Consider the following 223,622-nt stretch of genomic DNA (forward strand, 5'->3'; position numbering starts at 1 on the left):
AGATCTGGAAGCCCGGTAACGGGTGGAGGTGACTGGTACTAATAGGCCGAGGGCTTGTCCTCAGTTGCTCGCGTCCACTGTGTTGGTTCTGAAACAACGAACAGTTGTGTCGGCTGAACAGCGTCACTATCAAATTGAAAAGTGTGCTTGTTCGCTGCCCTGTTTGAGATCCTGTCTTTGATCAGGATATTTCATAGGGTTTCGGTGGTCATAGCGTGAGGGAAACGCCCGGTTACATTCCGAACCCGGAAGCTAAGCCTCAAAGCGCCGATGGTACTGCAGGGGGGACCCTGTGGGAGAGTAGGACGCCGCCGAACAATTTTTGGAGGACCCTTGGTCCCAGCGTCCACGCTGGGACCAAGGGTCCTTTTGTTTTTGTCGAAGCGCGCCGGCCTGCAGGCTGCGCGAGAATGACTGCGGTACCGAAGACTAGGAGTCACCGATGTCCCCCAACTCTCCCGACGAGCGACCGGAGCGCGAGCAGCGCAGCCGGGACGGTGGTGACCGGGGCGGATACCGCGGGGCTCCCCGTCGTGACAACGACCGTGGAGACCGTGGTGGTTTCCGTGGCCGCGACGACCGCCGTGACGGCAACCGGGGTGACAGCCGTGGCGACAACCGCGGGGGTGGCTACCGGGGTCGCGACGACAGCCGGGGCGACCGTCGCGAGGGCGACCGGGACCGCGGTGGGCGCCCCCCGTTCCGTCGTGATGAGCGGCCGAGCAGCGGTCCGCGTCGTGATGATCGTGACCGTGGTGGCTTCCGTGGCCGGGACGACCGTCGTGACGGTGACCGTCCGGCCTTCCGGCGCGACGACCGCCGCGATGGCGACCGTCCCGCTTTCCGACGTGACGACCGGCGCGACGATCGCAGGGACGATCGTCGTGATGACCGCCGTGACAACGACCGCGGTGGCTTCCGTCGCGATGACAACCGTGGTGGCGGCTTCCGCGGCCGCGATGACCGCCGCGACGGCGACCGAGGTGGGTTCCGTCGTGATGAGCGGCCGAGCAGCGGTCCGCGTCGTGATGATCGTGACCGTGGTGGCTTCCGTGGCCGCGATGACCGGCGTGACGGTGACCGTCCCGCCTTCCGGCGCGACGACCGGCGCGATGACCGTCGGGACAACGACCGCGGCGGTGACCGCGGTGGGTTCCGTCGTGATGAGCGGCCGAGCAGCGGTCCGCGTCGTGACGACCGGCCGTACGAGCGCAGGGACGACCGGCGTGACGACCGTCGGGACGGGGACCGCGGTGGGTTCCGTGGTGGGCGCGACGACAACCGTGGTGGCGGTGGCTACCGCGGGCGGGACGACCGCGGCCGTGACGACCGTGGGCGTGGGCCGCGCCGTGACGACCGTGGCGGGCGCCCCGGTGGGTTTCGTGGGCGCGACGACCGGCGTGACGGCGACCGCGGTGGATACCGTGGTGGGCGCGACGACCGGGACCGTGACCGCGAGCCCATCCGGCGGCTGCCGATCCCCGAGGACGTCACGGGTCACGAGATCGACAAGGACGTACAACAGGAGCTGCAGAGCCTCCCCAAGGGGCTTGCCGAGGACGTCGCCAAGAACCTGGTGATGGTCGCCAAGCTCATCGACGAGGACCCCGAGCAGGCTTACGCCTACTCTCGGATCGCCCTGCGGCTGGCCTCCAGGGTCGCCGCCGTGCGCGAGGCCGCCGGCTTCGCCGCGTACGCGAACCAGAAGTACAGCGAGGCGCTCGCCGAGTTCCGGGCCGCCCGGCGGATGACCGGCAGCGTCGAGCTGTGGCCCGTCATGGCGGACTGCGAGCGCGGGCTCGGCCGGCCCGAGAAGGCACTGGAGATGGCGGGCGCCCCCGAGGTGCACAAGCTCGACAAGGCGGGGCAGGTCGAGATGCGGCTCGTCGCCGCCGGAGCCCGCCGCGACATGGACCAGATCGACGCGGCCATCGTGACCCTGCAGAGCCCCGAGCTGGCGTCGAACTCCGTGCAGCCCTGGACCGCGCGACTGCGGTACGCGTACGCCGACGCGCTGCTCTCGGCCGGACGCGAGGACGAGGCGCGGGAGTGGTTCGCGAAGGTCATCGAGTCCGACAAGGACGGCAGCACCGACGCCTCGGACCGGCTCGCCGAGCTGGACGGCGTCGAGTTCGTGGACGCCCTGGGCGACGACGAAGGCGCTGTTGAGTCGGTCGGCGACGCCGACAGCCTTGACGATGGCGACGTCGACGTTGACGTCGACGAGCGCGAGAAGGACTGACGTAGGCAGTAAGTAGTAGGCCGAAAGGCAATAAAGGGCGGGCTCCCCTGGAGGGGGCCCGCCCTTTTGCGTGTTCGGGGTCAGAACGCGAGGTCGCGCAGGACCAGGCCCGACGCCGGCTTCGGGCCGAAGGATGTCGACTTGCGGGGCATCGTGACGCCCTGCCGGGCCAGGTCGCGGACCACCTCTTCGCGGACCGGGTGCATCAGGACCGCTGTGCCGCCGTCGCGCTCCGCCTTCTCGACCGTGGCCGCGGTGTCGTGGATGTACGCGATGTGTTCCGGGGTGTCGGGGATCTGCCACACGTGGTCGAGCAGGGTGGAGTGCAGGACCGTCGCGTCGAGGGTGCGCCAGGCCTCCGGGCGGTCGTCCCGGATCGTCCGGGCGAGGAGGTCAGGGGACGGGTGGTCCACGAGGTGGAAGGCTCCGTCGCCTGCGAGGACGAAGGCATTGCTCTTCGCCGCGGCCTCCGCCAGGGCTTCGAGGGCGTGGTCGAGCGGGCCCTCGACCGTACGTATGCGGAAGGAGTCACCGAGGGCCTGGAGAGCGTCGGCCACTGGCAGCCTGTGGAGGTAGCGGTGGATGGCACGGACTCGCAGCGGGTAGCGGGCGGTGTCCACCAGGAGGACGAGGCCGTAGTCCCAGGCGCTCGGTGACGGGTGCTCCGCACGGAGGCGTAGGTTGGTCGCCCAGCGGTGGTGGCCGTCCGCGATCAGGGCCTGGTGGTGGGAGAGGTCCGACTGGATCTCGGCGATCTCGGCGGGGTCCGTGACGGACCACAGGCGGTGGTGGAAGCCGTCCTCCGTAGTGGTCGACAGGAGAGGCTCGCGTTGGGCGGTCCGTTCGATGACGGCCCTCGCGCCGCTGGGCCCGGGGTGCCCGGACCCGTGCCCGTCGTCGCTGTCGTTGTCGCTGCGGTAGGTGAGGAGCAGCGGCTCCAGGTTGGCGGAGGTGGCCCGCATCAGGGCGGCGCGGTCCTCGACGACATGGGGCATGACGCCCTCGTGCGGCAGGACGATGCCGTCCGCTGCCTGCGACAGGCGGAGCGCGCCGATGACGCCGCGCTGCAGCATGTCGCTGTCGCGCTGTTCGTAGACGTACAGGCTGGGCTCGGTGTCGGGGGCGAGGATGCCCTCGGCGAGCCACGTCTGGAGGGTGGCCGCGGCCTGTTGGTTGCGGGCGGCCGGGGAGGTCGCCTGGGGGAGGATCAGCCGGACGATGTTGTGCGGGTCGGCGGACTCCAGGTGCAGCAGGCCGTCCGGGCGTACGACCACGTCGTACGGGGGTGAGGTCACCGCGGCGAGACTGCCGACCCGTTCGGGGACGTAGCGCACGCCCCGGAACGGGATCAGGTCGAGGCCGCTGTCGTCGGTGTGACCCGCTGTGTTCATTAGGGCATCGTATGTGTGTCAGTGGCATGAGCGATGATCGGGGGAGTGGGATCGAGCGAGGAGCGATGTGTAATGAGCCAGACCGCGGGCCGCAGTGCCGACAAGGGCGCGAGGACACGGCCGGAGGGCAGCGGTCGGGCCCTGAGTGAGGTCTATGACACGGCTCTGCTCGACCTGGACGGGGTGGTGTACGCGGGCGGCCGGGCCATCGCGCACGCGGTGGAGTCGCTGGGTACGGTGCGGGACAGCGGGATGCACCTCGCGTACGTCACGAACAACGCGCTGCGCACCCCGGACGCGGTGGCGGAGCATCTGACGGAGCTGGGCATCGCGACCGATGGCTCGGACGTCATCACGTCGGCGCAGGCCGTGGCCCGGCTGGTGAGTGAGCAGGTGCCCGAGGGGGCGCGGGTGCTGGTGATCGGCGGTGAGGGGCTGCGGGTCGCGCTGCGCGAGCGGGGCCTGGAGCCGGTCGACTCGGCCGATGACGACCCGGTGGCGGTCGTGCAGGGGTACGGGGGGCCGGACATGGCGTGGGGGCGCTTCGCGGAGGCCTGTTACGCGATCGCGCGCGGGGTGCCGTGGTTCGCTTCGAACACGGACCTGACGATCCCGAGCGCCCGAGGTATCGCGCCCGGCAATGGGGCGGCGGTCGAGGTCGTCCGGATCGCGACAGGTGCCGAGCCGCAGGTCGCGGGCAAGCCGCTGCCCCCGATGCACCGGGAGACGATCCTGCGGACCGGCGCTGAGCGGCCGCTGGTGGTGGGCGACCGGCTGGACACGGACATCGAAGGGGCGTTCAACGGAGAGGTGGACTCGCTGCTCGTGCTGACCGGTGTCACGGACGGCGCGCAGCTGCTGGCCGCGCGGCCCGAGCACCGGCCGACGTACGTGGACGCGGATCTGCGCGGCATGCTCACCGGCCAGCCGGATGTCACGCCTGTGGAGGGCGGGTTCGGCTGCGGCGGGTGGACCGCCTCGGTGCGCGGCGAGGAGCTCGCGCTGGACGGCGAGGGCGAGGCCATGGACGGGCTGCGGGCGCTGTGCGCGGCGGCCTGGACGCAGGCCGGCGACGGCGCGTGCGAGCTGGACGCGGGGAAGGCGTTGTCCCGGCTGGGGCTGTGAGTCTGTGTCGGGGGCGGCTGCGAGTCGCTGCCGGGGGCGGGCGTGGGTCCCGTGCCGGGGTGTGCAGCGCGCGTGGCGGGTGATGGTGTGTGCGGGCTGGATGTGGGGAATTGGCTGCCCCGGCTGGGGCTGTGAGTCCCTGCCGGGGGGGGCGTGGGTCCCGTGCTGGGATGCGCAGCGCGCGTGGCCGGTGAAGGTGTGTGCGGGCTGGACGTGAGGAGTGGGCTGCCCGGGCCCGGGTTCGGGCTCGGGCTTGGGCTGTGAGGTCCCGTCGGGGGATGTGGGCCCGCGCTGGCTGTGTGGCGTGCGGCCGGTGGCCGAGTGGGCTGTCCCGGGCTTGGGCTGTGAGGTTCCGCCGGGGGATGTGGGCCCGCGCTGGCTGTGTGGCGTGCGGCCGGTGGCCGAGTGGGCTGTCCCGGGATCGGGCTATGAGGTTCCGTCGGGGGCGTGGGCCCGTGGCGGGCTGTGTGGCTTGTGGGCGGGGGTGGGAAGCGCCCGCTCAGGAGGAGGGTCCTGGCGGGCGCGGTACCGGTGTGGCGGTTCGGCGTCAGGCGCTTTCGCCGCTGTCGATGAGCTGGTCCGTGGTCGTGCCCTTGCGCCAGTAGCCCGAGAACGACACCTTCTTGCGGTCGATGCCGCGTTCGCCGACGAGGTGGCGGCGGACGGCCTTGACGGTCGCGGACTCGCCGGCGATCCAGGCGTAGGGGGTGCCTTCGGGAAGGTCCGCCCCGCGGATCGCGGCTGTCGTGGCGCCCTCCCGGGTGAGCCAGTGGATCTCCGCGTCGGCCTCGGTGGGCAGGTCCTGGCGGTCGGCGAGATCGTGGACCTCGATCCAGACACGGGTCGGCATGCCCTGCGGGAGCTTTTCGAGGATGTTCGCGACGGCGGGCAGCGCCGACTCGTCGGCGGCGAGGAGCAGCCAGTCGGTGTCCTGCGGCGGACGGAAGTCGTACGCCGCGTTCTCCTCCTCGACCGGGCCGAGGACGCCGATGCGGGCGCCGGGGCGCGCGGTCCTGGCCCAGCTGGTCGCCGGGCCGTCGGCGGGGGAGGGCACCGGGTCGTGGACGGCGAAGTCGACGATCAGTTCGTCCGGGTCGCGGCGCAGTTGCCGGGTCGTGTACGTGCGCATGATGCCGCGCACCGAGGGGTCGAGGGCGCACCACGCGGCGTACCAGTCGGCGGTGTCCCCGGAGCCGGTGTCCGGCATCACCGGGCCGTCCTGGCCGGGGTGCGGCAGGAAGATCTTGATGCGCTGGTCGGGGCCGCCCGCCGCCATGCCGGACAGCTCGGCGCCGCCGAAGGTCACGCGGATCATGGCGGGGGTGACGTGCTCGGTGCGCAGCACCTGGACGTCGAAGTACCGGTACGGGGAGTCGGTCATCGCGGGGGCCTCGGGGAGCGCCGGGCTGCGTGCATGGGTGGTGCTTCTCTCGTCGGAGTCTCTCGTCGAAGTAGAGTGCGAGGGTAGGCTAACCTAACCCGGTGTTGGTCGACAGTCCCCCTGGAAGCCGCGCGGAGACCGCCCCCGCGCCCCCCGAACGCCGGGCGATACGCAGCGTCGGGCTGCTCGTCTCGGTGGCCGTCCTGCTGCTCGTCTTCCTGACGAGCGTCGCGGTCGGCGCCAAATCGATGTCCATGGACCAGGTCTGGCACGGGCTGTTCCACGACACGGGGACGTACGCGGACGTCGTGGTCGGCGAGCGGCTCGCGCGCAGCCTCCTCGGGGTCCTCGCCGGAGTCGCACTCGGCCTCTCCGGCGCTGTCCTGCAGGCGCTCACCCGCAACCCGCTGGCCGACCCCGGACTGCTCGGCATCAACCTCGGCGCCTCGGCCGCGGTCGTCAGCGCGATCAGCTTCTTCGGCGTCACCTCGCTGAGCGGCTACGTGTGGTTCGCGTTCGTGGGAGCGCTGCTCGTCGGCGTACTGCTCTACCTCCTCGGCGGTTCGCGCGGAGCGACCCCGGTGCGGCTCGCGCTGGCCGGGACCGCGCTCAGCGCGGCGCTCTACGGCTATCTGCAAGCCGTCATGATCATGGACGGCGCGGCGCTCAACAAGATGCGCTTCTGGACGGTCGGCTCCCTCGCCTCCGCCAACATGGACACCATCGAGCAGGTGCTGCCCTTCCTCGCGATCGGCACCGTGCTCGCCCTCGGCCTGGCCCGGCCGCTGAACGCCATGGCCATGGGCGACGACACCGCCCGCGCCCTCGGCGCCCACCTCACCCGTACGCGCGTCCTGGCGATGGCGGCGGCGACCCTGCTGTGCGGGGCCGCGACCGCCGCCTGCGGACCCATCGTGTTCGTCGGCCTGATGGTGCCGCACATCGTGCGCTCCTTCACCGGGCCCGACATGCGCTGGATCCTGCCGTACGCGGCGGTCCTCTCGCCGGTCCTGCTGCTCGGCGCGGACGTCGTCGGACGCGTCGTGACGCGGCCCTCGGAGCTCCAGGTGGGCATCGTGACCGCGGTCATCGGCGCGCCGGTCTTCATCTTCCTCGTACGCCGTCGGAAGGTGGCCCAGCTGTGAAGGCGATACGCACCAGGGGTGGCCTCTCCGTCCGGCTCGACATCCGCACGGCCGTGGTCGTCACCCTCCTCGTGGTCGCCGCGCTCACCGCGAGCGTCGTCCTGATCGGCACCGGTGACTTCCCCATCCCGGCCGCCGACGTCATCCGCACCCTGCTCGGCGACGGCGACGCCGGGCAGGAGTTCATCATCAACGACCTGCGGCTGCCGCGGGTCCTGGTCGGGCTCCTGGTGGGCGCGGCCCTCGGGCTCGGCGGCGCGCTCTTCCAGTCCATCGCCCGCAATCCGCTGGGCAGCCCCGACGTGCTCGGCCTCGGCCAGGGCTCGACCGCCGGGGCGCTCACCATGATCGTCCTGTTCCAGGGCAGCGCGGCCGAGGTCGCGGGCGGCGCGCTCGTCGGCGGTCTCGTCACCGGCCTCGCCATCTATCTGCTCGCCTGGAAGCGCGGCGTGCACGGCTACCGGCTCGTCCTCGTCGGCATCGGCGTCTCCGCGTTCATCACGGCCATCAACGGCTATCTGCTCACCAAGGCCGACTTCGTCGACGCCGCCCGTTCCGTGGTCTGGATGACCGGCTCCCTCAACGGCCGCGACTGGGAACAGGTGTGGCCCCTGCTCGTACTCTGCGCCGTCCTCGTACCTCTCGTACTCGTGTACGGGCGTCCGCTGCGGATGCTGGAGATGGGCGACGACGTCGCCAACTCGCTCGGCGTACGCGTCGAACGCACCCGCCTCGTCCTGCTGACGGCCTCCGTGCTGCTCACCGCGGCCGCCACCGCCGCCGCAGGACCGGTCAGCTTCGTCGCGCTCACCGCGCCGCAGCTGGCGCGCCGGCTCACGCGCTCGCCGGGCCCCAACCTCATGCCCGCCATGTTCATGGGCGCCACGCTCCTGATCGTCGCGGACTGGGCCTCGCAGCGGGCCTTCGGCGCGGACCAGCTGCCCGTCGGCGTCGTCACCGGCGTGCTCGGCGGCGTCTACCTGCTCTGGCTGCTCGTCACCCAGCGCAAGGCGGGACGGATATGAAGTCCCGCCCCGGACCCGCCACGAACCCGAACCAGCCCATGAACCAGAAGCAGGAGCGTGCTGCTGTGAACCGGCTCGTCGCCGACGACGTCACCCTCGGCTATGACCAGCGCGTCATCGCGTCGAAGCTGTCCGTCGAGATCCCCGACAACTCCTTCACCGTGATCGTCGGCCCCAACGCCTGCGGCAAGTCCACGCTGCTGCGCGCCCTGTCCCGGATGCTCAAGCCGTCCGCGGGCCGGGTGCTGCTCGACGGGAACGTCATCCAGTCGATGCCGGCGAAGAAGGTCGCCAAGACGCTCGGCCTCCTGCCCCAGTCGTCCATCGCGCCCGACGGCATCACGGTCGGCGACCTCGTCGCCCGCGGCCGCTACCCCCACCAGGGGCTGTTGCGGCAGTGGTCGGAGGACGACGAGCGGATCGTCGAGGAGTCGATGGCGTCGACCGGGGTGCGCGAACTCGCCGAGCGCTACGTCGACGAGCTCTCCGGCGGCCAGCGCCAGCGCGTCTGGATCGCCATGGCGCTCGCCCAGCAGACCCCCCTGCTGCTCCTCGACGAGCCGACGACCTTCCTCGACATCCAGCACCAGCTCGACGTCCTCGACCTCTGCGCCGAGCTCCACGAGGAGCAGGGCCGCACGCTCGTCGCCGTCCTGCACGACCTGAACCACGCCGCCCGCTACGCCACGCACCTCATCGCGCTGCGCGACGGCGCGGTGCTCGCCGAGGGGCCGCCGTCCGAGATCGTCACGGCGGAGCTGGTCGAGCAGGCCTTCGGGATCCAGTGCCGGGTCATCGACGACCCGGAGACGGGGACACCGCTGGTGATCCCGGCCGCCCGCGCCGGTCGGCGGGCCCCTGTTGCGGCGGCGACCTGAGCTACAGCAGCGACCTGAGCTACAGCAGGGACCGGAGCTTCAACAGGTCTCGGAAGCCCGCCTCCAGCCTGACCCGGCCGGAGGCCCAGGCCTTCGCGAAGTTGAGCTCGCCGCCCACCATCGACACCAGGTCGTCGCCCGTCATCGCGAGGCGGATCTCCGCCTTCTCGCGCGGCGGGCCCGGGTGGTCGTCGAGCACCGTGATCCGGCCGTTCTCAAGACGGCCGGTGAAGGTGGCGTCGAGGTCGGTGATGTGGCAGCTCAGCGAGCGGTTCAGCGCAGCGGCGCCGCGCACGTCGCCGTCGGCGGACGCGAGCGAGTCCGAGAGTCTGTCGAGTGCGGTACGGCACTCCGTCATGGTCGCCATCGTGATCGACCGTACCCCAGGCCCACGAGGTAGCGTCATGCCATGAGCGACTCATACGCGGGCCCCGGAGAAGGGGAGGCGGCGCGGCCGGAACCCGAGGTTCCGGACGAGCCGTCGTACGACCCCGCCGCCCCCGCGCCCCTCGGCGTCGAGCGCACCCCCACCGGCAACGCCGACGTGGACGCCTCCCTCGCCCGGCTCGGTGATGCCGACCACCTCGCCACGGACGGCCACGTCGAGGTGTACGAGGATGTACACCGGGGCCTGCGCGACGCGCTGACCGCACTCGACGCACGCCCCGGCCCACCGGCACCCACCGGGGCGCCGCCATCATCCTCGTACGACAACAGGAGCTGAACCGAACGTGGCAGGAGTGGCACGACGCCGCCTCGACGCCGAGCTCGTCCGCAGGAAGCTCGCGCGCTCGCGCGAGCACGCGAGCCAGCTGATCGCCGCAGGCCGGGTCGCGGTCGGCAAGACCGTCGCGACCAAGGCGGCGACCCAGGTCGAGACGGCCGCCGCGATCGTGGTCTCGCAGGACGACAGCGACCCCGACTACGTGTCGCGCGGCGGGCACAAGCTCGCGGGCGCCCTCGCCGCCTTCGTGCCGCAGGGCCTGACCGTCGAGGGGCGGCGCGCGCTGGACGCGGGCGCCTCCACCGGCGGCTTCACCGACGTGCTGCTGCGCGCGGGCGCCGCGCACGTCGTGGCCGTCGACGTCGGCTACGGCCAGCTCGCGTGGTCGCTCCAGAGCGACGACCGGGTCACCGTGAAGGACCGGACGAACGTACGTGAGCTGACGCTCGAAGCCATCGACGACATCCCCGTCGACGTGGTCGTCGGGGACCTCTCCTTCATTCCGCTCGGCCTCGTGCTGCCCGCCCTCGTGCGGTGCGCGGCGCCCGACGCGGACCTCGTCCTGATGGTCAAGCCGCAGTTCGAGGTGGGCAAGGAGCGGCTCGGCAGCGGTGGTGTGGTGCGCAGCGCCGAGCTGCGGGCCGACGCCGTGCGCGGGGTGGCACGGCAGGCGTGGGGGCTCGGACTCGGGGTGCGCGGCGTGACCGCGAGCCCGCTGCCCGGACCCTCCGGGAACGTCGAGTACTTTCTGTGGCTGCGCGCCGGGGCCGATGAGCTGGACCCGGCGGACGTTGACCGTGCCGTGGCGGAGGGGCCCCGTTGACCCAGACCCGAGTGACCCAGACCGGAACTCGTACCGTCTTCCTGCTCGCGCACACCGGACGGCCCGCGGCCATCCGCAGCGCCGAGCTCGTCGTCCAGGGGCTGCTGCGCAGCGGCATCGGCGTGCGGGTCCTGGACGCGGAGGCCGTGGACCTGACGCTGCCCGCCGAGGTCCAGACGGTCGAGGAGGCCACCGCCGAGTGCATCGACGACTGCGAGCTGATCGTCGTCCTCGGCGGTGACGGCACGCTGCTGCGGGGCGCCGAGTTCGCCCGGGCGTCCGGGGTGCCGATGCTCGGGGTGAACCTCGGGCGCGTGGGCTTCCTCGCGGAGGCCGAGCGGGACGACCTCGACAAGGTCGTCGACCGGGTGGTCACGAAGGCGTACGAGGTCGAGGAGCGCATGACGATCGACGTCGTCGTGCACCGCAACGGCGACGTCGTGCACCGCGACTGGGCGCTGAACGAGGCCGCCGTGCAGAAGGTGTCGCCCGAGCGGATGCTGGAGGTCGTCCTGGAGATCGACGGGCGGCCCGTCACCGGCTTCGGCTGCGACGGCATCGTGTGCGCCACCCCGACCGGTTCGACGGCGTACGCGTTCTCCGCCGGCGGGCCCGTGGTGTGGCCGGAGGTCGAGGCGCTGCTCATGGTCCCCATCAGCGCGCACGCCCTGTTCGCCAAGCCCCTTGTGACCTCGCCGGATTCCGTGCTCGCCGTCGAGGTGCAGCCGGACACACCGCACGGCGTGCTGTGGTGCGACGGGCGCCGGACGCTGGAACTTCCCTCCGGGGCGCGGGTGGAGGTGCGCAGGGGGGAGGTGCCGGTGCGGCTCGCTCGGCTGCACCATGCGTCGTTCACGGATCGGCTCGTCGCGAAGTTCGCGCTGCCCGTGTCGGGGTGGCGCGGGGCGCCGCACTAGGCCCTGCTCGGGGGTGGTGGGGTGCGTGGTGCTGTGCGGGCCGTCTGTGGCTGGTCGCGCAGTTCCCCGCGCCCCTGAAGGGGCGCCCTCTGTGCCCCCGACTTCTACGTCGAGCTGATCACGGAGATCGCTCGCCTCCGTGTCGCCGCCTGTACAGGAACGCCCGTCGCCAGCAGGGTGAGGAGCAGCGTGCCCGCCGCCACGCCCGTCGGTACGGGCCACGGCAGGTACGGCAGCGCCGAGCCGAAGGCCGTGCTGAGGATCGGGGCCAGCGTCCCGAGCGCGATCGCGCCGCCGAGCAGCAGCGCCGTGCCCGCGACGACCAGGGCCTCCCAGGCCGCCATGGCCCCCACCTGCCCCCGTCGGCTGCCGACGACCCGCAGCAGCGCCACGTCGCGGCGGCGCTCGAACGAGATCATGGCGAGGGTGTTCGCCGCGGCGATGGCGGCGAAGCCCGCGTACAGCCCCGTGCCCACGTAGTCGAGCCAGACCTCGCCCGGGCTGCCCGCGGAGCCGGTGTGGTGCTGGGCCGTCGTATGCATGCCGATCTTGGTGAGGCCGAAGCCCACGACCAGGACGAGCGGGACGACCGCGGCGGAGAAGCGGCGGGGCTGCGAGCGGACGTTGAGCATCGCCAGGCGTGCGCTGGGGCCGAACCGGCCGAGGGCCGCCGAGACCAGCCAGGCCGCGGGGCCGATGATGCGCGGGCCGAGCAGTCCGGTGCCGACGCAGAAGAGGATGAGGACGAGGAAGGCGCCCTCGCTCGCCTCGTCCGCGGGCTGCTCCGCCAGGAGTACGGAGACGAAGCAGGCCCCCGCCACCGCGAGTACGCCGAGCGGCGCCCGCAGGACGCCGAGCCCACGACGGCCCGTGGCGGCCTCGCTCAGGGCGCGGGCCGGGCGGAGCAGCGAGAACCGCAGCGCGGACAGGAGCGCGGCGACGGTCGTCGTCACCACGGCCACGCCGACACACACCGGCAGGGCGAGCCAGCTGAAGCGGAAGGTCGCCTCGGCGGGGAGCAGGCCGTGGGCGACCATGCCGGCGTGCCACCACCGGGCTCCGAGGCCGCCGAGCACGAAGCCGGCGAGCGCGGCGGGAACCGACGCGGCGAGGGCCTGGACGGCCACCGCGCGGCGGACCTGGCGGGGCTTGGCGCCGATGGAACGCACCAGCGCGAGCTCGCGGTGCTGCTGCGCGACGGCCGTGCCCATCGTCGAGACGACCACGAATATCGACATGTAGATGGAGCCGATCAGAAGGACGATCGCCATGTCGCCCACGCCGTTCTCCGTGATCTGCCTGCGGGCAGATGCGGAGAGCCCGGCGCGGTCGGCGCTCGTCGTACCGAGCATCATCGTCGACGCGCTCACGACGGTCGCCGCGAAGAGCGCGGCCACGGCCGTGCCCACAAATGCCGGGCGGTGCGCGTGCAGCGCCGCCCGTGCCAGTCCTGTTCCCATGTGGATCATGGTCTCCGCGGGCGTGGGCGCGGAGCCATGCGGCGAGCTGGTGGATCTTGCTGGGGATAACCCCACCCCCCTCCACTCCAGCGGGTGACAGCGGCCGCGGATGCGCCGCTTCCACCTGCGCCTTCACGGCCGGAGGCCAGGGCCCGTCGCACACCGGGCCCCGGACCTCGTAAGGTCGTGTCCGTGTTGGAGGAGATGCGGATACGGTCGCTCGGAGTCATCGACGACGCGGTCGTCGAGCTGTCGCCGGGCTTCACCGCCGTGACGGGTGAGACCGGTGCGGGCAAGACGATGGTGGTCACCAGCCTTGGCCTGCTGCTCGGCGGTCGCGCGGATCCCGCCCTGGTGCGGATCGGCGCGAAGTCGGCGGTGGTGGAGGGGCGCATCGCCGTGCCCGCCGACGCCGCGGCGGTCGTGCGTGCCGAGGAGGCCGGGGCCGAACTCGACGACGGCGCGCTGCTGATCAGCCGGACCGTCTCGGCGGAAGGGCGCTCGCGGGCGCACCTGGGCGGGCGCTCGGTGCCGGTCGGCCTGCTCTCCGAACTCGCCGACGACCTCGTCGCCGTGCACGGCCAGACCGATCAGCAGGGCCTGCTCAAGCCCGCCCGGCAGCGCGCCGCCCTCGACCGGTACGCGGGCGACGCGGTCTCCGTGCCGCTCGCCAAGTACACGGCCGCCTACCGCAGGCTGCGGGCCGTCACCACCGAGGTCGAGGAGATCACCACGCGCGCGCGGGAGCGCGCCCAGGAAGCGGATCTGCTCCGCTTCGGCCTCGACGAGATCGCGGGGGTCGAGCCGCGCGCGGGCGAGGACGTCGAACTCGCGGCCGAGGCCGAGCGGCTCGGCCACGCGGAGGCCCTCGCCTCCGCCGCCACCGCCGCGCACGCCGCGCTCGCGGGCAACCCCGAGGACCCCGAGGTCGTCGACGCCTCGACGCTGGTCGCGGGCGCCTCGCGGGCCCTCGAAGCCGTACGCTCCCACGACCCCGCCCTGTCCGCCCTCGCCGACCGCCTCGGCGAGATCGGGATCCTGCTGGGCGACGTGGCGGGCGAGCTCGCCGGATACGCCGACGACCTGGACGCCGACCCGCTGCGGCTCTCCGCCGTCGAGGAGCGCAGGGCCGCGCTGACGCAGCTCACCAGGAAGTACGGCGCGGACATCGACGCCGTGCTCGCCTGGGCGGAGGAGGGCGCGGCGCGCCTCACCGAACTGGAGGGCGACGACGACCGGTTGGGGGAGCTGACCGCAGAGCGGGACGCGCTGCGCACCGAACTCGCCGGGCTCGCGCAGGCGTTGACCGACGCGCGGCAGGAGGCGGCGTCGCGGTTCGCCGCCGCCGTCACCGAGGAGCTCGCCTCGCTGGCGATGCCCCACGCGCGCGTGTCGATCGCCATCAGCAGCACGGAGGTGCCCGAGGGGTCCGACGGCGTGCAGGTCGACGGCCGCACGGTCGCGTACGGCCCCGCGGGCGTCGACGAGGTCGAGCTGCTCCTCGCCCCGCACCCGGGCGCCCCGCCCCGGCCCATCGCCAAGGGCGCGTCGGGCGGTGAGCTGTCGCGCGTGATGCTCGCTGTCGAGGTGGTCTTCGCGGGCACGGACCCGGTCCCCACGTACCTCTTCGACGAGGTCGACGCGGGCGTCGGCGGCAAGGCGGCGGTCGAGATCGGCCGGCGCCTGGCACGCCTCGCCAAGTCGGCGCAGGTCGTGGTCGTCACGCATCTGCCGCAGGTCGCGGCCTTCGCCGACCGGCAGCTGCTCGTCGAGAAGACGAACGACGGAATGGTGACCCGCTCCGGAGTCCAGGTCCTGGAGGGCGAGGCCCGGGTGCGGGAGCTGTCGCGGATGCTGGCGGGCCAGGAGGACTCCGAGACGGCCCGGGCACACGCGGAGGAACTGCTGGCCACGGCCCGGGGCGACGGCTGACCCCTGAGAGCCTATCTGCGAACCCCCGCCTGCGCGCCGCGCGAACGACGGGGGTTCGAAGACAGGCTCTGAGCCGGGGGACATAGGGTGACGCAATGATCGAATCCACGTCCGGACGGCGGCTCGGCGCCCTGCTCGCCGCTGCCGCCGTCACCCGTGCCGCGACCGCCGCGCTGCGCTCGCGCCCGCCCGGCGGAACCGCCCGGTGGACGCGGCGGAACTACGCGGGACGGACCGTCGAGCTGTACGCAGGGCCCGCTGCCGCCGTCGGCGCCGCGGCCGGTGCCGCCGTGCTGCCGGCCGGTCCGCGGGGGGCCGCCGCCCTGGCCGTGCTCGCGGCCGGTGCCTGCGGGGCGTACGACGACGTGGCGGGAGCCGGTGACCCGCGCCGCGGGTTCCGCGCGCATCTCGGGGCGCTGCGGAGCGGCGAGGTCACCAGCGGTGCCGTGAAGCTGTTCGGCATCTCGGCGGCGGGGGCCGCCGCCGGGGCGCTGCTCAAGGAACGTCCCCTGGACAAGGCCCTCGCGGGTGTGGTGATCGCCGGGGCCGCGCACTTCGTGAACCTCGTCGACGTGCGGCCGGGGCGGGCCTGCGCGACCGTGCTGGCGCTCGCCGCGCCGGGGCTGCTGCGCAAGGGTCCTGGCGCGGTCGTCGCCGCCGCGTCCATGGGGGCCGCGGCAGCCGTGCTCCCCGACGACATCGGTGAGCGCGCGATGCTCGGCGACGCCGGCGCACACGCACTGGGCGCGGCCCTCGGCACCGCCGTCGTCGCGGGCAACGGGCGTGCGGGTCTGGTCCTGCACGCCGCGGCGCTGGTGGCCGCGGCGGTGTACGGCGACGAGGTCAGCCGGGCGGCGGGGGCGGACCTCGGCTGACTGAGGGGCCGGGGCAAGGGGGAGGACAGATGGCTGTGTTCGCGTGCGTGCGGTGCGATGCCGTGCTGACCCGTCCCGTCGAGCGGGTCGCGCTTCCCGTGCGGGCCCGTCAGAAGTACGGACACGACCTGCTGCCCGCGCTCATGGAGTCGGGGACGTACGCCGTCGACCCGGAGCCGTCCGGGCCGCCCTGGCGCCCGTGGAGCGAGATCGGGGCCGAGGAAGCGGCGGCGCGAGGCGTCTTCGCGCCCGAGTTCAGCCTGTCCTTCGGTGCTCCTGGCGCCGTCGTCGTCGCACCGGGGGACACCTGCGGCACCGTCCTGATCCCCGAGCGGTGCGACGGCTACTGCATCGGCCTCGACGGGCGGGCCGGTCCGAACCTCGCCTGCGCCCACTGCGGCAGTGAGGTGGCGACCCGCGTCGACGACTGCTCGTACTGGCAGGTGGTGTGGTTCGTGCCGGACGCCGTCCGCCGCGTACCCGATGACGGTCCCGATGACGGCCCCGAGCACGCGGGGGCCGACTGGGAGGTGCTGGCGGAGGAGCACCAGGGGGCGCCGCCGATCGAGCCGTGGGGGTCGTGGAACGCGCGGTGGGAGGCGGCCGTCGGAGCGGCGCTGGCGCAGCTGCTCGCGGTCTCGGCGGGCGCGCGGGTGGCTCTTCCCGACGGCGTCCTGGAGGACACCTTCGGCCGTGCGCTCGACGCGCTGTTCCCGCCGGCCCCCGTGCGGAGGCGAGCCGTCCTGGCCGGCCCGGGGCTGCCCCCGGCCGCCGCGGACATCGCCGTGGTGCCGCGGCACCCGCGGACGGGCGAGGTCTGGCAGCCGCCCGGCACCATGGCCGCCGTGCCGCTCGAAGCCGACGTGTGGCTGTCCATGGCCTTTCCGCGCGTAGAGCTGCCCGTCCCCGTGGCGGGCGGCATGCCGGACGGCGTCTTCCGCGACGACCCGCTGCCGCCGTACCCCTTCCGACTGTTCACGCCCGACCGTGGGGTGTTCCTCAGTACGTTGGCGCGGCTGCCCGCCGTCCGTGAACCCTGGCTCCGCGAGATCTACGACCGTTTCCAGGGCGCCCCGTACGCGTGTCCGTTCTGAACATCCATCACCCATGTGGGTGATCCCGCCCGCGGAGTTGCCCGTCCAAATGCGGAAGTGACCTTTCGGCAGTGCCGGAACGTCCGTACGGACTGGCATCCTTGGCGCAGCATCTGCCCGAGTACCAGTCCGAAGCACCGCCCGACGCAGACCCAGGAGCCCCGGCCACGTGAGCCACGTGAGCAGCCACTCGCCGCACGGACAGACGCCGCTGCACACCGTTCAAGTTCTCGGCGGAGGCAGCGCGGGCAGCAGCGCGCACGTCAGGTCACTGGCCGCTGGACTCACCGCCAGGGGCGTGCGGGTCACCGTGTGCGCCCCCGAGGAGGCCGCCCGCACCTACGGCCTCACAGGAACCGGCGCCCGGCACGTCCCCGTGCCCCGCAGCAGCGACCCCGCCGCCGTGGCCGCTCTCCGCACGGCCTGCGCCGACGCCGACCTCGTCCACGCGCACGGGCTGCACGCCGGGCTCCGCGCCGCCGTCGCCCTCACCGGGCGCCGCACCCCGCTCGTCGTCACCTGGCACACCCGCGCACACGCCGAGGGGGCGCGCGCCCGCCTCCTGCGCCTCCTGGAGCGGCGCGTCGCGAAAGCCGCGGCCGTCGTCCTCGGGGCCTCGTCCGACCTCGTCGACCGGGCCCGCATCAGGGGCGCGCGCGACGCCCGCCTCGCGCCCATCGCACTGCCCGCGCCGCGCCGCCCGGACACGACGGAGGAGCCCGACTGCCTGCTCCACAAGGCCCGCGCCGAACTCGGCGCCGTGGACCGGCCGTTGATCCTGGCCGTCGGCGCCCTCGAACAGAACCATGGATACGACGTACTCCTCGACGCCACACGCGCGTGGCGCCATCTGGACCCGCTGCCGCTCCTCGTCGTCGCGGGGGAGGGGCCCGAACGGGCCGCCCTGCAGCGCCGCATCGAGGACGAACAGCTCCCGGCCCGCCTCGTCGGGCGGCGCGACGACGTCCCCGAACTCCTCGCGGCCGCCGACGTCGCGGTGCTGCCCAGCAGTTGGGAGTCCCGCTCCGTGCTCGCCCAGGAAGCCCTCCACGCCCGCGTGCCGCTCGTGGCGACTGCGGTGGGCGGCGTGCCCGAACTGGTCGGGGACGCGGCGGAACTCGTGGCGTACGGCGACGCGGAGGCCCTCGCCACCGCGGTCGTACGCCTCCTCGCCGACCCCGTCCGCCGGGCGGAGCTGAAGGATCGGGGCGCGGCCCAGGCCGCCACCTGGCCGACCGAGGACGACACGGTCACCCAAGTCCTCAGCGTCTACGACGAGTTGACCCAGCCACTGCCGTACAGCTGACCGCACCGAGGGGTCACGTCACGCCACGTGTCTGCGCGCCCGCAGCGCCAGGCTCAGCGCGAGCACCGTCTGCGGATCGTCGAGATCGGTGCCGAGGAGTTCGCTGATCCGGGCGAGACGGTTGTAGAGGGTCTGCCGGTTCAGGTGCAGCTCGCGGGCCGTCTCCGCCTTGCGGCCCGCGTGCGCCAGATACGTCTGCAGCGTGGGCAGCAGCGGCGGCTTCGAACGCTGGTCGTGGGCCCGCAGCGGGCCGATCGCCCGGTCCACGAACGCCGCGAGGACCCCGTCCTCGTCGTGCCGGTGCAGCCGCCACAGCAGCAGATCGATGTCGAGCCGCCGCGCGTCGTACCAGGGGCGGTCGGAGAGCCCCTGCGCGGCCGTCGCCGTCTCCGCCGCGTGCCGCAGACCCGCCGACGCCGCCGCCCAGCCGCCCGCGACCCCGACCACCACGACCGGCGGCTGCGCCCCGGGCCGCCGCATCCCGGCCCGCTCGACGCCGGCCCGCAGCGCGGCGGCGACCCGGTCGGCGACCGCGGTCCGCTCGGACTCCGACCGCAGGCCGAGCAGTACCGGCACACGGCCCTCGACGGGACGCACACCGAGCAGCGCGGGCACTCCCACCGACGCGAGCTCCTCCGCGACCGCCCGGGCGAGCACCGCCCAGCCGCCGCCGGTCGGCAGCCCGTCCGCGAGCCGCATCACCACCGGCAGGAGCGGGCTGTCGGCCGAGCCCGGCTTGAAACCGAGGACGCGCGCCTGCGCGGGGGCGTCCTCGGCGGTGATCCGCCCCTCCGCGAGGTCGGTGAGGAAGTCGCCCCGGCCGCGCGCCGCGAGCTCCTCCTCCTGGCGGGCCTGCATCAGCACCACCGCGAGGCTGCTCGCCGCACGCTCCGCGGCGATGCGGTGCACCGGCAGCGGCGCCGACTCCACGGCGAGCAGCACGAGCCGGGCCCGCACCGAGCCGCCGCCGGGGCCGCCGCCCGGCACGTCCACGATGACCGCGCTCGCGGGCGGCCCCTCCCGGTCGACGGCACGGCCCCGCAGCCCCTCCCACACCTGGAGCGGGTCCGCGCACTCGGTGCCCGCCCCCGCGGCGTACAGGAGCTGCCCGTCCGCCGTCTCCAGGAACACCGGGTTGCCGCTGAACTCGGCGAGGACGGCGAGGACCTGCGGTATGCCGCCCCCGCCGAGCAGCGCCTCCGTGCAGCGCCGGTGGACCTCCTCGGCCCGCTGGAGCAGCGCGTAGTGGCCGTTGACGATCTCGGTGTGGACCTCTTCGGTGACCGTCACGAACGGCACCTCGCGGTGCAGCTGCACCAGCGGGAGACCGGCCGCGCGCGCCGTCTCCACGATCGCCGCGGGCAGCCGGGTGAAGCGCGGCCCGAGCTCGACGACGAGTGCCGCGATGCCCCGTTCGGCGAGCTTGCGCACGAAGGAGCGTTGCTCGGCCGGGCGGGCGCCGAGCCCGAGCCCCGTGGTGAGCAGCAGCTCGCCGCCCTTCAGCAGCGAGGCGATGTTGGGCACCTCGCCCGCGTGCACCCACCGCACCGTCCGCTGCAGCCGCTCCGCGCCCGCCACGACCTCGGGGAGCCCACCGCGCAACCCCGGAAGTTCCAGCGCGCGCTGCACGGTGATGCCGCCCTGATTGCCCTGACTGTCCATGGCGCGGACGCTACCGGGGCACTTGTCCGGCGGGCATCCCGGGTGCCCGTCATCCGGAGCGCCCCGGTCCGCCCGACGGGCCTCAGCCCCCGTACGCCCCCGACGCCGTCAGCCGCAGCGCCGTGTCGATCAGCGGCACGTGGCTGAACGCCTGCGGGAAGTTGCCCACCTGGCGCTGCAGCTTGGAGTCCCACTCCTCGGCGAGGAGCCCCAGGTCGTTGCGGAGCGCCAGGAGCTTCTCGAAGAGCTTGCGGGCCTCGTCGACCCGGCCGATCATCGCGAGGTCGTCGGCCATCCAGAACGAGCAGGCCAGGAACGCCCCCTCGTCGCCTTCGAGGCCGTCCACGCCCTCGTCGTCGCCGGCCGTGGGGTAGCGCAGGATGAAGCCGTCCGGCGTCGAGAGTTCCCGCTGGATCGCCTCGATCGTGCCGATGACCCGCTTGTCGTCGGGCGGCAGGAAGCCCATCTGCGGAATCAGCAGCAGCGAGGCGTCCAGCTCCTTGGAGCCGTACGACTGCGTGAAGGTGTTCCGCTCCTTGTCGTAGCCCTTCTCGCACACGTCCCGGTGGATGTCGTCGCGCAGTTCGCGCCACTTCTCCAGCGGGCCGTCCGCGTCACCGGACTCGATGAGCTTGATGGTGCGGTCCACGGCGACCCAGGCCATCACCTTCGAGTGCACGAAGTGGCGGCGCGGGCCGCGCACCTCCCAGATGCCCTCGTCCGGCTCGTCCCAGTGGTCTTCCAGATAGCGGATCAGCTTGAGCTGGAGGAGTGAGGCGTAGTCGTTGCGGGTCAGGCCGGTCATGTGGGCCAGATGGAGGGCCTCGGTGACCTCGCCGTACACATCGAGCTGCAGCTGGCCCGCCGCGCCGTTGCCCGCCCGGACCGGCTGTGAGCCCTCGTACCCCGGCAGCCAGTCCAGCTCCGTCTCGCCGAGCTCGCGCTCGCCCGCGATGCCGTACATGATCTGCAGGTTCTCCGGGTCGCCCGCCACCGCGCGCAGCAGCCACTCGCGCCAGGCGCGGGCCTCCTCGCGGTAGCCCGTGCGCAGCAGCGACGACAGCGTGATCGCGGCGTCGCGCAGCCAGGTGAAGCGGTAGTCCCAGTTCCGCGAGCCTCCGACGTCCTCGGGCAGCGAGGTGGTGGGGGCCGCGACGATGCCGCCGGTCGGCGCGTACGTCAGTGCCTTGAGCGTGATCAGCGAGCGGATCACGGCCTCGCGGTACGGGCCGTGGTACGTGCAGTGGTCGACCCACTCCCGCCAGAAGTCCTCCGTCGCGGTGAGCGCCGCCTCGGGCTCCGCGAGCGCGGGCTGTTCCTTGTGCGAGGGCTGCCACGAGATGGTGAACGCGATCCGCTCACCCGGCGAGACCGTGAAGTCGGCGTAGGTGGTGAGGTCCTTGCCGTAGGTCTCTGCGGTGGTGTCCAGCCAGACCGAGTCGGGGCCCGCGACGGCCACCGTGCGCCCGTCGAACTTGTGTACCCAGGGCACCACGCGGCCGTAGCTGAACCGCATCCGCAGGGCCGAGTGCATCGGCACCCGGCCGGTGACGCCCTCCACGATCCGCACCAGCTGCGGCGAGTCGCTGCCGCGCGGAGGCATGAAATCGATCACGCGGACCGTGCCGCGTGGCGTGTCCCACTCGGATTCCAGCACCAGTGAGTCGCCGCGGTAGGTGCGGCGCGCGGCAGTGGGTGGCTGCGCGTCCGGGCCGTACGCGGGCCCGAGGCGCCAGAAGCCGTGCTCCTCGGTGCCCAGCAGGCCGGCGAAAACGGCGTGGGAGTCGAAGCGGGGCAGGCACAGCCAGTCGACTGTGCCGTCCCGGCAGACCAGGGCGGCGGTCTGCATGTCTCCGATGAGTGCGTAGTCCTCGATGCGCCCGGCCACGTCTATCTCCAGTCGAACGGCCACGTTCGCCCCGCGGGGCGCTTACAGATCAGGGGTCAAGTGATCATTGCCGAGCGCTTGTTCCGGGTGCAAGGCGGGATGATGCCGTGTGCCGGATGGGCTCGGCAGCGAGTGTTTGAGCAGGATACGACGCACCCCGGTGATCCGCGCGCCCCTCCCGGCAACGATGCTGCGCCGAACGGGTGAGCGCCAGGTGAGAGCGGGTGCGGGCGGGAAAAAGTGGGGGCGTGCGAGTCCGGTGACGGAGTTGTGTGCGCCTGGTGGCGGTGCGTGGCCGGAAGCAGCCTCGTTCCGTCGCTGATACCCTGGTAGCCCGTGAGCCGGTGGTCATAGAACCCCCGAACCGCAGCGACGACACCTCCCCGAATCCCTGGTGAGGACGTCGGTACGCACCTCCAGACCGCGACCACGGGAGCCCCCTCTTGGCCATGCAGCCCGCTGCTTTCCGAAACAGCACAGCCACGACGACCAAGCACATCTTCGTCACCGGGGGTGTCGCCTCCTCGCTCGGTAAGGGTCTGACGGCGTCCAGTCTCGGCGCGCTGCTCAAGGCTAGGGGCTTGCGCGTCACGATGCAGAAGCTCGACCCGTATCTGAACGTGGACCCCGGCACGATGAACCCCTTCCAGCACGGTGAGGTGTTCGTCACCAACGACGGCGCGGAGACCGACCTCGACATCGGTCACTACGAGCGCTTCCTCGACGTCGACCTCGACGGCTCGGCGAACGTGACCACCGGCCAGGTCTACTCCCAGGTGATCGCCAAGGAGCGGCGCGGCGAGTACCTCGGCGACACCGTCCAGGTCATCCCGCACATCACCAACGAGATCAAGCACCGCATCCGCCGCATGGCGGCCGACGACGTCGACGTCGTGATCACCGAGGTCGGCGGCACGGTCGGCGACATCGAGTCGCTGCCGTTCCTGGAGACCGTCCGCCAGGTCCGCCACGAGGTCGGCCGGGACAACGTCTTCGTCGTGCACATCTCCCTGCTGCCCTACATCGGCCCCTCCGGCGAGCTGAAGACCAAGCCGACCCAGCACTCCGTCGCCGCCCTGCGCAACATCGGTATCCAGCCGGACGCGATCGTGCTGCGCGCCGACCGCGAGGTGCCGACCGCGATCAAGCGCAAGATCTCGCTGATGTGCGACGTCGACGAGGCCGCCGTGGTGGCCGCCATCGACGCCAAGTCGATCTACGACATCCCGAAGGTGCTCCACACCGAGGGCCTCGACGCGTACGTCGTGCGCAAGCTCGACCTGCCGTTCCGCGACGTCGACTGGACCCAGTGGGACGACCTCCTCGACCGGGTGCACAACCCGAAGCACGAGGTCACCGTCGCGCTGGTCGGCAAGTACATCGACCTGCCCGACGCCTACCTCTCGGTGACCGAGGCGATGCGCGCGGGCGGCTTCGCGAACAAGGCCCGCGTCAAGGTCAAGTGGGTCACCTCCGACGAGTGCAAGACCCCGGCGGGCGCCAAGAAGCAGCTCGGCGACGTCGACGCGATCCTGATCCCCGGCGGCTTCGGCGAGCGCGGCGTCGACGGCAAGGTCAGCGCCATCCGGTACGCCCGCGAGAACAAGGTGCCGCTGCTCGGCATCTGCCTCGGCCTGCAGTGCATCGTCATCGAGGCGGCCCGCAACCTCGCGGACATCCCGGACGCCAACTCCACGGAGTTCGACGCCGCCACCGCCCACCCGGTGATCTCCACCATGGCCGAGCAGCTCGACATCGTCGCGGGCGAGGGCGACATGGGCGGCACGATGCGCCTCGGCATGTACCCGGCCAAGCTGGCCGAGGGCTCCATCGCGCGTGAGGTGTACGACGGCAAGGAGTACGTGGAGGAGCGCCACCGCCACCGCTACGAGGTGAACAACTCCTACCGCGCCGACCTGGAGAAGAAGGCGGGCATCCAGTTCTCCGGCACCTCCCCGGACGGCAAGCTCGTGGAGTACGTCGAGTACCCGCGCGAGGTGCACCCCTACCTGGTCGCCACCCAGGCGCACCCGGAGCTGCGCTCGCGCCCGACGCGCCCGCACCCGCTCTTCGCCGGCCTGGTGAAGGCCGCCGTCGAGCGCCAGCAGCGCGAGCAGAAGTCCGGCGGCAAGTCGGGCAAGTAACACCGGAGCGATACGGTTGCCGGGGTGTGCGTCTTCCGAGGCGCACACTCCGGTTTCTTTTTGCACGTGTGGGAGGACAGGGCACATGACGATCAAGGACACCGCCGAGGAGTGGCAGGTCACGGCGACGGAGACCCCCTTCGTCGGGAACAAGACCTCCGTGCGCACCGACGACGTGGTCATGCCCGACGGAACGGTCGTCCGCCGCGACTACCAGGTCCACCCCGGCTCGGTGGCCGTCCTCGCGCTCGACGGCGAGGGCCGCGTCCTGGTCATCCGCCAGTACCGCCACCCGGTCCGTCAGAAGCTCTGGGAGATCCCCGCGGGCCTTCTCGACGTCCCCGGCGAGAACCCGCTGCATGCCGCCCAGCGCGAGCTCTACGAAGAGGCGCACGTCAAGGCCGAGGACTGGCGTGTCCTCACCGACGTCTACACCACCCCCGGCGGCTGCGACGAGGCCGTACGGATCTTCCTCGCCCGCGATCTCTCCGAGGCCGAGGGCGAGCGCTTCGAGGTCTCCGAGGAGGAGGCCGACATGGAGCTCGCCCGGATCCCCCTCGAAGAGCTCGTACGGGGTGTGCTCGCCGGCGAGCTGCACAACAACTGCCTGGTGGTGGGCGCGCTGTCGCTGCACGCGGCCCTCAACGGCGACGGCCTGTACGCGCTGCGCCCGGCCGAGGCCCCCTGGCCGGCCCGGCCCTTCGAGGCGTAGAACCGCTCCGTGGAACCCCTCAGGGCCTTCCGATATGACGATCTGCTGATCCGATCGGGTGACTTGTGCGTGCTGCGCGACCGGGTGGGACGCAGGGCCTGAACTAGGCTCTGAAAGCGTCCCGCCCGGAGTCCCGGCGGGTTCGTGCGCAGGCGGACGGGAGCGTGGCCCGTGACGGATCAGGCGGTCGACACGGACGGTGTCGCGGGCGGCGCGGTGCCGCCGCCCGCGAGTGCCCCGGTGGAGCCGACGAGGAGTCAGTTCGTCGGCAGACGCCGGGAGCTGAAGGAACTCCGCGCCGACATCGACCGGGCGGGCCTCGACACCCTCTCCGGCCGCAAGGCCCCTCGCGCGCGCGTGCTGCTGATCGCGGGCCGCCCCGGCTCGGGCCGCACCTCGCTCGCCGGGGAACTCGCCCGGCAGCTCGCCGGCGACTACCCCGACGGCGTGCTGCGCGCCCGCCTCACGGAGCCCGACGGCGGCCGGGTGCCCACGGAGCGCACCGCCCGCGAACTCCTCGACGCCCTGCGCGTGCCCGCACCCCCGGGGGCCGCCGAGGACGACCTCACCGCCCTCCTCCGGGAGGCCCTTTCCGGCCGCAGGGCGCTGCTGCTCCTCGACGACGCCGCCGACGCCGAACAGGTCGACCCGCTGCTTCCGGAGACGCCCGACTGCCTGGTCGTCGCGGTCTCCGAGGGACCGCTCACCGGCATCCCCGACGTCCGGCCCTGCACCCTCGGCGGCCTGGACAAGGCGGCCGCCGTCGAGCTCCTCGCCCGCGCCGCGGGGCCCGTCCGCATCACCGTCGACCCACGCTCCGCGGAATCCCTCGTCGAGGCGTGCGCGGCGCATCCCGCGGCGCTCGTCCTCGCCGGCGGCTGGCTCGCGGCGCGGCCCAAGGCGGCCGTCGCCGACCTCGCCAAGCGCGTGCACGACATGCCCGACGAGGGCTCGGCCCTCGCGCGTGTCTTCGCTCACACCTACGCCTCGCTGCCCGCGGCCGCCGCGCGGATACTGCGGTTCCTCTCCCTCGCCCCGGCCGGCGACGTCGACGCGCACACCGCCTCCGCGCTCGCCGGCTGCTCGGTCTCCGCGGCCGGGACCACGCTCGACGACTTCGTGGCGCTCGGGCTCGTACGGGCCGTCGACTCCCCCCTCCCGCAGTACGAGGTGCCCGGCTGCCTGGTCCCGCTGCTGCGGGCCCGCACCGGGAGCCAGGACCGCCCCGCCGAGATCCAGCTGGCCAGGGCACGGATGCTGGAGCGGACCGTGCGCCTGCTCCAGTCCTGCAGGGCCGTCACGGAACCGGACGCCTCCGCCGCCCGCAAGAAGCTCGCGGGGCTGCCGCGCGCACTGCGCTTCCCCAGCGCGCACGCGGCCGCGGACTGGCTGCGCATTCGGCAGCCCGCGCTGCTCGCGGCCGCCCGGCTCGCGGTGGCCGACGGCGAGCTCGACACCCTCGCGCGGCGCCTGATGGCGGCGCTGGTCAGGGCGCTTGTCGCGCACCGCGGCACCGAGGACGCGGCCCCCGAGCTGTACGGCATCCACCGGCTCGTCCTGGACGTGGCCGAGCGGCGGAACCTGCCGCGCGAGCAGGCGGCGGCGCTCCTGAACCTCGCGGACCTGGACGCGTGGACAGGGCGGACCCGGGACGCGCTGGTCCGCTACCGCGCCGCGCTGGACGCGGGACGCGCGGCAAACGATCCGTACGCGACCGGGCGCGCGATGGAATCCGTAGGCGGCGCCTATCAGGAGCTGGGGGACTGGCCGCGCGCCTCCGACTGGTTCGGCCGCGCACTGGCCCAGCGCCTGGCCCGCGGCGAGCGCGCGGACGCCGCCAGGCTGTACGGCCGGATCGGCGCGGTGCACACCTACGCCGGGCGCTACGGCGAGGCGCTGCGCAACTGGAGGTCGGCCGTCACCGGGCACCGCAGGAACGGCGATGTGGCCGCCCAGGCAAGGGCGTTGAGCGAGCTGGCCCGGGTGCAGGAGTACGCGGGACGGCCCGAGGAGTCGTTGCGCACCTGCCAGGAAGCCGTCGAGCTGGCGCGGCACGCCAAGGACGTCCGCCTGCAGGCGGCGCTGCAGCTCCGCCTCGCCGACACCCTGGAGCGGCTCGGGGACCCGGCGGCCGCCCGGCTGCACCGGGCTGCGGCCGAGCGCATGCTGGGAACTGAGCTCTCCCCGGGGCCGAGGCTTGAAACAAATGGTGGAGCGGAGCCTTCCGCCTGCGAAATCCGTAGTGCATCTGCGGAAGATTGAAGTATTGAAAGGCTAGACAGCGCGAAATCCTTCATTAGACTGGCTCCGCCGCGTACCTCCGCGGTGTCTCCCGCTGCGCCCCCACGCGCACCGGTATGCGTTGCATTGCCCGAAAAATCCCCTGAGCCAAGGACCGTGATCGACGATGAAGGTCGGCATCCCCCGCGAGGTCAAGAACAACGAGTTCCGGGTGGCCATCACCCCCGCCGGTGTGCACGAGCTGGTGCGCCACGGCCACCAGGTCGTCATCGAGCGGAACGCCGGCGTCGGCTCCTCGATCACGGACGCCGAGTACGTCTCGGCCGGCGCCACGATCCTGGACACCGCCGACGAGGTCTGGGCCACCGCGGACCTGCTCCTGAAGGTCAAGGAGCCGATCGCGGAGGAGTACCACCGCCTCCGCAAGGACCAGACGCTCTTCACCTACCTGCACCTGGCCGCGTCCAAGGAGTGCACGGACGCGCTCCTGGAGTCGGGCACCACCGCCATCGCGTACGAGACGGTCGAGACCGCCAACCGCGCGCTCCCGCTGCTCGCCCCGATGTCCGAGGTCGCGGGCCGCCTGGCCCCGCAGGTCGGCGCCTACCACCTGATGGCCGCCAACGGCGGCCGCGGCGTCCTGCCGGGCGGCGTCCCGGGTGTGGCCGCGGGCAAGGCCGTCGTCATCGGCGGCGGCGTCTCCGGCTGGAACGCCGCGCAGATCGCCATCGGCATGGGCTTCCACGTGACCCTCCTCGACAAGGACATCAACAAGCTCAAGGAAGCGGACAAGATCTTCGGCACGAAGATCCAGACCGTGGTCTCCAACGCCTTCGAGCTGGAGAAGGCCTGCCTGGAGGCCGACCTCGTCATCGGTGCCGTCCTCATCCCCGGCGCCAAGGCCCCGAAGCTGGTCACCAACGAGCTCGTCTCGCGCATGAAGCCGGGAAGTGTCCTTGTCGACATCGCGATCGACCAGGGCGGCTGCTTCGAGGACTCGCACGCCACCACGCACGCCGAGCCGACCTTCCCGGTCCACAACTCGGTCTTCTACTGTGTCGCCAACATGCCCGGCGCGGTGCCGAACACCTCGACGTACGCGCTGACCAACGCGACCATGCCGTACATCGTGTCGCTGGCGAACAACGGCTGGGTCGAGGCACTGCGCCGCGACCACGCGCTCGCCCTGGGTCTCAACACCCATGACGGCAAGGTCGTTTACAAGGAGGTCGCGGAGGCCCACGGTCTCGACCACGTCGAGCTGGAGTCGCTCCTCGGCTGAACCTGACCGCTTTCGTCAACGAAAGTCGTCAATCTCACGCCCACGGCCGGACCTTGAGAGGGGTCCGGCCGTATGCGTATCAGTGTGGACACGCTCAACTGGCCTTGAACGTAACCCTTTAACCGTTTCGCCCACCCCGGAAAGGTGTCGATGGCGAGCCGCACGCCCTTGACACAAGGGTGTTCCATTGCCGACACATCGGGCCGGGTCCGGCGGATTGTGTTGCTGTGGAGCGGTGACACGCCATAGAGTCGCCAACCGTCGGCATGGTGCCACGCTGACCTATCGAGAAATTTCCTGGTCACCAAGGAGGTAAGACGACTTGTGAATGAGTCGACATTTGCTCCCGGGGGTGGTCAACCAGGAACGTCTGCACGGGACCAGGGTCCCGTGGGGCTCGAGGCCGTCGGCTCGGTCGCTGTCCGCACCTTCGAAGCCCGGCAGAGCCCCCAGCCGACACAGTCAGCACCCCAGAGCATGGATGGCCATCACGTGAACGCCATGGCCGGCGACCGGAGTGGCGATAACACCCACACCCACCTCGCCGACTACGAGGAACTGCCCCAGGGGCACTTCTACGACCCCGACGCCGAGTACGAGCCCGATCCGGAGTACGCGGCCACGCTCGCGCCCGACGCGGCCCGCCAGCGCCGCGAGCGCATCGGCCCCACGGGACGCCCGCTGCCGTACTTCCCGATCCCCGGCCCGCTGACCGACCACGGTCCCGCGAAGATCATCGCGATGTGCAACCAGAAGGGCGGCGTCGGCAAGACGACGTCGACCATCAACCTGGGCGCGGCCCTCGCGGAGTACGGACGCCGGGTCCTGCTCGTCGACTTCGACCCGCAGGGCGCCCTCTCGGTCGGCCTCGGCGTCAACCCGATGGAGCTGGACCTCACGGTCTACAACCTCCTCATGGAGCGCGGCATGGCCGCGGACGAGGTGCTCCTGAAGACGGCGGTCCCGAACATGGACCTGCTGCCCAGCAACATCGACCTGTCCGCGGCCGAGGTCCAGCTGGTGAGCGAGGTCGCGCGCGAGTCCACGCTCCAGCGCGCCCTGAAGCCGCTGATGCAGGACTACGACTACATCGTGATCGACTGCCAGCCCTCGCTCGGCCTGCTCACCGTGAACGCCCTGACGGCCGCTCACAAGGTGATAGTGCCGCTTGAGTGCGAGTTCTTCGCGCTGCGCGGTGTGGCGCTCCTCACCGAGACCATCGAGAAGGTCCAGGAGCGGCTCAACCCCGACCTGGAGCTCGACGGCATCCTCGCGACCATGTACGACTCCCGCACGGTGCACAGCCGTGAGGTGCTCGCGCGCGTGGTCGAGGCCTTCGACGACCACGTCTACCACACGGTCATCGGACGTACGGTCCGCTTCCCGGAGACCACGGTCGCCGGTGAGCCGATCACGACGTACGCCTCCAACTCGGTCGGCGCGGCCGCCTATCGTCAGCTCGCCAGGGAGGTGCTCGCCCGGTGTCACGCCGAGTGAGTCTGCCCGGGGCCGACGAACTGTTCCGTACGACCGGGGGGATGGCGCTGCAGTCGTCGTCTCCGCGCCGGCAGGCGAACGGCGAGGCGAAGGTGCCCGCTCCGGCGGGCGAGAGCGACGAGACGGCCGCCTCCGCCGAGGACACGGCGGCGCAGGGCGACGGCGGTGACCCCGCCGAACACGCGGCCACCGACGCGGAGTCCGGCTCCGGCGAGTCCCGCAGCCGTACCGCGGGCGACGCCGAGAAGGGCGCCGGACGGCGCTCCTCGGGGGCGCAGGAAGGTTCGGCCGCCCAGGGCGGCGCCAAGTCCGGCTCCTCGACCGCGCAGGCGCGGCGACGGGCACGGGCGGCCAACCGGCGGCCCAGCGGGCGCGAGCGGCACGACGAGAAGATCACCGTGTACGTCTCCGCCGAAGAGCTGATGGACCTCGAACACGCGCGGCTCGTGCTGCGCGGCGAGCACGGGCTCGCGGTCGACCGCGGGCGGATCGTGCGGGAGGCCGTCGCGGTCGTCCTCGCCGATCTGGAGTCCCGCGGGGACGCGAGCATTCTCGTACGACGGCTGCGCGGGCGGTAGGGGTAGCGTTTCTGGCCTCATGGCCTCGAACAGTGAATCCGTACCGCCCCCGCCCGCCCGGCGCCGTGCCCTGGGGCGCGGGCCCGGGGGGGCTCCCGAGGAGTCCCCGGAGCCTGAGCCCGCCGAGGCTGCTGAGGCTGCGGAACCCGCCGGATCCGTCGAACCCGCCGACGGGCGGTTCAAGGTGCGGCTCGCGAACTTCGAAGGGCCCTTCGACCTGCTGCTCCAGCTGATCTCGAAGCACAAGCTGGATGTCACCGAGGTCGCCCTGTCGAAGGTGACCGACGAGTTCATGGCGCACATCCGGGCCATGGGGGCCGACTGGGACCTGGACCAGACGACCGAGTTCCTGGTCGTCGCCGCCACCCTGCTCGACCTCAAGGCGGCGCGGCTGCTGCCCACCGCCGAGGTCGAGGACGAGGCCGACCTGGCGCTCCTCGAAGCACGGGACCTGCTGTTCGCGCGGCTGCTGCAGTACCGCGCGTACAAACAGGTCGCCGACATCTTCAGCGGGCGGCTCGACGGCGAGGCGCGGCGCTATCCGCGGACCGTGGGTCTGGAGCCGCACCACGCCGAGCTGCTGCCGGAAGTGGTCATCAGCATCGGGGCGGAAGGATTCGCCAAGCTCGCCGTGAAGGCGATGCAGCCCCGCGCGAAGCCGCAGGTCTACGTCGAGCACATCCACGCTCCGCTGGTCTCCGTGCAGGAGCAGGCCGGGCTCGTCATCGCCCGGCTGCGGGAGCACGGGGAGACGAGTTTCCGGGTCCTTGTGGCGGACGCGGGGGACACCCTCACGGTCGTCGCCCGCTTCCTCGCCCTCCTGGAGCTCTACCGCGAGAAGGCCGTCGTCCTGGACCAGGAGGACCCGCTGGGCGAGCTGATGGTGCGGTGGACCGGTGGGGACGGCGGGGAGGAGCCGACCGTGACCGACGAGTTCGACCGGGCCCCCGAACCGATGGAGGACAAGGCGTGAGTGAGCACCCCGTCGCCAGTGAGCACCCCGCGGGGCCGGGCGGTGTCGCGGACCTGGAGCTGCGGCCCGCCCTTGAGGCCGTTCTGATGGTCGTCGACGAGCCGGTCACCGAGGAGCACCTCGCGAAGATCCTGAAGCGGCCCAGGCGCGCCGTCGCCGACGCGCTGCGGGAGCTCGCCGACGAGTACACCGTGCAGAAGCGCGGCTTCGAGCTGCGGCTCGTCGCGGGCGGGTGGCGGTTCTACACCCGGCCCGAGTACGCCGCCGCGGTGGAGGGCTTCGTCCTCGACGGGCAGCAGGCGCGGCTCACCCAGGCGGCCCTGGAGACCCTCGCGGTCGTCGCGTACCGCCAGCCGGTCAGCCGTTCCAGGGTCTCCGCGGTGCGCGGTGTGAACTGTGACGGCGTGATGCGCACCCTCCTCCAGAGGGGTCTGGTGGAGGAGGCGGGCGCGGAACCCGAAACAGGTGCGATCCTGTACAGGACGACGAACTACTTTTTGGAGTGGATGGGCCTGCGTGGCCTTGACGAGCTTCCGGAGCTCGCGCCCTTCCTCCCCGAGGCGGACGCGATCGAAGGGGAGACGCAGGAAGGCGTTCCGTCGTTCGACCCGGACGCACCCGATGCGCCGGGGTACGAGTACACCCAGGACACAGCCGACTAACGGAATTGTGATGCGAAGCAGCAGCGGCAGGAACAGCAGCGGAAACAACGGCGGGAGCCGTGGTGGCAACAGCGGCGGCCGCGGCGGGAACGGCGGCGGACGCGGTAATTTCCGTGGCGCCGGCAACAACCGCGACGACAAGCAGGGCGGCAGCGGCCGTCCGAAGAAGCCGCGTCCGGAGGAGCGGCGCTACGACGTAGGCGCCGACGGCACGCACAACGGTCCGAAGTCGGGCCGCGGCGCCTCGGCGCGCGGCGGCGCCAAGGGCGGGCCCAAGCAGGGCCAGGGCAGCGGGCGGGGGCGCTGGGCCCCGGCCACGTCCCGTGAGTACGACGCGCGGGCCGAGGAGCGCAACCGCGAGCGGTACGCGGGCAAGCCGAAGACCAACCTGCCCAAGACCTTCCCGGGCGCCGAGCAGGAGGGCGAGCGGCTGCAGAAGGTCCTGGCCCGCGCGGGCTACGGCTCGCGCCGTGCCTGTGAGGAGCTGGTCGAGGAGGCTCGCGTCGAGGTCAACGGCGAGATCGTCCTGGAGCAGGGCATGCGCGTCGACCCCGAGAAGGACGAGATCAAGGTCGACGGTCTGACCGTGGCCACGCAGTCGTACCAGTTCTTCGCGCTGAACAAGCCCGCCGGTGTCGTCTCCACCATGGAGGACACCGAGGGCCGCCAGTGCCTGGGGGACTACGTGACCAACCGCGAGACGCGGCTGTTCCACGTGGGGCGGCTCGACACCGAGACCGAGGGTGTCATCCTGCTCACCAACCACGGCGAGCTGGCGCACCGCCTGACCCATCCCAAGTACGGCGTGAAGAAGGTCTACCTCGCGCACATCGTGGGTCCGATCCCGCGTGACCTGGGCAAGCAGCTCAAGGACGGCATCCAGCTGGAGGACGGGTACGCCCGCGCGGACCACTTCCGCGTCGTCGAGCAGACCGGCAAGAACTACCTCGTCGAGGTCACCCTCCACGAGGGCCGCAAGCACATCGTGCGGCGCATGCTCGCCGAGGCGGGCTTCCCGGTGGACAAGCTGGTGCGGGTCGCCTTCGGGCCGATCACCCTCGGCGACCAGAAGTCGGGCTGGCTGCGTCGCCTTTCCAACACGGAAGTCGGCATGCTGATGCAGGAAGTCGATCTGTAGGAATCGCTTCATCGCTTGCCCGAACCACCCCCCTCTCTTTATAGTCAACGGGACCATAAAGAGAGGGGGGTGGTTGTGCATGCAGGGATACGACAAGTACGCCTTCGAGCCCTTTGCCGTCACCGTCGACCTGGCGGTGTTCACCGTCCGGGACGGCACGCTGCACGTGCTGCTCGTCGAGCGCGGCCAGGAGCCTTACGCGGGGCGCTGGGCCCTGCCCGGCGGATTCGTGCTGCCCGAGGAGTCGGCCGAGCAGGCCGCGGGGCGGGAGCTCGCCGAGGAGACCGGCATCGCGGATGTCGGGCGGCTGCACCTGGAGCAGGTGCGCACCTACAGCGACCCGGACCGCGATCCGCGCATGCGGGTCGTCTCCGTCGCCTTCGCCGCGCTCGTGCCGGACCCGCCGGAGGTCCACGGCGGCGGTGACGCGGCCCGCGCCGCCTGGCTGCCGTACAGCCCCGCCACCTACCGGCCGCTCGCCTTCGACCACGACTGGATCCTCGCCGACGCCCACGACCGGGTCGGCGCCAAGCTGGAGTACACCGGGCTCGCCACGGCCTTCTGCGCTCCCGAGTTCACGCTCGGCGAGCTGCGCCAGGTCTACGAGGCGGTGTGGGGCGCCGAGCTCGACCCCGCCAACTTCCGGCGCAAGGTGGTCGGCACCGCCGGGCTCGTCGAGGCGATCCCAGGCGCCGCCCGGCTGACCGGCGGACGCGGAAAGCCCGCGGCCCTCTTCCGGGCCGGCACCGCCACCGCCCTGCACCCGCCGCTGCTGCGCCCCGCCCCGGAAGGACAGTCCTCATGAAGCGCGCCGCCACCGGATCCCTCATGGGCCTCGCCCTCGGGGACGCGCTCGGCTTCCCCACGGAGTTCGACGACGTACCGTCGATCCTCGCCAAGTGCGGGCCCTGGCGCGGGATGGAGCTGCCGGAACCGGCGCTCATCACGGACGACACCCAGATGACGCTCGCCCTGAGCCGCGGGCTGCGCACCGCCATGGACCGTGGGCTCCTCGGCCCCAAGCGGCTGGAGCGGCCGCTGCGCGAGGAGTTCGTCGAGTGGTACCAGTCGCCGGAGAACAACCGCGCGCCCGGCAACACCTGCCTGAAGGCCTGCCACCTCCTCAAGACCGGCAAGCCGTGGGAGGAGGCCAGCCAAGTGCACTCCAAGGGGTGCGGCGCCAACATGCGCGTCGCACCGCTCGGCCTCGCCCCCGGCCTGAGCGACGAGCAGCGGGCGGGCGCCGCCCAGCTGCAGTCCGCGCTCACCCACGGCCACCCGACGGCGCTCGCCGCCTCCGACCTCACCGCCCGCGCCGTGCGGCTGCTCGCCGAGGGCGCCGAGCCGACGGGACTCGTCGGACTGCTCCGCTCGTACGCGTACGAGAACCGCGAGACGTACCACGAGCGCTGGCTCGGCGAGCTGTGGACGCGGGGCGGGGACGCGACACCACAGGCGTTCATCGCGCGCGGCTGGGACGAGTGCCTGGACGTGCTGGCACGGCTCCGTGACGCACTGCGCGCGCCCTCACCCGAGACCGACCCCTGCCTCGCGACCGGCGAGGGCTGGATCGCGGAAGAGGCCCTCGCCACCGGCCTGCTCTGCTTCCTGCTGTTCCTCGACGACCCCGTCACCGCCCTGCGCAGGGCCGCCTGCACCTCGGGCGACTCGGACTCGATCGCCTGCCTCACGGGCGCCTTCGCGGGAGCCCACCTCGGCGCGGACGCCTGGCCCCCGGAGTGGCAGAACCGAATCGAACACGGAGCCGAGCTCAGGGAGTTCGGGGTGCTCTGGGACGCTTGAGGGATGACTGTGGACCTGGGCCCCGACCTGGACATCGACCTCACCTCCGTCGTCGCCGAGCAGACCGACCCGCTGCTCTTCGCGACGGTCTCCGGAGCGCACCTCTACGGCTTCCCGTCCCGGGACTCGGACGTGGACCTGCGCGGGGTGCACCTGCTTCCGGTGACCGACCTGGTGGGGCTCAGGGAACCGGACGAGACCCGGTCCCGGATGTGGGACCGGGCCGGGGTCGAGATGGACCTCGTCACGCACGACCTGCGCAAGTTCGTACGGCTGATGCTGCGGAACAACGGCTACGTCCTGGAGCAGCTGCTCTCCCCGCTGGTCGTGCACACCACCGACGCCCACGCGGAGCTCATCGCGCTGGCACCGGCCGTCCTCACCAGCCAGCACGCCCACCACTACCGCGGGTTCGCCGGGACCCAGTGGCGGCTCTTCGAGAAGAACGGAGAGCTCAAACCGCTGCTCTACACCTTCCGTGTGCTGCTCACCGGAATCCACCTGATGCGCAGCGGACAGCTCGTCGCCCACCTGCCCACGCTGCTGGGGGAGGTGGCGGACGCCCCCGCGTATCTTCCGGAGCTGATCGCCGCCAAGAACGCGGCCGAACACGGAGGCGCCGACGTGGACCACGCGCGCGTGGCCGACGATGTGGAGCGGCTGCACGCCCTCCTCGACGCGGCGCAGGCGGAGTCAGCCCTGCCCGGGGCCCACACGGCGTACGACGCCCTGCACGACCTCGTCGTCCGCGTGCGGCTCCAGGGCCGCCAGGGGATCCAGGGCTGACGCCCGGCGCGTACGGAACAGGTAGTCGGCGATCCGCTTCCGGTCGGGCTCCGGCGGGAGCGGGCTGTGCTCGGCCGCCGCCTCCGCTTCGACCGCGAGGCGGTTCATCCAGGACTCGACCTCCGGCCAGGAGACCTCGCCGCGCACCACCGCGAGCAGCGGCTCGCGCTGATCGCCGACGTCGATCGTCAGCTCGCCGGTGCGCAGCAGGTCGCGGCAGGACATCAGGAGCCGCAGCAGGTGCATCGCGTGCTTCCAGCGCGGGGCGCCGTGCGTGCGTACGTCCGCGTCCAGCTTCTTGCGCTGGCCCAGCGCGTAGCGGACGAACGTGTCGTGGGCCTGGCGGGAGAGGAACGCGCCGCGCAGCGCGAGGAGTTCGCGGCCGGTGTCGGTGACGTGCTCCACGAGCGGGGAGTACAGGCACTCCAGCACGTTCGGGTTGGCGCGCAGGGCGAGCTCGCAGAAGCGTTCCAGCTCCCAGCTGAACTGCTCGTCGGCGGGCCCGTCGACGTGCGTCGGGGGCTTCTCGAAGCGCCAGAACAGCGGGGTGGGCGCGAGGAAGACGCCCCTGCGGTCGGTGTCGCTGCCGTCCGTCGCCAGGCCGAAGGCGCGCGAGCCCATCACACAGGAGTAGACCGTGTGGTCGCGTACCAGGTCCTGAGGGCGCATGGGGCGAGCGTACGACCCGGCTCCACGGCTCGTACGCCCAGGTCCGTGCGGCCCCCGATAGGCTTGCCTTCACATCTATTGCGGGTGCAGTGCGAGAAGGGGCGGCGACGTGGCGGTACGAGCGGTTCGGGGTGCCGTCCAGTTGGAGAGGGACGAGGCCGGGCACATGGGGGTGCAGGTCAGTGCGTTGCTCACCGCCCTTCTGGAGCGGAACGGGCTGACGGGGGACGACCTGATCAGCATCTGGTTCACGGCCACGCCCGATCTGCACTCCGACTTCCCGGCGGCCGCCGCCCGCGGTCTCGGGATCGGCCTCTCCGACGTGCCGCTGATCTGCGCCCAGGAACTGGACGTCGAGGGCGCCATGCCCCGCGTCGTCCGCGTCCTCGCCCACATCGACACCGACCGGCCCCGCTCCGAGATCACGCACGTGTACCTCGGCGCCGCGGCCGCACTCCGCAAGGACATCGCCCAGTGAGAACCGCCCTCGTCATCGGCACCGGCCTGATCGGCACGTCCGCGGCCCTGGCCCTCGCCTCCCGCGGCGTCGCCGTCCACCTCGCCGACCACGACCCGGAGCAGGCCCGCACCGCGGCCGCGCTCGGCGCCGGTACGGACGAGCCGCCCGAGGGCCCCGTGGACCTCTGCGTCGTCGCCGTGCCGCCCGCGCACGTCGCCACCACGCTGGCCGACGTCATGCGGCGCGGCGCCGCGCGCGCCTACCTCGACGTGGCGAGCGTGAAGGGCGGCCCGCGCCGCGAGCTGGAGGCGCTCGGCCTCGACCTGGCCCCGTACATCGGCACGCACCCCATGGCGGGCCGGGAGCGCAGCGGTCCGCTGGCCGCCACTGCCGACCTCTTCGAGGGCCGGCCCTGGGTGCTGACCCCGACCAGGGACACCGACACCGAGGTGCTCAACCTCGCCCTGGAGCTCGTCGCCTTCTGCCGTGCCGTGCCGGTCGTCATGGACGCCGACGCCCACGACCACGCGGTCGCCCTCGTCTCGCACATGCCGCACCTGGTCTCCAGCATGGTCGCGGCCCGCCTGGAGAACGCCGACGAGGCGGCGGTCAGGCTCTGCGGCCAGGGCATCCGCGACGTCACGCGGATCGCCGCGTCCGACCCGCGGATGTGGATCGACATCCTCTCCGCCAACCCCGGCCCCGTCGCCGACCTGCTCGCCGACGTCGCGTCCGACCTGGAGGAGACGGTCTCCGCGCTGCGCGCGCTGCAGTCCGCCGACGGGGCGAAGCGGTCCGAGGGCGCGGCCGGCGTCGAGAGCGTGCTGCGGCGCGGCAACGCGGGCCGCACCCGGGTGCCCGGCAAGCACGGGGCGGCCCCCGCGGCGTACGAGATCGTCGCGGTGCTCATCGACGACAAGGCGGGCCAGCTGGCCCGGATCTTCGCCGACGCGGACTCGGCGGGGGTCAACATCGAGGACGTCCGCATCGAGCACGCGACCGGGCAGCAGGCGGGTCTGGTGCAGCTGATGGTCGAGCCGGCGTCCGCGCCCGTGCTGAGCGCGGCGCTGCGGGAGCGGGGCTGGTCGATCAGGCGGTAGGGGGATGCGGTAGGGGCCGGGCCCGGGCGTTCTCCGCAGGGGCTGTCGGGGCAGGGTGTGCGAGCCAGTAACCTTGTCCGGGGCGCGGTCGCGCCCGATTCCCTGGCCCGCGTACAGCGAAAGGTGCCCACCGCCCCGTGGAAACAGCCGAAACCGCCGCCCCGGCAGCCGTGATCGTCGCCATCGACGGACCGTCCGGCACGGGCAAGTCGAGCACCTCGAAGGCCGTCGCCGCCCAGCTCGGTCTCAGCTACCTGGACACCGGCGCCCAGTACCGGGCCATCACGTGGTGGATGGTCCACCACGGCATCGATCTCACCGACCCGACGGCGATCGCCGCCGTCGCGGGCAAGCCCGAGATCGTCTCCGGCACCGACCCGGCCGCCCCGACCATCACGGTCGACGGCACGGACGTCGCGGGCCCGATCCGCACCACCGACGTCACCTCCAAGGTCAGCGCGGTCAGCGCCGTCCCCGAGGTGCGCACCCGCATCACGGAGCTGCAGCGCTCCATCGCTGCGTCGGCGGAGCAGGGCATCGTCGTCGAGGGCCGTGACATCGGTACGACCGTGCTGCCCGACGCCGACCTGAAGATCTTCCTCACCGCGTCGCCCGAGGCGCGCGCCGCCCGCCGCTCCGGCGAGCTGAAGGGCGCCGACGTCAAGGCGACCCAGGAGGCCCTGATCAAGCGGGACGCGGCCGATTCGAGCCGCAAGACGTCCCCGCTGGCCAAGGCCGACGACGCCGTCGAGGTCGACACCACCGAGCTCACGCTCCAGCAGGTCATCGAGTGCGTCGTCACCCTTGTCGAGGAGAAGCGGGCGGCCAAGTGACAGAAGGCGCTTCCGAGCGCGGCGCCGAGGTCGGCCGTCGGATCGGCGTCGGCCTCATGTACGGCTTGTTCAAGCCGCGCGTGCTCGGCGCCTGGCGCGTGCCCGTGAGCGGCCCGGTCATCCTGGCCGTCAACCACTCGCACAACGTCGACGGCCCCATGGTCATGGGCGTCGCGCCCCGGCCGACGCACTTCCTGATCAAGAAGGAAGCGTTCATCGGACCGCTCGGCTCCTTCCTGCACGGCATCGGCCAGCTGAAGGTGGACCGCTCGGTCGCCGACCGCACGGCCATCACCCGCGCCCTGGGCGTGCTGGAACAGGGCGGCGTCCTCGGGATCTTCCCCGAGGGCACCCGGGGCGACGGCGACTTCGCGGAGCTGCGGGCCGGCCTCGCGTACTTCGCGGTGCGGGCCGGAGCCCCGATCGTGCCGGTCGCGGTGCTGGGAAGCACCGAGCGTCCCGGACGGTTGATAAAGCAGCTGCCGCCGCTGCGCAGCCGCGTCGACGTCGTCTTCGGCGACCCCTTCGACGCGGGTGACGGAAGCGGGCGGCGCACGCGCAAGGCGCTGGACGAGGCGACCGTGCGCATCCAGGAGCGGCTCACCGCCCACCTGGAAAACGCCAGGCGCCTGACCGGGCGCTGAGCGAGACTTATCAGTAGTGCCCCGGCCCGACAGGCAGGACGGTGCACCGATCACCACGATGAACGACGAGGTACGGACTTCATGAACGACCAGATCCAGCCCGCGGGCGACGGCTCCGCCGAGCACGACCACGGGGCGCTCGGCGACGCCGAGTACGCACAGTTCATGGAGCTCGCCGCCGAAGAGGGCTTCGACATCGAGGACGTCGAGGGCGCCATCGAGGAGGCGGGCCACGGCCCGCTGCCCGTCCTCGCCGTCATCGGCCGCCCCAATGTCGGCAAGTCGACACTGGTGAACCGCATCATCGGCCGCCGCGAGGCCGTCGTGGAGGACCGCCCGGGCGTCACCCGCGACCGCGTCACCTATGAGGCCGAGTGGGCGGGCCGCCGTTTCAAGCTCGTCGACACCGGCGGCTGGGAGCAGGACGTGCTCGGCATCGACGCGTCCGTCGCCGCCCAGGCGGAGTACGCGATCGAGGCCGCGGACGCCGTCGTCTTCGTCGTCGACGCCACGGTCGGCGCCACCGACACCGACGAGGCCGTCGTCCGCCTCCTCCGCAAGGCCGGCAAGCCCGTCGTGCTCTGCGCCAACAAGGTCGACGGCCCGTCCGGCGAGGCCGACGCCACCGCCCTGTGGGCCCTCGGCCTCGGCGAGCCGCACCCCGTCTCCGCGCTGCACGGCCGCGGCACCGGCGACATGCTGGACGCCGTCCTGGAGGCGTTGCCCGAGGCGCCCGCGCAGACCTTCGGCACGGCCATCGGAGGACCGCGCCGCATCGCCCTCATCGGCCGGCCGAACGTCGGCAAGTCCTCCCTGCTCAACAAGGTGGCGAACGAGGACCGCGTGGTCGTCAACGAGCTCGCGGGCACCACCCGTGACCCGGTCGACGAGCTCATCGAACTCGGCGGCATCACCTGGAAGTTCGTCGACACGGCGGGCATCCGCAAGCGCGTCCACCTCCAGCAGGGCGCCGACTACTACGCCTCGCTGCGCACGGCGGCCGCCGTCGAGAAGGCGGAGGTCGCGGTGATCCTCATCGACGCCTCCGACACCATCTCGGTCCAGGACCAGCGCATCGTGACGATGGCCGTCGAGGCGGGCCGCGCGATCGTCGTCGCGTACAACAAGTGGGACACCCTCGACGAGGAGCGCCGCTACTACCTGGAGCGGGAGATCGAGACCGAGCTCGCCCAGGTCGCCTGGGCCCCGCGGGTCAACGTCTCGGCGACCACCGGGCGCCACATGGAGAAGCTCGTCCCGGCGATCGAGACGGCCCTGGAGGGCTGGGAGACGCGCGTGCCGACCGGCCGCCTCAACGCGTTCCTCGGCGAGATCGTCGCCTCCCACCCGCACCCGGTCCGCGGCGGCAAGCAGCCCCGCATCCTCTTCGGCACGCAGGCGGGCACCAAGCCGCCGCGGTTCGTCTTCTTCGCGTCCGGCTTCATCGAGGCGGGCTACCGCCGCTTCCTGGAGCGCCGCCTGCGCGAGGAGTTCGGCTTCGAGGGCACGCCGATCCATATCTCGGTGCGGGTGCGCGAGAAGCGCGGCCGCAAGAAGTAAGCGGCTGTAAGAAGTAAGCGGCTGTAAGAAGTAAAAGGCTTACGAGGTACGGGAATGCCCGGCCTCCCGTCGCGGGAGGCCGGGCATTCGGCTGTCCGGGGCGCGGCCCGGTTCAGTGCTCGCGGCGCGGGCCGGGCGGCAGGGCCGCGGGGACCTGGTAGTGGCCCGTGGCGTACTGGTCCTGCTGGCCGTAGCGGGCCATGTGGAACTGGCCGTAGGAGCTGTGGCGCGGTTCGTGCCGTCCGTCGGCGCGGTGCTGGCCGCCGTACCGCCCCGAGCCGAAGGAGACGAACCCCAGATCCTCCTCGCCGGACCGGTCGCCCGGCAGGGCCCTGAAGGACCTGAGGTACTCCGAGTACAGCGTGTCGTAGATGGGTGTGGCCGAGTGGCTGCCCGCGGTGTCCGGCGCGGTGCGCATGGACGGGATGGGGCTCTGGTACGCCGGCCGGTGTCGGGAGGGGTCGTATGGGTGCACGACTGTGCCAACGAAACGACCGCTCTACGGATGCGGGGGCCGCGCCGCTTTCCCCGGTCCGGCAGGTGTGTGACCGGCACTTTCGGGGTCCGGGGCGGCCCTTCGACTACTCCCGGGAGCTCAGGTTCCGGCGAGCGGCATCGTGGCCGCGACGAGGCGGCCGTGGGTCGCGGCCTTGTCCAGGGCGGCCCGCAGCATGTCCTCGCGGGGCTGCCGGCCGATGGAGCCGACCGGCGCCGCGAAGAGCAGCACGGTCTGCGTCTTGTTGGCCGCGGTCCGCCAGTCCTCGGTGACCTGGAGCGGGTGGTGCGCCTGCCACCAGGCAACCGGGGAGCCGCCGCCGGTGCCGGGCTGCAGGACGGCGTGCAGCTGGCCCATGGCGAGCAGCACGGACCAGCCGGGCAGCGCGGGCGGCGGGGAGTCGAGGGAGGTCACCGGCAAGAAGCCCTGCTCGATGAGGAGCGGCAGGAAGTCGTCGCCGCCGCCCGGCGCGGCGCCGGGGCGGGCGATGGGGCCGGTCGGCTCGACGACGAGCGCGGGGCGCAGCTCGCCCTCGATCAGGACGAGGCCGCTGGTCACGCCGAGGACGGCCTGGGTCGGCTGCGCCTCGGGCACGGTCGCGGGCACCGTCCCGTGGGTCGCCTCGGACGCCGCTTCGCCGTCGCCCCCGGTGATCGAGCGCACGGCACCCTGCAGCTGCTCCTCGGAGACCGTGACGATCTGGGAGGGCAGGCAGCTGGAGTGGGCGAAGGCGAGCACGGCGGTCTCGGCGCCGACGAACAGGACCGTGCTGGTGCGCTCCTGTTCGGCGTCGCCCGGGGTGCGGCAGGACGTGCAGTCGTAGCTGCCCGGGGTGTTGTCTCCGGCGAGCAGCCGGTCGGCTTCTTCGTCGCCGATCTCGGCGCGTACGTCGTCGCTGAGGTCGAGCATGCGCGGCACGGGTGGCTCCTCGGGATCGTCTTCTGGGGTGCATGGGGAAGGTGTGCCGAGCCGGACGGCGTCCGACTCGTAAGAAGACAACGGTGGATCAGTGGCGCAAGTCACGCGCGGAGGCGAACGGAATCGAACCATCCGCAGCAGAGGGTGAAACGCCTGCTGGAATCCGTCACTCCGCGCCAACAGGGGGCGGGGGCACGGAAGTTGGGGCGGTGAGCTGAGTCACAGATCGACAGGTCGAGGGGTCGATAAATACTGATATCGGCCTATGAAGTGGGTGGCCGGAACTCGCCGATACCGTAGGTAACACTCAACTGGCCTGGAATGACAAGGACTTGGTTGATACCGGGCGAGGGGACTCCTAGATTCCACCGCCGTGTGCAGCGAGCACCGCTCGGGTACGTCCGCCGGTCGCACCAGCCAGCTACAGCACCGACCCCGGCGGGCGGGGCCGGCCGGGTCCCGAGCGCCGGATGCGCGAGGGGCCCGCACGGTCAGGGGGAGCCCGGGTCCTCCGAGAGGGAAATACATGTCCGCACGTCCCAAGAGCACGCGCACGACGGCAGTGATCGGAGGGGCCGCACTCCTGGCCCCACTGGGCCTGCTCGCCGCGACCGGCCAGGCCGGCGCGGCCGACAGCGGAGTGTGGGACCGCATCGCACGGTGCGAGAGCGGCGGTAACTGGCAGATCAATACGGGCAACGGCTACTACGGCGGGCTGCAGTTCTCCGCCGGTACGTGGCGTGCGTTCGGCGGCGGGGCCTATGCGCCGACCGCCGACAGGGCGTCGAAGGCGCAGCAGATCGCGGTCGCCACCAAGGTCCAGCGCGTGCAGGGATGGGGCGCGTGGCCCACCTGTGCGGCCAGGGCGGGCGCGTACGGCAGCGCGCCGTCCGCTGCGGCACCGGTTCCGAAGGCCGTCAAGCCGGCGCCGAAGGCCGTGAAGCAGCGGCCCGGCGAGGTGCCCGGCCGGTCCGACCGGGGGTCCTCCTACGGTGGTGCCGGCAACTACATCGTGCGGCAGGGCGACACCCTCAGCCGCATAGCGGCCCGGCACGGCATCCACTGGCAGCGGCTCCACGCCGCCAACCGGCAGGTCATCGGCGGTGACCCGGACGTGATCGTGCCGGGACAGCGACTGAGCGTCTGACCCGATAGTCCGACCGGGTGGGGGCGGCTCCGCGGAGGGCGCGGCACACTCCGGGCCCGCCGCGGAGCTGCCTAGCGTGACCCGATGCACCCGATGCACCGGAAGTTGACCAAGCGTGCCCGGTCCGTGTCCCTGGTCCTCGGCGCGGTCCTGGCGGCGGCGGCGCTGCCGTCGGCCACCGCGTCCGCGGCTCCGCCGTCGAAGCCGGGCGTGGCCTCCAGGGCGAACGACTGTTCCGCGACCAAAGGACCGTGGGAGTGCCTCGCCGAGTGCGAGAGCAACGGCCGATGGCACACCAACACGGGAAACGGCTTCTACGGAGGGCTGCAGTTCTGGCAGCCCACCTGGGAGGCGTACGGCGGGCTCAAGTACGCGCCGCGCGCCGATCTCGCCACCAAGGAAGAGCAGATCAAGGTCGCCGAGAAGGTGTTGCGCACCCAGGGCTGGGGCGCCTGGCCCGCCTGCTCCAAGAAGCTGCGCATCCAGCGGTTCGAGCGCGGCACCCACACGGTGAAGGCGGGCGAGACACTGAGTTCGATCGCGCGCCGGTACGGGGTGAAGGGAGGCTGGCAGGCCCTCTACAGGGCCAACCGCGACACGGTCGGGAGCAGTCCCGACCGGATCGGCGTGGGCGCCCTCCTCGTCATTCCGGGGCGTACGGCGTCCGCGCGGAACTGAGCTCTCCCGCGAGCTCTCCCGCCTCACCGCTGAACACGACCGCGCCGCGGCGCAGTTCGTGCACGACCGCCGTCCGCCCCGCGCCCTCGCGCAAGGCGGGCGGCAGGCGCTGCTCGGCCAGGACCACACATGCGTCCAGACCGGCCAGGAGGGCGTAGGTCCGTGCGGCGACGGCGGGTGACATGCCCTGCGTCGGCTCGTCCGCGAGGACGACCTCCACTGTCGGGAGGAGCGCCCGCGTCAGGGCCAGCATGCGCTGTTCGCCTCCCGAGAGGGTGCCCGCGCGGCGGTGCAGCAGCGGGCGCAGCTCGGGGTAGGCGTCCAGTGGGCGGGTGAAGTCGCCCGCCGGGTACGACAGGCGCAGGTTCTCCGCGACGGTGAGGGAGGAGAACACCGCGCGGCGGTCCGGTACGAAGCACACGCCGTTCGCCGCCCGTTCGTGGGCGGGCCTGCGCGTGATGTCCCGGCCGTCGCGGACGACCGTGCCCGAGGTGAGGGCGACCGTGCCCGCCAGGGCGCGCAGGGCCGTGGTGCGGCCGGCGCCGTTGCGGCCCAGGAGCACGGTGACGGTGGCGGCGGGGGCGGCCAGGGTCACGCCGTGCAGAGCCTCCAGGGGGCCGTAGCGGACGCGGGCCTCTCGCAGTTCGATGCCTCCCCGCACTCAGGCGCCTCCTCGCATTCCGCGGACCTCTTCCAGCGCCTGGCCCGCGGGGCCCGTGGTCACGATGCGGCCCGCCGCCATCACGTGCACGGTGTCGGCGAGGCCCGCCACGAGGTCGAGGTCGTGCTCGACGATCAGGAGCGCCGTGCCGTCGGCCGCGAGGGCGCGCAGCAGGGTGGCCAGCGCCGCCACTTCGGACTCGTCCAGGCCCGCGGCCGGCTCGTCGAGGAGGAGGGTGTGGGGGTTGCCCGCGAGGGCTCTGGCGAGTTCCGTGCGTCGGAGGACGCCGGTGGAGAGGTCGGCGGCAGGGTGGGCGCCGAGGGGCGTGAGGTCCAGGAGGCGGAGGGCGTGGGCTGTGGCTCGGGTGCTCGTGCCCTGTCCGGGGGTTCGGTCCGCGCCCACCTGGATGTTCTCCGCGACCGTCAGCGACGGGAAGACGGCCAGTTGCTGGAAGGTGCGGGCCAGACCGGTGCGGGTGCGGGCGTGGTCGGGGAGCGCGGTGATGTCGCGGGGGCCCAGGGTGACACGTCCGGAGGTGGGGCGGAGGGTGCCGGCCAGGCAGTGGAAGAGGGTGCTCTTGCCCGCGCCGTTGGGGCCCACTATCGCCGTGATGTGGCCCGGGGGCACGGAGAGGGTCACGTCGTCGAGGGCCTTGAAGCCGTCGTAGGTGAGGGTGAGGCGGTGGGCGGTGAGGGTGCGGCTCGGGGGGCCGGGTGCGGGGGCCGTCCGGGTGGGGCCCCGGGGCGCCTGCCGCCGGTTCGGCGGCTGCGGGGGTGTGGGGGCGGCCTTCCTCTCGTTCGTGACGGTACGTGGAGGAGTGCGGCTCGCGTGGTCGGTCTCGCGCGCGGGCCGGGTGGGGTGCGGGGCCGCGGGGGTGTCTGCGTGCTCGCCATCCCTGCGGCGGGGCCCCCTTGCTTCGGGTCTGGCAGCGTTGGCTCGGTGCTGCGCTCGCAGAAACCCCCACGTCCCCTCCCGTGGGTTCGGCGGCTGCGGGACGGTGGTGCTTCCGGTCTCCGCCAGCAGTTCGCGGGCTGCCCGGCCCGCCGGGGTGAGGTGCGGGGTTCTGCGGAGTCTGCGGGTGGCCGCGTGCAGCGCCTCGTACGGGCCGCCGGGGAAGCGGCCGATGAGGACGGCCAGGAGGCCGATCACGGCTGCCGCCATGCCGCCTTGCGTTCCCGCGTCCAGGCCGACCAGGAGCGCTGCCGCGGCCAGGGCGCCGAGGACGCTGTCCGAGCCGAGGACCACCACCGCGGCGAACCAGAGAAGGCCGCGCACGGGGTCGTAGGCGCCCGCGTCGAATGCCCGGTGGCCCATGGCGAGCATGCCGCCGCCGAGCGCGGCGAGCGCCGCCCCGGTGACGAACGCGGCGAGTTTCAGGGCGGGGACCGGCACCCCGGCGGCCGCCGCGCCCGCCTCGTGGTCCCGCATCGCGGCGAGGGCACGGCCCGTGCGGCCCCGGCGCAACGCGATGACCAGGAGCAACGCGCCCGCGAGGAGGACGAGTTCGAGGACGTAGTACGCGCGGTCGCCCGTGAAGCCCGCGGGGCGGTCCAGGGTCAGGCCGGCCGTCGCGTACGGCTGGGTGAAGACGAAGCGGCTGACGCCCACGCCGACCGCGAAGGTCGCCAGGGCCAGCGCGAGGCCGTGCCTGCTGATCGCGGGCCAACCCGTGAGCAGGCCGAGGGGCGCGACGAGGAGGACCGCGACGGCCAGGGCGGGCAGGTGCGGGAGTTCGGGGAGGCCGGGGAAGCGGCCCGCCGTCAGGAGCGCCGTGAACAGGGCGCCCAGGCCCGCGTACGCCGCCTGGCCCAGGGAGATCTGGCCGCCCCGGCCCGTGACGACCACGAGGGAGAGGAGGATCACCGCGAGGGCCGGGACCTGTACCGAGGTCGTGAGGTCGCTGCCCGCGAAGCCCAGCGGGATGAGGAAGAGGACCGCCGCCACGATCCAGGCGCCCGGCGGTGTGGGGACGCGGGCCGTCGCCGTGCGGGGGAGGGCGTCCCGGGAGCCGATGCCGGGCAGGACGAGCGCCGCGACGAGCAGGGCGATCACGAAGAGGTTGGCGCCCGCCGTCTGGAGGAGCTGTTCCTGCCGGCCCCCGGGGTGCAGACGCGTCAGCTGGCTCTGCGCCACGCCCAGGCCGAGGGCGACCGCCACGGCGACGGGCAGGCTGCGCATGCCGGCCGCCACGGCGACCGCCACGACTTCCATGACCAGGAGGGGCATGCCGTACGGGTCGAGGCGTACGTGGGGGGCGAGCAGGACGCCGGTGAGGCCGGCCGTGAAGGAGCCGAAGGCCCAGCCCGCCGCGGCCACCCGGTCCGCGTCGATGCCGGAGAGCACGGCGAGGTGGCGGTTGTCGACCACCGCGCGCAGCTCGCCGCCGAAGCGGGTCCAGCGGGTCAGCGCGCCCACGGCGGCGGCGAGGGCGACGGCCGTGCCGAGCTGTGCCCAGGGGTCGGCGGAGAGGAGTTCGGGCGCGTCGTCGCGGGCGCCCGGTCCCCAGAGGAGGGCCGCTCCGCCGACGAGCAGGACGAAGACGCCGATGGAGGCGACCAGGGTCTGGGCGGGGTCGCTGCCGAGGACCGCCAGGGGGCGGAAGACCGCGTGGTCGAGGAGCAGGCCGATGGCGGGGGCGACGACGAGCAGGGTGACCGCGGCGGCGAGGGGGAGCGGCCAGTGCCATTCGGCCGTCAGGTGGCGCAGGACGTAGGCGCAGAGCATGGCGATCGCGCCGTGCGCGAAGTTGAGGACGCCGGTGGCGCGGTGGGTGACGATCAGGCCGATGCCGGTGAGGGCGGCGGCGCTGCCGACCGAGAGCCCGGCCAGTGTCAGGTCGTAGCTCAGGGACGCCACCGGGTCAGTGCTCCGGAGCCGGGGCGGGGGCGGCCGGCGGGTCGTCGGGCTCCGGGGGACGCGGTGGTTCGCAGATCGGGCAGGGGGCCAGGGCGCCCGCCGCGAGGATCGTGGCGTCGGCGGGGACGGCCTTCGGTTTTCCGGCGACCAGCGGGCAGTCCGCGCGGTGCCGGAGCGTTCCGCCGGGGACCATGAGGAGCGCTTCGTCGGTCGCCACGGGAGCCTGCCGCCGGTCCCCGGCGGGTGGGGGCTCCGTCGCCACCAGGAGTCCGTACAGCTCCTCGACGCGCGCCGCCGCCAGGGCGCTCCTGCCGTGGGTGAGCAGCACCGCGCCCGCGACGATCAGCGCGGCGCCCGGCACCGTGCAGGAGGCGAGGTAGGGCAACTGCCGTTCGGCGAACCGCTCTCCGGAGACGCCGTACCAGCCGATCACGCACAGCACCGCGCCGCCGGCGAGCGCCGCGAAGGCCGCCCACAGCACGGGACGCACGGCGCGCGAGCGGTCCCGGCCGGACGCCCCGGCCGTCCGAACTGTCCGATCCGCCCCCATCGGAGCCCCCCTGGGACACGTCGTCGGTCACGTCAGTGACGTCAGTGGGCTGTCCATGTCAGCCGATGGCTTGCACTATGCCTCCTGGAAGCCGACGCTGAAAGCTCCGGGCCCGCGCGGCCCGGACCGACACCCGGTGGTGAGCCAGATGGTTCTCGGGAGCAGCCCAAGGCGGGGGACGCACCCCGGGCGGGGCAGGGCGCGGGGCGCGGCGCTGGCGGCCGCCGCGGTCCTGCTGATGGGACCGGCCGCCGTGGCCTGCGGCGACGACAGCGGAGGCGGGGACGGCGGCACGCCGCCCGAGCCGTCCGTGGAGAAGACGACCGAGTCCCCCGACGACAGCGCGTCCGCGCCCGCCGACCCGGCCGCCGCGGAGGACGAGGTCCGGGAGAACTGGGAGAAGTTCTTCGACCCGAAGACGTCCCTGAAGGAGAAGGAGACCGTCCTGGAGAACGGCCCCGGGATGCGCGCCGTGCTGAAGGGCTTCAGCGGCGACGAGCGGGGCGAGCAGGTCGCGGCCGAGGTCGCCGAGGTCGAGTTCAACTCCGCCACCGAGGCCGACGTGACGTACGCGCTGACGCTGAAGGGCGCCACCGCGCTGCCCGACGCCTCCGGGACGGCCGTCGACGAGGACGGCACCTGGAAGGTGTCGGTCAAGACCCTCTGCGCCCTGGTGAAGCTGAGCGGGAATGCGTCGCCCGGTCCGGGCTGCTGAGGCACTGTCCGCCGCCGCGCTCCTGGTGGCGTGCGCGGCCTGCGGGAGCCGGCTGCCGGAGAGCGACTTCGAGCGGCGCGGCACCGGGCCCGCCCCGGCCGGGGGAGCGCCGGTCAGGGTCGGCATCATCGCCAGCGCGACCAGTCCGGTCGGCGGCGCCGCGTTCACCGGGCCGCGGGACGGCGCCAAGGCCTACTTCGACCGGCTGAACGCGCGCGGCGGCATCGCGGGACGCCGGGTCGAGGTGCTCACCTGCGACGACGGCGGCAGCGGCGTCGGCAACAACGACTGCGTGCGCAAGCTGGTCGAGGAGCAGCGGGTCGTCGCGCTCGTCGCCACGTCCTCGCTGGACTACGCGGGCGCGGCACGCGTGTCACGCGCGCGCGTGCCCGACATCGGGGGGCAGCCCATCGGGTCCGCCTACGACACGTACCCGCATCTGTACGGGATCTACGGCAGCCTCGCCCCGCGCAACGGGAAGCCGGGCTGGGACGGCAAGCTGTACGGCGGGACGGAGGTCTACCGCTACTTCAAGCGGGAGCACGGCGCGCGGACCGCCGCCGTCGTCTCCTACAACCAGGCCGCGTCCGCCGCGTACGCACGGCTCGTCACCCGGGGCCTGAAGGCCGAGGGCTACAAGGTGGTCACCGAACAGGTCGACTTCGCGCTGCCCAACTTCCGTGCCGCGGCGGCCGATCTGAAGGAGCAGGGCGCCGACCTCGTCTTCGACGCGATGGACACCCACGGCAACGCGCGGCTGTGCGAGGCGATGGACGACGTCGGCGCGCGGGTCACCGCCAAGGTCACCAACGTGCAGAACTGGACCTCGGCCGTCGCCGACGACTACGAGGACGCGCCCCGCTGCCGCAACGCCCTGTGGGCCACCGGGTCGAGCAGGAACCACGAGGACACCGGTCACCCGGCGGTGCGGGAGTTCCGCGCGGCCATGAAGGGCGAGGCGCTCTCGCAGTGGCAGCTGGAGGGGTGGGCCGCCGCCATGTGGTTCACCGACGCGGCACGGTCCTGCCCGGCCGGGAGCGGCGGTGACGTCACGCGCGCGTGCGTGGACCGTTTCATGCACCGGGAGGAGCCGTACTCGGCGCGGGGGCTGCTGGTGCCCGTCACGTTCGAGCGGCGGAGGGAGCCGCCCACGACGCGCAGGACGTGCGTGTCGGTGGTCCGCTGGCGGGACGGGAAGGGCTGGGTCACTCAGGGCGGCGACATGAACGAGAACTGCTTCGACGTCCCCCAGCTCTCCTACCAGCCTTGATGCGCGAAAACGCGAAAAGGTTCCCATCCTTGGCTTGCGATCACGCATCTGTTCGGAAACAGGATGGTGTTGTCACCCAACCATTGGCCAGGAATCCCCGTCTAACCCTGCGGTAGGCGGACGAGGGGGACTGTCCGCATGGAAGCGCGGAATACGGGGACGCATGCACATCTCTTTCCTGATTCACAACGCGTACGGAATCGGAGGGACGATCCGGACGACGTACAACCTGGCGAACACGCTGGCCCAACAGCATGACGTCGAGGTCGTATCCGTCTTCCGGCACCGTGACGAGCCCATCTTCGCGCCTGACCAGCGCGTCCGACTGAGCCACCTCGTCGACCTCCGCAAGGGCACCCCCGGCTACGAGGGGGAGGATCCGGAGCACCTGCGCCCCGCCCGGACGTTCCCCGACGCCGAGGGCCGCTACGACCAGTACAGCGCCCTGACCGACCGACGCATCGCCGCCCACCTCGCGGCCCTCGACTCGGACGTCGTCGTCGGCACCCGGCCCGGCCTCAACGTGCACATCGCGCGCCAGACCGCACGCGGCCCGCTGCGGGTGGGCCAGGAACACCTCACGCTCGACAGCCACAGCAAGGAGCTGCGCCGCCAGCTGCGCAGCGTCTACCCGCGCCTCGACGTCCTGACCACGACGACCGAGGCCGACGCCCGCGCCTACACCCGCACGATGCGGCTGCCCGGCGTGCACATCCAGGCCGTGCCGAACCCCGTGCCCGCGCCCGGCATAGAGCCCGCCGACGGCACCCACAAGTGGGTCGTCGCGGCAGGCAGGCTCGCTCCCGTCAAGCGGTACGACCTGTTGATCAGGGCCTTCGACAAGGTGCGGCGCGAGCGCCCCGACTGGCGGCTGCGGATCTACGGCGGCGGCAAGCAGAAGGAGAAGCTGCGCGCCCTGATCGACGAACTCGGCCTCTACAACCACGTCTTCCTCATGGGCCCCGCCCACCCGATCGAGCCCGAGTGGGCCAAGGGCTCCATCGCCGCCGTCACCTCCAGCCTGGAGTCGTTCGGCATGACGATCGTCGAGGCGATGCGCTGCGGGCTCCCCGTGGTCGCCACTGACTGCCCGCACGGACCCGGCGAGATCATCGACAACGGTGTCGACGGGCGGCTCGTCGAGACGGGCAACGCCGACGCCATAGCGGGCGGCCTGCTCGAACTGATCAACAACGACTCGCTCCGGCAGCGGATGGCGGGCGCGGCGCTCCAGGACTCCGAGCGCTTCGACCCGGAACGCATAGCCGAGCGCTACGACGCGATGTTCTCCGGGATGATCGCCCGCGGGAGCTCGATGGGGGGCCGGATGCGCGGCTCCCTGCACCGCACGAGAGGCGCGCTGCTCGGGGGCGCGTACGCCGTGCGTGATCTCGGCCGCATACAGACGAAGGGATCGACCGCATGACGGCCTTGGCCACCTCGCAGTCGGCGTCGCACGCCGGGGACGACCACGAGGCCGCGGGGGCGCCCCGCGCCGACTGCATCGCCGACTCCGCCGGGGGACTCACCTTCGACGTCACGGACCCGGGCGAACCCGGCACGGCGGACGCCGCCCACCTGCTGCTGCGCCGCCGCGACGCCGAATCGGCCGAGGACTGCGTGCGGCTGCCGCTCTCCCCGTCGGCGGACGGCCGGCTGCGGGCCGCGCTGCCCAGCAGCGTCGAGCTCGCCGAGGGCCGCTGGAACGCGTACGCGCAGGTCGCGGGCGGCGAGCCGCGCCGCCTCATGCCGGGCGTCAACGATCTGCGCTCGCTGGTCGACCGGGCGCCCAGCGGCAGCCGCGGCCACGTCGCGGTGCGCATCCCCTACGCCACCAAGCAGGGCAACCTCTCGGTGCGCAGCTGGCTGCGCGCGCCGCACGCCGAGACCGGCGAGATCGACATCACCGGCACCGCCATGACCGTGCACGGCCGGGTCTACGGCACCGGGCTCACCGACACCGCGTACGTGGAGGCCGTCCGGCGCGCCGAGCCGGACGTCGTCCACCGCGCCGAAGTCACCGCGGACGGACCGGAGTTCACCTTCACGCTGCCCTACGGTCCTCTCGCCGAACACGGGGCGGGGCCCTGGGACCTGTGGCTGCTCCCGGCCGGCGGGAGCGGCCCGCGCGTGCGCCTGGCCCGCATCCTGGACGACGTCCCGGACAAGAAGACGATCTTCACCTACCCGGTCGTGCCGTGCGCGACGGAGCGGCACGGCACCCTGGAGACGGGCCCGTACTACACCCTCGACAACGACCTGTCCGTGCGCGTCCGCGAGACGCGTGGCGCGGAGGGAGCCGGCGAGGACGGCTGACACCGCGGACCGGGGCTGTCCTCGAACACGGGCACAATCACGTCCATGTTGGAGACCTCGGCACGACTGCTCCGCCTGCTCTCCCTGCTGCAGGCCCACCGCGACTGGTCCGGCGCGGACCTCGCCGAACGGCTCGGCGTCACCCCGCGCACGGTCCGGCGCGACGTCGACCGGCTGCGCGGGCTCGGCTACCCCGTCAACGCCACCCCGGGCACCGGCGGCGGCTATCAGCTCGGCGCGGGGGCCGAGCTGCCGCCGCTGCTCCTGGACGACGACGAGGCGGTCGCGGTCGCCGTGGGCCTGCGCACCGCCGCAGGGCAGGGCGTCGAGGGCATCGGCGAGACGTCGATCCGCGCGCTCTCCAAGCTCGAACAGGTGCTGCCGAACAGGCTGCGCCGCCGTGTCGGCGCCCTGCACGCGTACACCGTGCCGATGCTGCGCACCCCGCAGCCGCAGGGCGTCGACCCGGCGGTCCTCACCGAACTCGCCGACCTCTGCAGGGACTCGGAGCGGCTGCGCTTCGACTACCGCGACCACGGCGGCAGTTCGTCCCGCAGGACCGTCGAACCGCACCGCCTGGTCTGCACCGAGCGCCGCTGGTACCTCGTGGCCTGGGACCTCGACCGCGACGACTGGCGCACGTTCCGCGCCGACCGCATCGAGCCGCGGCCGCCGCACGGGCCGCGCTTCGCGCCGCGCACCCCGCCCGCCGAGGATCTCGCCGCGTACGTCTCGAAGGGCGTCTCCACGCGCGTGTACGCCACCCATGCCGTGGTCCGGCTCCTCGTCCCGCTCGCCGAGGCGGCCCAGCGGATCACGCCCACCGACGGCACCCTGGAGGCCGAGACCGAGGACAGCTGCCTGCTGCGCACGGGCGCGACGAGCCTGGACGTGATGGTCTTCCACGTGCTGTTCATGGGCTTCGAGTTTGAGATCGTCGAGCCCGTGGAGCTCGCCGACCGGGTCGGGTCGGCTAGGGACCTCCTGAGCCGGGCCCTGGACCGGGGTGCTCGGTCTGCGGATCCTGACGCGGCCGGTCCGTGTCCCGCGCCTCGAACGCCGCGTACTCCGGATGGTGCAGATCGAACGCCGGGGACTCCGAGCGGACCCGGGGCAGCGTGACGAAGTTGTGCCGGGGCGGCGGGCAGGAGGTCGCCCACTCCAGGGAGCGGCCGAAGCCCCAGGGGTCGTCGACGTCCACCTTCTCGCCGTACTTGGCGGTCTTCCAGACGTTGTAGAGGAACGGCAGCGTGGACAGGCCGAGCAGGAACGCCCCGATGGACGAGACGGTGTTGAGCACCGTGAAGCCGTCCGCCGCCAGATAGTCGGCGTAGCGGCGCGGCATGCCCTCGGCGCCCAGCCAGTGCTGGACCAGGAACGTCGTGTGGAAGCCCACGAAGAGCGTCCAGAACTGGATCTTCCCGAGCCGCTCGTCGAGCATCTTGCCCGTCAGCTTCGGCCACCAGAAGAAGAAGCCGCCGAAGGTCGCGAAGACGACGGTGCCGAACACGACGTAGTGGAAGTGCGCGACGACGAAGTACGAGTCGGTGACGTGGAAGTCGAGCGGCGGCGAGGCCAGGATGACGCCGGTCAGACCGCCGAAGAGGAAGCTCACCAGGAAGCCGACCGCCCACAGCATGGGCGTCTCGAAGGACAGGGAGCCCTTCAGCATCGTGCCCGTCCAGTTGAAGAACTTCACGCCCGTCGGCACCGCGATGAGGAAGGACATGAAGGCGAAGAAGGGCAGCAGGACCGCGCCGGTGGCGAACATGTGGTGCGCCCACACGACCACGGAGAGCCCGGTGATGGCCATCGTCGCGCCGACCAGCGGCAGATAGCCGAAGATCGGCTTCCGGCTGAAGACAGGGATGATCTCCGTGATGATGCCGAAGAACGGCAGCGCGATGATGTAGACCTCGGGATGCCCGAAGAACCAGAACAGGTGCTGCCACAGCAGCGCACCGCCGTTCTCCGAGGCGAAGACGACCGAGTGGAAGCGGCGGTCGGCCTCAAGGACGAGCAGCGCGGCGGCGAGCACGGGGAACGCGATGAGCACCAGGATCGACGTGAACAGCACGTTCCGCGTGAAGACCGGCATCCGGAACATCGTCATCCCGGGCGCGCGCATCCCGATGATGGTGGTCAGGAAGTTCACCGCGCCGAGGATCGTGCCGAAGCCGGAGAGCGCGAGCCCCATGATCCACAGGTCGGCGCCGATGCCCGGCGACCGCTCCATGCTGTTGAGCGGGGCGTACGCGAACCAGCCGAACGCGGCGGGTCCGCTCGGCACGAGCAGCGAGCCGAGGACCATCAGGGCGCCGAAGAGGAACAGCCAGTACGAGAGCATGTTCAGCCGGGGGAAGGCCACGTCGGGCGAGCCGATCTGCAGCGGCATGATCTCGTTGGCGAACCCGGCGAACGTCGGCGTCGCGAAGAGCAGCAGCATGATCGTGCCGTGCATGGTGAAGGCCTGGTTGAACTCCTCGTTGTTCATCAGCTGCAGCCCCGGCCGGGCCAGTTCGGCCCGCATCAGCAGGGCGAGCGCGCCGGCGACGAGGAAGAAGACGAACGACGTGATCAGGTAGAGGTGACCGATCTTCTTGTGGTCCGTGGTGGTCAGCCAGTCGACGATCACCCGGCCGGGGCGCTGCTCCCGCACCGGCCGTCCGGTCTCCCGCGCCGTCTCGGTCCCCATCGCTCGCCCCTTCGCCGTCGCGTCCCGGGCCCCGCTCGCAGGCTGTTCGAAGCTCACGCCATGATGCTCGCGTCGCGGCGGCTTCGACAGGGGGCGTACGCCGGTTCCGGGTGACCGGTGAGCGGACACCGGTGCCGGAATGAGGAATTCCCCCATGCGCCGTCACCTCCCGTGCGGGCGCCGGGATTCGGAAATGCGGAGGGTTCGTAAAGGGCCTCCTGTCCCATTCGGGCGGCGCTTTTCCGGGTGTGGGGAAGAAGCCTTCCGAGTGACGTGAAGACGCCGTCGAATTACGTAGGCAGAAGGACGGAACCGCCCGTTCGTGTGACGGAGTTCGACCGAAACGCACGTGGTGATCCTGTGACAGAAGCGTGACCGGAGAGGTACCGGTGACACATGGTGTGCGCCTGCCGGGCTTCCCCGTCGGCCTCCCGGGCTTCCCCGCCGGTGCCGCGCCGCCTAACGTGGCGGCCATGGCACCTATCCCGACCCCTCCCAGCGAGCCCCAGGACAGCCCGGACGGCTACGTGGGCCTGACGGCCGACGCGGCAGGGCAGCAGGCGCGCGCACGCGGCTGGTCCACCGTCAGGTCGCTGCCCCCGGGCGCGATCATCACCATGGAGTTCCTCGCGGGACGGCTCAACTTCGAGGTCGACGAAGGCGTCGTGAAGCGCTGCTGGAAGGGCTGAGGCGCACACCATGGCAGAAGGCCCCGGCTCCTGAACGGAGCCGGGGCCTTCGCGGTGCGGGGGGTGGGCTGTGCGTACCGGCCCCCGCTGTCCGTGGGGTCAGCCGCCCGCCACCGGGCGGGCGGCCGTGGTGCCGCGGGTGACGCGGTCGGAGTGCGGCGGCCGGCGGCTGCCCGCCGGGGTGACCGGGGTGCGCTCGGAGCGGGCTGTGTGCGGGCCGGGGGCCAGATAGGCCGCGGGTCGGCCGCCGCGGGCGGCGCCGACCGGCTCGCGCGCGGGCGCGCCGTCGTCCACGGCCGGGCGCTGCGGCACCATCGCGGGGGCGCCGACCGGCGAGGACGCCGGCTCGGGCACCGTGACGAGCTGGGTGCGGCGGGCCCGCCAGGAGTCGCGGACGCGGAAGATGCCGGCCTCGACCCGGGCGATCAGCGACTCGAACCAGGGCAGCGCGAGCAGGATGAGCAGGCCCGCGGCCCAGCCGAGGAAGACATCGCTCAGCCAGTGCGTACCGAGGTAGACGGTGGTGAGGCCGACGCTCAGCGAGACCACCGCGGACAGGGCCGACAGGTAGCGGCGGGTGCGCGGGGTGGAGGCGAGATAGGCCAGGATTCCCCAGGTCACGACGGCGTTGGCGGTGTGGCCGGAAGGGAATATATCGCCGCCGAGCCACATCTCGTTCGAGCCGATCGCGGTGGCGTAGTGCGGGCCGAGGCGGCCCATGCCGAGCTTGGCGGCGCCGACGGTGACGTTGAGCAGGAGGAGCGAGGCGCCGAACATCAGGAGCGGGCGCAGCGTGTGCTGCCGCCAGGAGCGCCAGCCGAGCCAGGCCGCGACCATGACGGCGGTCGGGCCGCGCTGGCCGAGGACGACCCAGTAGTCGAGGAAGGCGTGGATCTCCGGCCACTGCTGGTAGGGCCGGAAGAACATGACCTGCCAGTCGAACCGCACCAGCCACGAGGTGGTCAGCACGGCGACGACGATGGCCAGGTAGAAGGCCAGGGTCGCGCCGAAGAGCACGACCCTGTGCCGGCTCATCCTCGGCATGGTGAGGTGGGCCGGTCGTTCCGGCTCACGGTCCAGCCGGGCGAAGACCCGGTCAAGACGGGTGAGGTTTCGTTCGGTACGCACCCAATCGACGTTACAGCGAGTGAGTGCGGCACTAGGCCGAATCAGTGGCTTTGTGATGACGATGTGATGTGGGATTGATCTCAGGAAGAGGTTTATTCCTCATGGTTTCTTTATTGCGCGCCGACCGCTTACCCAATTCGTTGATCATTTCCGGTGCTGTTTTATAGCCCTTTTGAATTGGTTCACCGGGGGCTGGCGTGGAATTTCCCATTCGATCACCGGAGCACCGCCGAAATGATCATGACGTGATCAGGGCGGGCCCGAGCCGTGCAGCCAGAACGCCCCGTAGACCGCGCTCACCACGGCCACACCGCCGAGGACCAGCGCCGACCTCGACGTACGCAGCCGGGCCAGCGCCACCGCGACCGGCAGCAGGAGCGGGAAAGCGGGCATCAGGAGCCGCGGCTTCGAGCCGAAGTAGCCGGCCGCGCACAGCGCGAGCACGACGACGATCCCGCAGTAGACGAGCAGCGGCAGGGGCTGCTTCCCGCGTACGCCGAGGACGTACAGCCGGACGACCAGGGCGACGCCCGCGATCAGGCCGAGGCCCGCGAGGGCGCCGGGCACCGACGTGAACTTCTCCCCGACGAACCGCGCGAAGGCGTAGCCGAAGTCGAAGCCGTTGCCCCAGCCCGCCTGGACGTCGAGATAGCCGAAGAGACCGCCGCCGGTGCGGTGGCCGACCCAGAGCACATAGCCCGCGGCGCCGAGCGGAGCCAGGACCACCCCGAGGAGCACGCGTCCGTCGGCCCGCCGCTCCCGGTACACCCGCACCGCCGCCGCCACCCAGATCGCGGCGACCACCGCGGCACCCACCGGCCGGGTCAGCCCCGCGAACGAGGCGAGCACACCCGCCGCCACCCAGCGCTCCCTGAGCACCGCGTACAGCGACCAGGCGGCGAGCGCCGTGAACAGGGACTCGCTGTACGCCATCGACTGCACGATCCCGACCGGAAGCACCGCCCACAGCGCGACCGCGCAGATCCCCGCCCGGCGCCCGTACACCTGGTCGGCGACCGCGAAGATCCCCGCCGCGGCGAAGAGCGACGCGAGCCAGCTCACCACGAGACCCGCGTCGGCGTACGACAGCGGACTGATCGCCGAGACGAGCCGTTCCAGCCAGGGCAGCAGCGGGAAGAACGCGAGGTTCGAGTGGACGCTGCCGTCCGGGAGCGTCACTTCCCAGCCGTATCCGTGCTCGGCGACACGGGTGTACCAGAGGGAGTCCCAGCGGGCGCTCAGCAGTGTGTGCGGACTCCTGCCGGCCACCGCGCCCCACACCGCGAGGACGGCGAGGCCCAGCGCACGCACCCCGGCGTACACGAGGATCGCGGGCGCCGCGCGGCGCAGCGCGTGGCCCGCCGGGGACGGCGTGCGGCGGAGATCAAGATCGGTCACGGGCTCGATTATCGGCCGTGGGGGAAGCCGGACGCCTCCGCGGGGCGTGGCCGGAAGCCGGGGGCGTGGCGCACGCCACACCGCATCCGTACAACCGTGAGAGGTCCGCCACGCGCCCCAGGCGTCGACTCGCGTACTCTGACGGCTCACTCGCCTTGTCTGTGCCGCCGGAGCAGGGAGTTACCGTCCCGCAGGCCGCTGTCGCGAGGGACCACTGGGAGGTACGCACATGTCCGGGACGACCACGGCCGCAGCACCGCAGGGCCGTCGGGGATCCGGGGCCGGTGCCGGGGCCAACCGCTGGGTCGTGCTCGTCGTCCTCTGCGTGAGCCTGCTGCTCGTCGCCGTCGACGCCACCGTCCTGCACGTCGCGGTTCCCGCCGTCACCGAGGACCTGAAGCCCGGCGCGATCGAGCTGCTGTGGATCGTCGACATCTATCCGCTCGTCTGCGCCTCGCTCCTCATCCTCTTCGGCACGCTCGGCGACCGCGTCGGCCGCAGACGCGTCCTCCTCCTCGGATACGCCCTCTTCGGCGTCGCCTCCGCGATCGCGGCCCTCTCCGACAACGCGCAGGTCCTGATCGCCGCCCGCGCGCTGCTCGGCGTCGGCGGCGCGATGATCATGCCCGCGACCCTGTCGATCCTGCGCCAGGTCTTCCCCGACCGCCGCGAACGCGCCCTAGCCATCGGCATCTGGAGCGCGGTGGCCGCGGTGGGCGCCGCCGTGGGACCGCTGCTCGGCGGGTTCCTCCTCGAACACTTCTGGTGGGGCTCGGTCTTCCTCATAAACATTCCCCTGATGCTGGTCAGCCTGCCCATCGGACGCTGGCTGCTGCCCGAGTCGACCGGCGACAGGAACGGGCCGTGGGACGTGACCGGCGCGCTGATGGCCGCGGGCGGGCTCTTCGGCCTCGTCCTCGGGGTGAAGCGGCTCGGCGGCGGCGAGTCGCCGCTCGGCGCCACGACGCTGGTCTCCCTCGCCGTCGGCGGCGCCCTCCTCGTCGGCTTCGTCCGCAGACAGCGGCGGCGCAAGCATCCACTCGTCGACCTGTCGATGTTCGCGCGGCCCGCGTTCAGCACGTCGGTCGGCTGCATCGTCCTCGCCATGCTCGCCCTGGTGGGCCTCGAACTGATCGCCGCGCAGTACCTCCAGCTCGTCCTTGGGCTCACCCCGCTGGAGACGGGCCTGCGACTTGTGCCCCTCACCGTCGCCGCGATGGCCGCGGGCCTCGCGGGCTCGAAGATGCTCAGCGGGCTCGGGCCGCGCACGATGGTCTGCGCCGGCTTCTGCCTGACCGCGGCCGCCGTGCTGCTGCTCACCGGCATGGGCACGCACGCCGACGACACGCTGCTCCTCGTCGGCTTCGTCCTGCTCGGCTTCGGCCTGGAGACCACGCTCTTCGGCGCGTACGAGTCGATGCTGAGCGAGGCACCGCCGGCGCAGGCGGGCGGCGCGGCGGCGATCGGCGAGACCTCCTACCAGCTGGGCGCGGGCATCGGCATCGCGCTGCTCGGCAGCGTCATGAACGCGGCGTACGCGCCGGGGCTCTCCTCCGTGCCCGAGGTGTCCGCGGCGGACAGCGCCGCGGCGGGGCACTCGCTCGGCGAGGCGTACGAGGTCGCGGCGCGGCTCGGCGGGGATTCGGGTGCGGCGCTGCGGGCCGCGGCGCGGGACTCCTTCGTGCACGGGCTGCATGTGACGCTGCTCGTCAGTGCGGGGCTGCTGCTGGCGGGGGCGGTGGCGGCGCTGCGGTTGCCGCGGGGGATGGAGTGCGGGGCGCCTGCGGCGCGGCTTGAACCCGGGGTGCCCGGCCCCCGGGACCCGGCGCGGGTCGGCGCCGGGTCGTCCGTGGACGCCTGAGCCTGAGGGGGGGGCGGTTCTTCGGGTGCGGGCCGTTCTGGGCTGGTCGCGCAGTTCCCCGCGCCCCTGAGGGGCGGGTCCGTGTTCGCCGGGTGCGGGTGGGGTGTGGCTGGTCGCGCAGTTCCCCGCGCCCCTTACGGGGCCCCCTTCAGGGCCCCTGAAGGGGGCCTGGATGGTCTGGACGTGTGGGAGGCCGGGTCGTAACGTCTGCGGGAGTTATCGCTAACTAACACTGCTAGTTTTGTATCGCCGGAGGTCCGCATGTCCGCAAGTGCCCGTACCCCGTTGCCGCCCTTCGATCCCGCCGATCCCCTCGGCATCGACGACCTCCTCGACCCGGAGGACCTCGCGATCCGCGACACCGTCCGCACCTGGGCGACCGACCGGGTCCTGCCCCACATCGCCGACTGGTACGAGAGGGGCGAGCTGCCCGGCATCCGCGAGCTGGCCCGCGAGCTCGGCTCCATCGGGGCCCTCGGCATGTCGCTGCGGGGGTACGGGTGCGCGGGGGCCAGCGCCGTGCAGTACGGACTCGCCTGTCTGGAGCTTGAGGCCGCCGACTCGGGCATCCGCTCCCTCGTCTCCGTGCAGGGGTCCCTCGCCATGTACGCCATCTGGAGGTTCGGCTCCGAGGAGCAGAAGCAGCGGTGGCTGCCTGGCATGGCCGCCGGCGAGATCATCGGCTGCTTCGGGCTGACCGAGCCCGACCACGGCTCCGACCCGGCGTCCATGCGGACGCACGCCAAGAAGGACGGGACGGACTGGATCCTCACCGGCCGCAAGATGTGGATCACGAACGGGTCGGTGGCCGGGGTCGCCGTCGTCTGGGCGCAGACCGACGACGGCATCAGGGGATTCGTCGTCCCGACCGACGCGCGGGGCTTCTCGGCGCCCGAGATCAAGCACAAGTGGTCACTGCGCGCGAGTGTCACCAGCGAACTGGTCCTCGACGAGGTGCGGCTGCCGGCCGACGCCGTGCTGCCCGAGGTGACCGGCCTCAAGGGGCCGCTGAGCTGTCTCTCCCACGCCCGCTACGGCATCGTCTGGGGGGCCATGGGCGCGGCCCGCTCGTCCTTCGAGGCGGCCGTGGAGTACGCGAAGAGCCGTGAGCAGTTCGGCCGGCCCATCGGTGGCTTCCAGCTCACCCAGGCCAAGCTCGCCGACATGGCGGTCGAGCTGCACAAGGGCGTCCTGCTCGCCCATCACCTGGGACGGCGCATGGACGCGGGCCGGCTCCGTCCCGAGCAGATCAGCTTCGGCAAGCTCAACAACGCCAGGGAAGCGATCGAGATCTGCCGCACGGCCAGGACGATCCTGGGCGCCAACGGCATCTCGCTGGAGTACCCCGTCATGCGGCACGCGACGAACCTGGAGTCGGTGCTCACCTACGAGGGCACCTCCGAGATGCACCAACTGGTACTGGGCAAGGCGCTCACCGGTCTCGATGCCTTCCGGTGACCGGCCCCGTGCCGGCCCGGGCTCCGGTGAGCGGCCCTGCCCCTAGCTCTGATTGAAGAAGCCGTCCGAAGGGCGACTCACGGCCTCGCCGTTGACGATCTGCGTGTCGGCGGGGGTGAGCAGGAAGACCCGCGTCGCCACGCGCTCGATCGAACCGCGCAGGCCGAAGGTGAGGCCGGCCGCGAAGTCGACCACGCGCTTGGCGTCGCTGGGCTCCATGGACGTGAGATTCATGATGACCGGGACGCCGTCCCGGAAGAGCTCACCGATGTGGCGCGCGTCCCGGAAGCTGTCCGGGGTCACGGTGCCGATCCGCTGCCCGTGGTCCTGGGCCGGCTCGCTCGCCACCCGCGCGCGCGGGTCCGTGACCCAGGCCTCCGGCTGGTCAGGTCCCTCGGCCCGGTCGTCTTCGTAGCCGTCGTCGTAGTAACGCTCGTCGTTGTTGTCGTCGACGAGGCCAAGCCAGGCACTCGCCTTGCGCACCGATCCCATGGACGCCTCCTCTCGCAGCGGTTTCCCTGAATTCCGCATCCCTATCGTCGTCCATGATGCGGATGATGCGCCAAGTGGATAGTCGCCGCGCGGGGTTTTCGTGACGGTACTGGTGCAGAGTCAACACGCCGACGCGCGGTGCGCTCCAAGGGTCGTGCTGTGCACGGCTGCTGACTGTGAGTGAAATATGATTCTTCACGGCGTATGGGTGACGGTCGGTGCGTACGGGTGAACGAGCCGCTGGCTACGATGCCGGAGTTGATCGTGTCCGGGCCACTCGGGGGAGTCGTCTTGTTCGGAATCGTCAGGCCCTGCAGCCACCGCCTCGGTGAGGGCCTCAAGACGCAGTGGATGGCGCACCTCTGCGGACTCTGTCTCGCGCTGCGCGGTGACCACGGGCAGTTCGCCCGCGTCGTCACGAACTACGACGGGCTCATCATCTCGGTCCTGACGGAGGCTCAGGCCGAGCGGTCGACCGGCTGGCGGCGCACCGCGGGGCCCTGTCCGCTGCGAGGGATGCGGACCGCCTCCGTGGCCCAGGGCGAGGGAGCGCGGCTCGCCGCCGCCGTCTCACTGGTGCTCGCCTCGGCGAAGGTCCGCGACCATGTCGTCGACGGCGACGGGCTCCTGGCACGCAGGCCGGTGGCCGTCGCCGCCCGGCGCGTGGCCAGGAGCTGGGACAGGGCGGGCGCCCGGACCGGCGCCGACGTGGGGTTCGACACGGCGGTCCTGGTCGACGCCGTCGAACGGCAGGCCGGCATCGAGGCCTTGGCGGGGCCCGGCAGCTCGCTGCTCACGGTCACTGAGCCGACCGAGACCGCGACCGCCGCGGCCTTCGCGCACACCGCCGTCCTCGCCGGGCGGCCCGGCAACGCGGCGCCGCTCGCCGAGGCGGGCCGGCTCTTCGGCAGGCTCGCCCACCTGCTCGACGCCGTGGAGGACAGGGAAGCCGACGCTGCGTCGGGCGCCTGGAACCCGCTCACGGCGACCGGCACGTCCCTGGCCGAGGCGCGCCGTCTCGCCGACGACGCGCTGCACGGCATCCGGCTCGCGCTGCGCGACGCCGAGTTCACCGACGGCAAGCTGGCGCACATGCTGCTCGCGCACGAGCTGGGCAGGTCGGTCGACCGCGCCTTCGGGACGACCGAGTGCGGTCACGCGCATGAGGTGACAGCTCATCAGGGCGGTTCTTTCGGGCCGCCGCAGCAGGGCGGGCCGTACGGGCCGCCGCCCTCCAGCGGTCCGTACGGCTCGCAGAATCCGTACGGGGGCGGGATGCCGGGCGGCTCTGGCGGAGCGGCCGGTCCCGGTGGCCCCGGGGGCTTCGGTGGCGGGCCCGCCTTCGAGCCGCAGCCGCCCCAGAAGCCCGGCAGGCGAGGCTTCTGGGCGGGGTGTGCCGTCGCCATCGGGCTCTGCTGCACCTGCAAGATGTGCTGCGCCGACGAGTACGAAGGTCCCTGGTCCCGCAAGAAGCGCGAGGGCTGCTGCAGCAACTGCGGCGACTGCGACTGTGGCTGCTGCGGCATCTGTGAGTGCTGCTCCTGCTGCGACTGCGGGCTCTGACCAGGGAGCTTGAGCGGGGCGCCTGACCGGGACGCATGACCGTGTCGCCTGAGTGGGCGTCAGTCCTTGATCTCCGGCGGGGAGATCCGCGACTTCTCGATCGCGGAACCCTGTGTGCCCCACTTCCGCAGGATGCGGTCGTACGTCCCGTCCTTGATCAGCTGGTCGACGGCCGCCCGGAACGCGGGCGCCAGCCTCGTGTCCTTCTTGAAGGCGAAGCCGACGTCGAGCCGCCGGTACTCACCGAGGAACTTCAGGCCCTCCTGCTGCTTCACGGCGTACCGCAGACCGTTGATGGTGGACATCACCACGTCGGCGCGGCCCTGCTGGAGCGCGGCCCAGATCGCGCTCTGCTCGGCGTACGTCTTCACGGCGTACGGCTTCTGGCCCGCCTCCGCGCAGACGTGCTTGTTGTCCTCCAGGGTGACTTCGAAGGTGGTGCCCGCGCCGGTCGCCACGTTCAGGCCGCACAACTGCTCGAAGTCGGTGACCTTCTTCAGTTTGCTGTCCTCGCGGACGGCGAAGCCCTGACCGTCGTTGATGTACGTGACGAAGTCGATGGTCTTCCGGCGTTCGTCGGTCACGCCGAAGTTGCCCGTGCCGAGGTCGTACTTGCCGCTGCCCAGGGCGGGCAGGATCGCCTCGAAGCTCGCGGCCTCCCGTTCCAGCCTCAGGCCGAGGACCTTCGCGACGGCGTCCGCGAAGTCGATGTCCTGGCCGACGATCGTCCTGCCGTCCGCCAGATAGAGGGCGCCGGGCGGGGAGCCGCCGACGGAGGAGGCGATGTCGAGCGTGCCCCGCTCGCGCACGTCGCGGGGGAGGAGACGCGCCGCCGCCTCGCTCTTCTTGACCGGGGACACCACGTCGGCGGTCGGGATCCCGGCGCTCTTGCCCGCGGGGCCGGTGCCGCCCGCGGTCTCGGCGGCGTCACCGGAGCCGCAGCCGGTCAGCGCGAGGGTGACGGCGGTGATCAGGGCGAAGGCCGCCGGGAGGCGGCGGGAGTGCGGGGGCGTGCTCATGGCGTGACGGTCTCCAGCTCGGCAGGGCAGGCAGGGCAGCGAAGCGGACGTACGAGGGGATACGAGGGGATAGGAGGGGGTGCGAGGGGAGGGGTGTCACCGCTCGTGACAGAGAACGGTGATGTACGCGTGTGAAGGCGGGGCGACGGCGCGCGGCGGCGCGGACGTCGGACGTACGCGTAAGACCGACCGGCCTGTGGCGGGAGAAAGAAACGGGCCCGGAACGGGCTCGGCGCGCAGGGGGGTCGGCTCAGAAGGGCATCAACAAGACGCCGACCACACTCGACCGAAGTCGATGTGGGAGCGCGTGACCAGCCACTGCTGTGGATGCATGGGCCAAGTGGAACAGGCATCCGTTTCCGCGTCAACTGCCGTGAGACGTACGGCTCATATGCTGGACGGCCTTGACAGCGCGCGGCGGGAGGACCGTAATCTCGGGGCGGATCGTGCTGAGGGGCTCGGTCCGTGTGAAGGCGTCACCCGTGTTCGATCTCCTGTATCCACGGAGCCTTCCGCATGTCTTCCGACACCCTCGCCAAAGCGGCGACCGCCCCTCCGCCCCGGGACCCCGCCGATCTCCCCGTCGAACCGCGCATCGTGCCACGCCGCCGCGTGGGGCAGTGGACGGCGGCCGCGGCCGTGCTGGTCCTGCTCGCGCTGGCCGCCGACTCCGTCGTACGCAATGAGGCGTTCCAGTGGGGCGTCGTCGCCGACTACTTCACCTCGGCGTCCGTGCTGCGCGGCCTCGGGCTCACACTCTGGCTGACCGCCGTCGTCATGGTGCTCGGCTTCGCGCTCGGCACGCTCCTCGCCCTGGGCAGGCTCTCCGCCAACCCCGTGCTGAGAGCGGTGAGTTGGGGTTACATCTGGTTCTTCAGGTCGATGCCGATCCTCGTCCAGCTGCTCTTCTGGTTCAACATCGGCGCGCTGTACCCGCAGGTGTTCGGCGTGCGGACGGTGGACCTGCTCGGACCGGTCACCATCGCCGTCATCGGGCTCACCCTGCACGAGGCCGCGTACGCCGCCGAAGTGGTGCGCGGCGGGCTCCTCTCCGTCGACCGCGGACAGACCGAGGCCGCGCAGTCGCTCGGGCTCGGGCGGTGGCGCCGGCTGCGGCGGATCGTCCTGCCGCAGGCGATGCGGTCCATCGTGCCGCCCGCAGGGAACATGCTGATCGGCACCCTCAAGGGCACCTCGATCGTCTCCGTCATCGCCGTCCAGGACCTGCTCTACTCCGTGCAGCTCGTCTACCACCGCACCTACCAGGTCATCCCGCTGCTCATGGTCGCCACCCTCTGGTACGTCGTGGTCACCTCGGCGCTGAGCGTCGGCCAGTACTACGTCGAGCGGTACTACGCACGCGGGTCGGAGCGGGCCCGATGAGTCCGGTGCGGGACTCGCTGGTGATCGTGGGAGCCGGGCCCCGCGGCACCGGAATCCTGGAGCGCATCGCCGCCAACGCGCCCTCGCCGTACGGGGGAGCGGGCCTGGACATCCACCTCGTCGACCCCTACCCGCCGGGCGGCGGGCGCGTCTGGCGGCCCGACCAGTCGCCGCTGCTCTGGATGAACTCGCAGGCCCAGGACGTCACGATGTTCACCGACGACACGGTGGAGGTGGCGGGCCCCGTCCTGCCGGGCCCCGCCCTGCACGAGTGGAGCGGGCGTGACGGGCGCGCCTTCCTCGGCCGTCGCGAGCAGAGCGCCTATCTGCGCTGGGTGTACGAGAAAGCCGTGGCCGCCCTGCCCGCGGGCATCGCCGTCCACCACCACCGGCGCAGGGCGCTGCGCGTCGCCGGGGCCCACGACACCCGCCAGGCCGTGCACCTGGAGGGCACCGACGAGCCGCTGGCCGCCGACCTCGTCATCCTCGCCCAAGGGCACCTGGACGCCGAACCCGACCCGGAACAGGCCGAGTTGGCCGCGTACGCCGAACGCAACGGACTCGTGTACCTGCCGCCCGACTTCACCGCCGACAGCGACCTGTCGCGGCTGGCGCCCGGCGCGCCCGTCGTCGTGCGCGGCTTCGGCCTCGCCTTCGTCGACCTGATGGTGCTGCTCACCGAGGGCCGCGGCGGACGGCACGAAGGCGACACGTACCACCCGTCGGGCCGCGAGCCCGTCCTGTACGTCGGCTCGCGGCGCGGCGTCCCCTACCACTCGAAGATCGGCTACGACTGGGGGGCCGGTGAACGCCCGCCGCTGCCGCGCTACTTGGGACCGGCCGACATCGACGGACTCCTCGCAAGGCCCGGAGGGTTCGACTTCCGGCGGGACGTGTGGCCGCTCGTCGAGAAGGAGCTCGGCTTCGCCCACTACCACCGCCTCTTCACCGCACACCCCGAACGCACCAGGACCGCCTGGACGGACTTCGACGAGAAGTACGAGGCCTGCGACCCCGGCAGCCCCGCACTCGACGCCCTCGTCGCCTCCGCCGTGCTCGACCCCGCCGACCGGCTCGACCTCACGGCCCTCGACCGCCCCCTGTCCGGGGTGCGCCACACGTCGTACGAAGCGCTGCAGGACGGGCTGCGCCGCCATGTCGCCGACGACCTCGCACGCCGGCACGACCCGGGACACAGCCCCGACCTCGCCGTCTTCCTCGGCCTCCTCTCCGTCTACGGACAGCTGGTGCGGCTCGGCGACGTGGGGCCGTGGTGGCACGGCTTCTTCAGCCACCTCGCCTCCGGACCGCCAGGACCCCGGCTGAGGCAGCTGCTCGCGCTCTCCCGCGCCGGAGTCGTGCGGTTCCTCGGCGCGGACGTCCGGGTCGACGCCGAGGGCGGGGTGTTCCGCGCGCAGAGCCCCACCCTGCCCGGCCAGGTCACCGAGGCCCGCGCACTCGTCGAGGCGCGGCTGCCGCAGCCCACCCTCGCCCGCACCCGCGACCCGCTGCTGCGCGCCCTGTACGCCGAGGGCGCCGCGTCGACCGAGGCGGGGCTGCTCGCCGTCGACCCGGCCGACGGACGGGTGCTCGACCGGGCCGGCACGGCACACCCGCGCCGGTTCGCGCTCGGCCCGCACACCGACGCGCGCGGCGCGGGCGCGTTCACCCGGCCGCGGACCAACAGCCCCACCTTCCGGCAGAACGACGCCACCGCGCGTGCCGTACTCGACTTCCTGCACACCACCCGGACCGGAGGAACCCGTGCCGCAGCCCAGTGATCCCCTCCTCGATCCCCCCATGGTCGAACTCCGCTCCGTACGCAAGTCCTTCGGCCCGCTGGAGGTCCTGAAAGGCGTCGACCTCCAGGTCCGCAGGGGCGAGGTCGCCGTCGTCCTCGGCCCGTCAGGCTCCGGCAAGTCCACCCTCCTGCGCACCATCAACCACCTGGAGAAGGCCGACGGGGGCCGGGTCGGCGTCGACGGCACGCTCATCGGCCACCGGCGCTCCGGCGACAAGCTGTACGAGCTGCCCGAACGCGACGTGCTCAAGCAGCGCACCCGGATCGGCTTCGTCTTCCAGAACTTCCACCTCTTCCCGCACCTGACCGTCCTGGAGAACGTCGTCGAGGCGCCCGTCTTCGCCCTCAAGCGGCCGCGCCCCGTCGCGGAGCGGGCCGCGCGGCGGCTCCTGGACCGGGTCGGCCTCGCCGACAAGGCCGACTCCTACCCAGGACAGCTCTCCGGCGGACAGCAGCAGCGCGTCGCCATCGCCCGCGCGCTCGCCCTGGAGCCGAAACTGCTCCTCTTCGACGAGCCGACCTCCGCGCTCGACCCCGAACTGGTCGGCGAGGTCCTCGACGTCATCAAGGACCTGGCCCGCCGGGGCACCACCATGATCGTCGTCACGCACGAGATCGGCTTCGCCCGTGAGGTGGCCGACACCGTCGTCTTCATGGACGACGGGCGCGTCGTCGAACAGGGCACCCCCGCCGACGTACTCGACAACCCGCGCCACGACCGCACACGCGCCTTCCTCTCCAAGGTCCTCTAGGAGTTCCGCATGCCCACCCCACCCACCGGCCCGGCCCCATCGGCCTGCCGCGCCCCCCTCCACCTCGCCGTCGCCATCGACCGGCCCGAGGCCTACGAAGCCGACGCCTACACCGAGCCCGCGCTGCTCGCCGAGCGCGGGGCGCTGGACTTCGTGACCCTCGGCGACTCCTTCGCGCGGCCCGGGCCCGACGCGCTCGCCGTCGCCGCGAGGATCGCGCCCCGCACCGGGCGCATCGGCCTCGTGCCGACCGTCACGACCACCCACACCGAGCCCTTCCACGTGCAGGCCGCCGTGGCGACCCTCGACTGGGTCAGCCACGGGCGGGCCGGCTGGACGGTCGACGTGTCGACGACCGAGGCCGAGGCCCGCCTCTTCGGGCGGCGCGGCGCCGCGTCCCGCGAGGAGCTGTGGCGCGAGGCCGGTGAAGTGGCCGACGTCGCCGCCCGGCTGTGGGACAGCTGGGAGGACGACGCGGAGATACGGGATGTGCCGACCGGCCGCTTCGTCGACCGGGACAAGCTGCACTACGTCGACTTCCAGGGGCGCGGCTTCTCGGTGCGCGGCCCGTCCATCGTGCCGCGGCCGCCGCAGGGCCACCCGGTGCGGGTCGTCGACGCGACCGCCCCGCAGGCCCGTGAGACGGCCGCCCGGTACGCGGACGTCGCCCTGGTGCGGGTCGCCTCCGCCGAGCGGGCCGACGCCGCGCGCTCCGAACTGCGGGGCCTCGCGGCCCGGTCGGGGCGCGACCCGGGCACGCTGCTGGTGTTCGCCGCCCTCCACGTCGACCTCGGCGGCGGGGAGCACGCCGCCGAGCCGGGGCACGGGGGCGGGCCGCTGCCCACCGCCGAGGGGCCCGCCTACCGGGGCGGACCCGTCGACCTGGCCGAGCTGATCGCCGACTGGCACCGCGCGGGCGCCGTCGACGGCTTCCACCTCACGCCCGCCGAGCCGCGCCGCGACCTGGAGCGGCTCGTCAACGGCACCGTCGCGCTGCTCCAGCACCGCGGCCTGTTCCGCACCTTCTATCCGGGCAGCACGCTCCGCGAACACCTGGGGCTCGCCCGGCCCGCCAACCGATACGCCGCGCTCGCGGGGGAGCCCTCATGACCCATCGACCCCACCTGACCCGGTCGCCCAAGCAGGTGCACCTGGCCGCCCACTTCCCGGGCGTCAACAACACCACCGTCTGGTCCGACCCGAGGTCCGGCTCGCACATCGACTTCTCGTCCTTCGCGGCGCTCGCCTGCACCGCCGAGCGCGGCCTCTTCGACTTCTTCTTCCTCGCCGAGGGGCTGCGGCTGCGCGAGCACAAGGGGCGGATACACGACCTGGACGTGGTCGGACGGCCCGAGTCGCTCACCGTCCTGACCGCGCTCGCCGCCGTCACCGACCGGCTCGGCCTGGCCGGCACCGTCAACGCGACCTTCAACGAACCCTTCGAACTGGCCCGCAGATTCGCCTCTCTGGACCACCTGAGCGCGGGCCGCGCCGCCTGGAACGTGGTCACCACCTCGGACGCCTTCACCGGCGAGAACTTCCGGCGCGGCGGCTACCTCGACCGCGCCGACCGGTACACCCGCGCCGCCGAGTTCCTGGCGACGGCGCGCGAGCTGTGGGACTCCTGGACGCCGGACGGCCGGCCGCGGCCCTTCGCGCACCACGGCGAACACTTCACGATCGAGGGCGAGTTCACCCTGCCCCGCTCCCCGCAGGGGCACCCCGTGGTGATCCAGGCGGGCGACTCCCCGGAGGGGCGGGAGTTCGCCGCGTCGGCCGCCGACGTCGTCTTCACGCGGCACGGCACCCTGGAGGCCGGGCGGGAGTTCTACGCCGACGTGAAGGGTCGCCTCGCGAAGTACGGGCGGGCCGCCGACGACCTGAAGATCATGCCCGGCGTCACCTACGTCCTCGGCGACACCGCCGCCGAGGCACAGGAGAAGGCCAACGAGATCCGCCGCAGGCAGGTCTCCCCGCAGAACGCGATCCTCGCCCTGGAACAGGTCTGGGGCGTGGACCTCTCCGCGTACGACCCGGACGGGCCGCTGCCCGACATCGACCCGGACCCGGAGTCGCAGCTGGTCCAGGGCCGGGTGAAGATCGGCGACCCGGTCGCCGTCGCCGCGAAGTGGCGGGCGCTCTCCGAGGCCAAGGGGCTCTCCATCCGCCAGACCGTCATCGAGACCACGGCCCGCCAGTCCTTCATCGGCACCCCCGGCCAGGTCGCCGCCGACCTGACGGAGTCCGTGCGCACCGAGGCCGCCGACGGCTTCATCCTGGTGCCGCACCTCACCCCGGGCGGCCTCGACGACTTCGTCGACAAGGTGGTGCCGCTGCTCCAGGAGCGCGGCGTGTACCGCACGGAGTACGAGGGCACGACGCTGCGCTCCCACCTCGGGCTGCCCGAACCCGTATGGAAGGGTTGATCACCATGACGGACGACGCACAGGACTGGAAGCACTGGCACGAGCAGCGGACGGAGACGGTGTCGGCCCCCTACGGGCCGCTCTCCCTCACCGGCACGCACTGGCTCGCCGACCACCCGGACGGAGAGCTGCCGGGCATCCCCGGGCACTGGGCCCCGGAAGCCGACGCGGTCGTCCTGACCGCCGGGGAGGACGACGGCCTCACCGTCGACGGACGACCCCTGACCGGGGAGGTCCTGCTGGCCGCCGACAGCGGCCCGGTCGCCGGTGCCCGCGTCGCGCACGGCGGGCGCCGCCTCGTCGTCATCCGGCGCGAAGGCCTCTGGGCGGTGCGCGACTTCGACCCGGACGCCGCCGCCCGCCGCGCCTTCCGGGGCATCGACGCCACCGCGTACGACGCCCGCTGGGCCGTGCCGGGCCGCTTCGTCCCGTACGCCGAGGACCGCACCGTCACGGTCCCCAACGCGGACGGCAAGGAGCGCGGTCTCGGCCTCGGCGGTGAACTCTCCTTCCGGCTCGGGGGAGTCGGGCACACCCTCCGGGTGAGCGTCGAGGCGGACGGATCGCTGTGGGCCGTCTTCGCGGACGCCACCAGCGGAACGTCCAGCTACCGCTTCCGTTTCCTGCGGCCCGCCGCACCCGACGCGGAAGGGCGCACCACCGTCGACTTCAACCGGTCGCTGCTGCCGCCGTGCGCCTTCGCCGACCACTTCGTCTGTCCCTTCCCGCCGCCGGGGAACACCCTGGTCACCGAGGTCGCGGCGGGAGAGCGGAACCTTCTCGACCGCTGAGCAGGGGCCCGGCCGTGCCCGATCGGGCACGGCCGAAAGGCGCCCTTGTGCGGCTCGTGTCCGCCCCTCAATACTCCCGAGCAGCGCTTGTCAGGAGCACGGCGTAACCGGAATCCGGGCTTGCTCTTTGGCTGCGCCTCACGGGTCCTCAACCCACAAGGACCCACTGACTTCCCTCGGGAGGGAACAACGTGAGGATCAAGCGCACCATCCCCCACAGTGGCACGGCGAGACGCACCCGTCTGCTCGCCATAGCCACCGGACTCGTCGCCGCCGGAGCGCTCGCCGTGCCCGCGGCCAGCGCTCAGGACGGCATGGCGTCCTTCAGCGCGTCCCAGCTGGAACAGGCCAGTGACGCCGTCCTCGACGCCGACGTCGCGGGCACCGCCTGGGGTGTCGACCCGAAGACCAAGCAGGTCGTCGTGACCGCCGACAGCACGGTCTCCAAGTCCGAGATCGCCAGGCTCAAGGACGCGGCCGGGTCCAACGCCGACGCCCTGAAGATCGAGCGCACGCCGGGCAAGTTCCAGAAGTACATCTCCGGTGGCGACGCGATCTACGCGAGCAGCTGGCGCTGTTCGCTCGGCTTCAACGTGCGCAACAGCGCGGGCGCCTACTACTTCCTGACCGCCGGGCACTGCACCGACGGTGCGACCACCTGGTGGGCCAACTCGGCGAAGACCACCGTGCTCGGCACCACGTCGGGCTCCAGCTTCCCGACCAACGACTACGGCATCGTGCGCTACACCAACAACTCGATCACCAAGTCCGGCACCGTGGGCAGCCAGGACATCACCCGCGCCGCCGACCCCACCGTCGGGCAGAACGTCACCCGGCGCGGCTCCACGACCGGTACGCACAGCGGCCGCGTCACCGCGCTGAACCAGACGGTCAACTACGGTGGCGGCGACGTCGTCTACGGCATGATCAAGACCACGGTCTGCGCCGAGCCGGGCGACAGCGGCGGCCCGCTGTACTCGGGCACCACGGCGCTGGGCCTGACCTCCGGCGGCAGCGGCAACTGCTCGTCGGGCGGCACGACCTTCTTCCAGCCGGTCACCGAGGCGCTGCGCGCGTACAGCGTGAGCGTCTACTGAGTTCAGCGAACGACGCACGAAAGCTGTGGCCAGCAGCGGGTGGGCCCCCGTCCGGACACCGGGCGGGGGCTCGCCCTCGTCCTGAGGGAGGGCTACCTTCGAAGGGAACGCCCGACACGCCCGATTCGGACCCTGGGGGGCCGGCATGGTCGAGGAGCTGGTGGCGGCGGGACTGACCCTCGGGTCGGCCGGAGTGGTCTACGCGGCGGCGGCGGCGCGCGTCGTCAAGCAGTACGAGCGGGGCGTGGTGCTGCGCCTCGGAAAGCTGCAAAGCTCCGTGCGCGGGCCGGGGTTCACCATGGTCGTGCCGTTCGTCGACCGGCTCCGCAAGGTCAACATGCAGATCGTGACGATGCCGGTGCCCGCACAGGACGGCATCACGCGCGACAACGTCACGGTCCGGGTCGACGCGGTCATCTACTTCAAGGTGGTAGACGCCGCAGAGGCGGTCGTGCAGGTGGAGGACTACCGCTTCGCGGTCTCGCAGATGGCGCAGACGTCGCTGCGCTCCATCATCGGCAAGAGCGATCTGGACGACCTGCTGTCCAACCGCGAGAAGCTCAACCAGGGCCTGGAGCTGATGATCGACTCCCCGGCCATCGGGTGGGGCGTGCAGATCGACCGCGTCGAGATCAAGGACGTGTCGCTGCCCGAGACCATGAAGCGCTCCATGGCCCGGCAGGCCGAGGCCGACCGCGAGCGGCGCGCCCGCGTCATCAACGCCGACGCCGAACTCCAGGCGTCCAAGAAGCTCGCCGAGGCCGCCCACGAAATGGCGGAGGAACCCGCCGCGCTCCAACTCCGGCTCCTGCAGACCGTGGTGGCCGTCGCCGCCGAGAAGAACTCCACCCTCGTCCTGCCCTTCCCGGTGGAACTGCTCCGCTTCCTGGAGCGGGCCCAGCAGAACCTGCCGCAGCAACCACAGCAGCAACAGCCGCCTCAGGCGCCCCCGGTGGAAGGGTCGAGAACCGGACAGGACTAGTCCTCACAGGCTGACGATCGTTCCTCGCGCGGGGTGTTTGCAACGGGAACCGACGTGGCGTGACCGGGCTCACTCGTTGTGCGAGGGGCGCACTGTCGATCTCGCGTGCGCGTCCTGAAGTCGACCTTGTGTGCTACCGGATGGCCTCGGGATAGTAGATGAGGCAACTTTGGCATGGACGCGGCTTTTTCAGCGTGGCAACTCCGTGCGGTGCAACCTTGCGGCCCGTCAGGCCCCCACGCCCGGCGAGCCGTTCCCCCCACAGGAGGTCGTGAGTTTTGAAGCACCGACGCATACCCAAGCGGCGTGCCGCCGTGGCAGGCGCGGGCATCGCCGCGCTGGTCGCCGCGGGAATCACCTTCCAGACTGCGAACGCGAGCGAGAACTCCCCGACGCCCGCACCGGACACCCTCTCGGTGGCGAAGGCCGGAAAGCTCGCCTCGTCCCTCGCCGAGGAGCTCGGCGCGGACGCCGCGGGCACGTACTACGACGCGAAGGCCAAGGCCCTCGTCGTGAACGTGCTGCACGAGAGCGCCGCCGACACCGTCGAGTCGGCGGGCGGCAGGGCCAGAATCGTCCAGAACTCCCTCGCCGAGCTGAAGAGCGCCCGCGCGACGCTCGACGACAAGGCCGCCGTGCCCGGCACCTCATGGGCGATGGACCCGGCCACGAACAAGATCGTCGTCACGGCCGACCGCACGGTCGCCGGCGCGAAGCTCGACAAGGTCGCCTCGGTCGTGAAGAGCCTCGGAGGAAAGGCCGAACTGAAGCGCAGCAAGGGCGAGTACAAGGCCTTCCTCGCGGGCGGCGACGCGATCTGGGGGAGCGGCTCGCGCTGCTCGCTCGGCTTCAACGTCGTCAAGGGCGGCGAGCCGTACTTCCTGACGGCCGGTCACTGCGGCAACGCGGTCAAGAGCTGGTCCGAATCGGAGGGCGGCCCGGAGGTCGGCGCCACGGAGGAGTCCAGCTTCCCGGGCAACGACTACGCCCTCGTGAAGTACACGGCCGACACCCCGCACCCCAGCGAGGTGAACCTCTACAACGGCAGCTCCCAGGCGATCAGCAAGGCCGGGGACGCCACGGTCGGCCAGAAGGTGACGCGCAGCGGCAGCACCACGCAGGTCCACGACGGTGAGGTCACCGCGCTCGACGCGACGGTGAACTACCAGGAGGGCCAGGTCGACGGTCTGATCCAGACCACCGTCTGTGCCGAGCCCGGCGACAGCGGCGGCGCGCTCTTCGCCGGCGACACCGCGCTGGGTCTCACCTCGGGCGGCAGCGGTGACTGCTCCGCCGGCGGGGAGACGTTCTTCCAGCCGGTTCCCGAGGCGCTGAGCGCGTACGGGGCCGAGATCGGCTGAGTCTGTCGGACCGGTCGCGGAAAGGCCCCGCCCCCGTGAAAGCGGGGGCGGGGCTCTTCCGTGCCCGGTCCGACGGCTACTCGATGACTGTGCTGCCTCTGCCGTAGTTCGTGCCGCTCAGGTCGATGGAGCCGCTGCGCGTCCTGCGCCGGGCGGACAGGGCGAGGGTGACGGCGACGCCGAGGACCGCCCAGGCGGAGAGGACGAGGAGCGGCCGGGTGACCGAGTTCCCCTCGAAGTACGCGATGGAGCGTGCCACCCAGGTGCCGGCGCCCGGCGGCAGCCAGGGCCCGATCGCCTGCCAGAAGGGCGGCAGCATGGGCAGCGGGAAGGCGCCGCCCGCGCTCGGGTTGCCCGCGATGACGACGAGGAGGACGGCCAGGCCGATGCCGACGATGCCGGTGAGCGACTGCAGGGCGAGCGTGATCGCGCCGACCCCGAAGATCACCAGGGCGCCGAGGCCCCACAGGCCGAGGACGCTGCCCGGCAGGGCGCCGAGGATCGGCCCGATGATGACCGCGCCGCCGAGCCCGCCGACGATCGAGTAGAGCGCCATGGTGCCGAGCCTGATGACCGCGCGCGGCACATTGGCGGCCCGGGAGCCCGCGCTGATCGCGAGGATCGACGCGCACAGGTAGCCGCCGACGCACCAGCCGACGACCAGGTAGAAGGACGAGAGGCCGTTGAAGTCCTGGTTCGACGCCGCGGCCACGTCGTCGGTCTTCACCGTGCGCTTCTGGGCGGCGTCGGCCTCGGAGACGAGCTCGGTGAGGGTCCTGGACAGGGCGGTGCCGCCGCCGGAGGCGACCAGGAGGGTGTCGGCGGTGCCGCGCGGGTCGACGAGCAGGGCGCCGTCGATGTCGCGGTTCATGATCTGGCGGCGGGCCGTGGCCTCGTCCTTGAGGACGCGGGGGTCGAGCGGGTCGCCGGGGAGCTTGTCGAGGCGGTCGGACGTCTGCTCGGCCGCGGGGCCCGGGGCGACGACCCCGAAGGGCACGTCCCGCGGTTCCGGATGGTGCAGGGCCCCCACGTAGGAGGCGATGAACAGCAGTTGCAGGGCGAGTACGCCGATGACGAGCAGGGCTGCTCGCGGAGTGACGGCGCTCTTCAATTCGTCGGCGAACCTCATGCCCCCACGCTCCGGGTCCCGGGGCGTTTCCGCAGGTGGGATGGGCCGAACGGACGACGCTGCGGGCTGTGGGGCACGCCGGACCAGTGAATCGAACATACGTGTCGTACGTAAGTTCGAAACTGGTCTATGGTGGAGGCGGGGGATGTGAGAACGGATCGATTCAGGGTTTCAGGAGGTGCGTGTGCCCGGGTTCACGCATCTGCACACCGTCTCCGGGTTCTCCCTGCGGTACGGCGCCTCGCACCCGGAGCGGCTCGCCGAGCGCGCCGCCGAGCGGGGCATGGACGCCCTCGCCCTCACCGACCGGGACACCCTCGCGGGCGCCGTCCGGTTCGCCAAGGCCTGCGCCAAGGCGGGCGTGCGACCGCTGTTCGGGGCCGAGCTCGCGGTGGGGGCGCCCGCCCCGGCCAAGGGCGAGCGGCGCCGGGCCCCTGTGCGCGGCGGCGCCTTCATCGACGAGTCGACCCCCCGCGTCACCTTCCTCGCCCGGGACGGCGCCATCGGCTGGGCCGCGCTCTGCCGCCTGGTCACCGCCGCGCACCGCGACGGCACGGCGGAGGGGCAGCCCGTCCTGCCCTGGCAGGAGAACCACGGCGAAGGCCTCACCGTGCTGCTCGGCCCCGCCTCCGACGTGGGCCGCGCACTCACCGCGGGCCGCCCCGACCGGGCCGCCCGCCTCCTCGCCCCCTGGCGCGAGCGGTACGGCGACGCGCTGCGCCTGGAATCCGTCTGGCACGGCCGCGAGGGCACCGGGCCCGGCTCCCTGCGCCTCGCCGCCCGCACCGTCGGCTTCGCCGCCGAGCAGGGCGTGCGCCCCGTCCTGAGCAACGCCGTGCGCTACGCCGACCCCGGCCAGGGTCCCGTCGCCGACGTCCTCGACGCCGCCCGCCGCCTCGTCCCCGTCGACCCGACCAAGGAGCTCGACAGCGGCGAGCGGTGGCTGAAGGGCGCGGACGACATGCTGCGCGCCGCCGAGCGCGTCGTCGAGGCCGCGGGCTTCCGCCGCGACACCGCCCACCGCCTGCTCGAACAGACCCGGGCGACCGCCGCCGAATGCCTCGTCGACGCCGAGGACGACATCGGCATCGGCTCCGTGCGCTTCCCCGAGCCGCACCTGGTCGGCGCCGGGCGCCGCACCGCGCAGCGCGTCCTCGCCTCGCGCGCGGCGGCCGGCATGGTGCTGCGGGGCTACGACTCCCGGCGCGATTACTGGGAGCGCATGCACCACGAGCTGGACATCATCGACCACCACGGCTACGCCTCCTACTTCCTGACCGTGGCGCAGGTCGTCGACGACGTGCGCGACCTGGGCATCCGGGTCGCGGCCCGCGGCTCCGGCGCCGGCTCCCTCGTCAACCACCTCATCGGCATCGCGCACGCCGACCCCGTCGAGCACGGACTGCTCATGGAGCGGTTCCTGTCCAAGCGGCGGCACGTCCTGCCGGACATCGACATCGACGTCGAGTCGGCCCGCCGCCTGGAGGTCTACCGCGCGATCATCGGCCGCTTCGGCACCGAGCGGGTCGCGACCGTCGCCATGCCCGAGACCTACCGGGTCCGCCACGCCGTGCGCGACGTGGGCGCCGCCCTGTCCATGGACCCGGCCGAGATCGACAGGATCGCCAAGGCCTTTCCGCACATCCGCGCGCGCGACGCCCGCGCCGCCATGGAGGAACTCCCGGAACTGCGGGCGGTCGCCGAGGAGCTGGGCGACCACAAACGGCTGTGGGAGCTGGTCGAGGCCCTCGACGCGCTGCCGCGCGGCGTCGCCATGCACCCGTGCGGGGTGCTGCTCTCCGACGCCTCGCTGCTCGCCCGTACGCCCGTGATGCCGACCAGCGGCGAGGGCCTGCCCATGTCGCAGTTCGACAAGGACGACGTCGAGGACCTCGGCCTGCTCAAGCTGGACGTGCTCGGGGTGCGGATGCAGTCGGCGATGGCGCACGCGGTGGCGGAGGTCGAGCGGGCCACGGGGGACGCCGTGGACCTCGACGACCCGCGCCAGGTCCCGCCGGGCGACCCGGCGACGTACCGGCTCATCCAGTCCACCGAGACGCTCGGCTGCTTCCAGATCGAGTCGCCCGGCCAGCGCGACCTGGTCGGGCGGCTGCAGCCCGCGACCTTCCACGACCTGGTGGTCGACATCTCGCTGTTCCGGCCAGGACCGGTCGCCGCCGACATGGTGCGGCCCTTCATCGAGGCCAGGCACGGCCGCGCGCCCGTCCGCTACCCGCACCCCGACCTCGCCGGGCCGCTGAAGGAGACGTACGGCGTCGTCGTCTTCCACGAGCAGGTCATCCAGATCGTGGACATCATGACCGGCTGCGGGCGCGACGAGGCGGACCGGGTGCGGCGCGGGCTCTCCGACCCCGAGTCGCAGGGCCGGATCCGCTTCTGGTTCGCGCAGCAGGCGGCGGCCAGGGGGTACGACGCGGAGACGATCGGCCGCACCTGGGAGATCGTCGAGGCTTTCGGGTCGTACGGCTTCTGCAAGGCGCACGCGGTGGCCTTCGCCGTGCCGACGTACCAGTCTGCCTGGCTGAAGGCCCATCACCCGGCCGCGTTCTACGCGGGGCTGCTCACGCACGACCCCGGGATGTACCCGAAGCGGCTGCTGCTCGCGGACGCGCGGCGCCGGGGGGTGCCGATCCTTCCGCTGGACGTGAACCGGTCGGCGGCCGCCCACCGTATCGAACTGGTGTCTGGTTCTGAAGGGGCGCCGGACCGGTGGGGGCTGCGGCTCGCCCTCGCCGACGTGCACGGCATCAGCGAGGCCGAGGCCGCCCGGATCGCCGACGGGCAGCCCTACTCCTCGCTCGTCGACTTCTGGGAACGGGCCAGGCCCTCCAAACCGGTCGCGCAGCGGCTCGCCCAGGTCGGCGCGCTCGACGCGTTCGGCGCCAACCGCCGCGACCTGCAACTGCACCTGGCCGAGCTGCGGCGCGGCGCGCGGGGCGCGACCGGCGCCCAACTGCCGCTGTCCGGCGGGCGGAAGACGGCCCCCGCGGGCCTGCCCGACCTGGACGACGCGGAGCGGCTCAGCGCCGAACTGGGCGTCCTCGGCATGGACTCCTCGCGCCACCTCATGGCCGACCACCGCGACTTCCTGGCGGAGCTCGGCGTGCTCGGCGCCCGGCGGCTGCGCGAGGCCGAGCACGGCGCGACCGTCCTGGTCGCGGGCGCCAAGGCCGCCACGCAGACCCCGCCGATCCGCTCCGGCAAGCGCGTCATCTTCACCACCCTGGACGACGGCACGGGCCTGGTCGACCTGGCCTTCTTCGACGACGCCCACGAGCGGTGCGCCCACACCGTCTTCCACTCGTGGCTGCTGCTCGTGCGCGGCGTGGTCCAGCGCCGCGGGCCGCGCAGCCTCAGCGTGGTGGGCGCGGCGGCGTGGAACCTGGCGGAACTGGTCGAGCTGCGGAAGGAGGGCGGCCTCGACGCGGTGGCGCGGCGCCTGGCGGAGGCGGAACCGGAGGAGCGGGCCGAGCGGGCCCCGGCGGCGGAGGGGCGCCGCATCCGCATGGCCAACGGATACGAGATGCACCCCTGGGCGGACCTGCGCCCGGCGGGTGAGGGGACGGCATCGACACGGAAGTTGTGGCACCAGAGTCCGGGGAGCGCGGGATGAACGACGATGGCATCACCACCCTCTACGTACGCTTCCTGCTGCCTCCCATGTACGAGGCGGTACTGCCCCAACTCCTCGCCCTGCTCGGCGAGTTCACCCCGCAGGTGGAGGCGCTGCCGCCCGACGCCGCGCTCGTCGACGTGCGGGGCGCGCGGCGGTACTTCGGGCGGAGCGCCGTCGGGCTCGCCGCGCTGATCCGGGTGCGGGCACTCGCGCTGTACGGGGTGGAGTGCGCGATCGGCGCGGGGCCCGGGCCGATGCTGGCGCGGATGGCCGCGCGCGGCGCTGCCCCCGGCGTGACCCGCGCGGTGCCCGAAGGGCCGGACGGTGTACGGGAGTTCCTCGCGGACCGGCCGGTCGGCGAGCTGCCCGGCATCGGCCGCGCCACCGCCCGCACCCTCTGCGAGTACGGCCTCGACTCCCTCGGGAAGGTCGGCGCCGCCCCCCTGTCCACCCTGCAGCGGCTCGTCGGCGCCCGCGCGGGCCGTGAACTGGGCGAGAAGGCGCGGGGCGTCGACCGGACCCGCGTCGTGCCGAACGCCGCCGCCCGCTCGCTCTCCGTCGAACGCCCCTTCCCCCGCGACGAGCTGGACCCCTTCCGGCACCGCCGCGCCCTGCTCTCCGGCGCCGAGGAGCTGGGCGCCAGGATGCGCGACGAGGGCCAGGTGTGCCGCACGCTGACCCTCACCGTGCGGTACGCGGACCGGAGCACGACTGTCCGGACCCGGGCCCTGCCCGAGCCGACCGCGCACTCCACCGCGCTGACCACGGCCGCGTACCGCATGTACGAGGCGCTGGGCCTGCAGCGGGCCCGGGTGCGCGCCGTGTCCCTGCGCGCCGAGGGGATCGCCCCCGCCGAACGGGCCGCGCACCAGCTGACGTTCGACCCGGCGGACGAGAAGGCCCGCCGCATCGAGGAGGTGGCCGACCGGGCACGGGAGAAGTTCGGCCCCGGCGCGATCGTGCCGGGAACGCTGGCGGCGTGAGCCGTCCGGTGGCCCCTCCGGTGGCCTGCCCGGCCGTGACCTTGCCAGTGAACGCTGGAAGTTTTACCGACGCGCCACTTCTGTCTTCATCTACTCGCGCGTAATTTGACGCGAGCACGACACGCCGCACTCCCCGCACGGCATCCCGTCGCACCTCCCTTGAGCCGCAAGGAGATCACACGATGCTGCCCTGGAGACGCGCGCTGCGCGCGCTCGCCGCCACCCTGCTCGTCACGGGCGCGGTCACCCTCGCCCCCGCCGCCACGGCCGCCGCCGACACCGTCCCGTCCGCGACATCGAGGGGCTGGAACGACTACGGCTGCAAGCCGTCCGCCGCACACCCCCGCCCCGTCGTCCTCGTGCACGGCACGTTCGGGAACTCCGTCGACAACTGGCTCGTCCTCGCGCCCTACCTCGTCAAGCGCGGCTACTGCGTCTACTCCCTGGACTACGGCCAGTTGAAGGGCGTGCCCTTCTTCCACGGGCTCGGCCCCATCGACAAGTCGGCCGAGCAGCTCGATGGCTTCGTCGACAAGGTGCTCGCCTCGACGGGCGCGGAGGAGGTGGACCTCGTCGGCCACTCGCAGGGCGGCATGATGCCGCGCCACTACCTCAAGTTCCTCGGCGGCGCCGACGAGGTGAACGCCCTGATCGGCCTCGCCCCCGACAACCACGGCACCACCCTGCTCGGCCTCACCGGGCTGCTGCCGTACTTCCCCGGCATCGAGGACCTGCTGACCACGAAGACGCCGGCGCTCGCCGACCAGGTGGCCGGATCGCCCTTCCTGACCAAGCTCAACGAGGGCGGCGACACGGTGCCCGGGGTGCGCTACACCGTGATCGCCACCAAGTACGACGAGGTGGTCACCCCGTACCGCAGCCAGTTCCTCGACGGCCCCGGCGTGCGCAACGTGACCGTCCAGGAGCTGTGCCCCGTCGACCTCTCGGAGCACGTCGCGATCGGCGTCCTGGACCGCGTCGCCCACCACGAGGTCGCGAACGCCCTCGATCCGGCGCACGCGACCCCGACCACCTGCCTGTCCTAGCGGCCGTGGCGGCCGGCCGCGCGGCGGCGCGTCGTGGTGAACATCGCCGCGGCGCCGAGGGCGAGGGCGGCGGCACCGCCGACGGCGATGTACGGGGTGGTGCTGTCGCCGCCGGTCTCGGCGAGGTTGTCGTTCGCGGTGGTGACCGGCTTCTCGGCGCCGCCGTTCACCTCGGGCGCGTTGCCCGGCGCGTCCCCGGCATCGGCGGCCGGGGCGGCCGGCGCCGCCCCGGTGGCCTTGGCGCCCGTCCCGGCGTCGGCGTCACCGTGCCCGTGGTGCTCGACCGTGGACTTCTCGGCGCCCGCCGCGATGTCGTCGTCCGACGGGGCGGAGGCGGCCGGGGCCGGAGCGGATCCTGCGCCTCCGCTGTCCTTGCCGAAGACGACGTCGGAGCAGGTGTAGAACGCCTCCGGGGAATCCGAGCGCTGCCAGACCGAGTAGATCAGGTGACGGCCCTCCCGGGCGGGGATCTTCCCGTCGAAGACGTAGTCGCCGTTCTCCATCTTCGGGTCGGTGACCTTGACGAAGGGCTTCTCCTCCAGGTCCGACCACTTCAGGGGCTTCGTCGGGTCGTACGACTCCTTGGTGACGTACAGCTCGAAGGAGCCCTTGTGCGGTGCGGTGCCCTTGTAGCGGAACGTGTGGCTGCCCGCGGACAGCTTGCTGGACGGCCAGTCGGCGCGCGGCAGGTCGAGGCCCTTGTACTTGTCGTTGTTCGCGCTGCACAGCTTGCCGTCGGGGATGATCTGCTTCGACTTGCCGGCGGCGTTGGCGATGTTCACGCCGTTCCAGTCGTAGAAGGCCTGCGCGCCACTGGCCGCGACGGCGGCCTTGCAGGCGGCCGACTTCGGGGACTCCGGCCCCTCCTGGAAGCAGGCGGAGACCCGGCTGACCGGGTCCGTCATCGAGCCGTGCGCGGCGGCGGGCGTGACCGAAAGGGCGGTCAGGGCGAGCGGCGCGACACCGACGGCGGCGATGGCGGACACCTTGCGGAGGCGTGCGGGCATGGTGGTTCTCCTCAACGACGGTTCAGGGGGCGACCAGAAAGCTAGCCCCTGAAATCCGCGAAATCCCCTGCTGAGGACGGGGAACGGAGATCCTTATGGTCGCTTTAAGGGAGGGCTAACCGGGGGCTCAGGTAGAGCCCCCGTCACGAGGGTCAGCCCCTGTCGCGAGGGTCACGGGTGCATCCGGGCTCCCTTCAGGACCTTGTCGACCGCATTGCGCGGCCCGTGGACGGCGATCCCCACCACGTCCAACTCGCCCCCGGCGACGGCCCGGACGGCCGCCCGGTTGTCGGTGTCGTTGCCGGTGGCGAAGAGGTCGGACGTGAACACGGAGCACGGCAGGCCCCGCACCAGGGCGCGCCCCCGGGCGGCGGCCAGCACCTCCTTGCCGCCCTCGAAGACGAGCACCGGCTGCCGGAACATCGGCAGATAGGCAGTGCCGTCGGCATCCTCGTACGGCTCCCCGACGACCTCGGGCACGCGCGTGCCGAGCCCGCTCACGAGGAACGCGGTCACGTTCAGCCGCTGCCAGGTCTCCAGGTCGTCCCGGAGCAGTACGGCGATCTTGGTGTCGAAGCGGACGGGCGGCCGGCCGGTGGAAGTGGTGGTTGTGTGCGTAGCGGCGGTGTCTGTGCTCATGCCTTGAGACTGCCGATCAGCGAGCGCCCCGGTCTTGTACGTTCTTTGCATGGTGGCCGGCGAGGAGATCACCGCGTGGCGCCCCGCGGTACCGGGTGTCACGGAGGTCTTCCACGCCCACTTCACGCACCACGCCTATCCCATGCACGTCCACGACACCTGGACGCTGCTGGTGGTCGACGAGGGCGCCGTCCGCTACGACCTGGAGCGGAACGCGCACGGCACCCCGCTCGGCACGGTCTCGCTGCTGCCCCCGCAGGTCCCGCACAACGGCTCCGCGGCCACCCCGGACGGCTTCCGCAAGCGCGTCCTGTACCTGGCGGCGACGGAGGACGGGCCGCTCGACACGTCGTTCGTCGGGCCCGCCGCGGACACTCCCGTCCTGGTCGACCCGCTGCTGCGGCGCCGCATCGGACAGCTCCACACGGCCCTCGCGCACCCGGGCGACGAACTGGAGGCGGCCGCCCGGCTCGCCCTCGTCGGAGAACGGCTGCGCGAGCGGCTGCGCCCCCGCCTGGCCACCGCGGTCCGCCCCGCCCCCGACCGCCGGATCGCGGGCGCCCTGCGCGACCTCCTCGACGCACGCGTGGTCGAGGGCATCGCCCTGGAGGAGGCCGCCCGCCTCCTGCACACGCACCCGGCGCACCTGGTGCGCTCCTTCGGAGCGGCGTACGGCATCGCCCCGCACCAGTACCTGATGGCGCGCCGCGTGGACCGCGCCCGCCGCCTCCTGCTGGACGGGCGGCCACCCGGCGAGACCGCGACGGCCTGCGGCTTCTACGACCAGTCGCATCTGACCCGGCACTTCAAGCGTGTGGTGGGCGTCCCCCCGGGCCGCTACGCCCGCGGCCGCTGACCCTCACCCCACCCACCGGTACCGCCGCTCCGGCCGCCCCGTCCCGCCGTAGCGCAACGTCACCTCGGCGCGGCGGGTGTCCGCGAAGAACTCCAGATAGCGGCGCGCGCTGACCCGGGAAAGCGAGCCGGCCTCCGCGCACTCCGATGCGGAGAGGCCGCCCGGATGCCTCCGCAGGGTCTGCTCCACCAGGTCCGCCGTGTGGGCCGCCAGGCCTTTGGGGAGCTCCCGGGAGCCCGGCGGGCGCGTGCCGAAGAGCTGGTCGACGTCCTCCTGGCGCGCCTCACGGAGCCCGTCGAGGCGGGCCCGCAGCGCCGCCACATGCCTCAACTGCTCATGCAGAGCTGCCTGGTTGAACGGCTTGATCAGATAGTGCAGGGCGCCGGCCCGCAGCGCCGCCCGCACCACCTGCGCGTCCCGCGCCGCCGTGATGAACAGCGCGTCCACCGGCCGGCGCGCCGGATCGCGCTCCTCGGCCGCCCGCAGCTCACGCAGCACCGCGATGCCGTCCATGTCCGGCAGGTACACGTCGAGGAGTACGAGATCGGGGCGCAGCCGCTCCACCGCGTCGACCGCCTCCGTGCCGCTGTGGGCGACCCCGACCACGGCGCAGCCCTCCACCGCGGCGACGTACCGACTGTGCAGCTTGGCGACCATGAAGTCGTCGTCCACCACCAGCACCCTTGTCATCGCCGCAGGCTATGGGCGCGACCACAACGACCACAACGTCCGTTGATTCCGGAAGAGAGACAGGTTGTTAACGCGCGGGCAACATGTGGGCCACCTCACAACCGACTACACGCCGACAGGTGGTGGCACACGTGCGCCTGCGCACCCCCCTCGCCCTGCTCGGGGCTGCCCTCCTCGTGCTCGTGGCGCCGCCGCTGCTCACCACGGGCAGCGGCGCCGACACCGGCACCCAGATCCCCGGCCTGCGCCTCATGGTCCCCAACACCCCCGGCGGTGGCTACGACATCACCGCCCGCACCGCCGCGAAGAACGCCGAGGACGCCGGACTCACCCACAACATCGAGGTGTTCAACCTGCCCGGCGCGGGCGGCACCGTCGGCCTGAGCCGGCTCGTCGGCGAACACGGCAACGGCAAGCTCGCCATGTCCATGGGCCTCGGCGTCGTGGGCGCCGCCCGCTCCAACCACGCGCCCAAGACCCTCGCCGACACGACGCCCATCGCGCGCCTCACCGAGGAGCAGGACGTCGTCGTGGTCGCCAGGAACTCCCCGTACAAGAACATCCGGCAGCTCATCGACGCCTGGAAGAAGAACCCCGGCAAGGTGCCCGTCGGCGGCGGCTCGTCCCCCGGCGGCCCCGACCACCTCGCCCCGATGCTGATGGCCCGCGCCGCCGGCATCGACCCGAAGAAGGTCAACTACGTCCCCTTCGACGGCGGCGGCGAACTCCTCGCCTCCATCCTCGGCAGCAAGGTCGCCTTCGGCGTCTCCGGAGTGGGGGAGTACCTCGACCAGATCAAGTCGGGCGAGCTCAGGCTGCTGGCCGTCACCGGGCCGAAGCGGGTGCGCGGCCTGGCCGGGCCCACCCTCAAGGAGTCCGGGTACGACGTGGACTTCACCAACTGGCGCGGCATCGTCGCCCCGCCCGGCCTCAGCGGCGCCGAGCGCAAGAAACTCACCGGGCTCGTCAGGAAACTGCACGCCTCCAAGGAGTGGCGCGCCTCCCTGAAGAAGAACGGCTGGGACGACGCCTTCCTGACCGGCGACAAGTTCGGTGACTTCCTCGAAGCCCAGGACAAGCGCGTCGTCTCGGTACTGAAGGAGCTGGGCCTGTGACCACCACCGACCTCCCCCACGAGCCGGCCGGCCGCCGCGCCTGGCTGCGCGAACACTCCGAACTCGGCGTGTCCGTCCTGCTCCTCGCCCTCGGCGCGCTCGTCCTCACCGACGCCCTCACCATGGACGTCCAGATCACCCAGCGCGGCCCCGTCGGCCCGAAGACCGTACCGATCGCGGTCGGCATCGGACTGCTCGTCGTCGCCGTCCTGCTCGCCGTCGACGTGCTGCGCGGCGGACGCGGCGAGGCCGAGGGCGGCGAGGACATCGACCTGTCCGAACCCGCCGACTGGCGCACCGTGCTGCTCCTGACGGGCGTCTTCCTCGCCACCGCCGTCCTCATCGAACCCGTCGGCTTCCCGATCGCCGGGGCGCTGCTCTTCTGGGGCTCCGCCTACGCCCTGGGCAGCCGCCACCTCGACCGCGATCCGCTCATCGCCGCCGTCCTCTCCGTCGTCACGTACGAAGTCTTCAACAACCTGCTCGGCGTGCCCCTGCCGGGCGGCCCCCTGATGGGAGTGCTGTGACATGAACGCCTTCAACTCCCTGATGGACGGCTTCGGCACGGCCCTCACGCCCATCAACCTCCTCTGGGCGGCCGTCGGCGTCCTCCTCGGCACCGCGATCGGCGTACTGCCCGGCATCGGCCCGGCGATGGCCGTCGCCCTGCTGCTCCCGGTGACGTACGGACTCGAACCGACCGGCGCCTTCATCATGTTCGCGGGCATCTACTACGGCGCGATGTTCGGCGGCTCCACCACCTCCATCCTGCTCAACACACCGGGGGAGAGCGCGGCCGTCGTCGCGGCCATGGAGGGCCATCCGATGGCCAGGGCCGGGCGGGGCGCGCAGGCCCTCGCGGCCGCCGCCATCGGCCACTTCGCGGGCGGCATGATCGGCACGCTGCTCCTGGTGGCGCTCGCGCCGACCGTCGCCGACCTCGCCGTCGACATCGGCGCCCCCGACTACTTCGCCATCATGGTCCTCGCCTTCATCGCGGTCACCTCGGTGCTCGGCTCCTCCCGCGTCCGCGGCCTCGCCTCGCTCCTCATCGGCCTCACCATCGGCCTGGTCGGCCTGGACCAGATGACCGGCCAGCAGCGCCTCACGTTCGGCTCGCTCCAACTCGCCGACGGCGTCGACGTGGTGATCGTCGCGGTGGGCCTCTTCGCCATCGGCGAGGCCCTCTGGGTCGCCGCCCACCTGCGCCGCACCAGCGCCCGGGCGATCCCGGTCGGCCGTCCCTGGCTGGGCAGGGACGACGTGAAGCGCACCTGGAAGTCGTGGCTGCGCGGCCCCCTCATCGGCTTCCCGTTCGGCGCGATCCCGGCGGGCGGCGCGGAGATTCCGACGTTCCTGTCGTACGTCACGGAGAAGCGGTTGTCGAAGCACAAGGACGAGTGGGGCAAGGGTGCCATCGAGGGCGTCGCGGGCCCCGAGTCCGCGTCGTCCGCCTCGGCCGCGGGCACCCTCGTCTCCATGCTGACGCTCGGCCTGCCCACGACCGCCGTCGCCGCCGTCATGCTCGCCGCCTTCCAGCAGTACGGCATCCAGCCCGGACCGCTCCTCTTCGAACGCGAGGCCGACCTGGTCTGGGGCCTCATCGCCTCACTGTTCGTCGGCATGGTGCTGCTCCTGGCCCTGAACCTGCCCCTCGCCCCGCTCTGGGCGAAGCTCCTGCGCATCCCGCGCCCCTACCTCTACGCGGGCATCCTCTTCTTCGCGGCCGTGGGCGCCTACGCGGTCGGCGGCGAATCCCTCGACCTCGTCATCCTGCTCGTCATCGGCCTGATCGGCTTCGGCATGCGGCGCTACGGACTGCCCGTGCTGCCCGCCGTCATCGGCGTCATCCTCGGCCCGAACGCGGAACAACAGCTGCGCAGGGCCCTGCAGATCAGCGACGGCAGCGTCCGCGGCCTCGTCGACACCCCGTTCTCCGTGACGGTCTATGGACTCATCGTCCTGATCCTGGCGTGGCCCTTGTTGAAGAAGGCGGTGTCGCGGACGCGCCGGCGTGACGTAGACGTAGAGGCATGACGACGCCCGAACACCCCACATCCCACACGGACATCCGTCTCGCCACCGCCGCCGACGTACCCGCGGTGCGGGCCGTCACGGACGCGGCGTACCACCACTACATCGAACGCATCGGGCGCGTCCCCAGCCCGATGGAGGCCGACCACGCGGCCGATGTGGCGGCGGGTTTCGTGTACGTCACCGGAGACCCCGTGGTGGGTCTCCTGGTGCTCGTCCCCCGTCCGTACGAGGGCCGGCTCCTCCTGGAGTCGATCGCGGTCCACCCCGATGCCGCGGGGCAGGGGGTGGGCCGCCGCCTGCTGTCCTTCGTGGACGACCACGCGCGTGCGCTGGGCCTGATCGAGATCCGCCTCTACACCAACGCGCTGATGTGGGAGAACCAGAAGATCTACCCCCGGTACGGATACGAGTTCGTCGAGCGGCGGGTGGAAGGGCCGTACGACCGGTTCCACTACCGCAAGCTGCTCAAGGACACCTGACGGGATCTCACCCGTCGGGCCACCACGTCCGCTGGATGTCCTTGCGGACCTCGGGCCTCTCCTGGGGCCGCACCTCCGCCTCCTGGCGCTCCCGCACCCGGCGGCTGACGGACTTGCCGACGGGTTTGTGCGTGGTCACTCGGCGCATGGCGGCCTCCCTGACTTCCGACTCCCTGCCTTACCGATGTCCATTCGAGGACCGCCGTAGACCTCCTGGCGCCCGCTTTCTGATCGAGGGCCGATTGTCAGTGGTGGCTGCGAGCATCGGGGGATGACGAACAACGAGGCCATCGAGGCCGTCGATTGGGACGCCGCGGCGGCCACCTTCGACGACGAACCGGACCACGGCCTGCGCGACGAGACGGTGCGCCAGGCGTGGGCGGACCGCCTGCGGGACTGGCTGCCCGACACCCCCGGGGACGTCCTCGACCTGGGCTGCGGCACCGGCAGCCTCGCCCTGCTCGCCGCCGGGCGGGGCCACCGCGTCACCGCGGTCGACCTGTCACCGGCCATGGCCGAGCGGGCCCGCGAGAAGCTGGCGGGCCGGGGCGCGGAAGTCCTGGTCGGCGACGCGGACCACCCGCCGGTCGAGGGACGGAAGTTCGACGTCGTCCTGGCCCGGCACATCCTGTGGATGCTGCCCGACCCCGAGGCGACCCTGCGGCGCTGGCGCGCACTGCTGCGCCCCGGTGGCCGGCTGATCCTCATCGAGGGCGTGTGGGGCACGGTGGCCCCCGCCGGACTGCCGATGTCCCGCCTGGTGTCGGCCCTGACCCCACTCGTCTCCCACCTCCACTCCGAGCGCCTCTCGGGGGACGCGCGGCTGTGGGGCAGGCAGGTCGACGACGAGCGGTACGCGGTGGTGGGCATCGTCCCCGCCGCCCCACCCCGGCACACCGAGATCGTCGACGTCCACCTGATCCTGCGCCGCGGCGACGAGATCCTGCTGTCCCGCCGCACCGGGACCGGGTACGGCGACGGCCTGCTCCACCTCCCGTCCGGCCACGTGGAGGACGGCGAGGACGTCCGCGCCGCCATGCTCAGGGAGGCACGCGAGGAAGTCGGCCTCGACCTGGCCCCCGCCGACCTGCGCGCGGAGGCGGTCGTCCAGCACCGGGGCCCCGGCGAGGCACCGCGCACCGGCTGGTTCTTCTCGGCGCGACACGACACGGCCGGCGAGCCGCGCAACGCCGAACCACACAAATGCAGCGAGCTCGCCTGGCACCCCCTGTCCGCCCTGCCGCACGACATGGTGGCGTACTGCCGCGCGGCCCTGACCGCCTGGCACGCGGGCAACCGCTTCATCCTCCACTGGCAGTCGAACGACGAGTCCGTCGCCTACGACAGCGACAACACGACGACACCGGAAGGGCTGGCCCCGGTGGTTCAGCCCCCGCCGGGCGCTCCGGTCAGCTGAGGCCGAAGCCGTCGCCCAGGGCCATCGACTCCAGGGTGTTCAGGGCGTGGACCGCTGCGGCGGCGGCTGTCGGGTCCTTGGTGGGGAGGCCGCTCGCCGTGAACTCGTCCTCGTCCAGGCGCAGTACGGTGGCGCCGTCCGCCGAGCACCACAGATCCAGGTCCAGGTCCTCCACCGTGAGGACGGAACCGTCGCGGACGGCGGGGCGGGTGACGTCGCAGTACCAGCCCTTCAGGGTGCCGTCCGCGGCGTACACCTCCTTGATCGCGTACCACCGGTCGCGCCAGTAGTGCTCGGTGAAGACATCGCCCGGCTCGAAGCGCACGAAGCCGAAGTCGCGGACGTCCGGGGCCGCCCAGGGGGCGCGGACGGTGATCCGGGTTCCGTCGTCGTGGAGGAGCCGGGCGGGATAGCGGATCTTCGTCCGGCCCGCCTTCACGAGGGCGATCCGCAGCGTGGTCGCGTCAGCCCAGGGTGCGGGCATGGCGGACCTCCGTCGCGCAGATCTCGTAACCGAACCACTCATTGATCGCCAGCATCGGTCCATTTCCGGTGTCGTTGCCCGTGAAGGCCTCCGTGCAGCCCGCCGCGCGGGCCCGGTGCAGGGAGTCGTTCTTGGCGAGCTTGGCCAGGCCGCGGCCGCGGTGGGCGCGGGCGGTGCCCGTCATGCTGGACCCGTAGCGGCCCGCGCCGTCCGTGCGGGCCAGGCTGAACGCCGCCGGGCGGCCGTCCACCAGGGCCACGGTCGTGAGCTCCTGGTCGATCAGCGGGTGGTGCCAGGTCTCGGCGAGCCAGTGCTCGTAGTCCGTGAACTCGGCCGCCACATCGCTCGGTTCGTCCGCCACCGTCTCCGCGCCCAGCGCGAAGAGCGCGCGTGCGTCGTCCGCGAACACCGAACCGCTGACCAGCTCCACCCCGGCCGGCGGCTCCCGGCGGGGCGGCAGCGTGCCGTGCGCCAGGTCCAGGCGGAGGAAGTGCGCGCTGCGCCTGGCCGTATAACCGTGGCGCGCGGCGAAGGCGAGGTTCGCGGGCTCGTCGAGCACCCATGAGTAGACGGTCTGGGCGCCCGCGTCCGCGAGGTGCTCCTCCGCGGTGCGCAGGAGCAGCGTTCCCGCGCCCCTGCCGAGCCGGTCCGGACGGACGTAGACGTTGGCGTAGCCCTGGCCCGGCTCCGGGCTGTCGTGGGCGAGGCCCACCTGCGCCGTGCCGATGATCTCGCCGTCCGTCTCGGCGACCAACTGCCGGTAGGCGGAGTCCGGATGGGCGTGCGCCCGGTCGAACGCGACGGATTCGGGCGTGGCGAGCATGGCGGGTACGCAGGCCCGGCGTACCGCGGCGAAACCCGCGTCGTCCGCGGCGGCTGTCGGCGCGCCGTGGGTGAGGGCTCGGACGATCACTGTCATGGAGCCGCACGCTACGTGCGGGGCGCGCCGCGCCGCCTCCCATTTTCCGCCGCCACCGCGCACTGCGGTGCGACCGGGGGCGCGACGTGCGGGACAATCGCTCGGTGACGTTGAAGATCCACATCGATGGGGGCGCGAGCGACGCGCCGTACGAGCAGGTGCGGGCCCGGATCGCCGAGCAGGCGAGGTCCGGTGCGCTGCCGGTCGGCTACAAGCTGCCCACGGTCCGGGGGCTCGCCGAGTCGCTCGGACTCGCCGCGAACACGGTGGCCAAGGCCTACCGGGCGCTTGAGGCCGACGGGGTCATCGAGACGCGGGGGCGGAACGGGACGTTCGTCGCGGCGGCGGGTGACGCGGCTGCTCGGGCCGCGGCGGCCGAGGCGCAGTCCTACGCCGATCGGGCCCGGCGCCTCGGCCTCTCGGAGGAGGACGCGCTCGCCGCGGTACGGGACGCGCTGCGCGCGGCTTACGGAACCTCCGGCTAGGCCCCACCTGCTGCAGGCTCATCCCCGGCCCGCTCCTACAGGTACAACCCCGAGTCCGCGCCCTCGCGTTGGTCCGGTACCGACGTCGGGGATGTGCCGCGGCGCAGGGCGAAGAGTTCGGCGAGGGTGGCGCCCTCGCGGCCCACGCCCTCCTCCGTGCCGAGCCAGTCCACCGCCTCGGAGCGGGTCAGCGCGCCGACCTCGATGCGGGCCAGGCAGCGGCCGGGGCGGACCACGGCCGGGTGCAGGCGTTCCAGGTCCTCGTTGGTCGTCACGCCCACCAGCACGTTCCGCCCCTGGCCGAGCAGCCCGTCCGTGAGATTGAGCAGGCGCGAGAGCGCCTGACCCGCCGTGTGCTTCGCCTCCCCGCGGATCAGCTCGTCGCAGTCCTCAAGGAGCAGCAGCCGCCACCGCCCCTTCGCCGTCCCGTCGTCCTCGCCGATCGCGATGTCCATGAGGTAGCCGACGTCGTTGAACAGCCGCTCAGGGTCCAGCACGCAGTCCACCTGGCACCAGTCCCGCCACGACCGCGCGAGCGTCCGCAGCGCCGATGTCTTGCCCGTGCCCGGCGGCCCGTGGAGGAGGAGCAGCCGGCCCGAGATGTCCTCGGGCACCGTCTTCATCAGCTTGTCCATGGCGTCGGCGACGGGCGCCGTGTAGTTGGGCCGCACCTCCTCCCACGTACCGGCGGAGATCTGCCGGGTGGTGCGGTGCGGGCCGCGCCGCGGGGAGACGTACCAGAAGCCCATGGTCACGTTCTCCGGCTGGGGCTCGGGCTCGTCCTGCGCGCCGTCCGTGGCCTGCTTCAGCACCTTCTCGGCGAGTTCGGCGGTGGTCGCCGTCACCGTGACGTCCGCGCCCCGGTTCCAGCGGGAGACCAGCAGCGTCCAGCCGTCGCCCTCGGCGAGCGTCGCGCTGCGGTCGTCGTCGCGGGCCGCGCGCAGCACCTTCGCCGCGGGCGGCAGCAGCGTGGAACCGGACTTGACGCGCTCGATGTTCGCACTGTGCGAGAAGGGCTGCTCGCCCGTCGCGAATCGGCCGAGGAAGAGGGCGTCCACGACATCCGACGGGGAGTCGCTGTCGTCGACGTTGAGCCGGATCGGCAGGGCGTCCTGGGGGTTCGCAGACATGCCGACATGATCCGGCACGTACACGCCCCCGCGCACCCGGTTTGCTCAGGCGCTCCGCTTGCGCCTTTCGCACTTCCGAGCGCTGTGGCCACGGCCAAGAGCCATGGTGCGGAATCTGTCCTACCGCCTATGGCCCCCGATACGCTTGACGCTGATGGGACGTCATCGGTGGTTTTCGGAAGCACGGCGGTGGCGACTCGCCGCACTGCTCGGAGTCGGTCTGGCCGTACTGGCCCTGGTGATCACGTTGATCAACACACTTCCCGGTGGCGGTGGCAGCACCGAGGGCACCACCCGGGACGGCGACAAGGTGCACGGCACGCCCGCGGTCCCCAAGGACGCCGAGCCGGAGGTCGGCTGGGGCTTCACCCACACCCAGTACAGCGCGGACGAGGGCGAGGACGAAGCCGTCGAGCGTGTCCGCGCCGAACTGGCGGGACAGGGGCGGCCCGTCCCGCAGATCCAGCACATCATGGGCTGGGGCGCGGGCAACCCGGAGCCGGTCGACGGGCGCTACGACTTCTCCGACATGGACCGCCGGATCGACTTCGTCCGGGCGAGCAAAGGCACACCCGTGGTCACGCTGTGCTGCGCACCGGACTGGATGAAGGGCGGCGAGCCCGGCGCGGAGAACACCGACTGGAGCCAGCAGGCCCTGGAGACCGCCCCGGAGCCCGAGCACTACGACGACTTCGCGCGGCTCGCCGCGACCGTCGCCAAGCGCTATCCCGACGTACGCCACTTCGTCGTCTGGAACGAGTTCAAGGGCTTCTGGAACGACGAGGAGGCCCGCTGGGACTACGAGGGCTACACCGAGCTCTACAACCTCGTCCACCGCGAGCTCAAGAAGGTCAACAAGGACATCATGGTCGGCGGCCCCTACCTGGTCATGGACAGCATCGACCCCCGCCAGACCGAGAACGCCTCCGAGGTGGAGGGGGACTGGGGCCGTCTCGACCAGCGGCCTCTCGACGCCTTCGAGTACTGGAACAAGCACAAGAGGGGCGCGGACTTCGTCGTCGTCGACGGCGCCAGCTACACCGCGGACGACGAGCTGCTGCCCGACGAGTTCAAGGCCACCGAGAAGTTCACGGCCGTCGGCGAGTGGGTGCGCGAGCGGGTCGGGGACCTGCCCCTGTGGTGGGCCGAGTACTACGTGGAGCCCGGTGACAGCCAGGACAACCGCGACGACTGGTCCGAGGCGCACCGCGTGGCCGTGCACGCCTCGGGCCTGATGGCGATCGCCCGCGGCGGCGCCACCAGCGGCTTCTACTGGAACCCGCAGAAGCGGGGCGCGAAATGCGCGGGCTGCCTGTGGACGGCCACCCAACAGGCCGACGGCGGGGCCGGGTTGCCGATGCTGGAGCTCATCGAGCGGTTCGGCAAGGAGTTCGGCCCCGGCACGACGTACGAGACGGTGACGGTCGCCGCCGACGACCGCCCTCACGTCCGCGTCCTCGCCGACGACGAGGCGGCCCTCGTGGTGAACACCCTCGACCGGAAGATCAGCGCGAAGGTCGACGGGCACCGCGTCGACCTGGCGGGATACGAGGTGAAGTGGCTGAAGCGGTAAGCCTCACGCCATCGTCACGAACCGCTGGATCAGCGAGGCGAACAGCACCGCGAGCAGCGGCAGCGAGAACCAGAAGCTGCCCTGCAGCCACCGCTGCTGCCGCACGCTCGGCGCCGCGGCGACCCGCACCACCTCACGCGCCCCGAGCAGCAGCACGAGCGCGACGGCGGCGAGGCCGCCCACCACCGACCACGGCGTCCAGGTCACCTTCGGCCCGACAGCCCCCGGGTCGGGCTTCGCGGCCCCGCCGTCCGGCTGCTCGCTCAGGGCGTACACGGTCGCGTCGGCGTTGACGAAGACCTTCTTGAGGTCCTTGCGGTCGTCGAGGTTGCGGATGAGCCGCGTCTCCCACGTCTTCGGGTAGCCGGCGTCCAGCTGCAGGAACGCCGTCTGGCTGCGGTTGATCATCAGGTACGAGTTGGGGCCCGCGTCCTTGAGTGCCTTCGCGAGGCCGGACACCAGGACGGGGTCGGCGGGCGCGAGCGTCGGGACGTACTCCACCTTCTCCATGTCCCGGGCGCCCCACGGGATCGACGGCGTCACGTTGTTCACCGTGTCGTTGCTCATCCAGAGCAGCCGTGCCGTCGGCTCGTCGTGCGCGTACACGAACTCCATCGCCGCGACCTCGCCGGGGCGGACCCGCTCGAAGGGCTCGTTGCCCCAGCGGGCCACCAGGAAACCGCCCATCAGGACGAGGCCCGCCAGCAGCGCGGCCAGCGGCGCGAGACTCGCCCGGGCGCGGGCGCGGGCGCGGGCGCGGTCGTGGTCGTGGTCGCGCTCGTCCGGTGTGACGCCCGCGCGCGGGAACAGCGCCAGGCCGGCGAGCAGCGCCGCGCCCGGCAGCGCGAACATGAAGACGCGCAGGGCCATCTCGCCGCCGTACGACTGCATGCCGAAGCCCAGGAACGGCACGAAGGTGAGGACCAGGAGCGAGCGTTCGCCGTACTTGTGGAAGCGCCGCCGCCACCAGCCGCAGCAGGCGAACGCCATGATGCCGCCGGCCATCGCCACGCGCACGTACAGCACCAGCTGATGGGTGGAACTGCCGCCCTCGATGCGCCCCGAGACCGACGACGATACGTTGCCGCCCACCCCGCCGACCCCGCCGAACAGTTCGCCGAAGTGGCCCGACCAGTACGGCTCGGCGAGGAAGCCCAGCCACACGACGACGAGCACCCCGAAGAGCAACGGCAGGCCGCGCAGCTCCGAACGGCCGACCAGGACCAGCACCGTCAGCACGCCGAGCATCACGAACGGCGTGAGCTGGTGCGCGGGAACCGTCGCGGCGAAGAGGCCGATCAGGACCAGGAGCAGCACCGCGCGCTCCCCGCGGCCGGCCGGCTCGACCTCCGTCTCGCCCGGGCGCCGCTTGGTCCACAGCACGCGCGGGGCGCGGAACCACACCAGGAGCACGGCGACGAAGACGATGTAGAGGAGGTACGTGAAGCCCTGCGGGGAGAAGTAGTCCTGACCGACCCAGCCGCTCAGGACGAAGATCCACAGCCCCGCCCACTTGGCGCGCCACGTCGCCCGCACGGACCGCACGAGCAAGAACATCGGGGCCAGATAGAGCAGTTGGATCGCCGTCGGCCACCAGCGGATCACCTCGGTCATGTCCGAGACGCCGCACGCCTCCGCGACGAAGGTGGCCGCGGCGAAGAAGCCCGGCCAGCTCCAGCGCGCGTCCAGATCGGGCACCGCGGAGCCCGTCCGGTCGATGTACTCCATGAAGCCCAGGTGCTGCCAGGCCGTCGCGAACCGCGGCTCGGTCTCGATGACCGCGGGCAGCGCGTGCAGCGACACGACGGTGGCGACCAGGGTGAGCAGGAGAAGGCTCTTGACCGGCCGGTCCATCCAGAGCAGCGCGGCGAACACGACGACCAGGAGGGCGGCGCCGACCAACGTCGGCGCCGGCAGGACGGAGACCAGCCCCAACCCGCCCATGCCGTCCAGCTCCCGCTCGCCGAGACCGACGACGGGCAGCCAGTACAGGACGAGCGCGACGGCGAGGAGCAGCGCCATGACGAGGACGCGGCGGCGTGGTGCACGCGGCACCGGCCCGCCGGCGGACGCGGCGGCCGCGGGCCCCCCGGGCCCGACTTGCGCAGCCGCAACGGGTCCGCCCACCCCGGCCGCAACAGACCCGGCCTGCGCCGGTCCGGCTTGCGCCGACTCTGGCTTCACGGGTGCGGTCTGTCCCGGTACGGCTCGTCCCGGTCCGGCTTGCGCCGGCTCTGGTTTCGCGGGTGCGGCCTGCGCGGGTCCGCCCTGTCCTGGTTCGGCTTGCGCCGGCTCTGGCTTTGCGGGTGCGGCCTGCGCGGGCCCGCCCTGTCCCGGTCCGGCTTGCCCCGGTCCGGCCGGCCCGGCCTGTCCCGGTACGGCTCGTCCCGGTCCGGCCTGCACCGGCTCAGGCTTCGCGGGTGCGGCCTGTCCCGATCCGGCCTGTCCCGGTCCGGCCAGTCCCGGTCCGGCCACCGTCGACCCGGCCGCCGTCGACCCGACGGACCCGGGATCCGGGGCACGGCCCGGTGCCGTGACGGAGGTGGTGTCCGGTGCGGCCGGGGGCCTCAGGGCCCAGGTCGGGCGGTGGTTCATGGCGTCTTCCTCGCTCCGCGCCGAGGGCGTTCCCGCCGCGGGCGTGCCAGGGCCGGGTCGCACGTCCGGCCTGCGTTCCTGGTGTTCGAAGTCGAGCTGTACGGCGAGCTGAAGCGTGTCGGAGTCGAGCGACTCGCGCAACGCCCACGCGGGCCCGTGACCCTCCCTGCGTGCCTTGCCCTCGCCCCGGGCCGACGCCTTGGCGGTCACCACGGGCGCGTCCGACGGCGTCCCGAGGTCGGCCAGGTCCCCGTCCGGCGCCGCCACTCCGGCCTTCGCCGAGGGCGCCGCCCGCACCACGCGGTACAGCTTCGGCGCCGCGATGGCCACGATCACCGCCAGGCTGCAGATCTCCGCGACCCCCGCGCCGGTGAGCCCCATCCGCGGCAGCAGGATCAGCGTGAGGCCGAGCACCAGGACGCACAACAGGCCCTGCAGCCAGGCGATGCCGGACGTCTTGCTCTGCGCGCGCTGCACCGCGAAGTACGTCTCCATGACGACCCGCAACAGCGCCCCCACCACGAACCAGCGCAGCAGCGGAGTGGCCGCGTCCGCGTACCCCTTGCCGAACATGCTCAGGATCAGCGGTGCGGCCAGGAAGAGGATCCCGCACACCGGCAGCATGATCACAGCCATCCGGCGCAGCGCCGAGCGGGTGTTGGCGGCGAGCAGCGCCGGATCGTGCGCCCCCTCCACGGTCAGCGAGGCGCCCATGTTGATGGCGAGGAGGTTGATGGTGCTGCCGATGGTCGTGGTGATGTAGAAGTACGCGTTGTCGACCGAGCTGACCTGCGACGCCACGATCACCGGGACGAGGTAGACCACGGCGAGCGAGAAGAGCGATCCGGTGTAGTCGCCGGCGAGGAAGCGGCCGATCTCGCGCAGCGTCGGCGGCTGCGCCTTCCCCTCGGTGGCCTTCACGTGCCGCGGCACCAGGCGCCGGAAGACCAGCCAGCCGAGCGGGATCACCGACACGAGGATCGAGGCGACCCAGGACACGAAGACGCCCGCGGTGGGGATCGCGGCGGCGATCGCGATGAGCAGCGCGAGCTTGGCGACCGAGAAGGCGGTGTTGCCCACCGGCACCCAGAGCGCGCTGCGCAGCCCCGTCAGCACGCCGTCCTGCAGCGTCAGGACCGACCAGGCCACCACGGCGAGGACGAAGCCGACGCCGTGGACGGGGCCGTGCAGGAAGCGGTACGAGGGGCCCCAGAGGTCCAGCGTGAGCAGGAAGAGGACGGCGGCGAGCGCCACCACGACCGAACTGCCCGCGTATGTACGGAAGATGAGCTTTCCTGTGGCGCGCCCCGCGATGGGGATGAACCGCGCGAGGGCACCCATCAGCGTCAGCGCGGCGAGCCCCGCGAGGAGCTTCATCGCGGCGATCGCCGCGGAACCCTGACCGACCGCCGACTCCGAGTAGTAGCGGGCGGCGGCCAGCCAGAAGCCCACGCCGAGCACACCGGAGATGCCGGTGTTGAGCATCAGCGCGTACGCGTTGCGGAACAGCGGGCTCTGGCCGTCTCCGCGGCCCGGCAGGCGCATTCTCTGCGGTCTGCCGGACTTGCCGGACTTGCCGGACGGTGACCGGCCCCCGGCGCTCGCGGAACCGGGGGCGCCGGCCTGGGCCGTGGTCGTGTCAGACACTGGAACGCGTTGCCTTCCGACGGAACTGTCGGGCTCTGCGGACCACGGCGTACCCCTTGGTGAGGGCGCGGTCCCTGGCGAAGGTGCGGCCGATCGCGCGGCCCGTCACGAGCCGCTCGAACTCCTCGGCGTCGGTGGCGCGGCGCACGGTCACGCGCCGCAGCGCGTACGGCCCCTGCGTCCGGCACGCCAGGCAGTTGCCGACGGCGAGCGCCTGGCCGAAGCCCGTCTCGCGCACCGCCTCGCGCACCCGGCGGTCGGAGTAGCCGAACGGGTATGCGAAGGACAAGGGCCGGGTGCCCAACTCGTCGGTGACGATGTCGCGGCAGCGCCGCAGCTCCGAGCGGAGCCGGCCGTCGTCCAGCTGGTCGAGTTCGGGGTGCGTGTGGCTGTGCCCGCCGATCTCCGCCCCGGCGTCGGCGAGTTCGCGCACCTGGTCCCAGTCGAGCATGCGGTCCGGGGCGCCCCCGGTGTCGTACTCGCCGCGCAGCCATCCTGTGGTGACGAACAGGGTGGACGCGAAGCCGTGCCCGGCGAGCACGGGCAGCGCGTAACGGTGCACGCTCTCGTAGCCGTCGTCGAAGGTGATCAGGACGGGCCGCTCGGGCAGCGACCGGCAGGAGACGCGCCACAGGGCGCCCAGCTGCGCGGTCGTGAGCGGGGTGAACCCCCGCTCGGCGAGCACCTTCATCTGGCGTTCGAAGGCGTCGGGGGAGACCGAGAGGTCGTGCGTCGCGGCGTTCGGCGCGGGCGCCACGGAGTGGTACATCAGTATCGGCACGGGTCCCGTGCTCATGCGGCAGCCCCCTCGCCTCCCGTGCCGGCCGTCCCGGCGATCTCCACGACCGAGAACGTCGCTCCTCCCCTGCGCGCACGGACGCTCCCGAGTATGTACCCCCCTGCGGCGATGAGCACTCCCGCCACAATGGCCCCCGCGCGCCCCGCACCGCCCGGGCGGCCGAGCGCCGCGTCCCGCAGGCCGCGGCCGACCCCGGCGGGCAGCACGCGCGTGGTGTAGCGCCGTTCGGACTCAAGGCCCTTGGCGGCGCCGACGCTTCGGGAGACGAGTGCCTTGGAGAGGCCTTCCGCGTACGTCCTCGTACGGAAGTAGCGGAACCGTTCCCGCACGGCGGGCACCCGGTGGTGGATCACCGAGCGGTCGTCGATGAGCAGGACGGCGTCCGGTCTCGTGCGGGTGAGGCGGATGCAGAACTCCGTCTCCTCGCAGCCCAGCGGCCGCTTGTCGCCGTCCCGCCCGATGCCCGTGGCGAAGCCGCCCGCCGCGGCGAAGGCGGTCCGCCGGAACGCGGCGTTCCCGCCGAGGACGTTGCGCACCCGCACCCGCCCCCGGGGCAGTCCCCGGTACGTACAGCCGACCACCCAGTCGAACTCCTCGGGGAACCAGCCGGGCCGCCGCCCGGACTCCCAGGCGGGCAGGGTGCGGCCGCCGACGCCGAGGACCCGTGGGTCCTCGAACGCCTCGGCGAAGTACCGCAGCCAGTCCCGCTCGGCGACGGCGTCGTCGTCGAGGAAGGCGATGATGTCGCCGCGGGAGACGGCGATCCCGGTGTTGCGGCCCGCGGAGAGGCCGCGGGGGCCCGCGTTCGCGAGCACCCGCACGCCCTCGGTCTCCTTGTACTCCTTGGTGAGACGGTCCAGGAGCGAGGCGTTGTGGTCCACCACGAGCAGGGTCTCCAGCGCCGCCCGTGACTGCGCGCGCACCGAGGAGACCGCCGCGAGGATGTCCTCCCAGCGGTCCTCGGTGTACACGCAGATGACGACGGAGGTCTCCGCGTTCAAGACACCTCTCCCTGACCGGCGCGGAGGGGCAGCCCCCGGCCGTTCTTGCGCCGTGCGCCGCGCCTGCCGCGGCTGGAGCGCTCGGAGAGGATCACCTTCAGTACGCGGATGCCGTCCCGGACGGCTCTGAGGTTGCTGGTGCCGTGGATCCGCAGGTACTCGTGGCTCGGGATCTCCTGGACCTTGAGCCCGGCCTTGACGACCCGGATGTTCATCAGGGTCTCGACCTCGAAGCCGGTGCAGTCGAGCTCGATCTTGTCGAGGCAGTGCCGCCAGAAGGCGTTGTAGCCGTAGCACAGGTCGGTGTAGCGCGCGCCGAACTTGGTGTTGACGACGGAGCACAGGACGTGGTTGCCGAGCTTGCGGATCGGCGTCATGTCGTCCGTGCCGCCGCCGTTGGCGAACCGGGAGCCCTTGGCGAAGTCCGCGCCCGAGACGAGGGCGGAGACGTAGGAGACGATCTCGCTGCCGTCGGCGGAGCCGTCGGCGTCGACCATCACGATGATGTCGCCCGTGCACGCGGCGAAGCCCGTGATGAGAGCGTCACCCTTGCCCTTGCCGAGCTGGCGGACGACCTTCACGTCCGGCCACAGTTCTCGGGCGACGGCCACCGTGTCGTCGGTGGAATTGCCGTCCACGAGGACGACCTCGTGGATCCAGTCGGGCAGTGTCTTGAAGACGTACGGCAGATTCTCCGCTTCGTTCATGGCCGGAATCACCACACTGACCGGCGGTGTGATCGCCAAGTGCGTGGAGATCGGGCGGTAGTTCCTTGAGATCTCTTCTAACGGGTCTTGTCCGGCGTCTGCCGGGCGCACAAAAGAAGTCATGAGTCCGGTGATCCCTCTCGTCCGGTGGACGGCCCGCCCCCGGGCCGTCCGGAAATTGATCCGGTTCGAAAGGGGGGTTCTCACTTGAGCGTGACGAAATGGATCTCCGTGCATGCCGAAGTGAGCTGGCATTTGCGCGGGACGTGACTCGGTGAAGAGCGGACACCGAGCACGGCACCCCCCTACCGCGCCCGCATCGGTGCCATCGCGATCTTGAGCCCTCCCCTTGATCGCATTGCGTGATGGACCGTTGCGGGTGGATGTACGACGGTATTGATGAATGAGACTGTATGGCAAGCCCTGGAGCGTGGTCCCACGTTTTTCACGAATTGAGTAATCTGTGCGATCACGTTCGGACGGTCTTATTCCCCGGCCCTAGATCGAATTCGACCCAAACGCTTGAGCAGTTTGTCGGCCGGTTCGAACAATTCCGGTCGCGTCTGCACGGTGTTGCGCAGCGCCCTGACCGGGGCACGGCGGGCCCGGTGTCCGAACGCCACTGGGTGGCGGAGCGCCACCCACCCCTCGGACACGACGAGTTCCCGTGTCTTGAGGGAGTCCTTGTAGGCCTTCTGGCCGCGGCCGAGATCGATGTGCGCGATCCCGTCGGCGGCGGCTCCCTCGGCCATGTGCAGATGCATGATGAGGCCGGGGGAGTACTTCGCGTACGCCGGGTCGTACGCCGGGAACCAGCAGGTGTGGATCCGCTCGGAGCGCAGCCCGAAGTGCGCGGCGACCGGCACGTCGGCGGCGTAGAGGACGGAGAGGACCCCGGCGAACGAGTCGGTGCGGGTGTGGAAGAGCCGGTGCAGCAGCCGGACGATCCACGGGCGTGCGAAGCGGTCGCTCCGCCCCGTCCTGCGGTACTGCGCGGACTTCCAGCCCATCAGCGTGGTGAGGACCGCGGGGTCGCGCTCGTCGTGCACGTACCGCACGGGGCCGTGGTGGCGGCTCAGCCTGCGCTCCTTGGCGAGCGTGGGCTTGATGAACTTCGGGGAGTGCTCGCGGAGCCGGCGGAGGTAGGCGTCGTACCCCTGATCGAGGTCGATGACCGGGGAGGCGAAGGTGCCGGTGGCGTGCGCCTCGAACGGCGCCTGACCGGCCACCAGATGGTCGAACTCCCACAGGGAGAGCCCGCAGGCCCGCAGCAGCTCCCTGGCGTCCCAGTCGAAGCCCGGCCGGTGCACCAGGCCCTGGCAGTCGGAGATGCCGAGACCGATGGCCCGGCCGACGCCGGTGGCCGATCTCTGGAAGGGGAGGAACGCGGCGGGCCCGCCGGCCTCGCGCGCGACGGCGATCCGCACCCCGCGCCGCTCGTGCCCGACCGCGAGCGCGAACCCGGGGGAGAGGAAGGGGTTGGCGAGCCCGGGCGAGCCGTTCAGGTGCGCCTTGGACTGCAGCGCGGTCCACGCCGCCCGGTCGGCGGCGGTGAGTTCGCCGGGGCGGTGCACGGTGATGTTCACGTCAGGTGGTCCACCTTCTCGCCGGACGGCCGCGCGGCCGTCGCACCAGGGTCAGCAGGAGGATGAGCGAGCTGAGGGCGGCGACCGCGACGACACCGCCGCGCACCGACCACACGTGCAGCGCCAGCATGCCCTGGGCGACGAGCAGGTTGACCGCCATGGCGCCGGACACCGACACCACGGCCCTGCCCCACGGCGTGAGGGCCCGCAGCGCCGCGCCGATCGCGGCCCCGGGCGCGGCGAGGAGGAAGAAGAGGGTGAACGGCCCGCGCAGCGGTGAGTCCAGGTCGACGAGCGCGAGCGCCGCGCCGACCCCGCCGACGGCGACGGCCGCTCCCGCGAGCAGCGGCACCAGGTCGTGGCGGGCGCCCCGGCCGGTGTGCTGCCCCGTGTCCGCTGGTGGTGCCTTGATCCCGATGGTCTGCATGGGCGACTTTGCCCCCCGACGCGCCGGATGCCGGGCTTCAATGTCGCCCACCCTTCGGCGGCCCGTCAAGATGCGGAGGGGGCGTGCAGATGTTCTACGCCGGCCCCCGGCCGCAGCTGAACTTCCGGCTCCGGCAAGGGAATTGTTCAAGAACTTATTGACATGAACACTATCGGCGGCTGGGGGTGCGTGCTACCACGGTCGAGGCAGAAACCCTGCTAAGGGAGGTTCCATGAAATTGTCCCGCATCACGGCATACATGTCCTCGCTCCTCCTCGCGGCCGCCTTCGCGCTCACCGGCGCGGCAGCGGCCCACGCCGAACAGCCGGCCGACCAGAAGGCCACGGCCACGGGCTATGTGGCCCTCGGCGACTCCTACTCGTCGGGCGTCGGCGCCGGCAACTACGACAGCGGAAGCGGCAATTGCAAGCGCAGCAACCGCGCCTACCCCGTCCTGTGGGCGGCCGCCCACTCACCCTCAAGCTTTAACTTCACCGCTTGCTCGGGCGCTCGTACGGGTGATGTTCTGGCGAACCAGCTGGGCCCGCTCGGCCCCGGCACCGGCCTCGTCTCCCTCTCCGTGGGCGGCAACGACGCGGGCTTCGCCGACGTCATGACGACCTGTGTGCTGCAGTCCGAGAGCAACTGCCTGGCCCGCATCAACCAGGCGCGCCAGTACGTCGACTCCACCCTCCCCGGGAACCTCGACAGGGTGTACGACGCGATCAGCGCGAAGGCCCCCGCCGCCCGGGTCGTCGTCCTCGGCTACCCCCGCTTCTACAAGCTCAGCGGCAGCTGCGTCGCCGGCCTCTCCGAGCGCGAGCGGGCCGCCATCAACGGCGCCGCTGACCACCTCAACGCCGCCACCGAAAAGCGCGCCGCCGACCACGGCTTCGCCTTCGGCGACGTCACCTCCACCTTCGCGGGACACGAGATCTGCTCCGGCAGCCCCTGGCTGCACAGCGTCAACTGGCTCAACCCCGGCGAGTCCTACCACCCCACCGCCGCCGGCCAGTCCGGTGGCTACCTCCCGGTGTTCACCGCGGCGGCCTGACCCCCGCCGGCTTTCCGTACCCGTTCGGCGTGTAGGAGGCCCCGCCCGTCGGGGTCTCCTCCTCGCAGGTCACCGTGTACGCGACCGAGTTCGACGTCGTCTCCACGGGCTTGCGCACCTCGACGCTGATCGCGTTCTCGTGCGTCCCGCCACCCGTGTCGTACGCCGTCTCCACGTGGTTGACCTGCCGCGTCCTGCTCCCCGAGGGGAAGGACAGCGTCTTCCAGCCGGGCTCGCTCGGCTCGCCGGACTTCGTCACCCAGCGGTACTCGACGGTGGCGGGGGCGCGCCCCACCGTGAACGTCGCGGTGAACGACGGTGCCTGAGCGGCCGGCGGCGGGCAGACGCCCTCGTACCGCGTGTAGGCGCCCGTGACGTGCACCTTCACGGACTGCGGGGCCGGGGTGGTGCCCCCGCCTCCCCCGTTTCCTCCGCTGCCGCTGTTCCCCCCGTCCCCTCCGTTGCTTCCGCCGCCTCCGTCGCCGCCGTCGGTGGAGCCGCCGTCGTCACCGTTCCCGTCCGTGGAGCCGCCGGTCGAACCGCCCCCGCCGGAGCCGCCGTCCGAGCCCTCCGACGAACCGTCGCCGCCGCCACCGGTGGATCCGCCGCCGCTGTCACTCCCCTCATTGCCGCCGCCTCCGCCGTCGTCGCGGTTGACCAGGGCGTACGTGATCCCGCCGAGCGCGAGCGCCAGCGCGACGAGCCCCGCCACCAGAACGACCACCGCCCGGCGGGACCGGGCGGGACCGGCCGACGTGTCGGTGGTGGCCGTGGTGGGCCACGGCGCCGGGGCGGGCAGGGGAGCGGGCGGTGTCGGCTCGGACGGGGGCCGTTCGGCCGTGGCCGTCGGCAGGTACGGGAGCGCGCTGCCGACGCGCGGGGTGGCGCCCGAGGCGACGGCGCGCAGCTCGCGCTCGGCGTCGGCCGCGGACATCCGCGCGTCCGGATCCTTGCGCAGCAGCCCCTCGATGACCGGTGTGAGCGGCCCGGCGTTGCGGGCGGGCGGCAGCGGCTCGTCCACCACCGCGCGCAGCGTGCTCAGCGGAGTGTCCTGGCGGAACGGCGAGCTGCCCTCCACCGCTGCGTACAGCAGCACGCCGAGCGACCACAGGTCGGACGCGGGCCCCGGCCGCTGCCCCAGCGCCCGCTCCGGCGCGAGGAACTCGGGCGACCCGACGACCTCGCCGGTCATCGTCAGCGCCGAACTCCCCTCGACCAGGGCGATCCCGAAGTCCGTGAGGACGACCCGGCCGTCGTTCGCGATGAGTACGTTGCCGGGCTTGACGTCGCGGTGCAGGACCCCGGCGTCGTGGGCGGCGCGCAGGGCGCCCAGGATCTCGGCGCCGATCCGCGCGGCCCGCTGCGGGGCGAGCGCTCCCTCGGCGTCAAGGACGTCCGACAGGGAGAGGCCGCGGACCAGCTCCATGACGATCCAGGGGCGGCCGCTCTCGCTCGCTACGTCGTAGACCGTCACCACGTTCCGGTGGGGGATGCGGGCGGCGGCCCAGGCCTCGCGCTCCAGGCGCGCGTACAGCCGGTCGACCTCGCCCGCCGGGAGCCCGGCGGGGGCGCGCACTTCCTTGACGGCCACCTCGCGGCCGAGCACCTCGTCACGGGCCCGCCACACGGTGCCCATGCCCCCCTCGCCCAACGGCGCCAGAAGGCGGTACCGCCCGGCGATCACGCGCTCTGGTCGGCTCACGGGCGCCCCCATCCGCAGCGGTGCGATTCTCCACAAAACTAGCTCAACCGAGCGCTGTTGCGGCCCCCTTGCACACCAATCCACACCCAAGGGCGAGGACGTCGCATGCAGGACCACGTGAGATGGCCCACGTCACCGGAGGCCCGGGAGGCGGTCGGGAGGTGGCCGGGAGGCGGCTGGCAGTGCACGGTCAGGCCGTATGTCCAACTCGCCCTGGAATCAGTTGGATTCGGAGAGTAATCGTCAACCTCCTTGTGGGGTAGGTGAATCCTGCGCCCGGGATACACGCGTGTCAGGATGGGGCGATAGGGTTAACCTGCCCTGGGCCGGGTGCCCTCGTACGGGTGGGGAGTGACATGGAACAGATAACGGTGCGCAGCAGGGCGCGTGTCCCTGCGATCACTTGTGGCAGCAGCGCGAGCAGCTCGCGTCTCGACCGCCATCTCTCGGTGCTGGGCGGCCCCGCCGTCCCACAGCGGGAGTCGCACGAGGCGACGCTGCTGATGCGTGAGCTGACCTCACGTGACACCGCGCACGCCCGCAGCAGCAGGGGTGCCCGAGTGAGGCGAGTCTCGCTCTTCGCGCCACTGCGCCGGTTGCGGCGCTCGCTGTTCGGCGGACGCTGACCGCGGGTGGCCCCCGGGACTGAACCGCCGCTCCGCGGCGGGTCTTTCCCGCCACCCCGCTCTCCCTCCCCCGTCTGTCACACCACCCTGTAACACCCCTGCCTCGCGGGGCCGCTCGCCGGCTCCGGACGCGCGGAGATCCAGCCGAACCGCACCGACCGCCGGGCCGATGTGCCCACACTCCCCCGGTCGGTGCGCGTTCGCCGAAGCGCTCCTGCCCCCCGCGGCCTTCAGCGCTCGCCGCGGGCGTACCGCCGGACGGCGAGCGGCACGCACAGCGCAAGCAGCACCAGCGACCAGAGGACCGACCCCGCCACCGGCTGGGTGACCGGCCAGGCCGCGTCCGCCGGGACGGGCGCGTTGCCGCACAGGTCGCGCACCGCCGTCGCCACCGCGCTGATCGGATTCCACTCGGCGACGAACCGCAGCCAGGACGGCAGCCCGTCGGTCGGGATGTACGCGTTCGACAGCAGCGGCAGCATGAAGGTGGCGCTGCCCAGCTGGCCCGCCGCCTCCTCGCTCCGCGACGCGAGACCCAGCAGGATCCCGATCCACGTGGTCGCGAACCGGAAGAGCATCAGCAGCCCGAACGCGCCGGCCGCCGCGAGCGGCCCGCCCTCGATCCGCCACCCCATGGCGAGCCCCACGAGCGCCAGCGGCACGAGCCCCGCCGCCGTGGTGACCAGATCGGCCAGCGCCTGCCCGAGCGGCACGGCGGCCCTGCTCATCGGCAGCGTCCTGAACCGGTCCGTCACGCCCCGGTGGGTGTCCTGGGCGGCGGTGAACATGCCGGTCATGATGCCGTTGGCGGCGGTCGCGACGAGCATGCCGGGCACGAGGAAGGCCCGGTAGTCGGAGCCGGGCATCGCGAGGGCGCTGCCGAAGACATAGCCGAAGAAGAGCAGGAAGACGATCGGCATCGTCTGGGTCATGACCAGGATCGCGGGCGCGTGCCGGACGCGTCGCAGATGCCGGCCCAGCATGGCCGTGCCGTCGTAGAGGATGGCGCTCATGGGGGAGACCTCCGGGGGTCGGGAATCGGGCCTGTGGTCCGGGGCGAGGGCGGCGGCCGGGCTCACGGGACGAGCCGCAGGAAGACGTCGTCCAGCGACGGACGGCGCAGGCTCACGTCGACGACGGGAACTCCCGCCGCGTCCAGCTCGCGGACGAGGCGCGGCAGCGTGAGCGCGGGATCGGGGGAGACGGCCCCGGCGGTGCGGGACTCCGTGTCGAGCACCGGCTCCGCACCCGTCAGCCGGTCCAGGACGGCGGCCGCCGCCGACAGTTCCCCGCCCTCCGCGACGACGACCTCCGCGTAGCTCCCGATCTGCGCCTTCAGCTCCGCGGGCGTGCCTCGGTGCGCCGCGCGGCCGCCGTCGATCAGCACGATGTCGTCGGCCAGTTGGTCGGCCTCCGCCAGGTACTGGGTGGTGAGGAGCACCGTCGTGCCCTCGCCCGCGAGCTTCCGCACGGCCTCCCAGATGTCGTTCCTGCTGTGCGGGTCGAGGCCGGTGGTGGGCTCGTCGAGGAAGAGGACGGCGGGCCGGGTGAGCAGGCTCGCCGCGAGGTCGAGGCGGCGCCGCATGCCGCCGGAGTACGTACGGGCCGGGCGGTCCGCGGCGTCGGTGAGGCCGAACTGTTCGAGGAGTTCGTCGGCGCGTCCGCGCGGCGCGCGCAGGAGCCGGGAGAAGAGCCGCAGGTTCTCCCGGCCCGTCAGATCGCCGTCGACCGACGCGTACTGACCGGTGACGCCGATGTGCCGGCGTACCGCAGCCGGATCCCGCACCACGTCGTGCCCCGCGACGCGCGCGGTCCCGGCGTCCGGCGTCTGCAGGGTGGTGAGCACCCGGACCGCGGTGGTCTTGCCCGCGCCGTTGGGGCCGAGCAGCCCGCAGACGGTGCCCTCGGCGACGGTGAGGTCCAGGCCCCGCAGGGCGGTGACGGCCGAGTCGCCCGATCCGTACCGCTTTTCCAAACCCTCACTAAGTACAGCGTACGTAGTAGTCATGCCGTTCACGGTACCGCACTACGTACGCTGTACGTAACTAACATGGGGGGCGAGGTGATGATCAATGGCGGGCCGAGCGGCCACCCCCGAAGTGATCTGGGCGCGCCCCGAGCGTGCGGGCCGCGGCCCCAAGCCCGCGTACAGCAGGGCCGACATCGCGAAGGCGGCCGTCCGCATCGCCGACGCCGACGGCATCGCCGCGGTGTCCATGCGGCGCGTGGCGGCCGAGCTGGGCTGCGGCACGATGTCGCTGTACAACTACGTGCCGCGCAAGGAGGACCTGTACGAGCTGATGGTCGACATGGCCAGCGGTGAGTACGAGCTGTCCGAGGAGGCCGTGGGCGGCGACTGGTACGCGGAGATGCTCGCCCTCGGCCGGCAGACCCGGGCGATCCTGCGGCGGCACCCGTGGCTCGTGCACGTCATGTCGACGGTCTACGGCTCCAGCCCGAACGCGCTGCGGTATCTGGAGCACTGCCTCGGCGTCCTGGAGGGCCTCGACGCGCCCCACGGCACCAAGATGGAGCTCATCGCGATGGTCAACGGCACGGCGATGACCGCCGTGGCCAACGAGATCGCCGTCGCCGAGCGCACGAGGGGCCTGCCGTGGTCGGCGGAGGAGGAGCAGGAGGTCCGGACGGCCTACCTGCTCCGGCAGGTGGCGGGCGGGGCGTATCCGCGGCTGGCGGACATGCTGGCGCAGGCGCCGCCGCCCGGGGACGCGGACGAGAGCTTCGAGCGGGCGCTGCGACGTCTGCTCGACTCGTTTCGCTGAGCGGTGCTTCGCCGGGAGTGCTGCATCCGTGGGTCCGGCTGTGACTGGCCGCGCAGTGCCCCGCGCCCCCCTACTGAGGGTTTGACCCTGTGAGGTGTGTTTGATGCCGGTTCGGGTTCCGTGCCAGCTGGGTGCGGCTTGGCCGGTGAGGCGGCGGGCCATGAGGTCGATCATCGTGAGGTGGGCCATGGCTTCGGACCGGTGCGGGTGCGTTTCGTAGTCGCGGGCGAATCGGCGGTGGTGCATGGGTCACCCGATGCTCCGCTCGATCGTCCAGCGTCGCGGAGTGACCGTGAACCCCTCGCTGGCCGGCGGGCGTTGGACAGGGTGGACGTCGAGGCCAGGCGGGTGTCGTGGTCGATGGCGGTGGTCCGGTACCCGGCGTCCATCCATGCCTTGCGTATCTGCGGATGGGCGGTGGCGATGCGGGTGAGCAAGGTGGCACCGGCCGCGGTGTCGAAAGACACTCGCGGCGGTGACCAGCACGGTCAGCAGCAGGCACAGGGTGTCGCAGTCGAGGTGACGGTTGCCGCCGATGATCCGCTTGCCCGCGCCGGTGCCTTGGTCGTCCAGGTGCACGTTGGCGGAGGTCTTGGTGGTCTGGGAGTCCAGCACGCAGGCGGACAGTTCGCCTCGCGTCCTTCGAAGTAGCGGTAGGTCGTGGGCCAGGGCGGGAAGTCGTGCGGCAGATAGCGCCAGGGGGCGCCGGTGCGGTTCACGTACAGGATCGCGTTCATCAGCGAGCGCAGGTCGTGTCCGGGCGGGCGGCCGATGTCCAGGCCGGGGCGCTCGGCCCGCCAGGCGGTGAGCCTGGCTCGATCAGCTGCCAGCGTTCGTCGGACAGGTCGCCGGGGTGGCTGCTGTTGGGGTCATGTTCCGGATGAACTGCGAGGTGGTCACGCCGGCAGCGGCCAAAGACCAATGAGCGAGTCCGGGTTGTGATCGGACAGGAGGAACTGGGATCGGACAGTCCTCTGGCCTCTCACGGCGACCTGGTGGCCTGCCCTCTCACGAGACGCTTCGACAGTCTTTGAGGGAACCGCCGCTTCTCATAGTGTGTCTACTGTCAGTGAACGAATAGATACGGGGTGATACGAGGGGGGTCCGGTGTGGAGCCGATTTCGGTGGGGTTGCCGGCGGCTTTGGCTGGTGGCGTTGGTGGCGAGGTCGGGCGGCAGTCGTGGGCCGGACTGAGCGCACTGGTGCGGCGCCCGTTCCAGCGCCGCCAAGAAACTGAGGGCTGCTCAACGGTGAGCTCGGGGAGGCAGAGCTGGCCAGGCATGGAGCATGCACCGGCGGATCCGGCCCGCGCTCAAGAGCTGAGTACCGCGTTGCCGGTGCGGGCCGCCGTGGACGCAGATTTCCGGCCAGGGCTGCAGCGATGGCACGAGCAGGCAGAGCTGGTGCGCACCGGTGATGGCGAGGTGCACAACGAGATCAAGGGCGGCACCTTCCACGGCCCGGCTGTGCAGGGCCGGGACTTCTCCGAAGTCTTTTTCACCGCTCCGCCCCCGATCCTCCCCGGCTCGCCGTCGGCGGAAGACTGACCGGCATGGCTGAGGCCGACGACGCCGGTGAAGACGGCGCGGGCCGGGACACGTCGAACCAGATTCACGATGGCGTGTTCTTCGGCTGGGTGGTCCAGGGGCGGAGTATCAGTCTGCAGCTGCCTGCTCCGGTCACCTCGGCGATGCACGGCCTGCCCCCGGCTGCGCCCGCCTTCACTGGCCGGGACACCCATGTGGAGGAATTGCTGCAAGGGCTGGCTCCCGGCCCACGGCGGCAGGAAGCGGTGTGGGTGGCGTCGGTGGCGGGCCTGGCTGGGGTCGGCAAGACCGAACTCGTCGTGCAGACCGCCACCCAGGCGGAGAGGCTGGGCTGGTTTCCCGGAGGGGCACTGTTCGTCGACATGTTCGGCTACGACACCGAGCGTCGCTTGTCCCCCGCGCAGGCACTGCACGGCCTGCTCCAGGCCCTGGGCATACCCGACGAGCACATCCCCGAGGAACTGCAGGACCGCTCGCGCCTCTACCGCAGCGTGCTGGCCGAATTCGCCAGGCAGAATCAGCGCGTCCTGGTCATCATCGACAACGTCTCCAGCACCGAGCAAGTCGTTTCACTGCTGCCCACCGACGGCACTACCGCAGCCCTGTTTACGTCCCGCCACACCCTCGACGTGGGGGCTCGCCTCCACGACCTCGACATCCTCGACGAGAACGCTTCCGTTGAGCTGCTGCGCAAGGCCCTCTTCCAGGCCCGCGGCCCTGCCGACACCCGCGTGACCGACGCCATCGAGGACGCTTCGACGATCGCTCGGCTGTGCGCGGGCCTGCCCCTTGCCCTGCGAATCGCTGCTGCCCTTCTCGCCGAGGCTCCCAGCCGCCCGCTTGCCTCTCTACGTGAGGCTCTGTCTGACGTTCAGCACCGGCTGGACCAACTCACGCGCGAGAACCGCGCCGTTCGGGCTGCCCTGGATCTGTCGTACCGGCAGCTGAGCGAATCCCAGGCGAGGATGTTCCGGCTGGTCGCGCTGAATCCCGGCCCTGAACTCTCCACCGCTACGGCCGCGCACGTGGCCGCTGCGGAGGAGTGGCGCACCGAGCAACTCTTCCTGAAGCTCCGCCGAGCCCATTTGGTCGAACCCGGAGCTGTCTGGGGCCGCTGGGGCCTGCATGACCTGGTCCGGGTATATGCCGGCGAACGGGCAGCCGAACACCCCACGACGGCAAGTGACGTGAGACGGCTTCTCCTGTACTACCTTGAACGCGCAACGAGAGCCGACGAATACGTGGTCTATCTGTCGGAACCGGCGCCCCACGGCTTCCCCGGCCGGACCCAGGCAATCGCCTGGTTGGACGCAGAACGAGACAGTCTGTTCGCCATAGGTGTTCTGGCAGAAGTCACGGGTCACAACGATATTGCCCGGGACCTGCTCATGGCCATGGAGAACTACCTCTCCATGCACCGCTACCCGGAACAGTGGCGTGCCAGCGCCGAACTTGCCGTCCGGGCTGCAAATGCCCTGGGTGATCAGCGTGGAGCGGCCCGAGCCGGCGTGTCGCTCAGCGACGCATTGCGCGTGCTGAAGGCCCATGGCGACGCCATCACTGAGGCCCGCAAGGCGGCGGAAATATTCCGCGGGCTGGGTGACCAACTCGGCGAAGGCACGGCGCTTCGCGCCCTCGCCTTAACCCTCGGCAGCGCCGGGCACGGCGAGGAAGCGCTCCGGACGGCCGAGCAAGCCGTTCCTCTGTTGCAGCGAGGCCCTAGCCGGCACATTGCAGCCGTAGCGCTCATGAACTACGGCGAACTCCTCATAGAGCACGAGAAGTACAACGAGGCCATTGACGCCTTACGGGGGAGTCTGGAAGTACTGTCCCAGACCAGCAGGAGCGTAAAGTCTCTCGCCCTGCTGAATCTTGCCGACGCCCTGAGGGGTGCCGGTCGGCGCGCCGAAGCCATCAGCTCCTGCCAAGAATGCATTGCGTGTGCGCTCGAAGTCGGCGGCCCCTGGGAAACTGACATTGCAGCGGGAGCCTCGGCCTTCATGGGAGAACTCTTTTCGGAGGACGGACAGCTCCACCAGGCACGCCTCCACTTCCGGCGAAGTGCCGACCTCTCCACGGAGACAGGTAACGACAGTTGCGCAGTCCGAGCTCTCAAGGTCCTCGGGGACACCCTGATTGAACTGGCAGAGCGGTGTGGGGAGGACGGGGACCTCGGATCAACCTCGACTGCCCAAGATGAGAACTATGGGCAGGCCGCGTGCGCGATCGACGAAGCAATCGCTCTCACCCGCCGCGCGGTCGAGAGCACACCTGACGAAGCAGGACCGGAACTGGCTAGCCTCCTGATCCGTCGCTGCGTTCCACTCGTGCACCTGGGGCGCTGCGATGAGGCCCACTCCGCTGCCCGAGAGGCCCTGGCCACCCTCAACCGACTGCCTGAAAGGAATCCGGACGCTTACCAAGCAGACATTGTCCAGGCATGGAATAATCTTGCCTGGGTAATATCGCAGGACGGTACCCAATTGCCCTCGGCGTTGAAGGCGTCCACGGAGGCTGTCAAGATTGCTGCCGCTCTTGCACGGAACGACTCCCCCGAATATACCGAACTCCTCCAAAACTCCGTGGATTTCAAAGCCGCTCTGCTCGCTGAGCTCGCCCAAACGTCCGTGTACGAGATTGCCCGCGCGACGGTGGCGCGTGAGGAAGAAGAGCTGAGTCCGTCAGAGCTGGAGCGTGAGACGGGGCTGTTGCCGTCACAGATCGCGGCCGGGGTGGCGTGGATGGACGCGTATTACCGCTCGTGCTGACGGTCTCGACAACCTGGAGCTCACCCTTCCCTCGACCCTCCTGTCTCAAGGCGTTGAGGCGGCGAGACCTCAATGTATCGATGCGAAACAACACCAAACGCCCCGCTAGATCAGGGCGAACTGGCCGTCCGGGCCCTCTTCGTGGTGGTCGAGGACGGACGCCGGGCGCCGGGCGGTGTCGGGGACGGGGAGGATGCCCGCGGCGCGGAGGTCGGACGCGGTGAGCGGGGTGCCGGGTGATGCCGCCAACTCGGCCCGGGCCGGTTCGAGTTCCGCGAGCAGGGTGAGCACCGTGATCAGTTCGAGCAGTTCGGACGTCCACGGCTGGGGCCAGGCCGGGGGGCGGATCGCCTCCAGTGTGCCCGGCTCCGCCGCCTCCGTGCGCCGCGCGAACCAGCGCTCGACGACGCGCACCCCGCTCACCTCGTACTCCCAGGCCTCCCTCGCCACCGGCGAGATGACGCCCTCCTCGCCGACCCGCAGGACCTCGTCCTCGGCGTCGTACGCCAGGACGTCGGGCCGGGCGGGGAGCGGCGCCCGGACGTACGGCCTGCGTCCGCCCGGCAGCTTCGGGCGCTCGCCGTCGCCGCGCAGCTGCAGGCGCAGGAGCCGCTGCCCGAGCTCCACGCCCCGCGCCCAGACCCCGGAGTCGTGGGTGAGCGGCACCCGGCAGCCCGCCGCGGAACCGGTGCCGACCGCGAGCACCCAGGCGAGCAGGGCGCGCGCGGTGACCTCCTGGCCGAGCAGGTCCGACAGATGTGTGAGCAGGCCCGGCGCCACATTGGGCTCCAGGCCGCCGGGGCGGCGGAACAGCGGCCGTATCCTGCCCGGCCGCCCGGCGGGTGAGCGGCCGTCCGGCAGGACCGCCGACGCGAGGACGGCGGGTCCCGCGGTCCCCGGGACGTGGCCCTGCTCGACGGCGAAGAGCTGGCCCTCGCCCGCGACCCGCCACAGCTCCGGCCTCGCGACGTCGAGCAGGCGGTGGTCGGGGATCAGCCACTGCTCGTCGAACGGCCCGTGCAGGACGCGTACGGGCTCGGGGCAGGGGCCGGACTCCTTGGCCAGCCGGCCCGTTCCGCCGGCGTGGCCGGGCAGCTGGGCCACCGCGGTGTGCAGGGTGCGGGCGCGGGTCGGCCGGAACAGGGCCTCGCGGTCCGGGCCCCCGGCGCTGACGAGGGCGCCCCAACGGGCCTTCAGGGATGCGGGGTCCGGGCCCATCGGCCACCCGCGGCCCGGCCGGAGCGGTGCGACGGACCACGGCATGAGGTCGGCGAGCAGCGGCGCTTCGTCGTGCGTCACGCCCGGCATCGTACGACGTGTCCGCCCGGAGCCGTCACGTCGCGTCGAGCGTGACGGAGAAGGAGAAGCGGTCGCCGCGGTAGTGGATGCGGGCCACGTCCAGGGTGCGGCCCTCCTCGTCGTACGTGACGCCGGTGTAGTGCAGGATCGGGCTGAGCAGCGGCACTTCGAGGAGCCGCGCGGTCTCCGGGTCGGCGAGCGTCGCCTCGACGGTGTCCGTGATGCGGCTGATGCGGACGCCCACCACGTCGCGCAGGACCTTCGTCATGGGCCAGCGCGCGAGGTCGGCGGGCTCGATGCGGGCGGCCAGTTCGGGGCGGACGTAGTTGCGGGCGTGGTTGGTGGGCTCGCCCGTCTTCTCGTCGCTGCGCAGCCGGTGGTACGTCGCCACCTCCGCTGACCCCGGGAAGTGCCCGGCCAGTTCGGCGGGGAGCGGAGCGGTGCCGTGCTCCAGGAGCCGGGTGGTCATGCCCGACTGCTGGGCCACGATCGCGTCGACCGAGCCGAGCAGCCGGACGGGGGAGCCGCGCCGCGCGCTCGGCTCGATGAAGGTGCCGCGCCGCCGGTGGCGGGTGATGAGACCCTCGTCCTCCAGCTCCTTCAGCGCCTGCCGCATGGTCAGCACGCTCACCCCGTAGTGCCCCGCCAGCTGCTCCTCGGTGGGCAGCCGGAGCGGGGCGTCGGGGGTGCGGCCCAGTATCGAGGCGCGCAGGGACTGCGACACCTGGTACCAGAGCGGCAGTTTCCGATTCAGGACGATCGAGTCCGGGGCAAAAGCGGTCACGGTCTCTCCGAATCAGCGTGGTAAAGCGTCAGTTGCGGAAGTGGCGCTCCAGACCCTGCCATACGTCGTCGTAACCGCGCTGCAGGTGGGACGCGGTGGCCGCCTGCTCCGTCGCCGTCACCGGCCAGCGCGTCTCGAACATGAAGGCGAGGCCGTCGTCGATCTTCTGCGGCTTCAGCTCGGCGGCCGACGCCTTCTCGAAGGTCTCGCGGTCGGGCCCGTGCGCGGACATCATGTTGTGCAGCGAGCCGCCGCCCGGCACGAAGCCTTCCGCCTTCGCGTCGTACGCGCCCTCGATGAGGCCCATGTACTCGCTCATCACGTTCCGGTGGAAGTACGGCGGCCGGAACGTGTCCTCGCCCACCAGCCAGCGCGGCGCGAACACCACGAAGTCGACGCCCGCGAGGCCCGGGGTGTCGGACGGCGAGGTGAGCACGGTGAAGATCGACGGGTCCGGGTGGTCGTAGCTGATCGAGCCGATCACATTGAAGCGGTGCAGGTCGTAGACGTACGGGACGTGGTTGCCGTGCCAGGCGACCACGTCGAGCGGGGAGTGGTCGTACGTCGCGCGCCAGAGGTTGCCGCAGAACTTGTTCACCACCTCCACCGGGCCCTCGACGTCCTCGTACGCGGCGACCGGCGCCCGGAAGTCCCGTGCGTTCGCCAGGCCGTTGGCGCCGATCGGGCCGAGGTCGGGGAGCTGGAAGGGTGCGCCGTAGTTCTCGCACACGTACCCCCGCGCGGTCGCGTCGAGGAGCTCCACGCGGAAGCGGACGCCGCGCGGGACCAGCGCGACCTCGCCGGGCTCGGCGTGCAGCAGCCCGAACTCGGTGCGCAGGAGCAGCCCGCCGCTCTCCGGCACGATCAGCAGCTCACCGTCCGCGTCGCTGAACACCCGGTCCACCATGGAGGAGTTGGCGTGGTACAGGTGGATGCCCATGCCGGTGCGCTGCGTCGCGTCGCCGTTGCCGCCCAGGGTCCACAGGCCCGCCAGGAAGTCCGTGCCCGGCGCGGGCTCAGGGAGCGGGTTCCAGCGCAGCCGGTTCGGGTCGGGCACCGACTCGGTGAAGGGGGCCGTGCGGAGCGCGCCGTTGTCGACCCGCGTGAACCGCGGGTGTGCCGCCGAGGGGCGGATGCGGTAGAGCCACGAGCGGCGGTTGTGGGCGCGCGGCTCGGTGAAGGCGGAGCCGCTCAGCTGCTCGGCGTAGAGCCCGAGGGGGGCGCGCTGCGGCGAATTCCGGCCGTGCGGCAGGGCGCCGGGCACCGCCTCCGAGCTGTGTTCGTTGCCGAAGCCGGAGAGATAGGCCAGCCCCTCGGCGGTCTTCCGGGCGTCGCCCCCCGTGCCCGCGCCCGCTCGGCCGGCGTTGCTTGCGTGGTCCCCGCGCATCACAGCTCCCTCGTCAACGATTCCTATGGGACACCGTAGGATTCGCGTTTTCCTTCCGCAAGAGGAAGCCAGGAATGTGAGCGGTGCTCTACTCTCCCGGGATGCGCCACCCGAACCCGCCCAAAGACGCTCGGTCTCCCGCCTCCCTGCGCCGCGTCCCCGTGCAGGAGCGCAGCGCCGAGCGGCTCACCCGGATCCTCGACGCCTGCGCCGCCGTCCTCGACGAGACCGGCTACGAAGGCCTCACCACCCGCGCCGTGGCCCAGCGCGCGGGCGTCCCGATCGGCTCGGTCTACCGCTTCTTCGGCAACAAACGGGCCCTCGCCGACGCCCTCGCCCACCGCAACCTCGACGCGTACGCGGAGCGCGTGGCCGCGCGCGTGACCGGCGTGGAGCGCGGCGACTGGCGCGGCGCCGTCGACGCCGCCTTCGACGAGTACCTGGCGATGATGCGCACCGTCCCCGGCTTCGGCCTCGTGGACTTCGGCATCCCCTCGGCCCCCGACGCGATGCCGGACGCCAACTCGCAGGTGGCCGAACGGGTGGCGGCCCTGCTCGCGGGACACCTGAACCGCCCGCTCGACGCCGCACTGCGCCGCACGATGCTGGTCGGCGTCGAGGCGGTCGACGCGGTCCTCCAGCTGGCGTTCCGCGCCGACCCGGCGGGCGACGCCGCGCTCGTCGACGAGGCGCGGATCCTGCTGCACGCGTACTTCGCGCGGTCGCTGGACTGAGCCCGGTCCGACACCCGGCCGTGACCAGGAGTTTTGCGCTTATTGCTCGCGCGTCAACATCTTGTTAACGCTGGATAGCGGGTCCTAACGTCGTCCGGACCGCCAGACCTGGTGGGAGTTCGATGGTGAACGTTAGGTAGCCCCCATGCTGACAATCCTCGGATTCGTCATGATCGCCACCTTCCTGGTGCTGATCATGATGAAGAAGATGTCGCCGATCGCGGCGCTGGTGCTGATCCCCGCGCTCTTCTGCGTGTTCGTAGGAAAGGGAGCCCATCTCGGGGACTACGTCCTCGACGGCGTCGGCAATCTGGCGCCCACGGCGGCCATGCTCATGTTCGCCATCGTGTACTTCGGCGTCATGATCGACGTCGGCCTCTTCGACCCGATCGTCCGGGGCATCCTGCGCTTCTGCAAGGCGGACCCGATGCGCATCGTGGTGGGCACCGCCGTGCTCGCCGCGATCGTCTCCCTCGACGGCGACGGCTCGACCACCTTCATGATCACGGTCTCGGCGATGTACCCGCTGTACAAGCGCCTCAAGATGAGCCTCGTCGTGATGACGGGCGTCGCCGCCACCGCCAACGGCGTCATGAACACGCTGCCCTGGGGCGGCCCGACGGCCCGTGCCGCGACCGCGCTGAAGGTCGACGCCGCCGACATCTTCGTCCCCATGATCCCGGCGCTCGCCATGGGGCTGGTCGCCGTGTTCCTCCTCTCGTACGCACTGGGCCTGCGCGAGCGCAAGCGGCTCGGCACGCTCTCCCTGGACGAGGTCCTGGAGAAGGAGACGGCGGCCGAGACGGTCCTCGTGGGCACGGGCGGCGACGGCCGGACCTCGCTCACGAAGAAGACCACCGGCGGAGCGGGCTCCGGAACCGACGCGGACACCCCCGGCGCCGATGACGAGGCGGACGACGACGGGTTCCAGGGGCTGGACCCCGACCGCCCCACCCTGCGCCCCAAGCTCTACTGGTTCAACGCGGCCCTCACCGTCCTGCTGCTCACCGCCATGATCATGGAGTGGCTGCCGATCCCGGTCCTCTTCCTGCTCGGCGCCGCCCTCGCCCTCACCGTCAACTTCCCGCACATGCCGGACCAGAAGGCCCGCATCGCCGCCCACGCGGAGAACGTCCTCAACGTCACCGGCATGGTCTTCGCCGCCGCTGTCTTCACCGGCGTCCTCACCGGCACCGGCATGGTCGACCACATGGCCGACTGGCTCGTCGACGCCATCCCGGAGGGCATGGGCCCGCACATGGGCCTGGTGACCGGACTGCTCTCCATCCCGCTCACCTACTTCATGTCCAACGACGGCTTCTACTTCGGTGTCCTGCCGGTCCTCGCCGAGGCGGGCCAGGCGCACGGCGTCGGCACCCTGGAGATCGCCCGCGCCTCCATCGCCGGTCAGGCCCTGCACATGTCGAGCCCGCTGGTGCCCGCCGTGTACGTCCTCGTCGGCATGGCCAAGGTCGAGTTCGGCGACCACACCAAGTTCACCGTCAAATGGGCCGTGCTCACCTCGCTGGTCGTGCTCGGCTCCGGAATCCTCTTCGGCATCATCTGATGCCTGCCGCGTCGTCCGGGCCCGGTGGCAGGGGCTGGCTGCTCCGTCTCGTCATCGCCTTCTGCTTCGCGCAGGGGGCGGTGTCCATGGCGCGGCCCGCCGTCTCCTACCGGGCCCTTTCGCTGGGCGCCGACGAGCGGGCCATCGGCGTCATCGCGGGCGTCTACGCCCTGCTGCCGCTCTTCGCCGCCGTGCCGCTCGGACGCCGGACGGACCACGGGCGGTGCGCGCCGCTGCTGCCCGTCGGCGTCGTGCTGATCTCCGGCGGCTGCGCCCTCAGCGGTACGGCGGGGTCGCTCGCGGCGATGGCCGCCTGGAGCGGGGTGATGGGGCTCGGCCACCTCTGCTTCGTGATCGGCGCGCAGTCGATCGTCGCCCGGCAGTCCGCGCCCGCCGATCAGGACCGCAACTTCGGCCACTTCACCATCGGCGCCTCCCTCGGCCAGCTGATCGGGCCGATCGTCGCGGGCGCCCTGATCGGCGCCGACACGGGCCGCACGAGCGCCTTCGCCCTCATCGTCTCCGCGGTGGTCGGCGCGGTCTCCCTCACCTCGCTGTGGCGCATCGAGCACAAGCGTCCCGAGGCCGTCCGAAAGCGTGCCGAGCGCGTGCCGGTGCTCGGCATCCTGCGCGCCCGTGGCGTGCCCGCGGGCATCTTCATCAGCCTCGCCGTGCTCTCCGCGACGGACATCCTCACGGCCTACCTGCCGGTGGTCGGCGAGCACCGGGGCATCGCGCCCGCCACGGTCGGCGTGCTGCTCTCGCTGCGGGCGGCGGCGACCATCGCGTGCCGTCTCGTGATGACACCGATGATCCGGCTGCTCGGCAGGGCCGCGCTGCTGACCTGCACCTGTCTGCTCGCCGGGCTGCTGTGCGCGGGGCTCGCGCTGCCGGTTCCGGTGTGGGGGCTCGCCCTGATGCTTGCCGTGCTCGGCTTCTGCCTCGGCGTCGGACAGCCGCTCTCCATGACGACGGTCGTCCAGGCCGCGCCCGACGACGCGCGCTCCACGGCGCTGGCGCTGCGGCTCACCGGCAACCGGCTCGGGCAGGTGGCGGCGCCCGCGTCCGCCGGTCTCGTCGCCGGGGTCGCGGGGGTGGCCGCGCCGTTCGTGATGCTGGGCGGGCTGCTGCTCGTCGCGGCGGGTCTCGGCGTACGACAGGGCACGCGCGGAACCCCCGGAGGCGCCGACTGCCTCCGGGGGGCCGAGCGGAGTGCGGGCCCGCGAACGGACCCGCAGCCCGAGGGTGTTACTGAACGATCTTGAGGAGCTTGTTCGGCGAACCCGTGCCCGGGCTGGTCACCACGCTCGGCGTGGCACCGTTCACCAGGGCGGAGGAGACCTGCGCCGGCGTGGCCGAGGTGTGGCCCGCCAGGTAGATCGCCGCCGCGCCCGCGACGTGCGGGGTGGCCATCGACGTACCGGAGATGGTGTTGGTCGCCGTGTCGCCGGTGTGCCAGCCCGCCTTGATGGAGACGCCCGGCGCGAAGATGTCCAGGATCGAGCCGTAGTTGGAGAAGCTCGCCCTCGCGTCGTTGCTGCCCGTCGCGCCGACCGTGATGGCCGCCGGGACGCGCGCGGGGGAGGAGTTCGCGGCGTTGGTGTTCTCGTTGCCCGCCGCGACCGCGTAGGTGACGCCGTCGGCGATGGAGTTCTTCACGGCGTTGTCCAGCGAGGTGGACGCGCCGCCGCCGAGCGACATGTTGGCCACGGCCGGGGCACCGGCGGCGTGGTTGCTGGTCACCCAGTCGATGCCCGCGATGACACCGGCGGTGGTGCCGGAGCCGTTGTTGTCGAGCACGCGGACGGCCACGATCTTGGCCTTCTTGGCCACGCCGTACGTCTTGCCCGCGATGGTCGTGGCGACGTGCGTGCCGTGGCCGTTGCCGTCCTGGGCGGTGCTGTCGCCGTCCACGGCGTCGTAGCCGTTCACCGCGCGGCCGCTGATCTCGGAGTGCGAGATGCGCACGCCGGTGTCGATGACGTACGCGGTGACGCCGGAGCCCGCGGTGTCCGGGTAGGTGTACGACCCGGACAGCGGCAGCTTCGTCTGGTCGATGCGGTCCAGGCCCCAGGGGGCGTTGGTCTGCGTCGCGGTGGCGCGGAGTCTCTGGTTCTGCTCGACGGAGGCGACGGCGGGATCGGCGGCGAGTCTCTTCGCCTCCGTCTCGGTCAGCTTCGCGGAGTAGCCGTTGAGCGCGGACTTGAAGGTCTTCTGCACCGAGCCGCCGTACTCGGCTATGAGGTCCTTGCCCTGGCTCGTGGCGGCCTTGAGGCCCGACCCGTTCTTCAGCGTGACGATGTAGCTGCCCTTGATCGCGTCGGCGGAACCGGCCGCGAGCACGGTGCCCTGGCCGGCGGGGGCGGCCTGGGCGGGAAGGGCGGTGACCGTACCGATGACAGCGGCGGCGGTGGCGGTCGAGATCGCCGCGGCGATCACAGTCTTCTTGCTGCGAAGCATGGCCATTACGAGGGAGTCCTCCTCATTGGCGGCGTGCCCGGGGTCGGGCGCGCGACTGTGGGGGGTGTGCGCGGGATCGCACACACAGAAGGGAGCGGTGCGTGCCGCTCCCGTCGCGATCAGCAGAGTGGCTGTTCGAGGAGGGGAGATCAAGAGTCCCGACGCCTTGTCATGCGTCTGTCACGTATTTGAAATCGAATACAAGGCGAATGGGTGGGGTGTGTCCGGAAAACAGCGCAGGGCGGAGCGGGGCACGCCGAGCGGGCGTACGGTCGGCCACCGCTCCGGGCGCTGGTCAGCGGCCTCGTGCGGGCCTCAGGGGGACCTGGAAGCAGGGTGGACCGGAGCTCGACCGGGGCTGGAACCGGCCCGCGGGGCGCGGTCGCGGCGGTCGGCGGCCGCTCGGGGCAGGGGCCCCTGGTGTCTGAAAACTATCAGCGCTAGTTTGTAGCGCGGACGACAACCTGGAGGAATGCGATGAAGGCCCACGACGGGATGTACATCGACGGCGCCTGGCGCCCGGCTGCCGGCACCGACACCATCACGGTCCTGAACCCGGCCGACGAACAGCCCGTCGGCCAGGTCCCCGCGGGCACCGCGGAGGACGTCGACGCCGCGGTCCGCGCCGCCCGCGCCGCCCTGCCCGGCTGGGCCGCCACCCCGCCCGCCGAGCGCGCCGCCCTGATCGGCGCCCTCCGCGACCGCCTCGTCGCCCGCAAGGACGAGGTCGCCGAGACCGTCACCGCAGAGCTGGGCGCCCCGCTGCCGTTCTCGCAGGCCGTGCACGCCGGGGTGCCCATCCTGGTCTCCGGCTCGTACGCCGAACTCGCCGCGACGCACCCCTTCGAGGAGCGCGTCGGCAACTCCACCGTCTACCTGGAGCCGGTCGGCGTGGTCGGCGCGATCACCCCCTGGAACTACCCCCTCCACCAGATCGTCAACAAGGTGGCCCCCGCGCTCGCCGCGGGCTGCACGGTGGTTCTCAAGCCCGCAGAGGACACCCCGCTCACCGCCCAGCTCTTCGCCGAGGCGGTGCACGAGGCGGGCGTGCCCGCCGGTGTGTTCAACCTGGTCACGGGTCTCGGGCCGGTCGCGGGCCAGGCGCTCGCCGAGCACGAGGGCGTCGACCTCGTCTCGTTCACCGGCTCGACGGCGGTCGGCAAGCAGATCGGCGCCACCGCGGGCGCGGCCGTCAAGCGCGTCGCCCTGGAGCTCGGCGGCAAGTCCGCCAACGTCATCCTGCCGAGTGCCGACCTCGCCAAGGCCGTCAACGTCGGCGTCGCCAACGTCATGTCCAACTCCGGCCAGACGTGCAGCGCCTGGACCCGCATGCTGGTGCACACCGACCGGTACGACGAGGCGGTGGAGCTCGCCGCGGCCGCCGCCGCCAAGTACGGCGACCGCATCGGCCCCGTCGTCAACGCCAAGCAGCAGGCGCGGGTGCGCGGCTACATCGAGAAGGGCGTCGATGAGGGCGCCAGGATCGTGGCGGGCGGCCCCGAATCGCCCAAGGAGCGGGGCTACTTCGTCCAGCCGACGGTCTTCGCGGACGTCACGCCCGAGATGACCATCGCCCAGGAGGAGATCTTCGGCCCGGTCGTCTCGATCATCCGGTACGAGGACGAGGACGACGCCCTGCGCATCGCCAACGGCACCGTGTACGGCCTCGCGGGCGCGGTGTGGGCGGCCGACGACGCGGAGGCCGTCGCGTTCGCCCGCCGCATGGACACCGGCCAGGTCGACATCAACGGCGGCAGCTTCAACCCCCTCGCGCCCTTCGGCGGCTACAAGCAGTCGGGTGTCGGCCGCGAGCTGGGTGCCCACGGCCTGACGGAGTACCTCCAGACGAAATCCCTGCAGTTCTGAACCGCCCGACCCCGAGCCCGCCAGCCCGCCAACTCGCCAACTTCCCCAAGGAGTACGTGAACGTGGTCCGCGCCGCCATCCTCCCCGCCGTCGGCTCTCCGCTGGAGATCGCCGAGATCGACCTGCCGGAGCCGGGCCCCGGCCAGGCCCGGGTGCGCCTCGCGGCGGCCGGGGTCTGCCACTCCGACCTGTCCCTGACCAACGGCACCATGCGGGTGCCGGTGCCCGCCGTCCTCGGCCACGAGGGCGCGGGCACCGTGGTCTCCGTCGGCGAAGGGGTCGCGCACCTCGCGCCCGGCGACGGCGTCGTCCTGAACTGGGCGCCCTCCTGCGGCAGTTGTCACGCCTGCTCGCTCGGCGAGGTGTGGCTCTGCGGCAACGCCCTCGCGGGCGCCGCCGACGTCTACGCCAAGCGGCAGGACGGCTCGGACCTGCACCCCGGCCTCAACGTCGCCGCCTTCGCCGAGGAGACGGTGGTCGCGGCCGACTGCGTCCTGCCGGTGCCCGACGGCGTCCCGCTCACCGACGCGGCCCTGCTCGGCTGCGCCGTCCTGACCGGGTACGGCGCCGTGCACCACTCGGCGCGGGTCCGCGCGGGCGAGAGCGTCGTGGTCTTCGGCGTCGGCGGGGTGGGCCTGGCCACGCTGCAGGCGGCCAGGATCGCGGGCGCCGGGCAGATCATCGCGGTCGACGTCTCCCCGGCGAAGGAGCAGCTGGCGCGCTCGGCCGGCGCCACCGACTACGTGGTGGCCTCCGAGACCACTCCGCGCGAGATCCGCAAGCTCACCGGCGGCCACGGCGCCGACGTCGCGGTCGAGTGCGTGGGGCGGGCGGTGACGATCCGCGCGGCCTGGGAGTCGACGCGGCGCGGCGGGCGCACCACGGTGGTCGGCATCGGCGGCAAGGACCAGCAGGTCACCTTCAACGCCCTGGAGCTCTTCCACTGGGGCAGGACCCTGTCCGGCTGCGTGTACGGCAACTGCGACCCGGCGGTGGACCTGCCGGTCCTCGCCGGGCACATCAGGGCGGGCAGCCTGGACCTGGGCGCCCTGGTGACCGACCGGATCGGCCTCGACGGCATCCCGGCCGCCTTCGAGAACATGATCGCGGGCAAGGGCGGCCGGGCGCTGGTCGTCTTCTGAGCCGCACCGGGCCGCTCCCGGGCCGCCGTCAGTCCCCGGCCGCCGAACCCGTCAGCCGGGGAAAGGACTTGGCCGCGGCCAGGAACACGAGCGTGGTCAGCACGAAGGGCCAGGTGAAGGCGTGCCCGCCGGCCGGGGCGGAGAACGCCGCCACGGCCGGGCCGAGCGCCGTCGCGGTGGCGGCGCCCACGAGCGCGTACGCGAGGGTCGCCGCCCGCACCGGCAGGAAGACGCCGCACAGGGCGAGGGCCACCAGGACGGAGTTGTACCCCGCCGTGCCGTCGGCGAGCTGCGCGGCGGGGGCGCCGAGGGCCCACGCGGTGCCCATCCCCACGGCGCTGCCGAGGCACGCGACGGCCGCGGTGCGGCGGCCCGCGACGAGCAGGCCGAGCAGCAGCAGGGCGCCCACGTACCACTGCGGCATGAAGAAGATCTGGCCGAAGCCGGCGAAGAACCCCCGGGCCAGATCGGCGGGTCGGAGTGCGGTGGAGCCCGTCGCGGCCCGGGCGAGCGCGGCCGGGCCCTCCCCGTGGTGCCAGACGTGCCGGAAGCCGGGCGCGGCGACGGTCGCCGCGGAGGCGGTCAGGCAGAACGGCAGGGTGAGCGAGGGCAGTTCCCAGGCCCCGAGGAACCGGACCACGGCCGCGGTCACGACCGTGACGACCACGCAGCCCGCGACGGCGAGCAGCGCCGTCGACACGTGCTCCGCGCCGAGGAAGACCGCGAAACTGAGCGCCGTGAGACAGGCGTTGAACCCTTCGAGGCCGGTCGCGACGCGGTCGCCGGCCACGCCGAGGAACCGCGCGGTGGCCGTGCCCACGGCGGTGCCCGCCAGGCCGTAGAGCCCGTACTCCCAGCCCGCCGCGAACAGCGCCACGCAGAAGACGGCGCCCGCGGCGACGCTCGGCAGGAAGGTCACCTGCGCCTGGCCGCGCGCCACTTGTGCGGCGAAGAGGCGGATCGCCCCACCCGCGCCGTCGGTCGAGCCCCCGGCATCCAGCGCATCCGTCGCGTGCTCCACGGCCACTCCCGCGTGATGTCCCTTGTTACGGCCTTGTTTCGTCCGGCAGGACGGATGCAGGTTACAGCTACCTCGGGGCGGGGCGGCGGCCGGTGGGCGGCCGCATCCAGTACTCTTCCCGTAGTGGTCTAGGTGTAGTACTGCGGATGGAGTGGTGGAGATGGTGCGCAGGAACGACGGGCGGCGGGCGGCTCTGGTGGACGCCGCCATCGAGGTGCTGGCCAGAGAGGGGGCCCGCGGGCTGACCTTCCGGGCGGTGGACACGGAGGCCGGGGTGCCCACGGGCACGGCCTCGAACTACTTCAGCAACCGCGACGACCTGCTCACCCAGGCGGGCGCCCGCGTCTACGAACGCCTCACGCCCGACGAGGCGGAGGTCGAGCGGCAGCGCACGGCCAAGCCCGACAAGGAGACCTACGTCCAGCTGATGCGCGAGGTCGTCGGGCGCGTCAGCGGCTTTCGTACGGGCTATCTGGCGCTGCTCGAACTGCGCCTGGAGGCCACCCGGCGCCCGGAGCTGCGGGCCGTCCTCACCGACCGCGTCCGCGCCGACCTGGAGGCCAACCTCGCGTACCACGCCGACTCCGGGCTGCCCGGCGACGCGACGGCGGTCAAGCTGCTGTACATGGCCTTCAACTGGCTCATCGTCGAACAGCTCACCCTGCCCGACGTCCTCTCGGAGGCGGAGCGCGACGCCCTCGTCGCGGCCGCGGTGGAGCGCATCGTCACCGACTGACGGTGTCCCGGAGGCCCTCGATGCCGAGATGGGTGGCGAAGGCCAGGGCCCCGGCCGGCGTCACCCGCACGGCACGCTCCGAACCGATCCGCTCGCACCAGCCCATGGCCAGCGCGTGCCGGCACAGCGCCGCCCCCGCGACCCCCGCGAGGTGGGGTCTGCGCTCCGTCCAGTCCAGGCAGGCCCGGGCCAGCGGGCGCCGCCCGCCGCGCACGAGCTCGATCCCCAACTCCCCGAACCAGTCCACCCCTTGACCGGTCAGGGCGAACCCGGTGTCCTGCCGCAGCAGTCCCCGCACCGTCATCGCCCCGGTGATCGCGATCCCGAGCCGTCCCGCCAGGTGGTCGTAGCAGGTGCGGCCCCGCGCCATCGCGCCGGCGGCACCGGCCTCGCGCAGCGTCCGAGGTCTGACCGGCGTGCCGGGCGCCGCGTGGGCGGCGAGGTCCTCGACGAGCTGGGCGACGTGCGCGTCGGCGAGCCGCACGTACCGGTGGCGGCCCTGCCTGGCCTCGGCGAGCAGCCCGCCCGCGACCAGCCTGCCCAGGTGCTCGCTGACCGTCGACGCCGCGACACCCGCGTGCCGGGCCAGTTCGCCCGCCGTCCAGGCCCGCCCGTCGAGCAGGGCGAGCAGACAGGCCGCGCGCGTCTCGTCGGCGAACAGCGCGGCGAGGGAGGCGAGGGCGGGGGCGCCGGCGGTCGCGGTGGTGCGGGCGGTCGCGCCGGAGTTCTTCGTGGGGCCCGGGTTCATGCCTCCAGGGTGCGGCAGGAACAGTTCGGCAGGCACCGAAGTGTCACAGGCGCTGGGCCGCCACCTGTTGGTACTGCAGGGCGAGCCCGTCGAGCAGTGCCTGGAGGCCCGCCTCGAAGGCGCGCTCGTCGATGACCTGCTGGCGCTCGGCGAGGAGATGGGCCTGTCCCAGGTGCGGATAGTCGGCGGGGTCGTAGGCGGTCTCGTCGTCCACGAAGCCCCCGGCGAACGAGCCGAGGGCGGAGCCCATGATGAAGTACCGCATCAGCGCGCCGATCGACGTGGCCTGCGCGGCGGGCCAGCCCGCGTCGACCATCGCCCCGAACACGGCGTCCGCGAGCCGCAGTCCGGCCGGGCGGCGGCCGGGGCCGCGCGCGAGCACCGGAACGATGTTCGGGTGCCGCGTCAGGGCAGCCCGGTAGGAGACCGCCCAGTCGTGCAGCGCGGTCCGCCAGTCGCGCCCGTCGGCGGCCTCGAACATCGACAGGTCGACCTGCGCGCTCACCGAGTCCGCGACCGCCTCCAGGATCTGGTCCTTGGTGCGGAAGTGGTTGTAGAGGGAGGGCCCGCTGACGCCGAGCTCGGCGGCGAGACGGCGCGTGGAGACGGCCGCGAGTCCCTCCGCGTCGACGAGGGCGCGGGCCGTGTCGACGATGCGTTCTCGGCTGAGGAGGGGCTTGCGCGGTCGGGCCATGCGGCACATAGTAGGGCTGCCGCAACAAACTAGCAGTGCTAATTTAAATGCGACCTAACTTGAAGTAACCCGACCCTGCCGAAGAGGTGCCCACGATGAACCTGGAGCTCAGCGACGAGCAGGCCGCCGTCAGGAAGCTGGCCGAGGACTTCGTCGCGCGCGAGATCGCACCGCACGTCGTCGAGTGGGACCGCGCCGAGAGCGTCGACCGTGCCCTCGTGAAGAAGCTCGGCGACGTCGGCTTCCTGGGGCTCACCATCGACGAGGAGTACGGCGGCTCGGGCGGCGACCACCTCGCGTACTGCCTGGTGACCGAGGAGCTCGGCCGCGGCGACTCCTCCGTGCGCGGCATCGTCTCCGTCTCGCTCGGCCTGGTCGCCAAGACCATCGCGCACTGGGGCAGCGAGGAGCAGAAGCGGCAGTGGCTGCCGGGGCTCACCTCCGGCGAGTACGTCGGGTGCTTCGGGCTCACCGAGCCGGGCACCGGCTCCGACGCGGGCAGCCTCACGACGCGGGCCGTCCGCGACGGAGATACGTATGTCCTCAACGGCACCAAGATGTTCATCACGAACGGCACCTGGGCCGACGTCGTGCTCCTCTTCGCCCGCACCAACGACACCCCGGGCCACAAGGGCGTCTCCGCCTTCCTGGTCCCGGCCGACACCCCCGGCCTGACCCGCCGCACCCTGCACGGCAAGCTCGGCCTGCGCGGCCAGGCCACCGCCGAACTCGTCCTGGAGGACGTGCGGGTCCCCGCGTCGGCCATGATGGCGCCCGAGGGCAAGGGCTTCTCCGTCGCCATGTCGGCCCTCGCCAAGGGACGCATGTCGGTGGCGGCCGGCTGTGTCGGCATCGCGCAGGCCGCCCTCGACGCGGCGGTGCGGTACTCCACCGAGCGCGAGCAGTTCGGCAGGACCATCGCCCACCATCAGCTGGTGCAGGAGCTGATCAGCGACATCGCGGTGGACGTGGACGCCGCGCGCCTGCTGACCTGGCGGGTCGCCGACCTGATCGACCGTGGGCAGCCCTTCGCCACGGAGTCCTCCAAGGCCAAGCTGTTCGCCTCCGAGGCCGCCGTGCGCGCCGCCAACAACGCCCTCCAGGTCTTCGGCGGCTACGGTTACATCGACGAGTACCCGGCGGGCAAGCTGCTCCGCGACGCCCGGGTGATGACCCTCTACGAAGGCACCAGCCAGATACAGAAGCTCGTCATCGGCCGTGCGCTGACCGGGGTTTCGGCCTTCTGAGTACCGACCTGAGTACGTGAGCGGATACCGGGCCCGCCGCCCCTCGCCGAAGCTGTCGGCATGACCGAGCCCCCCGTCAAGCAGCAGACCACCAACGCCTTCTACGGCCAGGCCGTGGCCTCCTTCGCGATCTCCCTCGGCGCCGTCGCCGTCGGCATCGGCTACCTGGACGCCTCCGCCTGGGTGCGGGGCTTCCTCGCCATCGCCGTGCTCTATCTGACGACCTCCGCGTTCACCCTCTCCAAGGTGATCAGGGACCGGCAGGAGGTGGACCAGATCGTCAGCAGGGTCGACCAGGCCCGCGTCGACAGGCTCCTCGCCGAACACGACCCGTTCGCAAAGCCGTGAAACCGTCGCTCTAAGCGCTTGCTCACCGTCGGGGGTATGGTGTCCCTCCCGGCAGACGGGCCAGGCAAGAGGGAGTGGACAGCATGGGTGCGGCGGAGGAGACCGGCGGCGAGGAGCAGCCGTGGGGCGAGGTCAGCCCCGACGCGGCCAGGCGACTGCTGGTCGCCGCCGTCGAGGCCTTCGCCGAGCGCGGCTATCACGCGACGACGACCCGGGACATCGCGGGCCGCGCCGGCATGAGCCCCGCCGCGCTCTACATCCACTACAAGACGAAGGAAGAGCTGCTCCACCGCATCAGCCGGATCGGCCACGTCAAGGCCCTGGCCATCCTGCGGACCGCAGCGGACGGCGAGGGCGGGCCCGCCGAGCGGCTTGCGGCGGCCGTGCGTTCCTTCGTCGGCTGGCACGCCGCCCACCACACGACCGCGCGCGTCGTGCAGTACGAGCTGGACGCGCTCGGCGAGGAGCACCGGACGGAGATCGTCGCGCTGCGCCGCAAGTCGGACGCGGCCGTGCGGGACATCATCAACGACGGGGTCCGGGCGGGGGAGTTCGACGTCCCCGACGTGCCGGGCACCACGCTCGCCGTGCTCTCGCTCTGCATCGACGTCGCCCGCTGGTTCAACGTGGCGGGACACCGGACGCCCGACGAGGTCGGCGCGCTCTACGCCGACCTCGTGCTGCGAATGGTGGGCGCCCGTCCCCAGGAGCCGCGGAAGTGACGCGCGCCCCTCAGAAGTAGTAGCGCGACACCGACTCCGCCACGCAGGCGGGCTTGTCGCCGCCCTCGCGCTCCACGGTGACCTTGGCCGTCACCTGCACGCCGCCGTCCTTCGTCGGCGTGACGTCGGTGAGCACGGCGGTCGCGCGCAGCCGCGAGCCGACCGGTACGGGGGAGGGGAAGCGGACCTTCTCGGTGCCGTAGTTGATGCCCATCTTCATGCCCTCGACCCGCATGGTCTGCGGCACCAGGCTCGGCAGCAGCGACAGCGTCAGATAGCCGTGCGCGATCGTCGTGCCGAAGGGGCCCTGCGCCGCCTTCTCCGCGTCCACGTGGATCCACTGGTGATCGCCGGTCGCCTCCGCGAAGAGATCGATCCGCTTCTGGTCGATCTCCAGCCAGTCGCTGTGTCCGAGCTGCTCGCCGACCGCGGCGCGCAGCTCGTCGGGCGACGTGAAGATCCTCGGCTCCGCCATGTCCCTGGCCTCCTAAGACGTGTGCAAGCTGGGCGTACGCGAGAAACGTACGCAGACTAAGCGCTTGCTCAGCATGGGGTGTGGGCCGACGCGTGTCAACGGACCAGCCAGTAGGTTTGAGGAGTGCCCCAGATACCGGAGAAGGTCCACGAACTCACCGTCGGCCAGCTGGCCGACCGCAGCGGCGTCGCCGTGTCCGCCCTGCACTTCTACGAGTCCAAGGGCCTCATCGCCAGCCGCCGCACCTCCGGCAACCAGCGCCGCTACCACCGTGACACGCTGCGCCGCGTCGCCTTCATCCGCGCCTCCCAGCGCGTCGGCATCCCGCTCTCCACGATCCGCGAGGCCCTCGACTCGCTCCCCGAGGAGCGCACCCCCAACCGCGAGGACTGGGCGCGCCTCTCGGAGGGGTGGCGCTCGGAGCTGGACAAGCGCATCAAGCAGCTGGGCCGGCTGCGCGACCACCTCACGGACTGCATCGGCTGCGGCTGCCTCTCCCTGGACACCTGCGTCCTCTCCAACCCCGACGACGTCTTCGGCGAGCGGCACAGCGGCTCCAGGCTGCTGGTGGACCGCAAACCCCGCGGGGCGTGAGGCGCGGCGGCCGGACGCCGACCCGAAAATTCCTGTGCCAGACCTCCCGCAACCGCCCGCGAGGCATCAACGTGTTTCCTGCACAGGGAAGTACGCAGAGCACGTCGACGCGGATCGGGGGATCACATGTCTGTCGCCATCTGCTCCTTGCTGTGGGACGCCGCACGGCACGGGCCGCAATCCGTCAAGTACGACAGTGACGGCTACTACTTGGTGCGCTTTCCGTACGGCACGGGTGACGAGTCCTACGACCCGTGGCGCATGCACGACCCCTCGAAGGGCGGCACCGGTCCTTCGAAGTTCCCGGACGCCCGCTCGGGGCTGATCTGGCCGAGCCACGACGGCTGGGGCATGCTCTCCGCGATGGTCTTCTGGGAGGCCGACGCGAAGGCCACCGAACACCGCTCGCGCTACGTCCGCGACCCGCTGAACATGACCACCGGCTACGACTCGACCGCGACCACCGACGCGGCGCCGACCAGGGGAGGGCAGTACCGGACCTACCTCTGGCAGATGTTCGTGCACCCGGACACGCCCGTGGCCCTGAAGGTCTCGACCCGCGGCGCGGGCGACGTGAGGCTCCGCACGCCGCTGATCCACGCCCAGTTCAAGCTGGCCATCCACACGGATGTGAAGACGCCCTAGCCTTCCGACCCGGTGGCCACGCTGGTTAGGCTGCGGTCGGCGACGGAGATCCGGTGCGACGAGCACCGCACCGACAGGGGGACGTATGGCGGACGTCAGGGTCGAGACAGTGGCTCTGGATGCCACCGGCAGCCGTCAGATCGCCAGCCGCACGCGGACCAGCTCTTCACTGGGAGAGCGGGCACCTGAGCTGGAGGAGGCCATCGTCCAGGCCTCGGACATCGCTCAGCGGTCCCTCTCCCAGGTGGGACAGCGTGACGGCTGGCAGGTGTCCGGCATGAGCGTCACCTTCGGCCTGACCCTGGCCGCCGAGGCCGGGGTCATCCTCTCCAAGGCCTCGGCGGAGGCCTCGTTCGAGGTCACCCTCACCGTGGAGCGAGCGCCGGAGCAGCGGTGACCACCGCGAGCTACTGGGTCGAACTCTTCGAGTCCGAGCAGCGCCTCGGCGGCGGATTCCTGCTGACCCGCCGGTACGTGCTCACGGCGCTGCACTGTCTGAGGAGCCTCACCGCGCCGGACGACCGGGTGGACATCGTCCTCGCGGACGGCAGCCGGATAGTCGGCCAGGTCTGCCGGCGTGATGAGGCCGCCGACCTCGCGCTGATCACCATCTCCGCCGCCCACGACGTGCGGCTGCCGATTCCCAGGGCGGGCGTCGCCCACGGCGGGGACCACTGGCACGGGCCCTACCGCCCCGCGTCCGCCGAGGTGTACCTCAGAGGGCAGGTGGACAGCGGCTCCGCCGAATATCTCTGCGAAGGGGGCGCGGTCATCCAGGCGCTCCAGCTGACGGCGCACCAGTACCTCGGCGACTACTCGGGATACTCCGGGGGCCCGGTGGTCAAAGGCGTCCCGGAGTCCGGTGACCCCGTGGTGGTCGGCATCCTCCTGGAGCAGGCACCCGACCGCGCCGACGTGCGGCGCTCCGCCAACGTGCTGTTCGCCGCGACGGTCGCCGAAGCCATGCGCCGCTTCGACCAGTTCGACGTGGAGCACCTGATGGACGTGGTCCACCCGGTGAGCGCCGGGGCCGGGCGCGACCGGCAGGACGAGGCGTTGACCGTCGACGAGGCCGCGGGCGCCGCGGAGTCCTGGTTCCGGCGCATCGACGAGTGGTCCCAGCGCCACGTCCTGGACGCCTCGCAGATCGCCGAGCTCAAGTTCATGGCCGCCAAAGCGGCCATCGAACGCCAATTACGCGGAGACGACCATGAGTGACCCGTGGCAGCAGGCCATCACCGACGCCGAGCGGGCACTGAGCGGCGACACCGATGCCCGCCGCCGCGCCTGGGCCGCCGCGCTGGCCCTGTGCGGCTCACCCGTCGCACTCGGGCGTCCGGGGCTGGGGAGGGACCTCACCTATCTGGTGACGCTGCTCGAAACGCTCGGCCACACCGAAGCGTCCCACGCCCTCCTGCAGCATGTGGTCTCCGGACTCCTGTGGGACCCGGAGTCCCTCCCGGCCACAGGAGACCTCCGCGATCAGCTGGCCGTCGCCCTGGCGGACCGCGGCCACCTGTCGGCCGCGGCCACGCTGCTGTCCACGGCCGTCTCCATGGGCCCGCACGACAACGGTGAGCCGGCCGGCTCCCGCTCCCTGGCCAATCTCGCGGCGGTCAAGCTCCGGCTCGGCGATCTCACCGGCGCGCGGAACGCGGCCGAGCGGGCGCGATGTCTCGGCGCCGCCGACGAGCCCGCCCAGACCCGCCTGGAAACCGAGCTGCTGACGGCGTCCGTCCTCGCGGAGACCGCCCGCAGGCAGGGCCGCGACGCCGACGCCGACCGCCTCGTGCACGCCATCGCCGACACCGCGCGACAGCTGGCGCGGCGCCTCGGGGACGGCCATCCCACCTCGCTCTCCGCGCTCGTCACGCTCGCCAGGGCCGAGTTCGGCTCGGCGCTCGCGGCGGGCGACCGCGCGAGGATGGAGCGGGCGGTCGACGTCATCGCGGTCGCCGCGCAAAAGGCCTCCGCCATGCTCGGACCGCGCCACCCACTGTGCCGCTCGGTCCTTGCGAACCTGGCGGCCACGGAGTTCGAGGCGGCCCGGGCATCGGGCGACGCGCGGCGCATCGACGAGGCCGAGGCTCTGGTCCGGGCCACCGCGGAGCAAGCGGATGGGGAGCGTCGGCCCGCGGCGCGGCTGCCCACGCCGCCGCCGACGGCATCGCCCGCCGCGCCTTCCGCGACGGCGTCCGCCGCCACGCAGCGGGCCGCGGCCACCGAATCGGTGGGTCCGCCGAAGTGGGCGGCGGAGGGCGCGGAGTCCCTGCGCTTCGGCGTCCTCGGGCCCGTCAGGATCTGGCGTGAAGGCGAAGCGGTCTCCACCGGCTCACCGCAGCAGCGCGCTCTCCTCGCCGCCCTGCTGCTGCGCGACGGCCGTACGGCCACGGCCTCGGAGCTCATCGACGCCCTCTGGGGTGAGGACCCGCCCTCGCAGGCGCTCGCCGCGATCCGGACCTACGCGTCACGGCTGCGCAAAACGCTGGGCCCCGGCCCCCTCGTCAGTGAGTCCGGTGGCTACGCGGTGCGCGTCCCGGCGGGTTCGCTCGATCTCCACGTGGCCCAGGACCTCGCCGCGGAGGCGGAACGTGCCAGGGCCGCAGGCGACCGGAGCAGAGCGCGCACGCTCATCGGCAATGCGCTCGCGCTGTGGGACGGCGAACCACTCGCGAGCCTCCCGGGACCGTACGCGGAGACGCAGCGCCTGCGCCTTGAGGAGTGGCGCCTCCAGCTCCTGGAGACGCGGATCGGCGTGGACCTGGAGATGGGCATGCACGCCGAGGTCGTCTCCGAACTGACCGCCCTCACCGCCGAGCATCCGTTGCGTGAGCGCCTGCGCGAACTGCTCATGCTCGCGCTCTACCGGTGCGGGCGCCAGGCCGAGGCCCTCGCCGTGTACGCCGACACGCGCCGACTCCTCGCCGACGCGCTCGGCGTCTACCCGCGTCCCGCTCTGAACGAGCTGCAGGCCCGTATCCTCCAGGCCGACCCGGAGCTCGGCCGGCCCGCGGAATCACCGGAAGCGGCCCCGTCCACCGCACTGGCACGCCCCGCCCAACTGCCCGCGAGTGTCCCGGACTTCACCGGCCGTACCTCTCTTGTCCGAGATCTGATCGAGGCGCTGTACACCGCCGACGCCTCCGTCATGGCCGTGGCCGCGATCGCCGGAATCGGCGGTGTCGGCAAGACGACTCTCGCGGTGCACGTCGGCCACGAGGCCCGCCAGCACTTCCCCGACGGCCAGTTGTACGTCGACCTCCAGGGCGCGTACGCGCAGGCGGACTCACCCGAAGCCGTCCTCGGCTCCTTCCTGCGGGCGTTGGGCACCCCGGACGCCCACATCCCGGACGGGCTCGGTGACCGGGCGGCGCTCTACCGTTCCGTCCTGGACGGGCGCCGCGTCCTCGTGGTGCTCGACAATGCTCGCGACGCGAGCCAGATCCGCCACCTCCTGCCGGGCACGGCCGGTTGCGCGGCACTGGTCACCAGCCGGGTCCGGATGGTCGACCTGGCGGGCGCGCACCTCGTCGACCTGGGTGCGATGTCCCCCGAGGAGGCGCTCCAGCTGTTCACCAGGATCGTGGGGGAGGAGCGCGTCCAGGCGGAGCGCAAGGCCGCCCTCGACGTGGTCGCGGCCTGCGGCTTCCTGCCTCTCGCCATTCGCATCGCCGCCTCCCGGCTGGCCGCTCGCCGCACGTGGACGGTTTCGGTCCTGGCGGCGAAGCTCGCCGACGAACGGCGCCGCCTCGACGAACTCCAGGCCGGTGACCTGGCGGTGAAGGCGACCCTCGAACTCGGATACGGCCAGTTGCCACCCGCCCAGGCCCGCGCCTTCCGGCTGCTCGGCCTCGCCGAAGGCCCGGATGTCTCGCTGGCCGCGGCGGCAGCGGTACTCGATCTGCCCCTTGAGGAGACGGAAGGCCTTCTGGAGGCCCTCGTCGACACGTCGCTCCTCGAATCGGCGGGTCCGGGCCGCTATCGGTACGACGATCTCGTACGTCTCTACGCCCGCACCGTCGACGAGATGCACCGGGCGGGACCGGGCCAGGGGCGGCGCGGACAGTCTCCGTCCGAAGGCGAAGCGGCTCTTGCCAGGCTCCTCGACTTCTACCTCGCGACCACGGCGCACGCCTACGCGATCGAGCGGCCGGGGGACGCCTTGGTCGACCACTTGGAGCCGACATTCGTCCAGCGACTGGAGTTCACGGACCGGAACGAAGCCCGGGACTGGCTCTACACAGAGGCGAGCTGTCTGCTGGCGTGTGCCCGGCAGTCCACGTCGCCGCACACCCTGAGGCGGGCCGCCGACCTGCTGTGGACCGCCCTCGACCTGGCGGAGTCGGGGGCCAACTCCCGGGAGTACGAGGCGACGGCGACGGCATTGCGCGACGCGGCGCTGGAACAGGGCGACGTCCGGGCCGAGCGGCGCATCCTCGTCGCGCTGAGCAGTGCCCACGAGTTCGCCGGACACCTCGACGAGGCCGACAGCGAGGCGGAGCTCGTGCTCTCCCTGGGCGGCGCGGACCAGGACAGGCTGCCTGCCTGCTGGGCCACCCACATCCAGGGGCTGGTCGCCGTTCAGCGGCAGCGCCCCGACGCCGCGGAGCCCCACTTCCATCAGACCGTCGCAGGCTTCCGTGAGGTCGGGGACCGGGCGGGCGAGGCTCGCGCTCTGAGCGGTCAGGCACGGGTGCGGCTCCAGACCGGGAACACCATCCACGCCCTCGTGCTCGCCGAGCGGAGCACTGCCATGTTCGACGACATGGGCAACGTGGTGGGTGCTGCCGGCAGCCGGTACACGCTCGGTCTCGCCCTGGCGGCGGCCGACCGGCTCACCGAGGCCGTGCAGGAGCTCCTCCGCGCCCTCGCGGTGTTCAGGGAGAGCGGCCACCGGCTGTGGGAGGGCACGACGCATTACCGCCTGGCAGCGGTCCAGCTGGCCGCCGACCGCCCGACCGAGGCCGCGCTCCACGCCGAGCAGGCGCTGGCGAGGGGCTGCGTGGGAGGTATGTCCGTACGGGCCGGTGTGCTCACGGTGCTCGGCCGCTCGCTGGATGCCCTCGGCCAGTCGGACCGCGCCCGGGCCTGCTGGCGCGAGGCGTTGACGATCCACGAGCAGGCCGGAAATCGGCGGGGGGCGGAGATGGCGGGGCTTCACTCCCTCATCTCGCGAGGGCTCAGGAGCGCCTAGAGATGCGTCGTACGAGCCTGCGTCCCGCGTCGGCCGGTGCGGCCCGGAAGCTGCCGGGCCGCGCCGGTCGAGAGTTCACCGGGGGACGGTCAGACGGACACCAGAGGGCGCAGCGCCCTCGACCGTGCCTGGGTGACCGCCTCCGGGGTGAGGACGGGGGCGGGCACGACGATGCCGCAGCCCGTGCAGACCGCTCCCGCGGACGGCTCGTGCGCCAGGCCGTGCTTCCAGGCGAGGGCGGTGTCCGCGCAGACCGGGCAGGCCGTGCCCGGCTCCCTCTCCAGCGCCGCGATGAGCCGGCGCAGCACCTCGGCGAGGGGCTCGTGCGGGTGGACGTCGGGGTCGTCGCACCAGGCGACCCCGAACCCGCCCCAGGTGCAGCGGTGCCAGTCGTCGACGCTGCCCGGGCGCCTGAGTCCGTCGTGCTTCTCCTTGCGGCGGCGTTCCGCGAAGCCCGCCTCGTAGGCGAGCCAGACCGCGCGTGCCGCCTCCAGTTCGTTCAGCGCCGACACCAGCCGTGCCGGGTCGGGGGACCTGTCCTCGGGCCCGAACCCGGCCCTGGCGCACAGATGGTCCCAGGTCGCCCGGTGTCCGTAGGGGGCGAACCTCTCCAGGCACTTGCGCAGCGAGTAGCGTCGCAGCGCCAGATCGCTCTTCGGATCGCGCACCTGTCTCGCGAGACTCCGGAATCCGGCCATCGCCCTGCACCTCCGTCACACATGCTTCGCGTACTGGTACCCCGTGTTCCGCATTCGCCTGCGTCGATGTTGAGCCAAGTCGATCGAGTTGGAAACGACGTCGCCGAGTAGACGTATCGACACGCGATTCGGCTCCCTCTTCGCGCGACTGTTTTTCGCCTGCCCGCCTCATCTGGGGTGATGCCGGCACAAGGGGGGCGCGTTGTGGTGATTCGGCAAAGGCGACGCTTGTTCATCTTTCGGGTTCGGCGACCCGCCAGTAGCCTCCGCCGCATCGGCCTTCCGCAGGATCCGGAGGAGCACCCATGCGACGTCGCACCCTCAGGCTCAGAACTCTCACGTCGGGGGCGGTGCTCGCGCTCGGCGCCGCCCTGCTCGCGCCCCGGGCGGGCGCCGCGGCCGCCCCGCGGGACCCGGCGCCGAAGGAGGAGACCGTCGACCACTGCGGAAGCCAGTGCGCGGACATCCTGCCGCCCGGCGCGAACGGCGGCGCGACCCTCGCCGAGATCCTCGCCCACCGCGTCCTCGGTACCCGACCCGCGCACGCGGACGACCAGTTGGGCCCTTACGACGCGCTCTCCTCGGGTTACCCCTCGCTCACCGACGACCGGCTCACCGAGTTCTTCAACGACGCCTCCTTCGGCGTGCGGGAGGGCCAGGTCGCCTCCGTCACCAAGCCGCGCGACGACGTGACGATCACCCGGGACAAGAAGTACGGCATCCCGCACATCAAGGGCACCACGCGCTACGGCACCGAGTTCGGCGCGGGCTTCGCCGCCGGACAGGACCGGCTCTGGCTCATCGACCTCTTCCGGCACATCGGACGCGGACAGCTGACCTCGTTCGCGGGCGGCGCACTCGCCAACCAGGGCCTTGAGCAGCAGTTCTGGCCGCAGGCCCCGTACACCGAGAAGGACCTGGAGAAGCAGGTCGAGTACATCAAGTCGACGCAGGGGGAGCGCGGCAGGCAGGCGATGGAGGACGCGCAGGCCTACATCGACGGACTCAACGCCTACCGCGTGAAGTCCAAGAACGGCCGCTACTTCCCCGGCGAGTACGTCCTGACCGGCAAGATAGACGCGGTCACCAACGCCGGCGAGATCGAGCCCTTCAAGGTCACCGACATGATCGCGCTGGCCTCCGTGGTCGGCGGCCTCTTCGGCAACGGCGGCGGCGGAGAGGTCGAGTCGGCCCTCTCCCTCCTCAAGGCGCAGGAGAAGTACGGCGTCGAGAAGGGCACGGAGGTCTGGGAGTCCTTCCGCGCCCGCAACGACCCCGAGGCCGTGCAGACCATCCACGACGGCACGAGCTTCCCGTACGCGGGCAAGCCGGAGAAGGCGCGCGGCACCGCGCTGCCCGACCCGGGCTCCGTAGAGCGCGAACAGCTCGTGTACGACCGCGAGGGCGGTGCCGGTTCCGGCGCCAAGGACCCGGTGCGGGCGCCCAGGAAGCTGAAGCCGCTCCAGGGCATGTACGACAAGGGCGTCCTGCCCGCGGACCTGTTCGGCGAGGACGGCCACAAGAAGGGCATGTCGAACGCCCTGCTCGTCTCCGGCAAGCACACCGCGAGCGGCAACCCCGTCGCCGTCTTCGGCCCGCAGACCGGTTACTTCGCACCCCAGCTCCTCATGCAGCAGGAACTCCAGGGCCCCGGCATCAGCGCCCGCGGCGTCTCCTTCGCCGGTGTCGGCATGTACGTCCAGCTCGGGCGCGGCCAGGACTACGCGTGGTCCGCCACCTCCGCGGGACAGGACATCACCGACACGTACGCCGTCGAGCTCTGCGAACCGGGCGGCGGCACCCCCACCAAGCAGTCCACCGGCTACCTCCACCGGGGCACCTGCACCCCTATGGAGAAGCTGGAGCGCAGGAACGCCTGGAAGCCGACCCTCGCCGACTCCACGGCCGCCGGCTCCTACCGCATGCAGGTCTTCCGCACGAAGTACGGCATCGTGACGCACCGCGCGAGCGTCGAGGGCAAGCCCGTCGCGTACGTCTCGCTGCGCTCCACCTACCGCCACGAGGCCGACTCCATCATCGGCTTCCAGATGTTCAACGACCCGTCGTACGTCAAGGACGCCGCGAGCTTCAAGAAGGCGGCCCAGCACATCAGCTACGCCTTCAACTGGTTCTACGCCGACTCGCGCGACATCGCGTACTACAACAGCGGCGCCAACCCCGAGCGCGCCGACGGTGTCGACCCCGCCCTGCCCGTCAAGGCCCACCAGGCCTACGAGTGGCAGGACTTCGACCCCGAGGACAACACCTCCGCGCAGACCCCGCCCGCCGAGCACCCGCAGTCCGTCAACCAGGACTACTACATCTCCTGGAACAACAAGCAGGCGAAGGACTTCAGCACGGCGGGCTTCGGCGTGAGCGCCGTGCACCGCGGCGACCTGCTCGACGGGCGGGTCAGGAAGCTCACCGAGGAGGGCGGCGTCACCCGCGCCTCCCTCACCCGCGCCATGTCCGAGGCGGCCGTCACCGACCTGCGCGGCGAACAGGTGCTGCCCGAGCTGCTCAAGGTGGTCCGGAGCAAGCCGGTCACCGACCCGCAACAGGCCAAGGCGCTCCAGCAACTGGAGGCGTGGCGCAAGGCGGGCGCCCAGCGCAACCAGACGTCGGCCGGATCGAAGACGTACGCCCACCCCGACGCCGTGCGGATCATGGACGCCTGGTGGCCCCTGCTGATCGAGGCCGAGTTCGGGCCCGGTCTCGGCAAGGACCTCTACGCCGCCCTCACCTCACAGCTCGCCACCGACGAGGCGCCGTCCGCGGGCCACGGACCCACCGGGGCGCACGCCGGATCCGCCTTCCAGTACGGCTGGTGGGGCTACGCCGACAAGGACCTGCGCAAGGTCCTCGGCGAGCCGGTCAAGGGCGGGCTCGCCGACACCTACTGCGGCGACGGCGAGCTCGACGCCTGCCGCGACGCCCTGCTGACCACCCTCGCGCAGGCCGTCGCCAAGCCCGCCACCGAGGTCTACCCCGGCGACGACTCCTGCAAGGCGGGCGACCAGTGGTGCGCGGACTCGGTCATCCACCGGCCGCTCGGCGGCATCACGCACAAGCCGGTCCAGTGGCAGAACCGCCCGACGTACCAGCAGGTCGTCGAGTTCCCCCGGCACCGGTAGGAGCGGCCCGTCAGGCGAGCGCGATCCGCCCCGCGGCGAACACGAGGCGTGCCAGCTCCTCATGGCAGACGTCGCTGTGTGCGCCGGAGGGCGGACCGCCGCGCCGCACCACCGACGCCACGTCGACGCTCACACACCCCTTGACGGGCACCTTGTCACCGAGCTTGATGCGCTTGGTGCCGTCCACGGAACGGATGCCGTTGTAGCCGATGGCGCCCCACCGCTCCCACAGGCCCAGGAAGCCCGAGGAGTCACCGGCCAGCTTCGACGCCAGCGGGTACAGGCGGCCGAGCGCGGCGTCGTGGCGCGAGTAGCAGGAGACGAGCGGGCCGTCGACGCGGCGCTGCACGCCGTGCAGGGCGCCGCCGCGCGACTTGTCGTGCGGCAGGCGCTCGGCGAACGTGTAGTGCGAGAAGGCGCCTTGGAGGAGCGTCACCGACTTCACCGCGCGCACGTCCGCGGGCATCCCGCGCAGCGCGTACGAGACGAGCCGGCCGCCGAAGCTGTGCCCGATGAGGTGCACCCTGATCGTCGGCACATCGGCGGCGAGCAGCCCGATCGCGGGGCCGAGCCCCAGCTGGCCGACCGCGCCCGCCCGCCGCTTCATCGCGTAGTACGTGCCCTGCCGCAGCAGTTCGTGCGCGCCGTCCCACAGCCGCTCGCGCAGTTCGCCGAGGAGCAGCGGCTCTCCGGTGTCCGCGCGTGCGGCGGCGAAGATCTCGCAGACCTGGACCGCGTCGTCGGTGAGCATGGCCGGCTCGCCCGCGCCGGTGTCCTGGCCGAAGTGGCGCGCCGGGTGGGTCTCGCGCAGGGAGACCAGCTCCCGGACGTGCCGCCCGAACTCGTAGATGCGTGACGGCACTTCGGAGCGCTCCGCGAGGAGCTCGGCGATCCGGTCGAGGGTCTCGGTGTGGTCGGGGAAGGCCCGGTCGAGCGCCTGCCGGGTCGCCGCGTCGAGCACGGGCTCGCCGGGCGGTGCGGCGGGCACGGCGGCGGCCGAGGGGTCGAAGTCGGGGATGGTCTCGTCGGGGAAGCGGATGGCGGGCCAGAGCACCCCGACGTAGCCGAGGCGCACCCCTGGCCCGGCCAGGTCCTGACAGGGGCCGAAGAAGCGCCGGTACAGCTTCCTGGCGTCCCTCTGCTCGTTGTTCCAGCCGTGCGCGAAGACCAGCAGATCCGTGACGCGTTCGCGTTCCGCGCCGGACAGCAGCTGCGCACGCTGCGCGGTGTCGACGTCGCCGTCGGCGTCGAAGGTCAATTCCCAGTAGGGCTCCACGCGAAATATGATCCTGCCGCCCGGGCCACCTGGCCATACGCCGCGCAGCACCTGCCCCCGCGAACAAGTGGACGGCTCAGGCGAGTTCGCGCTCCCGCGTCTCCGGCAGCGCGAGCACGCACAGCAGCGACACGACCGCCATCGCGCTCACGTACCAGCCCACCGACGAGGAACCGAACGCCGACTGCAGCCGGGTCGCCACCAGCGGCGAGACCGCGCCGCCGAGCACGCCGCCCAGGTTGTACGCGAGCGAGGCGCCCGAGTAGCGCACGCCCGTGGAGAACAGCTCGGGCAGATAGGCGCCCATCGGGCCGTAGACGACCCCCATGCAGAACAGCGCGCCGCCGATCGCGAGGGCGACGAGCACCGGCTGCTCGGTGTCGAGGAGCGGGAAGAGCACGAGCCCCCACACCACCGCGAGCCCCGTGCCCGCGAGCACCAGTTTGCGGCGCCCCGCCCCGTCGGAGCGCGTCGCGGCGAGCCAGGTGCCGGCCGCGAGGAAGAGGCAGGCCACCAGGGAGAGGCCGAGCATGGTGTCGCGCGGGATGTGCAGGGTGCCGGTGGCGTAGGAGAGGCAGTAGGTCGTGGCGGTGTAGAAGAGGCCGTACGCGACGACCATGCCGCCCGCGCCGAGCAGCAGTTCGCGCGGATGGCGGCGCAGCACGTCGAGCGCGGGCACCTTGCTCGCCTGCTGTGCCTCCATGACCTTCGCGAAGACCGGCGTCTCGCTGATCCTGAGGCGCACGAACAGGCCGACGGCGACCAGCAGGAACGAGAGCAGGAACGGCACCCGCCAGCCCCACGACCTGAACGCGTCGTCGGAGAGCGCGGCCGAGAGCAGCCAGAAGACGCCGGTCGCGGCGAAGAACCCCACGGACGGGCCGAGTTGCGGGAAGGCCGCGTACATCCCGCGCTTCTTCTTCGGCGCGTGCTCCACCGCGAGCAGCGCCGCGCCGCCCCACTCGCCGCCGAGCCCGATGCCTTGGAGGAAGCGGAGCAGGATCAGCAGCAGCGGCGCCCAGACGCCCCAGGTCCCGTAGCCGGGCAGGAGGCCGACGAGGGCGGTCGAGAGCCCCATCAGGAGGAGCGAGGCCACCAGGACGGACTTGCGGCCCACCCGGTCGCCGAAGTGCCCGAAGATCACCGAGCCGATGGGCCGGGCCGCGAACGCCACCGCGTAGGTGGAGAACGACGCGAGGGTGGCGTTGACCGGGTCGAGGGTCGGGAAGAACGCCTCGTTCAGGACGAGGGCGGCCGCCGTGCCGTAGATGTAGAAGTCGTAGAACTCGATGGCCGTCCCGATGAAGGAGGCCACGGCCACCCGGCGCAGACTCTCGGTGCTGCCCTCTCCGCCCTGGACCTGCTGCTTCTCTGTCGCTGTCGCTTCGCTGTGCACGAGCGGCACTCTCGTGGTCGGTGTAGGGGCCAGTCAATAGGTGATACGGCTGGTCTCGGTCACTGAGACTGCCGGTGGGCCGGCGTGATGGCGTGCAGGTGGATGAGGATGTCGTGCGAGGCCCCGAGGCGGATCTTGTACGGGCCGTCCGGGTACGCGTTGCCGATGCTCCGGGTGGCCCGGGGCTCGTCCAGCCACGTGCGGGCGGCCGGGGGAGCGGTCCGCATGTCGACGAAGTAGTCGTCGAAGCGCACCTTGTCGAGCGTGTGCTCGTTCGTGCCGCGCGCCGCCGGGGCGAGCCAACGGGGCTTCCAGACCTGGGAGGCCGCGCTCTGCGCCATCAGCCCGCCCTCGTTGAAGGTGAAGCCGATGCTCGCGTACCGCTTGCCGAGCCGGTCGCGCAGGAAGGCGCCCTGCATCTTCGGATAGCGCGGGTCGAAGGACTCGTAGCCGACATGGGCATTGTGGGCCGAGAGGAACACCTTGCCGCCCGTGTGCCGCTGCCACCACGCCGTGTTCTCCGCCATGAGCCGGTCGCGGTGCAGCATCGCGTCCCGCCGGCCGTCCGGCGTGTCGAGCGGGAGGGCGTACGTGTCCCCGGTCTGCGCAATGGACCGGGCGTGGTGCAGGGCGAGTTCGTACGGCTTGCTCCGCGTGTCCGGCCGGCGCTCCTTCAACAGGTCGTAGGCCTCGCCGGCCTTCTTCGCCAGCGCCTCGCGCTCGGCGAGCGGCCGCCCCATGTACGTGTCGCCGTCCGTCAGGCGCCGCAGCGGCGCGTACAGCTCGGTGATCCGGGGCAGCAGATCCGGCTCGTGGGCGCGCACATAGGCGCTCACCCCGTCGAACAACTCGGCGCCCTGCTCGGGGTAGTTGAGGTCGTTTCCCATGAAGTGCAGCTCGCGCTCCGGGTGTCCGTCGTTGTACGCGCGCATCCAGCGCAGCAGATGGACGTACTCCTCCGTGTCCCACGGGGTCTTCGCCAGCTCACGGTGGACGAGCTCGCGCGCGTCGCCCGCGCCGCCCCGCACGTAGGCGTCGAAGCGCACCCCGGTCGTCCAGCTCACCTCCTGCGCGAAGGTGGTGAAGCCCTTCTCCTCGACGAGCTGGCGGAACACCCGCTCCTTCATCGTGAAGAACTCGTGCGAGCCGTGCGTCGCCTCGCCGAGACCCACCACCGACGCGTCGCCGACCATCCGGCCGAGCGGCCGCAGGTCCTTCGTGCCGCCGCCCGGACCGGTCGACCGCAGCGGGTGGGCGGCGCGTTCGAGCGCCGCGACCGGATCCGCGGGCCGTGGCGCGGCCTGTGCCGCGTGGGGAGCGAGCAGCACACCCGCCCCGGCCGCCGTGACCAGCAGAAGTGGAACCCGGCGGCGTGCCGTCCGTGCCATGTCGTGCCTCCTGAACTCGACCGCCTCACCAGGAAGATCACGATCCCGCGCGGGCCGGGCACCGCACCATCCGGCTGACACCCCCATGACCGGTGGGGTCTGCCCCACCGCCACTCCGGCGTGTACGTTCGGCGCCATGGCGGAATTCATACTGGTGGCAGGGGCGTGGCTCGGCTCGTGGGCGTGGGACGACGTGGCGCGTGAGCTGCGTGCCGCCGGGCACGGCGCTCATCCGCTGACGCTCTCGGGCCTCGCCGACAAGCAGGGCGTGCCTGCCGGACAGCAGACCCACGTGCGGGACGTCGTCGACGAGGTCGAACGGCTCGGCCTGCGTGACGTCGTCCTCGTCGGGCACAGCTACGCGGGCATCCCCGTCGGCCAGGCCGCCGAGCGGATCGGCGACCGGCTCAGGCGCGTCGTGTTCGTCGACGCCGTCGTGCCCGTCGCCGACGAGTCGTTCGCCTCGATGTGGTGGCAGGGCCAGACGGCATTCGAGGCCCGGCTCGCCGAGGACGACGGCTTCTGGGTGCCGGACGCCGCGGACTTCGACGGCCAGGGCCTCGACAGCGAGCAGCTCGCCCGGATCGCCGGCGGCACGACCCCGCACCCGGGCGCCACCCTGACCGAGCCCGCCGTCCTTGAGGGGTCGCTCGGCGAACTCCCGGCGACGTACGTCAAGTGCCTGCTCGACGGCGCCGAGCCGATGGACGACGTGGCCGAACTGCTCAAGAGCGAGCACTGGCGCCTCGTCGAGATGGACACGGGCCACTGGCCGATGTTCTCCCAGCCCCGCGAGCTGGCCAGGGTCCTCCACGCGAGCGCGCGGGCCTGAGCCGTCCCGCCGCCCATGACCTCGGCGCCCCCCTTTCGCCACGACATACCGACTGGTTAGTCTGCCAGCGAAGCCGAGCCGCGGGCCGAAGGAGAACCATGGTGGAAACCTTGCGGGACAAGGGAGTCGTCGTCACGGGCGGAGGCGGCGGCATCGGAGCCGCGCTCGCCCGCCGCTTCGCCGCGGAGGGAGCGCGCGTCGTCGTCAACGACCTGGACGGCGACCGGGCGAAGGCCGTCGCCGACGAGGTGGGCGGCATCGCCGTACCGGGCGACGCGTCCGTCGTCGTGCCGGAGGCCCGCGAGGCGCTCGGCGGCACGGTGGACGTGTACTGCGCCAACGCCGGGCTCGGCTCGGGCGGCAGCGAGGCCGCGCCCGAGGAGGTCTGGGCCGCGGCCTGGGACGTCAACGTGATGGCACACGTGCGGGCGGCCCGCGCGCTGCTGCCCGACTGGCTGGAGCGCGGCAGCGGCCGCTTCGTCTCCACGGTCTCCGCGGCGGGCCTGCTCACCATGATCGGCGCCGCCCCCTACAGCGTGTCCAAGCATGGCGCGTACGCCTTCGCCGAGTGGCTGTCGCTCACCTACCGCCACCGCGGCCTCAAGGTCCACGCGATCTGCCCGCAGGGCGTCCGCACCGACATGCTCGCCGCCACCGGCACCGCGGGCGACCTCGTGCTCACGCCCACCGCCATCGAGCCGGACGACGTCGCCGCCGCGCTCTTCGCCGGCATGGCGGAGGACCGCTTCCTGATCCTGCCGCACCCCGAGGTCGCCGCGTTCTACCGGGCCCGTGCCGAGACCCCCGACAAGTGGCTGAAGGGCATGAACCACATCCAGCAGAAGTGGGAGGCGACCGACCGGTGAACGACCCCACGCACGACCGTACGTACGACCCCACGCACGACTTCCCCCGCGGCCACCTCCCCGCCGGGTCCCCGTACGCGGCCAAGCCCTGGCTCGCCCGGCTCAACGACGCCCAGCGCGCCCCCGTGCACCCCGCCGCGTCCGTGCCCGACGCCTTCCGCGCTGCCGTCGCCCGCGCCCCCGAGCACACCGCCCTCGCCTACTTCGACGGGCGCCTGAGCTACCGCGAGACCGACGCCCTCAGTGACTCCGTCGCCGGGCACCTGGCCGCGCGCGGCGTTGCCCGCGGCGACCGCGTCGCGATCCTCCTGCAGAACACCCCGCACTTCGTGCTCGCTCTCCTCGGCGCCTGGAAGGCGGGCGCGACGGTCGTCCCCGTCAACCCCATGTACCGGTCGGCGGAGGTCGGCCACGTCTTCGCGGACGCCGGGGTGACCGCGCTGATCTGCTCGGACCGCGCCTGGGAGACGTATCTGCGCGACACCGTGGCGGGCTCGCCGGTGAGCGTCGTCCTCACCGCCTGCCAGCTCGACCTCCAGACCCGCAACGACACCCGGGTCCTCGACTTCGGGCGCCTGCCGCCCGCCGCCGACGCCGACGACCTCGTGGCGGTCGCGCGCCAGGGGCTCCCGGCCCCCGCCGACCGCGCCGTCGGCCCCTCCGACACCGCGCTGATCAGCTACACGTCGGGCACCAGCGGCGCTCCCAAGGGCGCCATGAACACCCACGGCAACATCACCTACAACGCCGAACGCCAGCGCGCCGGCTCCGGGATACCGGAAGGCGCCTGCTACTTCGCGATGGCGCCGCTCTTCCACATCACCGGCATGGTCGCGCAGGTCGCCGCGTGCATCGCCAACGCCGGCACGCTCGCGCTCGCCTACCGCTTCGAGGCCGGCGTGGTCCTCGACGCCTTCGCCGAACACCGCCCCGCCTACACGGTCGGCCCCTCCACGGCCTTCATGGCGCTGGCCGCCCACCCGTCGGTCACCCGCGCCCACTTCGACTCCTTCGCGATGATCTCCTCGGGCGGCGCGCCGCTGCCCCCGGCCCTCGTGGAGACGTTCCGCGCGTCCTTCGGCCCCTACCTCCACAACGGTTACGGCCTCACCGAGTGCACCGCGCCCTGCGCCTCCGTGCCGCCGGGACAGGAGGCCCCCGTCGACCCCGTCTCCGGCACCCTCGCCGTCGGCGTTCCGGGACCCGAGACGGTCGTACGCATCCTGGACGACCTCGGCCACGAGGTGCCGTTCGGGGAACACGGCGAGATCGTCGTCAGCGGACCGCAGGTTGTGCCCGGCTACTGGCAGCGGCCCGACGCCACCGCCGAGACCTTCCCCGACGGCGAACTGCGCACCGGCGACATCGGGTTCATGGACCCGGCCGGCTGGCTCTACGTCGTCGACCGCAAGAAGGACATGATCAACGCGTCCGGCTTCAAGGTGTGGCCCCGCGAGGTCGAGGACGTCCTCTACACCCACCCCGCCGTGCGCGAGGCGGCCGTCGTCGGCATCCCCGACAGCTACCGGGGAGAGACCGTGAAGGCGTACGTCAGCCTCCGTCCGGGCAGCGGCACGGCTTCCGACGAGCTGGCCGCGTACTGCAAGGAGCGGCTGGCCGCGTACAAATACCCGCGCGAGGTGGAGATCCTGGCGGAGCTGCCGAAGACGACAAGTGGGAAGATCCTCCGACGGGAACTGCGTTCCCGGGCACAGCACGGCAAGTGACGCGAAAGGCAGGGTGGCGGCAGTGGCCAGAACGACGGACGGTGACGGCACGCCCGTTCCGCAGCGGCTTCTCGCCGCCGCCACCAGGCTCTTCGCCGACCAGGGCTACGACCGCACGTCGGTGCAGGAGATCGTCGAGGCGGCAGGCGTCACCAAGGGCGCGCTCTACCACTACTTCGGCTCCAAGGACGACCTGCTGCACGAGGTCTACGCCCGGATGCTCCGCGTCCAGCAGGAGCGGCTCGACGCCATCGCCGACGCGGACGCCCCCGTCGCCGAGCGGGTGCGCGCTGCCGCCGCGGACGTCGTGGTCACCACCATCGACAACCTCGACGACGCGTCGATCTTCTTCCGCTCCATGCACAGTCTCAGCCCGGAGAAGAACAAGCAGGTCCGCGCCGAGCGGCGCCGCTACCACGAGCGCTTCCGGGCCCTGATCGAGGAGGGCCAGGAGTCCGGCGTCTTCTCCGCGGCGACCCCGGCGGACCTGGTGGTGGACTACCACTTCGGCTCGGTCCACCACCTGTCCACGTGGTATCGCCCGGAGGGCCCGCTCTCCCCGCAACAGGTGGCCGACCACCTGGCCGACCTCCTCCTGAGGGCCCTGCGGGCCCCATAAGGGGCTACAGGTACCGCTTCAGTTCCCGCCGCGCCAGCGACCGCTGGTGCACCTCGTCCGGCCCGTCCGCCAAGCGCAACGTCCTCGCCGCCGCCCACAGCTCCGCCAGCGGAAAGTCCTGGCTGACCCCGCCGGCGCCGTGCAGCTGCACGGCCCGGTCGAGGATGTCGACCACCGCGCGCGGGGTCGCGATCTTGATCGACTGGATCTCCGTGTGCGCGCCCCGGTTGCCGACCGTGTCCATCAGCCAGGCCGTCTTCAGGACGAGGAGCCGCAACTGCTCCACGGTGACCCGCGCGTCCGCGATCCACTCCTGCACGACGCCCTGCTGCGCGAGCGGCTTGCCGAACGCCGTGCGGGACACGGCCCGCCGGCACATCAGCTCGATGGCACGCTCGGCCATGCCGATCAGCCGCATGCAGTGGTGGATGCGGCCCGGGCCGAGCCGCGCCTGCGCGATGGCGAAGCCGCCGCCCTCCTCGCCGATCAGGTTCGACACGGGGACCCGGGCGTGGTCGAAGACGACCTCCGCGTGGCCGCCGTGGTAGTGGTCCTCGTAGCCGTACACCCGCATGGCGCGCCGGACTTCGAGGCCCGGGGTGTCGCGCGGGACGAGGACCATGGACTGCTGGCGGCGGATGTCGGCGCCGTCGGGGTCGGTCTTGCCCATCACGATGAAGATCTCGCAGTCCGGGTTCATCGCCCCGGATATGTACCACTTGCGGCCGGTGATGACGTAGTCGTCGCCGTCGCGCTCGATGTGCGTCGTGATGTTCGTGGCGTCGGAGGAGGCCACCTCCGGCTCGGTCATCGCGAACGCCGAACGGATCTCACCGGCGAGCAGCGGCTCCAGCCACCGCTTCTTCTGCTCGTCCGTGCCGAACTGCGCGAGTACCTCCATGTTGCCGGTGTCGGGCGCCGCGCAGTTCAGCGCGGTGGGCGCCAACTGCGGGGAGCGGCCGGTTATCTCGGCGAGCGGCGCGTACTGGAGGTTGGTGAGTCCGGCGCCGTGCTCCCCGTCCGGCAGGAAGAGGTTCCACAGACCCCGTCTACGGGCCTCCGCCTTCAGCTCCTTGACCACGGCGGGCGTGTCCCAGGGCGAGGCCAGCGCGGCGCGCTGCTCGTCGGCGACGGCCTCGGCCGGGTACACGTGCTCGTCCATGAAGGCGAGGAGCCTGGCCCGCAGCTCTTCGGTGCGGGCGTCGAATGCGAAGTCCACGGGAGATCAGCCTTCCTGGAGGGTCGTCAGGCCGTGTTCGATGAACACGGGCACCAGTTCGCCGATGCGGTCGAAGCCCGCTCCGACCGTCTGGCCCAGCGTGTAGCGGTAGTGGATGCCCTCCAGGATCACGGCGAGCTTGAACCACGCGAACGCCGTGTACCAGGAGATCGCCGACACGTCGCGCCCCGAGCGCGCGGCGTACCGCTCGATCAGCTCGGCCGGCTCGGGGTGGCCCGGCGCGCCCGCCGTGGTGCTGACGGGGGAGTCGGGCACCTCCAGCTTCGCGCTGTACATCACGAGCAGGCCCAGGTCGGTGAGCGGATCGCCGAGCGTCGACATCTCCCAGTCGAGGATGGCCTTGATCCGGTCGTCGTCGCCGATCAGGACGTTGTCCAGGCGGTAGTCGCCGTGGACGACGGTCGGGGCGGGCGAGCCGGGCAGCGAGCGGCCGAGCGCCGCGTGCAGCTCGTCGATGCCGGCGAGTTCGCGGTTGCGGGAGGCGTCGAGCTGCTTGCCCCAGCGGCGCAGCTGCCGGTCGAGGAACCCCTCGGGCCGCCCGAAGTCGCCGAGCCCGACCGCCGCCGGGTCCACGGCGTGCAGGTCGACGAGGGTGTCGACGAGGCCGAGCACCGCGTCCCTGGTGCGCCCGGGGCCGAGCGGGGCCAGCTCCTCGGCGGTGCGGTACGGCGTCCCGTCCACGAACTCCATCACGTAGAAGGGCGATCCGGTCACGGCGTCGTCCTGGCAGAGCAGCACGGGTGCGGGCACCGGCACGTCCGTGGGGTGCAGCGCCTCGATCACGCGGTACTCGCGCCTCATGTCGTGCGCGGTGGCGAGGACGTGGCCCAGCGGGGGCCGCCGCACCACCCAGCGCGAGGCGCCGTCGGTGACCGCGTAGGTGAGGTTGGACCGGCCGCCCTCGATCAGCCGCGCGGTGAGCGGCCCGCCGACCAGGCCGGGCCGCTCGCGGTCGAGGTGGCCGCGCAACTGGTCGAGGTCGAGGCCCGGCGGGTGGTCTGCGCTCATCTTCGCTCCTGATCGGCGTGGTGGTGGCGTGCCACACCATGATGCCGACCAGTCGGTATGCCGTCCAGAGGTCCCCGCCTCAGGCCTTCCGCGGAGCGGTCAGTGGTCGTCCCAGTGTCCGTCGTGCTCCGCGTGCCGGTGACCGTCGTGGAGGTAGTCGACGTGGTCGCCGTGGAGGACGGAGGCGTGCCCGCAGCCGTCGCCGTGCCGGTGGTCATGGCCCTGGTGGGCGACGTGCCCGGCCGGCTCGCACTCGTCCCAGTGGCCGGAGTGCAGACGGTGCATGTGTCCGTCGTGCGCGTAGTCGACGTGGTCGCCGTGCGGCACCTCGGGGTGGCCGCAGGCGGGGCCGTGGATGTGGTCGTGCACCGGGTGTTCGTGGTGGAGCGTGGTCATGACGCGCACCTTCTGTGACTTCCGGGGATGGGGTGACCCTCTCAGGCTAGCCCCCGATGCCCCGCTAATTCCTTTATGCGAGTCTTGTCGTTGTTTCCCTGTCCTCCGCTGTCTCCCTGTCCTCCGCGAAGGCGACCCCATGAAGGCGATCAGCTACCGCAGCTACGGCGGGCCCGAAGTCCTTGAGTACGGAGAGGTGCGCGACCCCAAGGTCGGGCCGGACTCCGTCCTGGTGAAGGTGCGCGCCGCGGCCGTGAACCCCGTCGACTGGAAGTGCCGCGAGGGCCACCTCGACGGCCTCCTGGAACCGGTCTTCCCCGTGGTCCCCGGCTGGGACGTCGCGGGCGTCGTCGTCCAGCCGGGCGCCTCCGCCCCGGAGTTCGCCGTCGGCGACGAGGTCATCGGCTATGTGCGCGAGGACTTCCTCTCGCGCGGCACCTTCGCGGAGTACGTCGCGGCCCCCGTGCGCACCCTCGCCCGCAAGCCGCGCAACCTCACCTTCGAGGAAGCCGCGGGCCTGCCGCTCGCCGGCCTCACCGCCTACCAGGTCATCGACCAGGCACTGAAGGTGACCGAGGGGGACGTGGTCCTCGTGCACGCGGCGGCCGGTGGCGTCGGCTCGATCGCGGTGCAGCTCGCCCGGCACGCGGGAGCCCGGGTCATCGGCACCGCGAGCGAGCGCAACCACGACTACCTGCGGGAGCTCGGCGCCGAGCCGGTCACGTACGGCGACGGGCTCGTGGAACGGGTGCGCGCGCTCGTCGAGGAGGGGGTCGACGCGGCCTTCGACACGATCGGCGGCGACACGCTCAAGGCGTCCGCCGAACTCCTCGCGCCCGGCGGCCGGCTGGCGTCCATCGCGGACGGCGCGGTGATCGGCATGGGCGGCCACTACTGCTTCGTACGCCCCGTCGCCGCCGACCTCCAGCGCCTGTCCGAGCTCGCGGAACAGGACGTCGTGACCGTCCACGTGGACGCGACGTTCCCGCTGGAGCGGGCGGCCGACGCACACCGGCTGAGCGAGGAGGGGCGCACCCGCGGCAAGATCGTGGTGACGGTGGACTGAGCGGACCGGAGCCCGGGGGGACCGGGGCCCCGAGGGATGCTCAGACGAGCATCAGCGCCGCGCACACCGCCAGCGCGAGCGTGCACAGTGCCGCCGTCCACGCCGACCGGAGCGGCAGCGTCCGCGGTGGGTGCGACGTCAGGACGGTCATCCTGCGGTGGGCGACCAGCAGGAACCCGAGCCAGAGCAGCAGGCACACCGCGCAGGCCAGCACGCCGAGCGCGGTGGTCCCGTCGTGGAGCACCGCGCGGGCGGCGAGCACCGCGGCGACCGTGCACGACAGCGTGGTGCGCCGCCAGGCGAGGCGGGTGCGCTCCGGTTGCAGGCCCGGGTCGCGGACCCGCCCGTCCTCCGGTCCCCGCCGGGTCACCCCTCCCACCCGAAGAGCACGACCACCACCATGGCGAGCGCGACCACCGCGACCACCAGGCTCAGCACGGTCGGGAAGCGGCCGGCCGGCAGGTCGTCGCCGCGCCGCATGGCGCGTTCGCAGCGCACCCAGTGGTTCACCGCGCGCAGCGAGCACAGGACGCCCGCGGCGAGCAGCGCGAGGGCGAGCCCGATCCGCCAACCCCACCGCAGGTCCGGCAGGAACTGGTCGACGGCGAAGCCACCGCCGATCAGCGCCAGCGCGGTGCGCAGCCAGGCCAGGAAGGTGCGTTCGTTGGCGAGCGAGAAGCGGTAGTCGGGGGTGTCACCCTCCTCGCGGACGCGCTCCGGGGCGAACCACAGGCGCAGATTCTGTACGAAGTTGCTCACGGCCGCACCATAAGCCGTGGTCACGGGTGCCGCGGTGAGCGGCGTCCGCCCCGGCGATCAGCTCGCGCGGAAGGCCCGCAGGCGGTGGTAGGCGTCGAGTCCGTCCGGCACCCACTCCCACTCGTCGAGCCGTCGCGCCAGCTCGTCCTCGGTGACGAAGGAGTGCCAGGCGACCTCCTCGACCTGCGGCTGCACCGGCAGCTCGCAGCGGACTTCATAGAGGTACGACCACCAGGTCTTCCCCGCGCCGCCGTCGTACAGGAACTTGAACAGCGGAGTGGGGCGCGGCAGCCCCCGTACGCCCAGCTCCTCCTCCGCCTCGCGCAGCGCCGCGTCGTCGTACGACTCGCCCGCCCCGACCACGCCGCCCACGAACATGTCGTACAGCGAGGGGAAGACCAGTTTGGCCGGGGTGCGGCGGTGCACGAAGACGCGGTCCTCCGCGTCCCGCGCCAGGACGAACACGCAGCGGTGGCGCAGGCCGCGCGCGTACGCCTCGCCGCGCGGGGCCTCGCCGACCACGTGGTCGTGCTCGTCGACGATGGTGATCATCTCTGTGCGGGGGTCGGGCACGGGTCCACTGTTCGCCGTCATGCCGCCATCCAACCCCACGCCGGTCGCGACGCCGGGCGGCGGGTCCGGGTCACTGCCCCATGACGTACTTGACGGTGGGGCCGGCCGTCCAGCCGCCGTCGACGGCCAGTTCGGCGCCGGTCACGTAGGACGCGGCGTCGGAGAGCAGGAAGACCATCGCGCCCGCGATCTCGTGCGGCTCGCCGACCCGGCCCATCGGGGTGTTGGGGTACTTGCCCTCGCCCCGCTCGATGCCTATCTGCGCGGTCATCGGGGTGTACGTCATGCCGGGGTGGACGGAGTTGACGCGGATCCGGGCCGTGCCGAGCTCGACGGCGCCGATCTTGGTGAGGCCGCGCACGCCCCACTTCGACGCGCCGTAACCGGCGGTGAGCGCGAGGCCCATCAGGCCCGCGGCGGAGGAGACGTTGACGATCGAGCCGCCCCCGGCCTCCTTCATGGCGGGCACGACGGTCTTCATGCCGATGAACACGCCGGTGAGGTTGATGTCGAGGACCTTGCGGAAGTGCTCGACGGACTCGGACTCCAGGAACTGGCCGGTGGAGACACCGGCGTTGTTCACCAGGCCGTGGAGCGCGCCGAACTCGGTGACCGCGAGGTCGGCGACGCGCTGCCAGTCCGCCTCGGACGTCACGTCGTGGGGTGCGAAGCGGGCGCGCTCGCCGAGCTCGGCGGCGGTGGCGCGGCCCTCCTCGTCGAGCACGTCGGTCAGGACGACGTTGGCTCCCGCGGCGACGGCCTGCCGGGCGGCCTCGGCGCCGAGCCCGCGTGCGGCGCCGGTGATGACGACGGTCCTGCCGGTGAGGTCGTGCTGGGTCATGGGGTCTCTCCAAGGGTGGGTCGCGGGGCCCGCAGCAGCGCCGCGGTGGTCTCGACGAGGTCGGCGAGGAAGACGTCCTCGCCGGTCAGGGGGGTGGTCCCGGCCAGGTACTGACAGGCGCGGTCGCCCAGGGCGGCGCCGATCACCGTGAGCGCGAGGTCGACGCGTTCGAGCCGGAGGGGTTCCGGCAGGCCGGGTGCCGGGCGGGTCAGACAGTCCTCGATCCGGCCGATCACGGTCCAGTAGACGGTGCCGGCGAGGGTGGGGTGCGGGGTGCGGGTGCGCACCCCGCTCTCGTGGCTGAGCTGGGCGGAGATGCGCAGACAGCGCCGCCCGCGCTCGGTGCGCAACTCGCCCGCCTCGGCGTTCACCAGGGCGGTCAGGAGTCCGCGCAGGTCCGCCGCGGCGCCTCCGGCGCGCTCCAGCTCGGCGGCGAGCACCTGCTCGGTGCGCTGCTGGCGCGCGGCCATCACGGCGTCGAGGAGGCCGCCGCGGGAGCCGAAGTGGTACTGCACTGCGGAGGGGTTGCTCTGTCCCGCGAGCCGGACGATGTCGCGCAGCTGGGCGCCGTCGACGCCCTGGGCGGCGAAGACCTCCTCGCCGGCGCGGATGAGCTTCTCCCGGGTCTCCGGGCCCGATGTCCTTGCCATGAGCGCATGTTAATGCTGGCCATTATTAAAAGCGAGCGAAGGTTCCCTTCCGCCGCCCGGTTGACGTGCGTCACACCGCTGCCCAGGATTCGACCTGCACGGGACATGACCCACCAGTAACCTTGCGGGACCTTGTCGAGGAGGACGACCTCTATGGCGTACGACGCAGATGTGATCGTGATCGGGGCGGGGCTCGCCGGACTGGCGGCGACCGCGGAGCTCGTCGACGCGGGCCGCCGGGTCATCCTCCTCGACCAGGAGCCGGAGCAATCGCTCGGCGGTCAGGCGCACTGGTCCTTCGGTGGCCTCTTCTTCGTGAACTCGCCCGAACAGCGGCGGATGCGGATCAAGGACTCCCACGCGCTCGCCCTCCAGGACTGGATGGGCACGGCCGCCTTCGACCGGCCCGAGGACCACTGGCCGCGCAAGTGGGCCGAGGCGTACGTCGACTTCGCCGCCGGTGAGAAGCGGCCCTGGCTGCACGGCCAGGGCGTCAGGTTCTTCCCCGTCGTCGGCTGGGCGGAGCGCGGCGGCTACGACGCGCAGGGCCACGGCAACTCGGTGCCCCGCTTCCACATCACCTGGGGGACGGGCCCCGGGCTGCTCGCGCCGTTCATCCGGCGGGTGCGCGCCGGAGCCGCGCGCGGCCTCGTCCAGCTGCGGTTCCGGCACCGCGTCACCGGGCTCTCGCGCACCGGCGGCAGCGTCGACACGGTCACCGGCGAGATCCTGGAGCCGTCGGCCGTCGAGCGGGGCACGGCCAGCAGCCGCGAGGTGACAGGGAGCTTCGAACTCCGTGCGCGGGCGGTGATCGTCACCTCCGGCGGCATCGGCGGCAACCACGACCTCGTCCGCGCCAACTGGCCCGAGCGGCTCGGCACCCCGCCCCGCAAGATGATCTCCGGCGTCCCCGCGCACGTGGACGGCAGGATGCTCGGCATCACGGAGGACGCCGGGGCCCGCCTCATCAACCGCGACCGCATGTGGCACTACACCGAGGGCATCGAGAACTGGAACCCCATCTGGGAGCGGCACGGCATCCGCATCCTGCCGGGCCCCTCGTCCCTCTGGCTCGACGCGCACGGCAGGCGCCTGCCCGTCCCCCTCTTCCCCGGCTTCGACACGCTCGGCACCCTCGACCACATCATGAAGACCGGCTACGACTACACGTGGTTCGTCCTCAACCAGCGCATCATCGGCAAGGAGTTCACCCTCAGCGGCTCCGAGCAGAACCCCGACCTGACCGGCAAGTCGGTGCGCGGCGTAGTCGACCGGGCCAGGTCCGAAGTGCCGGGACCCGTCAAGGCGTTCATGGACCACGGCGTCGACTTCGTCGTCGAGAAGGACCTCGGCGCCCTCGTGCGCGGCATGAACGCGCTCACCGGAGACGCGGCGGCCCCCCTCATCGACGAGGACGACCTGCACCGCACCATCGCCGCCCGCGACCGCGAGATCGCCAACCCCTTCACCAAGGACCTCCAGGTCACGGCCGTCCGCGGCGCCCGCAAGTTCCTCGGCGACCGCCTCATCCGCGCCGCCGCCCCGCACCGCATCCTCGACCCCAAGGCCGGCCCGCTCGTCGCCGTCCGCCTCAACATCCTCACCCGCAAGACCCTCGGCGGCCTGGAGACCGACCTCTCCTCACGCGTCCTGACCGAGGGCGGCGAGCCCCTGCCGGGCGTGTACGCGGCCGGGGAGGCCGCCGGCTTCGGCGGCGGGGGAGTGCACGGCTACCGCTCCCTCGAAGGCACCTTCCTCGGCGGCTGCCTCTTCTCGGGGCGCACGGCGGGCCGCGCGGCCGCCCGAGCGGTGAACTGACGCGCGGTCCAGCGGGAGTTGAGCGGCTCTCGACCGACGGAGGGTAACGGGGTCGACCCATGTGACGGGCGAAGTCTGCGGATTTTGAAATGAGTTGGTGAAGGCAGGGCACCGCCAAGCCTTGACGTGGAGCAGTGCCTACCGCTTTGCTGTGCGTGATCATCCGCTCGCAAGCCGCGCCGGGGAGGACGTCCCGCGGTGTCACCACCCCCACCCCCACTGGGCCGGTCCCGCAAAAAAGCCGCGGGGCACGCCTTCGACGCCGCACTCGACGACGCCGAACTCGTCACCGCCCGGGCGGCACTCGCACAGGGCCGCTGGACCGAGGTGCGCGCACTGCTCGCCGCCACCGGCGACGACTGGGACCGCAGGGGACACCGCTTCGACGTACTGGGCCAGGAGCCGACCACCGGCGCGTGGGCCCGCGACTGGCAGCTCGCCGAGCCCGAGAGCCACGACGCCGAGGTACTCCTCGCCTTCGCCGCCGTGCACAAGGCGCTGCGCGGCAAGGAGCGCTCGGACCGGGTGCGGGCCCGCTGCCGCGACGCCGCCGCACGCGTCCCCGCCGACCCGACGCCGATCCTCGCGCTGCTCCTCCTCGAACGCTCACTGGGCCACGAGGAGGACGTCGTACGCCTCTTCGACGAGATCCGGCACCGCCACCCCGAACACCACCACGCCCACCACCTGATGGTCGCCCGGCTCGCCGAGCGGCGCCCCGGCGCGGGCCAGGACCCGATGCACGAGGTGTACGACTTCGCGGCCTGGGCCGCCGAACAGGCGCCCGCCGACTCGCCGCTGGCCGTGCTGCCCGTCGTCGCGCACGCCGAGCGCTACCGCGTCCTCGCCGCCGCCGGCCTCGAACCGCCCGACCCGGCCGCGTCAGGACACTGGGTCGGGCGGCGCGCCCGCGGCGTCATGAAGGCCGCCTTCGACTGGTGGCTGGAGTGGGAGACGCCCGACGAGACCGCCCACCCGCGCTGCCACGTCGACCTCAACTTCCTTGCCCACGCGAAGTCCTGCGAGGGCAGGGCGGCCGAAGCCGCCGCGCTCTTCCACCGCATCGGACGGCACGCGACCCCGGCCCCCTGGTCGTACCCGGACCGGGACCCGTACGCGGCGTTCACCGCCGCGCGGGCCACCGCGTTCGGCGCGGCCTGAAGCACTCTCCCCCATCCCCGAAAGGACAACCGCGCCATGGCGACGGGAAGTTCGAGCCCGAGCGGCACCAGATCCCCCAGCGACCCGACGGGCGGCACCGGGATCAGCACGTACAAGGGGCAGGAGCAGGCGCTGCGCGCGGGCCGGCTCGGCACGGCAGGACTGCTGCTCTCCGTGCTCGCCGCGACCGGGCCCCTGATGGTCGTCGCCGGCGTCATGCCCACCACGTACGGCGTGATGGGCATCGTCGGACAGCCCCTCCTCTTCCTCATCCTCGGCGTCGTCCTCGCGCTCTTCAGCCTCGGGTACGCCGAGATGAGCCGGCACGTCCACAACGCCGGCGCGTTCTACGCCTACATATCCCGCGGCCTCGGCGGCACCGCGGGCGCCGGCGCCGCGCTGGTCGCCCTCGTCGCCTACAGCGCCCTCCAGGCCGGCCTCTACGGACTGCTCGGCTTCGAGGTGTCGGGGCTGCTCCAGACGTACTTCGAGGTCGAGGTCGCCTGGTGGATCCCGGCGCTCGTCACCGTCGCCCTCGTCGGCGTCCTCGCCTGGCTGAAGATCGACCTCAACGCGCGCGTGCTCGGCGTCCTGCTCCTCATCGAGGTGGCGCTCGTCGTCATCTTCGACATCGCGGCCGTCGTCGACCCGGCCAAGGAGGGCCTCTCGCTGCACGCGTTCAACCCGGACACGCTCACCGGCGCGGGCGTGGCCACCTCGCTCTGCTTCTGCATCGCCGCCTTCACCGGCTTCGAGCAGGCCCCCGTGTACGCCGAGGAGACCAGCCGCCCCCAGGTCGTCGTCGCCCGCGTGATGTTCTTCGCCGTCGGCTTCGTCGCCGTCTTCTTCGCACTCAGCTCCTGGGCGCTGACGGTCGCCGCGGGCCCGTCCGGCATCGTCCCCGCCGCGCAGGAACAGAGCGCGGGCCTGCTCTTCGGCCTCACCGAGTCCCGGCTCGGCGGCACCTTCACCGACGTACTGCACGTCCTGTTCGTCACCGGCATGTTCGCGGCGATCCTCAGCTTCCACAACGTCGTCGCGCGGTACGCGTTCGCGATGGGCCGCGAGGGACTGCTGCCCGCCGCGTTCGCCCGCACGAACCGGTCCACGGGCGCGCCGGGCACGGGCTCGCTGCTCCAGACCGTCGTCTCCGTGGTGGTCGTGATCGGCTTCGCCCTCGCCGACGACGGCAAGGCGGGCGACCCGACCGCGCCCGTCCTCCACCTGTTCACCTGGGGCGGCAACATCGGCGCCCTCGGCGTCATCCTGCTGATGGCCACCGCGTCCGTCGCCGTCATCGTCTTCTTCGCCCGCCGCGGCGCCGCGCGCGCCCAGGCCTGGCGGATCGCCGCGTCCGCGCTCGCCGCGGTAGGGCTGCTCGTCATCGCGGGCTACACCGTCAAGGACTTCGACGTCCTCGTCGGCGCGGGCGAGGGCTCGGCGCTCAGCTGGGTGCTGCCCGGCGTCATCTTCGCCGCGGCGGTGATCGGCATCCTCCACGGCCTGATCCTCCGGTCCAGGAATCCGGAGGCGCATGCGCGGATCGGCCTGGGGAACGAGGCGTTCCAGTTGGAAAAGGCCTCCGGGAGTACTCAGTTGTGACGAAACGCCGGAGGGGCTGACCAGGTCAGCCCCTCCGGCGTTTGAGGAGCGTGGTCTGGGGCGGAGCCCCAGGAGACGGCGCGCTAGATGACCAGTGACAGGAGCAGGACCAGGCCGCCCGCCACCACGGAGATGATCGTCTCCATGACGGACCACGTCTTGATCGTCTGGCCGACGTCAAGGCCGAAGTACTCCTTGACCAGCCAGAACCCCGCGTCGTTGACGTGCGAGAAGAAGAGCGAACCCGCACCGATCGCGAGCACGAGCAGCGCCGTGTGCGAGGTCGACATGTCGGCGGCGAGCGGCGCCACCAGACCCGCCGCGGAGATCGTCGCGACCGTCGCGGAGCCCGTCGCGAGCCGGATGGCCACCGCGATCAGCCAGGCCAGGAGCAGCGCGGGGATCGACCAGTCCTTGGAGAAGTCCAGGATCATCTGGCCCACGCCGACGTCGATGAGCGTCTGCTTGAAGCCGCCGCCCGCGCCCACGATCATCAGCACGCCCGCGATCGGGGCGAGGGACTTCTCGACGGTCGTCGACAGCCGGTCCTTGGTGAACCCGGCCGCCCGGCCCAGCGTGAACATGCCGACGATCACCGCGGCGAGCAGGGCGATCAGCGGCGACCCGATGACGTCGAAGACCCGCTGCACGGTGGCCTCGGGGTCGTCGACCACGATGTCCACCAGCGCCTTGGCCAGCATCAGCACGACGGGCAGCAGCACGGTCGCCACCGTCGCGCCGAAGCCGGGACGCCTGTCCAGGTCCTCCGAAGGGCGCTGCGGGATCATCTTCTCGGGGGCCGGTACGTCCACCCAGCGGGCCGCGACCTTCGAGAACAGCGGACCCGCGATGATCACCGTGGGGATGGCGACGAGGACGCCGAGCGCGAGCGTGACACCGAGGTTGGCCTCGACCGCGTCGATCGCGACGAGCGGGCCGGGGTGCGGCGGGATGAGCCCGTGCATCACGGACAGACCGGCGAGCGCCGGGATGCCGATCCGCATCAGCGAGTAGTTGCCGCGCTTGGCGACCATCAGGACGACCGGGATCAGCAGCACGATGCCGACCTCGAAGAAGAGCGGCAGACCGATCACCGAGGCGATGAGGACCATCGCCCAGGGCATCGCGCGCCCGCCGGCCTTGGCGAGGATCGTGTCGACGATCTGGTCGGCACCCCCGGAGTCGGCGAGCAGCTTGCCGAGGATCGCGCCGAGCGCGATGAGCACACCGACACCCGCGACCGTCGAGCCGAGCCCGCCGGTGAAGCTGGTGATGGCCTTGTCGAGCGGGGCACCGGCGAAGGCGCCGAGCGCGAGTGACCCGACGGTCAGCGCGAGGAAGGCGTGCAGCTTGAACTTGGTGATGAGCAGGACGATGACGGCGATGCCCGCGAGGACGGCGATCCCCAGCTGGGCATGGCCCGCCGAGGTGATCGGCTCGACGGGCTCCGCTGCCAACATCTCGACGCTGAGATGGGTCACGGTGGCTTCCTTGGACGTGGGTACGTGATGGTGGTGCGGTGCGGGGGCGCGCCCAAGGGGCGCGGGGAACTGCGCGACCAGCCACAGGTGGCCCGCAGATCAGAGACCTTCCGGCGGGAGCGCTCAGCCGAGTCGACCGAGCGCCGCGACGGCCCGGTCGGCGATCTCCTCGGGGTCACCCGAGACGTCGACGGCGACACCCGCCTCGTCCGCCCCAAGGGGCTGCAACGTGGCGAACTGCGAATCGAGCAACGCCGTAGGCATGAAGTGCCCCTGCCGATGCGACATCCGGTCCTCGATGAGGGCCCGGTCACCGGTGAGGTGGACGAAGACGACATCGGGCGCGGCGGCCCGCAGCCGATCGCGATAGCTCCGCTTCAGCGCCGAGCTGCTGACCACCCCGCCGAGCCCGGCCCGCCCGTGCGCCCAGGCGCCGATGGCGTCGAGCCAGGGCCACCGGTCGTCGTCGGTGAGCGGCGTGCCGGAGGACATCTTCGCGATGTTCTCCGCCGGGTGGAAGTCGTCGCCCTCGGCGTAGGGAACGCCGAGCCGGTCCGCGAGCAGGGGCCCGATCGTGGTCTTGCCGGTCCCTGCCACGCCCATGACCACGACGACGTGGGGGGTGCGCCGTTCCTGCATCGCGTACTGCCTCGCTGTCTTCATCGACATCGGTCGGTTGTTCACGTCACTGAAACCCATTAGGTCTGACGAATTCAAGAGACTGTGACATAAAAGTCTGACTTATTGTTCCCGGGGTGCCCCTCGTAGGCTTCCGTCATGACCGCACATGCCCGAGGGCTGCACTCCCGCGTACTGGAAAGCCTCGGGCCCGCCATCACCGCCGGCGAGTACCCGCCGGGCAGCGTGTTGCGCACGGACGAGCTGGGCCAGCGCTTCGAGGTGTCGCGCTCCGTGATGCGGGAGGCGGTCCGCGTCCTGGAGTCCATGCACCTCGTCGAGTCGCGCCGCCGCGTGGGCGTCACCGTGCTCCCCGCCGACCAGTGGAACGTCTACGACCCGCAGGTCATCCGGTGGCGCCTCGCCGGTGCCGACCGGCCCCGGCAGCTGCGCTCCCTGACCGTCCTGCGCTCGGCGGTCGAACCGGTCGCCGCGGGGCTCGCCGCCCGGCACGCGACGGCCGCCCAGTGCGCGGAGCTCACCGAGTGCGCCATCGGGATGGTCGCCCACTCGCGCGGCCACCAGCTGGAGGACTACCTGAAGCACGACGTCGCCTTCCACCGGGTCATCCTCAACGCGTCCGGCAACGAGATGTTCGCCCGGCTCGGCGACGTCGTCGCCGAGGTCCTGACGGGACGTACCGCGCACCAGGTGATGTTCGAGGACCCCGACCCACCCGCCGTCACCCTGCACGTCCAGGTCGCCGAGGCGGTCAGGGAGGGCGACGCGGTCCGCGCGGAGGCGCTGACGCGGGAGATCGCCCTCGGCGCCCTGGAGGAGCTGGACATCCTCGCGCCCTGAGGCCGGGACCCGCGGGGCGGTCGGCGACAATGGGCGCCATGTCCCGACGCGCGCCACGCCCCACCGCCACGTCCTGCCCCTGCGGGCACCCCCTGCCGTACGAGAAGTGCTGCGGCAGGCTGCACCGCGGCGAGGCCGCCGCGGCCACCCCCGAGGAGCTGATGCGCTCCCGCTACAGCGCCTTCGCCGTCCGGGACGAGGGTTACCTGCTGCGCACCTGGCACCCGCGGACCAGGCCGCCGCGCGTCGACTTCGACCCGGCGCTGCGCTGGGTGGGCCTGGACATCGAGGCGACCACGGAGGGCACGGCGTTCCACACCACCGGCACGGTCACCTTCCGTGCTAGATACACGGACGGTGGCCGCCCGGACGCACTGCACGAGCGCAGCCGCTTCGAGCGCACCGACGGAGCATGGGTCTACGTCGACGGCGCCTTCATCGACTAGGTCGCGTTCTCACCGGGCGGCGCCCTCACAGCACGTCCCCGAACTCGCTCAACACCCCCGGCGGGGTCAGCGCATTGACATAGTGCCCCGGCCCGTGGTCCTCGAACGAGTACGTGAACGGAATCGTCCGGGTCAGCGCCAGGCGCGCCGCGAAGAACGCCAGCGGCGCCACCACCGCGAGCCCGGCGAGGCTGTCCATCTGCGGATAGTGCAGGCCGGGGTCGCTCACCTCCGCCCAGCCGCCCGCCCGCGGCCCCCGCGCCAGCTCGGACAGGGAGCGCCCGGCCGCCCGCGCCCTGCGGCCCGCCATCCGCCGCAGCTGCCCGCGCAGCAGGTCGCCCGGGAGCGAGACCGCGTCGATCGCCGTCTCCGCCGCGAAGGCGAGCGTCCCCTCCGCCACCCCGCGGGGCCTGCGGTAGTGCAGCTCGCGGCCGAAGGGGGCGTACGGCCCGACGGGCCGCGGCGGCAGCGCGGGCACGACGTCACGGTCGAAGATGTAGCGCAACAGCCGGTCCCGCAGGACGTACTCGCCCCGGTGGTCGGTGGCGCGCGCGCAGGCGTCGGCGAACTCGGGCCCGCCGAGCAGCGGCTGGCCGAAGGTGTAGACGGCCCGCAGCCGTTCGGCGACGGAGTGGTAGCGCGGCTCGTGGGCCAGGACGACACCCATCAGCGCGGCCATCGCCCCGCCGAGGCTGTGCCCGGTGATGTACAGCGCCTCCATGCCGTCGCCGCGTACGCCCTTCTCCTCGGGGTCGACCGACTCGCCGCGGGCCGCCCGGTCGAGGGCCTGCATGATCAGGTGCCGGGTGGCGCGCATGTTGCGGTAGAAGCCCGCGTGCACCTCGTGACGCTCGCCCGCCAGGTCCACGCAGAGGGTCTCGGGGCGTACGTCGGCGTCGGTGAGGATGCTGATGATGTCCTCGGGCTGGGTGCCGCGGTAGCAGAGGATCACCACCCGCCGGTCCTTGTCCTGGATCAGATACGCGGCCGACGCGATGTACATGGCGTCCACCCGCTGCTCGAAGACCCGGCAGCGGTTCTCCTCCAGGCCGAGCCTCGACATGATCATGGCGACCGTGCGCGGATCGCCGACCCGGCCGGCACCGGCGTACGCGTACGCGGCGCACGTCGCCATGGTGTGCGGGACGGGCCCCTCGGTGTCCGGCAGCCCCTTGTCCGCGGCCAGCAGGTCCACCAGGTCACGGTGGACGGGGAAGGCCGGGTGCCCCGGCGCCCCCTCGGTGGGCTCCTTGAACGGGCGCAGCTCCGCGAAGCTCGGCCCCCTGGCGAAGTCGTCCCGCATGACGTTCCCCCCACAACGAGCGTTGGCTGCACCGGAGTTGCGAGCACACCACCGGCCCGGCACACCGTCAACTCACCGGCGCCGCGGCGGCCGGCACCCGACGGGACTTGGCCATCGCGCGCAGCCCGCGCGTGGGGCTGGTGGGAAAAGGAGAATCACACGGGGTGTGAACCAAGCACCCACCGCCGCCCGCCGCACCCGGGGCAACCCCGCCCACGGGCCCAAACACCCTGCCCCGCCCGCCAGTTCGAGGCACCGGCGAGGCCTCGCACATAGGCGGGAACCCTCGCTGCGGCCGACCGGTGCCGCCAGTAGCGTCTGCCTGCCTGCCCCCTGTCCCGTACGCAGTACCGCCACCAGCCGTGCGAAGGAACGTGCGAAGGAAGAGGCGCCCGATGGCCGACACCGGACAGCACCAGCAGAGTTACGAGCGCTACCTGGGCGGCAGCCCGGAGGCCGAACGCCGGATCTTCGAGCGACTGGCCAAGGAACTGATGAAGGTCCAGGAGAAGAACCGGCGCGCGGCCCGGGCGGCGGACATCGGGCGCGTCCAGCACGAGAAGGCCGCGCTCGGCGTGGAGAACGCCCGCCTGCGCTTCCACGACGACCTGCCCGACGCGCTGCGCTGCGGCTTCGCCCGGCCCGGCGCCGAGTACCCGGCGACCGTACGGCTCTCCAACGCGGGCGGCACCCGGCAGGCCGACGGCGCCCCCGACCTGCGCGGCGCCGCCGTGCGCGTGGCCGTCTCCACCGAGGAGCACCACGACCTGCTCGCCACCAACCACCCGGTCTCGCACGCCCGCGACGCCCGCGAGTTCGTCGCCTTCGCCAAGGCCATGGCGGGCGCGACGACCCGGCTGCGCAAAGCCGTCGCGCTCTTCGTCGAACTCCCGCTCACCGTCGGCCCCGCCACCGCCACCCGGATGCGCCGCAACATCCAGGCCGCCACCCGCCGTACCGTGCACAGCCTCGCCGCCGAGACGTACTGGAGCCGCAGCGCCATCCTGTGGGGCGAGGCGGGCCCGGTCCGCTACCTGCTGCGCCCCGCGGGCGGCGCGGCCACCGCCAAGTCCGACCCCGAGCGCCGCGACCCGCAGTACCTGCGCCGCGACCTGGAGACCCGGCTCGCCCGGCAGGACGTCACCTTCGAACTGTGCCTGCAGCGGTACGTCGACGAGCGCCGCACCCCCGTCGAGGACGGCTCGGTGGAGTGGCTTGAGTCCGTCGCCCCCGCCGTGCCCGTGGCCACGCTCACCATCCCCAGCCAGGACCTCGACACCGCCGAGGCGCGCGCCGCGGGCGGCCGCGTGGAGGTGATGGGCTTCAACCCCTGGTTCAGCACGGAGGACTTCCGCCCGCTCGGCAACCTCAACCGGGCCCGCAGGACGGCGTACGAGGCGAGCGCCGCCCACCGGCACGGCCTGCGCTTCGTCACCGAGGAGCCGCTGCGCAACAAGGTGGTCGGCGTGCCCGTCGACGCGGCCCTGCGGCTGCTCAACCGCTATGTCCCGTGGCACAAGCTGCCGGTGCAGGCCGGCCTGCTCAACCTCGTCTTCCTCCGCAAGGCGCTGCGCCGCTTCAACCTCATCGACACCGACGTGCACGAGGCGCCGCCGAAGACCATGCCCGTGCCTGCCCCGGTCGACGAGCAGCTGCGCACCGTCCGCTCCTACGACGGGACGTACAACGACCTGTCCCGGCCGGCCATGGGAGCCGTGGGCGCCCCCTTCGGACGCAACCTCAAGCCCGTCTACCGGCCCGACCTCTTCGACGTCCCCAACCCGGTCACCGTCAGCCGCGAGCTGCTGCACCGCGACACGTTCCTGCCCGCGACCTCGCTGAACGTCCTCGCCGCCGCCTGGATCCAGTTCCAGGTCCACGACTGGGTCAACCACCGCCGCCACAAGCCCGGCGGCAAGTCCGTCGAGGTGCCGCTGCCGCCCGGCACCACCTGGTACAACACGCCGGGCGGGCCCGCCGAGCGCGTGATGCGCTTCGCCGACAACGAAGGCGTCGAACTCCCCGGCGACCAACCGCCGATCCTCTTCGCCAACACCGCGTCGCACTGGTGGGACGGCTCCGAGGTGTACGGCGAGAACGAACACACCGCAAGGTTCCTGCGCGAGCCCGACGGCGGCGCCGAACTCCGCCTGGAGGAGGGCCACCTGCCCATCGGCCCGAACGGCATCCCGCTGACCGGCTTCGCCGAGAGCTGGTGGATGGGCCTCAGCGCCATGCACACCCTCTTCGCCCGCGAGCACAACGCGGTCTGCGAAGCGCTGCGGCAGGCCTACCCGTCGATGAGCCAGGAGAGCGTCTACCACACCGCTCGCCTCGTCGTCTCCGCCCTCATCGCCAAGATCCACACCGTGGAATGGACCCCGGCGATCCTCGCCACCGAGGCCATCGACATCGGTCTGCGCACCAACTGGGAGGGCCCGCCCAGCAGTTGGCTCAACAAGCTCGGCCTGTGGCTGTTCGAGTCGCACTCGCTGACGGGCATACCCAAGACGCTGCCGGACCACCACAGCGCGCCGTACTCCCTGACGGAGGACTTCGTCACCGTCTACCGCATGCACCCGCTGATCCCCGACGACTTCGAGATGCGCGAGCACCACTTCGGGCAGCGCCTGGAGACCCTGTCGTTCAACGACATCCAGGGCGCCGCCGCCGAGGCCGCCATCCGCAAGACGGGCCTCGCCGACACTCTGTACTCCTTCGGCATCTCACACCCGGGCGCCATCACCCTGCACAACTTCCCGCGCGCGCTCCAGCACTTCGAGCGCGACGGCGAGATCATCGACCTGTCCGTCGTCGACCTCGTCCGCACCCGCAGGCGCGGCGTGCCCCGCTACAACGACTTCCGCGAGGGGCTGCACAAGCAGCGCATCCGCCGCTTCGAGGACCTGTCGCAGGACCCCGGGACCGTCGCCCGCCTCAAGGACGTCTACCGCTCCGTCGACGACATCGACACCGTCGTCGGCCTGTTCGCGGAGAACCCGCCGCACGGCTTCGGCTTCAGCGACACGGCCTTCCGCGTCTTCATCCTGATGGCCACCCGGCGGCTGCAGAGCGACCGCTTCCTCACCGTCGACTTCCGCCCCGAGATCTACACGCCGCTCGGCATCGACTGGGTGCAGAAGGGCGGCATGAACTCCGTCCTGCTGCGGCACTGCCCGGAGCTCGCGGGCCTGCTGCCGCGCGGGGCCAGCGCGTTCGCACCGTGGCGCCAGGTGCAGCCGGTCAGTGACGGTGGCGGGCGTGCGGACGGCTGACGGCGGCCCCGGCCACCCGGGCCTCGCGGACCTGTTCGCGCGGCCCCTCGTGGAGACGGTCTGGCGCCGCCGCACCCACCGGGTGAGCCGCGGCGCCGCCGTCCCCGCGGGCTCGATGAGCTACCGGTCGCCGCACGAGCCGCGGCCCCTCTCCGAACTGGAGGAGGCCGTGCTGATCGCGCTCACCGGCTGCACCGGCCTCACCATGCCGGACCGGCCCTTCGACGACCCGCGCGACGGCAAGCCCATCATGGCCAAGCCCAACATGACCATGGCGGGCCGCACCGCGGGCAGCCCCGACAACGCGCAGGGCACGCACTTCTTCCTGATCAACGACTCGGGCACGTACTTCCTGCGCCGACTGGACCCCGCCCCCGACACCCCCCTCGACGCGACGAGCCTGGTCGAGCGGGCCCGGCAGGCGAAGGTCCGCGTCCTCGACCACCGCCTCGACGTCGCCGAGGACCGGCGCGACTTCCCGGCCTACCTGGACTCGAACCGCTTCCTGTCCAACCTCCCCGGCACGACCGTCCTCTTCCCGGTGGTGGACCTCTCCCACCAGTACATCAACGCCCTGATGTACCTGCTCACCCAGCCGGACGACGTCCGCCCCACGCTGGTCGACGACCGCAACTTCTACCGGCCGGCGGGCGTCAAGAAGTGGGTCAGGAACGGCTTCCTCAACGGCGACATCAAGCTGCCGCTGGGCGCCCTCGGCCCGCTGCGCACCCAGATAGAGGCGGACCTGCTCCTGCAGAACCTGATGCTGAGCGCCGAGGCGATGGGTCTCGGCGCCTGGATCCACGCCTCCATCAATCCGCAGATAGCGCTCGGCGACCCGAAGTTCTCCCGCGCGTACGGCAGGATGCTCGGCTTCACCTTCGTCACCCCGCGCTGGCGCCTGCCCGACCTGTGGCGCTGGCACGTCCCGCTCCCCAAGTACGCGAACCTCCGCTCCCACCCGGTCGGCCTCACCGCACCCGACGGCGAACGCCTGATCGAGGCGGCGTGCCCGCCCGCGCACCGCACGATGACGGCGGCGGTCGACGCGGTGATCCGCGCCAAGTTCGGCCCCGGCGGCACCTACGGCGACAAGGACGTCTTCGCCCGCATCTACAAGGAGGAGTACGGGCTGCGGTACCTGGCGGAGGCGAGCGAGTACGAGGAGCGGGTGATCGAGTGCGCGCGGGACATCTGCGAGTACATCCTGCGCACCCACCGCCGCTTTCCCGCGCACACGGACGCGATCCACGTCCCCGGGGTGTGGCTCCAGGTCCACCACGTGGAGACGGAGTACTACGACAAGTACTTCACCGCGGGCCTCACGGACGCGCACCGCCGCCACGAAGGGCTGTGGGACACCTGACACAGCCGACACACCCGACACACCCGCCACGGGACAGCGGGGCCGGAGTCACGCCAGCGCCGGCACCACGCAGTCGATCAGGAACGGACCCGGCTCCGCCAGACCCCGCTTGAGCAGCGCGGCGAACTCCTCGGCCGTGGTGGCCCGTTCCGCGGGCACCCCCATCCCGCGCGCCAGCGCGGTGAAGTCCAGGGACGGACCGGAGAGGTCGAGGAGCCGGCGCGCCCGCGTCTCGCCCGTGGCCGCTCCCACCGTCCCCAGCTCCAGATTGAGGATCGCGTACGACCGGTTGTCGAAGACCACGGTCGTGACGTCGAGTCCTTCCCGCGCCTGCGTCCACAGCGCCTGCGGCGTGTACATCGACGCGCCGTCCCCGACCAGCGCGAGCACGGGCCGGTCGGGACAGGCAATACTCGCGCCCACCGCGAGCGGCAGCCCCTGCCCCATCGAGCCACCGGTCAGCGTCAGCCAGTCGTGCGGCGGGGCACCGGCGGTCGCACCGGGCAGCCACAGCCCCGACGTGTTGGCCTCGTCGACGACGACGGCACCCTCCGGCAGCAGCGCCCCGATCACGGCGGCCGCCGACTCGGCGGTCAGCTCACCGCTGGGCAGCGCCGGCCTGACCACCTCCTCCCGTACGCGGCCCACGCCGGGCCCGACCACTTCGGCGAGCCCTTCGAGCGCCGCCGTCACGTCCTCCGCACCGGCCGTGAGCCTGTGCACGGCGCATCCCTCCGGCACCAGCGCCCCGCTCTGCCCCGGATAGGCGAAGAAGGCCACCGGCGACGCGGCACCGGCCAGCACGAGGTGCCGCAGGCCCGTCAGTTGGCCGAGCGCGCCCGACGCGAAGTAGCCGAGCCGCTCGACGGCGGGCCGTCCCGCGCCCCGCTCCAGACGGGCCGGAAACGTCTCGCACAGCAGCTTCGCCCCCGTCGCCGCGGCGATCCGCCCCGCGGCCGCCAGCCCGGCGCCGCGCACGGCCGCCCCGCCGAGCAGCAGGGCGACGTCCGCACCGGACCGCAGCGCCTCGGCGGCGCCCGTCACGGCGTCCACGGACACCAGGCCGCGCCGCGCCGGGGCGGGCCGCACGGACGCGGACGGTTCGCCCGCCTCCGACCAGGACACGTCGGCGGGCACGACCAGCGTCGCGACGGCGCCGGGCGGACCGGTCGCCGCGGCGACGGCGGCCGCGACGTCACCGGCGAGCTCGGTGGCGTAGTACGTGCGGCGCGTCCAGGCCGAGACGGTGCCGGCCAGCGCCCCGATGTCGGACTCCAGGGGCGCGTCGAGCCGCTTGTGGTGCAGGGCGTGGTCGCCGACGACGTTGACGACGGGCGTCGCGGCCCGCCGCGCGTTGTGCAGGTTGGGCAGGCCCCCCGCGAGGCCGGGCCCGAGGTGCAGCAGCGTGCACGCGGGGCGGCCCGTCAGCCGCCCGTACCCGTCGGCGGCGCCCGTGGCCACGCCCTCGAAGAGGCACAGCACGGGCCGCAGGTCGGGCGTCTCGTCGAGCGTGGCCACGAAGTGCATCTCGGAGGTGCCCGGGTTGGCGAAGCAGACGCGGACACCCGCGTCCACAAGGCCGTTGATCAGGATCTGCGCTCCGTTCGGCATGGCGGTCCGCCTCTGCTGGGGTGGCGAGGGTGGGACAGGCCAGTCTTCACGGGGTGCGGGCCGTGGCGGCAGCCGGGATCCGGCCAGCCGCCGCGGGCGTGCCGGGGCCGAACCTGCGCCGGTAGTCGGACGGACTGAGCCCCGTCCCGCGGCGCAGCCGGGCCCGCAGGTTGGCCGGGGTGCCCAGCCCGCTGCGGTGCGCGACCACGTCCAGACGCTCCTCGCCGCGCTCGATGAGTCGGCAGGCCAGAGCCACGCGCTCGCCGGTCAGCCAGGCCAGCGGAGTGGTGCCCAGCTGGGCCCGGAAGCGCCGGTGCAGGGTCGCGGTGCTGACCCCCGCGCGGGCCGCGAGCCCCGCCACGGTGAGGGGGTCGCCGAGCCGCTCCTGCGCCCAGGCGAGCACCGGTGCGAGGGACTCGTCCCGCACTTCTGGAACGGGCCGTTCCACGAACTGCCGCTGCCCGCCGTCCCGGTGGGCAGCGAAGACGAGTCGCCTGCTCACGGAGTTGGCGACCTCGGCGCCGAAGTCCCTGCGGACGATGTGCAGACCCAGGTCGATGGCGGCCGCGCTGCCCGCCGCGGTGAGGATGTCGCCGTCGTCCACGAACAGCACGTCGGGTTCGAGCTGGACGGCCGGAAACCGCTCACGGAAGGAGTCGGCCCACTGCCAGTGGGTGGACGCCCGGCGCCCGTCGAGGATGCCCGACTCGGCGAGCGCGAAGGCGCCGGTGCAGAAGCTCATGATCCGGGCGCCGCGCGCGTGGGTCCGCCGGATCGCGGCGAGCACGTCCGGGGCGCGCGGCACGGTGGTGTCGGGCCGCCCCGGCATGATCAGCGTGTCCGCGGCGTCCACGGCGTCGAGTCCGGGCACGCCGGTGAGGGTGAAGAACCCGTGGTTCATGCGGACGCCCGGCCTCGGGGTGCACAGGACGATCTCGTACAGGGGTCCCGGCAGGCCGAGTTCGGGCCGCGGCAGCCCGAACACCTCCGTGGCGACGCCGACTTCGAAGGGGTTGGTGCCCTCGTCGACGACGACCACGACGCGGTGCGGAGGCCGCCCGGAGCGCGGCTGCGAGGATTCTTGCGGCATGTGCGATTTCTAGCACTCGTGGCAGCGGCACGCCACGGCGCAAGATCACCCCATGACCTCCGAACCCACTGCTGCGACCACCGAACCCCCTGCTGCGAGCGGCGAACCCATCGCCCTCGACCAGGCCTTCGCCTCCTTCGACGCCCTCTGGAGCCCCCGCATCGTCACCTCCGTCAACGACTACGACGTACGCGTGGCCAAGGTCGAGGGCGAACACGTCTGGCACGTCCACGACGACACCGACGAGTTCTTCCTGGTGCTCGGCGGCGAGCTCCACATCGACCTGCGCGAACCGGCGGGGGAGCGCAGGGTCACGCTCCCGCAGGGCTCCGTCTTCACGGTCCCGCGCGGCACCGAACACCGCCCGTACGCCCCCCAGGGCGCCCGCATCCTCCTCTTCGAACCCACCGGCACCCTGACGGTCGGCGACCGCCACGACGAGATCCCGGACCACGTCGACGCGACGACGGGCCACGCCCTGGTGCGCCCCGCCGAGCTGAGCGGTCCGTAAGAGAGCCGTCAAGACGGCTGAAAGCGCCGTATGGAGGGTGTCAACGAAGGTCGTGGACGGCGGGAAAGGGGGTTACCTCTAACCGTCCGAGCAAGCACTGCACCGTCCACGTCCTTCAGGAGCTCACGATGGCCGACCTGGCCTTCGTCGTCACCACGATCGCGGTCTTCGCGCTGGTGGCCCTCGTCGCCAAGGGGGTGACCAAGCTGTGACCGCCGAGAACATCGTCGGCCTCGTCGTGGCCGTCGCTCTCCTGGGCTATCTCGTCCTCGCCCTCGTCTTTCCGGAGAGGTTCTGAGTACGGATATGAGCCCCGCCCTCGCCGGTGTGCTCCAGCTGCTCGCCCTGATAGCGGCGCTCGCGCTGGCACACCGCCCGCTCGGTGACTACATGGCCCGCGTCTACGGCTCGAAGAAGCACCTTCGCGCCGAGAAGTGGATCTACAAGGCCATTGGTGCCGATCCCGACACGGAGATGCGCTGGCCCGCCTACCTGCGCGGTGTCCTCGCCTTCTCCGCGGCCGGTGTCCTCTTCCTCTACCTGCTGCAGCGGCTCCAGGGCTCGCTGCCCGGCTCGCTCGGCTTCAAGTCCATCGACCCGGACCAGGCGTTCAACACCGCCGCGTCGTTCGTGGCGAACACCAACTGGCAGTCGTACTCCGGCGAACAGGCCATGGGCCACGTCGTGCAGACCGGCGGCCTGGCGGTGCAGAACTTCGTCTCGGCGGCGGTGGGCATCGCGGTCGCGATCGCCCTGGTACGCGGTTTCGCCCGCTCCCGCACCGGCGAGCTGGGCAACTTCTGGGCCGACCTGGTGCGCGGCACCGTCCGCGTCCTCCTCCCCATCTCCGTCATCGGCGCGCTCGTCCTGGTCGCCTGCGGCGCCCTCCAGAACTTCTCCGGCATCCACGAGGTCGGCCAGTTCATCGGGGGGACGCAGGAGTGGAACGGCGGCGCGGTCGCCTCGCAGGAGGTCATCAAGGAGCTGGGCACGAACGGCGGCGGCTACTTCAACGCCAACTCCGCGCACCCCTTCGAGAACCCCAACGGGCTGTCCAACCTCTTCGAGATCTTCCTGATCCTGCTCATCCCGTTCGCGCTGACGCGGACCTTCGGCAGGATGGTCGGCTCGCTCCGGCAGGGCTACGCGGTCCTCGCCACCATGGCCACGATCTGGATCGGCTTCACCGCGCTGATGATGTGGACCGAGTTCCACCACGGCGCGCCGGCCTACGACCTGGCCGGCGGGGCGATGGAGGGCAAGGAGACCCGGTTCGGGATCGGCGGCTCGTCGATCTTCGCGGTGGCCACCACACTCACCTCCACCGGCGCGGTGAACTCCTTCCACTCCTCCTTCACCGGCTTCGGCGGCGGCATCCAGATGCTCGGCATGCAGCTGGGCGAGATCGCGCCCGGCGGCACGGGATCGGGCCTCTACGGCATGCTCATCATGGCGATGATCGCCGTGTTCATCGCGGGCCTGATGGTCGGACGCACCCCGGAGTACCTGGGCAAGAAGATCGGCACCCGCGAGATCAAGCTGGCGGCCTGCTACATCCTCATCACCCCCGCGCTCGTCCTCGGCTTCACGGCCGTCGCGATGGCCCTGGACACCCCGGCCGACTCGATGACCAACACCGGCGCGCACGGCTTCTCCGAGATCCTGTACGCCTACACCTCCGGAGCCAACAACAACGGCTCGGCCTTCGCCGGCCTGGGCGCCGACACGCAGTGGTTCAACACCACGATCGGCCTCGCGATGCTGCTCGGCCGCTTCCTGCCGATGGTGTTCGTCCTCGCGCTCGCCGGCTCGCTCGCCGAGCAGCAGCCGGTCCCCGCGACCGCGGGCACCCTGCGTACCGAGAAGCCGCTCTTCACCGGCCTGCTGGTCGGCACCATCATGATCATCACCGGTCTCACCTATTTCCCCGCGCTCGCGCTGGGACCGCTTGCCGAGGGGCTGGCGTCATGAGCACTCACACCACACAGCACGACAAGGACGACCGGGGTGCGGGGGCGGTCGCCACCGCGGAACGCGCCCCCCACCACGACGTCCCCACCGGCCACACGTCCGCCGACGCCGGCAAGGTCGGCGCGGGCCTCTTCGACCCCGCCCAGCTCATCAAGTCGCTGCCGGACGCCTTCCGCAAGCTCGATCCGCGGGTGATGGTCAAGTCGCCGGTGATGTTCGTGGTCCTGGTCGGTTCGGTGGTCACCACCGTCCTTGCGATCAAGGATCCGGGGGACTGGTTCGGCTGGGCGATCACCGCCTGGCTCTGGCTGACCACGGTCTTCGCCAACCTCGCGGAGGCCGTCGCCGAGGGCCGCGGCAAGGCGCAGGCCGACACCCTGCGCAAGGCCAAGACCGACACCGTGGCACGCCGCCTGGCCGGCGGCGTCGAGGAGGCGGTGCCCGGCACCGAGCTGCGCATCGGTGACCTGGTGGTGTGCGAGGCGGGCGACATCATTCCCGGCGACGGGGATGTCGTGGAGGGCGTGGCCTCCGTCGACGAGTCCGCTATCACCGGTGAGTCGGCGCCGGTGATCCGCGAGTCCGGAGGTGACCGGTCCGCGGTCACGGGCGGTACGAAGGTCCTCTCCGACCGCGTCGTCATCAAGATCACGACGAAGCCCGGTGAGACGTTCATCGACCGCATGATCAACCTGGTCGAGGGCGCGGCCCGCCAGAAGACGCCCAACGAGATCGCCCTGAACATCCTCCTGGCCTCGCTGACGATTGTCTTCCTGCTGGCCGTCGTCTCGCTGAAGCCCTTCGCGATCTACGCCGGGGCCGACGACCAGACCTCGATGATCGTGCTGGCGGCACTGCTGGTCTGCCTGATCCCCACCACCATCGGTGCGCTGCTGTCCGCGATCGGCATCGCGGGCATGGACCGCCTGGTGCAGCGCAACGTCCTGGCCATGTCGGGCCGGGCGGTCGAGGCCGCGGGTGATGTGTCGACGCTGCTGCTGGACAAGACCGGCACCATCACCCTGGGCAACCGGCAGGCCGCCGAGTTCGTGCCGGTGCGCGGCACCACCGAGGCGGAGGTCGCCGATGCGGCCCAGCTCTCCTCGCTGGCCGACGAGACGCCCGAGGGCCGCTCCATCGTCGTGCTGGCCAAGGAGAAGTACGGTCTGCGCGAACGCCACCAGGGCGAGCTGACCGGCGCCCAGTGGGTGCCGTTCACCGCGCAGACCCGCATGTCGGGCGTGGACGTGGACGGGCGCAAGGTCCGCAAGGGCGCGACCGGTTCGGTCGTCGCCTGGGTCGAGGAACGTGGTGGCGAGGTCGCCGAGGATGCGCAGGAACTCAACGACCGCATTTCACAAGCTGGTGGCACGCCGCTGCTGGTGGCTGTGGAAGACGCTGACGGCGCCCGGGTCCTCGGGGTGATCCACCTCAAGGACGTCGTCAAGGAAGGCATGCGCGAGCGCTTCGACGAACTGCGCCGCATGGGCATCAAGACCGTCATGATCACCGGCGACAACCCGCTCACCGCCAAGGCCATCGCGGACGAGGCGGGCGTGGACGACTTCCTGGCCGAGGCCACGCCCGAGGACAAGATGGCGCTGATCAAACGCGAACAGGCCGGCGGCAAGCTGGTCGCGATGACCGGCGACGGCACCAACGACGCCCCCGCGCTGGCCCAGGCCGACGTCGGTGTGGCCATGAACACCGGCACCTCGGCAGCCAAGGAGGCCGGGAACATGGTGGACCTGGACTCCAACCCGACGAAGCTCATCGAGATCGTCGAGATCGGCAAGCAACTCCTCATCACGCGGGGTGCGTTGACGACCTTCTCGATCGCCAACGACGTCGCGAAGTACTTCGCGATCATCCCGGCCATGTTCGCGGTGGCGTACCCGAGCCTCGACAAGCTCAACATCATGAACCTGGCCTCGCCGGAGTCCGCGATCCTCTCCGCGGTCGTCTTCAACGCGCTGATCATCGTCGCGCTCGTGCCGCTGGCCCTGAAGGGCGTGCGCTACCGGCCGATGAGCGCGGACCGCATGCTGCGCCGCAACCTCGGCGTCTACGGCCTGGGCGGGCTCGTCGCCCCGTTCATCGGCATCAAGATCATCGACATGCTCCTCTCCCTCATCCCCGGCATTGGGTGACACGGCCATGAACAACTCCGTCACAAACACCGCCCGGCTGCTCGGCGCGGGACTGCGCGCCCTGCTGGTCCTGACCGTGCTCTGCGGCGTCCTCTACCCGCTCGCGGTCACCGGCGCCGCCCAGGTCCTCTTCCACGACCAGGCCAACGGCTCCGAGGTCAAGGCGGACGGCGAGGTCGTCGGCTCCGAACTCATCGGACAGCGCTACGACCTGCCGCTGAAGAAGGGCCAGGAGACAGCGTCGCCGGACCTCAAGTGGTTCCAGCCCCGCCCCTCCAACGGCCTGGGCGAGAACACCGTCAACACCCAGTACAAACTGCTGCTGTCCGGTGCCACCAACCTCTCCGGCGACAACAAGGACCTCATCCGACAGGTGAAGGACGCCAAGGCGGCCGTCATCAAGGACAACTCCACCGCGGACCACCGGGTCAAGCCCTCCGACGTGCCCGCCGACGCCGTCACCTCCTCCGGCTCCGGCCTCGACCCGCACATCTCCCCGGCCTACGCCGACCTCCAGGTCCACCGCGTCGCCGCGAAGAACCACCTGGACGTCCGGCAGGTCCAGAAGCTGGTCGACGCGCACACCGACGGGCGGACCCTTGGCTTCATCGGCGAGCCCCGCGTCAACGTCCTGAAGCTCAACATCGCCCTGAAGGACCTGACGGGCACGTCCTGAGGAGGCCGCGACCGCCCGGCCCGCCCGCCCGGGCAGTCAGGGGGCCGGGTCCGAGTCGCGCAGTACCGTTCGGATGAATTCCTCGGCCCCCGAGATCTGCTGCGCGTCGATCTCCACCTCCTTGCCGTCGGGGTGCCGGACGACGATGGAGAGGTCCGCGCGGCGCTGCTTGATCCAGAGCTGCGCGGACGCGACCAGCGCGGCGACCGTACCGCTGCTGACCGCGGTGAGGACGAGCTCCGTCAGGGCCCCCATCTGCCCGGGCCCGGGAGCCGCGCTCCGCAGCCGGACGCGCCCCCGCAGCTCGTCCTCCCGCTGCAGCCAGGCGTGCAGCTCCCGGATCAGCGTCGTGTCGGACCCCGCCGGGCCGCCCGTCACCTCGATCTGTACCGACATCACCGCATCACCGCATCACCGAAATCCGTTCCCGCGCCCGCGCCCGCGCACGGACGTCTCGTCATACTGTGCCCCACGACAACTCGGTTTGGCCGTACGTCAATTGGCCCGGCCCGGACTCCGAAGTGGTGATGCAGTGCGTACAGCGGTGGCCGCGTTCGACGTGGGAGGCACCCATACCCGGCTGCGCGGCGGACGGACCGAAGATCCGGCACCTGTGGAAGCGAAGGTGCGGACCGCCGACCATCCGTCGCTGGAGGAGCTCCTGATCGCCTGTCTGCGCCGGGCGGACCTGCGGCCGACGCACATGGTGCTCGCGGTCGCGGGCCGCGTCCCGGCGCACGGCACCGTGCGGCTGACGAACCTCCCCGCCTGGCCGCCGTTCGACAGCGCGGGGTTCGCGGAGCGGCACGGCGTCCGGCTGCGCGTCGTGAACGACATGACGGCCACCGCGCACGGCATGGCGGACCTCGGCCCCGACGAGGTGCGCCCGCTCACCCGACACGATGCCCTCACCCGCCACGAGCCGGCCGCCGGTGGGGGCGAGCTCCTCGCCGTCTCCGTGGGCAGCGGAGTCGGCAGCGCCCTCCTGGACGCGCACGGCGTGGTCCATACCTCCGAGTCGGGACACGTCACCTGGCAGCCGGAGAACGACTTCGAGGCCGGATACCTCGCAGGCCTCAGGGCGGAGTTCGACGGGGCCGTCACCGTCGAGGAGTCCATCGGGGGACTCCGCGGCTTCGACCGGATGTACGACTACGTGCGCCGCGGTACGCCGCCCGGTCCCGGGCTCGACGAGCGGGTGACCGGGGCGCGCCGGGCCGGGGCCGCCGTCGCGCCCGTCATCACCTCGGCGGCGCTCGCCGGAGACGCCTGCGGCATCGAGGTCATCAGGCTGTTCGCCGCTCTCTTCGGCCAGTACCTGCGCGGCGTGGCCCTGGTGTGCCTGCCCGCCGGCGGCGTCGTCACCCTGACGAGCGGGGTGCTGCAGGCCCCCGGAGTGGCGGAACTCCTCCGTACGGAGACGGAGTTCCTGCACCGCTTCATCAGCCCGGGCGCCTGCCACCACGACCTGCTCGCGGAGATCCCGGTGCGGCTCGCCCTCGACCCGCTGGTGGGCGTACGGGGCGCCTACCGCATGGCGGTCCGGGACGCGGGGACAGAGCCCGGACCCACCGCCTGACGGGCGACGACGGCCCGTCACGGGAGAGGCACGCACCAGCCCCCGCCACCCGGCAGGTCGGCCGCCTTCCGCGGCCCCCACGAACCCGGCGGATACTCCAGCGGCGCCTCCCGCACCTCCAGGGCGGGCGCCACGACACGCCACGACTCCTCCACGGTGCGCATCGACACGAACCTCCCCGTCCTGCCCTGGAGGGCGTCCGACAGCAGATGCGTGTACGCCTCCCACGCGCCCCCGGAGGCGTCCGCGGCCGGCACGTCCGCCAGGTCGAGGGGGAGATCGACCGGCACCGGACCGGGATCCGCCCCCGGCCCACGGGCGTTGAGCGTCAGCACGGCCCCGCCGTGACCACCGATCCGGAACCGGACGCGGGCCGGCCCGGGCTCCCGCCGGGCGAACCAGAGCCGGTGCTCGGTGGGCACGAAGTCGACCACCACCTCGATCGCCGTGGAGGCGAGACCCTTGCCGGAGCGCAGCAGGAACGGAACCCCGCGCCACCGCTCGGCGTCGATGTCGAGCCGCAGCGCCGCGAAGGTCTCCACCGTCGAATCCGCGGCCACCCCCGCCTCCGCCCGGTACCCCGCGTACTGCCCGCGGACCAGGTGCCCGGGAGCCACCGGACGCACCCCGGCGAGCGCGTCCGCGATCCGCTCGCGGAAGGCCTCCGCGGTGCCGTCGGCCGGGCGCTCCATCGCCACCATTCCGACGAGCTGCAGCAGATGGCTCTGCACCACGTCGCGGACCGCCCCGATCCCCTCGTACAGCGCTCCCCGGCCGTCCACACCCCTGACCTCGCAATGCGTGATCTGCACCCGGGAAATGGTTCTCCGGTCCCAGACCGACTCCAGAAAGGGATTGCAGAAACGAAAAGCCAGCAGATTCTCGACGGCCTCCTTCCCGAGATAGTGATCGATTCTCAGGACGGAGCCGGCGGAGAAAACCTTGAGCAAGGAGGCGTTGAGCCGCCGGGCAGAATCCAGATCATTGCCGAAGGGCTTCTCCACGAGCACGGCGCCCTGCGGCAGGCGCACCGCCCCCATCGTCGAGATCGTCGCGATGGCCCGCGGCGGCGGAACGCCCAGGAAGTACACGGGACGGACCGCGGAGCGCAGCGCCCCGGCCACCTCCTCCAGCGTGCCGCGCCGCGTCGTGTCGCCCTCGACGAAGCACGTCCTGGCGAGCAGCCGCCGCAGCACCGTGCCGTCCGGCGGCCCGCACATGTCGTGCACGGCCGCGGCGACGAACTTCTCGAAGCCGGCCCGGCCGGGTCCGGGCAGTCCGACGGCGACGACCGGAGGCACGCGCCGCTCCGACGACTCCGAGGGTCCCGACAGCTCCGACAGCTCCGACAGCTCCGACAGCTCCGACAGCGACAAGCGGTAGAGCGCGGGCCACAATTTCCGGCGCGCCAGATCTCCGGTCGCGCCGAAAAGGACCAGGGCATCTGCTGATGCGTTCGGCACGCACCCTCCTCAAGGAGAACCGGACGCCGCGAGAATACCCGGGCCGCCTGTCCCGGACACGTCTCGCATCATTGTGCAAGACGTATAATCCGCCCAACTCGCCTCGACTCCACGGGGGTGGATCTGTGTCAGCAGGGGAGATCCGAGGACCGGCCGCGGGCACGCCCGCGCGCGACGCTCCCAGGACCGGTTCGCAGACCAGCTGGGAGGGGCTCCGCAGGCTGCTCGACGAACGCGCCGACAGGCTGCGCGGCCCGCAGGGCCCGCAGGCCGGGAACCGACTCCACCCCGCGGCTGGCTCGTTCGGGTCGGTCGGCTCGTTCGGCTCGGTCGACGAGCTGTCCCGGGCCGTCACGGACGACCCGGAGTTCGGCCGCAGGATCATCGAGCGCCTGCTGCGGTTCCAGTCGCCCGAAGCGCGGACGACGGACCGGCCGCCGCTCCCCGTGCCCCACCAACTCCCGCTGGACCGCCCGGGGTTCGTCGGCCGCGAGGGTGAGCTCGCCGAGCTCGACCTGCTCCTCGGGGAGCCGCGGCAGGAGGGCCCGGACACCGCGGTGATCTCCTCCGTCGGGGGAGCCCCCGGCGTCGGGAAGACCGCGCTGATGGTGCACTGGGCGCACCGTTCCCGCGACGCGTTCCCCGACGGCCAGCTGTACGTCAACCTCCGCGGCCACGGCCCGGGCACCCCCCTCGAACCCGCGGAGGTCCTCGCCGACTTCCTGCACGCGCTCGACGTGCCGTCCCCCAAGGTGCCGCAGGAACTCGAACCCCGCGCGGCCCTGTTCCGCACCCTCCTGCACGAGCGCAAGATGCTGGTCCTCCTGGACAACGCCCGCAACACGGCACAGGTGTTCCCCCTGCTGCCGGGCAGCTCCACCTGCGTGGTGATCGTGACCAGCCGCAACCGCCTCCAGGGCCTGGTCGGGAGCTACGGCGCGCGCAGCATCCGCCTCGACACCCTCAGCGAGCGGGAGTCCGTCGAGCTCCTGACAGGGATCGTCGGTGGCGACCGCGTGCTGCAGGAGCGCGGCGCGGTCGAGGAACTCGCGGCCGGCTGCGGCCATCTGCCGCTGGCCCTCAGCATCGTGGGCGAACGCGTCGCGGCGTATCCGCAGTGGCCCATCGCCGACCTCCTGGAGGGCCTCGGGGACGAGCGCCACCGGCTCGACACCTTCGGCGCGGCCGTCGAGGACACCGGCGACGAGCAGCGCGAGGTGCGCGTCGCCTTCTCCTGGTCGTACCGCGCGCTGGGCGCCGGCAGCGCGCGCTGCTTCCGCATCCTCGGGCTGCACCCCACGGGCGAGTTCAGCCTGCTCGCCGCCGCCGCCGCGACCGGCGACTCCAGGATGCGCACCAACCTGTATCTGCGGGGCCTGATCGACTGCCACCTGCTCGAACAGGTCGCGCCCGACCGGTTCCGCTTCCACGACCTCATCCACGACTACGCCGCCGAGCGGGCGTACGAGGAGGAGTCCGCGGAGTCCAGACAGGAGTCCGTCAGACGCTGTCTGCTCTGGTACCTGCACACGGCGGACGCGGCGAACAGACAGCTCATGCCCCACCGGCGCAGGATCGACCTCGACGAACTGCCCGACCGGTGCGAGCCGCTCCGCTTCGCCGACGGCGCGGAGGCGCTGGCATGGTGCGACACCGAGCGGACGCATCTCATCGCGCTGGTCAGGCAGGCGGTGCAGTACGAGCAGGACGCGACCGCCTGGCAACTGCCCGTCGTCCTGTGGAGCTTCTTCAACGTCCGCAAGCTCCTGAGCGACTGGATCGTCACCCACGAACTGGGCCTCCGGGGTGCGCGGCGCTCCGGCTGCCGCAGGGGAGAGGCCTGGACACTGAACAGCCTCGGCAACGCCTACCGCGGCACACAGGAGTTCGAGAAGGCCGTCGAGGTCTGGGAGGAGGCCCTGTCCATCCGCCGACAGATCGGCGACAAGTACGGCGAAGGCACCTCCCTCAACAACCTGGCGGGCGCCCTCCGGCGGATGAACCGCATCGAGGACTCGATCCGCTGCTCCAACAAAGCACTGGCCATCCACCGGGAGATCAAGGACCGCTGGAACGAGGGCATCGACCTCAACAGCCTCGGCACCGCCCACCGCGACCTCGGCCGCATCGATGAGGCGATCAGCTGCTGGCTCCGCGCCCTCGGCATCCAGCGCGAGATCAAGGACCTCTTCGGCCAGGGCACCTCGCTCAACCACCTCGGCGAGGCCCACCGGACAGCCGGACGCGACGAGGAGGCCGTGGCGGCCTTCGACGAGGCGCTGCGCATCAGGCGGTCCTTCGGCGACGAGCCGGGAGCCGCGACGACCGCGCTCAACCTGGGCGCGACGACGGCCGCGATGGGGCGGCTCAAGGAAGCCGCCGTCTACTACACCCTCGCCCTGGAGGACCTGGAGCGGCTCGGCGACCCGCGCGCGGACGCGGTGCACGAAGCCCTCCGCGAACTGGTCGACCGGACGGCGACATAGCGGGCGGCACGACCGGCTGACACGACAGGCCGAGCAGCCCTACGGCTCCGTGCCGTCGCGGACCGCCACGAGATCCGCGAGCTGCGCCCGCAGCCAGCCCTCGGGCGAGGTCGCGAGGAGCGGCGCGCGCATCCGGTGCGACCTGCCGGCCCGCTCGTGCGGCGGCATCGCGAGCGCCCGCCGGAGCGCCGACGCGGTCTCGCGCACGTCGCGCGGGTCGTGCACGACGACGGCCCCCGCGCGCAGCCGCTCGGCGCTCCCGGTCAGCGCCGACAGGACGACCGCTCCGTCCCGCCGGTTCACCAGCACCCCTTCCTGGGCGACCAGATTCATCCCGTCGTGCACCGAGTTGACGAGCAGGACGTCGTACTCCCGCAGCGCCGCCATGGCCCGCACCCGGTCCTCCTCCCAGTACACGGTCAGGACCCCGGGGTGGTCCCGCTGGATGCCGGCGACGGCGTCCCGCACCCGGGCCGCGTACCACGCGTACTCCGGCACCCCGGCCCGTGAAGGCGTCAGACAGGCCACGAACCTGACCCGGCGCCGCAGCTCCGGATGGTCGGCGAGCAGCAGCGCGAAGGCCTCGAAGCCCCGCAGCACGTTCTTCGCCGGGTCCAGCCGGTCCACGCGCACCAGCAGCCGCGCCCCCTGCCGCAGCCGGCGGAAGGTGCCGGACCACCGGTCGGCGTCCCGGGTGCCGAAGACACCGGACAGGTACTCCTGGTCGGGCGGGGCCGGATAGCGGCGGACCAGCGTCCGCCGGCAGCCGTGCCGGACGACCCCCGCCCGGCGGTCGACCTCGTGACCGGCCTCCTCGCTGAGCCGCAGGAAGGAGTCCGCCCACCGTTCGCTCTGGAAGCCGAGGACGTCCGCCGCGAGCATGCCGCGCAGGAGCAGCCCCCGCACCACCCGGGGCAGCACCGCGAGAGCGGCCGGGGCCGCGAACGCCGCGTGCATGAAGAAACCCACCGTCTGCGTCGGCAGCCGGGCCCGCAGGAACCCGGGCGCGGTGCCGAACTGGTAGTCCTGGAAGCAGACGACGGTACGGGGATGACAGCGGGCCGCGGCCGCGGCGGCGACGGCCCGGTTCACCTTCTGGTACGACCGCAGGGCCGCGCCGTCACGGAACACCCCGGGGCCGGGGTCGCGCGGCAGGTCGTCCCACAGATCGTGCAGCGCGTACCAGAGCCCCCGTACACCCGCGTCCTCGTAGTACCGCCGGTAGTCCTCGGCCCGGCACGGCACCGGCCGGAAGCCGTAACCGAGCCCCAGCCCGTCGAACCGCCCCTCCCGCACCGCCCGGCGGTCCTCCTCGCTCGTCGAAGGAGCCAGCCAGCACACTTCCTCGCGCAGAGCGCGCGCGGACCTGTCGAGCAGCGACGTCACGCTGCCCGAACGCCGCTCAGGGACGGGACCGGACGGCGTGGACCGGAACGTCACAGGGCCCCGGTCGGAGACGAGGACCACATCGGCCGTACGCACATCGGGCGCCCGCGCGGGCCCGTGGGCCACCGTCAGCCCTGGATGCCGTCGAGCGACGGGTCCAGGATGTCCCGGGGGTGGCCCCTGCCCGTGCCCAGGGCGAGGGCCAGCGAGTGCACAAGCCCCAGATGCACGGTCTCCACCACCCCGTACACCTCGCTGGCCACCAGCAGCGGCACGTCGACCAGCGCGGCGGCGCTCCCCCCGGAGCCCCCGAGCAGCCCGACCGTGCGCACGCCGCGCGCCCGCGCCGTCTTGAGACCTTCGAGGATGTTCGGGGAGTCGCCGCTGACGCTGATGGCCACCACGGCGTCACCGGGCGTGAGCAGGCGCGCGAGCTGCTCGGAGAAGACCCGGTCGTACCCGATGTCGTTGGCCAGGGCGCTGAGCAGCGGTGTGTTGCCGGTGAGCGCGTTCGTCCGGAGGCCCGCGGCATGGGGGCCCGAGGTCATGGCGAGATCGCACGCCAGATGGCTCGCCGTGGCGGCGCTCCCGCCGTTGCCGATCACGTAGAGACAGTTGCCGGACGTCCTGACCGAGTCGAGCAGCCGGACGGCCGAGGCGAAGTCGTCCGGCTCCAGTGCGAGGGCGGCATCGGCCACCAGGTTCTGAAACGCCGTGCAGACGGCGGAAGCCTGGTGAGAGCCTCCCTCCCGCCCTAACTCGCCGGCGTTGTCCATCGTGTCCGTGCGTCCCATCGCAACCCCCACCCGTCGCGGCCGACCTCGGATTCGCCAGCATGCCCGAAACCTCGGACAGCGGTAAGAGCGCCACTCCTCAAATGAGTTGCCTCGCTATCATTTGGGCAGCGGTGCGCTGCGGCAAGAGGGGGACGACGTGCGGCTGGCCAGCGGCTCGAACTCGCATGCGGTACTCATCGGTTGCGGCAGCTACGACGACGACGAACTGCCCCCGCTCCCCGCGGTGCGCAACAACCTCGACGATCTGCGCTCCCTGCTCACAGGAGCCGGCAACTGCGCACTGCCCGAGGCGCGCTGCACGGTGCTGCGCGACGTCAAGGAGCCCCAGCGGGTGGGGGAGGCGCTCAGCCGCGCGGCGAGCTCGGTGGAGGACATGTTCCTCGTCTACTTCGCGGGGCACGGCGCGCTGGACGACCGCGGCCTGCTCCACCTCCTGCTCACCGGCAGCGACACCAAGCTGCTCGGCTGGTCGAGCCTGCGCTTCGACCTGATCCGCGAGACGATGGCGTCCGCGCCGGCCAGGAACCGCGTGCTGCTGCTCGACTGCTGCTTCTCGGGCCGGGCCATCGAGGCCATGGGGGACACCGCGTCGCTCTACTTCGGCCAGCTGGAGATCGCCGGCACGTTCGTCCTGGCATCCGCCCCCGCGAACGCCCCGGCCCGCGCCCCCCTGGGCGACCGGCACACGCTGTTCACGGGGGAACTGATCAAGTTCCTCCGCGAGGGCTCCGCCGCGGAACGGGAACTGCTCACGCTGGAGGCCGCCTACCGGCACACGTCCCGGGTCCTCGCCGCGAAGGGGGAGCCGAGGCCCCAGCGGTGCGGCACCGGGACGAGCGACCAGCTGGCCCTGGCCGTGAACGCCGCGTTCCGCCCGCTGGCACCCGCCGACGTGCCGGAGCGGCTGCGCCGGGCCGTGGCGTCGGGCGAGGCCGGCGACCTGGCCGACGCGCTGACCGCCCTGCGGGGGCTGGCGCACCAGTGCGACCACGTGCTCGGCGAACGCCACGAGCTCACCCTCCTCGCACACCGGGCCCTGGCCCACGCCGAGGGCGAGAACGGACACGCGGCCGAAGCCGCCCAGGGGTACGCACGGCTCGCCGAGCGGCTGGCCGCCGAACGGGGCCCGACCCACCCCGACACGCTCCAAGCACGGCACGAGCGGGCCCGCTGGTGCGGCATCGGCGGCGACGCGGCCGCCGCCGCCGACCTGTTCGCCGAGCTGTCCGTGGACGCGTCGGGGGCGCTGGGCCCCGGCGACACGCGCTCACTGAGCTGCCGGTGGCAGCACGCCCACTGGCTCGGGGTGAGCGGCCACGCCGACCGCGCGGCGGCCGCCTTCGCCGAGCTCGCCGAGAGCTACGGCTCCGCGCTGGGCGAGCGGCACGACGACACGCGGGCCGCCCGCCGCAACCACGCCCACTGGCGGGACTCCGCGGACCGGCCCTGACCGGCCCTGATCCCGCACGCGAAAGGCCCCAGTCTCACGACTGGGGCCTTGCTTGTGTCCGAGGGGGGACTTGAACCCCCACGCCCGATAAAGGGCACTAGCACCTCAAGCTAGCGCGTCTGCCATTCCGCCACCCGGACCGGGTGTTGTCTCGGCGGGGTGTTCCCCGCGGCGACAGAGAGAACATTACCAGGCCTCCAGGGGTACTCGATCACCCCCCTGGTCCGCTGTGAACGGCGCATGACGACCCCCGCCCGCCCTTGGGCGCGGAGCTCCGGGGAGGGAGGATGAAGGGGACCACCAGCAGCGAATGCGGGAGGAACCAGCGTGAGCGGGTCCAGCACGGGCAAGGCCGTCACCGGTGAGGACGAGGTCGTCGACCTCTGTCGCGAACTGATCCAGATCGATACGAGCAACTACGGCGACCACTCGGGCCCGGGGGAGCGCAAGGCCGCCGAGTACGTCGCGGAGAAGCTCGCCGAGGTCGGTCTCGAACCGAAGATCTTCGAGTCCCACCCCGGCAGGGCCTCCACGGTCGCCAGGATCGAGGGCGAGGACCCGTCGCGGCCCGCGCTCCTCATCCACGGCCACACGGACGTCGTGCCGGCCAACGCCGCCGACTGGACGCACAACCCCTTCTCCGGGGAGATCGCGGACGGCTGCGTGTGGGGCCGGGGCGCCGTCGACATGAAGGACATGGACGCGATGACCCTCGCGGTCGTACGGGACCGGATGCGCAGCGGCCGCAAGCCCCCGCGCGACATCGTCCTGGCGTTCCTCGCGGACGAGGAGGCGGGCGGCACGTACGGCGCGCGGTACCTGGTCGACAACCACCCGGACCTCTTCGAGGGGTGCACGGAGGCGATCAGCGAGGTCGGCGGCTTCTCCTTCACCGTCAACGAGAACCTGCGGCTCTACCTCGTCGAGACGGCCCAGAAGGGCATGCACTGGATGAAGCTGACCGTGGACGGCACCGCGGGACACGGCTCGATGATCCACAAGGACAACGCGATCACCGAGCTCTCCGAGGCGGTCGGGCGCCTCGGGCGGCACAAGTTCCCGGTGCGGGTCACCAAGACGCTGCGGCACTTCCTCGACGAGCTCGGCGACGCCCTCGGCACCGAGCTCGACCCGGAGAACATGGATGAGACGCTCGCCAAGCTCGGCGGCATCGCCAAGCTCATCGGCGCCTCCCTGCAGAACACCGCCAACCCGACGCAGCTCGGCGCCGGCTACAAGGTGAACGTCATCCCGGGGCAGGCCACCGCACACGTCGACGGGCGCTACCTGCCGGGGTACGAGGAGGAATTCCTCGCCGACCTGGACCGGATTCTCGGCCCGCGGGTCAAGCGCGAGGACGTGCACGCGGACAAGGCCCTGGAGACCACCTTCGACGGGGCTCTCGTCGACGCCATGCAGACCGCCCTGCGGGCCGAGGACCCGATCGCGCGCGCCGTGCCGTACATGCTCTCGGCGGGCACGGACGCCAAGTCCTTCGACGACCTCGGCATCCGCGGGTTCGGCTTCGCGCCGCTGAAGCTGCCGCCGGAGCTGGACTTCGCGGGCATGTTCCACGGCGTCGACGAGCGGGTGCCGGTCGACGGCCTGAAGTTCGGCGTCCGGGTGCTCGACCGCTTCATCGAGGCTTCCTGACCGAAACGAATCTCCAACAATCGCCAGCGCGTACGTACTTGACTGAAAAGAGTGAATGAGACCATAGGCTCGTAGCCATGGAGATCCCTCCTCGTTACAGGTGATGCAGTCCGCGGCTGGGACTGCATTGCCAACTAGGAGGAATAATGATCAAGAAGGTCGTCGCCGCTGTGGCTGCCACCGGCGGTCTCGTGCTCGCGGGTGCGGGCATCGCCACCGCCGACGCCGGTGCCCAGGGTGCCGCTGTCAACTCCCCCGGCGTCGCGTCGGGCAATGTCGTCCAGGTGCCCGTCCACGTGCCGGTGAACGCCTGCGGCAACACGGTCTCCGTGATCGGTCTGCTGAACCCCACCTTCGGCAACTACTGCGTCAACAAGTGACGTTGCCGCGCCTCACCCGTTAAGGGTCTGAGCTTGTCGGCCCCGGAGTGCACGCCATGCGCTCCGGGGCCGACCGGTATTCCACGTCCGGGCCAGCGGGCTCGAACGTATTCCGGATGTACGGCAAAAGGCAGGGAACAGCTATGCGACAGGTCACGCGCAAAGGCCTGATCACCGTGGCGGCCGCGACGGGCGTGCTCGCCGCGACCGCAGGTCATGCACAGGCGGATTCGGGCGCGAGGGGCAGCAGTTCGGGTTCGCCCGGCGTGCTGGCGGGCAACAGTGTCCAGCTCCCCGTCGACGTTCCGGTCAACGTGTGCGGGAACACCGTGAACGTGGTCGGCGTCCTCAACCCGGCGGCAGGCAACAACTGCGCCAACACCTCGGGCAAGGGCGGCGGCTCGCACAAGCCGTCCGGCGGCGGAGCCAAGGCCGACGGTCACGCCGGCGACTCACCGGGCGTCGGCTCCGGCAACGACGTGCAGTTGCCGATCAACGCTCCGGTGAACGTCTGCGGCAACAGCGTCACCATCGGCGGCCTCGGCAACGCCGCCATGGGCAACGAATGCGGCAGCGACTCCGGTGACGCGGGCACTCCGCCGGGCGGCGGGAAGCCCCCGACCGACCCCGGGCAGCCGGGGAAGCCCGGGGAGCCGGGCAAGCCGGGCGACCCCGGTAAGCCGGGCGACCCCGGTAAGCCTGGTGACCCGGGCAAGCCCGGCGACCCGGGTAAGCCCGGTGATCCGGGTAAGCCCGGTAAGCCCGGCGACCCCGGCACCCCCGGCGGCTCCCAGTCGCCGCACGACCCGCGCCACCCGATCGACGACCGCACCGGCCCGGGCGCGCAGCTCGTCACGCCGCCCGAGGGGACGTCGCAGCTCGCCTCGACGGGCAGTGAGCTGCCGCTCGGCGTCGCACTGCCGCTCGGCGCGGGCACGCTGCTCGCGGGCGCGGTGCTCTACCGGAGGGCCCGGACGGCCGCCTGAGCCATCCCCGTCCGAGCACGGTCCGAGCACGCCGAACGGAGCGGGCCCCATCGTCGTGGGGCCCGCTCCGTCTGTCCCGTGCCGCGGCCCGGCGTCCCCGGGCGCGCGGCACTCACCAGGTGGCCCGCACCTGGCGGATGATCCGCCGCTTCAGCCGCACTCTGCGGCTCCCGTCGGGATGCAGTCTCAGGCGGTCCAACTCCCAGTGTCCGTACTCTGCGTGGTCCGTCAGCAGGCGTGTGGCTTCCTTGCGGGTGACCCCGCGCGGTACATACACGTCGACAAATTCGTATTCCGGCATCGCATCTATTGTGCGGGCACGGGCCCGGTACGGATAGCGTCTGCACTATGTCTGATGCTGCGCAGCCCACCGCTGCCGAGGTACGTGCCGCCGCCGAGGCGGTCAAGACCGCGCTCGACCGCCACCTGGCCGCGGTCGAACGCAGGTCGGGCGAGGACGATCCGGCCGTCTACGAAGCGTTCAACGAACTCGCCGCGGCGGCGGAGGAGTACGACGAGCTCCTCTACGACCGCTACGACGAGGTCACGCCCTTCGAGATCCCCGGCACGGACGACGCGCTGCCGCCCTACCAGGGCCCCGAGGAGGCCAACGCGCTGAGCGTGCTGATCCGCCGCGACTACACCGTGGCGGAGCCGCAGCGGCTCCTGGCCCAGGCCCAGCGGGTCGCCGACCTCGACGCGGGCGGCGCGGGGGGCAACGGCTCGGCCGACACCGTCCACAGCGCCCTCGGCGTCCTCTTCGGGGAGTTCGAACCGGACGAGATCTCCTCCCGGCACAAGGAGTTCGGCCTGGAGGAGGGCGACTCGACGCTCTGGGTCACCGCGGTGGACGCCGCCGCCGAGCCGGGGGAGTGGCTCGACGCCCCCTTCGACCACGCCGACCCGCACCGGGTGGTGTGCCGCTTCGACGTCAGCGTGGTCTTCGACGACGAAGCGGACGACGACGGGCTCGACGGCCTCGACGCGGATGTCGACATCGATCCCGATGTGCCGGTGCCGCTCGACGCGATCGACGACGCCGACGATGTCGACGACCCCGACGACGACTCCGACGGAACAGCTGGTCGCTGACGCGCCTCCGTGGCGAATCGCTCCTGCGCTCGCCGCTCCCTCCGGGGGCGGCGAGCGCATCTGTCATGCGAGCGGTCGGCTCAGGCCGCCGCCGCGGCCGGCTCCGCGGGCACCTGTGGGCGCAGCAGCGTCTGCAGCCGCGTCGTACGGTCCTTCCAGAGGCGCTCCGCCACCGCGCGGGGCAGCTCCTGCTCCACGCCCTGCACGACCGACAGGTGCCGCTCCCCGCGGCTGAACGCGGTGTAGACCCAGGGGCGGGTCAGCGTCTGCGCGGCGTCGCCCGGCAGCACCACGACCACCGCGGGCCAGCGCTGCCCCGTGGCCTGATGCGCGGTGAGCGCCCACGCGTGCCGCACTTCTCGCTCCACCCGCTCCTTGGGTACGACGACGGGGGTGCCGTCGCACTCCAGGTGCAGCCCTTCCGCGTCGGCCCGCACCACGCGGCCGAGCGTCGTGCGGCCCGGGGCGGGGACGTGCGCGACCCGGTCGTCCGGATCGAAGCCGCCGAACCGGCCGGGGCCCGGATTCAGCCGTTCCTTCAGGGCCGCGTTGAGCACACGGGTGCCCGCCGCGCCGCCGTGTCCCGGCGTGATGACCTGCGTCTGCTCCGCGGGCACCCCGATCGCCCTCGGCACCGAGTCCGCGACGAGCTGCACGGTGCGGTGGATCGCCTCGGCGGCGTCCCGCACCGGGACGAGGACGACCTCCTTGCCGGGCGCCTCGACCTGGTTCAGCTCGCCGATGCCGATGCCCGAGGTCAGCTCCCCGAGAGGGCCCGGGTCGGGGGTGCGCGAGACGACCTGCGGGCAGCAGCGCGCGGCGAGGAGGTCGGCGAAGACCCGGCCGGGCCCCGCCGACCACAGGACACCGGGGTCACCGCTGAGCACCAGGCGGGCGCCGTCCGGCAGCGACTCGACGAGCATCGCGGCGCTCTCCACGTCCAGCTGCGGCGCGTCCAGGACGACCAGGAGGTCGAGGGCGAGCGCGCCGTCCGCGTCGCGTCCGGGGCCCTGGCCTCCCGAGAGCAGTCCGGCCACGGTCACCGCGGTCTCCTCCGAGCCCGTCGCCCGCGCGAGGCGACGGCGTCCGTCGGCGCTGTGGGCGGCGGCACACACCCGCAGGCCGAGCGCCGTGGCCGCGGCGACCAGCGCGGCGGGCTCGGCGCGGGCCTCCTCGCCGCCGGAGTGCAGCACGAGGCCGTGCCCGGCGACGGCACGGATCAGCTCGGCGGTGGTCCCCGAGGCCTGCGCGGCGGCGGCCTCCCAGTCGGCGCCCCGGGGGCCCGAGCCGCCGTCCTCCTTGGGCAGGGAGTTGATCACCCGGGCGAGGCCGTCGGCGAGGCTCTCCTCCGCGAGTGCATACCGCTCCAGGCCGATCAGGACGCGGACCGGCGGCGCCGGCTCATCGGCCGCGCCCTCCTCGTCCCCCTCGCCGTCCCGCGCGCCCTCGTCGGCCGGGCGCCGGGCCGGCACCTCGGCCCCTTCGATGGCGTCCTGGAAGACCAGGGCGTCGCCCTCGGCGAGCGCGCTCTGCACGGCCGCGTCCGGATCCGGCACCGCACGCTGCCCGAGCGCGGCGGTCAGCGCCGCGGAGTCGAGCGCCGTGTGCCCGGCGAGGGCCGCCTGCTCCAGGAGCCACACGGTGATCGCACGGCCCCTGCGCTCGTCGTCCGGCCCGCACTCGGGGCCGAGCAGCGCCCTGGCGAACCCGTCGGCCTGCTCGGGCCGCACCCCGGCGACCCGCAGCAATTGCCACGGATCCGCGCGCAGTTGGCCGTCGGCGTCCTCGCCGAGCGCGGCCGCTGTCGGCGCGGCGAGGGCGGCCGGCGCGCCTCCCTCGGCGAGCACGGCGGCGACGGCCTCGACGGTCTCCGTCGCGGGTGCCCGCGACGGCTCCGGCTGCTGCGGGCGCACGGGCTCCGGGGTGCCGGACGGCGCGGGCCTGCGCGGTGCGGGCTGCGGGTCGCGGAAGGCGCTCGCGACGGGCTTCTCGCCACTCTCCACGGCCCGCACGGCGGCCAGCAGGTCGGCGGCGGTCCCGCTCAGCTTCGCCCCGGCCCCGATCGGTCCCTGCTTCGACGCCTTCCGCTGCTCGATCCGCTCCCGCAGCTCCCGCTGCGCGGCGATCTCCGCCTCGGCCTCGGACAGCTCGGTGCCCTCGGCCTTGGCCTCGCCTTCGGGCGTCTCGGACGTCTCGGGTGTCTCGGACGATTCCGGCGTGGCTTCCTCCGCGCCGGGCGACTCCGCTTGCTCCGCGGCAGCGGCCTCGGGGTCCTCCGCGGCAGCGGGTTCCGTACTCACAGCGTGCTCCAGTCGTGATCGGGATAGCGGTGCACCGGCGCCGACACGTCGTCGAGCGCCCGGCAGATCTCGTCAGGAAGACTAAGGGTCTCCACTGACAACGCGGCCGTGAGCTGCTGCGCGTTGCGCGCGCCGACGATCGGGGCCGTCACTCCGGGGCGGTCCCGCACCCACGCGAGGGCGACCTGGAGCGGGGTGGCCGCGAGCCCGTCGGCGGCCGTCGCGACCGCGTCGACGATGCGGCCCGCCGTGTCGTCGAGGTACGGCGCGACGAAGGGCGCCAGCTGGTCCGAACCGCCGCGCGAGTCGGCGGGGGTGGCGTGGCGGTACTTCCCCGTGAGCACGCCCCGGCCGAGCGGCGAGGACGGCAGCAGTCCGACCCCGAGGTCCAGGGCCGCGGGCAGCACCTCCCGCTCGACGCCGCGCTGCAGCAGGGAGTACTCCATCTGCGTACTGGCCAGGCGGGTGCGGGTGCCGGGCGGTGCCAGCTGCCACGTGGCGGCCTTGGCGAGCTGCCAGCCGCAGAAGTTGGAGACCCCCGCATAGCGGGCCCGCCCACTGCTCACCGCTATGTCGAGGGCCTGCAGCGTCTCCTCCAGAGGTGTCTCCGGATCGAAGGCGTGCACCTGCCACAGGTCCACATAGTCGGTGTTGAGGCGCGTGAGGGAGGCGTCGAGCGCGGCGAGCAGGTGGCCGCGCGAGCCGTCGAAGCGCCGCTCGGGGTCAGGGACGCTGCCCGCCTTGGTGGCGATGATCAGGTCGCGCCTGGGCACGAGCCGCTCGATCAGGCGCCCGAGCAGATATTCGGCCTCCCCGTCGCCGTACACATCGGCGGTGTCGACGAGGGTGCCGCCCGCTTCCCAGAACACCTTCAACAGCTCGGCGGCGTCGTTCTCCTCGGTGTGCCCCCAGGTGAGGGTGCCGAGTCCGATGCGGGACACGCGAAGGCCGGTCCGGCCGAGATGCCTCTGCTCCATGGGCGCTGAGATTACTGGCCGGGCAACGGCGGTGGGCGGGCCTGTGGACGAACCAGTGATTGTGGAGAACTCGGTCACCCTTTACAGTCCCCGGCACAGGGACGTTACTCATGAGTACAGCGGTAAGGGGATCTGTCATGCAGCTCGGGATCAACCTCGGCTACTGGGGCGCGGGGATGGACGCGGACAATCTCGCCGTGGCCAAGGAGGCCGACAAGCTGGGCTACGCGGTCTGCTGGGCCGCGGAGGCGTACGGCTCGGACGCCGCGACGGTGCTGTCCTGGGTGGCCGCGCAGACCGAGCGCATCGACATCGGGTCCGCCATCTTCCAGATCCCGGCCCGGCAGCCGGCGATGACCGCGATGACGGCGGCGACCCTCGACTCCCTCTCCGGCGGCCGCTTCCGGCTCGGCCTCGGCGTATCGGGCCCGCAGGTCTCCGAGGGCTGGTACGGCGTGAAGTTCGACAAGCCGCTGGCACGCACGCGTGAGTACGTCGAGATCGTCCGCAAGGCCATGACGCGGGAGCGCCTCTCCTACGAGGGCGAGCACTGGACGCTGCCGCTGCCCGGCGGCCCCGGCAAGCCCCTCAAGCTGACCGTCCACCCGCAGCGCGAGCACATCCCGCTGTACGTCGCCGCGATCGGCCCCAAGAACCTGGAGCAGACCGGCGAGATCGCCGACGGCGCCCTGCTGATCTTCCCGGCCGCCGAGCACCTGGAGGAGACGGCGATCAAGCATCTGCGCGCCGGGCGCGAGAAGGCGGGCAGGACCATGGAGGGCTTCGACGTCGTCCCGACGCTGCCGCTGGCCGTCGGCGAGGACGCCCAGGTCGACACTCTCGCCAACATGTTCCGGCCGTACACCGCCCTCTACGTCGGCGGCATGGGCAGCCGGAAGCAGAACTTCTACAACCAGCTCGCGCAGCGCATGGGGTACGAGAAGGAGGCCGCCGAGATCCAGGACAAGTACCTGGCGGGCGACAAGGACGGGGCCGCCGCCGCCGTGCCGCACCAGCTGATCGACTCGACGACGCTGCTCGGTTCCGTGGACCGGATCGCCGACCGGATGCGGGCCTACGCCGCCGCCGGTGTCACCACGCTGACGCTGGCCCCCGCGGGCTTCACGCTGGAGGAGCGGATCACGGCCCTGCGGGCGGGCACGGAGGCTCTGGAGCGCGCCGGTCTGGCGTAGCGGAGGAGGGAAGTCCGCGGCCGTGGTGGGGGCTCGGGGGGTCTTCCCCGCCACGGCCGTCACCGGGAACAACGCCGCACAGGGGCCGACGGTTACGGCCTCACGGCGGTGCCGGCGTCCTTCGTTCGGCGGAGCCGACCTGTACAGCTGTTGCCCGTCGCGGACCCTCGCAAGGCGTCCACGCCCTGCACGGCTGCGAGAGGGCGGGCGGCTGGCGCCGGGGCCGGGAGCTACATCCAGCCGCGGCGCTTGAACATCCGGTACAGGACGACCTCCAGGACCGCCATCAGGAGGAGCACGGCCGGATAGGTCCACCACCAGTGCAGCTCCGGCATGTGGTCGAAGTTCATGCCGTAGACGCCCGCGATCATCGTGGGGACCGCCGCCATGGCGGCCCAGGCCGAGATCTTCCGCATGTCGTCGTTCTGCCGCACGCTCATCTGCGCCAGATGCGCGGACAGGATGTCCGACACCAGCCGGTCCAGGCCCTCCACGGACTCGTTGACGCGCGTCAGGTGGTCGTTGACGTCCCGGAAGAACGGCCGCGCCGTCTCGTCCACGAAGGGCACGGAGGGGCTGAAGGGGCCCGTTCCGGAGAGGCGCGCCACGGGCAGCGCCAACGGCCCGGTGGCCCGGCGGAACTCCAGGATCTGCCGCTTGAAGGTGTAGATCCGCGACGCCGTGGGGCGCGAACGGCCGCCCTCCGGAGAGAAGACCTCCGCCTCCAGGACCTCCAGGTCGGCCTGCAACTCGTCGGCGACCTCCAGATAGTGGTCCACGGAGGCGTCCGCGATGGAGTACAGCACCGACGTCGGGCCGTGCTTCAGGACGTCCGGGTCGGCCTCCAGACGGTGGCGCACGGCACCGAGGGGCGCGCCCTCGCCGTGCCGGACGGTCACCACGAACGAGTCACCCACGAAGATCATGACCTCGCCGGAGGAGACCCGGTCGCTGTCCGGCTCGTACACGACCGGCTTGAGGACCATGAACAGCGAGTCGTCGTAGACCTCCAGCTTGGGCCGCTGGTGCGCCTTGAGGGCGTCCTCCACGGCCAGAGGATGCAGCCCGAACTCCTGGCTGACCTCCTCGAACTCCTCCGCCGTCGGCTCGTGCAGCCCGATCCACACGAACGCGTCACCCGCCGCCCGCGCCTCGTCCAGGGCATCGGAGAAGTCCTGGGGGCCTTCCTTCCGGCGGCCCCCGCGATAAATGGCGCAGTCGACAATCACACTGCGCATTGTTCCCAGCCACCCCACTTGATGCACCTTGATGCACCTTCGCTTGCGCTTACGCTGAACCGCATGCCCACGCTGATCCTCGTCCGGCACGGACGCTCCACCGCCAATACCGCCGGTCTGCTCGCCGGGTGGACCCCCGGCGTGGCCCTCGACGAGCGGGGCGCCGCGCAGGCCGCCGCGCTGCCCGGACGGCTCGCGGCGCTGCGGATGGCCGAGGTCGTCACCAGCCCCCTGCAGCGCTGTCAGGAGACCGTGGCGCCGCTCCTCGCCGCCCGGCCCGGGCTCCGGGTGCACACGGAGGACCGCATCGGGGAGTGCGACTACGGCGACTGGTCCGGTCGCAAGCTCGCCGAGCTCGCCGACGAGCCGCTGATGGAGGTCGTCCAGCAGCATCCCTCCGCGGCCGCGTTCCCCGGCGGCGAATCGATGCGGGCCATGCAGACGAGGGCGGCCGAGGCGGTCCGCGAGTGGAACGCGCGCGTGGAGCGCGAGCACGGCGAGGACGCCGTGTATCTGATGTGCTCGCACGGCGACATCATCAAGTCCCTCGTCGCCGAAGCCATCGGACTCCACCTCGACCTCTTCCAGCGAATCTCCGTAGAGCCCTGTTCCGTCACCGTCATCCGCTACACCCGGCTGCGCCCCTTCCTCGTACGCCTCGGGGACACCGGTGACTTCGCCTCGCTGGCGCCGCGCGAGGAGCCGCCGAGCGGCGACGCGACGGTCGGGGGCGGTGCGGGCGCACCGTGATCGACGCCCGCAGTAGGGTGAAGCGGTTGAAGCCGCCCTCTCGCGGCGGAAGCAGCCCTCTTGAAGCAGCCCTCTTGCAGTCGATCCAATGGAGACAGGTCGTGTCCCGTCAGGTGTTCCTCTACGACCCCCCGGAGCGTTTCGTCGCGGGAACGGTCGGGCTGCCCGGACGGCGTACGTTCTTCCTCCAGGCCTCCGCCGGGGTCAGGGTGACCAGCGTCGCCCTGGAGAAGACCCAGGTGGCCGCGCTCGCCGAGCGCATGGAGGAACTCCTCGACGAGGTCGTGCGCCGCAGCGGGGGCAGCGCCCCCGTGCCGGCCGTCGCGCCCACCGAGGTCACCGACAGCGCGCCGCTCGACTCCCCCGTGGAGGAGGAGTTCCGGGTCGGCACCATGGCGCTCGCCTGGGACGGCGAGGAGGAGCGGATGGTCGTCGAGGCGCAGGCGCTCGTCGAGCTGGACGCCGAATCCGACGACGACCTCGCCGCCGCGGAGGAAAGGCTTCTGCAGGACGACGAGAACGGCCCGCCGATGCTGCGCGTCCGCCTCACCGGCGCGCAGGCCCGCGCCTTCGCCAAGAGAGCCCTCGACGTCGTGAACGCGGGACGCCCGCCGTGCCCGCTGTGCAGCCTCCCGCTCGACCCGGAAGGACACGTATGCCCGCGCCAGAACGGATACCGGCGGGGAGCGTGAGCGTCGACCCCGTCACGCTCCTCACCCACGGCGAGCTGACCGTGCGCGGCCGCATCCGTGAGGCCTCGAACGCGGTGCTGTACTGCACGGTCGCGTACGAGGGCCAGGAGGCCGCCTGCGTCTACAAGCCGGTCGCCGGGGAGCGCCCCCTGTGGGACTTCCCCGACGGCACGCTCGCGCAGCGCGAGGTCGCCGCGTACGAGGTGTCGCGGGCCACCGGCTGGGACCTGGTGCCGCCGACGGTCCTGCGAACGGGCCCGCACGGCGAAGGCATGTGCCAGCTGTGGATCGAGACCTCGGGCGACGCGGAACTGCTCGCCCTGGTCGACGGCGACGAACCGGGCGAGGGCTGGAAGGCGGTCGGCTTCGCGCAGGTCGACGAGGAGCGGACGGCGCTCCTCGTGCACGCCGACGACGTACGCCTGCGACGCCTCGCGGTCCTCGACGCCGTGATCAACAACAGCGACCGCAAGGGCGGTCACCTGCTGCCCGCCGACGGCCGTCTCTACGGCATCGACCACGGCGTCACCTTCCACGCCGAGAACAAGCTGCGGACGCTGCTGTGGGGGTGGGCGGGGGAGCCCCTGAGCGACGAGGCGGTCGAAGCCCTCCAGGCCCTGCAGGACGGCCTCAAGGAGGGTGCCGCGCTCGCCGAGCGGCTGAGCGGGCTGATCACCGCCGCGGAGACCGAGGCGCTGCGCGCGCGGGTCGCGGCCCTGCTGGAGTCGGGACGCCACCCGGAACCGACGGGCGACTGGCCCGCGATTCCCTGGCCACCGGTCTGATCCGCACCAAGAGCACCAAGAGCACCGTGAGTACCACCCGCACCGCACCCCCGCACACACCGGCCGATCGCGCAAGAGTGCGGGACCGGCCACCGTTCCGATGATCCCCACTCGTATGCGGACGCCCCGTCCGGTTAGGCTCAGGGCATGCATGCCTGGCCCGCTTCTGAGGTCCCCGCCCTTCCTGGCAAGGGCCGCGACCTCCGGATCCACGACACCGCGACCGGTGGACTCGTCACCCTCGACCCCGGTCCCGTCGCCCGTATCTACGTCTGCGGCATCACTCCGTACGACGCCACCCACATGGGTCACGCGGCGACCTACAACGCGTTCGACCTCGTGCAGCGCGTGTGGCTCGACACCAAGCGGCAGGTTCACTACGTCCAGAACGTGACCGACGTGGACGACCCGCTCCTGGAACGCGCCAACCGCGACGGCAAGGACTGGGTCGAACTCGCCGAGGGCGAGACCGCCCTCTTCCGCGAGGACATGACCGCGCTGCGCCTCCTGCCGCCGAAGCACTACATCGGAGCCGTCGAGGCGATACCCGGCATCGTGCCGCTCGTCGAACGTCTCCGGGACATGGGTGCCGCCTACGACCTGGAGGGCGACGTCTACTTCTCCGTCGAGTCGGACCCCCACTTCGGGGAGGTGTCCGGGCTCGACGCCGCCGCCATGAAGCTGCTCTCCGCCGAGCGCGGCGGCGACCCGGAGCGGCCGGGCAAGAAGAACCCGCTCGACCCGATGCTCTGGATGGCGGCCCGCGACGGCGAGCCGAGCTGGGACGGCGGCTCGCTGGGCCGCGGCCGGCCCGGCTGGCACATCGAGTGCGTGGCCATCGCCCTGGACCACCTGGGCATGGGCTTCGACATCCAGGGCGGGGGCTCGGACCTCGCGTTCCCGCACCACGAGATGGGCGCGTCCCACGCCCAGGCCCTGACCGGCGAGCACCCCTTCGCCAAGGCTTACGTCCACGCCGGCATGGTCGCCCTGGACGGCGCGAAGATGTCCAAGTCCAAGGGCAACCTCGTCTTCGTGTCGAAGCTGCGCCGCGACGGCGTCGACCCCGCCGCCATCCGCCTCGCCCTCCTCGCGCACCACTACCGCGCGGACTGGGAGTGGACGGACGGCGTCCTCGAAGAGGCCGTCGAGCGGCTCGGCCGCTGGCGTGCCGCGGTGTCCCGCCCCGACGCGCCCGCCGCCGAGGCGCTCGTCGAGGAGATCCGCGAGGCCCTCGCGAACGACCTGGACGCCCCGACGGCGCTCGCCGCCGTCGACCGCTGGGCCGCCCGCCAGGACGCGGAGGGCGGTACGGACGAGGGCGCGCCCGGCATCGTGTCGCGTGCCGTGGACGCGCTCCTCGGAGTGGCCCTCTAGCGGGGTGGCCCTTTACCGGTGGTCCTCAGCGACACCGAACGCCGGACGGGCAGGGATCCTCCGCCCGTCCGGCGCAACGGCGAGATGCTGTCAGCGGGTCACTTCGTGACCACGATGGCCAGCAGGTAGCCGGGGTTGTTGGTGTCGTAGTAGCCGATCACCTGCTGTCCGAAGGCGAACGCCTCCTGGACCTCGTCGCGGGTGTGCGGGTTGGGGTTGACGAAGGCCCGCCAGGCGTTGTCGACGTGCAGATAGAGGATGTCCGCCTGGCCGGGAAGCGGCTGGACGACGTCCCAGAACGCCGTCGCGACGTTGGACGCGAGCGCCTGGGTGGAGATCTCCGGTGCGTGCGCCTGCGGGATCTGCTGCTCCTGCTGCTCCTGGCCGAACTGCTGGAGCAGGTGCTGGAAGGGCTGCTGCTGGCCGAGTTGCTGCAGCTGCTGGCGCAACTGCGGCGGGACCTGCTGCATGCCCTGCTGGCCCTGCATGCCCGGCTGGTTCTGGATGCCCTGCTGACCCTGCATGCCGGGCTGGTTCGGGATGCCCTGCTGGGGGCCGTACTGCTGCTGACCCTGTTGGCCCTGCTGCCGCGGCGGGGCCGTGCTCGGGCTCGGCTGCTGGCCGTACTGCTGCTGGCTGTACTGCTGCGGCCCGTACTGCTGCTGGCCTTGGTGCTGACCCAGTTGGCTCATCTGCGGGGTGGTGCTCATGCCTGTGCCACCTTCCCTCACTGATCGACTGATGGAACCGTTCAGCCTGTGACGACGAGGCCGACGACCTCGTCGTCCGAGAACCAGACGCGTACGTCCGGTCGGCCCCCGGCGAAGGCGGCGTGCACCGCCTGCCGCGTCTCGGGGGACGGGTTGTCGAGGTTGCGCCACTGCCCGGCCACGAACAGCCGCAGCCGCGGCGGGAGTTCCGGCGGATACGGGAGCAGCTCGTCCCAGTACCGCTCGGCCTGGCCCGAGCCCACCGCCGACGGCAGCAGGTGCGTGACCGCCGCCTTGATGTCGGGGCGGTTGCCGATGCGCTGCGACGCGGGCCTGCCCGGCGCGTCCTGCTGCGGCGACCCCGTGGAGCGCAGCAGCGCACGCGCCCGGTCGGGCGTCATCGGCTGCTGGCCCGCGGCCTTCAGCATGCCCTGCAGCGCGGCCAGGGCGCCGACGACGATCGGCGACGCGGAGGACGTGCCGGAGAACGTGTCGGTGTACCAGGCGATTTCGTCCGCGCCGCCCTGCAGATCGCCAGGCCCGTTCCAGGAGCCGCCGGTCGTCGTGGTCTCGCGGCCCCAGCCCTGCGCGTCCACCCGGGCCCCGTAGTTGGAGAACGCGAGGCGCGAGCGGTCCGGGCCGTGGTCGCGGCCGTGCGTGCCGGGCGGCGGCGCGCCGGCGCCCACCAGGACCGCGCCGGAGGAGCGGTTGGACGGGTTGAAGGGGTTGCGCCACCAGGACGGGAAGCCGTCGGGCCGGTGCTCGTAGGCCGCGTCGTCCAGGGACTCGGCGCCGTTGCCCGCCGCGCCCACGACGAGCACGCCCTTCGCGGTGGCGTGGCGCACCGCCGCGTAGTCGTCGGGCCACCACTCGATGGCGATGTAGCCCTTCTGGTCGTCGCGCGGCTCGAAGTCGAACTTCGGTCCCGGGCGGTGCAGTTCGAGCAGGATGATGTCGCCGCGGTTCAGCCGCTCGGCCGCCGCGTGGATGGTGGCCGCCGTGCCGAGGGGCTGGAAGGAGGCGGCCGCCGTCACGGCCTCCGGGACGATGCCGGTGATGCCGAGGCTGTTGCGGTCGCCGCCGAGGACGCCGATCACCGCGGTGCCGTGGTTGCGCCAGGCCACGTCCTGGAGGGGCGTGCCGACGACGACGCCCGCGAGCTTCGCCGCGAGGTCCTCGTGGCGCAACTGCCAGGCGCCCTCGACGTCGATGACGGTGACGCCCTCACCGGAGCCGCCGAGCCGCTGCCACGCCCAGCGGGCGTCGATGCCCTCGGGGGCCGGTTTCAGGTAGCCCTGGCGGCTGGTGAAGTCGGGCGTGACGGGCATGCCCTCCTTGCGGCGCCGGGTCGCGTCGTCGAGGTCGTGCGGCTGGGTCGGCGACGGGTCGATGGAGGCCGGGACGGCGCCCGGCTTGACGTACGCCGTGTCGATGCCCGGCAGCGCCGCCATCCGCGCACGCAGTTCCTCGGACCGGTCATCGCCGCCGCGGACGCGGTAGAAGAGGGCCAGGTCGGGCAGGTCGTCGTCGGCCGGGGGCGCCGCGGCCCGCAGCCGTTCCTCGTTGCCGAACAGCGGCTCAAGGGAGAGCTGTTCGTCGGAGAGGAACATGTTCAGGGCCGACACGTCGGAGCCGGAGGCCGAGCGGACGTCCCGCTCCCCGGCGCGCAGCCGGGCCTCGGGCCGGGCGACGACGATCAGCTCCTGCTCGGCTTCTCGGTAGGTGAATCCCATTCCGTCGGGTCCCGGACCGCCGGCTCCTGGGTCCCGCGCCGGGTCTGCCTGCTCGGTCATCGCTTCACCGCTCCCTTCACTTCTTCGGGTGCCGTGCTGTGCGCTGCGCCAGGTTTCCGGGGCACACCCTGCTACGGCCGGGCCGCGACGTCCACCCCTCTTTCGAGCAACAATGTTTGAAGGGAAGTTGAATAGGGAACCCCGTGCAATTCGGCCAAGGGCAGCACAATGGGGCGGCACCCGCGCGGGTGCCGCCCCATGGACGCGCCACGAAACTGACGCGCTGCGAACCCTCAGTCGTCCGAGGAATCCGCCGGACCGGAATCGTCGTTCTCGCTCTCGCCCTCCGCGCCCTGGCCCGGCCGCTGGGTGGGCTTCGGCTTCGGCGGCCGCGTGCGGTCGCTCGGCGTGTCCCGCAGGTACGCCGCGCCGTCGCCGCCGTCGCGGCGCCGCAGATACCGCTCGAACTCGCGGGCGATGGCCTCGCCCGACGCCTCCGGCAGCTCCGCGGTGTCCCGCGCCTCCTCCAGGGACTGGACGTACTCCGCGACCTCGCTGTCCTCGGCGGCCAGCTGGTCCACGCCCACCTGCCAGGCGCGCGCGTCCTCGGCCAGCTCGCCCAGCGGGATGCGCAGCCCGATCAGGTCCTCCAGGCGGTTGAGGAGCGCGAGCGTGGCCTTCGGGTTGGGCGGCTGCGACACGTAGTGCGGGACGGCGGCCCAGAGGCTGACGGCCGGGACGCCCGCGTGCGTGCACGCCTCCTGAAGGATGCCGACGATGCCCGTCGGCCCTTCGTACTTGGTCTCTTCCAGGTCCATGGTGCGCGCGAGGTCCGGGTCGGACGTCACGCCGCTGACCGGAACCGGGCGGGTGTGCGGGGTGTCACCGAGCAGCGCACCCATGATCACGACCAGCTCGACGCCCAGCTCGTGCGCGAAACCCAGGATCTCGTTGCAGAACGAGCGCCACCGCATGGACGGCTCGATGCCCCGCACCAGGACCAGGTCGCGCGGCTTGTCGCCACCGACGCGGACCACCGAGAGCCGCGTCGTCGGCCACGTGATCTTACGCACCCCGCCGTCCAGCCAGACCGTCGGACGGTTGACCTGGAAGTCGTAGTAGTCCTCGGCGTCCAGCGCCGCGAACACCTCGCCCTTCCACTCCTTGTCGAGATGCGCGACCGCGGCGGAGGCGGCGTCACCGGCGTCGTTCCAGCCCTCGAACGCGGCCACCATGACCGGGTCGACCAGCTCGGGAACCCCCTCGAGCTCGATCACCCAGGCCTCCTTCCGATGTTCCCTTGCGTACGCCCCAACCTTACGGCGTCGGCGGGGTCCGTCCGCAGCCCCCTTGCGTGGGGGAGTGCGTGATCACTGCCCACGCTCGGCGCGGGGAAACGGCGGCTTCGCGCCGGGCGGAACGCACCTTCGCGCACGCGTTCACAGCAGTGGGCGGAGTTGCCGGACGACTGGACGATGCCGCGGTGGAACAGGAGTCGGGGAGTCGATCAGGGTAGCGCTCAGGTCAGCCGAAGCGTTCGATCCGGATCCGGTCCACCGGCTGGCCGCCGTCCACCAGCAGCCGCGAAGCGTGTTCGGCGAAACCGTTGGAGCCGCAGATGTATGCCTCCCAGCCGCCCTCGGGCCGCCCCGGACCGGTCAGGAACGGCGCCAGGTGGGTCGCGTTCAGGCGGCCTTCGGAGCGGGTCAGGACGACGGTGGTCTCGTCGCCGTACTCGTTCGCGTAGATCAGGTCCTCCGGCGTGCGTGCCGAGACGATCAGCCGCAGCGGCACGTCGAGCCCCGCGAGGCGGTGGTGGCGGACCATCGACATCAGCGGCACCACGCCCGAGCCGGCCCCGAGCAGCAGCGCCGGACGGTCGCCCGGCCAGGCGAAGAAGCCGGACAGCGGCCCGCGCACCTCCACCGTGTCGCCGACCCGCGCCACGGTGTGCAGATGCCCCGACACCTCGCCGTCCAGGACGTGGTCGAGGGTCAGCTCGATCTCGCCGCTGCCGTCGGGCGCGGAGGCGATCGAGTAGTGCCGCTGGGCGACGTAGCCGTCCTCGGCGGTGAGCCGCAGCATCAGGTGCTGGCCCGGCAGGTGCCCCTGCCACTCGGGCACCTTCAGGCGGAACGTCGAAGCGGCCGGGGTCTCCCGGCGGATCTCCACGACGGTCGCGCGCTGCCACAGGGCGGCGGAGCGATTGCTCACCGCGATGCGGCCGGGCACGGCGAACGCCGTGGGCGGCACGAAGCGCTCCCCGGAAGAGGGAGAGTCGGTGGAAGAGGGAGAGTCAGTCACCGGCGTAACGCTCCTCGGCCCACGGGTCGCCCCGGTGGTGGTAGCCGTTCTGCTCCCAGAAGCCCGGCTCGTCGCGGTCGGAGAGCCGCAGCCCCGCGACCCACTTGGCGCTCTTCCAGAAGTAGAGGTGGGGGACGATCAGGCGGGCGGGGCCGCCGTGCTCGGCGGGCAGCGGCTCGTCGCCGTACTCCCAGACGATCCACGCCCGGCCGCCGGTCACGTCGGCCAGCGGCAGGTTCGTGGTGTAGCCGGTGTGGGAGTACGCGATGACGTGCGATGCGGCGGGGAGCGGGCGGGCCGCGGCCAGGAACGTGTCCAGGCTCACGCCGCCGAAGCGCACGCCGAACTTGGACCAGCTCGTCACGCAGTGGATGTCGCCCCGGTACTCGGAGGCGGGCAGGGCGTGCGCCTCGTCCCAGGTCCAGGTGCGCGGGGCCGCGACCAGGCCGTCGACGCGGAACGTCCAGTCGGCGGCGGCGAGGCGCGGAGTGACCTCGGCGGACAGGACGGGCCAGCCGTCGCCCGCGTCGTACTGCCCCGGGGGCAGCCGCGGGTCCCGGTCGGCGGCGCGGGCGCGGCCGGTGAAGCCACGGGTGGGTTCGAACGTCATACGGAAGGTGCCACTTCGGAGGTTGTCGCCGCGTCCCGCAGGGCCCGCAGGACGGCCGGCTCGTCGAGGGTGAGCAGGTCGCGGTCGCGCATCAGGACGCGCCCCTCCACCACAGTGTCCCGCACGTCGGAGGCCGACGCCGCGTACGCCAGCATCGACCACGGGTCGTGCCGGGGCGTGAGGTGCGGCCGCTCCAGGTCGAGGACGATCAGGTCCGCGCGCTTGCCGGCCTCCAGCGAACCCAGCTGGTCGCCGAGGCCCAGCGCCCGCGCCGACTCGACGGTCGCCATCCGCACGGCCTGCTCGGCGCCGACCGCCGTCGGGTCGCCGCCCGCCTTGTGCACGAGCGCGGCGACGTTCACCGCGCCGAGCAGGTCCAGCGTGTTGGAGCTCACGGCGCCGTCGGTGCCGAGGCCCACCGTGACGCCCGCGGCGAGCAGCTCGGGCACGCGCGCGATGCCGCAGCCCAGCTTCAGGTTCGACACCGGGCAGTGCGCGACGCCCGTGCCCGTGCGGGCCAGTGTCGCGATCTCCGCGTCGGTCAGGTCGACGGCGTGCGCGAGCAGCGTGTCGGGGCCGAGCACGCCCAGCGAGTCCAGCAGCTCCACCGGGCGCATGCCGTGCTGCTCGGCGACGGTCGCCACCTCGCCCGCGTTCTCCGCGGCGTGCAGGTGCAGCAGCGCGCCGTGCTCCCGCGCGAGCGCCGCGATCGCCGTGAGCTGCTCCGGGTTCAGGGTGTACGCGGAGTGCGCGAAGACGACCGGGCGGGTGCCCGGCGCCGGGGTGTGCGCCTTGAGGTGCGCGGCCGCCCAGCCGAGCCGTTCACCGTAGGGACGGCCGTCGGGCGGCTCCGGCACGTCCATGAACGTCGGCCCGGTGAGCAGCCGCCACCCGGCGTCGCGGGCCGCGTCCGCGGCGGCCTCGTGGAACCAGTACATGTCGAGCGCGGTGGTGACGCCGCCGCGCACGGACTCGGCGATGGCGCCGCGGATCCCCGCTGTCACCGTGTCCGGCGAGAGCAGCTCGGCCTCACGGGGAATCACCCGGGCGAGGAAACCCTGGAGCGTGACGTCGTCGGCTATGCCGCGCAGCAGCGTCATCGCGAGATGGGTGTGCGTGTTGACGAGGCCGGGCAGGACGAGGCAGCCGCGCGCGTCGATCTCCTCGGCCGCCTCGTACGCGGCGCGCAGCCGGTCGGCGGGGCCGACCTCCACGATGCGGCCGCCGCGCACGGCGACCGCGCCGTCCGTCACGAGGGTGCCCGCCGCGTCGACGGTCAGCACGTCGCCGCCGTGCACCAGCAGGTCTATGGAGCCGCCGCGGTCCTGGGCCGGCAGATCAGTGGGGTGCATCGGTTCCGTTCTCCGTGGTTCAGTGTTCGGCCGTGGCCAGCAGGCGCAGCGCGTCCAAGGTTATCCGGGCGCCCCGGGCGACCCCGTCGGCGACCACGTCGCGGTGCGGGTCGTAGGCCCCGGTCGAGAAGGGCGCCTCCTCGTCGACCAGTTCGTCGGCGTTCGCGCCGTCCACGACCAGCGCGCCGCCCGCGGTCAGGCCGTGCGTCGAGGCGAAGACGAGGAGCGCGGAGAGCTCCATCTCGATGGCGGCGATCCCGGCCGCCGCGTACGCCTCGCCGGGCAGCGGCAGGAACCCCGGCTGGAACGCGGCCCGCGTCCACACCACGCCCCGGTGGTGCGGCGCACCGGCCGCCCGCGCCGCACGCTGCAGGGCGATGACCGCCTCCGGCGCGGAGAACGCCGGGTACTCGGCGGGAATCAGCTGCTGGGTCACCCCGTCGTCCCGCACCGCCGCGTCCGCGATCACCAGGTCGCCGTCGCGGATGCCGGGACGGATCGCGCCCGCCGTGCCGAGCCGCAGAATCGTCGTGACACCCGCCTCGGCGAGCTCCTGGAAGAGGAGGATCGCGCCGGGCGCCCCCACGCCGTGCGAGGCGACGACCACCGGAGTGCCCTGCCAGGAACCGGTGAAGGTGCGGTACTCGCGGTGGTACGACACCTCCTTCGCGTCGGACAGGAGGTCGGCGACGGCGGCCGCGCGGCCCGGGTCGCCGACGACGACCGCCTGCGCGGGCAGGCCGGCACGGGGCACACGGGTGACGGGCAGTGCGTCGATGAACGACGTCATGAGGATGCTCCTAGGAGGGACTCGGGTTGCTTGCGGCGCCTGCGGCGTGCCGTGGAAAGGAAGAGGGCGACCAGGGTCACCACGTAGGGGGCGGCGTCGGTGGCCTGCGGCGGAAGACCGTTGCCCTGCAGCCGGAACCCGACCGCCTCCGCGACCCCGAAGAGCAACCCGGCGAGCAACACCCCGAGGGGCAGCGCCCGGCCCAGCATCACGGCGACGACGGCGATCCAGCCGCGCCCCGCCGTCATGTTCTCCGAGAACAACGTGACGTTGCCGAGGGCGAGTTGAGCCCCGGCGAGGCCGCAGAGCAGCCCTCCGGTGAGGACGGCGGCGTACTGGTACTTCGCCGGACTCACCCCCAGCGTCGCCGCCGCGTCCGGCGCCTCACCGACCCCGCGCAGCCGCAACCCCCACGGATGGCGCGCGAGGAACACGGCGGCGACGGCGACGGCCGCCCACGACACGTACACGAGAGGCGAGTGCCCGGACAGGACGGGACCGAGGAAGGCAAGGTCGACGGTGCCGAGCCCCGCCAGGTCCGGGTCGGAGAACGTGCCCTGCACGCCGAAGACGGTCCGCAGCAGAAAACCGGTCAGGCCGACCGCGAGCAGGTTGAGCGCGACACCGAGCACGACGGCGTCGCCCCGCAGACTGATGGTCCCCACGGCGAGGATCATCGCGTACGCGGCGGAGGAGAAGGCCGCGAACAGGACACCGAGCCAGGCGCTGCCCGTGAACCAGCTGCCCGCGACCGCGCTGAAGCAGCCGATCAGCATCATGCCTTCGAGCCCGATGTTGAACACGCCCGCGCGTTCACAGATCGCGCCGCCGAGCGCGGCGAGCAGGATCGGGGTGAGCGCGAGGAGCGCCGAGTGAAACAGCGCGGAGTCGACGGACATCAGACCTGCCCCTTGTTCTCGGCGTGCTCGGTGTTCTCGGCGTGCTCGATGTGCTTGGCGTTCTCGGTGCGCCGCGCACGCCGCCAGGTGAACCGGAACCGCGCGGCCAGGAAGACGATGACGACGGCCTGGAGCACCTGCGTCAGCTCGCGCGGCACCTCCGTGGCCCGCTCCATGGCGAGACCGCCGACGTCGAGCGCCGCGAAGAACAGCGCGGCGACCGCGGTCCCCACCGGCGCCGCCGAGGCGAGGAGCGCGGCCGTCAGACCGGTCCAAGTGTGCCCGCCGGCGGTCAGCGAACCGTCGATGAAGCGGTACGGGAAGCTGAGCACACCGATCGCGCCGACGAGCCCGGCGACGGCTCCGGACACCGCCATGAGCCGCAGCGTGAGACGGGGACCGTCGACGCCCGCGTACGCCGCGAAGCGCGGGTTGAGGCCCGTCATGCGGATCTCGTACCCGGTGGCCGTGCGGGCGTCCATGAAGACGAAGACACCCGCGGCGACCACGACGAGCACGAGCCCCACCGTGACCGTCGACGAACCGAAGGCCGGCAGCTGCACACCCTCCGGCAGCCGCCGGGTCTGCGGCAGGCTCGACCCCTCCTCCTTGAGCGGGAAACGCGCCAGGTACGAGGCGAACGACATCGCCGGATAGCTGAGCAGCAGACTGCTCACCAGCAGCGGCACGCCGAACCGGTTCTGGCAGAGCGCGGCGAGCGCGGCGTAGCCGGCGCCCGCCAGCATGCCGGCGAGCAGCGCGGCGACCACGGCCAGCGGCGCGGGCAGCGGGACGTGGAGACCGGTGGCCGCGGCGGCGATCCCGCCCAGCACCAGCTGCCCGTCGCCGCCCAGGTTCAGCAGGCCCGCCCGCATCGGCACGGCCAGCGCGACGGCGAGGCCGAGGATGCTGGTCCCGGTCGTCAGCGTCGACCCGATCCCGTCGGGCCCGAGCGAGCCGCTGACGACGGACTCGTACGCCCCCAACGGATCGGCCCCGGTCCCGACGAGGAAGAGCGCCCCGACGAGGACGGCGGCGACGACGGAGTGCAGGGCGGGGGAGCGCAGGGCACGCCCCGCGACGGAGCGCCCCGGGGAGAGGCTCTCGACGGCCATGTCAGGGGGCCTCCTTGAGGGGAGCGGGGGGCGCGGGCGCGGGCGAGGCGGGTGCCTCACCAGGGGAGTCGGGCGAACCCGTCGGGGCGGGTGCCCCGGCAGGGGAGGCGGGCGGTTCCGTCGGCGCGCCGCCCGCCATCGCGAGGCCCAGGCGCCGCTCGTCCGCCTCCTCGCGGGTGAACTCCGCCGCGATCCCGCCCTCGTACATCACGAGGACCCGGTCCGCGAGGCCGCGGATCTCGCTGAGCTCGGCGGAGACGAGGAGGATCGCGTGGCCCGCGTCGCGGTGCGCGACCAGGTGGTCGTGGATGGTCTGGACGGCGCCGATGTCCACACCCCGGGTGGGCTGCTCCACGATCAACAGCGGGGATTCGTGGGCAAGTTCGCGCCCGATGACGAGCTTCTGCAGATTGCCGCCGGAGAGCGAGCCCGCCGCGTGCCCCGGCGACGCCGCCTTGATGCCGAACCGTTCGACGAGCACGCGCGCGTGCTCACGGAGCAGGGCGGGGCGCAGCAGGCCGTGCCCCCGGTGGTGGCCCATGGCGAGGTTCTCCGCGACCGTCGCGGCCGGCGCCGTGCCGACCGCCGCGCGGTCCTCGGGAACGTACGCGAGCCCCGCCGCACGGCGCTCCGCGGCCGACGCGTGCGTGACGTCGTGCCCGGCGAGCGTGACACGGCCCGCCAGGGCCGGCCGCAACCCCGTGACGGCCTCGACCAGTTGGGACTGGCCGTTGCCCGCGACGCCCGCGATGCCGACGATCTCCCCGGCGCGGACGGTGAGCGACACGTCGCGCACGCCGTCCGCCGTCAGACCGTCCACGGCGAGGACCGTGCCGCCCGGCGAGCCCGCCGGATGCACCCGGTCCAGCTCCACCGCGCGCCCCGTCATGGCCGCCGCGATGCCGTCCGCGCTCGTCTCGCTCGTCCGCAGGCGCGCCGCGACCCGCCCGTCGCGCAGCACCGTCACCGCGTCGCTGCCCTCCATGACCTCACGCAGCTTGTGCGTGACAAGGAGAACCGTGCGGCCCTCGTCCGCGAGGGAGCGGAGCACACCGAACAGCGCGTCCGCCTCCGCGGGCGTCAGGACGGCGGTCGGCTCGTCGAGGATGAGGGTGCGGGCGCCGCGGTGGAGGAGCTTGAGGATCTCCACGCGCTGGCGCACGCCCACCGGCAGGTCGCCGACCTTCGCCGCCGGGTCGACGGCGAGCCCGTGCTCCACGGCGAGCGCACCCACCTGCCGGACCGCGTCCGCCCGGTCCACGAGGCCGAAACGCCGCGGTTCGGCGGCGTACACGACGTTCTCGGCGACCGTGAAGGAGGGGAACAGCTTGAAGCTCTGGTGCACCATCCCCAGGCCCGCGGCGATCGCCTCGCTCGGGCTCGCGAAGGACACCTCGCGCCCGTCGAGCAGGATCTGCCCGGCGTCCGGACGCGACAGCCCGTACAGGACGGACATCAGCGTCGACTTGCCCGCGCCGTTCTCACCCATCAGGGCGTGGATCTCGCCGCGCCGCACGGTCAGGTCGACGCGGTCGTTGGCGAGCGTGCCCGGGAACTCCTTGGTGATGCCCCGCAGTTCGACGGCGAACGGGGCGCCGGCGCCCTCGGGCGGCGCGTCAGGCGGCGGGGTCATCGACGGTCAGCTTCCCGGCGGCGATGTCGTCGCGCAGCTTCTCGACGCGCTTCAGCACGTCGCTGTTGGCGGGCTCCGCGATCAGGCACTTGGAGGCGGCGAGCCCCGGCTCCAGGCCGGTCAGCGACATGCCGCCCTCCTTGAGGCCGTACGACACGGTGGTGCCGCCCTTGCCGTCGAGGATCTGGCCGATGCCCTTCTCCACGGCGACATCGGTCTTCTTGAGCACGTTGTCGACGACGACACCGGGGCTGGTCAGGCACTGGTTGGCGTCCACGCCGTATGCCTCGAACCCCTTGTCCCGCGCCGCCTGGAAGACGCCCGTGTTGCCCGCGGCCGCGGCCGCCATCACCTGGTCGACGCCGCCCGAGGCGAGCGTCGCCGCCTGGTCCTTGGCGCGCGCCGCGTCGTTGAACGGCGACTGCCCGCCGACGAACAGCGTCCGCGAACCGACGCCCGCCCGCACCTTCCTCGCGCCCGCCGCGAAGGGCTCGCTGTACCGCCGGAACTGCGGGGTGTCGAGCACGTCGACGGCGCCGACCTTCTTGCTCTTCGTCAGCAGACCGGCCTCGGCACCGGCGAGGAAGACGGCCTCGTGCTCGCGGAAGACGGCACAGGTGACGTTGTCGTACGTCTTCTTCGTGCACGCGTCGACAAGCAGGAACTGCTGCTTCGGGTGGGCCTCGGCCTGCTGCGCCACGATGTCCGCGAACTCGAAGCCGACCAGCGCGACGACGTCGGGCGCCGAGTCCACGGCGGAGGCGACGTTCTGCTGCCGCGAGTCGGTGTCGCTGCTCTGGAAGACCTTCTGCGAGCCGTCGTGCGCCTTCGCCGCCGCCTTCACCCCGGAGACGGCGAGCTTGAGGAACTCGTTCTGGGCGACGGGGTCGGGCGTGACGAGCGTGAAGCTCTTGCCGCCGCCCTTGCCCTGATCTCCGCCCTTGGCGGCGGCGTTGCAGCCGGTGGCGAGGAGGACGGCACCGACGGTGGCCGCGGTGATCCTCAGGGACGTACGCGTACGCAGGGACATGGGATCGCCTTCGTGGAGGTGCCCGGGAACGGTCCGGGCGGTGACAGGAGAGTCGTACGTGCTGGAGCGGTGCCGCTCAGCGACAACAGCGGTGACAGCACATGCGGCGACAGCGCGTTCGGCGGCCGCAGGACACGGCGGGGCAGCCGCACATCGCGCCGGCTTTCGCGGCCATGGCTGTCCTCCTCGCACCGTGGATCGGATCGATCTGTCCTGGGTGGCGGTGAGGGTAACACCGGATTTCGGACAGCCGCACGAACGTCTCGGAATGTGGTTCGAGCACGTCAGGTACGGTGACGGCGCCCCTCCTCCCGTGGCCGAATCGCCCCCTTTCCCTCGGAGTTGAGCCCATGAAGAGCCAGGACCTGCGCGCCGTGACGTGGACGGAGGCGGAGGGCGACTCCGCCCCGGCCCTCTCCCTCATCGACCAGACGGCGCTCCCGCACGCCCTGGAGCGCCTCGCCGTCACGACGGTCGACGGCCTGGTCGACGCGATCGTCCGGCTCGTCGTGCGCGGCGCCCCCGCGATCGGCGCCGCGGGCGCGTACGGCGTCGCCCTGGCGATGGCGCAGGCCGAACGCGAGGGCTGGGACCGCCCACGCCTCGACGCCGAGGTGGCCCGGGTCCGGGAGGCCAGGCCCACCGCGGTGAACCTCATGGTGTGCGTGGACCGCGTGCGGCCCTGCATCGACAAGGGGATGGCAGCGGTGCTCGCCGAGGCCGACGCGATCGTCCAGGAGGACCTCGCGGCCAACCACGCGATGGGCGCGCACGGCGCCGACTGGCTCCTGAAGCAGGTGCCGGGCGCCGCCGACCGGCCGCTGCGCATCCTCACCCACTGCAACACCGGCGCCCTCGCCACGGCGGGCTGGGGCACGGCGCTCGGCGTCATCCGCGAACTGCACGCCAGGGGACGGCTCGAAACGGTGTACGCCGACGAGACGCGCCCGCTCCTGCAGGGGGCCCGTCTGACGGCCTGGGAACTCGCCCAGGAAGGCATCCCGCACTACGTCCAGGCGGACGGCGCGGCCGCGGGCACGATCCTGCGCGGCGAGGTTGACGCGGCGATCGTCGGCGCGGACCGCGTCGCGGCCAACGGCGACACGGCCAACAAGGTCGGCACGGTCGGCATCGCCCTCGCGTGCGCGCACGCGGGCATCCCCTTCATGGTGGCGGCGCCGACCACGACGGTGGACCTCGCGACGGCCACGGGCGACGACATCCACATCGAACTCCGCAGCGAGGACGAGGTCCTGGAGTGGGCGGGTGTCCGCACGGCCCCGGCGGCCTCGCGCGGCCACAATCCCGCGTTCGACGTGACACCGGGGTCACTGGTGTCGGCGCTGGTCACGGAGCGGGGCGTGCTGGAGGTGGCGGCGGGGGAGTGGCCGAAGCACGCACTGAGGCAGTAGCTCAGCCCCGCGCCGCCGCCAACTCCAGCAGCCACTCCACGACCTCGGCCCGATGCCGTGCCTCACGCGGGTCAGCGCCCCACACATAGATCCCGTGCCCGGCGACGACCACCGCGGGCATCCCCGGCTGGAGCGCCGCCTCCAGCCGGTCCCCGAGCTCGGTCATGTCCTGGCTGTTCGCGATCACGGGCAGCGTCACCGACACCTCGTGCGTCGGATGCCCGAGCCCCTTCAGCATCTCCAGGCCCTCGAAGGGAATTCCCTGCGGGGCCCGCTGCCCCATGAGGACCGACGCCACCGTGTGGACGTGCACCACGGCACCCGCCCCGGTGAGCCGCACCACGCGCGCGTGGAGGGCGGCCTCGGCGGAGGGCCGCCCCGGCCCGACAGCCGCACCCTCGCCGTCCGTCACCACCACGTCCGACGGCGTGAGTTCGCCCTTGTCCCGCCCGCTCGCGGTGACGGCGAGCCGGAGCGGTTCCCGGGAGAGGACCAGGGACAGGTTCCCGGACGTCCCCCGCATCCACCCGAAGGAGGCGAACCGCGCCGCCTCCGCGGCCAGCACGGCCCCGGCCTCCGCCAGGTCCGCGGCGGTGACGTCGGCGGTGGTCTCGGTCATGAACTGCTCCCAGCGTCAGGAGTGGCGGCAAGGGGACTGATCCCGGAGAAGGCTGAAACCTGCGGATGATCGCCGAAGTCGGCGTCGGCGTACGGCTCCCCGGCCCGGCGCACACCGACCGTCCGCCAGCCCGCGGCCCGCGCCGCGTCCAGCTCGCCGGGCCGGTCGGAGAGGAAGAGCAGCCGCCCCGGGGCGAACCCGGTCGACGCCGCGATGGCACGGTAGGAGTCCGCCTCCTGCTTCGGCCCCGCGTTCTCGGTGTCGTACAGGCCGCTGACCAGGCCCAGCAGATCGCCCTCCGCGGAGTGCGCGAACCACGCCCGCTGCGCCGCCACCGAACCGGACGAGTACACATACAGCCGCACCCCGTCCGCGTGCCAGCGGCGCAGCACCGCGATGACGTCCGGGTAGAAGTGCGAGACGAGCTCGCCGCGCGCGAAGCCCTCCGCCCACAGGACGCCCTGGAGCGTCTTCAGGGGCGTCGCCTTGCGGTCGGCGTCGACCCACTCCCCGAGCACCTCCTCCACACGCCCGGCGTCGGCGTCCGGCTCGCCGATCTCGGCCCGCACCTGTGCCACGGCCCGCGCCACCTCGGGCTCGTCACCCCGCGCGGCGAGCAGTTCACCGAACCGCTCGCGCGCGTACGGGTACAGCACGTCCACCACGAACCCGGTGGCGCTGGTGGTGCCCTCGATGTCGAGGACGACGGCGTCCACGCCGGGCAGGTTCTGATCCGTCACGCGGCGTACCCCGCGTGGATCTCGTCGAAGTCGGGGAAGCGGTCCGCGATCGGGCTGCCGGTGAAGTTCCCGATCCAGCCGTCCTCCTCGTGGAAGAAGCGGATCGCCGTGAACGCGGGGGAGGTGCCCATGTCGAACCAGTGCGTGGTGCCGCGCGGCACGCCGAGCAGGTCGCCCTTCTCGCAGTACACGGCGTGCACCTCACCGCCCACGTGGAGGTAGAAGATCCCGGCGCCCGCGACGAAGAAACGCACCTCGTCATCGTCGTCGTGCGTGTGCTCGGCCAGGAACTTCTGCCGGGCCGCCCGCGCCTTCCCCGGCCACTCGGGGTCGTCGCCGGCCGGCGGGTGCAGGGCCACCACGTCGACGGTCCTGAAGCCTTCCTCGGCGTTCAGCTTGTCGATCTCCGTGCGGTACGCGGCGAAGACGGTGTCGCTGTCGGCGTCGGCCGGCACGTCCTCGCGCACCGGCCACTGCTCGTAGCGCACGCCTGTCGGAGCGAGCGCGGCGGCGATCTCCGCCGGATCCGACGTACGGCGGACGACGGTCTCGGGCCCGGCCTCCGGCCAGGTCGTCAGGAGAGTCATGGTCACTCCAGGGCAGGTCGGCGGGTGTTCTCGGGATCGTAGCTCCCGTCCCCGGCCCGCCACAGGGTGTCCCAGTGCGTGGACGCGTAAGGGGCGGCCTCCAGGGAGACCGCCCCTTACCCACTGTCGATGAACCGTCAGTACCTACTGCCGATGAACCGTCAGTCCTTCTTCTTCAGCAGGTCCTCGACCTTGCCGCGCACCTCGTCCGTGGCCAGGCCGCGGATCGTCAGCGTCGTCCGGCGGCGCAGCACGTCGTCCGCCGTCTCGGCCCACTCGTTGTCACGGGCGTAGACGACCTGGGCCCAGATCTCCGGGGCGTCCGGGTGGACGCGCTCGGCCAGCTCCGGGTTGTCGTTCGCCAGCCGGGCGATGTCGAAGGAGAGCGAGCCGTAGTGCGTCGCCAGGTGCTTGGCGGTGTCGGCGGCCATGCGCGGGCCGGGCGCCGGACCGTCCACGAGGAGACGGTGGGCGACGGCACGCGGGTTGGCGATGCCGGGCAGCGGCAGCTTCTTCGGCAGCTCGGAGATCGGCTCGTAGTCGTCGCCGAGCGGGTGCCCCGGCAGGGACTCCAGCTTCTTCATCACCGTACGACCGATGTGGCGGAACGTCGTCCACTTGCCGCCGGCCACCGACAGCATGCCGCCGCGGCCCTCGGTGACGACCGTCTCGCGCTTGGCCTTCGACGTGTCGCCGGGACCGCCGGGCAGCACCCGCAGACCCGCGAAGGAGTACGTGATCAGGTCGCGCGACAGCTGCTGGTCGCGGATGGAGAACGCGGCCTCGTCCAGGATCTGGGCGGTGTCCGCCTCCGTGACCTTGACGTCCGCCGGGTCGCCCTCGAACTCCTCGTCCGTGGTGCCGAGCAGCAGCATGTCCTCCCAGGGGAGGGCGAACGTGATGCGGTACTTGTCGATCGGGGTGGCCAGCGCGGCCTTCCAGGGGGCGGTGCGCTTGAGGACCAGGTGCGCGCCCTTGGAGAGGCGGATGGAGGGCGCCGCGTCCGGGTTCTCCATCTTGCGCAGGTGGTCGACCCACGGCCCGGTCGCGTTCAGCACGAGGCGCGCGTTGACGCCGAACTCGTCGCCGCTCATGCGGTCCTTGAGCTCCGCGCCCGTGACCCGGCCCTTGGTGAAGCGCAGCCCGGTGACCTCGGCGTGGTTGAGGACGGCGGCACCGGCCTCGACGGCCGCGCGGACCGTCATGAGGGCCATGCGGGAGTCGTTCATCTGGTCGTCGCCGTAGACCGCGACGGCCTTCAGGTTGTCCGTGCGCAGCTCCGGCACGTCCTGCGCGGCCTTCGACGGCGAGAGCAGGTGGCCGACGCCGTCGCCGAACGCGGAGAGCGCGCTGTACGCGAACACGCCCGCGCCCAGCTTGGCCGCGCCGTGCGGGCCGCCCTTGTAGACGGGCAGGTAGAAGGTGAGCGGGTTCGCCAGGTGGGGGGCCACCTGACGGGACACCGCGCGACGCTCGAAGTGGTTCTCCGCGACCAGCTTCACCGCACCGGTCTGCAGGTAGCGCAGACCGCCGTGGAGCAGCTTGGAGGAGGCGGAGGAGGTGGCGCCGGCGAAGTCACCGGCGTCCACCAGGGCCACCCGCAGTCCCGACTGCGCGGCATGCCAGGCGGTGGAGATGCCCAGAATTCCGCCGCCGATCACCAGGAGGTCGTACGTCGCCTTGGAAAGCTGCTCCCGGGTCTCGGCGCGGCTCGCCACTCCAAAAGCAGCACGTGAACCGGCAGCCGGATGCGTCCCGAGGGCAGGGACGCTCTGCAGGGTGGTCATGTCTTACTCCTCGCCACTCTCATCGAGCCAACCCATGGACCGCTCGACGGCCTTGAGCCAGCTCTTGTACTCACGGTCGCGGGTGCCCGCGTCCATGTGGGGGGTCCACTCCGCGGCCCGCCGCCAGTTGGCGCGCAGCTCGTCGGTCGAGGACCAGAAGCCGACGGCGAGACCGGCGGCGTAGGCGGCACCGAGGCAGGTCGTCTCGGCCACCATCGGGCGCACCACCGGCGCGTCGAGGAAGTCCGAGAGGGTCTGCATCAGCAGGTTGTTGGAGGTCATGCCGCCGTCGACCTTGAGGGCCGCGAGCTCGACGCCGGAGTCCTTCGTCATGGCGTCGGTGATCTCACGGGTCTGCCAGGCCGTGGCCTCCAGGACGGCGCGCGCGATGTGCGCCTTGGTGACGTACCGGGTCAGACCGGCGATCACACCGCGGGCGTCGGAGCGCCAGTACGGGGCGAACAGGCCGGAGAAGGCCGGTACGAAGTAGGCGCCGCCGTTGTCCTCGACCGACGACGCGAGCGTCTCGATCTCGGCGGCGGAGTTGATCAGGCCCATCTGGTCCCGCATCCACTGCACCAGCGAACCGGTGACGGCGATGGAGCCCTCCAGGGCGTAGACCGGCTTCTGGTCGCCGATCTGGTAGCCGACCGTGGTCAGCAGCCCGGAGTAGGAGTTGATGGCCTTGTCACCGGTGTTCATCAGCATGAAGGTGCCGGTGCCGTACGTGGACTTCGCCTCGCCCTCGTCGAAGCAGGTCTGGCCGAACAGGGCCGCCTGCTGGTCGCCGAGCGCGGAGGCGACGGGGATGCCGCCGAGCAGGTCGCCGAGCTGTCCGCCGGTGACCTCGCCGTAGACCTCGGCGGAGGAGCGGATCTCGGGGAGCATCTGCGGGGGGACGCCGATGGAGTCGCAGATGCGCTCGTCCCACTGCATCTTGTGCAGGTTCATCAGCATGGTGCGGGAGGCGTTGGTGACGTCGGTGACGTGCTTGCCGCCGTCGACTCCGCCGGTCAGGTTCCAGATGACCCAGGAGTCCATGGTGCCGAAGAGGATGTCGCCCGCCTCGGCGCGCTCGCGCAGGCCCTCGACGTTGTCGAGCAGCCAGCGGGCCTTGGGCCCGGCGAAGTAGGAGGCCAGCGGGAGGCCGGTCTCGCGGCGGAAGCGGTCCTTGCCGACGTTGCGCCCGAGCTCTCTGCAGAGCGCGTCGGTGCGGGTGTCCTGCCAGACGATGGCGTTGTGGACCGGCTCGCCGGTGTTCTTGTCCCACAGCAGCGTGGTCTCACGCTGGTTGGTGATGCCGATCGCCTTGATGTCGTCGCGGGTGATGCCGGCCTTGGCGACGGCCCCGGCGACGACCTCCTGGACGTTGGTCCAGATCTCGGTCGCGTCGTGCTCGACCCAGCCCGGCTTCGGGAAGATCTGCTCGTGCTCCTTCTGGTCGACGGAGACGATCCGGCCGTCCTTGTCGAAGACGATGCAGCGGCTGGACGTGGTGCCCTGGTCGATGGCCGCGATGAAGGGGCCTGCGGTGTGTGCGTCGGTCACGGTGTGCTCCAGAATTCTTTTCTGACGGCTCTCAAGCGTCTTTGGCGGTCATCCGTCTCAGGCGGTCATCGGTCGCTGTCGCGGGTCTACTTGAACGCGACGTTGTAGAGACCGCCGGCGATGGCGCCGCCGATCAGCGGACCGACGATCGGCACCCAGGCGTACGACCAGTCCGAGCTGCCCTTGTTCGGCAGCGGGAGCACGGCGTGGACTATGCGCGGGCCGAGGTCACGGACCGGGTTGATCGCGTAGCCCGTGGGGCCGCCGAGCGAGAGGCCGATGCCGACCACGACGAGCGCGGTGATCAGGGCGCCGAGGGTGCCGAGGCCGTTGCCGCCGTCGTTGAGGCCCTGCGTCAGGATGGCGAGAACCAGGACGACCGTGGCGATGATCTCCGTGAGCACGTTCTGGACGTAGTTACGGATCTCGGGTCCTGTCGAGAAGACGCCGAGCACCGGGCCCGCCGACGGGGCGGCCTTCTGGTCGACCATGCCCTCTGCCACCGGCTGCGCCGCCAGGACCTCGGGGTCGGTCAGGTGGGCCTTGAACTGGCCCATGTAGGTGACCCACACCAGGAAGGCGCCGATCATCGCGCCGAGCAGCTGCGAGCCCAGGTAGAGCGGTACGTCGCTCCACTTGGTGCCGCCCTCGACGGCGAGGCCGAGCGTGACCGCCGGGTTGAGGTGGGCGCCGGAGACGCCACCCGCGAGGTAGGCGCCGGTCAGTACGGCGAAGCCCCACCCGAAGGTGATGGCGAGCCAGCCGGCGTCCTTGGCCTTCGAGCGCTTGAGCGTGACGGCGGCACACACGCCACCGCCGAGCAGGATGAGCACGGCGGTACCGATGGTCTCGCCGATGAAGATGTCGGAGCTGGACACCCGCGACTCCTTTGTCCTTCGTCCAGGGGAAGGCGAACCCCGGGTCCCTCCGGTGGTCCGCGACCTCAGGTGAGGTCGTTGCCGGCCCTTGGCCTTGTCACACTCTAGCGCGTAATGCCGGTAGGTGTTCGACAATGCCGACCGATGGACGCGAGTCTCACCCCGGGGTTACTCGCCCGTCAAGGGTTCTGTTATTGAAAACACGATCGTTATTGATCGTTTCGCGTTATCGGTGATTCCGCAGCCAGAAGGGGTGCGGCGCGGCTCAGAAGCGCCCGGCGCCCAGGTCCCTGGACACGGCGCGGGCGCAGTCCCGCACGGCCGCGATCAGCTCGGGACGCAGCTCCCCGTCCTTGCAGACACGCTCCACGGCCCCGGTGACACCGACAGCGCCGACCGGCATGCGCCGCCGGTCGTGAATGGGGGCGGCGACGGAGGCGATGCCCTCCCAGGTCTCCTCGATATCCGCCGCGTACCCACGCGCGCGCGTGAGATCAAGGACGCTCTCGAAGCCCTCGGAGTCGGCCACCGTGCGCACGGTGAAGGTCTGGCGCTCCGCCTCGACGGCTTCGTTGTGCGCGACCGGGTCGTACGCGGAGAGCACCTTGCCCAGCGCCGTGGAGTGCAGCGGCTGCATGGCCCCCACCTCCAGGACCTGGCGGCTGTCGTCGGGCCGGAAGACGTGGTGGACGATGAGCACGCCCTGCTGGTGCAGCACCCCGAGGTGCACGCTCTCACCGCTGGAACGGGCCAGGTCGTCCGTCCACACCAGGGCGCGGGCCCGCAGCTCGTGCACGTCCAGATAGCTGTTGCCCAGGCGCAGCAGCTCGGCGCCCAGCTGATAGCGGCCCGACGCGGAGTCCTGCTCGACGAAACCCTCCGCCTGAAGGGTGCGCAGAATGCCGTGCGCCGTACCCTTGGCCAGGTCGAGGGCGGAGGCGATCTCGGAGAGGCCGAGCCGTCGCTCGCCGCCCGCGAGCAGCCGCAGCATCGCCGCGGCCCTTTCGAGCGACTGGATGTTGCGTGCCATCGCAGCCCCGACCTCCGTCCCCTTGCACCAACTCGACGTTCGACAATGCTGAACACTATCGGTCGTTGTCGACCTCTCGCTAATGCGCGGACAGCACGTGTTGCCCCCGCTCACCCTGTCAAGCCCCCGAACCGGCCAAGCCCGCCCCGCCCGTCCGTCTCGTGGACTCCTTCCCAAAGGGACCTTGGTCCCGGCTACCCTGACCGAGTGCGCCCTCCAACCAGAAGGCGCAAAGCCGACAGCCGTCGCACTCCAGGGAGCTCTTTCATGGCCTCGTCGCCAACCCCGTCGTCGCAGCCCACGCCTGTTTCGTCCGAGAGCAGGACCCGAGCCGACGCCCTCCGCGAGGCCCTGGCCACCCGCGTGGTGGTGGCCGACGGCGCGATGGGCACCATGCTCCAGGCCCAGGACCCCACGCTCGACGACTTCCAGCAGCTCGAAGGCTGCAACGAGATCCTGAACGTCACCCGCCCCGACATCGTGCGCTCCGTGCATGAGGAGTACTTCGCCGTCGGCGTGGACTGCGTGGAGACCAACACCTTCGGCGCGAACTACGCGGCCCTGAGCGAGTACGACATCGCCGACCGCAACTTCGAGCTGTCCGAGGCGGGCGTCCGCATCGCCCGCGAGGTCGCCGACGAGTTCACCGCCTCCACCGGACAGCAGCGCTGGGTGCTCGGCTCCATGGGCCCCGGCACCAAGCTGCCCACCCTCGGCCACGCCCCGTACACCGTCCTGCGCGACGCCTACCAGACGAACGCCGAAGGCATGATCACCGGCGGCGCCGACGCGCTCCTGGTGGAGACCACCCAGGACCTGCTGCAGACCAAGGCCGCCATCCTCGGCGCCCGCCGCGCCATGGACGCCACCGGCGCGAACCTCCCCCTGATCTGCTCGGTCACCGTCGAGACGACCGGCACCATGCTGCTCGGCTCGGAGATCGGCGCCGCGCTGACCGCCCTGGAGCCGCTGGGCATCGACATGATCGGCCTGAACTGCGCCACGGGCCCGGCCGAGATGAGCGAACACCTGCGCTACCTCGCCCGCCACTCCCGCGTCCCGATCTCCTGCATGCCCAACGCGGGCCTGCCGGTCCTCGGCAAGGACGGCGCCCACTACCCGCTGACGGCACCCGAGCTGGCCGACGCGCAGGAGAGTTTCGTGCGCGAGTACGGCCTGTCCCTGGTGGGTGGCTGCTGCGGTACGACGCCGGAGCATCTGCGTCAGGTGGTGGAGCGGGTGCGCGGTGTTGAGGCGCCGGCGCGTGATCCGCGTCCGGAGCCGGGTGCCGCCTCGCTCTATCAGACGGTGCCGTTCCGTCAGGACACCGCCTATATGGCGATCGGGGAGCGCACGAACGCGAATGGGTCGAAGAAGTTCCGGGAGGCGATGCTGGAGGGCCGCTGGGACGACTGTGTGGAGATGGCCCGCGAGCAGATCCGCGAGGGCGCGCACATGCTGGACCTGTGTGTGGACTATGTGGGCCGGGACGGGGTGGCCGACATGGCCGAGCTGGCGGGCCGCTTCGCGACCGCCTCCACGCTGCCCATCGTGCTGGACTCCACCGAACTGCCCGTGCTGCAGGCGGGGTTGGAGAAGCTGGGCGGGCGGGCGGTCATCAACTCCGTCAACTACGAGGACGGGGACGGCCCCGAGTCGCGGTTCGCGAAGGTGACCGCGCTGGCCAAGGAGCACGGGGCGGCGCTGATCGCGCTGACCATCGACGAGGAGGGCCAGGCCCGCACCGTCGAGCACAAGGTCGCCATCGCCGAGCGCCTGATCACCGATCTGACCGGCAACTGGGGCATCCATGAGGCGGACATCCTCATCGACACCCTGACCTTCACCATCTGCACCGGCCAGGAAGA

At 72.1% G+C, this 223,622-nt stretch carries 196 protein-coding genes, 1 tRNA gene, 1 rRNA gene and 2 pseudogenes; 112 read left to right on the forward strand and 88 right to left on the reverse strand.

Features of this window, described 5'->3' with window-relative positions:
• The first annotated feature begins 200 nt into the window (after window positions 1-200).
• Window positions 201-317, forward strand: a 5S ribosomal RNA gene (gene rrf / locus AB0H82_RS11125).
• Window positions 318-436: 119 nt separating this feature from the next.
• Here the strand turns inward: rrf and AB0H82_RS11130 are convergent.
• A complete protein-coding gene (locus AB0H82_RS11130; RefSeq protein ID WP_362991554.1) occupies window positions 437-1,501 on the reverse strand; it encodes a hypothetical protein in 1,065 nt (354 codons plus the stop codon).
• Between AB0H82_RS11130 and AB0H82_RS11135 the strand changes: the two genes are divergently transcribed.
• Window positions 1,472-2,242, forward strand: coding sequence for a hypothetical protein (locus tag AB0H82_RS11135; RefSeq protein WP_362991522.1), 771 nt, complete (start codon window positions 1,472-1,474; stop codon window positions 2,240-2,242). The genes AB0H82_RS11130 and AB0H82_RS11135 overlap by 30 nt on opposite strands.
• 80 nt (window positions 2,243-2,322) lie before the next feature.
• Here AB0H82_RS11135 and AB0H82_RS11140 read toward each other — a convergent pair whose 3' ends face one another.
• Window positions 2,323-3,633 (reverse strand): DUF1015 domain-containing protein, encoded by a 1,311-nt coding sequence (locus AB0H82_RS11140; RefSeq protein ID WP_362991171.1) that lies wholly within the window; start codon window positions 3,631-3,633, stop codon window positions 2,323-2,325.
• 72 nt (window positions 3,634-3,705) lie between these two features.
• Here AB0H82_RS11140 and AB0H82_RS11145 point away from each other — a divergent pair, with 72 nt between their 5' ends.
• On the forward strand, window positions 3,706-4,758 hold the full coding sequence (locus AB0H82_RS11145) for an HAD hydrolase-like protein (protein ID WP_362991173.1): 1,053 nt from the start codon (window positions 3,706-3,708) through the stop codon (window positions 4,756-4,758).
• A gap of 547 nt (window positions 4,759-5,305) precedes the next feature.
• Here AB0H82_RS11145 and AB0H82_RS11150 read toward each other — a convergent pair.
• Window positions 5,306-6,139 (reverse strand): siderophore-interacting protein, encoded by an 834-nt coding sequence (locus AB0H82_RS11150; protein WP_362991175.1) that lies wholly within the window; start codon window positions 6,137-6,139, stop codon window positions 5,306-5,308.
• A 101-nt stretch (window positions 6,140-6,240) separates the two neighbouring features.
• Between AB0H82_RS11150 and AB0H82_RS11155 the strand changes: the two genes are divergently transcribed.
• Genes AB0H82_RS11155 through AB0H82_RS11165 form a run of 3 tightly spaced genes read left to right on the forward strand, consistent with a single transcriptional unit; the run spans window position 6,241 to window position 9,187 of the window.
• Window positions 6,241-7,284 (forward strand): iron chelate uptake ABC transporter family permease subunit, encoded by a 1,044-nt coding sequence (locus AB0H82_RS11155; protein ID WP_362991177.1) that lies wholly within the window; start codon window positions 6,241-6,243, stop codon window positions 7,282-7,284.
• Window positions 7,281-8,309: an iron chelate uptake ABC transporter family permease subunit gene (locus tag AB0H82_RS11160; protein WP_362991179.1), complete on the forward strand. Its 1,029-nt coding sequence runs from the start codon at window positions 7,281-7,283 to the stop codon at window positions 8,307-8,309. Before AB0H82_RS11155 ends, AB0H82_RS11160 begins: the two co-directional genes overlap by 4 nt.
• Window positions 8,306-9,187, forward strand: a complete 882-nt coding sequence (locus AB0H82_RS11165; RefSeq protein WP_362991181.1) for an ABC transporter ATP-binding protein — start codon at window positions 8,306-8,308, stop codon at window positions 9,185-9,187. The genes AB0H82_RS11160 and AB0H82_RS11165 overlap by 4 nt, the downstream gene beginning before the upstream one ends.
• Before the next feature lie 19 nt (window positions 9,188-9,206).
• Here the strand turns inward: AB0H82_RS11165 and AB0H82_RS11170 are convergent, their stop codons facing one another.
• Window positions 9,207-9,554, reverse strand: coding sequence for an alkyl sulfatase C-terminal domain-containing protein (locus AB0H82_RS11170; protein ID WP_362991183.1), 348 nt, complete (start codon window positions 9,552-9,554; stop codon window positions 9,207-9,209).
• Window positions 9,555-9,596: 42 nt separating this feature from the next.
• Here AB0H82_RS11170 and AB0H82_RS11175 point away from each other — a divergent pair, with 42 nt between their 5' ends.
• The 3 genes from AB0H82_RS11175 to AB0H82_RS11185 are packed head-to-tail and all read left to right on the forward strand — an operon-like array spanning window position 9,597 to window position 11,651.
• Complete coding sequence (locus tag AB0H82_RS11175; protein WP_362991185.1) at window positions 9,597-9,911, forward strand: hypothetical protein; 315 nt, start codon at window positions 9,597-9,599, stop codon at window positions 9,909-9,911.
• A gap of 7 nt (window positions 9,912-9,918) precedes the next feature.
• Window positions 9,919-10,734, forward strand: a complete 816-nt coding sequence (locus AB0H82_RS11180; RefSeq protein WP_362991187.1) for a TlyA family RNA methyltransferase — start codon at window positions 9,919-9,921, stop codon at window positions 10,732-10,734.
• Window positions 10,735-10,745: 11 nt separating this feature from the next.
• Window positions 10,746-11,651: an NAD kinase gene (locus AB0H82_RS11185; RefSeq protein ID WP_362991524.1), complete on the forward strand. Its 906-nt coding sequence runs from the start codon at window positions 10,746-10,748 to the stop codon at window positions 11,649-11,651.
• Between the two features lie 104 nt (window positions 11,652-11,755).
• On the opposite strand, the gene AB0H82_RS11190 is transcribed toward AB0H82_RS11185, so the two are convergent.
• Complete coding sequence (locus AB0H82_RS11190; protein WP_362991189.1) at window positions 11,756-13,111, reverse strand: FtsX-like permease family protein; 1,356 nt, start codon at window positions 13,109-13,111, stop codon at window positions 11,756-11,758.
• Window positions 13,112-13,315: 204 nt separating this feature from the next.
• Here AB0H82_RS11190 and recN point away from each other — a divergent pair, with 204 nt between their 5' ends.
• From recN to AB0H82_RS11210, 4 genes are all read left to right on the forward strand, one after another.
• Window positions 13,316-15,043 carry a DNA repair protein RecN gene (gene recN / locus AB0H82_RS11195; protein WP_362991526.1) on the forward strand — a complete coding sequence of 576 codons (1,728 nt, stop codon included), beginning with the start codon at window positions 13,316-13,318 and terminating at the stop codon, window positions 15,041-15,043.
• 95 nt (window positions 15,044-15,138) lie between these two features.
• Window positions 15,139-15,918 (forward strand): hypothetical protein, encoded by a 780-nt coding sequence (locus AB0H82_RS11200; RefSeq protein WP_362991191.1) that lies wholly within the window; start codon window positions 15,139-15,141, stop codon window positions 15,916-15,918.
• Between the two features lie 29 nt (window positions 15,919-15,947).
• Window positions 15,948-17,012, forward strand: a complete 1,065-nt coding sequence (locus AB0H82_RS11205; RefSeq protein WP_362991193.1) for a hypothetical protein — start codon at window positions 15,948-15,950, stop codon at window positions 17,010-17,012.
• 169 nt (window positions 17,013-17,181) lie between these two features.
• The gene (locus tag AB0H82_RS11210) at window positions 17,182-18,318 is read left to right on the forward strand and encodes a glycosyltransferase family 4 protein (RefSeq protein ID WP_362991195.1); all 1,137 of its coding nucleotides are present in this window, start codon (window positions 17,182-17,184) and stop codon (window positions 18,316-18,318) included.
• An 18-nt stretch (window positions 18,319-18,336) separates the two neighbouring features.
• Here the strand turns inward: AB0H82_RS11210 and AB0H82_RS11215 are convergent, their stop codons facing one another.
• Together AB0H82_RS11215 and AB0H82_RS11220 are read right to left on the reverse strand one after the other, a co-directional pair.
• Entirely contained in the window at window positions 18,337-19,980 is a 1,644-nt protein-coding gene (locus tag AB0H82_RS11215) for a PucR family transcriptional regulator (protein ID WP_362991197.1), read from the reverse strand.
• A gap of 82 nt (window positions 19,981-20,062) precedes the next feature.
• Window positions 20,063-21,874 carry a glycoside hydrolase family 15 protein gene (locus AB0H82_RS11220; protein WP_362991528.1) on the reverse strand — a complete coding sequence of 604 codons (1,812 nt, stop codon included), beginning with the start codon at window positions 21,872-21,874 and terminating at the stop codon, window positions 20,063-20,065.
• 443 nt (window positions 21,875-22,317) lie between these two features.
• On the opposite strand from AB0H82_RS11220, the gene AB0H82_RS11225 reads away from it, so the two are divergent.
• The 12 genes from AB0H82_RS11225 to AB0H82_RS11280 all read left to right on the forward strand — a co-directional run bounded on the left by AB0H82_RS11225 (window position 22,318) and on the right by AB0H82_RS11280 (window position 35,684).
• Window positions 22,318-24,012 (forward strand): CTP synthase, encoded by a 1,695-nt coding sequence (locus AB0H82_RS11225; RefSeq protein WP_362991199.1) that lies wholly within the window; start codon window positions 22,318-22,320, stop codon window positions 24,010-24,012.
• A gap of 85 nt (window positions 24,013-24,097) precedes the next feature.
• Window positions 24,098-24,724: an NUDIX hydrolase gene (locus AB0H82_RS11230; RefSeq protein WP_362991201.1), complete on the forward strand. Its 627-nt coding sequence runs from the start codon at window positions 24,098-24,100 to the stop codon at window positions 24,722-24,724.
• A 216-nt stretch (window positions 24,725-24,940) separates the two neighbouring features.
• Window positions 24,941-26,986 carry a tetratricopeptide repeat protein gene (locus AB0H82_RS11235; RefSeq protein WP_362991530.1) on the forward strand — a complete coding sequence of 682 codons (2,046 nt, stop codon included), beginning with the start codon at window positions 24,941-24,943 and terminating at the stop codon, window positions 26,984-26,986.
• A gap of 145 nt (window positions 26,987-27,131) precedes the next feature.
• Entirely contained in the window at window positions 27,132-28,247 is a 1,116-nt protein-coding gene (ald, locus tag AB0H82_RS11240; RefSeq protein ID WP_362991203.1) for an alanine dehydrogenase, read from the forward strand.
• Window positions 28,248-28,637: 390 nt separating this feature from the next.
• The gene (locus tag AB0H82_RS11245; protein ID WP_362991205.1) at window positions 28,638-29,744 is read left to right on the forward strand and encodes a ParA family protein; all 1,107 of its coding nucleotides are present in this window, start codon (window positions 28,638-28,640) and stop codon (window positions 29,742-29,744) included.
• A complete protein-coding gene (locus AB0H82_RS11250; protein ID WP_362991206.1) occupies window positions 29,729-30,322 on the forward strand; it encodes a hypothetical protein in 594 nt (197 codons plus the stop codon). The genes AB0H82_RS11245 and AB0H82_RS11250 overlap by 16 nt, the downstream gene beginning before the upstream one ends.
• Before the next feature lie 19 nt (window positions 30,323-30,341).
• The gene (locus AB0H82_RS11255) at window positions 30,342-31,295 is read left to right on the forward strand and encodes a segregation/condensation protein A (RefSeq protein WP_362991208.1); all 954 of its coding nucleotides are present in this window, start codon (window positions 30,342-30,344) and stop codon (window positions 31,293-31,295) included.
• Window positions 31,292-31,957, forward strand: coding sequence for an SMC-Scp complex subunit ScpB (gene scpB, locus AB0H82_RS11260; RefSeq protein ID WP_362991210.1), 666 nt, complete (start codon window positions 31,292-31,294; stop codon window positions 31,955-31,957). Before AB0H82_RS11255 ends, scpB begins: the two co-directional genes overlap by 4 nt.
• A gap of 10 nt (window positions 31,958-31,967) precedes the next feature.
• Window positions 31,968-33,095 (forward strand): pseudouridine synthase, encoded by a 1,128-nt coding sequence (locus AB0H82_RS11265; RefSeq protein ID WP_362991212.1) that lies wholly within the window; start codon window positions 31,968-31,970, stop codon window positions 33,093-33,095.
• A 79-nt stretch (window positions 33,096-33,174) separates the two neighbouring features.
• Complete coding sequence (locus tag AB0H82_RS11270) at window positions 33,175-33,900, forward strand: NUDIX domain-containing protein (RefSeq protein ID WP_362991214.1); 726 nt, start codon at window positions 33,175-33,177, stop codon at window positions 33,898-33,900.
• Entirely contained in the window at window positions 33,897-34,898 is a 1,002-nt protein-coding gene (locus AB0H82_RS11275; protein ID WP_362991216.1) for an ADP-ribosylglycohydrolase family protein, read from the forward strand. The genes AB0H82_RS11270 and AB0H82_RS11275 overlap by 4 nt, the downstream gene beginning before the upstream one ends.
• A gap of 15 nt (window positions 34,899-34,913) precedes the next feature.
• Window positions 34,914-35,684, forward strand: coding sequence for a nucleotidyltransferase domain-containing protein (locus AB0H82_RS11280; RefSeq protein WP_362991532.1), 771 nt, complete (start codon window positions 34,914-34,916; stop codon window positions 35,682-35,684).
• Here the strand turns inward: AB0H82_RS11280 and AB0H82_RS11285 are convergent.
• On the reverse strand, window positions 35,592-36,353 hold the full coding sequence (locus tag AB0H82_RS11285) for a nucleotidyltransferase domain-containing protein (RefSeq protein ID WP_362991218.1): 762 nt from the start codon (window positions 36,351-36,353) through the stop codon (window positions 35,592-35,594). The genes AB0H82_RS11280 and AB0H82_RS11285 overlap by 93 nt on opposite strands.
• 109 nt (window positions 36,354-36,462) lie before the next feature.
• Between AB0H82_RS11285 and aroH the strand changes: the two genes are divergently transcribed.
• The 5 genes from aroH (at window position 36,463) to der (ending at window position 40,950) form a co-directional block, all read left to right on the forward strand.
• On the forward strand, window positions 36,463-36,831 hold the full coding sequence (gene aroH / locus AB0H82_RS11290; protein ID WP_362991220.1) for a chorismate mutase: 369 nt from the start codon (window positions 36,463-36,465) through the stop codon (window positions 36,829-36,831).
• The gene (locus AB0H82_RS11295; RefSeq protein ID WP_362991222.1) at window positions 36,828-37,913 is read left to right on the forward strand and encodes a prephenate dehydrogenase; all 1,086 of its coding nucleotides are present in this window, start codon (window positions 36,828-36,830) and stop codon (window positions 37,911-37,913) included. Before aroH ends, AB0H82_RS11295 begins: the two co-directional genes overlap by 4 nt.
• Before the next feature lie 137 nt (window positions 37,914-38,050).
• Window positions 38,051-38,746 carry a (d)CMP kinase gene (gene cmk, locus AB0H82_RS11300; protein ID WP_362991224.1) on the forward strand — a complete coding sequence of 232 codons (696 nt, stop codon included), beginning with the start codon at window positions 38,051-38,053 and terminating at the stop codon, window positions 38,744-38,746.
• Window positions 38,743-39,390, forward strand: coding sequence for a lysophospholipid acyltransferase family protein (locus AB0H82_RS11305; RefSeq protein WP_362991226.1), 648 nt, complete (start codon window positions 38,743-38,745; stop codon window positions 39,388-39,390). The genes cmk and AB0H82_RS11305 overlap by 4 nt, the downstream gene beginning before the upstream one ends.
• A gap of 81 nt (window positions 39,391-39,471) precedes the next feature.
• Window positions 39,472-40,950: a ribosome biogenesis GTPase Der gene (gene der, locus AB0H82_RS11310; RefSeq protein ID WP_362991228.1), complete on the forward strand. Its 1,479-nt coding sequence runs from the start codon at window positions 39,472-39,474 to the stop codon at window positions 40,948-40,950.
• 112 nt (window positions 40,951-41,062) lie between these two features.
• Here der and AB0H82_RS11315 read toward each other — a convergent pair whose 3' ends face one another.
• Window positions 41,063-41,368, reverse strand: coding sequence for a hypothetical protein (locus tag AB0H82_RS11315; protein ID WP_362991230.1), 306 nt, complete (start codon window positions 41,366-41,368; stop codon window positions 41,063-41,065).
• A 177-nt stretch (window positions 41,369-41,545) separates the two neighbouring features.
• On the reverse strand, window positions 41,546-42,364 hold the full coding sequence (locus tag AB0H82_RS11320; RefSeq protein ID WP_362991232.1) for a hypothetical protein: 819 nt from the start codon (window positions 42,362-42,364) through the stop codon (window positions 41,546-41,548).
• Between the two features lie 526 nt (window positions 42,365-42,890).
• Here AB0H82_RS11320 and AB0H82_RS11325 point away from each other — a divergent pair.
• Together AB0H82_RS11325 and AB0H82_RS11330 are read left to right on the forward strand one after the other, a co-directional pair.
• Window positions 42,891-43,511: a transglycosylase family protein gene (locus AB0H82_RS11325; protein WP_362991234.1), complete on the forward strand. Its 621-nt coding sequence runs from the start codon at window positions 42,891-42,893 to the stop codon at window positions 43,509-43,511.
• Between the two features lie 93 nt (window positions 43,512-43,604).
• A complete protein-coding gene (locus tag AB0H82_RS11330; RefSeq protein WP_362991534.1) occupies window positions 43,605-44,189 on the forward strand; it encodes a transglycosylase family protein in 585 nt (194 codons plus the stop codon).
• Here AB0H82_RS11330 and AB0H82_RS11335 read toward each other — a convergent pair.
• From AB0H82_RS11335 to AB0H82_RS11345, 3 genes are read right to left on the reverse strand one after another with little or no spacing between them, the layout of a single operon-like run.
• The gene (locus AB0H82_RS11335) at window positions 44,155-44,850 is read right to left on the reverse strand and encodes an ATP-binding cassette domain-containing protein (protein ID WP_362991236.1); all 696 of its coding nucleotides are present in this window, start codon (window positions 44,848-44,850) and stop codon (window positions 44,155-44,157) included. The genes AB0H82_RS11330 and AB0H82_RS11335 overlap by 35 nt on opposite strands.
• Entirely contained in the window at window positions 44,851-47,706 is a 2,856-nt protein-coding gene (locus AB0H82_RS11340; RefSeq protein WP_362991238.1) for an ATP-binding cassette domain-containing protein, read from the reverse strand.
• Between the two features lie 4 nt (window positions 47,707-47,710).
• Window positions 47,711-48,196: a hypothetical protein gene (locus AB0H82_RS11345; RefSeq protein ID WP_362991240.1), complete on the reverse strand. Its 486-nt coding sequence runs from the start codon at window positions 48,194-48,196 to the stop codon at window positions 47,711-47,713.
• A gap of 208 nt (window positions 48,197-48,404) precedes the next feature.
• Here AB0H82_RS11345 and AB0H82_RS11350 point away from each other — a divergent pair, with 208 nt between their 5' ends.
• From AB0H82_RS11350 to AB0H82_RS11370, 5 genes are all read left to right on the forward strand, one after another.
• Window positions 48,405-48,971 carry a hypothetical protein gene (locus AB0H82_RS11350; RefSeq protein WP_362991242.1) on the forward strand — a complete coding sequence of 189 codons (567 nt, stop codon included), beginning with the start codon at window positions 48,405-48,407 and terminating at the stop codon, window positions 48,969-48,971.
• Window positions 48,946-50,241 carry an ABC transporter substrate-binding protein gene (locus AB0H82_RS11355; protein WP_362991244.1) on the forward strand — a complete coding sequence of 432 codons (1,296 nt, stop codon included), beginning with the start codon at window positions 48,946-48,948 and terminating at the stop codon, window positions 50,239-50,241. Before AB0H82_RS11350 ends, AB0H82_RS11355 begins: the two co-directional genes overlap by 26 nt.
• A 163-nt stretch (window positions 50,242-50,404) precedes the next feature.
• A complete protein-coding gene (locus tag AB0H82_RS11360; RefSeq protein WP_362991246.1) occupies window positions 50,405-51,667 on the forward strand; it encodes a glycosyltransferase family 4 protein in 1,263 nt (420 codons plus the stop codon).
• Window positions 51,664-52,557 carry a hypothetical protein gene (locus AB0H82_RS11365; protein ID WP_362991248.1) on the forward strand — a complete coding sequence of 298 codons (894 nt, stop codon included), beginning with the start codon at window positions 51,664-51,666 and terminating at the stop codon, window positions 52,555-52,557. Before AB0H82_RS11360 ends, AB0H82_RS11365 begins: the two co-directional genes overlap by 4 nt.
• 45 nt (window positions 52,558-52,602) lie before the next feature.
• Window positions 52,603-53,679, forward strand: a complete 1,077-nt coding sequence (locus AB0H82_RS11370; RefSeq protein WP_362991250.1) for a YafY family protein — start codon at window positions 52,603-52,605, stop codon at window positions 53,677-53,679.
• On the opposite strand, the pseudogene ctaD reads toward AB0H82_RS11370, so the two are convergent.
• Window positions 53,615-55,252 (reverse strand): annotated as a pseudogene (gene ctaD, locus AB0H82_RS11375) (cytochrome c oxidase subunit I); the annotation flags it as partial. The gene AB0H82_RS11370 and the pseudogene ctaD overlap by 65 nt on opposite strands.
• Before the next feature lie 473 nt (window positions 55,253-55,725).
• On the opposite strand from ctaD, the gene AB0H82_RS11380 reads away from it, so the two are divergent.
• On the forward strand, window positions 55,726-55,941 hold the full coding sequence (locus AB0H82_RS11380; protein WP_362991252.1) for an I78 family peptidase inhibitor: 216 nt from the start codon (window positions 55,726-55,728) through the stop codon (window positions 55,939-55,941).
• A gap of 99 nt (window positions 55,942-56,040) precedes the next feature.
• Here AB0H82_RS11380 and AB0H82_RS11385 read toward each other — a convergent pair whose 3' ends face one another.
• Together AB0H82_RS11385 and AB0H82_RS11390 are read right to left on the reverse strand one after the other, a co-directional pair.
• Window positions 56,041-57,069 (reverse strand): phosphatase PAP2 family protein, encoded by a 1,029-nt coding sequence (locus AB0H82_RS11385; protein ID WP_362991254.1) that lies wholly within the window; start codon window positions 57,067-57,069, stop codon window positions 56,041-56,043.
• Between the two features lie 249 nt (window positions 57,070-57,318).
• The gene (locus AB0H82_RS11390; protein WP_362991256.1) at window positions 57,319-58,467 is read right to left on the reverse strand and encodes a glycosyltransferase family 39 protein; all 1,149 of its coding nucleotides are present in this window, start codon (window positions 58,465-58,467) and stop codon (window positions 57,319-57,321) included.
• Window positions 58,468-58,696: 229 nt separating this feature from the next.
• Here AB0H82_RS11390 and AB0H82_RS11395 point away from each other — a divergent pair, with 229 nt between their 5' ends.
• Entirely contained in the window at window positions 58,697-60,328 is a 1,632-nt protein-coding gene (locus tag AB0H82_RS11395) for an MFS transporter (protein WP_362991258.1), read from the forward strand.
• 261 nt (window positions 60,329-60,589) lie between these two features.
• On the forward strand, window positions 60,590-61,786 hold the full coding sequence (locus tag AB0H82_RS11400) for an acyl-CoA dehydrogenase family protein (RefSeq protein WP_362991260.1): 1,197 nt from the start codon (window positions 60,590-60,592) through the stop codon (window positions 61,784-61,786).
• A 42-nt stretch (window positions 61,787-61,828) separates the two neighbouring features.
• Here the strand turns inward: AB0H82_RS11400 and sepF are convergent, their stop codons facing one another.
• Window positions 61,829-62,278 (reverse strand): cell division protein SepF, encoded by a 450-nt coding sequence (gene sepF / locus AB0H82_RS11405; RefSeq protein WP_362991262.1) that lies wholly within the window; start codon window positions 62,276-62,278, stop codon window positions 61,829-61,831.
• A gap of 291 nt (window positions 62,279-62,569) precedes the next feature.
• Between sepF and AB0H82_RS11410 the strand changes: the two genes are divergently transcribed.
• Window positions 62,570-63,841 (forward strand): DUF5685 family protein, encoded by a 1,272-nt coding sequence (locus AB0H82_RS11410; protein ID WP_362991264.1) that lies wholly within the window; start codon window positions 62,570-62,572, stop codon window positions 63,839-63,841.
• A 59-nt stretch (window positions 63,842-63,900) separates the two neighbouring features.
• Here the strand turns inward: AB0H82_RS11410 and AB0H82_RS11415 are convergent, their stop codons facing one another.
• Complete coding sequence (locus AB0H82_RS11415) at window positions 63,901-64,860, reverse strand: ABC transporter substrate-binding protein (RefSeq protein ID WP_362991266.1); 960 nt, start codon at window positions 64,858-64,860, stop codon at window positions 63,901-63,903.
• 516 nt (window positions 64,861-65,376) lie between these two features.
• Between AB0H82_RS11415 and AB0H82_RS11420 the strand changes: the two genes are divergently transcribed.
• The 9 genes from AB0H82_RS11420 to AB0H82_RS11460 all read left to right on the forward strand — a co-directional run bounded on the left by AB0H82_RS11420 (window position 65,377) and on the right by AB0H82_RS11460 (window position 75,453).
• The gene (locus AB0H82_RS11420) at window positions 65,377-66,243 is read left to right on the forward strand and encodes an amino acid ABC transporter permease (RefSeq protein ID WP_362991268.1); all 867 of its coding nucleotides are present in this window, start codon (window positions 65,377-65,379) and stop codon (window positions 66,241-66,243) included.
• Window positions 66,240-68,024, forward strand: coding sequence for an FAD/NAD(P)-binding protein (locus AB0H82_RS11425; protein WP_362991270.1), 1,785 nt, complete (start codon window positions 66,240-66,242; stop codon window positions 68,022-68,024). Before AB0H82_RS11420 ends, AB0H82_RS11425 begins: the two co-directional genes overlap by 4 nt.
• A 19-nt stretch (window positions 68,025-68,043) precedes the next feature.
• Window positions 68,044-68,796, forward strand: a complete 753-nt coding sequence (locus tag AB0H82_RS11430; protein WP_362991536.1) for an amino acid ABC transporter ATP-binding protein — start codon at window positions 68,044-68,046, stop codon at window positions 68,794-68,796.
• A 9-nt stretch (window positions 68,797-68,805) separates the two neighbouring features.
• Window positions 68,806-69,906: an LLM class flavin-dependent oxidoreductase gene (locus tag AB0H82_RS11435; RefSeq protein WP_362991272.1), complete on the forward strand. Its 1,101-nt coding sequence runs from the start codon at window positions 68,806-68,808 to the stop codon at window positions 69,904-69,906.
• Window positions 69,903-71,222 (forward strand): NtaA/DmoA family FMN-dependent monooxygenase, encoded by a 1,320-nt coding sequence (locus AB0H82_RS11440; protein ID WP_362991274.1) that lies wholly within the window; start codon window positions 69,903-69,905, stop codon window positions 71,220-71,222. Before AB0H82_RS11435 ends, AB0H82_RS11440 begins: the two co-directional genes overlap by 4 nt.
• A gap of 5 nt (window positions 71,223-71,227) precedes the next feature.
• The gene (locus AB0H82_RS11445) at window positions 71,228-72,013 is read left to right on the forward strand and encodes a DUF1684 domain-containing protein (RefSeq protein WP_362991276.1); all 786 of its coding nucleotides are present in this window, start codon (window positions 71,228-71,230) and stop codon (window positions 72,011-72,013) included.
• A 191-nt stretch (window positions 72,014-72,204) separates the two neighbouring features.
• Window positions 72,205-73,110: a S1 family peptidase gene (locus AB0H82_RS11450; protein WP_362991278.1), complete on the forward strand. Its 906-nt coding sequence runs from the start codon at window positions 72,205-72,207 to the stop codon at window positions 73,108-73,110.
• Window positions 73,111-73,255: 145 nt separating this feature from the next.
• Window positions 73,256-74,092 carry a slipin family protein gene (locus AB0H82_RS11455; protein ID WP_362991280.1) on the forward strand — a complete coding sequence of 279 codons (837 nt, stop codon included), beginning with the start codon at window positions 73,256-73,258 and terminating at the stop codon, window positions 74,090-74,092.
• Between the two features lie 278 nt (window positions 74,093-74,370).
• Window positions 74,371-75,453, forward strand: coding sequence for a S1 family peptidase (locus tag AB0H82_RS11460; protein WP_362991282.1), 1,083 nt, complete (start codon window positions 74,371-74,373; stop codon window positions 75,451-75,453).
• A gap of 76 nt (window positions 75,454-75,529) precedes the next feature.
• On the opposite strand, the gene AB0H82_RS11465 is transcribed toward AB0H82_RS11460, so the two are convergent.
• Window positions 75,530-76,582 (reverse strand): DUF3533 domain-containing protein, encoded by a 1,053-nt coding sequence (locus AB0H82_RS11465; RefSeq protein ID WP_362991284.1) that lies wholly within the window; start codon window positions 76,580-76,582, stop codon window positions 75,530-75,532.
• Between the two features lie 184 nt (window positions 76,583-76,766).
• On the opposite strand from AB0H82_RS11465, the gene AB0H82_RS11470 reads away from it, so the two are divergent.
• From AB0H82_RS11470 to AB0H82_RS11480, 3 genes are all read left to right on the forward strand, one after another.
• Window positions 76,767-80,216 carry a DNA polymerase III subunit alpha gene (locus AB0H82_RS11470; protein WP_362991286.1) on the forward strand — a complete coding sequence of 1,150 codons (3,450 nt, stop codon included), beginning with the start codon at window positions 76,767-76,769 and terminating at the stop codon, window positions 80,214-80,216.
• An 11-nt stretch (window positions 80,217-80,227) separates the two neighbouring features.
• Complete coding sequence (locus AB0H82_RS11475) at window positions 80,228-81,202, forward strand: hypothetical protein (RefSeq protein ID WP_362991538.1); 975 nt, start codon at window positions 80,228-80,230, stop codon at window positions 81,200-81,202.
• A 182-nt stretch (window positions 81,203-81,384) separates the two neighbouring features.
• On the forward strand, window positions 81,385-82,248 hold the full coding sequence (locus AB0H82_RS11480) for an alpha/beta fold hydrolase (protein ID WP_362991288.1): 864 nt from the start codon (window positions 81,385-81,387) through the stop codon (window positions 82,246-82,248).
• Here AB0H82_RS11480 and AB0H82_RS11485 read toward each other — a convergent pair.
• Together AB0H82_RS11485 and AB0H82_RS11490 are read right to left on the reverse strand one after the other, a co-directional pair.
• Window positions 82,245-83,255: a lytic polysaccharide monooxygenase gene (locus AB0H82_RS11485; protein WP_362991290.1), complete on the reverse strand. Its 1,011-nt coding sequence runs from the start codon at window positions 83,253-83,255 to the stop codon at window positions 82,245-82,247. The two genes, AB0H82_RS11480 and AB0H82_RS11485, sit on opposite strands and share 4 nt — an antisense overlap.
• Window positions 83,256-83,426: 171 nt before the next feature.
• Window positions 83,427-83,894 (reverse strand): DUF2000 domain-containing protein, encoded by a 468-nt coding sequence (locus tag AB0H82_RS11490; RefSeq protein WP_362991292.1) that lies wholly within the window; start codon window positions 83,892-83,894, stop codon window positions 83,427-83,429.
• Window positions 83,895-83,943: 49 nt separating this feature from the next.
• On the opposite strand from AB0H82_RS11490, the gene AB0H82_RS11495 reads away from it, so the two are divergent.
• Complete coding sequence (locus AB0H82_RS11495) at window positions 83,944-84,750, forward strand: AraC family transcriptional regulator (protein WP_362991294.1); 807 nt, start codon at window positions 83,944-83,946, stop codon at window positions 84,748-84,750.
• Window positions 84,751-84,753: 3 nt separating this feature from the next.
• Here the strand turns inward: AB0H82_RS11495 and AB0H82_RS11500 are convergent, their stop codons facing one another.
• Window positions 84,754-85,440: a response regulator gene (locus AB0H82_RS11500; RefSeq protein WP_362991296.1), complete on the reverse strand. Its 687-nt coding sequence runs from the start codon at window positions 85,438-85,440 to the stop codon at window positions 84,754-84,756.
• A 131-nt stretch (window positions 85,441-85,571) separates the two neighbouring features.
• On the opposite strand from AB0H82_RS11500, the gene AB0H82_RS11505 reads away from it, so the two are divergent.
• From AB0H82_RS11505 to AB0H82_RS11520, 4 genes are read left to right on the forward strand one after another with little or no spacing between them, the layout of a single operon-like run.
• Complete coding sequence (locus tag AB0H82_RS11505; protein ID WP_362991298.1) at window positions 85,572-86,555, forward strand: tripartite tricarboxylate transporter substrate binding protein; 984 nt, start codon at window positions 85,572-85,574, stop codon at window positions 86,553-86,555.
• A complete protein-coding gene (locus AB0H82_RS11510) occupies window positions 86,552-87,082 on the forward strand; it encodes a tripartite tricarboxylate transporter TctB family protein (protein WP_362991300.1) in 531 nt (176 codons plus the stop codon). The genes AB0H82_RS11505 and AB0H82_RS11510 overlap by 4 nt, the downstream gene beginning before the upstream one ends.
• A 1-nt stretch (window position 87,083) precedes the next feature.
• On the forward strand, window positions 87,084-88,592 hold the full coding sequence (locus tag AB0H82_RS11515; protein WP_362991302.1) for a tripartite tricarboxylate transporter permease: 1,509 nt from the start codon (window positions 87,084-87,086) through the stop codon (window positions 88,590-88,592).
• Window positions 88,589-89,071: a GNAT family N-acetyltransferase gene (locus tag AB0H82_RS11520; RefSeq protein ID WP_362991304.1), complete on the forward strand. Its 483-nt coding sequence runs from the start codon at window positions 88,589-88,591 to the stop codon at window positions 89,069-89,071. Before AB0H82_RS11515 ends, AB0H82_RS11520 begins: the two co-directional genes overlap by 4 nt.
• Before the next feature lie 7 nt (window positions 89,072-89,078).
• On the opposite strand, the gene AB0H82_RS11525 is transcribed toward AB0H82_RS11520, so the two are convergent.
• The gene (locus AB0H82_RS11525) at window positions 89,079-89,219 is read right to left on the reverse strand and encodes a hypothetical protein (RefSeq protein WP_362991306.1); all 141 of its coding nucleotides are present in this window, start codon (window positions 89,217-89,219) and stop codon (window positions 89,079-89,081) included.
• Window positions 89,220-89,342: 123 nt separating this feature from the next.
• Here AB0H82_RS11525 and AB0H82_RS11530 point away from each other — a divergent pair, with 123 nt between their 5' ends.
• A complete protein-coding gene (locus tag AB0H82_RS11530; protein ID WP_362991308.1) occupies window positions 89,343-90,488 on the forward strand; it encodes a methyltransferase domain-containing protein in 1,146 nt (381 codons plus the stop codon).
• Here the strand turns inward: AB0H82_RS11530 and AB0H82_RS11535 are convergent.
• The gene (locus AB0H82_RS11535) at window positions 90,481-90,972 is read right to left on the reverse strand and encodes a DUF402 domain-containing protein (RefSeq protein WP_362991310.1); all 492 of its coding nucleotides are present in this window, start codon (window positions 90,970-90,972) and stop codon (window positions 90,481-90,483) included. The two genes, AB0H82_RS11530 and AB0H82_RS11535, sit on opposite strands and share 8 nt — an antisense overlap.
• Window positions 90,953-91,891 carry a GNAT family N-acetyltransferase gene (locus AB0H82_RS11540; protein WP_362991312.1) on the reverse strand — a complete coding sequence of 313 codons (939 nt, stop codon included), beginning with the start codon at window positions 91,889-91,891 and terminating at the stop codon, window positions 90,953-90,955. The genes AB0H82_RS11535 and AB0H82_RS11540 overlap by 20 nt, the downstream gene beginning before the upstream one ends.
• Before the next feature lie 104 nt (window positions 91,892-91,995).
• Between AB0H82_RS11540 and AB0H82_RS11545 the strand changes: the two genes are divergently transcribed.
• Window positions 91,996-92,376 (forward strand): GntR family transcriptional regulator, encoded by a 381-nt coding sequence (locus AB0H82_RS11545; protein ID WP_362991314.1) that lies wholly within the window; start codon window positions 91,996-91,998, stop codon window positions 92,374-92,376.
• Window positions 92,377-92,411: 35 nt separating this feature from the next.
• Here the strand turns inward: AB0H82_RS11545 and AB0H82_RS11550 are convergent, their stop codons facing one another.
• On the reverse strand, window positions 92,412-93,506 hold the full coding sequence (locus tag AB0H82_RS11550) for a DUF5925 domain-containing protein (protein ID WP_362991316.1): 1,095 nt from the start codon (window positions 93,504-93,506) through the stop codon (window positions 92,412-92,414).
• A 154-nt stretch (window positions 93,507-93,660) separates the two neighbouring features.
• On the opposite strand from AB0H82_RS11550, the gene AB0H82_RS11555 reads away from it, so the two are divergent.
• Window positions 93,661-95,079, forward strand: a complete 1,419-nt coding sequence (locus AB0H82_RS11555; protein ID WP_362991318.1) for a xylan 1,4-beta-xylosidase — start codon at window positions 93,661-93,663, stop codon at window positions 95,077-95,079.
• A gap of 3 nt (window positions 95,080-95,082) precedes the next feature.
• Here the strand turns inward: AB0H82_RS11555 and AB0H82_RS11560 are convergent, their stop codons facing one another.
• From AB0H82_RS11560 to AB0H82_RS11585, 6 genes are all read right to left on the reverse strand, one after another.
• The gene (locus tag AB0H82_RS11560; RefSeq protein ID WP_362991540.1) at window positions 95,083-99,219 is read right to left on the reverse strand and encodes a lipopolysaccharide biosynthesis protein; all 4,137 of its coding nucleotides are present in this window, start codon (window positions 99,217-99,219) and stop codon (window positions 95,083-95,085) included.
• Window positions 99,220-99,313: 94 nt separating this feature from the next.
• Complete coding sequence (locus AB0H82_RS11565) at window positions 99,314-100,117, reverse strand: polysaccharide deacetylase family protein (protein ID WP_362991320.1); 804 nt, start codon at window positions 100,115-100,117, stop codon at window positions 99,314-99,316.
• Window positions 100,114-101,121, reverse strand: a complete 1,008-nt coding sequence (locus AB0H82_RS11570; protein ID WP_362991322.1) for a glycosyltransferase family 2 protein — start codon at window positions 101,119-101,121, stop codon at window positions 100,114-100,116. The genes AB0H82_RS11565 and AB0H82_RS11570 overlap by 4 nt, the downstream gene beginning before the upstream one ends.
• On the reverse strand, window positions 101,118-101,951 hold the full coding sequence (locus AB0H82_RS11575) for a glycosyltransferase family 2 protein (RefSeq protein ID WP_362991324.1): 834 nt from the start codon (window positions 101,949-101,951) through the stop codon (window positions 101,118-101,120). The genes AB0H82_RS11570 and AB0H82_RS11575 overlap by 4 nt, the downstream gene beginning before the upstream one ends.
• A gap of 362 nt (window positions 101,952-102,313) precedes the next feature.
• Window positions 102,314-103,414, reverse strand: coding sequence for a GNAT family N-acetyltransferase (locus tag AB0H82_RS11580; protein ID WP_362991326.1), 1,101 nt, complete (start codon window positions 103,412-103,414; stop codon window positions 102,314-102,316).
• A 1-nt stretch (window position 103,415) separates the two neighbouring features.
• On the reverse strand, window positions 103,416-103,841 hold the full coding sequence (locus tag AB0H82_RS11585; protein WP_362991328.1) for a hypothetical protein: 426 nt from the start codon (window positions 103,839-103,841) through the stop codon (window positions 103,416-103,418).
• Between the two features lie 232 nt (window positions 103,842-104,073).
• Here AB0H82_RS11585 and AB0H82_RS11590 point away from each other — a divergent pair, with 232 nt between their 5' ends.
• Window positions 104,074-104,895 carry an SGNH/GDSL hydrolase family protein gene (locus tag AB0H82_RS11590; protein WP_362991330.1) on the forward strand — a complete coding sequence of 274 codons (822 nt, stop codon included), beginning with the start codon at window positions 104,074-104,076 and terminating at the stop codon, window positions 104,893-104,895.
• Here AB0H82_RS11590 and AB0H82_RS11595 read toward each other — a convergent pair.
• Window positions 104,879-106,609, reverse strand: coding sequence for a serine/threonine-protein kinase (locus AB0H82_RS11595; protein WP_362991332.1), 1,731 nt, complete (start codon window positions 106,607-106,609; stop codon window positions 104,879-104,881). The genes AB0H82_RS11590 and AB0H82_RS11595 overlap by 17 nt on opposite strands.
• A gap of 344 nt (window positions 106,610-106,953) precedes the next feature.
• Here AB0H82_RS11595 and AB0H82_RS11600 point away from each other — a divergent pair, with 344 nt between their 5' ends.
• Window positions 106,954-107,223, forward strand: coding sequence for a hypothetical protein (locus AB0H82_RS11600; protein WP_358590355.1), 270 nt, complete (start codon window positions 106,954-106,956; stop codon window positions 107,221-107,223).
• Window positions 107,224-107,453: 230 nt separating this feature from the next.
• Here AB0H82_RS11600 and AB0H82_RS11605 read toward each other — a convergent pair whose 3' ends face one another.
• Both AB0H82_RS11605 and AB0H82_RS11610 read right to left on the reverse strand, forming a co-directional pair.
• The gene (locus tag AB0H82_RS11605) at window positions 107,454-108,236 is read right to left on the reverse strand and encodes an ABC transporter permease (protein ID WP_362991334.1); all 783 of its coding nucleotides are present in this window, start codon (window positions 108,234-108,236) and stop codon (window positions 107,454-107,456) included.
• Window positions 108,237-108,298: 62 nt separating this feature from the next.
• The gene (locus AB0H82_RS11610) at window positions 108,299-109,231 is read right to left on the reverse strand and encodes an ATP-binding cassette domain-containing protein (RefSeq protein WP_362991336.1); all 933 of its coding nucleotides are present in this window, start codon (window positions 109,229-109,231) and stop codon (window positions 108,299-108,301) included.
• 64 nt (window positions 109,232-109,295) lie between these two features.
• Between AB0H82_RS11610 and AB0H82_RS11615 the strand changes: the two genes are divergently transcribed.
• Window positions 109,296-110,006 carry a TetR/AcrR family transcriptional regulator gene (locus AB0H82_RS11615; RefSeq protein WP_362991338.1) on the forward strand — a complete coding sequence of 237 codons (711 nt, stop codon included), beginning with the start codon at window positions 109,296-109,298 and terminating at the stop codon, window positions 110,004-110,006.
• Between the two features lie 114 nt (window positions 110,007-110,120).
• Here the strand turns inward: AB0H82_RS11615 and AB0H82_RS11620 are convergent.
• Window positions 110,121-110,850: pseudogene (locus tag AB0H82_RS11620) on the reverse strand (transposase); the annotation flags it as partial.
• A gap of 436 nt (window positions 110,851-111,286) precedes the next feature.
• Here AB0H82_RS11620 and AB0H82_RS11625 point away from each other — a divergent pair.
• Both AB0H82_RS11625 and AB0H82_RS11630 read left to right on the forward strand, forming a co-directional pair.
• Entirely contained in the window at window positions 111,287-111,553 is a 267-nt protein-coding gene (locus AB0H82_RS11625) for a hypothetical protein (RefSeq protein WP_362991340.1), read from the forward strand.
• Between the two features lie 5 nt (window positions 111,554-111,558).
• Window positions 111,559-114,321, forward strand: a complete 2,763-nt coding sequence (locus AB0H82_RS11630) for an NB-ARC domain-containing protein (protein WP_362991342.1) — start codon at window positions 111,559-111,561, stop codon at window positions 114,319-114,321.
• 105 nt (window positions 114,322-114,426) lie between these two features.
• Here AB0H82_RS11630 and AB0H82_RS11635 read toward each other — a convergent pair whose 3' ends face one another.
• Genes AB0H82_RS11635 through hmgA form a run of 3 tightly spaced genes read right to left on the reverse strand, consistent with a single transcriptional unit; the run spans window position 114,427 to window position 117,791 of the window.
• Complete coding sequence (locus tag AB0H82_RS11635; protein WP_362991344.1) at window positions 114,427-115,629, reverse strand: type ISP restriction/modification enzyme; 1,203 nt, start codon at window positions 115,627-115,629, stop codon at window positions 114,427-114,429.
• 25 nt (window positions 115,630-115,654) lie between these two features.
• Entirely contained in the window at window positions 115,655-116,404 is a 750-nt protein-coding gene (locus AB0H82_RS11640; RefSeq protein ID WP_362991346.1) for a GntR family transcriptional regulator, read from the reverse strand.
• 28 nt (window positions 116,405-116,432) lie between these two features.
• Complete coding sequence (gene hmgA, locus AB0H82_RS11645; RefSeq protein ID WP_362991348.1) at window positions 116,433-117,791, reverse strand: homogentisate 1,2-dioxygenase; 1,359 nt, start codon at window positions 117,789-117,791, stop codon at window positions 116,433-116,435.
• A 101-nt stretch (window positions 117,792-117,892) separates the two neighbouring features.
• On the opposite strand from hmgA, the gene AB0H82_RS11650 reads away from it, so the two are divergent.
• The 3 genes from AB0H82_RS11650 to AB0H82_RS11660 all read left to right on the forward strand — a co-directional run bounded on the left by AB0H82_RS11650 (window position 117,893) and on the right by AB0H82_RS11660 (window position 121,357).
• Window positions 117,893-118,525, forward strand: coding sequence for a TetR/AcrR family transcriptional regulator (locus tag AB0H82_RS11650; RefSeq protein WP_362991350.1), 633 nt, complete (start codon window positions 117,893-117,895; stop codon window positions 118,523-118,525).
• A gap of 145 nt (window positions 118,526-118,670) precedes the next feature.
• Entirely contained in the window at window positions 118,671-120,092 is a 1,422-nt protein-coding gene (locus AB0H82_RS11655) for a citrate:proton symporter (protein ID WP_362991351.1), read from the forward strand.
• Window positions 120,092-121,357: an MFS transporter gene (locus tag AB0H82_RS11660; protein WP_362991353.1), complete on the forward strand. Its 1,266-nt coding sequence runs from the start codon at window positions 120,092-120,094 to the stop codon at window positions 121,355-121,357. Before AB0H82_RS11655 ends, AB0H82_RS11660 begins: the two co-directional genes overlap by 1 nt.
• On the opposite strand, the gene AB0H82_RS11665 is transcribed toward AB0H82_RS11660, so the two are convergent.
• Window positions 121,341-122,558 (reverse strand): S8 family peptidase, encoded by a 1,218-nt coding sequence (locus tag AB0H82_RS11665; protein WP_362991355.1) that lies wholly within the window; start codon window positions 122,556-122,558, stop codon window positions 121,341-121,343. The two genes, AB0H82_RS11660 and AB0H82_RS11665, sit on opposite strands and share 17 nt — an antisense overlap.
• 471 nt (window positions 122,559-123,029) lie before the next feature.
• Between AB0H82_RS11665 and AB0H82_RS11670 the strand changes: the two genes are divergently transcribed.
• Both AB0H82_RS11670 and AB0H82_RS11675 read left to right on the forward strand, forming a co-directional pair.
• Window positions 123,030-124,418, forward strand: a complete 1,389-nt coding sequence (locus AB0H82_RS11670; RefSeq protein ID WP_362991357.1) for an aldehyde dehydrogenase family protein — start codon at window positions 123,030-123,032, stop codon at window positions 124,416-124,418.
• A 62-nt stretch (window positions 124,419-124,480) separates the two neighbouring features.
• Window positions 124,481-125,560 carry a zinc-binding dehydrogenase gene (locus AB0H82_RS11675; RefSeq protein ID WP_362991542.1) on the forward strand — a complete coding sequence of 360 codons (1,080 nt, stop codon included), beginning with the start codon at window positions 124,481-124,483 and terminating at the stop codon, window positions 125,558-125,560.
• Between the two features lie 28 nt (window positions 125,561-125,588).
• Here the strand turns inward: AB0H82_RS11675 and AB0H82_RS11680 are convergent, their stop codons facing one another.
• Window positions 125,589-126,521: an urea transporter gene (locus AB0H82_RS11680; protein ID WP_362991544.1), complete on the reverse strand. Its 933-nt coding sequence runs from the start codon at window positions 126,519-126,521 to the stop codon at window positions 125,589-125,591.
• Window positions 126,522-126,741: 220 nt separating this feature from the next.
• On the opposite strand from AB0H82_RS11680, the gene AB0H82_RS11685 reads away from it, so the two are divergent.
• On the forward strand, window positions 126,742-127,317 hold the full coding sequence (locus tag AB0H82_RS11685) for a TetR family transcriptional regulator (RefSeq protein ID WP_362991359.1): 576 nt from the start codon (window positions 126,742-126,744) through the stop codon (window positions 127,315-127,317).
• Here AB0H82_RS11685 and AB0H82_RS11690 read toward each other — a convergent pair.
• Window positions 127,307-128,065 carry a winged helix-turn-helix domain-containing protein gene (locus AB0H82_RS11690; RefSeq protein ID WP_362991361.1) on the reverse strand — a complete coding sequence of 253 codons (759 nt, stop codon included), beginning with the start codon at window positions 128,063-128,065 and terminating at the stop codon, window positions 127,307-127,309. The genes AB0H82_RS11685 and AB0H82_RS11690 overlap by 11 nt on opposite strands.
• 43 nt (window positions 128,066-128,108) lie before the next feature.
• Window positions 128,109-128,759: a TetR/AcrR family transcriptional regulator gene (locus tag AB0H82_RS11695; RefSeq protein ID WP_362991363.1), complete on the reverse strand. Its 651-nt coding sequence runs from the start codon at window positions 128,757-128,759 to the stop codon at window positions 128,109-128,111.
• Between the two features lie 95 nt (window positions 128,760-128,854).
• Between AB0H82_RS11695 and AB0H82_RS11700 the strand changes: the two genes are divergently transcribed.
• The 3 genes from AB0H82_RS11700 (at window position 128,855) to AB0H82_RS11710 (ending at window position 131,076) form a co-directional block, all read left to right on the forward strand.
• A complete protein-coding gene (locus tag AB0H82_RS11700) occupies window positions 128,855-130,006 on the forward strand; it encodes an acyl-CoA dehydrogenase family protein (protein WP_362991365.1) in 1,152 nt (383 codons plus the stop codon).
• A 60-nt stretch (window positions 130,007-130,066) separates the two neighbouring features.
• Complete coding sequence (locus tag AB0H82_RS11705) at window positions 130,067-130,354, forward strand: YiaA/YiaB family inner membrane protein (RefSeq protein WP_362991367.1); 288 nt, start codon at window positions 130,067-130,069, stop codon at window positions 130,352-130,354.
• Between the two features lie 83 nt (window positions 130,355-130,437).
• The gene (locus tag AB0H82_RS11710; RefSeq protein WP_362991369.1) at window positions 130,438-131,076 is read left to right on the forward strand and encodes a TetR/AcrR family transcriptional regulator; all 639 of its coding nucleotides are present in this window, start codon (window positions 130,438-130,440) and stop codon (window positions 131,074-131,076) included.
• A 10-nt stretch (window positions 131,077-131,086) separates the two neighbouring features.
• Here the strand turns inward: AB0H82_RS11710 and AB0H82_RS11715 are convergent, their stop codons facing one another.
• Complete coding sequence (locus AB0H82_RS11715) at window positions 131,087-131,551, reverse strand: MaoC family dehydratase (RefSeq protein ID WP_362991371.1); 465 nt, start codon at window positions 131,549-131,551, stop codon at window positions 131,087-131,089.
• 123 nt (window positions 131,552-131,674) lie between these two features.
• Between AB0H82_RS11715 and soxR the strand changes: the two genes are divergently transcribed.
• The 5 genes from soxR (at window position 131,675) to AB0H82_RS11740 (ending at window position 137,984) form a co-directional block, all read left to right on the forward strand.
• Window positions 131,675-132,145 (forward strand): redox-sensitive transcriptional activator SoxR, encoded by a 471-nt coding sequence (gene soxR, locus AB0H82_RS11720; RefSeq protein ID WP_362991373.1) that lies wholly within the window; start codon window positions 131,675-131,677, stop codon window positions 132,143-132,145.
• A 126-nt stretch (window positions 132,146-132,271) separates the two neighbouring features.
• Window positions 132,272-132,790, forward strand: a complete 519-nt coding sequence (locus AB0H82_RS11725; protein WP_362991375.1) for a hypothetical protein — start codon at window positions 132,272-132,274, stop codon at window positions 132,788-132,790.
• Window positions 132,791-132,875: 85 nt separating this feature from the next.
• On the forward strand, window positions 132,876-133,187 hold the full coding sequence (locus AB0H82_RS11730; RefSeq protein ID WP_362991377.1) for a CU044_2847 family protein: 312 nt from the start codon (window positions 132,876-132,878) through the stop codon (window positions 133,185-133,187).
• The gene (locus tag AB0H82_RS11735; protein ID WP_362991379.1) at window positions 133,184-134,008 is read left to right on the forward strand and encodes a serine protease; all 825 of its coding nucleotides are present in this window, start codon (window positions 133,184-133,186) and stop codon (window positions 134,006-134,008) included. The genes AB0H82_RS11730 and AB0H82_RS11735 overlap by 4 nt, the downstream gene beginning before the upstream one ends.
• A 1,012-nt stretch (window positions 134,009-135,020) precedes the next feature.
• A complete protein-coding gene (locus tag AB0H82_RS11740; RefSeq protein ID WP_362991546.1) occupies window positions 135,021-137,984 on the forward strand; it encodes a BTAD domain-containing putative transcriptional regulator in 2,964 nt (987 codons plus the stop codon).
• An 89-nt stretch (window positions 137,985-138,073) separates the two neighbouring features.
• Here the strand turns inward: AB0H82_RS11740 and AB0H82_RS11745 are convergent, their stop codons facing one another.
• Complete coding sequence (locus AB0H82_RS11745; RefSeq protein ID WP_362991381.1) at window positions 138,074-138,682, reverse strand: hypothetical protein; 609 nt, start codon at window positions 138,680-138,682, stop codon at window positions 138,074-138,076.
• 305 nt (window positions 138,683-138,987) lie between these two features.
• Between AB0H82_RS11745 and AB0H82_RS11750 the strand changes: the two genes are divergently transcribed.
• Window positions 138,988-141,816 carry a penicillin acylase family protein gene (locus tag AB0H82_RS11750; RefSeq protein WP_362991383.1) on the forward strand — a complete coding sequence of 943 codons (2,829 nt, stop codon included), beginning with the start codon at window positions 138,988-138,990 and terminating at the stop codon, window positions 141,814-141,816.
• A 10-nt stretch (window positions 141,817-141,826) separates the two neighbouring features.
• Here AB0H82_RS11750 and AB0H82_RS11755 read toward each other — a convergent pair whose 3' ends face one another.
• The 3 genes from AB0H82_RS11755 to AB0H82_RS11765 all read right to left on the reverse strand — a co-directional run bounded on the left by AB0H82_RS11755 (window position 141,827) and on the right by AB0H82_RS11765 (window position 145,876).
• A complete protein-coding gene (locus AB0H82_RS11755; RefSeq protein WP_362991385.1) occupies window positions 141,827-143,092 on the reverse strand; it encodes a serine-threonine protein kinase in 1,266 nt (421 codons plus the stop codon).
• Window positions 143,093-143,168: 76 nt separating this feature from the next.
• The gene (locus tag AB0H82_RS11760; protein ID WP_362991387.1) at window positions 143,169-144,488 is read right to left on the reverse strand and encodes an MFS transporter; all 1,320 of its coding nucleotides are present in this window, start codon (window positions 144,486-144,488) and stop codon (window positions 143,169-143,171) included.
• A 59-nt stretch (window positions 144,489-144,547) separates the two neighbouring features.
• A complete protein-coding gene (locus AB0H82_RS11765) occupies window positions 144,548-145,876 on the reverse strand; it encodes an erythromycin esterase family protein (protein WP_362991389.1) in 1,329 nt (442 codons plus the stop codon).
• A 136-nt stretch (window positions 145,877-146,012) separates the two neighbouring features.
• On the opposite strand from AB0H82_RS11765, the gene AB0H82_RS11770 reads away from it, so the two are divergent.
• The 4 genes from AB0H82_RS11770 to AB0H82_RS11785 all read left to right on the forward strand — a co-directional run bounded on the left by AB0H82_RS11770 (window position 146,013) and on the right by AB0H82_RS11785 (window position 149,920).
• Complete coding sequence (locus tag AB0H82_RS11770) at window positions 146,013-146,708, forward strand: alpha/beta hydrolase (protein ID WP_362991391.1); 696 nt, start codon at window positions 146,013-146,015, stop codon at window positions 146,706-146,708.
• 98 nt (window positions 146,709-146,806) lie between these two features.
• Window positions 146,807-147,574, forward strand: a complete 768-nt coding sequence (locus AB0H82_RS11775; protein ID WP_362991393.1) for an SDR family oxidoreductase — start codon at window positions 146,807-146,809, stop codon at window positions 147,572-147,574.
• Window positions 147,571-149,301, forward strand: coding sequence for an AMP-binding protein (locus tag AB0H82_RS11780; RefSeq protein ID WP_362991395.1), 1,731 nt, complete (start codon window positions 147,571-147,573; stop codon window positions 149,299-149,301). The genes AB0H82_RS11775 and AB0H82_RS11780 overlap by 4 nt, the downstream gene beginning before the upstream one ends.
• A 22-nt stretch (window positions 149,302-149,323) precedes the next feature.
• Window positions 149,324-149,920 (forward strand): TetR/AcrR family transcriptional regulator, encoded by a 597-nt coding sequence (locus AB0H82_RS11785; RefSeq protein WP_362991397.1) that lies wholly within the window; start codon window positions 149,324-149,326, stop codon window positions 149,918-149,920.
• A 4-nt stretch (window positions 149,921-149,924) separates the two neighbouring features.
• On the opposite strand, the gene AB0H82_RS11790 is transcribed toward AB0H82_RS11785, so the two are convergent.
• The 3 genes from AB0H82_RS11790 to AB0H82_RS11800 form a co-directional block, all read right to left on the reverse strand.
• Complete coding sequence (locus AB0H82_RS11790; protein ID WP_362991399.1) at window positions 149,925-151,139, reverse strand: acyl-CoA dehydrogenase family protein; 1,215 nt, start codon at window positions 151,137-151,139, stop codon at window positions 149,925-149,927.
• Between the two features lie 6 nt (window positions 151,140-151,145).
• Complete coding sequence (locus AB0H82_RS11795; protein WP_362991401.1) at window positions 151,146-152,168, reverse strand: phosphotransferase family protein; 1,023 nt, start codon at window positions 152,166-152,168, stop codon at window positions 151,146-151,148.
• Between the two features lie 99 nt (window positions 152,169-152,267).
• Window positions 152,268-152,564, reverse strand: a complete 297-nt coding sequence (locus tag AB0H82_RS11800; RefSeq protein WP_362991403.1) for a hypothetical protein — start codon at window positions 152,562-152,564, stop codon at window positions 152,268-152,270.
• Between the two features lie 139 nt (window positions 152,565-152,703).
• On the opposite strand from AB0H82_RS11800, the gene AB0H82_RS11805 reads away from it, so the two are divergent.
• Window positions 152,704-153,630 (forward strand): NADP-dependent oxidoreductase, encoded by a 927-nt coding sequence (locus AB0H82_RS11805; RefSeq protein ID WP_362991405.1) that lies wholly within the window; start codon window positions 152,704-152,706, stop codon window positions 153,628-153,630.
• A gap of 40 nt (window positions 153,631-153,670) precedes the next feature.
• Here the strand turns inward: AB0H82_RS11805 and AB0H82_RS11810 are convergent, their stop codons facing one another.
• The 5 genes from AB0H82_RS11810 to AB0H82_RS11830 are packed head-to-tail and all read right to left on the reverse strand — an operon-like array spanning window position 153,671 to window position 156,453.
• Window positions 153,671-154,000: a DUF202 domain-containing protein gene (locus AB0H82_RS11810; protein ID WP_362991407.1), complete on the reverse strand. Its 330-nt coding sequence runs from the start codon at window positions 153,998-154,000 to the stop codon at window positions 153,671-153,673.
• Window positions 153,997-154,389: a DUF202 domain-containing protein gene (locus AB0H82_RS11815; RefSeq protein WP_362991409.1), complete on the reverse strand. Its 393-nt coding sequence runs from the start codon at window positions 154,387-154,389 to the stop codon at window positions 153,997-153,999. Before AB0H82_RS11815 ends, AB0H82_RS11810 begins: the two co-directional genes overlap by 4 nt.
• Before the next feature lie 57 nt (window positions 154,390-154,446).
• Window positions 154,447-154,983, reverse strand: coding sequence for an NUDIX domain-containing protein (locus tag AB0H82_RS11820; RefSeq protein ID WP_362991411.1), 537 nt, complete (start codon window positions 154,981-154,983; stop codon window positions 154,447-154,449).
• A 49-nt stretch (window positions 154,984-155,032) separates the two neighbouring features.
• Complete coding sequence (locus AB0H82_RS11825; protein ID WP_362991413.1) at window positions 155,033-155,803, reverse strand: glucose 1-dehydrogenase; 771 nt, start codon at window positions 155,801-155,803, stop codon at window positions 155,033-155,035.
• The gene (locus AB0H82_RS11830; protein WP_362991415.1) at window positions 155,800-156,453 is read right to left on the reverse strand and encodes a helix-turn-helix domain-containing protein; all 654 of its coding nucleotides are present in this window, start codon (window positions 156,451-156,453) and stop codon (window positions 155,800-155,802) included. The genes AB0H82_RS11825 and AB0H82_RS11830 overlap by 4 nt, the downstream gene beginning before the upstream one ends.
• A 153-nt stretch (window positions 156,454-156,606) precedes the next feature.
• On the opposite strand from AB0H82_RS11830, the gene AB0H82_RS11835 reads away from it, so the two are divergent.
• The 3 genes from AB0H82_RS11835 to AB0H82_RS11845 all read left to right on the forward strand — a co-directional run bounded on the left by AB0H82_RS11835 (window position 156,607) and on the right by AB0H82_RS11845 (window position 161,034).
• Window positions 156,607-158,271, forward strand: coding sequence for an FAD-binding dehydrogenase (locus AB0H82_RS11835; protein ID WP_362991417.1), 1,665 nt, complete (start codon window positions 156,607-156,609; stop codon window positions 158,269-158,271).
• A 198-nt stretch (window positions 158,272-158,469) separates the two neighbouring features.
• Window positions 158,470-159,432 (forward strand): hypothetical protein, encoded by a 963-nt coding sequence (locus tag AB0H82_RS11840; protein WP_362991419.1) that lies wholly within the window; start codon window positions 158,470-158,472, stop codon window positions 159,430-159,432.
• A gap of 36 nt (window positions 159,433-159,468) precedes the next feature.
• The gene (locus tag AB0H82_RS11845; protein WP_362991421.1) at window positions 159,469-161,034 is read left to right on the forward strand and encodes an APC family permease; all 1,566 of its coding nucleotides are present in this window, start codon (window positions 159,469-159,471) and stop codon (window positions 161,032-161,034) included.
• An 83-nt stretch (window positions 161,035-161,117) separates the two neighbouring features.
• Here AB0H82_RS11845 and AB0H82_RS11850 read toward each other — a convergent pair whose 3' ends face one another.
• Together AB0H82_RS11850 and AB0H82_RS11855 are read right to left on the reverse strand one after the other, a co-directional pair.
• Complete coding sequence (locus AB0H82_RS11850; protein WP_362991423.1) at window positions 161,118-162,515, reverse strand: gluconate:H+ symporter; 1,398 nt, start codon at window positions 162,513-162,515, stop codon at window positions 161,118-161,120.
• A gap of 123 nt (window positions 162,516-162,638) precedes the next feature.
• Complete coding sequence (locus AB0H82_RS11855; RefSeq protein WP_362991548.1) at window positions 162,639-163,154, reverse strand: gluconokinase; 516 nt, start codon at window positions 163,152-163,154, stop codon at window positions 162,639-162,641.
• A 138-nt stretch (window positions 163,155-163,292) separates the two neighbouring features.
• On the opposite strand from AB0H82_RS11855, the gene AB0H82_RS11860 reads away from it, so the two are divergent.
• Together AB0H82_RS11860 and AB0H82_RS11865 are read left to right on the forward strand one after the other, a co-directional pair.
• The gene (locus tag AB0H82_RS11860) at window positions 163,293-163,994 is read left to right on the forward strand and encodes a FadR/GntR family transcriptional regulator (RefSeq protein WP_362991425.1); all 702 of its coding nucleotides are present in this window, start codon (window positions 163,293-163,295) and stop codon (window positions 163,992-163,994) included.
• A 38-nt stretch (window positions 163,995-164,032) separates the two neighbouring features.
• Window positions 164,033-164,440 (forward strand): YchJ family protein, encoded by a 408-nt coding sequence (locus tag AB0H82_RS11865; RefSeq protein ID WP_362991427.1) that lies wholly within the window; start codon window positions 164,033-164,035, stop codon window positions 164,438-164,440.
• Window positions 164,441-164,465: 25 nt separating this feature from the next.
• Here the strand turns inward: AB0H82_RS11865 and AB0H82_RS11870 are convergent, their stop codons facing one another.
• Window positions 164,466-165,743 (reverse strand): lipase family protein, encoded by a 1,278-nt coding sequence (locus tag AB0H82_RS11870; RefSeq protein ID WP_362991429.1) that lies wholly within the window; start codon window positions 165,741-165,743, stop codon window positions 164,466-164,468.
• 395 nt (window positions 165,744-166,138) lie between these two features.
• Between AB0H82_RS11870 and AB0H82_RS11875 the strand changes: the two genes are divergently transcribed.
• On the forward strand, window positions 166,139-169,018 hold the full coding sequence (locus AB0H82_RS11875) for a peroxidase family protein (protein WP_362991431.1): 2,880 nt from the start codon (window positions 166,139-166,141) through the stop codon (window positions 169,016-169,018).
• Complete coding sequence (locus AB0H82_RS11880) at window positions 169,005-170,384, forward strand: hypothetical protein (RefSeq protein WP_362991433.1); 1,380 nt, start codon at window positions 169,005-169,007, stop codon at window positions 170,382-170,384. Before AB0H82_RS11875 ends, AB0H82_RS11880 begins: the two co-directional genes overlap by 14 nt.
• A 48-nt stretch (window positions 170,385-170,432) precedes the next feature.
• Here AB0H82_RS11880 and AB0H82_RS11885 read toward each other — a convergent pair whose 3' ends face one another.
• Together AB0H82_RS11885 and AB0H82_RS11890 are read right to left on the reverse strand one after the other, a co-directional pair.
• Window positions 170,433-171,995: an acetolactate synthase large subunit gene (locus tag AB0H82_RS11885; RefSeq protein WP_362991435.1), complete on the reverse strand. Its 1,563-nt coding sequence runs from the start codon at window positions 171,993-171,995 to the stop codon at window positions 170,433-170,435.
• A gap of 46 nt (window positions 171,996-172,041) precedes the next feature.
• Window positions 172,042-173,085 carry a helix-turn-helix domain-containing protein gene (locus AB0H82_RS11890; protein WP_362991437.1) on the reverse strand — a complete coding sequence of 348 codons (1,044 nt, stop codon included), beginning with the start codon at window positions 173,083-173,085 and terminating at the stop codon, window positions 172,042-172,044.
• A 52-nt stretch (window positions 173,086-173,137) separates the two neighbouring features.
• Here AB0H82_RS11890 and AB0H82_RS11895 point away from each other — a divergent pair, with 52 nt between their 5' ends.
• The 5 genes from AB0H82_RS11895 to AB0H82_RS11915 all read left to right on the forward strand — a co-directional run bounded on the left by AB0H82_RS11895 (window position 173,138) and on the right by AB0H82_RS11915 (window position 178,393).
• Window positions 173,138-173,596, forward strand: coding sequence for a cupin domain-containing protein (locus AB0H82_RS11895; RefSeq protein WP_362991439.1), 459 nt, complete (start codon window positions 173,138-173,140; stop codon window positions 173,594-173,596).
• 208 nt (window positions 173,597-173,804) lie between these two features.
• Window positions 173,805-173,894: a K(+)-transporting ATPase subunit F gene (kdpF, locus tag AB0H82_RS11900; protein WP_033264828.1), complete on the forward strand. Its 90-nt coding sequence runs from the start codon at window positions 173,805-173,807 to the stop codon at window positions 173,892-173,894.
• An 8-nt stretch (window positions 173,895-173,902) separates the two neighbouring features.
• On the forward strand, window positions 173,903-175,567 hold the full coding sequence (gene kdpA / locus AB0H82_RS11905; RefSeq protein ID WP_362991441.1) for a potassium-transporting ATPase subunit KdpA: 1,665 nt from the start codon (window positions 173,903-173,905) through the stop codon (window positions 175,565-175,567).
• Window positions 175,564-177,717, forward strand: a complete 2,154-nt coding sequence (gene kdpB / locus AB0H82_RS11910) for a potassium-transporting ATPase subunit KdpB (RefSeq protein ID WP_362991443.1) — start codon at window positions 175,564-175,566, stop codon at window positions 177,715-177,717. Before kdpA ends, kdpB begins: the two co-directional genes overlap by 4 nt.
• A gap of 7 nt (window positions 177,718-177,724) precedes the next feature.
• Window positions 177,725-178,393: a potassium-transporting ATPase subunit C gene (locus tag AB0H82_RS11915; RefSeq protein ID WP_362991445.1), complete on the forward strand. Its 669-nt coding sequence runs from the start codon at window positions 177,725-177,727 to the stop codon at window positions 178,391-178,393.
• A gap of 36 nt (window positions 178,394-178,429) precedes the next feature.
• On the opposite strand, the gene AB0H82_RS11920 is transcribed toward AB0H82_RS11915, so the two are convergent.
• A complete protein-coding gene (locus tag AB0H82_RS11920) occupies window positions 178,430-178,789 on the reverse strand; it encodes a hypothetical protein (RefSeq protein ID WP_362991447.1) in 360 nt (119 codons plus the stop codon).
• Window positions 178,790-178,925: 136 nt separating this feature from the next.
• On the opposite strand from AB0H82_RS11920, the gene AB0H82_RS11925 reads away from it, so the two are divergent.
• Window positions 178,926-179,972 carry a glucokinase gene (locus tag AB0H82_RS11925; protein WP_362991449.1) on the forward strand — a complete coding sequence of 349 codons (1,047 nt, stop codon included), beginning with the start codon at window positions 178,926-178,928 and terminating at the stop codon, window positions 179,970-179,972.
• A gap of 17 nt (window positions 179,973-179,989) precedes the next feature.
• Here AB0H82_RS11925 and AB0H82_RS11930 read toward each other — a convergent pair whose 3' ends face one another.
• Entirely contained in the window at window positions 179,990-181,435 is a 1,446-nt protein-coding gene (locus tag AB0H82_RS11930; RefSeq protein ID WP_362991451.1) for a glucose-6-phosphate dehydrogenase, read from the reverse strand.
• A 125-nt stretch (window positions 181,436-181,560) separates the two neighbouring features.
• On the opposite strand from AB0H82_RS11930, the gene AB0H82_RS11935 reads away from it, so the two are divergent.
• Complete coding sequence (locus AB0H82_RS11935) at window positions 181,561-183,921, forward strand: tetratricopeptide repeat protein (RefSeq protein ID WP_362991453.1); 2,361 nt, start codon at window positions 181,561-181,563, stop codon at window positions 183,919-183,921.
• A gap of 39 nt (window positions 183,922-183,960) precedes the next feature.
• Here AB0H82_RS11935 and AB0H82_RS11940 read toward each other — a convergent pair whose 3' ends face one another.
• Complete coding sequence (locus tag AB0H82_RS11940) at window positions 183,961-185,433, reverse strand: trehalose-6-phosphate synthase (protein WP_362991455.1); 1,473 nt, start codon at window positions 185,431-185,433, stop codon at window positions 183,961-183,963.
• 2 nt (window positions 185,434-185,435) lie between these two features.
• Window positions 185,436-186,005, reverse strand: a complete 570-nt coding sequence (locus AB0H82_RS11945; protein WP_362991457.1) for an SIS domain-containing protein — start codon at window positions 186,003-186,005, stop codon at window positions 185,436-185,438.
• 235 nt (window positions 186,006-186,240) lie between these two features.
• On the opposite strand from AB0H82_RS11945, the gene AB0H82_RS11950 reads away from it, so the two are divergent.
• Window positions 186,241-187,554 carry a caspase family protein gene (locus AB0H82_RS11950; RefSeq protein WP_362991459.1) on the forward strand — a complete coding sequence of 438 codons (1,314 nt, stop codon included), beginning with the start codon at window positions 186,241-186,243 and terminating at the stop codon, window positions 187,552-187,554.
• A 55-nt stretch (window positions 187,555-187,609) separates the two neighbouring features.
• On the opposite strand, the gene AB0H82_RS11955 is transcribed toward AB0H82_RS11950, so the two are convergent.
• A tRNA-Leu gene (locus tag AB0H82_RS11955) sits at window positions 187,610-187,694 on the reverse strand.
• A gap of 187 nt (window positions 187,695-187,881) precedes the next feature.
• On the opposite strand from AB0H82_RS11955, the gene AB0H82_RS11960 reads away from it, so the two are divergent.
• The 3 genes from AB0H82_RS11960 (at window position 187,882) to AB0H82_RS11970 (ending at window position 190,573) form a co-directional block, all read left to right on the forward strand.
• Window positions 187,882-189,207 (forward strand): M20/M25/M40 family metallo-hydrolase, encoded by a 1,326-nt coding sequence (locus AB0H82_RS11960; RefSeq protein WP_362991461.1) that lies wholly within the window; start codon window positions 187,882-187,884, stop codon window positions 189,205-189,207.
• A 146-nt stretch (window positions 189,208-189,353) separates the two neighbouring features.
• Window positions 189,354-189,587: a chaplin gene (locus tag AB0H82_RS11965; RefSeq protein WP_362991463.1), complete on the forward strand. Its 234-nt coding sequence runs from the start codon at window positions 189,354-189,356 to the stop codon at window positions 189,585-189,587.
• A 143-nt stretch (window positions 189,588-189,730) separates the two neighbouring features.
• A complete protein-coding gene (locus AB0H82_RS11970; protein ID WP_362991465.1) occupies window positions 189,731-190,573 on the forward strand; it encodes a chaplin family protein in 843 nt (280 codons plus the stop codon).
• 112 nt (window positions 190,574-190,685) lie between these two features.
• On the opposite strand, the gene AB0H82_RS11975 is transcribed toward AB0H82_RS11970, so the two are convergent.
• Window positions 190,686-190,874 carry a DUF5703 family protein gene (locus AB0H82_RS11975; protein ID WP_355810220.1) on the reverse strand — a complete coding sequence of 63 codons (189 nt, stop codon included), beginning with the start codon at window positions 190,872-190,874 and terminating at the stop codon, window positions 190,686-190,688.
• 47 nt (window positions 190,875-190,921) lie between these two features.
• Here AB0H82_RS11975 and AB0H82_RS11980 point away from each other — a divergent pair, with 47 nt between their 5' ends.
• Window positions 190,922-191,665, forward strand: coding sequence for a hypothetical protein (locus tag AB0H82_RS11980; RefSeq protein WP_362991468.1), 744 nt, complete (start codon window positions 190,922-190,924; stop codon window positions 191,663-191,665).
• Window positions 191,666-191,745: 80 nt separating this feature from the next.
• On the opposite strand, the gene AB0H82_RS11985 is transcribed toward AB0H82_RS11980, so the two are convergent.
• Both AB0H82_RS11985 and AB0H82_RS11990 read right to left on the reverse strand, forming a co-directional pair.
• Complete coding sequence (locus tag AB0H82_RS11985) at window positions 191,746-193,977, reverse strand: helix-hairpin-helix domain-containing protein (protein WP_362991550.1); 2,232 nt, start codon at window positions 193,975-193,977, stop codon at window positions 191,746-191,748.
• Entirely contained in the window at window positions 193,962-194,942 is a 981-nt protein-coding gene (locus tag AB0H82_RS11990; protein ID WP_362991470.1) for an aldo/keto reductase, read from the reverse strand. Before AB0H82_RS11990 ends, AB0H82_RS11985 begins: the two co-directional genes overlap by 16 nt.
• Window positions 194,943-195,079: 137 nt before the next feature.
• Here AB0H82_RS11990 and AB0H82_RS11995 point away from each other — a divergent pair, with 137 nt between their 5' ends.
• Window positions 195,080-196,135, forward strand: a complete 1,056-nt coding sequence (locus AB0H82_RS11995; RefSeq protein WP_362991472.1) for an LLM class F420-dependent oxidoreductase — start codon at window positions 195,080-195,082, stop codon at window positions 196,133-196,135.
• Between the two features lie 230 nt (window positions 196,136-196,365).
• Here the strand turns inward: AB0H82_RS11995 and corA are convergent, their stop codons facing one another.
• Window positions 196,366-197,364 carry a magnesium/cobalt transporter CorA gene (gene corA / locus AB0H82_RS12000; RefSeq protein WP_362991552.1) on the reverse strand — a complete coding sequence of 333 codons (999 nt, stop codon included), beginning with the start codon at window positions 197,362-197,364 and terminating at the stop codon, window positions 196,366-196,368.
• Between the two features lie 72 nt (window positions 197,365-197,436).
• On the opposite strand from corA, the gene AB0H82_RS12005 reads away from it, so the two are divergent.
• From AB0H82_RS12005 to mshC, 4 genes are all read left to right on the forward strand, one after another.
• Window positions 197,437-198,123, forward strand: a complete 687-nt coding sequence (locus AB0H82_RS12005) for a histidine phosphatase family protein (RefSeq protein WP_362991474.1) — start codon at window positions 197,437-197,439, stop codon at window positions 198,121-198,123.
• A 101-nt stretch (window positions 198,124-198,224) separates the two neighbouring features.
• A complete protein-coding gene (locus tag AB0H82_RS12010; RefSeq protein ID WP_362991476.1) occupies window positions 198,225-198,815 on the forward strand; it encodes a DUF3090 domain-containing protein in 591 nt (196 codons plus the stop codon).
• Entirely contained in the window at window positions 198,779-199,600 is an 822-nt protein-coding gene (locus AB0H82_RS12015; protein ID WP_362991478.1) for an SCO1664 family protein, read from the forward strand. Before AB0H82_RS12010 ends, AB0H82_RS12015 begins: the two co-directional genes overlap by 37 nt.
• 147 nt (window positions 199,601-199,747) lie before the next feature.
• On the forward strand, window positions 199,748-200,977 hold the full coding sequence (gene mshC / locus AB0H82_RS12020; protein ID WP_362991480.1) for a cysteine--1-D-myo-inosityl 2-amino-2-deoxy-alpha-D-glucopyranoside ligase: 1,230 nt from the start codon (window positions 199,748-199,750) through the stop codon (window positions 200,975-200,977).
• Window positions 200,978-201,075: 98 nt separating this feature from the next.
• Here mshC and AB0H82_RS12025 read toward each other — a convergent pair whose 3' ends face one another.
• The 11 genes from AB0H82_RS12025 to AB0H82_RS12075 all read right to left on the reverse strand — a co-directional run bounded on the left by AB0H82_RS12025 (window position 201,076) and on the right by AB0H82_RS12075 (window position 213,153).
• Window positions 201,076-201,687, reverse strand: a complete 612-nt coding sequence (locus AB0H82_RS12025; RefSeq protein ID WP_362991482.1) for a hypothetical protein — start codon at window positions 201,685-201,687, stop codon at window positions 201,076-201,078.
• A gap of 41 nt (window positions 201,688-201,728) precedes the next feature.
• On the reverse strand, window positions 201,729-203,480 hold the full coding sequence (locus AB0H82_RS12030) for a S8 family peptidase (RefSeq protein WP_362991484.1): 1,752 nt from the start codon (window positions 203,478-203,480) through the stop codon (window positions 201,729-201,731).
• 233 nt (window positions 203,481-203,713) lie between these two features.
• Window positions 203,714-204,697 (reverse strand): PAC2 family protein, encoded by a 984-nt coding sequence (locus tag AB0H82_RS12035; protein WP_362991486.1) that lies wholly within the window; start codon window positions 204,695-204,697, stop codon window positions 203,714-203,716.
• A gap of 247 nt (window positions 204,698-204,944) precedes the next feature.
• Window positions 204,945-205,724, reverse strand: a complete 780-nt coding sequence (locus tag AB0H82_RS12040; RefSeq protein WP_362991488.1) for a ferredoxin reductase — start codon at window positions 205,722-205,724, stop codon at window positions 204,945-204,947.
• The gene (locus AB0H82_RS12045; protein ID WP_362991490.1) at window positions 205,717-206,334 is read right to left on the reverse strand and encodes a sulfite oxidase-like oxidoreductase; all 618 of its coding nucleotides are present in this window, start codon (window positions 206,332-206,334) and stop codon (window positions 205,717-205,719) included. The genes AB0H82_RS12040 and AB0H82_RS12045 overlap by 8 nt, the downstream gene beginning before the upstream one ends.
• On the reverse strand, window positions 206,331-207,686 hold the full coding sequence (locus AB0H82_RS12050; RefSeq protein ID WP_362991492.1) for an amidohydrolase: 1,356 nt from the start codon (window positions 207,684-207,686) through the stop codon (window positions 206,331-206,333). The genes AB0H82_RS12045 and AB0H82_RS12050 overlap by 4 nt, the downstream gene beginning before the upstream one ends.
• Window positions 207,687-207,705: 19 nt before the next feature.
• Window positions 207,706-208,476, reverse strand: a complete 771-nt coding sequence (locus AB0H82_RS12055; protein ID WP_362991494.1) for a purine-nucleoside phosphorylase — start codon at window positions 208,474-208,476, stop codon at window positions 207,706-207,708.
• Window positions 208,473-209,375: an ABC transporter permease gene (locus AB0H82_RS12060; protein ID WP_362991496.1), complete on the reverse strand. Its 903-nt coding sequence runs from the start codon at window positions 209,373-209,375 to the stop codon at window positions 208,473-208,475. Before AB0H82_RS12060 ends, AB0H82_RS12055 begins: the two co-directional genes overlap by 4 nt.
• Window positions 209,375-210,490: an ABC transporter permease gene (locus tag AB0H82_RS12065; protein ID WP_362991498.1), complete on the reverse strand. Its 1,116-nt coding sequence runs from the start codon at window positions 210,488-210,490 to the stop codon at window positions 209,375-209,377. The genes AB0H82_RS12060 and AB0H82_RS12065 overlap by 1 nt, the downstream gene beginning before the upstream one ends.
• Before the next feature lies 1 nt (window position 210,491).
• Window positions 210,492-212,123: an ABC transporter ATP-binding protein gene (locus AB0H82_RS12070; protein ID WP_362991500.1), complete on the reverse strand. Its 1,632-nt coding sequence runs from the start codon at window positions 212,121-212,123 to the stop codon at window positions 210,492-210,494.
• Window positions 212,107-213,153 carry a BMP family ABC transporter substrate-binding protein gene (locus tag AB0H82_RS12075; protein WP_362991502.1) on the reverse strand — a complete coding sequence of 349 codons (1,047 nt, stop codon included), beginning with the start codon at window positions 213,151-213,153 and terminating at the stop codon, window positions 212,107-212,109. The genes AB0H82_RS12070 and AB0H82_RS12075 overlap by 17 nt, the downstream gene beginning before the upstream one ends.
• A gap of 350 nt (window positions 213,154-213,503) precedes the next feature.
• On the opposite strand from AB0H82_RS12075, the gene mtnA reads away from it, so the two are divergent.
• Window positions 213,504-214,565 (forward strand): S-methyl-5-thioribose-1-phosphate isomerase, encoded by a 1,062-nt coding sequence (mtnA, locus tag AB0H82_RS12080; protein WP_362991504.1) that lies wholly within the window; start codon window positions 213,504-213,506, stop codon window positions 214,563-214,565.
• Window position 214,566: 1 nt separating this feature from the next.
• Here mtnA and mtnB read toward each other — a convergent pair whose 3' ends face one another.
• The 7 genes from mtnB to AB0H82_RS12115 form a co-directional block, all read right to left on the reverse strand.
• Complete coding sequence (gene mtnB, locus AB0H82_RS12085; protein WP_362991506.1) at window positions 214,567-215,184, reverse strand: methylthioribulose 1-phosphate dehydratase; 618 nt, start codon at window positions 215,182-215,184, stop codon at window positions 214,567-214,569.
• The gene (gene mtnC / locus AB0H82_RS12090; protein ID WP_362991508.1) at window positions 215,181-215,924 is read right to left on the reverse strand and encodes an acireductone synthase; all 744 of its coding nucleotides are present in this window, start codon (window positions 215,922-215,924) and stop codon (window positions 215,181-215,183) included. Before mtnC ends, mtnB begins: the two co-directional genes overlap by 4 nt.
• Window positions 215,921-216,511, reverse strand: coding sequence for a cupin (locus AB0H82_RS12095; RefSeq protein WP_362991510.1), 591 nt, complete (start codon window positions 216,509-216,511; stop codon window positions 215,921-215,923). The genes mtnC and AB0H82_RS12095 overlap by 4 nt, the downstream gene beginning before the upstream one ends.
• Before the next feature lie 161 nt (window positions 216,512-216,672).
• Entirely contained in the window at window positions 216,673-218,298 is a 1,626-nt protein-coding gene (locus AB0H82_RS12100; RefSeq protein ID WP_362991512.1) for a glycerol-3-phosphate dehydrogenase/oxidase, read from the reverse strand.
• A 3-nt stretch (window positions 218,299-218,301) separates the two neighbouring features.
• Window positions 218,302-219,846 carry a glycerol kinase GlpK gene (glpK, locus tag AB0H82_RS12105; protein WP_362991514.1) on the reverse strand — a complete coding sequence of 515 codons (1,545 nt, stop codon included), beginning with the start codon at window positions 219,844-219,846 and terminating at the stop codon, window positions 218,302-218,304.
• Between the two features lie 86 nt (window positions 219,847-219,932).
• Complete coding sequence (locus AB0H82_RS12110; protein WP_362991516.1) at window positions 219,933-220,724, reverse strand: MIP/aquaporin family protein; 792 nt, start codon at window positions 220,722-220,724, stop codon at window positions 219,933-219,935.
• Window positions 220,725-220,989: 265 nt separating this feature from the next.
• Window positions 220,990-221,754: an IclR family transcriptional regulator gene (locus AB0H82_RS12115; protein ID WP_362991518.1), complete on the reverse strand. Its 765-nt coding sequence runs from the start codon at window positions 221,752-221,754 to the stop codon at window positions 220,990-220,992.
• A 267-nt stretch (window positions 221,755-222,021) separates the two neighbouring features.
• On the opposite strand from AB0H82_RS12115, the gene AB0H82_RS12120 reads away from it, so the two are divergent.
• Window positions 222,022-223,622 (forward strand): homocysteine S-methyltransferase family protein (locus AB0H82_RS12120; RefSeq protein ID WP_362991520.1); only part of this gene is annotated, 1,601 nt, incomplete at its 3' end.

Source organism: Streptomyces sp. NPDC050732, from assembly GCF_040654255.1.
In the GTDB taxonomy this organism is placed as follows: Bacteria; Actinomycetota; Actinomycetes; order Streptomycetales; family Streptomycetaceae; genus Streptomyces.

What these genes read in the sequence shown, in the direction of transcription:
- AB0H82_RS11140 (WP_362991171.1), bottom strand. Translation starts at nt 3,633, where the DNA reads ATGAACACAGCGGGTCACACCGACGACAGCGGCCTCGACCTGATCCCG.
- AB0H82_RS11145 (WP_362991173.1), top strand. Translation starts at nt 3,706, where the DNA reads ATGAGCCAGACCGCGGGCCGCAGTGCCGACAAGGGCGCGAGGACACGG.
- AB0H82_RS11150 (WP_362991175.1), bottom strand. Translation starts at nt 6,139, where the DNA reads ATGACCGACTCCCCGTACCGGTACTTCGACGTCCAGGTGCTGCGCACC.
- AB0H82_RS11165 (WP_362991181.1), top strand. Translation starts at nt 8,306, where the DNA reads ATGAAGTCCCGCCCCGGACCCGCCACGAACCCGAACCAGCCCATGAAC.
- AB0H82_RS11170 (WP_362991183.1), bottom strand. Translation starts at nt 9,554, where the DNA reads ATGGCGACCATGACGGAGTGCCGTACCGCACTCGACAGACTCTCGGAC.
- AB0H82_RS11175 (WP_362991185.1), top strand. Translation starts at nt 9,597, where the DNA reads ATGAGCGACTCATACGCGGGCCCCGGAGAAGGGGAGGCGGCGCGGCCG.
- AB0H82_RS11190 (WP_362991189.1), bottom strand. Translation starts at nt 13,111, where the DNA reads ATGGGAACAGGACTGGCACGGGCGGCGCTGCACGCGCACCGCCCGGCA.
- recN (WP_362991526.1), top strand. Translation starts at nt 13,316, where the DNA reads ATGCGGATACGGTCGCTCGGAGTCATCGACGACGCGGTCGTCGAGCTG.
- AB0H82_RS11200 (WP_362991191.1), top strand. Translation starts at nt 15,139, where the DNA reads ATGATCGAATCCACGTCCGGACGGCGGCTCGGCGCCCTGCTCGCCGCT.
- AB0H82_RS11205 (WP_362991193.1), top strand. Translation starts at nt 15,948, where the DNA reads ATGGCTGTGTTCGCGTGCGTGCGGTGCGATGCCGTGCTGACCCGTCCC.
- AB0H82_RS11215 (WP_362991197.1), bottom strand. Translation starts at nt 19,980, where the DNA reads ATGGACAGTCAGGGCAATCAGGGCGGCATCACCGTGCAGCGCGCGCTG.
- AB0H82_RS11225 (WP_362991199.1), top strand. Translation starts at nt 22,318, where the DNA reads ATGCAGCCCGCTGCTTTCCGAAACAGCACAGCCACGACGACCAAGCAC.
- AB0H82_RS11230 (WP_362991201.1), top strand. Translation starts at nt 24,098, where the DNA reads ATGACGATCAAGGACACCGCCGAGGAGTGGCAGGTCACGGCGACGGAG.
- ald (WP_362991203.1), top strand. Translation starts at nt 27,132, where the DNA reads ATGAAGGTCGGCATCCCCCGCGAGGTCAAGAACAACGAGTTCCGGGTG.
- AB0H82_RS11255 (WP_362991208.1), top strand. Translation starts at nt 30,342, where the DNA reads ATGGCCTCGAACAGTGAATCCGTACCGCCCCCGCCCGCCCGGCGCCGT.
- AB0H82_RS11265 (WP_362991212.1), top strand. Translation starts at nt 31,968, where the DNA reads ATGCGAAGCAGCAGCGGCAGGAACAGCAGCGGAAACAACGGCGGGAGC.
- AB0H82_RS11270 (WP_362991214.1), top strand. Translation starts at nt 33,175, where the DNA reads ATGCAGGGATACGACAAGTACGCCTTCGAGCCCTTTGCCGTCACCGTC.
- AB0H82_RS11275 (WP_362991216.1), top strand. Translation starts at nt 33,897, where the DNA reads ATGAAGCGCGCCGCCACCGGATCCCTCATGGGCCTCGCCCTCGGGGAC.
- AB0H82_RS11285 (WP_362991218.1), bottom strand. Translation starts at nt 36,353, where the DNA reads ATGCGCCCTCAGGACCTGGTACGCGACCACACGGTCTACTCCTGTGTG.
- der (WP_362991228.1), top strand. Translation starts at nt 39,472, where the DNA reads ATGAACGACCAGATCCAGCCCGCGGGCGACGGCTCCGCCGAGCACGAC.
- AB0H82_RS11315 (WP_362991230.1), bottom strand. Translation starts at nt 41,368, where the DNA reads ATGCGCACCGCGCCGGACACCGCGGGCAGCCACTCGGCCACACCCATC.
- AB0H82_RS11325 (WP_362991234.1), top strand. Translation starts at nt 42,891, where the DNA reads ATGTCCGCACGTCCCAAGAGCACGCGCACGACGGCAGTGATCGGAGGG.
- AB0H82_RS11330 (WP_362991534.1), top strand. Translation starts at nt 43,605, where the DNA reads ATGCACCGGAAGTTGACCAAGCGTGCCCGGTCCGTGTCCCTGGTCCTC.
- AB0H82_RS11350 (WP_362991242.1), top strand. Translation starts at nt 48,405, where the DNA reads ATGGTTCTCGGGAGCAGCCCAAGGCGGGGGACGCACCCCGGGCGGGGC.
- AB0H82_RS11355 (WP_362991244.1), top strand. Translation starts at nt 48,946, where the DNA reads ATGCGTCGCCCGGTCCGGGCTGCTGAGGCACTGTCCGCCGCCGCGCTC.
- AB0H82_RS11360 (WP_362991246.1), top strand. Translation starts at nt 50,405, where the DNA reads ATGCACATCTCTTTCCTGATTCACAACGCGTACGGAATCGGAGGGACG.
- AB0H82_RS11365 (WP_362991248.1), top strand. Translation starts at nt 51,664, where the DNA reads ATGACGGCCTTGGCCACCTCGCAGTCGGCGTCGCACGCCGGGGACGAC.
- AB0H82_RS11370 (WP_362991250.1), top strand. Translation starts at nt 52,603, where the DNA reads ATGTTGGAGACCTCGGCACGACTGCTCCGCCTGCTCTCCCTGCTGCAG.
- AB0H82_RS11380 (WP_362991252.1), top strand. Translation starts at nt 55,726, where the DNA reads ATGGCACCTATCCCGACCCCTCCCAGCGAGCCCCAGGACAGCCCGGAC.
- AB0H82_RS11395 (WP_362991258.1), top strand. Translation starts at nt 58,697, where the DNA reads ATGTCCGGGACGACCACGGCCGCAGCACCGCAGGGCCGTCGGGGATCC.
- AB0H82_RS11400 (WP_362991260.1), top strand. Translation starts at nt 60,590, where the DNA reads ATGTCCGCAAGTGCCCGTACCCCGTTGCCGCCCTTCGATCCCGCCGAT.
- sepF (WP_362991262.1), bottom strand. Translation starts at nt 62,278, where the DNA reads ATGGGATCGGTGCGCAAGGCGAGTGCCTGGCTTGGCCTCGTCGACGAC.
- AB0H82_RS11415 (WP_362991266.1), bottom strand. Translation starts at nt 64,860, where the DNA reads ATGAGCACGCCCCCGCACTCCCGCCGCCTCCCGGCGGCCTTCGCCCTG.
- AB0H82_RS11420 (WP_362991268.1), top strand. Translation starts at nt 65,377, where the DNA reads ATGTCTTCCGACACCCTCGCCAAAGCGGCGACCGCCCCTCCGCCCCGG.
- AB0H82_RS11425 (WP_362991270.1), top strand. Translation starts at nt 66,240, where the DNA reads ATGAGTCCGGTGCGGGACTCGCTGGTGATCGTGGGAGCCGGGCCCCGC.
- AB0H82_RS11430 (WP_362991536.1), top strand. Translation starts at nt 68,044, where the DNA reads ATGGTCGAACTCCGCTCCGTACGCAAGTCCTTCGGCCCGCTGGAGGTC.
- AB0H82_RS11435 (WP_362991272.1), top strand. Translation starts at nt 68,806, where the DNA reads ATGCCCACCCCACCCACCGGCCCGGCCCCATCGGCCTGCCGCGCCCCC.
- AB0H82_RS11440 (WP_362991274.1), top strand. Translation starts at nt 69,903, where the DNA reads ATGACCCATCGACCCCACCTGACCCGGTCGCCCAAGCAGGTGCACCTG.
- AB0H82_RS11445 (WP_362991276.1), top strand. Translation starts at nt 71,228, where the DNA reads ATGACGGACGACGCACAGGACTGGAAGCACTGGCACGAGCAGCGGACG.
- AB0H82_RS11455 (WP_362991280.1), top strand. Translation starts at nt 73,256, where the DNA reads ATGGTCGAGGAGCTGGTGGCGGCGGGACTGACCCTCGGGTCGGCCGGA.
- AB0H82_RS11465 (WP_362991284.1), bottom strand. Translation starts at nt 76,582, where the DNA reads ATGAGGTTCGCCGACGAATTGAAGAGCGCCGTCACTCCGCGAGCAGCC.
- AB0H82_RS11480 (WP_362991288.1), top strand. Translation starts at nt 81,385, where the DNA reads ATGCTGCCCTGGAGACGCGCGCTGCGCGCGCTCGCCGCCACCCTGCTC.
- AB0H82_RS11485 (WP_362991290.1), bottom strand. Translation starts at nt 83,255, where the DNA reads ATGCCCGCACGCCTCCGCAAGGTGTCCGCCATCGCCGCCGTCGGTGTC.
- AB0H82_RS11490 (WP_362991292.1), bottom strand. Translation starts at nt 83,894, where the DNA reads ATGAGCACAGACACCGCCGCTACGCACACAACCACCACTTCCACCGGC.
- AB0H82_RS11495 (WP_362991294.1), top strand. Translation starts at nt 83,944, where the DNA reads ATGGTGGCCGGCGAGGAGATCACCGCGTGGCGCCCCGCGGTACCGGGT.
- AB0H82_RS11500 (WP_362991296.1), bottom strand. Translation starts at nt 85,440, where the DNA reads ATGACAAGGGTGCTGGTGGTGGACGACGACTTCATGGTCGCCAAGCTG.
- AB0H82_RS11515 (WP_362991302.1), top strand. Translation starts at nt 87,084, where the DNA reads ATGAACGCCTTCAACTCCCTGATGGACGGCTTCGGCACGGCCCTCACG.
- AB0H82_RS11520 (WP_362991304.1), top strand. Translation starts at nt 88,589, where the DNA reads ATGACGACGCCCGAACACCCCACATCCCACACGGACATCCGTCTCGCC.
- AB0H82_RS11525 (WP_362991306.1), bottom strand. Translation starts at nt 89,219, where the DNA reads ATGCGCCGAGTGACCACGCACAAACCCGTCGGCAAGTCCGTCAGCCGC.
- AB0H82_RS11530 (WP_362991308.1), top strand. Translation starts at nt 89,343, where the DNA reads ATGACGAACAACGAGGCCATCGAGGCCGTCGATTGGGACGCCGCGGCG.
- AB0H82_RS11535 (WP_362991310.1), bottom strand. Translation starts at nt 90,972, where the DNA reads ATGCCCGCACCCTGGGCTGACGCGACCACGCTGCGGATCGCCCTCGTG.
- AB0H82_RS11540 (WP_362991312.1), bottom strand. Translation starts at nt 91,891, where the DNA reads ATGACAGTGATCGTCCGAGCCCTCACCCACGGCGCGCCGACAGCCGCC.
- AB0H82_RS11550 (WP_362991316.1), bottom strand. Translation starts at nt 93,506, where the DNA reads ATGTCTGCGAACCCCCAGGACGCCCTGCCGATCCGGCTCAACGTCGAC.
- AB0H82_RS11555 (WP_362991318.1), top strand. Translation starts at nt 93,661, where the DNA reads ATGGGACGTCATCGGTGGTTTTCGGAAGCACGGCGGTGGCGACTCGCC.
- AB0H82_RS11560 (WP_362991540.1), bottom strand. Translation starts at nt 99,219, where the DNA reads ATGCGCCTGCCGGGCCGCGGAGACGGCCAGAGCCCGCTGTTCCGCAAC.
- AB0H82_RS11565 (WP_362991320.1), bottom strand. Translation starts at nt 100,117, where the DNA reads ATGAGCACGGGACCCGTGCCGATACTGATGTACCACTCCGTGGCGCCC.
- AB0H82_RS11575 (WP_362991324.1), bottom strand. Translation starts at nt 101,951, where the DNA reads ATGACTTCTTTTGTGCGCCCGGCAGACGCCGGACAAGACCCGTTAGAA.
- AB0H82_RS11585 (WP_362991328.1), bottom strand. Translation starts at nt 103,841, where the DNA reads ATGCAGACCATCGGGATCAAGGCACCACCAGCGGACACGGGGCAGCAC.
- AB0H82_RS11590 (WP_362991330.1), top strand. Translation starts at nt 104,074, where the DNA reads ATGAAATTGTCCCGCATCACGGCATACATGTCCTCGCTCCTCCTCGCG.
- AB0H82_RS11595 (WP_362991332.1), bottom strand. Translation starts at nt 106,609, where the DNA reads ATGGGGGCGCCCGTGAGCCGACCAGAGCGCGTGATCGCCGGGCGGTAC.
- AB0H82_RS11600 (WP_358590355.1), top strand. Translation starts at nt 106,954, where the DNA reads ATGGAACAGATAACGGTGCGCAGCAGGGCGCGTGTCCCTGCGATCACT.
- AB0H82_RS11605 (WP_362991334.1), bottom strand. Translation starts at nt 108,236, where the DNA reads ATGAGCGCCATCCTCTACGACGGCACGGCCATGCTGGGCCGGCATCTG.
- AB0H82_RS11610 (WP_362991336.1), bottom strand. Translation starts at nt 109,231, where the DNA reads ATGACTACTACGTACGCTGTACTTAGTGAGGGTTTGGAAAAGCGGTAC.
- AB0H82_RS11615 (WP_362991338.1), top strand. Translation starts at nt 109,296, where the DNA reads ATGGCGGGCCGAGCGGCCACCCCCGAAGTGATCTGGGCGCGCCCCGAG.
- AB0H82_RS11625 (WP_362991340.1), top strand. Translation starts at nt 111,287, where the DNA reads ATGGAGCATGCACCGGCGGATCCGGCCCGCGCTCAAGAGCTGAGTACC.
- AB0H82_RS11630 (WP_362991342.1), top strand. Translation starts at nt 111,559, where the DNA reads ATGGCTGAGGCCGACGACGCCGGTGAAGACGGCGCGGGCCGGGACACG.
- AB0H82_RS11635 (WP_362991344.1), bottom strand. Translation starts at nt 115,629, where the DNA reads ATGCCGGGCGTGACGCACGACGAAGCGCCGCTGCTCGCCGACCTCATG.
- hmgA (WP_362991348.1), bottom strand. Translation starts at nt 117,791, where the DNA reads ATGCGCGGGGACCACGCAAGCAACGCCGGCCGAGCGGGCGCGGGCACG.
- AB0H82_RS11650 (WP_362991350.1), top strand. Translation starts at nt 117,893, where the DNA reads ATGCGCCACCCGAACCCGCCCAAAGACGCTCGGTCTCCCGCCTCCCTG.
- AB0H82_RS11655 (WP_362991351.1), top strand. Translation starts at nt 118,671, where the DNA reads ATGCTGACAATCCTCGGATTCGTCATGATCGCCACCTTCCTGGTGCTG.
- AB0H82_RS11660 (WP_362991353.1), top strand. Translation starts at nt 120,092, where the DNA reads ATGCCTGCCGCGTCGTCCGGGCCCGGTGGCAGGGGCTGGCTGCTCCGT.
- AB0H82_RS11665 (WP_362991355.1), bottom strand. Translation starts at nt 122,558, where the DNA reads ATGGCCATGCTTCGCAGCAAGAAGACTGTGATCGCCGCGGCGATCTCG.
- AB0H82_RS11670 (WP_362991357.1), top strand. Translation starts at nt 123,030, where the DNA reads ATGAAGGCCCACGACGGGATGTACATCGACGGCGCCTGGCGCCCGGCT.
- AB0H82_RS11685 (WP_362991359.1), top strand. Translation starts at nt 126,742, where the DNA reads ATGGTGCGCAGGAACGACGGGCGGCGGGCGGCTCTGGTGGACGCCGCC.
- AB0H82_RS11690 (WP_362991361.1), bottom strand. Translation starts at nt 128,065, where the DNA reads ATGAACCCGGGCCCCACGAAGAACTCCGGCGCGACCGCCCGCACCACC.
- AB0H82_RS11695 (WP_362991363.1), bottom strand. Translation starts at nt 128,759, where the DNA reads ATGGCCCGACCGCGCAAGCCCCTCCTCAGCCGAGAACGCATCGTCGAC.
- AB0H82_RS11700 (WP_362991365.1), top strand. Translation starts at nt 128,855, where the DNA reads ATGAACCTGGAGCTCAGCGACGAGCAGGCCGCCGTCAGGAAGCTGGCC.
- AB0H82_RS11705 (WP_362991367.1), top strand. Translation starts at nt 130,067, where the DNA reads ATGACCGAGCCCCCCGTCAAGCAGCAGACCACCAACGCCTTCTACGGC.
- AB0H82_RS11710 (WP_362991369.1), top strand. Translation starts at nt 130,438, where the DNA reads ATGGGTGCGGCGGAGGAGACCGGCGGCGAGGAGCAGCCGTGGGGCGAG.
- AB0H82_RS11715 (WP_362991371.1), bottom strand. Translation starts at nt 131,551, where the DNA reads ATGGCGGAGCCGAGGATCTTCACGTCGCCCGACGAGCTGCGCGCCGCG.
- AB0H82_RS11725 (WP_362991375.1), top strand. Translation starts at nt 132,272, where the DNA reads ATGTCTGTCGCCATCTGCTCCTTGCTGTGGGACGCCGCACGGCACGGG.
- AB0H82_RS11730 (WP_362991377.1), top strand. Translation starts at nt 132,876, where the DNA reads ATGGCGGACGTCAGGGTCGAGACAGTGGCTCTGGATGCCACCGGCAGC.
- AB0H82_RS11745 (WP_362991381.1), bottom strand. Translation starts at nt 138,682, where the DNA reads ATGGCCGGATTCCGGAGTCTCGCGAGACAGGTGCGCGATCCGAAGAGC.
- AB0H82_RS11750 (WP_362991383.1), top strand. Translation starts at nt 138,988, where the DNA reads ATGCGACGTCGCACCCTCAGGCTCAGAACTCTCACGTCGGGGGCGGTG.
- AB0H82_RS11765 (WP_362991389.1), bottom strand. Translation starts at nt 145,876, where the DNA reads ATGGCACGGACGGCACGCCGCCGGGTTCCACTTCTGCTGGTCACGGCG.
- AB0H82_RS11770 (WP_362991391.1), top strand. Translation starts at nt 146,013, where the DNA reads ATGGCGGAATTCATACTGGTGGCAGGGGCGTGGCTCGGCTCGTGGGCG.
- AB0H82_RS11775 (WP_362991393.1), top strand. Translation starts at nt 146,807, where the DNA reads ATGGTGGAAACCTTGCGGGACAAGGGAGTCGTCGTCACGGGCGGAGGC.
- AB0H82_RS11795 (WP_362991401.1), bottom strand. Translation starts at nt 152,168, where the DNA reads ATGAGCGCAGACCACCCGCCGGGCCTCGACCTCGACCAGTTGCGCGGC.
- AB0H82_RS11800 (WP_362991403.1), bottom strand. Translation starts at nt 152,564, where the DNA reads ATGACCACGCTCCACCACGAACACCCGGTGCACGACCACATCCACGGC.
- AB0H82_RS11805 (WP_362991405.1), top strand. Translation starts at nt 152,704, where the DNA reads ATGAAGGCGATCAGCTACCGCAGCTACGGCGGGCCCGAAGTCCTTGAG.
- AB0H82_RS11820 (WP_362991411.1), bottom strand. Translation starts at nt 154,983, where the DNA reads ATGACGGCGAACAGTGGACCCGTGCCCGACCCCCGCACAGAGATGATC.
- AB0H82_RS11825 (WP_362991413.1), bottom strand. Translation starts at nt 155,803, where the DNA reads ATGACCCAGCACGACCTCACCGGCAGGACCGTCGTCATCACCGGCGCC.
- AB0H82_RS11830 (WP_362991415.1), bottom strand. Translation starts at nt 156,453, where the DNA reads ATGGCAAGGACATCGGGCCCGGAGACCCGGGAGAAGCTCATCCGCGCC.
- AB0H82_RS11835 (WP_362991417.1), top strand. Translation starts at nt 156,607, where the DNA reads ATGGCGTACGACGCAGATGTGATCGTGATCGGGGCGGGGCTCGCCGGA.
- AB0H82_RS11845 (WP_362991421.1), top strand. Translation starts at nt 159,469, where the DNA reads ATGGCGACGGGAAGTTCGAGCCCGAGCGGCACCAGATCCCCCAGCGAC.
- AB0H82_RS11855 (WP_362991548.1), bottom strand. Translation starts at nt 163,154, where the DNA reads ATGCAGGAACGGCGCACCCCCCACGTCGTCGTGGTCATGGGCGTGGCA.
- AB0H82_RS11860 (WP_362991425.1), top strand. Translation starts at nt 163,293, where the DNA reads ATGACCGCACATGCCCGAGGGCTGCACTCCCGCGTACTGGAAAGCCTC.
- AB0H82_RS11865 (WP_362991427.1), top strand. Translation starts at nt 164,033, where the DNA reads ATGTCCCGACGCGCGCCACGCCCCACCGCCACGTCCTGCCCCTGCGGG.
- AB0H82_RS11870 (WP_362991429.1), bottom strand. Translation starts at nt 165,743, where the DNA reads ATGCGGGACGACTTCGCCAGGGGGCCGAGCTTCGCGGAGCTGCGCCCG.
- AB0H82_RS11875 (WP_362991431.1), top strand. Translation starts at nt 166,139, where the DNA reads ATGGCCGACACCGGACAGCACCAGCAGAGTTACGAGCGCTACCTGGGC.
- AB0H82_RS11885 (WP_362991435.1), bottom strand. Translation starts at nt 171,995, where the DNA reads ATGCCGAACGGAGCGCAGATCCTGATCAACGGCCTTGTGGACGCGGGT.
- AB0H82_RS11890 (WP_362991437.1), bottom strand. Translation starts at nt 173,085, where the DNA reads ATGCCGCAAGAATCCTCGCAGCCGCGCTCCGGGCGGCCTCCGCACCGC.
- AB0H82_RS11895 (WP_362991439.1), top strand. Translation starts at nt 173,138, where the DNA reads ATGACCTCCGAACCCACTGCTGCGACCACCGAACCCCCTGCTGCGAGC.
- kdpA (WP_362991441.1), top strand. Translation starts at nt 173,903, where the DNA reads ATGAGCCCCGCCCTCGCCGGTGTGCTCCAGCTGCTCGCCCTGATAGCG.
- kdpB (WP_362991443.1), top strand. Translation starts at nt 175,564, where the DNA reads ATGAGCACTCACACCACACAGCACGACAAGGACGACCGGGGTGCGGGG.
- AB0H82_RS11915 (WP_362991445.1), top strand. Translation starts at nt 177,725, where the DNA reads ATGAACAACTCCGTCACAAACACCGCCCGGCTGCTCGGCGCGGGACTG.
- AB0H82_RS11920 (WP_362991447.1), bottom strand. Translation starts at nt 178,789, where the DNA reads ATGTCGGTACAGATCGAGGTGACGGGCGGCCCGGCGGGGTCCGACACG.
- AB0H82_RS11965 (WP_362991463.1), top strand. Translation starts at nt 189,354, where the DNA reads ATGATCAAGAAGGTCGTCGCCGCTGTGGCTGCCACCGGCGGTCTCGTG.
- AB0H82_RS11970 (WP_362991465.1), top strand. Translation starts at nt 189,731, where the DNA reads ATGCGACAGGTCACGCGCAAAGGCCTGATCACCGTGGCGGCCGCGACG.
- AB0H82_RS11975 (WP_355810220.1), bottom strand. Translation starts at nt 190,874, where the DNA reads ATGCCGGAATACGAATTTGTCGACGTGTATGTACCGCGCGGGGTCACC.
- AB0H82_RS11980 (WP_362991468.1), top strand. Translation starts at nt 190,922, where the DNA reads ATGTCTGATGCTGCGCAGCCCACCGCTGCCGAGGTACGTGCCGCCGCC.
- AB0H82_RS11990 (WP_362991470.1), bottom strand. Translation starts at nt 194,942, where the DNA reads ATGGAGCAGAGGCATCTCGGCCGGACCGGCCTTCGCGTGTCCCGCATC.
- AB0H82_RS11995 (WP_362991472.1), top strand. Translation starts at nt 195,080, where the DNA reads ATGCAGCTCGGGATCAACCTCGGCTACTGGGGCGCGGGGATGGACGCG.
- AB0H82_RS12005 (WP_362991474.1), top strand. Translation starts at nt 197,437, where the DNA reads ATGCCCACGCTGATCCTCGTCCGGCACGGACGCTCCACCGCCAATACC.
- AB0H82_RS12015 (WP_362991478.1), top strand. Translation starts at nt 198,779, where the DNA reads ATGCCCGCGCCAGAACGGATACCGGCGGGGAGCGTGAGCGTCGACCCC.
- mshC (WP_362991480.1), top strand. Translation starts at nt 199,748, where the DNA reads ATGCATGCCTGGCCCGCTTCTGAGGTCCCCGCCCTTCCTGGCAAGGGC.
- AB0H82_RS12025 (WP_362991482.1), bottom strand. Translation starts at nt 201,687, where the DNA reads ATGAGCACCACCCCGCAGATGAGCCAACTGGGTCAGCACCAAGGCCAG.
- AB0H82_RS12030 (WP_362991484.1), bottom strand. Translation starts at nt 203,480, where the DNA reads ATGACCGAGCAGGCAGACCCGGCGCGGGACCCAGGAGCCGGCGGTCCG.
- AB0H82_RS12045 (WP_362991490.1), bottom strand. Translation starts at nt 206,334, where the DNA reads ATGACGTTCGAACCCACCCGTGGCTTCACCGGCCGCGCCCGCGCCGCC.
- AB0H82_RS12050 (WP_362991492.1), bottom strand. Translation starts at nt 207,686, where the DNA reads ATGCACCCCACTGATCTGCCGGCCCAGGACCGCGGCGGCTCCATAGAC.
- AB0H82_RS12055 (WP_362991494.1), bottom strand. Translation starts at nt 208,476, where the DNA reads ATGACGTCGTTCATCGACGCACTGCCCGTCACCCGTGTGCCCCGTGCC.
- AB0H82_RS12060 (WP_362991496.1), bottom strand. Translation starts at nt 209,375, where the DNA reads ATGTCCGTCGACTCCGCGCTGTTTCACTCGGCGCTCCTCGCGCTCACC.
- AB0H82_RS12065 (WP_362991498.1), bottom strand. Translation starts at nt 210,490, where the DNA reads ATGGCCGTCGAGAGCCTCTCCCCGGGGCGCTCCGTCGCGGGGCGTGCC.
- AB0H82_RS12070 (WP_362991500.1), bottom strand. Translation starts at nt 212,123, where the DNA reads ATGACCCCGCCGCCTGACGCGCCGCCCGAGGGCGCCGGCGCCCCGTTC.
- AB0H82_RS12075 (WP_362991502.1), bottom strand. Translation starts at nt 213,153, where the DNA reads ATGTCCCTGCGTACGCGTACGTCCCTGAGGATCACCGCGGCCACCGTC.
- mtnA (WP_362991504.1), top strand. Translation starts at nt 213,504, where the DNA reads ATGAAGAGCCAGGACCTGCGCGCCGTGACGTGGACGGAGGCGGAGGGC.
- mtnB (WP_362991506.1), bottom strand. Translation starts at nt 215,184, where the DNA reads ATGACCGAGACCACCGCCGACGTCACCGCCGCGGACCTGGCGGAGGCC.
- AB0H82_RS12095 (WP_362991510.1), bottom strand. Translation starts at nt 216,511, where the DNA reads ATGACTCTCCTGACGACCTGGCCGGAGGCCGGGCCCGAGACCGTCGTC.
- AB0H82_RS12100 (WP_362991512.1), bottom strand. Translation starts at nt 218,298, where the DNA reads ATGACCACCCTGCAGAGCGTCCCTGCCCTCGGGACGCATCCGGCTGCC.
- AB0H82_RS12115 (WP_362991518.1), bottom strand. Translation starts at nt 221,754, where the DNA reads ATGGCACGCAACATCCAGTCGCTCGAAAGGGCCGCGGCGATGCTGCGG.